The sequence below is a fragment of the Enterococcus sp. DIV1767 genome (assembly GCF_050542585.1).
In the GTDB taxonomy this organism is placed as follows: Bacteria; Bacillota; Bacilli; order Lactobacillales; family Enterococcaceae; genus Enterococcus_D; species Enterococcus_D innesii.
Genome location: NZ_CP172936.1, coordinates 2,360,595 through 2,591,280 on the forward strand (window position 1 = coordinate 2,360,595; position 230,686 = coordinate 2,591,280).

At 43.0% G+C, this 230,686-nt stretch carries 201 protein-coding genes, 4 tRNA genes and 2 other annotated features (2 of these 207 only partly in view); of the genes, 39 read left to right on the forward strand and 166 right to left on the reverse strand.

Annotation, left to right across the window (positions count from 1 at the left end; genetic code table 11):
- Positions 1–47 carry the final stretch of an NAD(P)H-hydrate dehydratase gene (locus IGI78_RS11195; RefSeq protein ID WP_081116578.1) on the forward strand. Its footprint begins 790 nt before the window's first position, so 47 of the gene's 837 nt are visible here — the last part of the coding sequence; its start codon lies beyond the left edge, outside the window; its stop codon occupies positions 45–47.
- A 74-nt stretch (positions 48–121) separates the two neighbouring features.
- On the opposite strand, the gene IGI78_RS11200 is transcribed toward IGI78_RS11195, so the two are convergent.
- The 9 genes from IGI78_RS11200 to IGI78_RS11240 form a co-directional block, all read right to left on the reverse strand.
- Entirely contained in the window at positions 122–2,176 is a 2,055-nt protein-coding gene (locus tag IGI78_RS11200; RefSeq protein WP_142424238.1) for a beta-galactosidase, read from the reverse strand.
- Positions 2,173–4,410 carry an alpha-galactosidase gene (locus IGI78_RS11205; RefSeq protein WP_288362679.1) on the reverse strand — a complete coding sequence of 746 codons (2,238 nt, stop codon included), beginning with the start codon at positions 4,408–4,410 and terminating at the stop codon, positions 2,173–2,175. Before IGI78_RS11205 ends, IGI78_RS11200 begins: the two co-directional genes overlap by 4 nt.
- A gap of 2 nt (positions 4,411–4,412) precedes the next feature.
- Positions 4,413–4,886 (reverse strand): hypothetical protein, encoded by a 474-nt coding sequence (locus IGI78_RS11210; RefSeq protein WP_195264738.1) that lies wholly within the window; start codon positions 4,884–4,886, stop codon positions 4,413–4,415.
- Positions 4,887–4,939: 53 nt separating this feature from the next.
- Positions 4,940–6,274, reverse strand: coding sequence for a PTS sugar transporter subunit IIC (locus IGI78_RS11215; protein ID WP_195264736.1), 1,335 nt, complete (start codon positions 6,272–6,274; stop codon positions 4,940–4,942).
- Between the two features lie 100 nt (positions 6,275–6,374).
- Positions 6,375–7,409, reverse strand: coding sequence for a LacI family DNA-binding transcriptional regulator (locus IGI78_RS11220; RefSeq protein ID WP_288362677.1), 1,035 nt, complete (start codon positions 7,407–7,409; stop codon positions 6,375–6,377).
- 141 nt (positions 7,410–7,550) lie between these two features.
- On the reverse strand, positions 7,551–8,153 hold the full coding sequence (locus IGI78_RS11225; RefSeq protein ID WP_142424235.1) for a hypothetical protein: 603 nt from the start codon (positions 8,151–8,153) through the stop codon (positions 7,551–7,553).
- Positions 8,150–9,010 carry a carbohydrate ABC transporter permease gene (locus tag IGI78_RS11230; protein WP_005225484.1) on the reverse strand — a complete coding sequence of 287 codons (861 nt, stop codon included), beginning with the start codon at positions 9,008–9,010 and terminating at the stop codon, positions 8,150–8,152. The genes IGI78_RS11225 and IGI78_RS11230 overlap by 4 nt, the downstream gene beginning before the upstream one ends.
- Complete coding sequence (locus IGI78_RS11235; protein WP_005234717.1) at positions 9,010–9,921, reverse strand: carbohydrate ABC transporter permease; 912 nt, start codon at positions 9,919–9,921, stop codon at positions 9,010–9,012. Before IGI78_RS11235 ends, IGI78_RS11230 begins: the two co-directional genes overlap by 1 nt.
- A 132-nt stretch (positions 9,922–10,053) precedes the next feature.
- On the reverse strand, positions 10,054–11,370 hold the full coding sequence (locus tag IGI78_RS11240) for an ABC transporter substrate-binding protein (protein WP_008379010.1): 1,317 nt from the start codon (positions 11,368–11,370) through the stop codon (positions 10,054–10,056).
- Between the two features lie 241 nt (positions 11,371–11,611).
- On the opposite strand from IGI78_RS11240, the gene IGI78_RS11245 reads away from it, so the two are divergent.
- Complete coding sequence (locus IGI78_RS11245; RefSeq protein ID WP_077452781.1) at positions 11,612–12,130, forward strand: isochorismatase family protein; 519 nt, start codon at positions 11,612–11,614, stop codon at positions 12,128–12,130.
- A gap of 55 nt (positions 12,131–12,185) precedes the next feature.
- Here the strand turns inward: IGI78_RS11245 and IGI78_RS11250 are convergent, their stop codons facing one another.
- A complete protein-coding gene (locus IGI78_RS11250) occupies positions 12,186–12,470 on the reverse strand; it encodes a hypothetical protein (protein ID WP_026008050.1) in 285 nt (94 codons plus the stop codon).
- A 287-nt stretch (positions 12,471–12,757) separates the two neighbouring features.
- Between IGI78_RS11250 and IGI78_RS11255 the strand changes: the two genes are divergently transcribed.
- The 4 genes from IGI78_RS11255 (at position 12,758) to IGI78_RS11270 (ending at position 15,526) form a co-directional block, all read left to right on the forward strand.
- Positions 12,758–13,891, forward strand: coding sequence for an alcohol dehydrogenase catalytic domain-containing protein (locus IGI78_RS11255; RefSeq protein WP_195264728.1), 1,134 nt, complete (start codon positions 12,758–12,760; stop codon positions 13,889–13,891).
- Positions 13,892–13,910: 19 nt separating this feature from the next.
- A complete protein-coding gene (locus IGI78_RS11260; RefSeq protein ID WP_195264726.1) occupies positions 13,911–14,255 on the forward strand; it encodes a YrhK family protein in 345 nt (114 codons plus the stop codon).
- Between the two features lie 28 nt (positions 14,256–14,283).
- Positions 14,284–14,499, forward strand: coding sequence for a DUF378 domain-containing protein (locus tag IGI78_RS11265; RefSeq protein WP_008379021.1), 216 nt, complete (start codon positions 14,284–14,286; stop codon positions 14,497–14,499).
- A 184-nt stretch (positions 14,500–14,683) separates the two neighbouring features.
- Positions 14,684–15,526, forward strand: coding sequence for a hypothetical protein (locus IGI78_RS11270; RefSeq protein ID WP_195264725.1), 843 nt, complete (start codon positions 14,684–14,686; stop codon positions 15,524–15,526).
- A 54-nt stretch (positions 15,527–15,580) separates the two neighbouring features.
- On the opposite strand, the gene IGI78_RS11275 is transcribed toward IGI78_RS11270, so the two are convergent.
- The 8 genes from IGI78_RS11275 to IGI78_RS11310 form a co-directional block, all read right to left on the reverse strand.
- Positions 15,581–16,444, reverse strand: a complete 864-nt coding sequence (locus IGI78_RS11275; RefSeq protein ID WP_195264723.1) for a formylglycine-generating enzyme family protein — start codon at positions 16,442–16,444, stop codon at positions 15,581–15,583.
- Between the two features lie 15 nt (positions 16,445–16,459).
- Positions 16,460–17,236, reverse strand: coding sequence for a sulfite exporter TauE/SafE family protein (locus IGI78_RS11280; RefSeq protein WP_195264720.1), 777 nt, complete (start codon positions 17,234–17,236; stop codon positions 16,460–16,462).
- Positions 17,233–18,345: a radical SAM/SPASM domain-containing protein gene (locus IGI78_RS11285; RefSeq protein ID WP_195264717.1), complete on the reverse strand. Its 1,113-nt coding sequence runs from the start codon at positions 18,343–18,345 to the stop codon at positions 17,233–17,235. The genes IGI78_RS11280 and IGI78_RS11285 overlap by 4 nt, the downstream gene beginning before the upstream one ends.
- An 18-nt stretch (positions 18,346–18,363) precedes the next feature.
- A complete protein-coding gene (locus tag IGI78_RS11290) occupies positions 18,364–19,869 on the reverse strand; it encodes a sulfatase-like hydrolase/transferase (protein WP_081118229.1) in 1,506 nt (501 codons plus the stop codon).
- Positions 19,870–19,911: 42 nt separating this feature from the next.
- Positions 19,912–21,813 carry a beta-glucoside-specific PTS transporter subunit IIABC gene (locus IGI78_RS11295; RefSeq protein WP_195264716.1) on the reverse strand — a complete coding sequence of 634 codons (1,902 nt, stop codon included), beginning with the start codon at positions 21,811–21,813 and terminating at the stop codon, positions 19,912–19,914.
- A 97-nt stretch (positions 21,814–21,910) separates the two neighbouring features.
- Positions 21,911–22,735 carry a PRD domain-containing protein gene (locus IGI78_RS11300; RefSeq protein ID WP_223273017.1) on the reverse strand — a complete coding sequence of 275 codons (825 nt, stop codon included), beginning with the start codon at positions 22,733–22,735 and terminating at the stop codon, positions 21,911–21,913.
- Between the two features lie 230 nt (positions 22,736–22,965).
- Entirely contained in the window at positions 22,966–23,700 is a 735-nt protein-coding gene (locus IGI78_RS11305) for an ABC transporter permease (protein WP_195264715.1), read from the reverse strand.
- Positions 23,697–24,416, reverse strand: coding sequence for an ABC transporter ATP-binding protein (locus IGI78_RS11310; RefSeq protein WP_229045486.1), 720 nt, complete (start codon positions 24,414–24,416; stop codon positions 23,697–23,699). Before IGI78_RS11310 ends, IGI78_RS11305 begins: the two co-directional genes overlap by 4 nt.
- Before the next feature lie 96 nt (positions 24,417–24,512).
- Between IGI78_RS11310 and IGI78_RS11315 the strand changes: the two genes are divergently transcribed.
- The 3 genes from IGI78_RS11315 to IGI78_RS11325 all read left to right on the forward strand — a co-directional run bounded on the left by IGI78_RS11315 (position 24,513) and on the right by IGI78_RS11325 (position 26,696).
- Positions 24,513–25,265: a polysaccharide deacetylase family protein gene (locus IGI78_RS11315; RefSeq protein WP_195264713.1), complete on the forward strand. Its 753-nt coding sequence runs from the start codon at positions 24,513–24,515 to the stop codon at positions 25,263–25,265.
- Complete coding sequence (locus tag IGI78_RS11320) at positions 25,262–26,239, forward strand: ABC transporter substrate-binding protein (RefSeq protein ID WP_195264712.1); 978 nt, start codon at positions 25,262–25,264, stop codon at positions 26,237–26,239. The genes IGI78_RS11315 and IGI78_RS11320 overlap by 4 nt, the downstream gene beginning before the upstream one ends.
- Before the next feature lie 112 nt (positions 26,240–26,351).
- The gene (locus IGI78_RS11325; protein ID WP_142424223.1) at positions 26,352–26,696 is read left to right on the forward strand and encodes an arsenic metallochaperone ArsD family protein; all 345 of its coding nucleotides are present in this window, start codon (positions 26,352–26,354) and stop codon (positions 26,694–26,696) included.
- Positions 26,697–26,717: 21 nt separating this feature from the next.
- On the opposite strand, the gene IGI78_RS11330 is transcribed toward IGI78_RS11325, so the two are convergent.
- Positions 26,718–27,377, reverse strand: a complete 660-nt coding sequence (locus tag IGI78_RS11330; protein WP_034878443.1) for a YczE/YyaS/YitT family protein — start codon at positions 27,375–27,377, stop codon at positions 26,718–26,720.
- Between the two features lie 92 nt (positions 27,378–27,469).
- Between IGI78_RS11330 and IGI78_RS11335 the strand changes: the two genes are divergently transcribed.
- The gene (locus IGI78_RS11335; RefSeq protein WP_086292000.1) at positions 27,470–28,138 is read left to right on the forward strand and encodes a cyclic nucleotide-binding domain-containing protein; all 669 of its coding nucleotides are present in this window, start codon (positions 27,470–27,472) and stop codon (positions 28,136–28,138) included.
- Positions 28,139–28,263: 125 nt separating this feature from the next.
- Here the strand turns inward: IGI78_RS11335 and IGI78_RS11340 are convergent, their stop codons facing one another.
- From IGI78_RS11340 to IGI78_RS11445, 22 genes are all read right to left on the reverse strand, one after another.
- Positions 28,264–29,706, reverse strand: coding sequence for a glycoside hydrolase family 32 protein (locus IGI78_RS11340; RefSeq protein WP_195264711.1), 1,443 nt, complete (start codon positions 29,704–29,706; stop codon positions 28,264–28,266).
- 43 nt (positions 29,707–29,749) lie between these two features.
- Positions 29,750–31,126 carry a PTS transporter subunit EIIC gene (locus IGI78_RS11345; RefSeq protein WP_195264710.1) on the reverse strand — a complete coding sequence of 459 codons (1,377 nt, stop codon included), beginning with the start codon at positions 31,124–31,126 and terminating at the stop codon, positions 29,750–29,752.
- 146 nt (positions 31,127–31,272) lie between these two features.
- Positions 31,273–32,268: a LacI family DNA-binding transcriptional regulator gene (locus tag IGI78_RS11350; protein WP_195264709.1), complete on the reverse strand. Its 996-nt coding sequence runs from the start codon at positions 32,266–32,268 to the stop codon at positions 31,273–31,275.
- Positions 32,269–32,641: 373 nt separating this feature from the next.
- Positions 32,642–33,952 carry an NCS2 family permease gene (locus IGI78_RS11355; protein ID WP_195264708.1) on the reverse strand — a complete coding sequence of 437 codons (1,311 nt, stop codon included), beginning with the start codon at positions 33,950–33,952 and terminating at the stop codon, positions 32,642–32,644.
- A 160-nt stretch (positions 33,953–34,112) separates the two neighbouring features.
- Entirely contained in the window at positions 34,113–34,712 is a 600-nt protein-coding gene (locus IGI78_RS11360) for an NUDIX hydrolase N-terminal domain-containing protein (RefSeq protein ID WP_195264705.1), read from the reverse strand.
- A gap of 205 nt (positions 34,713–34,917) precedes the next feature.
- Positions 34,918–35,538 (reverse strand): zeta toxin family protein, encoded by a 621-nt coding sequence (locus tag IGI78_RS11365; protein WP_195264703.1) that lies wholly within the window; start codon positions 35,536–35,538, stop codon positions 34,918–34,920.
- Positions 35,539–36,405 carry a class II fructose-bisphosphate aldolase gene (locus tag IGI78_RS11370; protein WP_005234664.1) on the reverse strand — a complete coding sequence of 289 codons (867 nt, stop codon included), beginning with the start codon at positions 36,403–36,405 and terminating at the stop codon, positions 35,539–35,541.
- Between the two features lie 22 nt (positions 36,406–36,427).
- Positions 36,428–36,820, reverse strand: a complete 393-nt coding sequence (locus IGI78_RS11375; protein WP_195264701.1) for a tetratricopeptide repeat protein — start codon at positions 36,818–36,820, stop codon at positions 36,428–36,430.
- 18 nt (positions 36,821–36,838) lie between these two features.
- Positions 36,839–38,128 (reverse strand): PTS sugar transporter subunit IIC, encoded by a 1,290-nt coding sequence (locus tag IGI78_RS11380; RefSeq protein ID WP_008379073.1) that lies wholly within the window; start codon positions 38,126–38,128, stop codon positions 36,839–36,841.
- A gap of 31 nt (positions 38,129–38,159) precedes the next feature.
- Positions 38,160–38,462, reverse strand: a complete 303-nt coding sequence (locus IGI78_RS11385) for a PTS sugar transporter subunit IIB (RefSeq protein ID WP_005225455.1) — start codon at positions 38,460–38,462, stop codon at positions 38,160–38,162.
- Between the two features lie 24 nt (positions 38,463–38,486).
- On the reverse strand, positions 38,487–40,556 hold the full coding sequence (locus IGI78_RS11390) for a BglG family transcription antiterminator (RefSeq protein WP_288362658.1): 2,070 nt from the start codon (positions 40,554–40,556) through the stop codon (positions 38,487–38,489).
- A gap of 235 nt (positions 40,557–40,791) precedes the next feature.
- Entirely contained in the window at positions 40,792–41,841 is a 1,050-nt protein-coding gene (locus IGI78_RS11395) for an FUSC family protein (protein ID WP_077452806.1), read from the reverse strand.
- A 646-nt stretch (positions 41,842–42,487) separates the two neighbouring features.
- Positions 42,488–43,192, reverse strand: coding sequence for a deoxynucleoside kinase (locus tag IGI78_RS11400; RefSeq protein WP_077452807.1), 705 nt, complete (start codon positions 43,190–43,192; stop codon positions 42,488–42,490).
- Between the two features lie 16 nt (positions 43,193–43,208).
- Complete coding sequence (locus tag IGI78_RS11405; RefSeq protein ID WP_430618584.1) at positions 43,209–43,622, reverse strand: nucleoside 2-deoxyribosyltransferase; 414 nt, start codon at positions 43,620–43,622, stop codon at positions 43,209–43,211.
- Between the two features lie 22 nt (positions 43,623–43,644).
- Positions 43,645–44,211, reverse strand: coding sequence for an LOG family protein (locus IGI78_RS11410; RefSeq protein ID WP_195264698.1), 567 nt, complete (start codon positions 44,209–44,211; stop codon positions 43,645–43,647).
- Between the two features lie 321 nt (positions 44,212–44,532).
- Positions 44,533–44,940, reverse strand: a complete 408-nt coding sequence (locus IGI78_RS11415; protein WP_086291986.1) for a helix-turn-helix domain-containing protein — start codon at positions 44,938–44,940, stop codon at positions 44,533–44,535.
- A gap of 246 nt (positions 44,941–45,186) precedes the next feature.
- Positions 45,187–46,410, reverse strand: a complete 1,224-nt coding sequence (locus tag IGI78_RS11420) for an amidohydrolase family protein (protein ID WP_195264697.1) — start codon at positions 46,408–46,410, stop codon at positions 45,187–45,189.
- A 16-nt stretch (positions 46,411–46,426) separates the two neighbouring features.
- Positions 46,427–47,788, reverse strand: coding sequence for a hypothetical protein (locus IGI78_RS11425; RefSeq protein ID WP_005225442.1), 1,362 nt, complete (start codon positions 47,786–47,788; stop codon positions 46,427–46,429).
- Between the two features lie 348 nt (positions 47,789–48,136).
- Positions 48,137–49,060, reverse strand: a complete 924-nt coding sequence (gene msrA / locus IGI78_RS11430; RefSeq protein ID WP_195264696.1) for a peptide-methionine (S)-S-oxide reductase MsrA — start codon at positions 49,058–49,060, stop codon at positions 48,137–48,139.
- Between the two features lie 310 nt (positions 49,061–49,370).
- On the reverse strand, positions 49,371–49,721 hold the full coding sequence (locus IGI78_RS11435) for a type II toxin-antitoxin system PemK/MazF family toxin (RefSeq protein WP_074932270.1): 351 nt from the start codon (positions 49,719–49,721) through the stop codon (positions 49,371–49,373).
- Positions 49,715–50,005 carry an AbrB/MazE/SpoVT family DNA-binding domain-containing protein gene (locus IGI78_RS11440; RefSeq protein WP_086293387.1) on the reverse strand — a complete coding sequence of 97 codons (291 nt, stop codon included), beginning with the start codon at positions 50,003–50,005 and terminating at the stop codon, positions 49,715–49,717. The genes IGI78_RS11435 and IGI78_RS11440 overlap by 7 nt, the downstream gene beginning before the upstream one ends.
- Positions 50,006–50,213: 208 nt before the next feature.
- A complete protein-coding gene (locus tag IGI78_RS11445) occupies positions 50,214–51,083 on the reverse strand; it encodes an AraC family transcriptional regulator (protein ID WP_430618035.1) in 870 nt (289 codons plus the stop codon).
- A gap of 104 nt (positions 51,084–51,187) precedes the next feature.
- On the opposite strand from IGI78_RS11445, the gene IGI78_RS11450 reads away from it, so the two are divergent.
- Positions 51,188–51,673: a GNAT family N-acetyltransferase gene (locus IGI78_RS11450; RefSeq protein ID WP_195264695.1), complete on the forward strand. Its 486-nt coding sequence runs from the start codon at positions 51,188–51,190 to the stop codon at positions 51,671–51,673.
- Complete coding sequence (locus tag IGI78_RS11455; RefSeq protein WP_086291981.1) at positions 51,670–52,551, forward strand: DMT family transporter; 882 nt, start codon at positions 51,670–51,672, stop codon at positions 52,549–52,551. Before IGI78_RS11450 ends, IGI78_RS11455 begins: the two co-directional genes overlap by 4 nt.
- 336 nt (positions 52,552–52,887) lie before the next feature.
- Here IGI78_RS11455 and map read toward each other — a convergent pair whose 3' ends face one another.
- From map to rlmH, 3 genes are all read right to left on the reverse strand, one after another.
- Positions 52,888–53,673 carry a type I methionyl aminopeptidase gene (gene map / locus IGI78_RS11460; protein WP_195264694.1) on the reverse strand — a complete coding sequence of 262 codons (786 nt, stop codon included), beginning with the start codon at positions 53,671–53,673 and terminating at the stop codon, positions 52,888–52,890.
- 42 nt (positions 53,674–53,715) lie between these two features.
- Positions 53,716–54,453, reverse strand: coding sequence for a tRNA pseudouridine(38-40) synthase TruA (gene truA / locus IGI78_RS11465; RefSeq protein WP_195264693.1), 738 nt, complete (start codon positions 54,451–54,453; stop codon positions 53,716–53,718).
- Positions 54,454–54,518: 65 nt separating this feature from the next.
- Positions 54,519–54,998, reverse strand: a complete 480-nt coding sequence (gene rlmH / locus IGI78_RS11470; protein ID WP_008379108.1) for a 23S rRNA (pseudouridine(1915)-N(3))-methyltransferase RlmH — start codon at positions 54,996–54,998, stop codon at positions 54,519–54,521.
- A 373-nt stretch (positions 54,999–55,371) separates the two neighbouring features.
- Here rlmH and IGI78_RS11475 point away from each other — a divergent pair, with 373 nt between their 5' ends.
- Positions 55,372–56,676, forward strand: a complete 1,305-nt coding sequence (locus IGI78_RS11475; protein WP_096741488.1) for a S1C family serine protease — start codon at positions 55,372–55,374, stop codon at positions 56,674–56,676.
- A gap of 68 nt (positions 56,677–56,744) precedes the next feature.
- On the opposite strand, the gene ytpR is transcribed toward IGI78_RS11475, so the two are convergent.
- The 4 genes from ytpR to pepA form a co-directional block, all read right to left on the reverse strand.
- Positions 56,745–57,359 (reverse strand): YtpR family tRNA-binding protein, encoded by a 615-nt coding sequence (gene ytpR, locus IGI78_RS11480; RefSeq protein ID WP_005225431.1) that lies wholly within the window; start codon positions 57,357–57,359, stop codon positions 56,745–56,747.
- Positions 57,360–57,633: 274 nt separating this feature from the next.
- A complete protein-coding gene (locus IGI78_RS11485; protein WP_005225429.1) occupies positions 57,634–58,095 on the reverse strand; it encodes a universal stress protein in 462 nt (153 codons plus the stop codon).
- Between the two features lie 12 nt (positions 58,096–58,107).
- On the reverse strand, positions 58,108–58,428 hold the full coding sequence (locus IGI78_RS11490; RefSeq protein WP_026008043.1) for a thioredoxin family protein: 321 nt from the start codon (positions 58,426–58,428) through the stop codon (positions 58,108–58,110).
- A 130-nt stretch (positions 58,429–58,558) separates the two neighbouring features.
- Positions 58,559–59,635, reverse strand: a complete 1,077-nt coding sequence (gene pepA, locus IGI78_RS11495) for a glutamyl aminopeptidase (protein WP_430618036.1) — start codon at positions 59,633–59,635, stop codon at positions 58,559–58,561.
- 292 nt (positions 59,636–59,927) lie between these two features.
- On the opposite strand from pepA, the gene IGI78_RS11500 reads away from it, so the two are divergent.
- Complete coding sequence (locus IGI78_RS11500; protein WP_005234590.1) at positions 59,928–60,272, forward strand: peptidase; 345 nt, start codon at positions 59,928–59,930, stop codon at positions 60,270–60,272.
- 60 nt (positions 60,273–60,332) lie between these two features.
- Here IGI78_RS11500 and IGI78_RS11505 read toward each other — a convergent pair whose 3' ends face one another.
- The 3 genes from IGI78_RS11505 to IGI78_RS11515 form a co-directional block, all read right to left on the reverse strand.
- Positions 60,333–61,367, reverse strand: a complete 1,035-nt coding sequence (locus IGI78_RS11505; RefSeq protein WP_195264691.1) for a hypothetical protein — start codon at positions 61,365–61,367, stop codon at positions 60,333–60,335.
- 77 nt (positions 61,368–61,444) lie between these two features.
- Positions 61,445–61,846, reverse strand: coding sequence for an Ohr family peroxiredoxin (locus tag IGI78_RS11510; protein ID WP_005225423.1), 402 nt, complete (start codon positions 61,844–61,846; stop codon positions 61,445–61,447).
- 184 nt (positions 61,847–62,030) lie between these two features.
- Positions 62,031–62,279, reverse strand: a complete 249-nt coding sequence (locus tag IGI78_RS11515; protein ID WP_077452821.1) for a GlsB/YeaQ/YmgE family stress response membrane protein — start codon at positions 62,277–62,279, stop codon at positions 62,031–62,033.
- A gap of 379 nt (positions 62,280–62,658) precedes the next feature.
- Between IGI78_RS11515 and IGI78_RS11520 the strand changes: the two genes are divergently transcribed.
- Complete coding sequence (locus tag IGI78_RS11520; RefSeq protein ID WP_430618037.1) at positions 62,659–62,925, forward strand: hypothetical protein; 267 nt, start codon at positions 62,659–62,661, stop codon at positions 62,923–62,925.
- A complete protein-coding gene (locus IGI78_RS11525) occupies positions 62,858–63,127 on the forward strand; it encodes a hypothetical protein (protein WP_430618038.1) in 270 nt (89 codons plus the stop codon). The genes IGI78_RS11520 and IGI78_RS11525 overlap by 68 nt, the downstream gene beginning before the upstream one ends.
- A 72-nt stretch (positions 63,128–63,199) precedes the next feature.
- On the opposite strand, the gene IGI78_RS11530 is transcribed toward IGI78_RS11525, so the two are convergent.
- On the reverse strand, positions 63,200–64,141 hold the full coding sequence (locus tag IGI78_RS11530) for a magnesium transporter CorA family protein (protein WP_195264689.1): 942 nt from the start codon (positions 64,139–64,141) through the stop codon (positions 63,200–63,202).
- 185 nt (positions 64,142–64,326) lie between these two features.
- Between IGI78_RS11530 and IGI78_RS11535 the strand changes: the two genes are divergently transcribed.
- Together IGI78_RS11535 and IGI78_RS11540 are read left to right on the forward strand one after the other, a co-directional pair.
- A complete protein-coding gene (locus IGI78_RS11535; protein ID WP_034857733.1) occupies positions 64,327–65,154 on the forward strand; it encodes a manganese catalase family protein in 828 nt (275 codons plus the stop codon).
- A 128-nt stretch (positions 65,155–65,282) separates the two neighbouring features.
- The gene (locus IGI78_RS11540) at positions 65,283–66,122 is read left to right on the forward strand and encodes an aldo/keto reductase (protein WP_430618039.1); all 840 of its coding nucleotides are present in this window, start codon (positions 65,283–65,285) and stop codon (positions 66,120–66,122) included.
- 50 nt (positions 66,123–66,172) lie between these two features.
- Here IGI78_RS11540 and IGI78_RS11545 read toward each other — a convergent pair whose 3' ends face one another.
- The 4 genes from IGI78_RS11545 to IGI78_RS11560 form a co-directional block, all read right to left on the reverse strand.
- Positions 66,173–69,262 carry an alpha-mannosidase gene (locus IGI78_RS11545; RefSeq protein ID WP_325906982.1) on the reverse strand — a complete coding sequence of 1,030 codons (3,090 nt, stop codon included), beginning with the start codon at positions 69,260–69,262 and terminating at the stop codon, positions 66,173–66,175.
- Positions 69,259–70,089 (reverse strand): carbohydrate ABC transporter permease, encoded by an 831-nt coding sequence (locus IGI78_RS11550; protein ID WP_034878427.1) that lies wholly within the window; start codon positions 70,087–70,089, stop codon positions 69,259–69,261. Before IGI78_RS11550 ends, IGI78_RS11545 begins: the two co-directional genes overlap by 4 nt.
- A 9-nt stretch (positions 70,090–70,098) precedes the next feature.
- Entirely contained in the window at positions 70,099–70,992 is an 894-nt protein-coding gene (locus IGI78_RS11555) for a carbohydrate ABC transporter permease (RefSeq protein ID WP_325906981.1), read from the reverse strand.
- Positions 70,993–71,077: 85 nt separating this feature from the next.
- The gene (locus IGI78_RS11560; RefSeq protein WP_194194801.1) at positions 71,078–72,448 is read right to left on the reverse strand and encodes an extracellular solute-binding protein; all 1,371 of its coding nucleotides are present in this window, start codon (positions 72,446–72,448) and stop codon (positions 71,078–71,080) included.
- Between the two features lie 222 nt (positions 72,449–72,670).
- Between IGI78_RS11560 and IGI78_RS11565 the strand changes: the two genes are divergently transcribed.
- Positions 72,671–74,812 carry a helix-turn-helix transcriptional regulator gene (locus IGI78_RS11565; RefSeq protein WP_077452829.1) on the forward strand — a complete coding sequence of 714 codons (2,142 nt, stop codon included), beginning with the start codon at positions 72,671–72,673 and terminating at the stop codon, positions 74,810–74,812.
- A 149-nt stretch (positions 74,813–74,961) separates the two neighbouring features.
- Here the strand turns inward: IGI78_RS11565 and IGI78_RS11570 are convergent, their stop codons facing one another.
- From IGI78_RS11570 to IGI78_RS11590, 5 genes are read right to left on the reverse strand one after another with little or no spacing between them, the layout of a single operon-like run.
- Positions 74,962–75,699, reverse strand: coding sequence for an SIS domain-containing protein (locus IGI78_RS11570; RefSeq protein ID WP_096741494.1), 738 nt, complete (start codon positions 75,697–75,699; stop codon positions 74,962–74,964).
- Positions 75,700–76,950, reverse strand: coding sequence for a PTS ascorbate transporter subunit IIC (locus IGI78_RS11575; RefSeq protein ID WP_015509221.1), 1,251 nt, complete (start codon positions 76,948–76,950; stop codon positions 75,700–75,702).
- Between the two features lie 2 nt (positions 76,951–76,952).
- Positions 76,953–77,234, reverse strand: coding sequence for a PTS sugar transporter subunit IIB (locus IGI78_RS11580; RefSeq protein ID WP_005225413.1), 282 nt, complete (start codon positions 77,232–77,234; stop codon positions 76,953–76,955).
- A 12-nt stretch (positions 77,235–77,246) separates the two neighbouring features.
- On the reverse strand, positions 77,247–77,675 hold the full coding sequence (locus IGI78_RS11585) for a PTS sugar transporter subunit IIA (protein WP_081117417.1): 429 nt from the start codon (positions 77,673–77,675) through the stop codon (positions 77,247–77,249).
- Positions 77,672–79,312 (reverse strand): BglG family transcription antiterminator, encoded by a 1,641-nt coding sequence (locus IGI78_RS11590; protein WP_194194802.1) that lies wholly within the window; start codon positions 79,310–79,312, stop codon positions 77,672–77,674. Before IGI78_RS11590 ends, IGI78_RS11585 begins: the two co-directional genes overlap by 4 nt.
- 201 nt (positions 79,313–79,513) lie before the next feature.
- Here IGI78_RS11590 and ypfJ point away from each other — a divergent pair, with 201 nt between their 5' ends.
- On the forward strand, positions 79,514–80,404 hold the full coding sequence (gene ypfJ, locus IGI78_RS11595) for a KPN_02809 family neutral zinc metallopeptidase (protein ID WP_077452834.1): 891 nt from the start codon (positions 79,514–79,516) through the stop codon (positions 80,402–80,404).
- A gap of 284 nt (positions 80,405–80,688) precedes the next feature.
- Here the strand turns inward: ypfJ and IGI78_RS11600 are convergent, their stop codons facing one another.
- The 6 genes from IGI78_RS11600 to IGI78_RS11625 all read right to left on the reverse strand — a co-directional run bounded on the left by IGI78_RS11600 (position 80,689) and on the right by IGI78_RS11625 (position 86,785).
- Positions 80,689–81,504 (reverse strand): ABC transporter permease subunit, encoded by an 816-nt coding sequence (locus tag IGI78_RS11600; RefSeq protein ID WP_195264687.1) that lies wholly within the window; start codon positions 81,502–81,504, stop codon positions 80,689–80,691.
- A complete protein-coding gene (locus IGI78_RS11605; RefSeq protein ID WP_195264685.1) occupies positions 81,501–82,385 on the reverse strand; it encodes an ABC transporter ATP-binding protein in 885 nt (294 codons plus the stop codon). Before IGI78_RS11605 ends, IGI78_RS11600 begins: the two co-directional genes overlap by 4 nt.
- Before the next feature lie 444 nt (positions 82,386–82,829).
- On the reverse strand, positions 82,830–83,660 hold the full coding sequence (locus IGI78_RS11610; protein WP_081117422.1) for an energy-coupling factor transporter transmembrane component T family protein: 831 nt from the start codon (positions 83,658–83,660) through the stop codon (positions 82,830–82,832).
- Positions 83,650–85,359, reverse strand: a complete 1,710-nt coding sequence (locus tag IGI78_RS11615) for an ABC transporter ATP-binding protein (protein WP_195264683.1) — start codon at positions 85,357–85,359, stop codon at positions 83,650–83,652. Before IGI78_RS11615 ends, IGI78_RS11610 begins: the two co-directional genes overlap by 11 nt.
- 26 nt (positions 85,360–85,385) lie before the next feature.
- Positions 85,386–85,940 carry an ECF-type riboflavin transporter substrate-binding protein gene (locus tag IGI78_RS11620; RefSeq protein WP_081117424.1) on the reverse strand — a complete coding sequence of 185 codons (555 nt, stop codon included), beginning with the start codon at positions 85,938–85,940 and terminating at the stop codon, positions 85,386–85,388.
- The gene (locus IGI78_RS11625; protein ID WP_077452839.1) at positions 85,937–86,785 is read right to left on the reverse strand and encodes an SAM hydrolase/SAM-dependent halogenase family protein; all 849 of its coding nucleotides are present in this window, start codon (positions 86,783–86,785) and stop codon (positions 85,937–85,939) included. Before IGI78_RS11625 ends, IGI78_RS11620 begins: the two co-directional genes overlap by 4 nt.
- Before the next feature lie 92 nt (positions 86,786–86,877).
- Positions 86,878–87,116, reverse strand: a binding site (T-box leader).
- Positions 87,117–87,390: 274 nt separating this feature from the next.
- Here IGI78_RS11625 and IGI78_RS11630 point away from each other — a divergent pair.
- Positions 87,391–87,472: transfer RNA gene (locus IGI78_RS11630), tRNA-Leu, on the forward strand.
- A gap of 93 nt (positions 87,473–87,565) precedes the next feature.
- Here the strand turns inward: IGI78_RS11630 and IGI78_RS11635 are convergent.
- Positions 87,566–89,218: a peptide ABC transporter substrate-binding protein gene (locus IGI78_RS11635; protein ID WP_081117425.1), complete on the reverse strand. Its 1,653-nt coding sequence runs from the start codon at positions 89,216–89,218 to the stop codon at positions 87,566–87,568.
- Positions 89,219–89,781: 563 nt separating this feature from the next.
- On the opposite strand from IGI78_RS11635, the gene IGI78_RS11640 reads away from it, so the two are divergent.
- On the forward strand, positions 89,782–90,234 hold the full coding sequence (locus IGI78_RS11640; protein ID WP_077452841.1) for a DIP1984 family protein: 453 nt from the start codon (positions 89,782–89,784) through the stop codon (positions 90,232–90,234).
- Between the two features lie 235 nt (positions 90,235–90,469).
- Here IGI78_RS11640 and IGI78_RS11645 read toward each other — a convergent pair whose 3' ends face one another.
- From IGI78_RS11645 to IGI78_RS11660, 4 genes are all read right to left on the reverse strand, one after another.
- Positions 90,470–91,186: an NADPH-dependent F420 reductase gene (locus tag IGI78_RS11645; protein ID WP_081117426.1), complete on the reverse strand. Its 717-nt coding sequence runs from the start codon at positions 91,184–91,186 to the stop codon at positions 90,470–90,472.
- Positions 91,179–92,240: an LLM class flavin-dependent oxidoreductase gene (locus IGI78_RS11650; protein ID WP_081117427.1), complete on the reverse strand. Its 1,062-nt coding sequence runs from the start codon at positions 92,238–92,240 to the stop codon at positions 91,179–91,181. Before IGI78_RS11650 ends, IGI78_RS11645 begins: the two co-directional genes overlap by 8 nt.
- Before the next feature lie 152 nt (positions 92,241–92,392).
- Positions 92,393–92,755: a TIGR02328 family protein gene (locus IGI78_RS11655; protein WP_016610641.1), complete on the reverse strand. Its 363-nt coding sequence runs from the start codon at positions 92,753–92,755 to the stop codon at positions 92,393–92,395.
- A 14-nt stretch (positions 92,756–92,769) separates the two neighbouring features.
- Positions 92,770–93,738, reverse strand: coding sequence for an NADP-dependent oxidoreductase (locus IGI78_RS11660; RefSeq protein ID WP_081117428.1), 969 nt, complete (start codon positions 93,736–93,738; stop codon positions 92,770–92,772).
- Between the two features lie 267 nt (positions 93,739–94,005).
- Here IGI78_RS11660 and IGI78_RS11665 point away from each other — a divergent pair, with 267 nt between their 5' ends.
- The gene (locus tag IGI78_RS11665; RefSeq protein WP_081117429.1) at positions 94,006–95,085 is read left to right on the forward strand and encodes an ABC transporter substrate-binding protein; all 1,080 of its coding nucleotides are present in this window, start codon (positions 94,006–94,008) and stop codon (positions 95,083–95,085) included.
- The gene (locus IGI78_RS11670) at positions 95,086–96,690 is read left to right on the forward strand and encodes an amidohydrolase (protein WP_081117430.1); all 1,605 of its coding nucleotides are present in this window, start codon (positions 95,086–95,088) and stop codon (positions 96,688–96,690) included.
- 117 nt (positions 96,691–96,807) lie between these two features.
- Here IGI78_RS11670 and IGI78_RS11675 read toward each other — a convergent pair whose 3' ends face one another.
- Genes IGI78_RS11675 through IGI78_RS11685 form a run of 3 tightly spaced genes read right to left on the reverse strand, consistent with a single transcriptional unit; the run spans position 96,808 to position 100,985 of the window.
- Complete coding sequence (locus tag IGI78_RS11675) at positions 96,808–98,238, reverse strand: glycoside hydrolase family 1 protein (RefSeq protein WP_081117431.1); 1,431 nt, start codon at positions 98,236–98,238, stop codon at positions 96,808–96,810.
- A 28-nt stretch (positions 98,239–98,266) separates the two neighbouring features.
- Complete coding sequence (locus IGI78_RS11680) at positions 98,267–100,138, reverse strand: beta-glucoside-specific PTS transporter subunit IIABC (protein ID WP_195264681.1); 1,872 nt, start codon at positions 100,136–100,138, stop codon at positions 98,267–98,269.
- Positions 100,128–100,985 carry a PRD domain-containing protein gene (locus tag IGI78_RS11685; protein WP_074534926.1) on the reverse strand — a complete coding sequence of 286 codons (858 nt, stop codon included), beginning with the start codon at positions 100,983–100,985 and terminating at the stop codon, positions 100,128–100,130. Before IGI78_RS11685 ends, IGI78_RS11680 begins: the two co-directional genes overlap by 11 nt.
- 719 nt (positions 100,986–101,704) lie before the next feature.
- Between IGI78_RS11685 and IGI78_RS11690 the strand changes: the two genes are divergently transcribed.
- Entirely contained in the window at positions 101,705–101,851 is a 147-nt protein-coding gene (locus tag IGI78_RS11690; protein ID WP_005234527.1) for a hypothetical protein, read from the forward strand.
- Positions 101,852–102,069: 218 nt separating this feature from the next.
- Positions 102,070–102,654, forward strand: coding sequence for an SOS response-associated peptidase (locus IGI78_RS11695; protein ID WP_195264679.1), 585 nt, complete (start codon positions 102,070–102,072; stop codon positions 102,652–102,654).
- A gap of 80 nt (positions 102,655–102,734) precedes the next feature.
- On the opposite strand, the gene IGI78_RS11700 is transcribed toward IGI78_RS11695, so the two are convergent.
- Positions 102,735–103,340: a short chain dehydrogenase gene (locus tag IGI78_RS11700; RefSeq protein ID WP_077452848.1), complete on the reverse strand. Its 606-nt coding sequence runs from the start codon at positions 103,338–103,340 to the stop codon at positions 102,735–102,737.
- A gap of 192 nt (positions 103,341–103,532) precedes the next feature.
- Positions 103,533–103,764, forward strand: a binding site (T-box leader).
- Positions 103,765–103,813: 49 nt separating this feature from the next.
- Between IGI78_RS11700 and IGI78_RS11705 the strand changes: the two genes are divergently transcribed.
- A complete protein-coding gene (locus IGI78_RS11705) occupies positions 103,814–104,653 on the forward strand; it encodes a MetQ/NlpA family ABC transporter substrate-binding protein (RefSeq protein WP_081117435.1) in 840 nt (279 codons plus the stop codon).
- A 138-nt stretch (positions 104,654–104,791) separates the two neighbouring features.
- Positions 104,792–105,703 (forward strand): LysR family transcriptional regulator, encoded by a 912-nt coding sequence (locus tag IGI78_RS11710; protein WP_195264677.1) that lies wholly within the window; start codon positions 104,792–104,794, stop codon positions 105,701–105,703.
- A 137-nt stretch (positions 105,704–105,840) separates the two neighbouring features.
- Here IGI78_RS11710 and IGI78_RS11715 read toward each other — a convergent pair whose 3' ends face one another.
- The 11 genes from IGI78_RS11715 to fdrA (IGI78_RS11765) form a co-directional block, all read right to left on the reverse strand.
- A complete protein-coding gene (locus IGI78_RS11715) occupies positions 105,841–107,589 on the reverse strand; it encodes an ABC transporter ATP-binding protein (protein ID WP_081117437.1) in 1,749 nt (582 codons plus the stop codon).
- Positions 107,573–109,327 (reverse strand): ABC transporter ATP-binding protein, encoded by a 1,755-nt coding sequence (locus IGI78_RS11720; RefSeq protein WP_077452853.1) that lies wholly within the window; start codon positions 109,325–109,327, stop codon positions 107,573–107,575. Before IGI78_RS11720 ends, IGI78_RS11715 begins: the two co-directional genes overlap by 17 nt.
- 463 nt (positions 109,328–109,790) lie before the next feature.
- A complete protein-coding gene (locus IGI78_RS11725; protein WP_195264674.1) occupies positions 109,791–111,434 on the reverse strand; it encodes a peptide ABC transporter substrate-binding protein in 1,644 nt (547 codons plus the stop codon).
- Between the two features lie 28 nt (positions 111,435–111,462).
- Positions 111,463–112,173: a gamma-glutamyl-gamma-aminobutyrate hydrolase family protein gene (locus IGI78_RS11730; RefSeq protein ID WP_195264672.1), complete on the reverse strand. Its 711-nt coding sequence runs from the start codon at positions 112,171–112,173 to the stop codon at positions 111,463–111,465.
- Positions 112,174–112,466: 293 nt separating this feature from the next.
- Positions 112,467–112,949, reverse strand: a complete 483-nt coding sequence (locus IGI78_RS11735; protein WP_195264670.1) for a single-stranded DNA-binding protein — start codon at positions 112,947–112,949, stop codon at positions 112,467–112,469.
- Between the two features lie 228 nt (positions 112,950–113,177).
- The gene (gene allD / locus IGI78_RS11740) at positions 113,178–114,239 is read right to left on the reverse strand and encodes an ureidoglycolate dehydrogenase (RefSeq protein WP_194194816.1); all 1,062 of its coding nucleotides are present in this window, start codon (positions 114,237–114,239) and stop codon (positions 113,178–113,180) included.
- A gap of 49 nt (positions 114,240–114,288) precedes the next feature.
- Entirely contained in the window at positions 114,289–115,506 is a 1,218-nt protein-coding gene (locus IGI78_RS11745) for a dicarboxylate/amino acid:cation symporter (RefSeq protein WP_195264668.1), read from the reverse strand.
- A gap of 13 nt (positions 115,507–115,519) precedes the next feature.
- Positions 115,520–116,452, reverse strand: coding sequence for a carbamate kinase (arcC, locus tag IGI78_RS11750; RefSeq protein WP_077452859.1), 933 nt, complete (start codon positions 116,450–116,452; stop codon positions 115,520–115,522).
- Positions 116,449–117,699 carry an MFS transporter gene (locus tag IGI78_RS11755; RefSeq protein WP_005225376.1) on the reverse strand — a complete coding sequence of 417 codons (1,251 nt, stop codon included), beginning with the start codon at positions 117,697–117,699 and terminating at the stop codon, positions 116,449–116,451. The genes arcC (IGI78_RS11750) and IGI78_RS11755 overlap by 4 nt, the downstream gene beginning before the upstream one ends.
- Positions 117,700–117,714: 15 nt before the next feature.
- The gene (locus IGI78_RS11760) at positions 117,715–118,536 is read right to left on the reverse strand and encodes a DUF2877 domain-containing protein (protein WP_077452860.1); all 822 of its coding nucleotides are present in this window, start codon (positions 118,534–118,536) and stop codon (positions 117,715–117,717) included.
- Positions 118,526–121,534: a DUF1116 domain-containing protein gene (gene fdrA, locus IGI78_RS11765; RefSeq protein WP_081117445.1), complete on the reverse strand. Its 3,009-nt coding sequence runs from the start codon at positions 121,532–121,534 to the stop codon at positions 118,526–118,528. The genes IGI78_RS11760 and fdrA (IGI78_RS11765) overlap by 11 nt, the downstream gene beginning before the upstream one ends.
- 116 nt (positions 121,535–121,650) lie before the next feature.
- Between fdrA (IGI78_RS11765) and IGI78_RS11770 the strand changes: the two genes are divergently transcribed.
- From IGI78_RS11770 to IGI78_RS11780, 3 genes are all read left to right on the forward strand, one after another.
- Positions 121,651–123,228, forward strand: a complete 1,578-nt coding sequence (locus IGI78_RS11770) for a PucR family transcriptional regulator (protein WP_077452862.1) — start codon at positions 121,651–121,653, stop codon at positions 123,226–123,228.
- Entirely contained in the window at positions 123,225–124,022 is a 798-nt protein-coding gene (locus IGI78_RS11775) for an alpha/beta hydrolase (RefSeq protein WP_195264666.1), read from the forward strand. The genes IGI78_RS11770 and IGI78_RS11775 overlap by 4 nt, the downstream gene beginning before the upstream one ends.
- Positions 124,023–124,226: 204 nt before the next feature.
- Complete coding sequence (locus IGI78_RS11780) at positions 124,227–125,372, forward strand: cation:proton antiporter (protein ID WP_081117446.1); 1,146 nt, start codon at positions 124,227–124,229, stop codon at positions 125,370–125,372.
- Positions 125,373–125,528: 156 nt separating this feature from the next.
- On the opposite strand, the gene abc-f is transcribed toward IGI78_RS11780, so the two are convergent.
- The 4 genes from abc-f to IGI78_RS11800 form a co-directional block, all read right to left on the reverse strand.
- Positions 125,529–126,998, reverse strand: coding sequence for a ribosomal protection-like ABC-F family protein (gene abc-f, locus IGI78_RS11785; RefSeq protein WP_081117447.1), 1,470 nt, complete (start codon positions 126,996–126,998; stop codon positions 125,529–125,531).
- 359 nt (positions 126,999–127,357) lie between these two features.
- The gene (locus IGI78_RS11790) at positions 127,358–128,626 is read right to left on the reverse strand and encodes a dicarboxylate/amino acid:cation symporter (protein ID WP_430618040.1); all 1,269 of its coding nucleotides are present in this window, start codon (positions 128,624–128,626) and stop codon (positions 127,358–127,360) included.
- An 18-nt stretch (positions 128,627–128,644) separates the two neighbouring features.
- Positions 128,645–129,895 carry an MFS transporter gene (locus IGI78_RS11795; RefSeq protein ID WP_081117449.1) on the reverse strand — a complete coding sequence of 417 codons (1,251 nt, stop codon included), beginning with the start codon at positions 129,893–129,895 and terminating at the stop codon, positions 128,645–128,647.
- Between the two features lie 151 nt (positions 129,896–130,046).
- On the reverse strand, positions 130,047–131,261 hold the full coding sequence (locus tag IGI78_RS11800; protein ID WP_081117450.1) for a pyridoxal-phosphate-dependent aminotransferase family protein: 1,215 nt from the start codon (positions 131,259–131,261) through the stop codon (positions 130,047–130,049).
- A 130-nt stretch (positions 131,262–131,391) separates the two neighbouring features.
- Here IGI78_RS11800 and IGI78_RS11805 point away from each other — a divergent pair, with 130 nt between their 5' ends.
- The gene (locus tag IGI78_RS11805; RefSeq protein ID WP_081117451.1) at positions 131,392–133,023 is read left to right on the forward strand and encodes a PucR family transcriptional regulator; all 1,632 of its coding nucleotides are present in this window, start codon (positions 131,392–131,394) and stop codon (positions 133,021–133,023) included.
- A 30-nt stretch (positions 133,024–133,053) separates the two neighbouring features.
- Here IGI78_RS11805 and arcC (IGI78_RS11810) read toward each other — a convergent pair whose 3' ends face one another.
- From arcC (IGI78_RS11810) to allC, 7 genes are read right to left on the reverse strand one after another with little or no spacing between them, the layout of a single operon-like run.
- Complete coding sequence (gene arcC / locus IGI78_RS11810) at positions 133,054–133,989, reverse strand: carbamate kinase (protein ID WP_081117452.1); 936 nt, start codon at positions 133,987–133,989, stop codon at positions 133,054–133,056.
- Positions 133,962–134,825: a DUF2877 domain-containing protein gene (locus tag IGI78_RS11815; protein WP_081117453.1), complete on the reverse strand. Its 864-nt coding sequence runs from the start codon at positions 134,823–134,825 to the stop codon at positions 133,962–133,964. The genes arcC (IGI78_RS11810) and IGI78_RS11815 overlap by 28 nt, the downstream gene beginning before the upstream one ends.
- 38 nt (positions 134,826–134,863) lie before the next feature.
- Positions 134,864–136,126: a DUF1116 domain-containing protein gene (locus tag IGI78_RS11820; RefSeq protein ID WP_081117454.1), complete on the reverse strand. Its 1,263-nt coding sequence runs from the start codon at positions 136,124–136,126 to the stop codon at positions 134,864–134,866.
- Positions 136,127–136,138: 12 nt separating this feature from the next.
- Positions 136,139–137,893, reverse strand: coding sequence for an acyl-CoA synthetase FdrA (gene fdrA, locus IGI78_RS11825; RefSeq protein ID WP_081117455.1), 1,755 nt, complete (start codon positions 137,891–137,893; stop codon positions 136,139–136,141).
- Between the two features lie 8 nt (positions 137,894–137,901).
- On the reverse strand, positions 137,902–138,978 hold the full coding sequence (allD, locus tag IGI78_RS11830; RefSeq protein ID WP_081117456.1) for an ureidoglycolate dehydrogenase: 1,077 nt from the start codon (positions 138,976–138,978) through the stop codon (positions 137,902–137,904).
- Positions 138,979–138,991: 13 nt separating this feature from the next.
- Positions 138,992–139,777: a (S)-ureidoglycine aminohydrolase gene (gene allE / locus IGI78_RS11835; RefSeq protein WP_081117457.1), complete on the reverse strand. Its 786-nt coding sequence runs from the start codon at positions 139,775–139,777 to the stop codon at positions 138,992–138,994.
- Between the two features lie 15 nt (positions 139,778–139,792).
- Complete coding sequence (gene allC, locus IGI78_RS11840; RefSeq protein ID WP_430618041.1) at positions 139,793–141,022, reverse strand: allantoate deiminase; 1,230 nt, start codon at positions 141,020–141,022, stop codon at positions 139,793–139,795.
- Positions 141,023–141,191: 169 nt separating this feature from the next.
- On the opposite strand from allC, the gene IGI78_RS11845 reads away from it, so the two are divergent.
- Positions 141,192–142,055, forward strand: coding sequence for an alpha/beta hydrolase (locus IGI78_RS11845; protein ID WP_081117459.1), 864 nt, complete (start codon positions 141,192–141,194; stop codon positions 142,053–142,055).
- Positions 142,056–142,379: 324 nt separating this feature from the next.
- Here the strand turns inward: IGI78_RS11845 and fucO are convergent, their stop codons facing one another.
- From fucO to rhaB, 4 genes are all read right to left on the reverse strand, one after another.
- Positions 142,380–143,531 carry a lactaldehyde reductase gene (gene fucO, locus IGI78_RS11850; RefSeq protein WP_081117461.1) on the reverse strand — a complete coding sequence of 384 codons (1,152 nt, stop codon included), beginning with the start codon at positions 143,529–143,531 and terminating at the stop codon, positions 142,380–142,382.
- Positions 143,532–143,615: 84 nt separating this feature from the next.
- Positions 143,616–144,440: a rhamnulose-1-phosphate aldolase gene (gene rhaD / locus IGI78_RS11855; protein ID WP_195264660.1), complete on the reverse strand. Its 825-nt coding sequence runs from the start codon at positions 144,438–144,440 to the stop codon at positions 143,616–143,618.
- 7 nt (positions 144,441–144,447) lie between these two features.
- Positions 144,448–145,701: an L-rhamnose isomerase gene (gene rhaA / locus IGI78_RS11860; protein ID WP_195264658.1), complete on the reverse strand. Its 1,254-nt coding sequence runs from the start codon at positions 145,699–145,701 to the stop codon at positions 144,448–144,450.
- Complete coding sequence (rhaB, locus tag IGI78_RS11865) at positions 145,698–147,113, reverse strand: rhamnulokinase (RefSeq protein WP_229045510.1); 1,416 nt, start codon at positions 147,111–147,113, stop codon at positions 145,698–145,700. The genes rhaA and rhaB overlap by 4 nt, the downstream gene beginning before the upstream one ends.
- A 199-nt stretch (positions 147,114–147,312) precedes the next feature.
- On the opposite strand from rhaB, the gene IGI78_RS11870 reads away from it, so the two are divergent.
- The gene (locus IGI78_RS11870; RefSeq protein ID WP_081117464.1) at positions 147,313–148,194 is read left to right on the forward strand and encodes an AraC family transcriptional regulator; all 882 of its coding nucleotides are present in this window, start codon (positions 147,313–147,315) and stop codon (positions 148,192–148,194) included.
- A gap of 105 nt (positions 148,195–148,299) precedes the next feature.
- Here the strand turns inward: IGI78_RS11870 and IGI78_RS11875 are convergent, their stop codons facing one another.
- The 54 genes from IGI78_RS11875 to IGI78_RS12140 form a co-directional block, all read right to left on the reverse strand.
- Positions 148,300–149,154 (reverse strand): GRP family sugar transporter, encoded by an 855-nt coding sequence (locus IGI78_RS11875; RefSeq protein WP_195264654.1) that lies wholly within the window; start codon positions 149,152–149,154, stop codon positions 148,300–148,302.
- A gap of 102 nt (positions 149,155–149,256) precedes the next feature.
- Positions 149,257–151,842, reverse strand: coding sequence for a glycoside hydrolase family 38 C-terminal domain-containing protein (locus tag IGI78_RS11880; RefSeq protein ID WP_195264652.1), 2,586 nt, complete (start codon positions 151,840–151,842; stop codon positions 149,257–149,259).
- A gap of 2 nt (positions 151,843–151,844) precedes the next feature.
- Positions 151,845–152,981 carry a PTS fructose transporter subunit IIC gene (locus IGI78_RS11885; protein ID WP_071859233.1) on the reverse strand — a complete coding sequence of 379 codons (1,137 nt, stop codon included), beginning with the start codon at positions 152,979–152,981 and terminating at the stop codon, positions 151,845–151,847.
- Complete coding sequence (locus IGI78_RS11890; RefSeq protein ID WP_008380922.1) at positions 152,971–153,288, reverse strand: PTS fructose transporter subunit IIB; 318 nt, start codon at positions 153,286–153,288, stop codon at positions 152,971–152,973. Before IGI78_RS11890 ends, IGI78_RS11885 begins: the two co-directional genes overlap by 11 nt.
- A 23-nt stretch (positions 153,289–153,311) precedes the next feature.
- The gene (locus tag IGI78_RS11895; RefSeq protein ID WP_081117467.1) at positions 153,312–153,761 is read right to left on the reverse strand and encodes a PTS sugar transporter subunit IIA; all 450 of its coding nucleotides are present in this window, start codon (positions 153,759–153,761) and stop codon (positions 153,312–153,314) included.
- Position 153,762: 1 nt separating this feature from the next.
- On the reverse strand, positions 153,763–155,667 hold the full coding sequence (locus IGI78_RS11900; RefSeq protein ID WP_081117468.1) for a BglG family transcription antiterminator: 1,905 nt from the start codon (positions 155,665–155,667) through the stop codon (positions 153,763–153,765).
- A gap of 304 nt (positions 155,668–155,971) precedes the next feature.
- Positions 155,972–157,801, reverse strand: coding sequence for a lantibiotic ABC transporter permease (locus IGI78_RS11905; protein WP_081117469.1), 1,830 nt, complete (start codon positions 157,799–157,801; stop codon positions 155,972–155,974).
- Entirely contained in the window at positions 157,776–160,040 is a 2,265-nt protein-coding gene (locus IGI78_RS11910) for a glycosyltransferase family 2 protein (RefSeq protein WP_081117470.1), read from the reverse strand. The genes IGI78_RS11905 and IGI78_RS11910 overlap by 26 nt, the downstream gene beginning before the upstream one ends.
- Positions 160,037–161,077, reverse strand: coding sequence for a bifunctional glycosyltransferase family 2/GtrA family protein (locus tag IGI78_RS11915; protein WP_081117471.1), 1,041 nt, complete (start codon positions 161,075–161,077; stop codon positions 160,037–160,039). The genes IGI78_RS11910 and IGI78_RS11915 overlap by 4 nt, the downstream gene beginning before the upstream one ends.
- A 60-nt stretch (positions 161,078–161,137) precedes the next feature.
- Positions 161,138–162,190: a GGDEF domain-containing protein gene (locus IGI78_RS11920; RefSeq protein ID WP_081117472.1), complete on the reverse strand. Its 1,053-nt coding sequence runs from the start codon at positions 162,188–162,190 to the stop codon at positions 161,138–161,140.
- A gap of 330 nt (positions 162,191–162,520) precedes the next feature.
- Positions 162,521–163,630, reverse strand: coding sequence for a GGDEF domain-containing protein (locus IGI78_RS11925; RefSeq protein WP_081117473.1), 1,110 nt, complete (start codon positions 163,628–163,630; stop codon positions 162,521–162,523).
- A 4-nt stretch (positions 163,631–163,634) separates the two neighbouring features.
- The gene (locus IGI78_RS11930) at positions 163,635–164,375 is read right to left on the reverse strand and encodes an EAL domain-containing protein (RefSeq protein WP_269923946.1); all 741 of its coding nucleotides are present in this window, start codon (positions 164,373–164,375) and stop codon (positions 163,635–163,637) included.
- A 347-nt stretch (positions 164,376–164,722) separates the two neighbouring features.
- Positions 164,723–164,794: transfer RNA gene (locus tag IGI78_RS11935), tRNA-Gln, on the reverse strand.
- A 4-nt stretch (positions 164,795–164,798) separates the two neighbouring features.
- Positions 164,799–164,882: transfer RNA gene (locus tag IGI78_RS11940), tRNA-Tyr, on the reverse strand.
- 85 nt (positions 164,883–164,967) lie between these two features.
- A complete protein-coding gene (locus tag IGI78_RS11945) occupies positions 164,968–165,201 on the reverse strand; it encodes a DUF2969 domain-containing protein (protein WP_005228752.1) in 234 nt (77 codons plus the stop codon).
- 122 nt (positions 165,202–165,323) lie between these two features.
- Positions 165,324–165,971 (reverse strand): CBS and ACT domain-containing protein, encoded by a 648-nt coding sequence (locus tag IGI78_RS11950; RefSeq protein WP_077452887.1) that lies wholly within the window; start codon positions 165,969–165,971, stop codon positions 165,324–165,326.
- Between the two features lie 3 nt (positions 165,972–165,974).
- The gene (locus IGI78_RS11955) at positions 165,975–166,676 is read right to left on the reverse strand and encodes an ABC transporter ATP-binding protein (RefSeq protein ID WP_005234392.1); all 702 of its coding nucleotides are present in this window, start codon (positions 166,674–166,676) and stop codon (positions 165,975–165,977) included.
- Positions 166,676–167,452 carry an ABC transporter ATP-binding protein gene (locus tag IGI78_RS11960; protein ID WP_008380898.1) on the reverse strand — a complete coding sequence of 259 codons (777 nt, stop codon included), beginning with the start codon at positions 167,450–167,452 and terminating at the stop codon, positions 166,676–166,678. The genes IGI78_RS11955 and IGI78_RS11960 overlap by 1 nt, the downstream gene beginning before the upstream one ends.
- Positions 167,433–168,410 carry a branched-chain amino acid ABC transporter permease gene (locus IGI78_RS11965; protein WP_195264650.1) on the reverse strand — a complete coding sequence of 326 codons (978 nt, stop codon included), beginning with the start codon at positions 168,408–168,410 and terminating at the stop codon, positions 167,433–167,435. The genes IGI78_RS11960 and IGI78_RS11965 overlap by 20 nt, the downstream gene beginning before the upstream one ends.
- 9 nt (positions 168,411–168,419) lie before the next feature.
- Positions 168,420–169,298 (reverse strand): branched-chain amino acid ABC transporter permease, encoded by an 879-nt coding sequence (locus tag IGI78_RS11970; protein ID WP_005228742.1) that lies wholly within the window; start codon positions 169,296–169,298, stop codon positions 168,420–168,422.
- A gap of 108 nt (positions 169,299–169,406) precedes the next feature.
- Positions 169,407–170,594 (reverse strand): ABC transporter substrate-binding protein, encoded by a 1,188-nt coding sequence (locus IGI78_RS11975; RefSeq protein WP_081117474.1) that lies wholly within the window; start codon positions 170,592–170,594, stop codon positions 169,407–169,409.
- 284 nt (positions 170,595–170,878) lie between these two features.
- Positions 170,879–171,760, reverse strand: coding sequence for an ROK family protein (locus IGI78_RS11980; RefSeq protein ID WP_086291915.1), 882 nt, complete (start codon positions 171,758–171,760; stop codon positions 170,879–170,881).
- A gap of 126 nt (positions 171,761–171,886) precedes the next feature.
- Complete coding sequence (locus IGI78_RS11985) at positions 171,887–172,345, reverse strand: GNAT family N-acetyltransferase (RefSeq protein ID WP_195264648.1); 459 nt, start codon at positions 172,343–172,345, stop codon at positions 171,887–171,889.
- Between the two features lie 34 nt (positions 172,346–172,379).
- The gene (gene yidD / locus IGI78_RS11990) at positions 172,380–172,655 is read right to left on the reverse strand and encodes a membrane protein insertion efficiency factor YidD (protein WP_206600723.1); all 276 of its coding nucleotides are present in this window, start codon (positions 172,653–172,655) and stop codon (positions 172,380–172,382) included.
- 92 nt (positions 172,656–172,747) lie between these two features.
- Positions 172,748–172,924, reverse strand: coding sequence for a DNA-directed RNA polymerase subunit beta (locus IGI78_RS11995; RefSeq protein ID WP_005228723.1), 177 nt, complete (start codon positions 172,922–172,924; stop codon positions 172,748–172,750).
- 20 nt (positions 172,925–172,944) lie between these two features.
- Positions 172,945–174,237 carry a UDP-N-acetylglucosamine 1-carboxyvinyltransferase gene (gene murA / locus IGI78_RS12000; RefSeq protein ID WP_077452891.1) on the reverse strand — a complete coding sequence of 431 codons (1,293 nt, stop codon included), beginning with the start codon at positions 174,235–174,237 and terminating at the stop codon, positions 172,945–172,947.
- 90 nt (positions 174,238–174,327) lie between these two features.
- On the reverse strand, positions 174,328–174,561 hold the full coding sequence (locus IGI78_RS12005; RefSeq protein WP_008380880.1) for a DUF1146 family protein: 234 nt from the start codon (positions 174,559–174,561) through the stop codon (positions 174,328–174,330).
- A gap of 160 nt (positions 174,562–174,721) precedes the next feature.
- Positions 174,722–175,144 (reverse strand): F0F1 ATP synthase subunit epsilon, encoded by a 423-nt coding sequence (locus IGI78_RS12010; RefSeq protein WP_005228716.1) that lies wholly within the window; start codon positions 175,142–175,144, stop codon positions 174,722–174,724.
- A gap of 31 nt (positions 175,145–175,175) precedes the next feature.
- Positions 175,176–176,582, reverse strand: coding sequence for a F0F1 ATP synthase subunit beta (gene atpD / locus IGI78_RS12015; RefSeq protein ID WP_077452892.1), 1,407 nt, complete (start codon positions 176,580–176,582; stop codon positions 175,176–175,178).
- A 26-nt stretch (positions 176,583–176,608) separates the two neighbouring features.
- The gene (locus IGI78_RS12020; protein ID WP_005228710.1) at positions 176,609–177,511 is read right to left on the reverse strand and encodes a F0F1 ATP synthase subunit gamma; all 903 of its coding nucleotides are present in this window, start codon (positions 177,509–177,511) and stop codon (positions 176,609–176,611) included.
- Between the two features lie 15 nt (positions 177,512–177,526).
- Positions 177,527–179,083, reverse strand: a complete 1,557-nt coding sequence (gene atpA / locus IGI78_RS12025) for a F0F1 ATP synthase subunit alpha (protein ID WP_005228708.1) — start codon at positions 179,081–179,083, stop codon at positions 177,527–177,529.
- Positions 179,084–179,106: 23 nt separating this feature from the next.
- The gene (locus IGI78_RS12030; RefSeq protein WP_016619750.1) at positions 179,107–179,649 is read right to left on the reverse strand and encodes a F0F1 ATP synthase subunit delta; all 543 of its coding nucleotides are present in this window, start codon (positions 179,647–179,649) and stop codon (positions 179,107–179,109) included.
- Positions 179,636–180,160: a F0F1 ATP synthase subunit B gene (gene atpF, locus IGI78_RS12035; protein ID WP_016612589.1), complete on the reverse strand. Its 525-nt coding sequence runs from the start codon at positions 180,158–180,160 to the stop codon at positions 179,636–179,638. Before atpF ends, IGI78_RS12030 begins: the two co-directional genes overlap by 14 nt.
- A gap of 88 nt (positions 180,161–180,248) precedes the next feature.
- Entirely contained in the window at positions 180,249–180,461 is a 213-nt protein-coding gene (gene atpE / locus IGI78_RS12040; RefSeq protein WP_005228705.1) for an ATP synthase F0 subunit C, read from the reverse strand.
- Between the two features lie 32 nt (positions 180,462–180,493).
- Positions 180,494–181,213 carry a F0F1 ATP synthase subunit A gene (atpB, locus tag IGI78_RS12045; protein ID WP_077452900.1) on the reverse strand — a complete coding sequence of 240 codons (720 nt, stop codon included), beginning with the start codon at positions 181,211–181,213 and terminating at the stop codon, positions 180,494–180,496.
- Between the two features lie 293 nt (positions 181,214–181,506).
- Positions 181,507–181,965 (reverse strand): SsrA-binding protein SmpB, encoded by a 459-nt coding sequence (gene smpB / locus IGI78_RS12050; protein WP_008380870.1) that lies wholly within the window; start codon positions 181,963–181,965, stop codon positions 181,507–181,509.
- A gap of 15 nt (positions 181,966–181,980) precedes the next feature.
- Positions 181,981–184,341, reverse strand: a complete 2,361-nt coding sequence (rnr, locus tag IGI78_RS12055; protein WP_195264644.1) for a ribonuclease R — start codon at positions 184,339–184,341, stop codon at positions 181,981–181,983.
- A gap of 3 nt (positions 184,342–184,344) precedes the next feature.
- On the reverse strand, positions 184,345–185,097 hold the full coding sequence (locus IGI78_RS12060) for an alpha/beta hydrolase (RefSeq protein ID WP_194194842.1): 753 nt from the start codon (positions 185,095–185,097) through the stop codon (positions 184,345–184,347).
- Between the two features lie 123 nt (positions 185,098–185,220).
- Complete coding sequence (gene secG / locus IGI78_RS12065; protein ID WP_005228700.1) at positions 185,221–185,457, reverse strand: preprotein translocase subunit SecG; 237 nt, start codon at positions 185,455–185,457, stop codon at positions 185,221–185,223.
- A gap of 154 nt (positions 185,458–185,611) precedes the next feature.
- Positions 185,612–185,884, reverse strand: a complete 273-nt coding sequence (locus IGI78_RS12070; protein WP_015510184.1) for a GNAT family N-acetyltransferase — start codon at positions 185,882–185,884, stop codon at positions 185,612–185,614.
- A 17-nt stretch (positions 185,885–185,901) separates the two neighbouring features.
- Positions 185,902–186,858, reverse strand: a complete 957-nt coding sequence (locus tag IGI78_RS12075) for an alpha/beta hydrolase (RefSeq protein WP_195264642.1) — start codon at positions 186,856–186,858, stop codon at positions 185,902–185,904.
- Between the two features lie 144 nt (positions 186,859–187,002).
- Complete coding sequence (locus IGI78_RS12080; protein WP_430618042.1) at positions 187,003–190,890, reverse strand: Cna B-type domain-containing protein; 3,888 nt, start codon at positions 190,888–190,890, stop codon at positions 187,003–187,005.
- Between the two features lie 660 nt (positions 190,891–191,550).
- Positions 191,551–192,888 (reverse strand): hypothetical protein, encoded by a 1,338-nt coding sequence (locus IGI78_RS12085; protein ID WP_349702217.1) that lies wholly within the window; start codon positions 192,886–192,888, stop codon positions 191,551–191,553.
- A 71-nt stretch (positions 192,889–192,959) separates the two neighbouring features.
- Positions 192,960–193,343 carry a hypothetical protein gene (locus IGI78_RS12090; RefSeq protein WP_140966013.1) on the reverse strand — a complete coding sequence of 128 codons (384 nt, stop codon included), beginning with the start codon at positions 193,341–193,343 and terminating at the stop codon, positions 192,960–192,962.
- Positions 193,340–194,356: a sugar transferase gene (locus IGI78_RS12095; RefSeq protein WP_195264636.1), complete on the reverse strand. Its 1,017-nt coding sequence runs from the start codon at positions 194,354–194,356 to the stop codon at positions 193,340–193,342. Before IGI78_RS12095 ends, IGI78_RS12090 begins: the two co-directional genes overlap by 4 nt.
- Positions 194,353–195,339 (reverse strand): helix-turn-helix domain-containing protein, encoded by a 987-nt coding sequence (locus IGI78_RS12100; RefSeq protein ID WP_140966011.1) that lies wholly within the window; start codon positions 195,337–195,339, stop codon positions 194,353–194,355. The genes IGI78_RS12095 and IGI78_RS12100 overlap by 4 nt, the downstream gene beginning before the upstream one ends.
- A 45-nt stretch (positions 195,340–195,384) precedes the next feature.
- Positions 195,385–195,576, reverse strand: coding sequence for a hypothetical protein (locus IGI78_RS12105; protein ID WP_077452924.1), 192 nt, complete (start codon positions 195,574–195,576; stop codon positions 195,385–195,387).
- A gap of 48 nt (positions 195,577–195,624) precedes the next feature.
- Entirely contained in the window at positions 195,625–196,182 is a 558-nt protein-coding gene (locus IGI78_RS12110) for a hypothetical protein (protein WP_195264634.1), read from the reverse strand.
- Between the two features lie 7 nt (positions 196,183–196,189).
- Positions 196,190–197,038, reverse strand: coding sequence for a hypothetical protein (locus IGI78_RS12115; protein WP_140966009.1), 849 nt, complete (start codon positions 197,036–197,038; stop codon positions 196,190–196,192).
- Positions 197,028–198,467, reverse strand: a complete 1,440-nt coding sequence (locus IGI78_RS12120) for a glycosyltransferase (RefSeq protein ID WP_194195761.1) — start codon at positions 198,465–198,467, stop codon at positions 197,028–197,030. The genes IGI78_RS12115 and IGI78_RS12120 overlap by 11 nt, the downstream gene beginning before the upstream one ends.
- Before the next feature lie 16 nt (positions 198,468–198,483).
- Positions 198,484–199,389, reverse strand: coding sequence for an accessory Sec system protein Asp3 (asp3, locus tag IGI78_RS12125; RefSeq protein ID WP_430618043.1), 906 nt, complete (start codon positions 199,387–199,389; stop codon positions 198,484–198,486).
- Between the two features lie 15 nt (positions 199,390–199,404).
- Positions 199,405–200,991 (reverse strand): accessory Sec system protein Asp2, encoded by a 1,587-nt coding sequence (gene asp2, locus IGI78_RS12130; protein WP_194195762.1) that lies wholly within the window; start codon positions 200,989–200,991, stop codon positions 199,405–199,407.
- Complete coding sequence (gene asp1, locus IGI78_RS12135; protein ID WP_228079119.1) at positions 200,978–202,579, reverse strand: accessory Sec system protein Asp1; 1,602 nt, start codon at positions 202,577–202,579, stop codon at positions 200,978–200,980. Before asp1 ends, asp2 begins: the two co-directional genes overlap by 14 nt.
- A 21-nt stretch (positions 202,580–202,600) precedes the next feature.
- Positions 202,601–203,818 carry an accessory Sec system protein translocase subunit SecY2 gene (locus IGI78_RS12140; RefSeq protein WP_194195764.1) on the reverse strand — a complete coding sequence of 406 codons (1,218 nt, stop codon included), beginning with the start codon at positions 203,816–203,818 and terminating at the stop codon, positions 202,601–202,603.
- A gap of 129 nt (positions 203,819–203,947) precedes the next feature.
- Here IGI78_RS12140 and IGI78_RS12145 point away from each other — a divergent pair, with 129 nt between their 5' ends.
- Entirely contained in the window at positions 203,948–204,532 is a 585-nt protein-coding gene (locus tag IGI78_RS12145) for a hypothetical protein (protein ID WP_229045482.1), read from the forward strand.
- 41 nt (positions 204,533–204,573) lie between these two features.
- Positions 204,574–206,943 carry an accessory Sec system translocase SecA2 gene (secA2, locus tag IGI78_RS12150; RefSeq protein WP_194195766.1) on the forward strand — a complete coding sequence of 790 codons (2,370 nt, stop codon included), beginning with the start codon at positions 204,574–204,576 and terminating at the stop codon, positions 206,941–206,943.
- Positions 206,944–207,078: 135 nt separating this feature from the next.
- Here secA2 and IGI78_RS12155 read toward each other — a convergent pair whose 3' ends face one another.
- From IGI78_RS12155 to rpoN, 8 genes are all read right to left on the reverse strand, one after another.
- Positions 207,079–219,090, reverse strand: a complete 12,012-nt coding sequence (locus tag IGI78_RS12155) for a KxYKxGKxW signal peptide domain-containing protein (protein ID WP_430618044.1) — start codon at positions 219,088–219,090, stop codon at positions 207,079–207,081.
- Between the two features lie 160 nt (positions 219,091–219,250).
- Positions 219,251–220,363: a UDP-galactopyranose mutase gene (gene glf, locus IGI78_RS12160; protein ID WP_194195071.1), complete on the reverse strand. Its 1,113-nt coding sequence runs from the start codon at positions 220,361–220,363 to the stop codon at positions 219,251–219,253.
- A gap of 228 nt (positions 220,364–220,591) precedes the next feature.
- Positions 220,592–221,893, reverse strand: a complete 1,302-nt coding sequence (gene eno / locus IGI78_RS12165) for a surface-displayed alpha-enolase (RefSeq protein ID WP_005234360.1) — start codon at positions 221,891–221,893, stop codon at positions 220,592–220,594.
- 112 nt (positions 221,894–222,005) lie between these two features.
- Entirely contained in the window at positions 222,006–222,761 is a 756-nt protein-coding gene (gene tpiA, locus IGI78_RS12170) for a triose-phosphate isomerase (RefSeq protein WP_430618045.1), read from the reverse strand.
- 63 nt (positions 222,762–222,824) lie between these two features.
- Positions 222,825–224,015 (reverse strand): phosphoglycerate kinase, encoded by a 1,191-nt coding sequence (locus IGI78_RS12175; protein ID WP_140966000.1) that lies wholly within the window; start codon positions 224,013–224,015, stop codon positions 222,825–222,827.
- Between the two features lie 99 nt (positions 224,016–224,114).
- Positions 224,115–225,116 carry a type I glyceraldehyde-3-phosphate dehydrogenase gene (gap, locus tag IGI78_RS12180; RefSeq protein WP_008380858.1) on the reverse strand — a complete coding sequence of 334 codons (1,002 nt, stop codon included), beginning with the start codon at positions 225,114–225,116 and terminating at the stop codon, positions 224,115–224,117.
- Between the two features lie 40 nt (positions 225,117–225,156).
- On the reverse strand, positions 225,157–226,194 hold the full coding sequence (locus IGI78_RS12185) for a sugar-binding transcriptional regulator (RefSeq protein WP_005228675.1): 1,038 nt from the start codon (positions 226,192–226,194) through the stop codon (positions 225,157–225,159).
- A 247-nt stretch (positions 226,195–226,441) separates the two neighbouring features.
- Positions 226,442–227,761 (reverse strand): RNA polymerase factor sigma-54, encoded by a 1,320-nt coding sequence (gene rpoN, locus IGI78_RS12190; RefSeq protein WP_195266608.1) that lies wholly within the window; start codon positions 227,759–227,761, stop codon positions 226,442–226,444.
- A 51-nt stretch (positions 227,762–227,812) separates the two neighbouring features.
- On the opposite strand from rpoN, the gene IGI78_RS12195 reads away from it, so the two are divergent.
- A tRNA-Arg gene (locus tag IGI78_RS12195) sits at positions 227,813–227,884 on the forward strand.
- 165 nt (positions 227,885–228,049) lie between these two features.
- Here the strand turns inward: IGI78_RS12195 and rpoE are convergent.
- Together rpoE and IGI78_RS12205 are read right to left on the reverse strand one after the other, a co-directional pair.
- Positions 228,050–228,658 (reverse strand): DNA-directed RNA polymerase subunit delta, encoded by a 609-nt coding sequence (rpoE, locus tag IGI78_RS12200; RefSeq protein WP_005234347.1) that lies wholly within the window; start codon positions 228,656–228,658, stop codon positions 228,050–228,052.
- Positions 228,659–228,742: 84 nt separating this feature from the next.
- Positions 228,743–229,180 carry a DUF1934 domain-containing protein gene (locus IGI78_RS12205; protein ID WP_077451789.1) on the reverse strand — a complete coding sequence of 146 codons (438 nt, stop codon included), beginning with the start codon at positions 229,178–229,180 and terminating at the stop codon, positions 228,743–228,745.
- A gap of 222 nt (positions 229,181–229,402) precedes the next feature.
- On the opposite strand from IGI78_RS12205, the gene IGI78_RS12210 reads away from it, so the two are divergent.
- Positions 229,403–230,224 (forward strand): lipoate--protein ligase family protein, encoded by an 822-nt coding sequence (locus tag IGI78_RS12210; protein ID WP_369907701.1) that lies wholly within the window; start codon positions 229,403–229,405, stop codon positions 230,222–230,224.
- Positions 230,208–230,686 carry the start of an HD domain-containing protein gene (locus IGI78_RS12215; RefSeq protein ID WP_077451793.1) on the forward strand. It continues 892 nt past the right edge of the window, so the window shows 479 of its 1,371 coding nt (coding positions 1–479); the start codon lies at positions 230,208–230,210; the stop codon falls past the right edge of the window. Before IGI78_RS12210 ends, IGI78_RS12215 begins: the two co-directional genes overlap by 17 nt.

The window sequence follows — 230,686 nt, forward strand, 5'->3', positions numbered from 1 at the left end:
CATTGCCTCAATGGATGAAAAAGCACCAAGCATCTGATCCAGAATGATTTCTGATAAACCATTCATCAAAAAAACGTCCCTTTCTATGTTTGTCGAAAGGGACGGTTTTTCCAATAGTCAGCTAATTGTTAAAATAAACCACTCGCACTTCATACGGCGCCAAGGTTACTGTTGGAGGGACTGCTTGATTGGTCTCTAAATCAACGACTTCTTTGATCAAGTCCAATGTCTGCTCTTTCTCAGAAAAATTCATGATGAAAAAGTACGTTCGTTCTGGACTGATCCTGCCTTGGATCGAGACTTCAGGGTTGGCATGCGCGATCCTTTCCTCTGCCAAAGACAACTCACGGGCCAAAGAGGCATAAAACTGTTCGAAAAAGTCATAGTTGGTGCGAGCCGCCAGATAATAAGCGGTGCCGGCACCAAAGGCATTTTTGGTGATCGCAGGGGTTCCTTGGTAAAAATCTGCTTGATACTCCCCTAGTACCTCCGCTGTTTCGGCTTCGATGATTGCAGAGTAGTCCCGTGTTTCAAAGGGCTGTCCTTGAAAAACCACTTGATTATGTTCAGTGTCAAAAAGAGTTTCCAGCTCCAGCACGTTGATGCCTAATAACCCTCGCAACGGCTGTGGCAAGCCCCCCAGATACAATAGGTCGGTTTCATTGACCATGCCGCTAAAATAACTGGAAATCAAGGTACCACCAGCTTCCGTGTACTGGCAAAGTTTTGCCATCGTCTCTGCTGTCATCAAGTAAAGCATCGGAGCGATCACCAACTGATAGTCAGAAAAATCTTGCTCTGGGGTCAAAATATCGACCGCGATGTCTTGTTCCCAGAAATAACGATAATGCTCCTGCAACGTTTGGGGATACCGTCGTGTTGGTCGCCCAAACCCGCCACCTCGCTTCAATGCCCAGTTGCTTTCCCAATCAAAAAGAATCGCCACTGCTTTTTTTCTGGTGGTTCCTTGAATTTCTTTGATTTTTTCCAAGCGCTTGCCGTAAGCCGCAACTTCTTTGAAGACCCGATTCTCCGTGGAATCATCATGTCCCACGACTGCCCCATGGAATTTTTCTGAATTGCCACGGGATTGGCGCCATTGAAAATACAAGGTACTATCTGAGCCATGGGCGATCTGTTGCATGGCACTCAACTGATGGACACCAGGCTTTTTCGCTTTATTGAAGGAATGCCAGTTAACAAAACTCGGCGTGCATTCCATCACTAAAAAGGGCTGTTTCTTCAATGACCAGTACTGGTCATGCACATAGGCGGATTTCATCGCTGTCGCTGCCAAGGATTCAAAGTTGTTGTTCCAATCAGGGTAACTATCCCAGCTAACGATGTCCACATGACGAGCAAACTTGCTGTAGTCAATGCCTTCTAAAGGAATAAAATCTTGGGTAGCATGTCCTTCCGCCATAAAATTCGTCGTCACAGGAATGTCCGGGGTCAGTTGACGGATCGGCGCACATTCATGCAAATAAAAATCGATCGTCCTATCTGTGACAAATCGTTTCCAATCAAGATCCATGCCATGCACTTTGTGTTCTCCTAAAGGCGAAGGCGGTAAAACCTGCGACCAATCAGAGTACGTACCGCCCCAAAAAGAAGTCCACCAGGCATGATTCAACGTGGCTAAATCACCATATTTTTTTTGCAGCCAGCGGCGCCAGTTTTCCTGACAATAGGAGCAAAAGCATTCGCCAGAGTACTCATTGGAGATATGCCACATGGCTAATGCTGGATGCTTGCCGTAACGTTTTGCCAACTGCTGATTGATTTGCGTTACCTTTTCCCGATAGATCGGTGAAGAGTAACAGTGATTGTGGCGAAACCCATGGGTATGTTTTTGCCCTTGGGCGTTGGTCCGATTGACTTCGGGATACTTTTGGCTCAACCATTGCGGACGTCCACCGCTAGGAGTGGCCAAAATGACTTTGCCGCCGATGCCATGGATCTGATCAAACACACGATCCAACCAGTCAAACTGATAAACGCCTTCTTGCGGCTCTAAGGCACTCCAAGCAAACACCCCTAATGTGACGGTGTTGACATGGGCTTGCTGCATATAGGCAAGATCCTTTTGCAAGATTTCTGGATAAGCCAGCCATTGATCGGGGTTGTAATCCCCGCCATGCATAAACTGCTGATCAAACAATTGATTGCTCATCATTCTACTCCTTTTTTGGCTTGTAACTGGTAGACAAATGATTGAAAATCGCCAGTGACTTGCGCCGTTCCATGGTTGACGGCATTAAACTGATAGGGTTTACGCAACCCTAATTGCCTTAACAACTGACCAGAGACAGGTTCGCCATTGACCTGATACACCTGTTGGCCATCGAGAAAGGCTACGGGCAAAAAGTCTTCCGCCGTCGGATTGGCTTGTGCCAACACGCGAAAGAAAGCAATCAATGCTTCTTCGTTTTGCGGATCATACACCGCCCAAGTTTTTTCATTGCCATGGTCCAACTGCTGCAGCTGGTAAAAAGTGCCAAAGGTCAGCAATTGCCGCTGTTTTTTATAAAAAACGATTTGGGATTTGATTGCCTGCTTTTCAGCTTCAGACAAATGAAAGAGATCGAGTTCATACCCCAAAGGCCCAAACATTGCGACGGTTTGCCGAAAGTCTAAAGAAGTTGCCCGACCGACTTGGTGGTTTGGTGCCGCCGACACGTGATTGCTGAAGGAGGACAACGGATACCCTAGCAACGTTCCGCTTTGGATCGCTAAACGTTCCACTGCATCACTATCATCACTAGGCCAAATCTGCGGACTGTAAAACAAGATCCCCAAATCGTATCTCCCCCCGCCGCCAGCACAGCCTTCAATCAAAAGGGTCGGAAACGCCGCTAAGATTTTTTCATATAAGCGATAAAGACCTAAAATATAACGATGATAAAACTCCGTCTGAGAAATTCCCTGTTCCGCTAAGTAAGGAGAGTAAGCTTCCGTGATATTACGGTTCATATCCCATTTGATGTAATCCAGCTTGGTTTCAAGGATCACTTTTTGCATCGCTTCGAAAATCGCCTCAACCACTGCTGGATTGGCAAAATCCAACACGTATTGTCCGCGCCCCACAGAGATCCGCTCATAAGGATGCTTGACTACCCACTCAGGATGCTCTTGGTACAACTGACTATCTGGCGAAACCATTTCCGGTTCAAACCAAATCCCCAGTTGCAGCTGCATGGCATGAATTTTCTCAGCAAAAGAGCCGATTCCTTTTGGAAATTTGGCAGGGTCCGCCACCCAATCGCCTAATGAACTGCGGTCGTTATTGCGTTTTCCAAACCAACCATCGTCAAGCACAAAGCACTCCATCCCTAACGCCTTGCTTTCTTGGGCTAAGGTCAACAGCTTTTCTTCATTAAAATCAAAATAAGTCGCTTCCCAATTATTAAAGACGATCGGCCGCTGCCGCTTTTGCCAATAAGGGGCAATCACATGCTTTTCGATAAATTGGGCGGATTCTTGACTCAAGCCATTCAGACCAGCAGCGGTGAAGGTGAAGAGGCATTCTGGGGCTTCAAAAGTTTCTCCTTGTGAAAGCTGCCAGCTGAAATGCTCAGGATGTATCCCCAACATCAATCGAACGTTGTCCCATTCATCCATTTCCGCTTGCGCCAAAAAGTTGCCCGAATAAATCAGGTTGGCACCATAGACGTGACCAGTGTCATTGGTGGCTTGCTGTTCTTTTAAGGCGACAAAAGGATTGTGCTGATGACCAGACGCTCCTTTTAACGAGCCAACACTGATCGTCCCTTGGGTCAAAGGGACCATCTTGATATGCCGTTCTTTCAGCCAGGCGCCTGAAAGATGCAGCAGTTCAAAATCGCGATTTTTCAGCTCCAAGACACCACTTAAAAAGCGCTGAATGGTTCTCGGCTTGCTCCCCGTATTGGTCAATGTTTGCTGCCGCGTGATGGTTCCTGATCCTTTGAAGATCGTATAGGTGATCGCCAGTTCCAGCTGCCGCTCTTGATCTACTAATTCAAAGACGATGCTCTGGCTTTCATCGGCAGCCGCGAAGCTGGCGGGTTGCGCCAGCTTTCGTTCTTTGCCCTCAAAACAGTGAAAAGCCACAAGTTTAAAATCCACATAAAGAGGGGTTTCTTCCTCAAAAACCGACACTGCCCCTTCTCGAAAATCAGAAGTCCCATAGGTTGGCAATTCTTGAAAACGGTCCGCCAAGGTAAAAAGATTGTCTGCTTCAAAAAATTTGACAGTTCCTGCCGATTTATTCTCTTTTTTCTCAAGGTACGCTTGATCAAATGGCGCCAGTGTGCCTAGCGATGGCCCAAAATAGACATGACCCAGTTGCTGATTTGGTAACACATTGATGATATAACTGATTTTTTCATTGTATAAGTGAAAGAGTTGTTCGTTTCTAATTTCTATCATTGCTATCCTCGATTTTCCCCATTTTTTTCATTTGTCCCTGCTCGTTGACAAGCTGCTTCAAGATAACGCAAGCGTTTTTTGACGCCACGATTGAAAAAGAATTTGTAAAACAGCGCCGCCAGCATAAAACTGTAGGTTGTTTTCTGCTGCTCAAAACGGCTTTGTTCCGAATACGTGACTTGCAGCTTCCCTTTTCGTCCTGGAGCAAAACTGTACCGTTGATCGATCACTCCTTCTTCATGGGTCGTACGAAGCCACAGCTCATCCGCGGCAATTTTTTTGACCGTCATGACGGCTGGTACCATCCGCGGAGCGGTTTTGGTTTGAATCATCGTTTCAATACGGCAACCTTCCCCGAACGGTTCTTGGGCTTGTTTGGCTCGAAAGAATTTCTCTTGTTCCGCCAATAACACACGGGAAAAGTCCGTAGATGTGGTATTCATTTGATAACTGCAAGACAATGTATCGGTTCTCATCACAAATTCCTTTCTAAAGGGTGCGCGTATTGCATTCCTTTCCGTTTCTGGGCTTATCTTTCTTCTATCCTTTGATTGATCGTCTCAGATGTCGCTTGTTCATTTAATGACGCTTCCGCTTTTCCTTCTTTCAAGTACCCGCGATCCATTACGATCAAGAATGGCACCCAGATCAAGGTCATTACGGCAACCGTCACTAACTGTAAGATTGCACCGGCAACAGAACCCGTGCCTAACCAACCAGATAAGAAGACCGGGGTCGTCCAAACCACCGTTGCTCCAATTGGTCGCGGCACCAAGCCTGCGGCAATCGCAAAGTAAGAGATCGTCGTACTGGCTAATGGCGCTAAGATCCATGGGACAAAAGCGATCGGATTCAAGACGATCGGCAAACCAAAGGTCATCGGTTCAGATACGTTGAAAACAGATGGAGCGATCACGGTCTTCATTAATTTTTTCATCCGAATCGAACGAGCGATAAAGAAGGCCATCGTAATCGAGATCCCCAGCTGCATTCCTTGATTGACGAACACGCCCATAAACGTAGTGTTAATGATATGGGGCAGTTGTTCAGCCCCTGCTTTGTAGGCTTCATAGTTTTCGATCGCTAACGCATTCATGATTGGATCGATCACCGCATTGACCACTAGTGTTCCGTGAATCCCAAACCACCAGAAGAATTGGGTGAACAAAACGGCGATCAGTACTGCTGGCAACGTACCGCCCAAGCCCATCAATGGTTTTTGCAGAATTTCATAAACGAAATCAACGGCATTGCCCCATGAAGTAAAGGTGAACAAGTAGCGGATCAAATTGAAAAGGAACAACGGTGCCGCCCCAGGAATGATGGCGACAAAGGATTCTGCGATCATTGGCGGAACCGAATCTGGCATTTTGATCGTCAGCCCAGCCGCACTGATTTTGCAATAGATCTGCGTAGCGATAATGGCCGTGATGATTCCGACAAACATTCCCTCAGCCCCTAATTTCGACAAGGGGATCACTGTACCTAACTCTTCGGATGAGCCAAAAGGCAGTAGCATCAAAAACGAAGACAGTGAGATGGCACCCGCAAATAATTTGGCTTGTCCATATTTGCCAGCCAACTGATAGCCGATCCCAAAAACAACGAAAATAGCAGTGATACTCATGGTCGCATTTCCGATAGGACCAAAAAAGTCGTTTAGAAACGTGATGAATCCCTCTGGAAGTTTTTCCGAGAGTCCGAAAGTAGCAGGCAGATTTTGAATAATAATCATAATTGACGCAAACATTGTCGCAGGAAAAGCGACCATAAACCCATCACGAAGACTTAACAAGTATTTGTTGTTGGCAATGATCTGAGCAAAAGGCACCATCTTTTCGGCTAATTTATCAATAAACTTCATTTCGTTTTCTCCTTTATTTTTAACTGTAAACGTTTACTACAATCAGTATAGTTGTTTAGTTAATGTTTACACAACCCCTAAAATAAAAAAAGATCAGACGTCACTGATCTTTTTCGGCAATCGATTCTCTAATAATCAATTCACTGCCACAAACGACACGAACCGGCATCGTCCGCACCCCAAGGATTTTATTTTTCGCTAATTCGACACTCATCTGCCCCATCTCTTCGGCTTTCATCTTAACGGAGGACAATGCGGGCGTCATAAATTGCGCCATTTCGATATCATCAAAACTAACGACCGACACATCTTTAGGAATCGATAGCCCCGCTTCAGCGAGTGCCTTGTAAACCCCGACAGCCATAGGATCGCTGGCAACGACGATCGCTGTGGGGCGAGGATTCATTTGCGCGATCTGCTGACCAAAATGCAAACCAGTCTCTGGTGACCATTTCCCCTGCAGCACGGTTGTGAACTTTTCCAATTTATTAAGCAGCATCCATTGGCGATAATTTTCTGCTCGAATCTCTTGTTCATCGTAAACGACTTCGCCAGAAATCGTCACTCGGCTGGCAACACCACCCACAAAGGCAATATTCTCATGGCCCTTCTCTTTTAACATCGTGAGGATCTGGTGGGTCTTTTGGGCAAAATCGGTTTGGATGCAATCGTAGCTGGGGGCTTCACTATAATTATCCACCAGGATAATATTGGCATTTTGCTGACTGATCTCTGCCAAAGCTTCGCTGGTCATCTCTCCAATAATAATGACTGCGCCATACTTCGCCAATTGTACCAAATCTTTTTGAGGCTCCCGCATGGAAAAGGCCCGAATCGTTTTTAAGCGCCACTTCGCCGCTTCTTTTTCGATCCCATTGCGAATCATCATAAAGTACGGATCGTTTCTTTCCGACTCTCGATCGTGGCGGGTAATGATGGCAATCGTGTTTTGGTCGCCGACTTCACGGGAATGGGGTTGATTTTTTTCTTTTGAATAATTCATTTGGTTGGCGATCTCAATGACTCGCTGACGCGTATGTTCATTGATACTGAAGGTTTCATCATTGTTAAGGATTCTAGAAACACTTGCTACCGACACCCCGGCTAATTTCGCGATATCTCTCATACTTGCCATAGCTGCACCTCATCTGTTTACTGTTTACTAAATTTACATTCAGCATAGGCATAATTTTTGACCCTGTCAACCTTCTTTTCACAAAAAAACCGAAACTCCTTAGCTTTTCACTAAGGAAGTTTCGGGATACCCGTTTGTTTTCTATTTGAGCGCTTGGTCACAGAGCAAGACATTGACTAAATACAAGGTGCTGATCCCTAAGACCAATAAGTAGACTGGACCAAACAGCAAAAAGGTCAAGACAAGCGTCACTGTTGCTAAAAGATGCGCCAGTACTCGTTTGGGTGAACGAGCAAACTGGTAAAAACTATAAAACAATGAGCTGGGCTGCTGCGGATAGGTGTGAAGCAGCCTCGTTTGATAAAGCAAGACCAAGCAAAACAAGCCAAAGGTGAACGCTAACGCGTAACTAGCGATCTGAAACAGCGGGTGCTGCAAACGGCTAAAGATAAAGCTGTCCGCCAAAAGCAGCAGGAAGAATAGACTGAGCAAACGGTCTTGCCCTTTTCTTGTTGCCCACTGCTGATGAAATGCTTGCTGAAAATGAGCTTTGCTGCTTGCCACCAAGCCATCGTTACGCAGTTCCGTCAACGTCTCGATCAATGCTCGACTAGCGGTGGTACTGGTGATCAAAGGCAAGGAATACAACAGCCACATGCCTTGTAAAACCAGTAAATGCGGAAGCCAGTTGATGCCAGTCAACAGCGCTTGGTTTAAGCGTTGCGGGGTAACTTTTGTTCTCATCCTTTGGAACCTCCCGTCAGATCCATTCCCTCAATAAAGTAGCGTTGAGCGAGGAAGAACAGCAAGATCGTCGGCAATAGCACAAGCGTTGCTCCTGCCATCAAGTAGTTCCACTGGGTCGTTGATTGGTTTTGGAAGACTTGCAGGCCAATCTGCAGCGTGTACTTTTCTTGGTTTTGAATATACAGTAATGGTCCTAAGAAATCATTCCACGCCCCATTGAAGGAGTTGATGGCAATCGTGATCAGCGCGGGTTTCGTCAATGGGATCATTAGATGGCTCCAAATATAAAGATGATTGGCGCCATCGATCTTAGCGGCTTCGATCAATTCATTGTTAACGGACAAGTAAAACTGCCGCATCAAGAAAATGTTAAAGGCGTTCCCGAAAAACGCTGGAACGATCAGCGGCAGATAGGTGCCGACCCAGCCGATTTTGGAAAACAAGACATATTGCGGGATCATCGTCACAAAGCCAGGAATCATCATCGTAGACAAGACGAGGGCAAAGATCAGATTTTTTCCTGGAAAGGCCAATTTTGCAAACCCATAAGCAATGAAGGAATTTGATAAGACATTCCCGAAGACCACTAAGACGGTAATGAATAACGTATTTTTTGCATACTGCCAAAATGGAAAGGCGTTGATAGTCTCCAAATAATTGCCAAGATTGATTTCTTCTGGGAAAAAGGTCGGCGGGTAACGCACGATCTCCTCCATCGGTTTCAATGATGTAAAGACCATCCACAGCAACGGAATCAGCAGCACGATCCCGATGATCGACATCACCACATAGCTGATGATTTTTTTGACTCGCTGTTGGCTTGATTTGCTTCGTGTTTTTGTCGTCATTTCCATTAGCTGCCACCTCCGGTATAGTGAACCCAGCGCGGTGCCAGCTTGAGATTGATAAAGGTCAAGACTAAGACGATCAAGAACAAGATCATCGACATGGCCATCGCATAGCCCATATCAAAGGCGACGAAGGCTTTGTTCCACATATGCAAATTATAGAAGAGCAGCGAATTCGCCGGACCACCGGTACCATTTTTGGTCATCACGTATGCTTCTTGGAAAATTTGAAAAGAACCGATCGTAGAAGTAATCACATCATAGAAGATGATCGGCGTGATCAACGGGATCGTAATATTTTTGAATTTCGCCCAGACTCCCGCCCCATCGATCTCAGCCGATTCATACAGCGTCGGTGAAATATTTTGCAAGGTAGCTAGATACAAGAGCATCGCGCCCCCTGAACTCCAAATCTTCATCAAAATCAACGCTGGTTTCGTCCATTCGGGATCAAACAGCCATGCCGGACCTTTGATATTGAACCAGCTCAAGAAGGTATTGATCAATCCTGCGGAAGGAGATAATAATTGCATCCATAAGACGTAGACGGCAACCCCTGAAAGAATCGCTGGCAAGTAAAAGGTCGTTCGGAAAAAACTGATTCCGCGGATTTTTTGATTCAATAAAGTGGCTAGAAAGACACTGAACAACGTGGTTAAGGGAACATTGAAAAGTACAAAATACGCCGTGTTATAGAGAGATTTCCAAAACAGGGTATCTTGCGTGAACATGCGGGTAAAGTTCTTAAAGCCGATAAAATTCATTTTCGAAGTCAGATTGTAATCGGTAAAGCTTCCTACGAAGGAAAACAGCATGGGCCCCAACATAAACACCACGAACCCAAGCAAAAATGGCGCTACGAAGAAGTAGCCCCAAAGAGCTTCTTGCCGTTTACTTTTTGAACGCTTCTTTGGCATTCCTTCCACTCCATTCTATTTTTACTCATTGTTTGTTCAAGAAAACATGTCCGCTTCGCAAAGCAGAAAGCAAAGCCCAGTCCGCTAACCGACTGGACTTTCCTTCTTTTTTAAAAACGCTCGTTTTGAAATTTATTTGTTTTGCTCAACAAGATCTTCCACCGCTTTTTGCGCATCTGCCAACCCTTCAGCCGGTGTTTTACTGCCTAGCATGATTTGGTCGATTTGTTCATTGACAAGACTGCTGAAGTCAGGCGCTGTCAATGGCACAGGCGTGATCACCGTGTTGGCAAAGTTTTCATCCGCCATTTGGTAGATCATTTGACCATTTTCATCTAGATTGTCGTTGTTGACCAAGTTTTCGTTGGCTGTCCGATTCGCCATGATATCAAAGCTCTTCTCACCAAATTTCTCTTGAACTTCTGGTGTCGACAAGTATTTGATAAACTCATAGGACGCTTCAGGATCTTTGGCACCGTATGGCACTTCTAAGACGAACCCGCCACCCCATGACCAGTGGCCAGAGCCACTTTCTTTTTCAGGAATTTGAATGACCCCAAATTCAAAGTCATCTGGTGCATTTTCCGCCAAACTTGAGTAGTAGTTGATGTTTTGCGCACGCATCGCCACTAATCCAGAAATGAATGGATCGGCAACCCCTGAACCAAATTCAGCTTCTAAGCGATTGATGGTATCTTGACCATAATACTCTTGCCAGTCTAAGATCCATTCCAACGCTTCGACTTTGTTGTCTGTATCGATTTTGACGTTCTCATCCTTGTCAAACCAGCTGACGCCATCGTCGGCATTCAACGCCCACACGTCAGCGCCTAAATTCCACAATGGGTAAAAACCGATCCGCTCAAAATCATCACCGTTTTTGACATCTAATTTACGAGCAACTGTTTCTAACTCCTCCCACGTTTGGGGCAGTTGCTCTTCACTGATACCAGCCTCTTTAAAGAGTGTCTTATTGTAGAAAATCACTTGCGTATCTGTATTGAAAGGAACGGCATAGGCATCCCCTTCGTACTCCACTGTATCCCATAATTGCGGATAAAATTCATCAGAAAAGCCCTCTTCGATATACTCGCTTAAATTCGTTGCTTGCTGCGCTTCTGCCCGCTGAGCAACAGAATTGATATCTTGTACAATAACATCAGGCGGATTACCAGCAGTGATTGACGACAGTGATTTTGTCCAAATATCGCCCCAAGGCTGGTAGCTGTATTTGACCTCGATTTTATCTTGTGACGCATTAAAATCATCAATAATTTCTTCAATTACTTCTTGTCTTGCACCAGACCCCCAGAAGGACCAAAAATCCAATGTCGTTTTGCCATCTGCTGACTCATTCCCCGAGGAATCAGCGGTTTCACTGTTGCCGCATCCTGCCGCCAGTACACCAACTGAAAAAAGCAAAGTCCCCATATAAAATAACTTTCTCATTTAACCTAACCTACTTTCATTTATTTTTAATGTACTATTTAAAAGCTATCACTACTTCTTCTTTTCAGCAAACAAAAAGCATCGTTATTCGAATAAAAAAATAACATTTTTGCCGTTTCACGACAAGAAGAGCGTTTTCTTTGAAAATATAAAAAAAGTGGGGCATCATAGAAATAGCACCTATTTTTCAACCTCACGTCAGACCATTAAAAAACGATGTTTATAGAAAGGGAGTAACCACATGCTAGTCATTGTCGATATGCAAAACCAAATTCTCGATGAAGAGAACGAAGCGTATGTGCCAGATGGCGCTGCTCTCGTCAAACGAATCGCCAAGCGCCTAGAACAAGCGCGGGCGGATGGGGAGTACATCTTACACACCCGCGACATCCCAATCGAAGTCAAAGGAACGCCTGATGAAGAAGCCGCTGCCCTGCAGCTGATCCCAGAACTTAAGCCTCTCAAAAATGAAAAAGTCGTCAAGAAATACTATTACAGTATTCCACCTGAAGTCTTGATCGACATCAAGAAAAATCTATTTGAACCTGAAGAAGAAAAGAAAATCGAAATCACTGGTGTTGAAACCAACATCTGTGTCCTTTCCAATACGATCGAGATCCAAAGCGCCTTTCCTGACGCTGATTTCACCATCAATAAAACATTAGTCGCTGGTAAAAACCACGAGTCGCAAGGACTCGACATCTTACGAGATTTCAATGTCCAAATCATTGATGGCACAAAACAAACCAATGACCAATAGGTAACGAAAGCTCCCTGTTCAAGGAACAGAGAGCTTTTTCAATTTGATTATTGATTTAATTCATTGAGCCATCTAATAGCTCGGTCGGAATTTCAATCCGAACCTCATTTTCAGTCTGACAGTTTGGACATACGAAGGTTCCTTCGATGGCTTCCTTCACTTCCCCATAAGCGTAATGAATAGCGATTTCATCTTCTGCCAATTCATTCGTTTCCAACGGTGGTACCATGGTTAATTGCCCCTCGCTGTCTTCTTGTAAATGAACGACCAGCTTCCCATCAAAGTTTTCATTGCAATTCGTGCAGGAAGCTTTTCCTCGAATCGTTAGATCCATGATCATCCCTCCTCATTTCTTGTCACTGGTTGATGCAGGTTCCGTTAGATACTCGTAACGCATGCATACTTCACTTTAATAGTGTCACGCTTTCACTTTTTTAGCAAATCATCTGTTTTTCTTTTTTTAAACCATTGATGAAGAAAAAACAAATCAACCATTTTGAGCGTTTTCGTTGTCAAATCGTTAAAATCCTTGCAGAATTAAACTATCTGTTACTGAAAAGTAAAAACATGTTGTTGAAAAAATTAGGGATTGTCCGAACTTATCTGAACAAACAAGGAGGAAAAATGATGCAAGCAGTAACCTGGCAAGGAAATCAAAAAATGGACGTTCGCCGTGTAGAAGATCCAACGATTTTGGAACCGACGGATGCGATCATCCGAATCACCGCAACTGCAATCTGCGGCTCTGATCTCCACCTTTACCACCATGGCGGCTCTGTTTTGGAAGAAGGCTATGTTGTTGGTCACGAACCAATGGGTATCGTCGAAGAAGTCGGCAGTCAAGTACAGAAACTAAAAAAAGGCGATCGCGTCGTCATCCCTTTCAATATCGGTTGCGGTCACTGCCACTTTTGTCAAAATGAAATGGAAAGTCAATGCGACAATTCTTCAGAAGATACATTATATGGCGGCTTATTCGGTTTTGGAAAAATGAACGGCAACCACTGGGGCGGTCAAGCCGAATTCTTGCGCGTCCCTTTCGCAGATTTCACCTCGTTTATCGTACCTGAATCAACGATCCCTGACGAAAAAGTATTGTTTTTATCTGACATCTTACCTACAGCGTATTGGAGTGTCCAAAATGCTGGCGTCAAAAAGGATGATACCGTGATCGTCTTAGGCTCAGGCCCAGTTGGCTTGTTTGCCCAAAAATTTGCCGTGATGGCAGGCGCTAAGCGGGTGATTGCCGTGGACCCTGTTGCTCATCGCTTAGAAAAAGCCAGCAGCTACAATCAAGTCGAAACATTCCAATTGGATGATTTGGCTACTAGTGCTGATGAACTGTATGAGCTGACCAAAGGTGGCGCTGATGTAATCATCGACTGTGTTGGGATGGATGGTTTAGAACCCGTCAAAGAAAAAGCCAAAAACCTAGTCAGCTTGCAAAGTGGCACGATCTCACCGATCCAGATGGCCGCCAAAGCAGTCAAAAAATTTGGTACCGTCCAAATCACTGGCGTTTACATGACACCTGCTTCTTCTTATCCATTGCAAGAATTCTTTATGCGCAACATTGATGTCAAACACGGGCAAGCACCTGTGATCCATTTGATGCCAAAAATTTATGACATGATTGCGGTCGGACTCTTTGATCCGTCACAGATCATCACCCACACGATGCCTCTAGCAGATGCTGCCAAAGCGTATGAGATTTTTGACAAAAAAGAAGACAAGAATATCAAAGTTGTCTTGAAACCTTAGCACAAATAAAGGAGCAGTGATGGCACCTATGCCAAAAATCAAACGGAGTGAACATCAATTCGATCCGGGAAAAGAAGAAGATGTGATCATCAAGGCAAGCCGCTTTCGCATCTACTTTCAAAATCGTTACATGTTGATCTCACTTACGAATGATATTTTGACGGGCTTGTTTTATATTTTCGGGAGTATCGTTTCATTAACTAGCTTGCCTGCGATTTACGGAACGATTGCTTATTTGATCGGCGGAGTCTTTTTGACCATTCGCCCGCTGATTAAAATCGTTCGCCATGTCTATATCTATAATGAGCGCAATCAACAAGGCGAGAAAGAAAAAGATGTCACCATCACCGACGATGAAAGTTGATGGGATGACAACTAGAGAGGAGTTTCCTATGTTAAAAACATTTGATGGGATCGCACTGACGCTATTAATCATCGGTGGAATCAATTGGCTGCTGGTCGGCGCCTTCGAGTTTGACCTTGTCGCAGCGATCACCGGCGGCAGCACGTCGATCATTGCCCGCGTCATTTATATTCTAGTTGGGATCAGCGCATTGTATAGCCTGAAATTCTTTCCAGCTATCGCCCGCCAACAAACCCTCGACTAATTGAAAATAAAACCTGCATCTGCGGTATACTGACCCTAAAAAAGTTAGATTTTTGGTCTAACTTTTTGAGGTCGCATCTGCGGATGCAGTTTTTTTGTCTACAATCATTGAAAAAAAAAACACCAGTTGTACTACTCTTGTATTTAACCTGCTATTTTCGAAAAAAATAAAAAGGACGTGACTCATGACCCCACTTACTAGACCCTCGCTGATACGTCGGATACTCGGCCGGATGCTTTTGCTATTGATTTTCTTATTTATTCTAAGTATTATTGGCGGAATCATTGTTTTAAATAACCTCACCATCGCGGAAAATTGGTTTGGTCTGAATGAATACCAAGTCGTTGAAACCAGGCATCAGATCATTCGTTTGTTCCCCTACTTTTGGGTAGCAGGGATCCTGCTGGTCTTTTTGATCGGTCTGATCATCGGCCTCAAAAAACGCAAAAAATCGCCATTTTACTGGTTATTCTCATTGCTCTTGCTGCCAGCGATTCTCTTTTGTATTGGAGCGGTCTCTACGTTGTTGCCAGTGGATCGCCAACTTTTCCGAGAAGAAACCAGTGCCAAAGAAATTATGGCGGCGCTGCCGAATCAATCCTCATTCAAGGACAAAGAGCTGCAACTGGTCAGCTATAGTTTTCACATCCGCAATGTCCCGCTAAAAAGCGGCATTTATGCAGTTGCGCGAGTGATCAATCCAAACACAGGCCTGCAAGACGAGTATTGGTATTACCCAGAAAATCTGTTGACCAAATGGAAAAAAGACGACGATACGATCGAGCTTTCGATGGAAGATACCATTGCCTTTGATGCCATCAACTGGGGCGTCATTCCCAAGATCATCAAGGATTCTGAGGCGCGAGCAGCTCAGCTGGATCACTATGTCCCTGGCGTCAGCATCGTCATTTTAAACGGCTTCCAAGGTGAATGGACTTGGACCGTTGGGTTAAATGGGATTCGTAATCGCACCGAGATCAATTATGTCTATGATCTCAAAGGAAATTATCAATCCGAATGGCAATAAAATCAAAAGCGGCACCTATCCCCGTGAATAGGTGCCGCTTTTGCTTTTATCGGTTTACTGATCCAAGTCTTTGACACAACGAAACCCTAGATTATTAGCTGCCGACATCCCAGAATTACCATTTCTAGCGGCAATTCGGTATCGTTTGCAATAGGATTCATGGCACAAAAACGAACCGCCGCGAGTCGCATACATTTGATCATCTTGGATTTGATTCCTTGCCCAAAAGGTTTGTCCCGTCTGTTGTTGAAACTGCGTCAGCGGGATGCGGGCAGGATTGACGCACCATTCCCAGACATTGCCGATTACTTGATAGAGACCAAAGCCGTTGGGCTCATACCATTTCGCAGGCGCTGTATTGGCAAAGCCATCTGCTTGCGTGTTGCTTGTTGGAAACTCTCCTTGCCAAATATTGCAATGATAGGTATTTTCTGCCAAAAATTCCCTTCCCCAAGGATATTTTTCAAAACTTGTCCCGCCTTTTGCAGCGATCTCCCACTCTGCTTCTGTCGGGAGGCGTTTTTTTGTCCATTGGCAATAGGCGATCGTATCGTTGCGAGACACCTGAACCACTGGGTGATCCATCCGCTGGGCAATCGTTGAATCAGGCCCTTCAGGATGACGCCAATCTGCGCCGCCAACCGCGTACCACCAAGCCATATTCGGTACCTTTTGACTGCGGTGTTTCGTTTGCTCACTTAAAAAAAAGTGAAAAACGAACGACCAGCCAAAGTGCTCGGCTTCTGTGACATATCCTGTTGCTTCCACAAAAACTTGGAAAGCTTGGTTCGTCACCGTCGTGGCATCAATGGCAAATGCTGGGCTGTCGAGGCTGATTTGCGGTCCCTCAAGATCCTCGGCAAAGCCGTCCATCGTATTCGTGCCGATTCGATAAGTTCCTGCTGGAATCGTGGGCATCTGCTTGCCTCCTTTTTATAATAATTGATAGCCATTGTACAGATTGATCAGTAACACCAGTACGATCACGGTTTGGAATACCAGTGTCACTCGCTGTGGTGACAGGACGTTGCTGGCCTTGGCGCCTAAGAGTCCTCCCACGATCGCGGCTGGAATAACAAACCACAAAATTTGCAGATCATACGCACCAAAACCTGTCGAAAAAGCGATCGTCAAAATTTTTGCCAGCTGTGAGAAAAAAATCGTACAAATTGAATAAATCGTCGCCTCTTTGATCGGCATGGCAAACAGCAGCATCAATAAAGAAACATTGATGGGTCCGCCGCCAATCCCCAGCAAACTGGCTAGAAAGCCGAGAATCAAGCCGCAAGCTGCATACCAGCCGACTTTTTTCAACGCAAACCCGCGCCAGTTATATTTTGTATACAAAAAAGCAAATAATAGTGTCAGCACGGTCACAAGGATTTGGATCAGCTGAACTAGCTTGTCGTCTCGAAAGACCAGCAATAGCCGTTCAAAGACAACATTGCCTAAAACACCGCCTAACACAGCGCCGCCAGAAACCCACAAGGCAATCGACCAATTGATTTTCCGTCCACTGGCTAATTGTCTAGTTGTCGAAACAATGGACATCGTAAAGACCGCTGTCGCCGAGTAAAAAGAAATCGCAGCAACAGAATGGGCGCCGATAAAATCGAAAATCGGTTTGATCAGCACGCCACCCCCCATGCCAGAAACTGCCCCTACGGCATTTGCTAAGACGATCACGAGAAAATAAATCAGTCCGATCATCGTCTCACCCCTTGCAAAAGCCCCAGTATCTCATTGATTCTAGGTGTGAAGTCTTTTAACAGCTCCTGATAGCCGCAAAAACCCTCACTATCCACGTACATTGTATCTTTCATTCGTTTACAGCCTCCTCGGCACATTTTTTGGAAAGGACATTGCGTACACTTCGAAGGCATGTCTTTTTTCTGGCACAAAAACTGCTGCGAACAGTCTTGAGAAAACAATTCCCGCAACGTTTGCTCTTGGATATAGCCCATGCGAAACTCATCTAATACATAGAAGTCACAAGGATAGACACTGCCGTCGGCTTCGATCACATACTGGACTTGGCAATTGCCTAGAATCCCGCAGGCAGTTACTTGCTGCCGCACCAATAGATTCAGTAAATCATCGAACAGCTTGATACTTAGATAACGTCCTTGCGTCAACTCCTGCAGCCAAAACACCAACAGTTGCTGATAGAAGTGAGCAAAGTTTCTTGGTGTCAAGGCATAGTCGTTGGTTGATGTGGCATCCAAATCAGCCAAACAAGGAATGAACTGTACAAAGGCAATCTGCTCTTCCATGAGAAAATCAAACACACGCTGGGCTTCCTTTGCTAAGGGATTAGTCAACACGCACAAGACATTGTACTCAATCTGATAGGCGTCCAATAATCGCTTGGTCTGCAAAACCCGTGCAAAGGTCCCCCGTCCTTTGGCGTCTAATCGATGCCGATCGTGCGCAAGCGGATGCCCATCGATCGACAGCCCGACTAAAAAGCGATGCTCTTTCAAAAAACGACACCACTTGTCATTGATCACCATGCCGTTGGTCTGGATCGCATAGTGTACTGTCACTTGCTTTTTTTGCGCCGCTACAAAAGCCGTTAGTTTTCTAAAATAACTCAGCCCCGCCATCGTCGGCTCTCCGCCTTGAAATGCCAACGTCAAATGATCGCCAGCTTCTAAGTCTGCATAGATGTTTGCAACCATCTTTTCCATTACATCCTCTTTCATTTTGCCAAAGGAACGCACTTCGCGCAAGGAACTGACGTTGGCATAAAAGCAATAGGTGCAGCGCAGATTGCAAAGAGAGGATGCTGGCTTGATCAATACGGAGATGTGTTTCATTTGTTGTTCCTCACTTCTTTATTTCTTTCGTTCGATTGTCTGCCTCTGTGTATTTCTTAAACCTAAACGCTGATACTCGCTTTCAGGGGCTTCAATCTGATCCATTACTTTAATCAATTTCTGAATCATTTCTTGTTCAATCAGTGGGTCATGAAGCGGTGTTAATTGCTTTGGATCATTTTTTAAATCAAACAGCAAGTGGCCCACTGAATAAGAATCGATATAGGTGGAAACTTCGACTTCTGTGTATGGAAAATGATTTGTAAATCGATTGCCCTCTTTCAAGACCATACTGTCTAAGACTTCTTTATTAAAAAAACCTCGCAATGAAGCATAACTAAGCGTCTGCATGGTGATTGGTCCATTCGAAGGGTGAACCGATGCACGCATATACACATAACGACCATCGTAGATATTGACATGACCGCCGTTTGTGCCAAAAATAATTTCTTGATGAAGTGGTTGTGAATGCTGTTTTTTCAACACAGGCAGCAAAGATTTGCCATCCATATCTAAGGTGTTCTCAATTTCAAAATAATCCAATAAAGTTGCTGGAATGTCGATGGTTTGACTCAATACTTGAGTATGGGTTCCCGATTCAGCTTCCGGGTAACTGATGAAAAAGGGCAGATGAATGATTTCTTCATACATCGGTGCTACGTTTTTTCCTAACCAGTCATGTTCCCCTAACAAAAAGCCATGGTCGGTATTCACAATGATCAAGGTATCCTCCCACATATTATTTTTTTCTATAAAGTCCAGCACTCGTCCTAAGTGATGGTCACACATACTGATCAACGCTGCGTATTCTTTTTGCAGCTCAATCAAATCCTGCTCGCCAACGTCTTCTGTTACACGACCATATTTTGGCCAAAAGTAAGGTGATTCATTTGGTGTCTCCTGGTACAATTTGCGATAGGTTTCTGGCACATAAAATGGTTCATGGGGGTCAAAACATTCGACTTGCAAAAACCATTGATCTTCATTTTTGTACTGTTCCAAAAAATCCAAGCCGGCTTGGATCGTTTGAACCGTGGACAGGTCTTCTTCTACTGCTTGCCGTGTTCGATTCGCAAAATGCTGTTCCACAGAAATACCACTCTTATTTAACGGATTCAGCGGTGGATGATTCTCTGCCTGTTTTCTTGGAACCCATCGGTCACCTTCTTGTCCTCTAAATCCTTCCCATGTGGAATAACGGTTATGATAAGTGGCACCGCCATCTTCAAAGTAATGGGAATGGTCGGTTACCAAATGACAATAGACCCCATTTTGCTGCAGCGTATCAAAAATTGACGAATCAAAGGGTTCTAATTGTCCCCACGAACGATGCATAAAATTGTAACGACCTGTATGAAGTTCTCTTCTCGCTGGCATACAAGGCATGCTGCCACCATAAAAGTTGTCAAACGTAATCGTTTTTTCTCTTAGCCGTTCAAAATTTGGCGTGTTGATCCAATCGTTTCCGTAGTTTGATAAAAAATCTCTAGCCAGAGTATCAAACATCAGCATAATTGCTCGCATAGCATTCTTTCCTTCTTTCTTTCCTTTTCTTGGTCATTGCGACTACTTGATGATCGTTATCGCCCCTCGATTATCATCAGCGATCACATCTAAGTATGCGGAAGTATTCGTAACGACGATCGGCGTCACTAACGAGTATCCTGCCTCTTCAATTTCTTCTTTATCAAATGTGAGCAGTACCTCTCCTTGCTTGACCTGATCCCCTTGCTTGACTTTTGTTTCGAAAAAACGACCATCTAAGTTCACTGTATCCATGCCGATGTGAATTAACACTTCCACGCCATCGTCCGACTTCAAGCCAATCGCATGCTTCGTTGGAAACAGTGTTTCAACAACTCCGTCAAAAGGTGCTCGAACCAGTCCTTCATCTGGTGAAACTGCTAAGCCTTTTCCTAATAATCCATTTGCAAATGCTTGATCTTCTACTGCCGACAAAGGCAAAACGATGCCTGTTAACGGTAACGAAAAAGTGATTTCTTTCGCTGCTCTTTCTGATGGAATCAAAGGTGAGGCTTCATTATCACTGGCTTTTGCTTCTTGTCGATCTTCTTGCGGATCATACAAGAAAGTAATCGTTAAAATAAATGATAAGACGAATGCTACAGTGATTGCTAATACATACCCATAAAAGCCGCTTCCGATGCCTTTTGCTGGATCAATGTAGTTGGGTAAACTGAAGATACCCATCCCACCTATAATAAAGGATTTTGTTCCCATTGCACCCATGATTAACCCGCCGATCGATGCTGAAATCAAGGTTGCAATAAATGGTTTTTTTCTAGGCAACGTGATACCGTACAAGGATGGCTCCGATACCCCAAACAGACTGGAAATAAATGCGGGAATCCCGATTGCCCGAATAGAATTATTTCTAGACTTAATAATAACTGCCAGCACCGCTCCTGCGGTCGCAAAAGGAGTCGCTTGTCCTAAGACCATCACTGGGTCGTAACCAAGAACACCGATATTGTTGATTGCGATCGGAATGATTCCCCAGTGAAGACCAAACATGACCAACACTTGCCAAACAGCACCAACTGCAATCCCTGCAATAATTGGGCTGAAGTTATAGATCGCCAACACAGCCGCACCCAACAAATTGCCGATCCACGTCGCGATCGGACCAATGACAATGAAAGTCAGGGGAACCATGATCAAGACGGTTAGAAACGGAACTAAGAAACTTCGCACAATACTAGGAATGATTTTTGTAATACCTTTTTCTAATTTGGCACCAAAATAGGTAGCAATGACGATAGGAATAACGCTGGAACTATAACTCATTAAAATGACTGGTATCCCTAAAAAAGTGACATAAACAGGCGATTCAAAAACGGTTCCTGCAAACAAGGTATACAACGGTTCGGCATTTGCCGTCAAGCCAGACAAAGCTGGATAAACAAGGGCAGCACCGATCGCCATACCGACAAATTGCTTTAAACCAAATTTTTTCGCTGCGGTATATCCTAAAAAGATTGGAAAGAAGTAGAAGAAACAATCACCTGCTGCTTGCAAAATCGCATAGGTTCCTGAAGTATTCTCAATCCATCCCAAAGAAACAAATAGCGCATTTAATCCTTTGATCATCCCTGTGGCAGCTAGAAGACCCAATACAGGTGTAAAGATACTGGAGATCACATCGATAAAAGCATCCAGCGGTCCTTTCTTTTCTCCCGAAGGTGCCGCGTCATTTCCTGCCAATCCTGCATGTTGAACAAATTCTTGGTACACCTCCGGCACATGATTGCCGATCACGACTTGGTATTGACCGCCGCTTTGAACAACTGTCACGATCCCTTTCGTCTTTTTCAGCGTTTCTGTGTCTGCTTGCCCCTCATGTTTCAAATCAAAACGTAGCCTTGTGATGCAGTGGGTCACCCCATTGATATTTTCTTTTCCGCCGACTCCTTTTAAAATTTCATCGACCAATTCTCGATATGCCATCGTCCTCATCCTTTCAATGTAAAAATAAAAAGCAAGACAAATAACTATTCCTTGATGGAATAATTATCAGTCTTGCCTGCATTATCAGTAACAACCTTTATTCGTTCTCTATTAACTTTTGAATGTGTAACGTTAAGTACAGCTTTTCATCATCGTTCAAGGGAACACCTAAATACTTTTCAATCAAAAGCATCGTCTTATAAGCGTCTGCATACTGTCCGCTTACGTGTCCCAATAGTGGATTTGCTTTTACCACATCTGGTCGAGCCTTCAATCGCTGGAAAAAAAAGCGCAAATGGGTGATAAATCGATCGAATGCCAAAGAGTTTTCATCAATTTGTATCTTGTTAGAAAATCGAATAAGTGAAATAATATCGCGAATCTTTTTTGCAATCGATTGGACATCTTTTGGCTGATCAACTTCATCTGTTACTTGTGCATTGATCAAATGCATTGCTATATTTCCTGCTTCTTCTTCCTCAAAGACAACCCCTGTTTCTTGTTCGATCCGTTCTAGTGCTTTTTTACCAACTTCAAATTCCTGCGGATAAAATTTTTTTATTTCCCATGATAATCGGTTCGTAACTGTGATTCCTTGTTCATGCAGTTTAAACAGGTTATACAAATGATCGGTAAGTGATACATAGAGCGTCTCGCTTAACTCCTGGTTAATTTCCGCTTTCGCAAGTGAGATAATATCATCCGCTAAAGACACATATTTTGTCGGAATGGATGACAATAAACTTAAAAACCGCTCGGAAACTTTGTTTTTATGAAGCACAAACACTTTTTCAATTTTTGATTCATCAGCAGTTTGCCCGGGTTTCATTTTGAAGCCAAGACCGGTGCCGATCCAGATAAAATCTTTGCCATCTTGTCCGACCAAAACTGCATTATTGTTTAAGATTTTTTTGATCTTCAAGACGCTTCTCACCTCCTTAAAATGAAAAAAGGCGATACCTTAATACATGTGTAGGATCCATACACACGTAAAAAGGTATAGCCTGCATTATCAGTAACTACCCATTTGATTGCCTTTACTATACTATTTTTATAGAAACGTTGCAAGCGTTTTATTGATTTTTCTTTTTTTCCCCTCTGTTATGAAACTACACGAACTGCCGCAACCATTCATCAATCGATCATGTTTTTCTAAGATTGTCGGTAACGGCACACCACTTTTTCCAACCAATCGATACTGGCAAAAAACAGATAGCCCATCAAAGCAATCAGAAGGATCCCGGAAAGCATTTGCGGGTAGTCCATTTTTGACCACGCACTTAAGATCAGATAGCCGACACCATACGTCGTGTTATAGTTTTCGACAAAAAAGAGGGAAGCCAACGCAATCCCGATACTGACCCGTACACTGGCAAAAAGTGCGGGCATGAGCGCGGGCAAAATAACGAAGCGCAAGACATGGCGCCATTGGTTCGTATAATTTTTCATGACTTGAAAATACGCTGGTGGGATCTTTGTGACTGCATCACGAATCGAGACGATCACTTGAATGACGATCACCGCAAAAATCAAGAGAACTTTTGAGAAATTGCCTAAGCCAAAGAAAATCATAAAGACGGGTAAAAACGCAACTTTAGGAATCGGATATAAAAAGTAAAGCAGTGGACCAAGCAGCCGATCGGCTCTTTGGGATCGCCCAATCAAGATCCCTAACGGCACCCCAACCAGTAAAGCCCCACTGAGCGCCGCAAATACCCGCAGCAAACTGGCACCTGCGTGGATCAGCAAGACTTCTCGCAATGCCCAAAAACGCTCAGCCGTTTCTAAAGGATTAGGCAGTGAACGATTGTTGGTCACCCAGCTTACACCCCACCAAACCACGACAAACGAACAGAAGCCCCAAGCAAAAGATTTAATGGTTTTCATTGCCTTGCCTCCCTCATTTGTTCTTTCAACTGCAAGACGACTTCATAAAAAGCCAATGAGTCTCGTTCCTGCTGGCTGCCGTAAAAAGGATTACTGATCGGCGTAACGCCTTGATCTTTTAGCAGCAAAATCGTCTGCCCCAAAAACACTGCCTCTTCTGGATCGTGGGTCACCACAATCAAGCTGTTTTGTCTACGCTGCTGTTGGGCAGCGATCATGGCTTGGGCGTTTGCTCTGGTTTCTTGATCTAGCGAAGCGGTCGGCTCATCCAATAATAAAACATCGGGCTGTGTGATCAGACCCCGCCCCATGGCGGTCCGTTGTTTTTGACCGCCACTAAGCTGATGCGGATAGCGGTCTTGCACCTGCGTCAATCCCAACTCAGCAATACAGCTGGTGACCCGTTTTTTACGGCGCTCACTAGGGATTTGGTTGATAAGCAGCGGCATTTCCAGGGCTTGGTAGACTGTTTGCCAAGGAAACAAATGCAGTTCTTGGAAAACGACCTCGATGTTGTCAGGGGAACAGCCTTGGTAAGTGATCGTGCCGGATTGCGGTCGCTGCAACCCTTTGATCAAGGATAAAAGCGTGCTTTTGCCAATCCCCGATTCTCCCAGCAGCACATAGGTCGCGCCTTGTTCAAAACAAAACGAAAGGTTTTTAAAAATAGCGATATCTCCATAGGTAAAAGAAACGGAATCGAATAGAATACTCATAAGAGAATAAACTTCTTTCTTCAAATTATTTGTGTTGGTTTTCACATTTTATGCTATACTATTTTTTGCGTGATTGACAAGAAAGGATGGTTTATGATGTTTCAGACCCTCGTATTTCATGAAATACGTCCCGAAGCAGAACTTTATGATCAGGTCCGCCCGATCAAAGTCGCAGACGGTTATCAAGATGCCTTGCCTCTGCCCTTATTCAATAGCACTTCTCATTTTAAACAACAAATCGACTTTTTTAAAGCAGAAAATTACCATACGTTGACCCTTGCAGAAGTCAAAGATTTTTATTTCCGGCAGCAGCCGCTACCAGAAAAATCCGTATTGCTGACCTTTGACGACTGCTATCAATCGATGAAAGAATATGCCTACCCACTGTTGAAAGAAGCTGGTTTCAAGGCAACTGCCTTTGTCGTGACCGGCTGGCTTTTTGATGCCCCTCAGCCTTACGAGCCAGAAGTTTCACGGACATTGAGCAACGCCGAATTAGCCGAAATGAGCGATGTCTTCGAATATGCCAATCATACCGATCATTTTCACGAACGCAAGGACCAGCATGGGCGTTCGATGTGGGAAACACCGGCCGCCTTTGCGCAAGACTTACGAAGCTGCAATCAGCATGTGGCCATCCAGGATGTTTTTGCCTATCCTTTTGGCTTCTATGATCAGCAGACGATCGCCACCTTGGAAAAGGAAGGCTTTGTTCTAGCATTTACAACCAAACCAGGGATCAACACGGCACAAACCAAGCCAATGGAACTCCATCGGGCAGTCATCCCGTTCTCATTACCAATGGCTGCTTTTGAACAACGATTTAGAAACGAGGAAATGAACCAATGAAAAAAACGATTTTAGCAAGTATCCTAGCACTATTCGCTGTCGGCGCTGCCGCCTGCGGCAACACTGGCGAAACAGCAAGTACCAGCAATTCCAGCACTAGCAGTACAGAAGTTGCGGTCACGGATCAAACATTGACGATTGGGGTGTTACCAGCAGAATCAGCGATTCCGATCATTCTAGCAAAAGAAGAAGGCTTTTTCGAAAAGCAAGGATTGACTGTGGAGCTGAAATCCTTCACTTCCCCGAATGACCGCAATGTGGCGGTGCAGGCAGGCGAGTTGGATGGTACCATCAGCGATGTCATGACAGAAGCGACCTTCAAGCAAAACGGCATCGATATGACGATTACTTCTGATATTTTGGAAAACTTCAAGATTCTCGCTTCACCGAATTCAGGGATCACTGAGATGAAAGGGTTAGCGGATAAAAAAATCACCCTTGTACCGAATTTCATTTTAGAATACATCATGGACCAATTTGCACAGGAAAATGATTTTACTTATGACATCGTGGATATCGCTTCTTTTTCTGCCCGTTCCGAAGCATTGCTCAATGACCAAGTCGATGGCGCTGTTTATACGGAACCGCAAGCCAGCATGTTGGCTGCCCAAGGGGCGATTGTTTTAGGCAGCTCTAAAGATGCTGGCATCAAAGGCGGCACACTGCAATTTATGGACGAAGTCATCCAAAATCGCCCGCAAGACCTAAAAGCATTCTACACTGCTTACAACGAAGCCATCGATTACATGAATACTCATTCAGCAAAAGACTATGCTGACATCTTGGCAGACTATCAATTTCCAGATGCTATGAGTACTTACTTAGACAGCCAGGAAGACTATCCGTATGCTCAAGCAGTGCCGCAAGAGCAATTCGACGCGATCATTGCTTGGACAAAAGACAAAGGACAAATCGACCAAGCATATTCCTACAACGAGTTGACCAATTTCGATTTTTTACCCGCTGACGAATAAGAAACAACAAAAAAGACGCATTTGCGTCTTTTTTTGTTGTTTCACTTCTTTTTGCCACTCTTTTTTTGCTCGTGGCAAGAAATTCAGGTATACTTTTGACAAATCAGCTGTCATGAAAGGATTTGATGCAATGCCAACGATCTCTGTTTATGCCGACCAGAAAGAAGATACTTGGGAAGCACACTTGACTCACCAGTTAAAAATAAATGAAGAAAGGACCCAGGCTCATCAAACATTTCATAACGAACCTTTAACGATCGACGAATATTTTTTTACAAAAGATCCTGCCCCTTTCTATACGAATCAAGACGTTAGCCAGCAATTAGCAAGCAATGGGCGCAGCTGTCTTCCGCTCGTTTATGTCGACGATCAGCTATTTTGTCAAGGTCGTTTGCCAACGATCCGTGAATGGGAACAATTGACGAAATCCGGGATCACTGTGCAATTTGATGCGTAAGATCAAAAGGCGTTGAAGGATTTACCCTTGACGCTTTTGCCGTGTCGGTATTCCCAAAGTCAAGTCACGTTCCTTCGACCAAGCGATGGCACCCGACAGCAAAAAGAAACTAATGACCGTCCCTTCCCTCACCGCTAGCGGTAAGCCCAAACTGATCGCTAGCAAGAGCGCCCCCGAAATACAGACCGCATCAACGCCATAACGGTACTGCTTGAACGTCCAGCGACTGCGTTGCGCCAGCAAATGACACCAGTGCTCGATTGGAAATTTCAAGACCTGCAACCGTAAGACTTGCCCCGTCGCCGTTCCAGAAATCAAGATCCCACCGATCAAAGCAGCTAGTTGGCTCCAATAATTCGTCAAGTGCAGCGATGCCAAGAAATAGTAAACAAAGCCATTGATCAAATAGCCGAATGCCAGCAAAGCAAAAAACATAATCAAGTACTCACTGCCTTTTTGTTTGAGGGACGTCTGCCGCCGATCCAATAGCCAACAGGCAGCTAAAAAGCCCAAATTGATGGCTGTTGTGATGGTGCCGACTTTGATTCCGGACATCGTTGCCAGTGTGACATTTAAGGCATTAAAACTACTGACCCCGACGCTGGCTTTAATGGTCAAGCTGATCCCGAAAGCACTCAGCCCATAAAATATCCCAGATCCTATCCATTGCTTTTTATTCATTTTTTCTCCCACACTTTCATTTTTGCTTTTCTAAGTATGTGCTATACTGACTAAAAACAAATAGGAGATTTCTCCTAGTTTGGAGGAAAAAAGTGAAAAAAACCGCTTATGCCTTGGCAATAAAGCAGGTACCAATCAAAGAAAGCTGCCCCTTGCCGATTCCTGAGGAGATTTTACAACAAAGTGCCCTCTGGACCTTTGATCATCGAGAAGCGATCCAAAAAGAAACGGTGCCGATGTCGGTCTTTTTCGTCCTATTGACTGGCAAAGCCAAGATCATTCAAACGCAAGAAAACGGCAAACGTGCCTTGCTACAGTTTCTCCATCCTGGTGACTGCATTGGTGATCTCACGTTGATTGGCGCCGAAACAGTGCCGAAGACCGTGGTTGCGATCGGTGAAACAACTTGTCTGGGCATTCCTATGAAAGCAGCAGCTCACGGGCTCATGCAAGACCTGGCTTTCGTACAAACGCTAGGCAAAACTATCGGTGAAAAATTGCTGCTGCGTATGGATCATTTTTCCGTCAATCAAACCTATCCCTTGGCTTGGCGCCTTGCCCAGCTACTGTTGGAAGCTTCGATCGATGATCTTTTTCAAGAAAAATTAACGGAGACCGCAGAATACTTAGGCGTGAGCTATCGCCATTTGACGTATACCTTAAAAGATTTCAAAACGCAAAAACTAGTCTCAAAAACTGCAGACGGCTATCGGATCGATGCGCCTGCGCTGCAGACCTTTATCCAAAACCAACAAAAGTAGTAGTAAGCAAAAAACGACAGCGAAATAGTTGGTATGATGCTCCCCTAAAAGCCAGAGAAAAAGCTGACTTTTAGGAGGCGCAACAAGAAAAACCAACTGTTTGCTGTCGTTTTCGGGTCGTTGCTTTATTTTTTCGCCAATGCCCATGCATTGACAGTAACCGTGCCAGTTCCGCTGAGAGCGATCGCCTCGGTCCGTTTTGGATACACGCGAGAGGTCAAACAATATTGCCCGCCATTTAAGAAAATCTCAATCGACGACGTATCGACGAAAATCTGCAGCTGCGTCAGCTCATCGACCTTGACACTGCGCTGTTTACGACCGTAGCCAGAAACGCCATGATGGATCGTGAAGACACCAGCTTCATAAGCCAAAGTCGTATCTTGCAAAAGCCCAAGCTGGAACTGCTGCAATGGGGCTTCCGCCATAAATTGCAACTCATACGCCGATTCATCGAATGACAAGTGCTGCGGTTTTTCTGATAGCACAATTTTTTGGCTGACTTGCTTGTCCCGCAAATTTTGGAATTCTGGCAAAGGTTCTTGATACAACTGGTCATTTTTGACCGAAAGCTGTCTTGGCAGCGTTGCGGCATGCTGCCAGCCGCGAGGGATCGTTGGATTGCTGTATTCAGGACTGGTATCCCCTAACCCCATCCAGCCCCACAAGATCCGCCGTTTCTGCTCATCTTCAAAGGTTTGCGGGGCATAGAAGTCAAAGCCATAATCAAGTTCGCGAAACGCAGAAGTTTCTTTGAACGTCAGGGTCTCCCAATCCACCTCTCCAATCAGATACCCTGATTGATGGATATTTTGGCAAGCATGTTCTTTGGCTGCCAAGCCTTGCGGTGAGAAGACCAACACATCTTTGCCATCTAAGTGGAAGTAGTCTGGGCATTCCCACATGTAGCCTAGCGCATAGTCCTCACCGAAAAAGATTCCTCGATAGTTCCATTCATTTAAATCCGTCGATTCATAAATCAAAATTTTGCCTTCGTTTTCCAACGTACGCGCGCCTAGCAGCATATAGTAGGTGTCTTCGTGGGCAAAAACCTTTGGGTCACGAATATGATCGGTAAATCCTTCAGGATAGTCCTCATGCGGAATCACGACTTCTTGCTTTTCGACGGTATAGCCGTCTTTGCTGATTACATGGACCGTGTTTTGTTCTCGTCCACTAAAGGTATAGTCATGATCACCAGGATGTTTGACATTCCCAGTATAGAAAAAATGGATCGTGTCATTCTCGATAAAGGCAGAACCCGAGTAGACCCCGTCTTTGTCATAGTTGTGTTCGGGAGAAAGAAACAGCGCTTCTTCTTGAAACGTGACAAAATCCGTCGACGTTTTGTGTCCCCAGTGGGGGGGTTCTCCGCCGTGGGGCGTTTGCGGTACATATTGATGGTAAAAATGAACGACACCTTTGAATTGGCAAAGACCGTTCGGGTCGTTCATCCATCCTGTTTCTGGCATCAAATGATAGTTCAAGCGCCACGCATCAGCACTGATTTTTTCCGCTAATTCGCTTTGAGTTTGGGCAAGCTGTGCCCAGTATTCTTTCGTTAACATTGTGGTACCTCTTTTCTCTTGCCGATGAACAGCAAGGGATTATTTATTGGTTCAACTCTTTGGCTAGCGGTTTGCGCTGCAATTGGACACCAGCAAAACCGACTGCAAAGGCAATCAAAATCACGACGACGTATTTCAGCATGGCACCGAAATCTCCAGTATACAACAATAGTCCTGGAATAAAAGTGATGCCCATCCCAGTGGCAGCTAATTGGAAGACATACGTCGCAAACCCGCCGACTGCGCCCCCCAGCATGCCTGCGCCAAAAATCCGCATCGAGCGTAAGTTGACCCCAAATAGTAAAGGTTCCGTGATCCCAAATAAGGTTGGAACCGCCGCACTGATGGCATTTGAGCGTTTGACTTTGTTTTTATAAATAAATGCCGCAGCGATCGCAGCCCCAAATTGTCCCGCCATACTTGCTGTACCTAAGACTTGTAGGACGTTTTCGCCTGTCGTATTCAATAACCCTAACTCAATAATACTTAACGAATGGTGCAATCCAGTGATCACGATCACTTGCTGAACCCCTCCGTAAATGATATAACCGATGCCCAATGGTGCTTGCACCAAGTAGACGATACTGTTGATGACTGCTCTTTCAGCTACTTGCAAGATTGGTCCTAACGCAAACAAAATCAAACCTAAAGTAATGACGATCGTTAAGAATGGTGTCACGATCAAATCCATCATTTGTGGAACAAATTTACGGAACCATTTTTCTAACTTAGAAACTAAGATCCCGACAATAATTGCTGGAAAAATCGACCCTTGATACCCAGAGATCGATAAACCGAATAAGTGCAGTGGCTCTGCATCCCCGCTGGCAACTGCCCAAGCGTTCGGCAATTGCGGAGCCACCATCATCAATCCTACCACGATCCCGATGATCGGATTACCGCCGAATTTTTTCGTCGCACTATAGGCGATCAAAACAGGTAAAAAGGCAAACGCTGTATCCGTTAACATTTCAAACATAGCTAACCAGTCAGCACTATAGGTGACCCCCAACTCGGTCAATAATCCCCGAATCCCCATCAAGAGCCCCGTCGTCACCAAAGCTGGAATCAGTGGCACCAAGACATCTGACAACGTACGGACAACTTTTTGGACGGGTGACAGATTCGAATAAACATCATCTTTGAAGCCAGCTTTTTCAGCGGAGGCGTCATTGCCCATCTCTGTAGCGAAGGCTTGATACACTTCATTGACTTTTCCTGTTCCAAAAATGAACTGATGCTGTCCCGTGTTGAAAAAATAGCCCTTGCTGCCCTCAACTGCTTCCGCTTTGTCTTTATCTACTAACTGATCGTCTTTCAAAATCAAGCGCAAACGTGTGGCACAGTGTTCAAAGTTTTTGACATTTTCTTTGCCGCCAACAGCTTCTAACACTTGGTCGATCGTTTTTTGTTCCTTCATTTTTCCCACTCCTTTGATCGTCGGTCCATTTGTGGAACCGGTTCTACATTTGTAGATTAACAGAAACCGTTTGCAATTGCAAGCAAAGAAAATAAAAAAACAGAACGCCGCAACTGGACGTTCTGTTTTCTCGAAAAATATTTGCTTTATCGCTCCTGATTGTCAAGCTTGGCAGTCGACTGTTTGACCACTAATCGATTCGGTAATTCGATCACTTCAGGAACCTCTTCCCCTTGTGTCAGTTTTTGGATCGTTAAGACGGCATCGATGCCTAATTGGACATAGGGATATTGGGTCGTTGTGATGGTCGGATAGACATAATCCGTCGAATCATAGCCGCCAAATCCGTTCAAGGAAAAGTCTTGCGGCACTTGGTACCCTAGTTCATGGGCGGCTTTCAATACAGCAACAGCGATATTGTCCGTAGCACAGGCGATGTACGTTGCCGGTTGATCTTTCAAGAACACAAGAGCTTTTTGGTACGTTTCTCTTCTAGAAAAAGACGTTTCGATAAAGTCCACCTTGACGTTGGGGGTTTGTGCCAAGACATCAAGAAATCCTTTTTTTCGCAAGACACCTACCGCATAATCATTCTCGCTGACCCCAACGAATAAATAACGTCGGTGGCCAGCGCTGACTGCATATTCTGCCATGGTTTTGCCCGCTTGATAATCTTCATGGACGATGGAATGAATGCCAGCTAACTGTTGGCCTAACAATAAAACCGGCATAGGAACCTCTGCCAGCACCGCTTGCAGCTGCGGCGTGATTTTACGCGCAAAAAGGATCATCCCTGCTACTTTTTGTTTGACCAGCATTTCGATATTTTCTAGTTCCCGTTCATCGCTTTGATCAGAGTTGGTGATCAGCATTTGATAGCCATTTTCCCGTGCCGTCGTATCGATCCCTTTCAACACATCATTTGTCGATGGTGAATTCAGCCGAGGAATGATCACGCCTAGCAATTTCGTGTCTTGGGCTTTCAGCGATCGAGCAAATGTATTAGGACGATAGCCAGTTTCAGCAATGATCTGATCAATTTTTTTGCGCTTTTCTTCACTGATATAGCCATTGTTCAGATAGCGGGAAACCGTACTTTTCGCTACTCCCGCCTTTTCAGCAATGTCCTTGATCGTTGTCATGATTTCCCACCTTTGCATTTTCTTTTATTATAACAATAACTGAAAGAAAAGCGCAGGTTTTGCGTGAAAATTGTTGGGATAGGAGAATTTGGAATGAAGCTTCACTTCAAAGTCATCTTACAATCAATGAATGGTAGAGAAACTAAAACCTCCCTTTACAAGCTATGGCGAAGATCGATCAGATCATTGAGTATATTTTTTAAGCAACACAACGCCCTGATTCGTCAGCAGATAAACCACGAATAGTAAACCCTTATTCGATTCTGAACATTTTTATAGCAAGCGACATATAATAAAAAAACCAGCTAAGCCACGCTTAACTGGTTTTTCATTAGTAGAAATCCTACTTTAACTTTACATTGAAACCCCTCTATCACACATTCAAAATCCACATAAACCCAAGAAAGACAAAGAACAAGCCGTACATGATCGGTGAGACTTCTTTGCCGCGTTTGGCTGCTAACATGGTGATTGGGTAAAAGATAAAGCCCAACGCGATCCCATCGGAGATGCTGTAGGTCAAGGGCATGCCTAATAGAATCAAGAAGGCTGGGATTGCGATTTCCATTTCGTGCCATTTGATTTCTCGCAGCGATTGTGCCATCAGCACGCCTACAACGATCAGAGCTGGTGCCGTCACTTGGGAAGTGACAACGGACAATAATGGTGAAAAGAACAAGCCGAACAAGAAGAAAATTCCCGTCGTCACAGCAGTCAAGCCAGAACGACCGCCCACGGCGATCCCAGCGGAAGATTCCACATACGCCCCTACTGGTGAGGTCCCTAATAAAGAACCGGCGAGCATGGCAGTGGAGTCAGAAGCAAGAGCTTTGCCGACCCGTGGCATTTTGTTGTCTTTCATGAAGCCCGCTTGGTTGGCCAGCCCTACCAAGGTGCCTGCGGTATCAAAGAAAGTGACGAGTAAGAAAGTCAGTACTACGACCCACATTTGCAGAGAATTGATGTCTCCTACATGGTTGAGCGCCACTAAGAATGTGGAAGAAATACTTGGTGCAGCAGAAACGATACTGGATGGTGCTTGGATCAAGCCAGTCAAAAGACCTAAAACAGTTGTTGCGGCCATCCCGATAAAAATTCCGCCAGGAACTCGGCGAACCATCAAGACTGCAGTGATCACTAAACCAAAAATCGTCAGCCACGTCGTACCAACACTCAATGAACCTAGCGCCACAAGGGTCGAATCGTCAGAAACGATGAGCCCGCCTTCGCTCAATCCCAAAAAGGCGATGAACAGACCGATCCCGCCAGAGATGGCATATTTTAAATCAGCAGGGATCGCATCAATGATCAGCTCCCGTAATTTGAAGATCGTGATCACGATAAAAATCAGTGATGCCACAAACACACCGGCTAATGCTGTTTGCCATGGAACCCCCATTCCAATACAGACTGAATAAGAAAAGAAAGCGTTGATCCCTAATGCGGGTGCTGTAGCGATCGGGTATTTTGCTAAAACCCCCATCAAGATACAGCCCAATGCACTGGCTAACGCCGTTGCTGTAAAGACGGCACCTTCGTCCATCCCAGATGCCCCAAGGACCGTTGGATTGACGAATAAAATATAGGCCATTGAGATAAAGGTGGTAAATCCAGCTAAGATTTCTCGTTTGACCGTTGTTTGTAGGGCATCCAGCCCAAAAAAGGAATTGATTTGATTCTTCATTTTTACTCCTCCAGCAATCAAGCAAAGGTATCACGATTGCTTGATTTTTTATAATGAAAACGACGAAATCAATCATAAACCAACTTTATCTGCAAGTAAATATTATCCGGTTAAAAAAACCAATAAAACGCTTTTTCCAACATCTTACCCTTAGTTGTTTCTAATCCACGTGTAACGACTTCTCATTCACCAATTGCTTCAGCTGTTCCTTGGTGGTGCGCTTGATGGAAAGCTTTGGCAACTCGTTCAACGCAAAGTAATCGCTGTTGGAGGTTTCACTATTTTTGATGAAGTCCCCTGCCAGAACCTCACAGGCAAAGACCAGCTTATAGTATTGAAACACTTGTGGAATGTCTGGTCTTAGATTCGTATCAAAAATTGCTCGCAGCTCCTTGACCTCAACGAGCAAGCCAGTTTCTTCCAGCACTTCTTTTTTGATGTTTTCCCGTGGCGTCAAGCCAATTTCTGCATAGCCTCCTGGCAGTGACCATTCTTTCGTCAGGCTGTCTTCCACCAGCAAGATTTTTTCGTCTTTTTGGATCAATGCTCGTACATCGACTTTGGGCGTAGGATAGCCCTCATTATTTTCTGTTAAAAGGGTCAACGCAGCTGCGTCTTGATCCACGACGGTACTCATCAAATGCAATGCCAACTCTTTGATCTCTTGGTAACGTTCCTTATCGTACACATCTTTGCCATAGTACAAACCTGCTTCAGCGATCGATAACAGGCGTTTGTATTGCGCAAAATAATCTTTCATCCATTCCCCGCCTTTTCCATTTCTCTGTTATGCTTCTTATTCTAGAGGAAATCGGCGGTTTTGCAAAAGAAAGTCTTCTGAGACATAAGCAACAATCCGTCTTGCTTTGACAGCTAAACTTCCCAAAAGCTGAGTCATGAGAACTAGCTCATCAAAAAAAGCAGTTGGCATGTACCTAGAACAGGTATAACGCCAACTGCTTTGCTTATTTACTTAGCTCAATTGCAATTTTCTCGATCAATGGGCGATAATCCACTTGCTCGTACTCTTCCACATTGACTTCGATAAGCTCCCCTAACTGAAAGTCATCGTAACGGCGATCGGTGATGATTTGCCGAAACGCTTCTTTGGTTATATGGTTGGTTGCAGCTTGTCTATCTTCCAGCACATCCCCGTAATGGTACCGTTCCATGATAAAACTCAAATGGCGGTCATCCGCACGATCACGTAAGAAGCGTCTTTCCCATAAGGTTTCAAAAGAAGCTGTCAAACGTATGGTCAAGCAGTCATAGCCATAGCTTTGGGCGAGAAAATTCAGCAAGGGCTTCTGCTTTTCACTAAAGGGGTATTCCGAGACCACCAAACGTTTTCCTAAAGACATGTATAAGCCCAATGCTTGATAGTAAAAAGGCCAAACATACTGCTTTTCGATCCGGGCTTTTTCTGCCAATGAATCAAAGCCGAGGGATTCGGCATAGCACTCTTTGATTTCATCCGGCGTAAGAGCGAAAAGATCAGGAAAACGTGTCTTCAACAGATTCAGTAAATAACTTTTTCCAGTTCCAGGGCTGCCTGCCAATAAAACAAGCATCTTTTTGCGTACCATCTATTTGCCGATCGCAGTCGGCGCTTTCGTATTCATGAAAAGGCCGATCTTGTGCTTGACGATTTCTTTGATGGCTTCATTGGATGGGATCACGTTGTGGCGCAATGATTTGTTGACTTCCGTTGCCCCAAAATTTTCTTTTGCGATCTTCGTCCAATTCACCAACAATTCAGTACCTACATTAAACTTGCGAATGCCGTTATTGATCAATTCAGGATAATCTTCTTCTTTGACGCCAGTTCCTCCATGAATGACTAGCGGCACGTCTACGACCGCATGGATTTCCTTCAATAACGCAACATTCACTTCGGTTTTGGAGCGGAATTGACCGTGATTGGTTCCGATAGCGATGGCTAGCGCATCGACGCCAGTAGCAGCGACAAATTCTACCGCATCTTCTGGGCGGGTGAAGACTTTATCGTCTTCTTCCACATGAATGCCCTCTTCTGTGCCGCCGATCGTTCCTAGTTCTCCTTCGACGGACACCCCATGGGCATGGGCGTATTCGACGACTGCGCGCGTTTTCAAAATGTTTTCTTTGAAGGGCAAATGCGAGCCATCATACATCACCGAGCTATAGCCGCTATCAATCGCTGCTTTGATCTCATCGAAATCTCTGGCATGGTCCAAATGCAAGACAGCGTCCACTAGCTCGTGATCGGCAATCGTTTTGACGACATTGACCAAGACATCATAGCCGATGTATTTCGCCGTATCGATACTTGTTTGAATGATGATGGGTGCCCCCATCTCTTTGGCTGCCCGCAGCATACTTGGTAGCATTTCTAAATTATGGGTATTAAAAGCCCCCACTGTAAAATTCAATGCTTCTGCTGTTTTCGTTACTTCTTTTAATGTTGTATACATCCTTGATTCCACCTCGTCTAGTTTAATTGCCGCTAATCGTAAGTTGTTTGGCGATTTGCCGCATTTCTTCCATTTTGTCCATGTAATAGTCGATCTTTGCATCTTCGCCGTTTCGTGCGGCGGCGGCACGCTGAGCATTGTAAAGGGACATCAGTTTTTTGTAGCCGTCCCCGATCGATTTTTTCGCCTGCAAGCTTTTTTCCAATGCGTCGATCGCTTCTTCTGTGCGAGAAAGTTTAGCCTGCGCTAAGCCTAACGCTTCATACAATTTTGCTTGTTCGTCGCTGTCAGTTTCTGCTTGCAACTGACTTTCTAAGGTTGCAATAAGCGCTTCTGCCTCTTGGCTTTCTTCAGCGGTCAAAGGAACCGCTGGTGTTTCTGTGGGCTTTTTTTCTTTTTTGAAAAAAGAGAACATGCGTCTTCCTCCTAGCGATTAAAAGTTTTTCAATAAGGGACTGATGATCCAAGCATATAGCAGGGCTGCCGTGACGGTATCCACATCGGTTGCCGTAGCGTTAACAAAGCCCATTTGATTGAAGATCGTCACAAGTAGGGCTGGCAGTAATGTAATGAAAAAGCCGTGGAAGATCCCTCCGATGATCGCCCCTCGACGTCCACCGACCGCATTGCCGAAGATCCCAGCGGTGCCGCCGGCAAAGAAGTTCGTCAGCATACCTGGCAAGATCATCGCCAAGCCAAAGACTGGTAAAACGAACATGGCGATGACTGTCCCAATCGTTGTAGTAATGAAGCCTAAAATAACTGCATTTGGGCTATATGGGAAGAATACTGGGCAATCGAGTGCTGGTTTTGCATCAGGCACCAATTTCATAGCGATCCCACGAAACGCAGGGACGATCTCGCCTAAGAGCAACCGAACGCCTGCTAACAAAACATAGACCCCAACCACGAATTGGATGGCTTGCAAGAAGGCATACATGATATAGTTTTGATCACCAGAGAGCGTAGAAGCAAAGGTTTCTCCAGCAAACAAGACCGTCACGATATACAGTGGAACCATCACGACCATGACAGAAAGATAGGTGTCTTGTAAAAATTCAAAAGAACGTGGCAGTTTGATGTCTTCGATCGATTTTTTCTTCTCGCCTCTTTCTCCAAACAGATAGGCAACGCCTGCTTCAAAGAGGTAGCCGATCGTACAGAAATGTCCGAGAGCAATGTCATCTGACCCAGTGACTTTACGGATGATAGGCTGAGCCATCGCTGGCATCGCTACGGCAAAGATTGCCCCAATCAACCCACCAACGAGAATCAGGACAACGCCCCGCAAACCAGCGAAATAGCCAAAAACCGTCGTCATGGTCGCCATCCATAAAATGGCCTGACCCGTTAAGAAAATATATTTCCATTTCGTAAAGCGTGCCAATAAAATATTAAAAACAAAGATGGCTAAAAATGTCAGCGCTATGTCCCGCCCCAAGCCCAACTCATTCATCGCTTGCCCGTTGATGGCTTCGATGGAAGGGATTATGCCTTGCATGTCGAATCCTTCTGTGAAAATCTCGCCGAAATAGGTCAAACTACCGACGATGATGCTAGAACCAGCGCTTAAAACCTGAAAGCCCAATAGCGTCTTCAAACTTCCTGAAATGACTTGACCTGCAGACTTTTTCTGAAGCAGCAGTCCTAACATCGCGATCAAGGCGATCGTGATCGATGCCTGCGTTAAAATATTATCAATAATAAAATTGATGATGCCCATTTTTTCAAACTCCCTTCGTCATGACCCTTCCTTACAGTGCGCCTTTTTCCGTTAATACTGGGGTGATTTTTTCTTCGATTTCTGGTTTTGAAACGATGTTGCGTAAATAAATGATTGCGGTTGTCGGGTCCAAAGCAAACTTTTCAAATTGCGTCCGAAAATTCTCTGCTGTAATGATGATGTCTGGTTTCATTGATACTGCTGATGAGATATCGACATGATCCAATTTCGCCTCCACTCCTAGTTTCGTTAAGACATCTTCTGTTGACATCTGAGCCGCAAAGCTGCTGCCAAGACCTGCACCGCATACGAATAAGATCGATAATTTGTTCATGATTTTTTCCCCTTTTCTTGTTTTTTATGAAAATAGCAATGATTGAAAAGCTTCAATCGTGGAACAAGCCAGCAACTGCGTGACTTTTTCTTCATCATTGATCAGTTCGATCAATTCCTTCATGATGGCAAGATGAGAGTAAGAGTCCACCGCAGCCAAGCAAAAAATGATTTTGACAGGGTCCATTTCTGGGTTCCCAAATGCGACTGGCGGCGCCAAGGTGAGGACACTCACACCCAACTGCTGGGCGCCATCTTCTGGTCGGGCATGCGCCAGCGCCAAATGTTTGCCAATGACGATATAAGGACCGTATTCCTCCACCGCCGCAACCATTGCCTCGATATAGCGTTGTTCGATGATCTGTTCTTTTACTAGCGGCTGCGCCGAGCGTTCAATGGCTTCTTCCCAATTTTGAACAGGAACGTTTAATTGAATATGACTAGCGGATAAAACATCTTTTAACATTGGCTGAATCTCCCTTGCATTAATGGCTAATTGATTTTGTTCAAACAGGTGTGTCAATTTGCGATAGGCGGCAGCATCGACTGTCCCGCCGCTTTCTTCAATGACTGTAAGCAACTGATTGAAGAACAGCGTGGCATTTTTTTGGTCAAAGGCGATCCGCTTGAACTGTTCATTGTTTTTTAAGAAGCGGCGGATCACTTGGTGATTTTCTTCATTGATGATCGGTGGGATCAGTAATACTGGCTTTTCTCGATAATCGATCTCATAGGTTGAAAAAACTAGATCCACATCGAATTTCGTAATCAAATTGACTTCTTGTGAATTCAAGACTGCCGCAACTTCTACTTCTGGAAACTTCTCCTTGAGGCTGGCTGCCAGCAGATTGCCGGTTGCCATTCCATGGTTACAGACAACGACCGCCTTATAGCTCGTAATAATCTCGTGGTTCAATGAACTTAGGGCTGTAGAAAAATGGATCACGAGAAATGTCAGTTCATCTTCTGATAGTGGTTGCCCTACGATCTCTTCGATCGTAGGAGCGAACCCCTTGACGGCTTGGTAGATTTGTCCATAATTTTTGCGAACGGTCTCTTTGATCGGATTGGGTACTTGAATGCCGCTCTTGGCTCGAACGATCAGCGCGGCCATATGTTTATACAATCCCTCTAACAACTCTTCTTCCTTTTTACTAAAAGGGATCTTGGTTTGGCATTCCACAAATTGGATCAGCTGCAGCGATAAGAGTTGCGCATGCGCCCATTCGATGGAATTGGACAAATCTTTAAAATTCAGTGATTCGATGATGAAAGAAAGATAGTTGACTTCGATTTCTGGTGGCTCGATCGAAAAGGTTTCAGCGATCGCCTGGATATAGGCTGACCCTTGGAGCGGATTGCTGGAAGTAGACCAATTCATGCGAGTGATAAATTCCTTCATTCTGATGCGCATCAGCCAAATGGCGGTAAACAATAAGATTTGGCTGCTATACAACTCATTTTGATTTGGCGGCAACACTGCTTGCATCACTTGTTGGATCTGTTTGATTTCTTTTTGCGGCAAATAGCGATAAAGCAATTTCGTAAAGACTAAATCTGGGGTCTGTTTATCAAGTGGCAGCCTACCGATCCGCTGATTGATGATGTCAAAAATCATCGTCCGAATCGCTCGTTCCGATCCATTCAACCGCAGTCCTTTTTTTCCTAGACTAATGATCTCAATGCCATATTTATTGATGTCCGCCCGCAAACGGCGCATGTCTTCATCCATGCTGCTTTTCGATATCTGGTACGCTTCTTCTTTTTTATTCAACACCAGGATCTCTTTTGAAAATGTCAGATGCAGTAGCAGATCAAAACTACGCTCTTCACGGGTCATATATTCCGACTGTTGTGCCTGTAATGCCTGCCAAACGATGGCTTGCTGCTTTGAGGGCATTTTCAAAAGGATGCCCTTTCCTCGAAGGGTTTGGATCGGTCCGATGTGTAAGCCAGCAAGAAACGTGTTGATCTCATTCAAATCATTGCGGATCGTCCGCCCACTCGCTGCGGTCTCTTCTGCCAGTTGCTCGATGGATAGTGGATAATCAGTCACCAACAGGCGATGCAAAACATCTACGATTCGTTTTTTCACAACTTTCTCTCCTTCTCTGATTTGAGTATATGATTTCGCTTACAACAAAAAAAGTAGATGTTTCTGCCACTTTAGTTTGCAAAAATGTAAACGCTTCTATTTCGAAATAGGAATCTTTGCTCGATTATTTCATATTTTCCTTATTTTTCCTATCCGATGGAGAAAACGTTTAGATAGAGGATCAGATGCAAAAAAAGCAAGAGCAGCTGCTCTTGCTTATCGATGATGGTGCATGCTATTGTGTTTGATCCGTCGTGTCTTCTGGCTTATTTCCCAGCGCTTGCTCCATTTGCTTTACTGCCCAATCCATTAGAAAGATCAACAGCATTGCCAGCACGCTGCCAATCAATGCCCCTGAAAAACGCAATGGGATCAATTTCAGTGGCGTAAAACTAGTACCGATCGTCATTAACAGCAGGACTTGTGGGTTGGTAAAGAAATTAGCAACGGTATAATTGACTGGCATAAAAAACTCCGTCAATATGTTTAGAATGATCAATACCACTGCGATCGCTTCAAGGGGCATATGCAAGGACATCAATAAGAAACCCAGCAGCAGCCCTACAATTCCTCCCAGTACCCTGCCGATCGTGCGATTTTTGATTTTTTCCATATGTTCTCCTGCCAAGACGGCAGCAGCAGAAATCAAGATCCAATACCCGTTGCTGTCCCGCAACAGATAGGCAATGTAGGTGGCAATAAACAAGATCAAAGAAAAGTGCAACGCCTTGATGACCATTTCTGGTTGCTGAGATAATGCCAGCGAATATTTCTCGTGCAAGCTCAGTTGTTGAAAGGCCGTTTTTTCTTCTTTCAACGGTAGCTGTTCAGCTAACGAAATCACCAGTCCAGCAAGCAGCGAGCCTGCGATGCCGTAAAGCAAATAGGAACTGTGGTGCAAGATTTCTCCAAGATGAGCGGCGTGAAAGTTAAAGCCGGTGGCATAAAGCATCAACACGAAGAAATAATCCGGCTTGGGGATCCGCATCACTTTTGACAACAAAAACGCGGAAAACGATAAAGCGCCGATAATAAAAGGCGCGCTCCAAGGAATCAGTGCTGTCCCAGCACCTAAAATAAAGGCCAGCAACAACGCCGCGCCGTGTGTCAAAATGGCGCGCAGATTATAAAAAAGGGACCGATGTTGAAAAGCCAAGTATGAAAAAGCCCCCATCGCCCCCACAGAACTTATCAAAGGGTCCTGAACGAGGATCCCTATAAACAAAGGAACCGCCATCGCAAACCCTGATCCTAACGGACGCAAGACTTTTCGTTTTTCTTTCATGCAATTCCTCCTATCAAAAAATATGTACGATGATACAGCGTTTTATAAACAACGTCCTAAACTAGTATACGGAGCAAAAGATGAATATGCAAATTTTTTTCAGAAACTTTTCGATATAATCGTAGCGATGTTTTCTTGATCAAATCATACGCTGGCACAAAACAGCCCTTAGCAATAAAAAAAGAGAAGCATTCGCTTGGCAATAGACTACAAGCGAATCTCTCTACTTTTAGGCAAAATATTCTTCAATGAAGTGCTGGTGATTGTATCTACTATTAGTATCGCGCAGCATTCACCCGTTTGAATAACACTTGATGCACTCAATCAGCTAGTAACTCACCCTAGTGACCACATGGACAGACTCTTGATACACCAACACGAGTCATTGCCTTTGCTGCTGGTGTCTGGCGCGAATATGTCTCTCAATAGATAATTGAAACACTAAAGCACCGAAAACGGCGTCTTCGGTGCTGACCAATTTCCTTTTGTTTACTCCAAACGCCATTGAATAATTGCTTTGACAGCAATGATTGCTCTTTAATCCTGCAAAATCAGCGTTTTCAAGCACTTCGATTAATCATAAAAAAGCTGACAGGGATGACTGCTTTTCAACCAGCTGGCAAGAATCATCGGTTGCTTCTCTGCTTTAATTTTTCTTGGAAAAATCACCTTTTGCGATGGCTTTGTCCGTACAATAGTGGCCTTTGCCATGGGTCTGACGGACCTCTGCCAATTTTTCTTGGATCATCTCGAGGATCACCATGAGGTTGTCTTCATTGGCAACAAAGTCCAATTGATCCCCATCGATTTGCATTTTCGGACAAACGTCAAAGTTTTCATACCATTCATCATATCGCTGATTCAATTCTTTGTAATAGTCGTACAATGTCGGATCATTGGCAATTTGTTCATAGGAACGGCCACGTTTATTGATCCGTTCGATCATCGTATCCAAGGAAACTTTGATATGAACCATTAAATCTGGATGTTTCAACGGCGCCGATTCTTCCAATTCCCGCAGCATCGTATTCAACAGATTATCGTATTGTTCGACTTCCATCGGTGCGATGCGACCTAGATCGGCATTTAGATGAAACATCAAACTGTCCTCATAGATGGAGCGGTCAATGACATTGTCATCATTCGACAACGCTTCCCGCATCCCTAAAAAACTTTTGTTTAAGAAAAAAATCTGCAATAAAAAAGCGTATCGTTCTGGATTGGAATAAAACAATGGCAGGACATCGTTGTCCTCCACGTTTTCATAAAAAGGCTTCGACGCCATTTCCTTCGATAAAAAATCAGTCAAACTGCTTTTTCCTGCCCCGATCGTACCTGCGATTAATAACACATTCATCCATCCTTTATTAAATATAGTCACCGACAAATGCTCGGTGCGCCATCTCTTCAAAATCATACGCTGTTCGTGCCGCCAAATCAGTCAAATACGCTTGTACCGACTCCGTCAACGTCAGATTGACCGCCGCGCTTTTTTCCTGAAAAGCGATCACTGGTTTATTTCGTACGTGTGCTGCGCCGATTTTAAAGGCTGTTCCTGGATCAGGGATTCCACCATGGTAATCCACAACGACAACGACGACGTCGGCTCGTGTCAATTCCGGCATGTCTTTTTCAAAAATTTCTCTCGCCCATTCCGGTGTATTGGGTTCAGATGAACCTTCTTGATACAGGCGCGGCGAATAGATCGCCAAGTGTTGCGAGTTTTCAGCTAAACTGCGTTCTACCTGTTTGAGTCGTGCGACTTGTTCGTTTGAAAAAATGGTCCAGCTAAATAGACCTGCTTCATCCTGCTAAGCACTCCTTTCCTGACCCCTTCGCCGCCAATCGTTGGATCAACGACTCAACGTCAGATAGGAAAAAGAGCGTTTCCGGCAGTTCAGCCCAAACTTCAAACATTGTTAGCAGCGGCTTCAGTCCATCCTTCAAGCCTTCGTTCATTAACACACCGATCGGCTTGACTGGCAATTTCCCAAGAGTCATAAAAGAGCATACTGATGACAACTCCTCTAGTGTACCAAATCCACCAGGTAATACAAGGTAGGCATCGCTCATTTCCAACAATTGTTGCGTTTGTTCCTCCCTCGTATCCGTATAGAACTCGGTGTATGTGCTTGATCCAGTGATGATTGGCGGCAAATCTTCTGCAAAGGAACCTGATGGATAGATCCCCGTCACTGCGCCTTCTTTTTCAAAGACCCCTTTCACCATCTCCCTCATCAAGCCAGCCAAAGGGCCACAATAAACCAACTCGATGTGATTTTTTGCTAAGGCATTGCCGATGGCACGAGCGGTCTTTGCCAACTTTTCCTCACTTTCTAAACGGGTATCGCAAAATACAGTTACTCTCAAAAACAACAGCTCCTTCTTCACTACACCTGCTATTTTACACAATCTCTTAAAAAAGTAAATACTACATATTGTGCTTCATTTAGATAAAAATCGTTCTATTCACTATATATTGTATATAGTCATTTACATCTTTTCGCTTTCCCTTAAACCTTACAAACCTTGAAAATAGCAGCCAAGAACAAACAGAACCAGCTTTCATCGATTGCCTCAGCCCTCTTTCATCCCACATAAAAAAACACGATGCAGCTAGGCTCGTGTTTTTTTATCCATCACTTTTTTCTCTTGTCCAAACAAAATTCAGCAAAAAACTGTATAAAAAAATTATTTTTCGTCGGTGGCTGCTTTCAGCTTTTGCAGATCCTCTTGCTCGACAAAAAAAGTCACTTCTCCTGTTTCTAAATCGACAGATGCTTTGACTTCAACCCCTCGTGGGAAAAACTTGCTGGCATCGGTCTCGATTTTCAAACGCATCGTTCCGTCTTTCAATCCAGCACCATAGGTCATCGTACGAAAGTTCTTTTTCATTCCTGCTCGCTCCTTTTTTAATAGCTCATCGACGCTGCACCCATAAAGGGTACTCAGTTTCAATAAATTCAAACTGTCTGGTACCGTCTTGCCGGTTTCCCAATTTGAGATCGATGTGCGGGTCACTAAAATTTTTGTTGCTACTTCTTCTTGGCTCATTTGCTGTGTGACTCGATGGTTCTTTAATGCTTCCCCAATCGTCATCTTGGCCTCCTTCTTCTACCTTAACGCAGACCTGCTGTGGTTTCTGCTCAAATCCATTGATATTACGGCATTGTCAAACAGTTTTGACAGGATTTTCTTAAACGAACTCTCCGTGATAGTGGTTTTCTTTCTATCATAGATGAAAAAAGAATAAATGACTAGAAAATGATTTTTTTATTTCGACTATATTACGATAAAAAAAGTAGCACGAATAAATCGTACTACTTGAGAAAACATGACCTGTTACTAACGGTGGATCGTCACTTCTTTTTTGACTTCTACGGTGATGCGGCCATTTTTGATGACCATCAAACGTTCAGGAATATCGATCAGCACATCGGCTTTTCTTTGGGTATCTAAAAGAATCAAATCTGCGCGGTTGCCAACAGCGATTCCATAGTCTTTGATATTTAATGCTTTAGCGGTATTGGTCGTGATCATTGGCAAGACCGTCGGCAGGTCATCGGCGCCGCCTAAATGCGCCACTGGCACAGCCAACATAGCAATTTGAATCAAATCACCGTTGCCATATGGTGTAAAGGCGTTACGGATATTGTTGCTGCCTAAACAGATATTCACACCAGCATCACGTAATTTGCGAATCGGCGTCACGGCACGGCGAACGTTGTAGGCATCGTTTCTGGCACCTAAGTGCAAGTCGGTCGCAGGCAACGGCATCACATTGATTTGGGCTCTGACCATCAAATCGATGACTTCTGCCAGCTGATCAGGTTCCATGGCATGCAGTGCAGTCAAATGTCCTACTGATACCCGACCTTGATAGCCTTCTGCGATGGTTTTTTCACACAGATAGACGATCGATGTATCGTCTGCTTCGTCGGCAAAATCTTGATGCAAGTCAATGTCTTTGTCAAATCGCTTGGCGATCTCAAAGATCAAGTCGATGTGCTCATTGGCTGGCGCATCATTGTAAGGAATGCCGCCAACGACATCGGCGCCTTTCTCCATCGCTTCGATCATCATTTTATCCGTCCCGGGTGCTTTAAAAATCCCTTCCTGCGGAAAGGCAACGACCTGTATATCGATCAAGTCGCGGTATTCTTCTTTTAAGCGCATGATGGTGTCAAACCCTGTGAAGCCTTGTGCTGGATCAAATTCGGCATGGGTGCGCACAGCAGTCGTGCCATGTACGATCAGCATTTCTAATGCGCGTTTCGCCCGATCATAAATGTCTTCTTCGGTAAAGGTCGGTTTCAGCTTTGCCGTAACTTGGATCGCTTCTTGCAACGTACCTGAATTATTGGGTTCACGATCGGCGATCAAGGCTTTGTCTAAGTGGATATGGCTTTCGATCAATCCAGGGATCACCACTTTGCCTTTCGCCTCAATCGTTTTTGCTGCTGATTCTTCAATGTTGGGTGCAACTGCGATGATTTTTCCTTCTGAAATTGCAATGTCTACTAATTCTGCATCGTCTTCAAGACGTGCTTGCTTGATCAATAAATCCATGTTTTCCTCCTATCCATCAGCCAAACACTAAGCCGATGACTAATAATAATACAGCTGCTAAACTCAACCACTTCACGTTTCCTTTGACTACATCCAGAATCGGAATTTGGAAACCAGAAGATAAAGCTTGCATCGTAATGTTGACGAAACTCATTTGGCTGCCGAGGCCAACCCCCATCGTTACAAAGCCAAGAGCTAAGACTGGGAAGCCTAATGAAACGGCAACTGGTAACACTAATGTTAATACGGAGCCAACATAGGCACCCGCGGGAATCCCAATCAAGACACCCGTCAAGATCGCCACGGGAACGACGATCGCTGCGGGGGCATTTTGTGCCGCACCGGCAATAACAGCAAACGTCCCGGTTTCAGCGATCACGTTGATGAAGGCTAAAAAGATCCCCACTTGGAACAAGCGGGTCAAAATATACGTCGATCCGTCCACCATCGCTTCCACCGATTGATTCATCGAAAAGTCGGTACAAACAAAAATCAACGCCAACGTGACCACCATATAAACTAGCGGTGTAAAGAGGACAAAGCCGATCAGGTCATTGATCAACGGACCAAAGATGACCGCAAAAAGCAAGAAAATCGCAGGCAGTGTCGTTTTGAACAATTCACCATTGCTTTTGTTCTCATACTCTTGATTGGCTGATTCTTTGAAGCCCAGATGACGACGCTTGGTCCCAAAGAATGCCAATAAAATCGCCAAACCAACGAATAACAACCAAAATGGGCGCATTTGATCTACGTAAGAAGCGACACTAAAGCCGCCTAGTTCAGACACGATACTAGATTCCAAAGAGGCAGGAGAAGTCGTAAAGGAGACAGCTGCCGCTAACGACATCGCTGCGATCAATTCGGGTACCACCCCAACTGCCGCAAATGCTAACGGTGCGATCACCATCGCACTCCCGCCGCCGATCCCGGACATATAAGTCGCTGCTGCCAATAAAATGACAATAAACCCTGCCACATATTCCACTTTTCCTTTGGTCCCTCTTTTGGCTAAGGTTAAGGCTGCCGTATAACTACCGGCTTTGAAGACCGCCATCGCTACAGCGGAATTGATGATTGGCACCGTAATACTTAACATCGTCGGAATAGCTTCCAACAGTTGCGAATTGGCTTCAGCTAAACTGATCCCGCCAATAATCATCGCCAATATCCCAGCAATCAAGCCAGCAATGATCATATCTACTTTTTTAAAGAGTAAAACCAGTACTAACACTAACGGAATCAGTACTAAAAATGCTTTGACTCCAGTTGGTGCAACGATCTCATTGATCGCTTCTGCCGCAAACACTGTTCTTTCTGAAAAGATAAAAAGAATGAGAGCCATAAACAGTGAGACGAACGTTCCCTTTTTTTTCATCACATTTCTCCTAACTTATATGAATCTTCATATAATAAATGTTGTGTTGCTATGGGGTGTTGCTGATTGATTTTTCCGCTGATTTTTCTCTGGTGTTTCCCACCTTCTTTCCTCGAAGAAAGGAACCAAGCAAAAGACACCTGCTTTTTCGACCTTTTTCGCCACTTTTTCTTTCTCTATTATAATTCTTGTTGTTAACGCTTTCTTTGGACGTTATTCTAAAATAAATCTTCGTTTTTTATCCAATTGGCTAAACGCGCAGAAAAAAAGCGCGGCCTGTGGAGAAAAGAGCCTTCATTTGATCCTCTGGCCTTTTCTCGGAGCCCCACTTTTTTAGTGATCTTCTGTTTATGATCGTTTATTTCCTCGGTTTGTCCAGCGTTTCAGTTTATAAAAAAGCATCAGTTGCTTGCGCGCTCGCTTGATCCGCTGGTAGCGCTTTGGCTGCTTCTTGTAGAATGCTTGATGGTAGTTTTCCGCTGGCCAAAACTGCGTGGCCTTGCGGATCTCAGTCACGATGGGTTGCTGATAATAACCAGATTGTGCTAGTTCCTTTTTGGCTCGTTGCGCAAGCACTTCCTGCTCAGCAGTCGTATAGAAAATGATTGGGCGATAAAAATTGCCGCGATCTTGAAATTGTCCGAAAGCATCTGTCGGGTCTGTCACTTGCCAATATAACTGCAACAAGTCCTGATAGGTGATGATTTTGGGATCAAAAATGATCTCTACTGCTTCGACATGCCCTGTTGTTCCACTTAGTACTTGATCATACGTCGGATTCGGGACGGTTCCCCCAGTATACCCCGACAAGACGGAAAGAATGCCCGGCTGGTCTTCAAAAGGCTCGACCATACACCAAAAGCAGCCGCCAGCAAAAATAGCCACTTCTTGTGCTTTTCCACCTGTTTCGGTCGGCTCCACAGAAACTTCTGCTGGTTGGGCTTTGCTTGTTTCTTCATTCATTGTCTTTTTCGGTGCTGGCTGACTGATTGTTTGATAAAACTCTGCGACATTCGGGGTCAGATTGTTTCTCAGTGCCAAAGGACGCAACGACGCTTCTAGTTTTTCCAAAACCCGTCTGGTCTGTTGGTCTTCAAGGCTATTTGACGATTCTTTTTCGTGTTTGCCTGCTTTTTGTTTGATCGCCAGCTGAGTTTCCAGTGTATTTTTTGCTTGCACCAGTTGTTCTCGTTCCCACTGTCTCGTGCCAGGATGCAAGATCAAATTATAGATTTCTGACAGCCACGCCATCGTTGTTTGCTTCATCACCATTGCCCCTTTGCCTCATGAAGGAGCGACTCTCGCTCCTTGTTTGGTTGCACTGTACCATAGTTTCGCCGATTCGCCCAATTTGATGCCCAGCAGCGTACCGACTTCAAACGTCGCCAAGCACAAAGTATTAAAATTGCTAATGCAGACACAAAAGCTCCCCCAGTTGCCTTGTTTATAAAAGTATCGTCCAGGCTCTTGAGAATGGAGCTGATGTCTTAAAGATTGCACGGGCGTATAATCTTACGGATATACTGTTTATAGAATAAAAGAAAACAGCATGGTCGACATCGATAAGATGATCATGCTGTTTTTATTTACTTACTTTTTGAAATACTGTTCTGACTTTCATCAATAACTCATCAACCAAGTGCTCATGCGCTTTTTCCAAAAAAACACATGCTCTGGCTTCATAATCTATTGTCGTTAATTGATCTAACAATACTTTTCCTGTTGTCTTCATGCCATAATCTGGATTAATACTTACATATAACGGATAGTTTCTACTTGTACTGGAAATCGGAGCAACGGTGGCAACGTTACTATAATCTGCAATCATGTCATGACTTAAAACAATATAGGGTCTTTTTCCTGTTTGTTCATGTCCAGAACGAGGAGCTGTATCCAATAACAAAATATCACCTTGTCTAGGTTTTCTTACCATTTTTCATTCCCTACTGCTTCACCTAAATGTTGAATTTCCACGTGATTTCTCTCAGCAGTGTAATTTTCAAATAACTCTTCAATCGTTAACTCGTTTTCTGAATTTGCCGCTTCGATGATTAGCCGTCTATGCCCGTTTACTTCTTCTTGTATTATCTTCACTTTGTCATCTGTATGAATGCCAAGATACTCCATAATGTGCTTGGGCAATCTAAGACCGTTACTATTGCCCCATTTTTTTATAGGTAACATTTCCATGCGCGACACCTCTTTCTGTATATACATAGTATAACATATATCACGACTAAGTATATACATAATTATCCTTTTGGTCGATTCACCTAAATTCCATTAAAAAGAATTGTTCTTACAAGTTTACACTGCTGTGCTAAGTTAGTATCTTTCTGACCTAACTAATGGAGCTACTAAAGGAATTGTGAAATGAAGAATTAAAAAATTTTATGTTTCTGACCCTATTTTAAGTTATCGCCCATTAATCTATGGATCCGGGCGTTCGTCCATATTTTTTCTTAAAACTTTGGATAAAATGACTCGTATCAGAAAATCCAATTTGTTGAGAAATTTCAGTAACTGTTAGATTCTTATTTTCCAATAAACTCTGACTTCGTTGTAATCGATAATCAATCAAGAATTTATAAGGGGTCATGGATGTGTACTTTTTAAACAATCTGTTCGCCTCTGAATTACTAATGTGACTACTTGAGGAAATATCAGCTAAAGCTATATTTTCGGCATAGTTTCCGTATATAAATTGGATCATTGTCATTATCTGATTTATTTTAGTATTTTTAATGGTAGTCGGTTGCTTTATCTGATCTAACTTCGAGTTGATTAGAATAAGACAAGCTTTACAAAGATCTATCGATATCAAGTACTCTCGACCAAATCTTGGTTCCATGTAATACAAATCGATAATTTCTTTTAGGATAGATAAGATTTCTCTTGAAGAAATATCCAGGTTGTCCATCGCAATACAAGGATATTTTATACTATTTACATAGGGCTCCACATAGCTAAGGTCCATTCGGCTTCCAGGGAAGAAAGTGAGATTCTCCTTGATAAAATTTATGCTTATATAAGAGCTATTGGGTGTTAGTTGAGTCATTTGATGTAGAACATTAGAGTTGATAAAGATAAAATCACCTTTATTTAATATATAGTCGACTCCATTAATTTTTGCATTAACTACTCCCTTCTCAACAATGGTAAATTGTAATTCATCATGCCAATGGGCATCATCGAATCCTCTACCTGAAGGATTCACTCCATTTTGATTTATATGATAAATTTCAAAAGGAAAACTAGTATCTTGATAGTGATTCTGTTCAAATAATTTTTTCATCAACTTGTCCTTTGGTTATATTTTCATATGTAAGAACCTTTTTTTCATATTATTATATATCATTTGATGATATTATCATATAAAAATATTGGAGTTGAATAATTATGACAATCGAATTTATCCCCTATAATAAGCATTTTTTAAGCGAAATGACACAAACCTGGAATGATATTTTGATAGATGGCGAAGCATTTCCAGGAGAAGATTTATTTAATACAGAAGATTTTGAATTAATGTTATTAGAACAATCTGCTGCATCCTGTCTTCTTTATAATGGAGTCTATGCAGGATTCTTCATAATTCATCCTAATAATATCGGACGTTGTGCACATACTGCAAATGCGAGCTATTGTATCGATAAAAGGATGAGAGGAAAGGGCTTATTCAAACACGTAGTAAAAAGATCCTTATGGGAAGCAAAACAACTAGGTTTTCAAGGAATGCAATTTAACGCCGTCGTCTCTAATAACAAGGTAGCGATCCATACCTACGAGAAAAATGGGTTTTCCATTATCGGTTCTATCCCTAAAGGATTCCGACTGAAGAATGGAATTTTTACTGACATGTATATTATGCATCGATCGCTATGATAAAAAAATACCAAGGCATTCTCTTCACTATCTTTACAATTCTAATAGTCAGTTCTACAGAGATTACACTAAAGTTACTAGGGGGAACGAGTAGCCACGGGGGGCAATTAAATTTTTGGCGTTTTTTGATTGGCGGTATTTTTCTATTTATTTTAGCTAAGAAAAAAAGTATAAAGGTAGCTTCTTTGCCACTCCTTGTTTTAAATGCGATTTTATTTATCGTATTCAGCATGAATTTCTATCAAATGGCTATCTTTCAATCAAGCGCATTCTTTGTAGCAGTTGTTTTTAGCACAAATCCATTGTTTACACAATTGATAAATACGTTATTAACTCGTCAGTTAAAAGTACCTTCACTTTCGATCATACTTTCAGTACTAGGAATCATAATCATCATTGTTTCAAATTACACAAAAAATGATCTAGGGGTTCTATTTGCTTTGATCTCTTCTATTTTATTTGGATTATATAGTACACTAAACGAAAGAATTATCAAAAAATATACTTTAAGTACAGTGACTTCTACATCATATACCTTTATTTTTGGCGCATTGGAATTGGCGCTATTAAATTTGATTTTTTCGAAATTTAATGATGATTCTCCATTAAAATCGATTTTCACATTTCATTACTTTACCGATTTTAGCCTACAAACATTACCAGGTCTATTCTATTTGAGCATTGTGGTAACCGCCTGCGGCTTTCTGTTTTACCTTATCTGTCAAATAAAATTCAAAAAATTATCACACACTGTTTTTTTCTCTAAGCCTGCGGTTTCTGCAATATTTGGTTTGCTAATCTTAAATGATCCTATTCCTTTTTCTAGTATTGTAGGTATCTCGTTGATATTTTTAGGTAGTATATTAACTTTTCAATAATTTACTAATGTACAATCCTCATGATATTATTTTTTTGTATTTTCGTTGGCTTAAATGTCACTCGATTCCCTCTTCTACTGATCGTTAAATGATTTATAAAGCAAAATAAATAATCGGAACCAAATAAGAAAAAGCCAAAAACGTTTTAAGTTTCTGAAACCTTAAAATAAAGTGACTCCATCAAATAATACCGATATGAATAGACAAGCACTTGTTGATTACTGAGTTCTTTTACGATCTTTTTGAAAAAAGCACAGATCGAAAGGGCGTACCATCAGTTAGGTACGCCCTTTTAAGAGATGTGGAAAATCTACATGATACAGAAGTTCCGCACAGTTATTTTTCAAAGACATTAAGTGATGATGACGTTTCTTCCTTTTGCAACGTCATGATGACTGGACCTTCTTTGGTGATGGCGATCGAATGTTCATATTGGGCACAATAGCTGCCGTCAATCGTGCGTGCTGTCCAGCCGTTCGGGTCCATCTTCATGCGCCAAGTACCGGTCGTGATCATCGGTTCGATGGTGATCGTCATGCCCTCTTTCAACCTAATTCCTTTGCCAGGTAACCCGAAATGAGGAAAGAATGGTTCTTCATGAATGGTTGGGCCAATGCCGTGAGCAATAAAGTCCCGCACGACACCATACCCTTTTTCTTCAGCGAAGCTTTGGATCGCATAACCAATATCGCCGACCCGGTTGCCAACTTGTGCTTGCTCGATGCCTTTCATTAAGGCTTCTTTCGTTACTTCCATCAGCGCTTGATGTTCTGGTGAAATCTCTCCTACAGCATACGTCCAACAGCTGTCAGAGATTGCTCCTTTGTAATCGACACAAAAATCAACTTTGACGACATCGCCTGATTTTAAAACATATTCTGAAGGGAAACCATGACAAATCTCTTCATTGACACTGATACACGTCGCAAATTCATAGCCTTCAAACCCGATTTGCGCGGCTGTTGCCCCTGCAGCTTCTATCTGTTGATGGACAAAGACGTTGATTTGGTTCGTGGTGATACCAGGAACGATTTTTTCCCGTAGTTGCTCGTGAATACTTGCCAAAATACGACCGGAAGTTTTCATTTGTTCGATTTCTCGTGGGGATTTTAATGTGATCAATAGATGATCTCCTTTCCTTAAATAGCCATTACCATGTTTCTTTTAATAATACACCTCATCTAGAAATAAGCCATGAGAAGGCACTGTTTCACCAGCTGCTTGTCGTACTTTCTCGGCTAACACTTGATCGATCACTTCTGGCGGCAGTGTGCCATCGCCAATGGCAATCAGTGTGCCTGTCAAGATTCGGACCATTTTATGCAAAAAGCCGTTACCTTTGAAGGTAAACCGCAATAGGTCGCCTTCTGGTGTGATGGTGATTTCATCGATCGTCCGCACCGTTGATTTTTTTGATTTTTTCAACGCAGAAAAGCCAATAAAATCATGGGTGCCGATCAACTTCTCAGCCGCTTGCTGCATTTTTTCCAAATCAAGGGGCTGCGGGCAATGAAAACTGGTATTGCGAGCAAAGACTGATGGGATCGCGTTGTTCCAAACATAATAGCTGTATTGCTTGCCTTTGGCATGATAGCGTGCATGGAAGCGTTCAGGGACTTCTTCAATCTTGTTGACGACGATGTCTTGTGGCAAATAGCGGTTAAAGAACTGCTGCATCTCTGGCAAACTCATTTGATGGGTCGTCTTGAAATTCGCCACTTGTCCTTGAGCATGCGTGCCCGCGTCGGTTCTGCCAGAACCGACGATTTCAATTTCTTCTCCCGTCAATAATTTGATGACCCCTTCAACTTTTTCTTGGATCGTTTTTTCTGAATCTCCTAGTCGTTGCCACCCTAAGTAGCGCTTGCCGTCATATTCAATCGTTAATTTGATATTTCGCATGGTTGTTGCTCCTTTTTACCGGTAGTACCGGTGGATAATTTTTTCTATTCTATTGCTTGAGATATTTACTTATGATAAGGTGCCCCCGTATTGATTCGATACGCGCGATAAATCTGCTCCAATAAGATCAGTTTCATGAGTTGGTGCGGGTAGGTCATTTTGCCAAAGGAGATTTTGGCATCACTGCGAGTCATGACTTCTTGGCTTAAGCCTAGGGAACCGCCGATGACGAAGGTCAGTTGGCTTTTTCCTTGGATGCCGAGTTGATCGATTTGTTTGGCGAAGGCTTCGCTGGTGGGATTGGTGCCTTCGATTGCTAAGGCAAAGACATATTCGGTGTCTTTGATTTTGGCTAAAATGCGCTGGCCTTCTTTTTCTTTGATTTGCAGCATTTGGGCTTCACTCAAGGTTTCTGGCGCTTTTTCATCTGGTACTTCGACAAACTCAAGCTTTGCGTATGCCCCCAATCGCTTGGCGTACTCGTTGATTCCTTGAACGAGGTACTTTTCTTTTAGTTTTCCTACTGTGACGATTTTGATTTTCATAGGTTCCTCCTCGTTATCCCCTTATTTTATGAAAATGTGGACAATGCTATCCACAGCCTTTTACACACTTTGACTTTCTTTGAAATTCTTCTATCTTATCTATAAAACTGTGACACTTCAACGGTTTCTTCATCCACCCAATCAAAGCTCTCAAGATTGTCCACACACTGTGGATAAAAAAACCTTTGATTCTCCCCAGATTTCCCTGCTATTTTTATTCAAAAATGAGCGGGTTTTGCGAAGAAAATTTCATCGTTTGAAACAGATTCTTACGCAACTTCTTCATATTTTTTTCAAAATCTCTTAGTAGACTAATCTCAGATAGAAGGAATATACTGATTATAACGAATTATTCATTAAGGGGGAAATAGTAATGGCAAGAAAATATGTCACACCAGGTAAGAAAACTTCTCCTGGTTTATTAAAACGATTAGGTATTGGGATTTTAGGCGGTATGGTCGGCGGTTTATTGACCTTCGGCGGTCTGTATTTGGCAATGGGTTCATCTTTGACTTCAACACCAGAAACTACGACCAACAGCGGGGTCCAAGATTCTAACGGACAAACACAGGTATCCAATGTAAAACTAGACGTGACTAGCGATGTCACGAAAGCAGTTGAAAAAGTACAAGATTCTGTCGTTTCCATCATTAATCTACAACAAAGTCAAAGCAACGATTGGAACAGCCTCTTTGGTCAGCAAGGTGGACAAAGTGAAGGCGATAGCCAAAGCGACGACGACAGCGCCTTAGAAGCTTCTTCTGAAGGTAGTGGGGTCATCTACAAAATCGATGGCGATGATGCCTATGTCGTAACCAACAACCACGTCGTTGAAGGCCAAGATGGTTTGGAAGTTGTCTTAGCAGATGGTACAAAAGTCAAAGCTGAATTGGTGGGTACCGATTCTTACACAGATTTAGCCGTCTTAAAAATCTCTTCTGAAAAAGTTACAACTGCCGCAACATTTGGCGATTCAAGTGCCTTGAAAGTCGGCGAACCAGCAATCGCGATTGGTTCTCCTCTAGGCTCTGACTATGCAAACTCTGTGACACAAGGGATCGTGTCTTCCTTGAATCGTCAAGTAACAAGCCAAAACGAATCTGGTGGTACGATCAGTATCAACGCGATCCAAACGGATGCTGCGATCAACCCAGGGAACTCAGGTGGTCCACTGATCAACGTTGATGGTCAAGTGATTGGGATCAACTCAAGTAAAATCGCCAGCACCTCGGGCTCTGCTTCAGGCGTTAGTGTCGAAGGAATGGGCTTTGCGATCCCAAGTAACGATGTCGTTGAAATCATCAATCAACTAGAAGCAGACGGCAAAGTGGTCCGCCCTGCACTAGGTATCCAAACGATCGATTTAGGTTCCATCACATCACAACAACAAGAACAAATCTTGAAAGTTCCTTCATCTGTAACTTCAGGCGTTGTTATCTACTCAGTCAACAATGCAACACCAGCAGAACAAGCAGGATTGCAACAATATGACGTTATCACGAAAATCGATGATACAGAAGTCAGCACAACAACTGATCTGCAATCTGCGTTGTACAAACACAAAGTCGGTGACACAATCACTGTAACCTTCTATCGTGGCGATGAAGAAAAAACAGCAGAAGTAAAACTTTCCGTTGATACATCGATCAACGAACAATCAACAGACAGCAGCAACTAATCACCAAAACCAATCAAAACAATCAAAAAATGAACTGCCGCAAAAACAGGAAGCGGCAGTTCATTTTTTTAGGCTTTACCGACCGGAAAAGCTTCACCTACAACGGCATCTTGAGGCAGCTCAAGGATGCCTTTTTTCATTGGTGCACCTTCTAAATGTAGTTCTTTAGCAGAGCAGATCATTCCGAAGCTTTCTACGCCACGAAGCGTCCCCGGCCAAATCATCAAGCCATCTGGCATCATTGCGCCAGGTTTTGCGACAACGACTTTCAAGCCTTTACGGATATTGGCAGCGCCACAGACGATTTGCAAGACTTCCCCATCTCCAACTTCTGTTTCCGTGATAGACAGATGGTCGCTGTCTGGATGTTCCACACAAGATTTCACATAGCCAACAACGATTTTTGGTTCCGTATCTGCTGGCAGTTCTTCGCTGAATCCTGCTTCTTTGATCATGGTGTTCAATTGTTGGATTTGTTCTTTCGTCAACGTTACTTGACCACGGCCTTCGATCGTCATTACTTCTGAAATCGCAAAAAAATTCCAGCCGACGATCGTGCCTTCTTCATTTTTGATTTGGGCAACATTGCCTTTGCGTTCGACGGTTTGTTCTAATCCTTTATCATCTGCTGTGATGGCAAGCAGTGTATCACTGACATATTCTTTGTTATAAGCAAAAATCACGTTTTTTCCTCCTTAGGTACTTACACATTCCGCCCATAATCTTAACAAATTTTTCGGCATCCGTCATGGAATTTCTTTGTTTTCCTTGAAATTCTAGTTATTTTCAAAGACAAAAAAGCCTGAAAACCAGCTACTGCTCATTTGCTAAAGACAATGCTTCACTAGCGAGCAAAACCGCTGATTCTCAGGAACTTCCTTTTGTCACTTGTTACTACCATGCGAACTAAGGAAAAGAACACGGCAACGACAAGCTTATTTTTTCAAAAAAATGACCTTACGCTTTGGTTTCTTCAGGGGATACGATCAGCACGTCGCACCGGGCTTCACGGATAACGAAGCTGGCGACACTCCCCATCATGAAGCGTTCCACGGCGTTTAGCCCGGATTGCCCCACCATGATCAAATCGATGTCGTATTGATCTGGTAATTGAGTGGCAAGAGCGTCTTTGATGGAGCCGTAAGCGACGATGCCTTCTACTAGATCAAAATCCACTGATTTTGCGTAGGCTTTACAGTCGTCGATCAGATTTTTCGCCGTATCTTTTTCTTGTTCCAAGATGGAACTATCCAAAGGTGCATAGCCCATCATGGTCGGTACTTGCTGATCGATGATCGTTGCGGCATAGACCTTCCCTTGATTTCGACGAGCGACTTCCACTGCTTTTTTGAAGGCAGACATCGCTTGATCTGACCCATCGATCCCTACTAAAATGTTTTGATATCTTTGTGCTTCCATCTTTTTCCCCTCCTATGCTGATTGTACGCTGGTTAAAAAGGCTTCGATCTCTTCTTTGGTTTTACGATCCTTGTTGACTAACCGTCCCAGCTCCTTGCCGTCTTCGATGACGACGAGGCTAGGAATACCAAAAATGTTCCATTCAACCGCTACATCCATGTATTCATCACGGTCGACTTCGATAAATTGAAGATCTGGAAAGTCCGCTTCGATCTCAGGCAATTGCGGTTTGATGTAGCGGCAATCCCCACACCAATCGGCGGTGAAAAAGAAGACATTTTTGCCTTTCTCCACATATGTTGCTAACTCTGCTAAATCTTTTGGAATAATCAAATTCTCACCACTTTCTTTTCTTTAAGTATACACCTTTCTTTCAGGGACTACCAACTGACATGCTGATCTTGCAAAGCTCTGCAGAAAAAAAAGAGACAACGGGTTGCTGTCTCTTTGCTTTCGTTCTCGCTTATTGTCCTGCCAAGATCGTATCAACGGTTGAACGATCCAACCCTTTCAAGACTTGAATCACCATTTCCCGTGCCGCTTCATAATCAGCGATACTGAATAGGGTTTGGTGGGTATGGATGTATCGTCCAGGAACACCGATAACTGAACTTGGGATTCCTTCATTTGCCATGTGTGCCGCACCAGCGTCGGTACCACCTTTTGAAACAAAGTATTGGTAAGGAATGTTGTTGCTTTCTGCTGTATCCAACAAGAATTCTTTCATCCGTGGCAACATGATCATGCCTGGATCATAGATTCGCATCAAAGTCCCGGCTCCTAGATGACCAAAGGTGCCATTTTTCGTGACTGTGTCATCTGCTGGCGAGCAATCGACCGCAAAGAATAAGTCTGGCTTGAATTTCGTCACAGACGGACGAGACCCCCGTAAGCCGACTTCTTCTTGAACGTTGGCACCAGCAATCAGCGTATGGCCTAACGTTTGCTCTTTCAAGGCTTCAAGTGCTTCTAATACGACTGCACAGCCGTAACGGTTGTCCCAAGCTTTCGAGATGATGTTTTTCCCATTGGCTGTTTTGATGGTTTCCACTTGTGGGACGATCGTATCGCCAGGACGTACACCAAAGCTTTCTGCTTCTTCTTTTGATTCAAACCCAGCATCAAACAAAATATCTGTCACTTCGACATTTTTCTGACCGCTGCTTCCTCGCAACAAATGTGGCGGTACTGAAGAAGAAACGCATGGGTAATCGCCCTTCGCTGTTTTCAATGTAAACCGTTGAGCAGAAACCACATAGGGATTCCATCCGCCTAAAGGAGTGACTTTGAATAAGCCGCGATCGGTGATCGTCGTCAATAAGAAGCCAACTTCGTCCATGTGAGCAGCTAACATCACTCGTGGTGCATCTGCTTCTTGGTGGTGACGCAAACCGAAGATGCCGCCTAAGCCATCTTGTTGGATTTCATCTACCAAGGGGGTCATCGCTTCACGCATATACGTTCGCACGTCGTGTTCAAACCCGCTGGTTCCTTGTAACTCCGTTAGTTCTTTGATGCGTTGAAATGTTTTTTCTTCCATGATCATTCGAGAAACACGTATCGGTTGTTTGCTACCCCAAAGAAACAAAGCTGCTTTTTTTGAAAAAGCAACGCTTGCTGTGGCTGTGTTTTCCTGCAATTTTTGGGTGTAACAACGGATGTGCTCTCTTCCTCCTTATTCCTACTGATATTCTTTATTATAGCGCAAATTTCTATTGTTGGTTATTTTTCTTATAGAATATTTCTAAACTATGGTAAACTATTGTTAAGAGAACCTGTGCTTTCACCGAGATCACAACATTCGGGAAAACTTACTTTAGGAGGGACATTAGATGGAGAATGAGCATCCATTGCATTATTTTAAAAATGGACTGACCATCGGTTTAGGTCTTGGCTTTGCAGGAGGGATTTTTTCAACGATCTGGTTGAAGAAAAGGCAAGCCATGAATGCCGATGATGTCTTAGACAATATAAAAGCGGCGTTTATCAAAGAAGGACCGATCGAAGGTTCTTGGATCAATTTCGAAAAACAACCTTTGCGCAAATTTGCGATCACTTCCCAAGGATATACTGGCGGCATCACCCGCACCGAAGACGGGCAGCTTGTCACCTATGAATTTTTGGCAGATGCTCATACCGGCACCGTCTTAGATATCCAACGAGCAATCGTGGAATAATCACTGCACTTATGACCAGCTTCTTAAGAGGCTGGTCTTTTTTCTTTTTAAGCAGTGCTTTTACTGAAGCAAGGTCGCAAGGTCCAATACCACGACTTCATCGATGCTGCCACCTTTTTGGCGATACGCCCATGCCCCACTTTCAAACAAGCAGTACAGCTGCCCTTTTTCTACCACAATCTGTTCAAGGTAATGGGGAAACTTGATGCGCCGCAACGCATGTTTGCGGGTCAGCACCGTTGCATCCTTTGGAAAGACCCATAACTCCGCCGACCCTGGTCCAAAAGAACGCGCCAGCAACAAGTATTCAGTTGTAAAGGCGATACTTTGGACTTTCGTGGTGGTGACCCTTCTCTTACGCGGCTTGATGCGAGGAGGCGCTTTGCGACCGCTGTCCGAAAGAACAGGCAACGGATAATTCGCCACCACGCCTCCTTGTTTCAAGACAAAGGTTCCTGAGACAAGTTCACCGCCATCGGCTGCCAAATAGGAGCTGTGAGTGATGCCTGCCAATTCGATGACTTGCTGATAAACAATAGGCTGATTGGTTGCCAAGGAATCATCTTCCAGCAGTGCTTGTAAAGAAACACACGCCACGCGCCCCATCCCTTTTCCAGTGATGGTTAGCCACAGCATTTGCGTTGCTCGATCAAAGACTAGTCCACCGACATGAGGTCGTTTTGGCAGAACCACCGTTTTCAGATGCCGCCCGCTCGTTCTTTCTATTATATAAAGTTGTGAGTGATGTTCCTGCTGCGAACAATACGCTGAGAGGAACAAATAGTCCTCCGAAACGGCCAACCCTTGTGGGGTCATTGCCTGACACTGATCCACATGCTTGTGCGGCCTCGTTTCTGCTTTCGCCGTTGCCGTCGTTGCCACTGCGGCAGTGGCTTCTTTTAAACCGGGAACCAAAAGGACTGCTTCTCTTTTTGCCCCGGCTGCCAGCCACGCTTGCCGCACCCTGGGATAACGCTTCAGCTGGGCTACCAGCGCTTGATTGTGGCGCGTATGTCGGTGCTTTTTTAGACAGTACACCACAAAAAGGCCAACCACAAACACGCCCAAAAGCAGCAAGCTCTCTGTTTGTCTCATTGATTGGCCTCCTTGATGAATTCCCTCTTGTCGGCTGATTTATCAGCCGCTTATTGTTTGTCTATTCGCAATAATGCTTAGACTACTTGAACTTCGACATCAATGTTGCCGCGAGTTGCCCGAGAATACGGACAAAAATCGTGAGCTTCTTCTGCGATTTTCTCCGCCTCGGCTTTTTCAACGCCTGGTAAGGATACTTCTAAAATCACGCCGATTTGGTAACTACCGTCCTCATGCTGATACAAAGACACTCTTGCTTTAACTTCGGATTCGGATTCGATGTTATGCTCTTTCAGCATATGCTGTACGGCACCGTTGAAGCATGAAGCATAGCCTGCGGCAAATAATTGTTCTGGGTTAGTCCCTTCACTATGAAGACCCGGTTTGTCAATTTTCAGGTGAAAACTGCCATTTGGTGCTTCGACCTCTCCGACACGACCGCCTCGATTGATCATCGCTGTTTCATATTGCTTTTTCATTGAACCTCTTCCTTTCTTTTTTTGACCTACTTCAAGTGTAACGACAATTTCCCGATATGACAAAAGGATTGCTTGTACTTGTTTCTTGAAAACAAAAAAGGCAAACCCAGAAACTCTGGATTTGCCTGTCTATTCGAGGTAATTGCTACCCGAAATAAATAAATGGAAACAATTGCTGAATGGACTAGCCGTTTGAACGTCCTAAGAAGAATGAAACAACAGCAACGACAATAACCGCACCAATAATTGATGGGATGATTGCCATTCCAGCAAGTGATGGACCCCAAGAACCTAAGATCGCTTGTCCAATAGCTGAACCTACTAAACCTGCAACGATGTTGGCGATCCAACCCATTGATCCACCTTTATTTGTGATAGCTCCGGCGATCAAACCGATAATAGCTCCTACGATTAATACCCATAACCAATGCATATTTTTCTCCTTCTTTCTTTTAAGTAGTTATTACACATATTATGTTACGCTTAATCCCCGTTTTAGACAAAAGATTTGCACTCAATTTGCAAAAAAAATTTTCAAACCTTGTTATATTAACGTTTATCAGCACTTCTTAATTATCGTTGTAAGAGCTTTAATTCGTTTTTTTTAGTATTGGTGCATTTTTTGAAATCGTTTTATTTTGTATTTTGCATCTTCTCCGCTAAACTGAGGGAGAACTACTCTTATTTTGTCAGATAATTGGCACTTTTCACTCCTCAGTTCTTTTTGGGCGGCTATCTTTTCAGTACTTCAGCTATTTTTCATTAAGGCACGTTTCGATCGTTGTAGATTGGTAATGTCTTCGCAGATTCCCATGTTTGCTTCCAGAGCTCCCAGTGAAGGCGGTACTTATTTTAAAATGGAGGGAAAATACATAAATGAAACCAGTGTGACTGTAGAAGTTCCTGATTTGCCTTACGTGGATTTATTGACGATCCTAGTCAGTGCCACTTGCAGCTATGCGTTTACAAAATACGATGCCATTTTTTTCTTCATCTATTATCGCCACCACCATGCTGCCGATTGCCCGACCAATCATTATGACACTGGGGATCTTTTCCTTCCAGTGGCGGTGGAATGATTATATCTGGCCCTTGCTCGTCTTGAATGATCCGAAAAAATATACCTTCCAAGTGGCGATCCGCAGCTTGGTGGGTGCGGAAAATATCAATTGGACGATTTTGATCGCTGCCTCAGTAATTTCCATTTTGCCTTTGCTGCTGGTCTTCCTCGCCTTTCAGCGCTGGATTCTCGACAGCAATTTAGATAGCGGACTAAAATAAAAAAAGTGCCGACTGCTTCGTCGCACCTTTCTCCTTTTATGGATGAACGGTGCTACAGAGCAGCGGCGCTTTTTATTTTGAAAAGTCTTTTCGTGACAAGTAGACGGCGGTTAAAATACCGACTAAAATAGCCAAGCCGAAGACGACGATCGTACCGATCGCATTGTCTTTTCCTGGCAGTCCCCCGGTGTTGATCCCCCATAGCCCGGCAATCAAGGATGGCACAGCCACCACTAATGCCGCAGAATCTAAGTATTTCATCAGATGGTTTAGATTGTTGTCCATCATATCGGAGAACAAGCCACCGATAGTTTCTAACAAGTCGCGATAGATGGTGACCATTTTCATGGCAAACTTCTGTCGTAGCTTAATGTCATAAACGAGCGCTTCATTATCCAAACGATCCAAAAATTCTTTGCGATCCATCAAACGATCTACAGTATGGTTTTGGTCCCGCAAGGTGTGATCAAGATAGACCATGTCTCGCTCGGTATCGGCTAAATTGAACAATTCCTTGTTTTCCGTCGTTTTACGAGCTGCTTCATCTAGTGCATCGATCTGTTTCTTCATTTCCTGCAGACCTTTGATGTAATGGGTGTAGATCATCAGCGTCGAATAAGCAACGATATCTTCATACCGTTGAATGTCTTGTTCATGCTTTTCAATCAGGCGTTTGATCAGTGTAGATTGATGAGAGACATATGTGATCAAAAGATCTTTGGTATAAATAAACGTCACCGGTTCTAAACGATTTTCGATGCGGTCTTGTGTCACTTCTGACAAATCGATCAAGGTATAAAGAATCGGATGATTTAACTTAGTGTTACGTAAGTATTCCAAACGTGAGACTTCTTCCGGTTCATTAGCGCCAATAAAAATATCTTCAGGTAGCTGATAGCGCTCCAACAAGTGGCGTTGTTCCTCTGGATCTGTCCCAGAAACCACCAGCCAATTGTAATCCTCCTCCGAAGATTCCCTGATTTTTCGGTCTTCCATTTTGTAATACTGAAACATGGTGACTCGCTCCTTTTCTAATTCTCTCTTAATTTAACTATCTAACGCTTCACGCTTTTTGTCAAAGTAAATGGCTTTTCTTTTCAGTGCTTTTCCATTTTAGACAAAGTGCGTTTTATTAGACGAACCTTTCGATTCATGAGAAACTTTTTATGGGCCCAATAAAAAATTTTAGGAGGAATAGTATGTTTCGTCATCAAAAAGAACTACAGTTTGAAGCTAAACCAGAAAAACCAAATCCGTTAGTTGCGAAATACCTTCAAGAATTAATCGGTGGACAATATGGAGAAATGAGTGTTGCCATGCAATACTTATTCCAAGGATGGAGCTGCCGTGGGGAAGAAAAATACAAAGACATGTTAATGGATATCGCTACTGAAGAGCTTGGACACGTTGAAATGTTAGCAACGATGGTTGCACGTCTGCTGGAAGGTGCACCTGTGGAAGATCAGGAAGCTGCCATGAAAAAAGACCCAACGATTGGTGCGATCATTTCCGGAATGAATCCGCAACATGCCATCGTTGCCGGCTTAGGACCACGTCCTGCTGATAGCGTCGGCAATCCATGGTCAGGTGCGTATATCATTGCTAGTGGCAACTTACTTGCTGATTTTCGTGCCAACTTAAATGCGGAATCACAAGGTCGTCTGCAAGTAGCACGCATCTATGAAATGATTGATGACCGTGGGGTCAAAGACTTACTTTCGGTCTTATTAGCGCGTGATAGCTACCACCAAAATCTTTGGGCAGCTGCCGTGAAAGAATTGGAAGAAAACGAAGGTTCGATTTTAGTGCCGTCTACCTTTGACCGCAAAAACGAACGCTTAGATATCGCTTATGATTTCTATAACTTCTCTGAAGGCGACCAAAGCAAAGAAGGCTCTTGGGCGAAAGGCAAAGCCCTTGACGGTGAAGGCGAATACCAATGGCTAGACGAACCAAAAGTCGAAGGAAAAGCGCCAAAACTCGATCAAGTCACACCAAAAATGTATGGCACACCGCCTGAAAAATAATTTAATCAAAAAGAGCAATTGTTTCTGAAACAGAAACCGTTGCTCTTTTTTCTTTGTTTGAGCAAGTTGTTTACGTTCCTGGCAAAAAAGCGTTAGAGTAGAATGTAAAGAAAAGGAGGAATCATTTTATGAAAGCACCTTTACTGACATTAAACGACGGCAATTTACGCCCCGCAGTGGGCATCGGTACCTATCAGATCCGCGGTGGCGAAGGGTTGAGCCAGCTGCAAGCAGCGATCGCTGACGGGTATCGATTGATCGATTCTTCAACCAATTATGACAATGAAGGCATTGTCGGCAAAGCGATCCGTCGCTCTGGCATCCCACGTTCAGAATTTTATATCACCTCAAAATTACCGGGAAAATACCATGGCTACAATGATGCCCTAACCAGCATTCAAGAATCCCTTGCTCGCATGGGACTCGACTACTTCGATGCCTTTTTGATCCACTGGCCATTACCAAAACGCGGCAAATATGTCGAAGCTTGGCAAGCCTTAGTGACCGCCCAAAAATTAGGCTTGATCCGTTCCATCGGCGTTTCCAATTTTGAACCAGAACATTTGGATGCCATCATTGAAGCAACTGGTGTGACCCCTGCGCTAAATCAAATTGAGATCCATCCTTACTGGGTCCAAAAACGAATGGTTGCAGAGAACAAAAAACGCGGCATCGTAACAGAAGCTTGGAGCCCACTAGGTCGTGGCAGCGATGCCCTGAAAGAACCACTGATCACTGAACTAGCTGAGAAATACCAAAAATCAGCTGGTCAAATCATCTTGCGCTGGCATGTGGAACGTGGCATTTTGCCCCTTCCAAAATCAAGAAACCTCGCCCATCAACGAGAAAATCTTGCAATCTTCGACTTTGAACTGACTGAAGATGAAATCAATCAAATCAATCAGTTAAACAAGGAAGACGGCCGTATTGATGGTCAAGACCCAAATGAGTATGAAGAGTTTGAATAAACAAAACCAGCAGCTTCTCCGCTATAAATGGAGAAGCTGCTGGTTTTAGTTTATCTCAACTCAAAATGAAATGTCTTTATTTCAAAGGGGGCCAAGGTAAATGAGACTTTATCTTTCCACTGCTCATTATTTAAAGGTATCTCCATCAAATCTGTTTCTTGCCAAAAACTGTGTGGCAACTGCAATGTAACCTCCCTAGTTCCTCCCGTGTGATCATGTAAACGTAAAATCCACCCTTTGCCGGTTTCTGCTTGCTTGATGGTGTCGATGGTAACTGAGGTTTCACAGTCTATTTGCAACGGAAGCAACCAAGAATGTTCTCCGTTAATAACCGTTAATGGCGAGTTGAGGGACCATGCTTCTTCCATAGTTCCCCCATCGATGGCATCGTGCTCGTGGGCATAAAAACTGTAAGTAAATTCGTGATCACCATCGTCAGCCAGTGGATCAGGATAAATAGCGCCTTTAAGCAAGGTCAAGCTTAATTGATTTTCCTTAACAGCATAACCATATTTACAGTCATTCAATAAACTTATCCCACAATATTTTTCTGAAAGATCTGCCCACTGGTGGCCTACTGTTTCAAACTGAGCCAATTGCCAACTGGTATTAGAATGGGTAGCTCGTTTTACATTTCCGTACTGAATATCAAATACTGCTTCAGTTGATCGAATTGCTGCATCAAAGTTTACCTTCAACAGTTGTTGGCGTTCATGCCATGAAACGTTTGTTAAAAAATCGATTCGTTGTGTATGAGCATAGACCCGCATTTCCTGATGTATCTGCGAATCACCAAACGTATACTCAAATACAACGGAAGCGTAAAGCGCATTATTTGAATGCAATCGAATTTGATCGGCTTGAAGCACTGTTGCTTTTTCTTGATAAAAACTATCGATGTCCCATGCATCATAATTTAAAGGTTTGTCTTCAAATAGCTGAAAAACATTCCCTTTTCCTTCCAACATTTCTCTACCCAGTTTCTTATCAAAAATGCTAATTAAATTTCCCGATGTTTCCCATAAAATTCGCAAACGATTGGTCTCAATCGCCCCCTCTGTGAACTCAGCGAGCGGTTTGATGTCTTTATTTCCTGCTATCGGTTGAAACTCTATGACCACCTGACTCATCCGCGGAACATTTGCCACAAGAACAGACTGTTTTTCTCCGTCAAAATAAGCCGGAAGTTCTTTTCCTTGTGAATCAATAAAGCGACCTTCTTGTAAAAGCGGAAGTTCCACAAATTCATTCCGTGACCAGCCAGCTGTATTGATGACTGTATACTTTTGACTAGCAGGTCCATCTAATTGTTCAAATAACTGTTGAATGGTCTGAGTCACGACGGCAAACTCTGCTCTATGGTCTTGATAAACTTCTTTGATCGAAGAACCAGGAATAATATCGTGGAATTGATTACGAAGAACCGTCTCCCATGTTTCAAAAAGCGGCTCCTTAGGATACTCGTCTTCTTTGCTGGCTGCTAAACATGTATAGAGAATCTCAAGTTCCCGTAAAGCAATTTCAGCTTTTCGATTCATTTTTTTGGCAAACGCTTGCGAGGTATAGGTTCCTCGATGATATTCCAAGTACAATTCACCATCCCAACGAGAGACCAGCGACTTATTTCGTTCTACTGTCTGATGCAGTCGTTCAAAAAAGGCTTTCGCTATTCCTGTTTTGACTTGCGGCAATCCTGGAATCTGGTCAAGGCGTCGTCGATTTTCCAGCATCTCTCTAGTGACACCGCCTCCGCCGTCCCCATGACCGTATGACAGCAGAAATTCTTGATTCAAACGCTTGTCTTGATATCCGTCGTAAATTCCTTGAACGGTCTCCGGAGAGAGCGTTCCATTGTAGGTATAAAACCATTCTTCTGCCCATTCATCCGTTTTACCATCAACTGGCGTGGTGATAAAATGCGTCAAAATATCTGTCCCATCGATTCCCCGCCAATAAAAGGTATCATGAGGCATCCGGTTGTATTGGTTCCAGCTGATTTTGGTCGTCATAAACGTCTCAATGCCAGATTTTTTTAAAATTTGGGGTAAAGCCCAAGAATAACCGAATACATCTGGAAGCCACAAGAAATGCATCTCTTTGTCAAATTCTTCCTTCACAAATTTTTTCCCATGGAGTATCTGACGGACCAATGATTCGCCTGACGGTATATTGCAATCGGCTTCCAGCCACATGGCTCCGTCCACTTCCCAACGGCCTTCTTTGATTCTCTTTTTGATTTTCTCATAAAGAGCTGGATAGCTTTCTTTGACATATTTGTATAGCTGAGGTTGGGTTTGCAAGAAAATATATTCTGGGTATTGTTCCATCAAACGTAAAACCGTTGAAAAACTGCGGACAGCTTTTTCCCCTGTATGCTTCAGCCGCCACAGCCAAGCAACATCGATATGTGTATGGCCGATAGCTGTCACAGTAATCTCCGAAAGTTTAGGTATTTTTTGCAGTTCTTGGTTTAAATAATGATCAGCTTCCTCAACGCTGTAGTAAAAAGAGATAGATCCGGGTACCTGCCACTGAATCAAACGAAAGGCATCATCTAAAAGATTCAACAGCTTGTATCGTATCGGTTCATTTTCCGGTAACCCATCGATAGTTTTCGCCATCATATCAGCGAGAAAGAAACAGTCGTCAGCAGCCAAGTGTCGTTTTGCCAAACAAGCTTGCCGAAACTCATGCCGTTGAATGACTTCAGCCCCACCGCCTTCCAAGCCCGACCATAGTTTCAAATCAAGTCGGATGGTTTCCCCCCGGTAATGATCCGCCAGAAAAATCTCTGTATGATTCGAATCGACACCCTGATAAGGCTCACCATTAATCAACATCAAGGACTCAAAACCTGAATTATAGCCACCACCTGTACGACCAAAATCAATCAGTAACCATAAGTCTTTCTCGTCTGGAACCGTCAATTCATAATGAGCCCAAATGTAACGGTCTCTCCCTTGCCAGAAATCGCCAACTGAAAGTGTAAAGTCCCACTCTTCTGGTGGGTGTTTTTCCGTTTTTGACTTATCTTCTTTTGCTGACCACATTGTCAGGTCTTGTACTTTTTGAAACCGATACGCTTTTAGTTCAGCGATTCGTTTCGTTAATTTTTTTTTCGTATGAAATGGATCTTTCATCCTTTCGTCGCTCCTCCCATGCTAAATCCTTTAGACATATACGTTTGTGACAAAGCATATAAAATGACGACTGGTAAGGTATATAGCACCGAAAAAGCGGCTAAACGGCCATAATTGACCATACCAAAGTTGCCGAAAAACTGAAAGATCGAGACTGATGCCGGCATTTTTTCGGGTGACTGAATCAAAATATAAGGAACAAAGAAGTTGCCCCAGCTTCCAGTAAAAGTAAAAATACCAACCGTACAAATACCTGGAACCATCAGCGGCGCTACGACTTTTCGTACCCCTTGCCATGTTGAAGCCCCATCGACCCAAGCGGACTCTTCTAAGTCGATTGGTACCGAATCCATAAAGTTCTTCATCATCCAAATCCCATAAGGCAGTGAGGATGCAGTCAAGAAGAATGTCACCGCCAGTAATGAATCTTGAAACTTCAAAAAGATAAACAGTTGGTAGACCGGCACGATGACAGCAGTCATCGGTAATGAGGTCATGAACAGCACCGCCATCAAAAAACTTTTTTTATATCTTAACTGATACCTCGACAAGGGGTATGCTGCCAAAACACATAAGACAACAACTAAAATCGATTGACAGCCGGACAAAAGCAAGCCGATTCCAAATGACCGAATGATGGTTTGATCAGAAAGGATCGAAGCAAAATTTTCAAATGATACTGCTTCAGGTAATTTCAAAGTTTGAATAGCGCCCGGATCAATAGAGGCAATCAGCATCCACAACAGTGGGAGCAAAAACAACAAGGCTAATACTGCTAATAGCAGATAATGAATCAGGGTCTCCAATTTTTCACTGCGTTTTACCATTTTTTTCACCTACACTTTCACTTTCAGCATTTTCATATAAATCAAGCTTGCAGTAGCACCAATCAGCAGCAAGACTAGCGAAATCGCTGTTCCGTATCCTAGCTGATAGCTGACAAAAGCTTGTTTGTACATGAAGACTGGCAGGGTTGCAGTCTGATTGCCGGGACCACCACCAGTCATGGTATAAATCAACGTGAAGACACCCAATGTCTGCAAAGTGACAAGCATCAAATTCGTTGCAATGGTACCTTTGACCATCGGAATCGTAATTTTTCGAATCACTTGCCAGCGGCTGGCGCCATCCATAACCGCAGCTTCCTCTACTTCCTTAGGGATCTCATCTAAAGCGGATTGAAACACCATCATTGAAAAAGCGGTTCCTCGCCAAATATTGGCAATCACAACGCTGATCATAGGAAACGCAAACAGCCAAGCAACTGGCTCAAATCCCATCAGTCCCATCAACCAGTTGGCTGTTCCACTGTCCCCTAAAAAAGCAACCCAGCAAAAGGAAACAACGACTTCCGGCGTAACCCATGCGGCAATGATGATCAGACCGACGACTCGCCGAAAGGCACGATTCTTCTCCCGCATCATAAATGCAATCAAAAAACCTAAGAAACATTGACCAATCACTGCAGAAAAAAAGACGAAAATCAAGGTTCGTACCACACTAGTTTGAAAAGCCGGATCATTGAACATGCGTACAAAGTTTTCAAAGCCGACGAACCGCAATTGACTTGCTTCAGCACCGGTCAGAGCCAAGTTCGTGAAGGAAAAGATAAAAGTTAAGATAACTGGACCAACAAAAAATATCAGCAGCAAGAGCCAACTGGGAAATAAAAAAATCAACGCTTTTTTACTATTGGACATTTGCTGCTCTCGTTTTAGCGAATGTTCCATTCTTTTCTCCTTTCTTAGTAAAAAGAGAAGGAACGTTAGACCCTAGTCGGATCGTTTTCAACGAGTCCTTCTCCTATTTATTTACTTAATCAATGGCATCCTCACCGACAATCCTCGTCACATTGGCTGCGTAATCACTAGCTGCTTCTTCCGGTGTCTTGCTGCCAGTGGCAACCGCCTCTACCATTGTTTGAATCTCAACGGAAACATTTGGATATTTGTCATCGGCAGGACGGAAATGGGCATACTGCAAGAAAGAGGTTGCTTGTTCAATAAAAGGCTGCTTCTTGTATTCGTCAATTTCAGCTGAATCATCTCGGACGGTTAGATTCCCTTCAGCAATTGCACGAGCAGCTTGCTGTTCTTTTCCACCGAGAGCCTGAACTACTCGCCATGAAGCTTCTTTATTTTGTGCTTTTTCAGGAATGGCCCATGTCCAGCCTCCTGACATGGTCGTAAATGGCGGTTCACCACCATTTTGTGTAGGCATGGCTGCGAACCCAAAACGTTCTGTCATATTCTCAACAGGAGTTGCCCCATTTTCTGTCCAGTTACCGGCACTCCAAAATCCATCCAGTAGCATACCAACTTCATCATTAGGAAATTTGTCTTGGAACATCACTGATCCGTAATTACTGTTAATAGCAACAGATAAAGAAGGGCCTAATTGTTTCTGGTTATACACTTCATCAATAAAAGTTAAAGAGTCAATGATCCCTTGTGTATTCACTTGCCACTTTCGCGTTTCATTATCAAATAGTGTGTCTTGAGTACCGTATAAAAGCATCTGGAAAGTCTGCATGGAAACCGACTCACCATTGGCTTTAGCCACACCTAATCCTAAGGGGATCACATTCTCATCGGAAGCTTTGATTGCTTCAGCTGCCTCAATAATCTCCCCCCAAGTTGTTGGCTGCCAGTCTTCAGGCAGACCGGCTTTCTTAAAGACATTTTTGTTGTACCAAATCCCGCGAGAATCAGAAGTTCCTGGAATGGCATACGTACTACCATCTTCAGCAATGACACCAGCTTTTAAGTTTTCTGTATATTTATCCCATTGATCCCAGTCAGCAACATATTCATCAAGATTGGTTAAGTAACCAGCGTTTGCATCAGAATTCAACATAAAGGAATCTTCTGCCACTACATCGGGTGCTGTGCTTTCTGACTGCATGGAAAGAGCAACTTTTGAAAAATAATCCCCTTCGCTTGCCGTAATCGGAGAAAGTACGATTTTAATGTCCTCATTTTCTTTCTCAAATTCTGGAATAAATGTTTCTTCCAAGTATTGGGTCATTTTATCGTTTTCCCCAGTATTGCGCCAAGTGATCTTGATCTCGGTTTTCCCTTCTGAACCTTCCCCGCTTGAAGAGCCATCGCTGTTCCCACAAGCAGCAAGAACCATAGGCAGCGTCAGGATGGTCAGGAGTGATGCAGCTTTTCTTTTCATTGACATAATTGTTCCTCCTAAATCATTTTTCATTTTCTCTCGCTTAAAGTAAGCGCTTTAAATATAGCGTATTTAGACATTGTTGAATATCAACATTATTCGTTGGAATATACACTTTTTAACCTTAATATCAAGTTTTGTAGACAACTGCAAATAATGATGATTTGACTCAAGCTGATTTATCTCTATAATCAATGTAAACGTTACCAAAAAAAGAAAGGAGCACTTATGAAATCAAAAACCTATCGAAAAATATTCTTAACCTTTTTAACGGTAATCATTGTGTATACTATTTTTATTATGGTGATTGTTATCAATAATGAAGTCAATCAGCGAAAAACTGAGCAAACTACCCAAAGTATTATGACGTTAGAGAACAGTGCGTTTCGCATTGATCAACAACTTCGATTTGCCCTCAATTCAATGAAATCTTTAGCAACAAAAGAAAGTATTATAGTGTTTTCCCAAAGTACTGAATCTGATTACGCGTTGTTTTCAGCGATGTATGATGAAATTCGTGAAAACTATTTGTTAATGAATCAGTTTGAATACTCTATTGGAATCTTGAATCCAGAGAATCATATCATCGTCAGTTCTGACGGCTATTTTGTTTACAATGATTTCTTTTCCTTTTTGAATATAGAAACAAAAGCCGGTCTTCTTTCCGAAATGCTCGCAGATGCCAGCTTCAGTTCTTCCATCTTCGAAACCCTGGATCAGCGGCTGATTTTGCTTCATAAAGAGCAAGTGGAGAATCAGACCCTTTATTTCTTTGCCTATTGGAAAAAAAATGAACTACTGTCTCCAATGAATCAAGGCCTACAAGTTATCGACCAACAATATTTTTCTAGTGAGACCAATTCACCGATACTTACTGATTTTACACAAAATACCATTCAACAAGAGACGAAATCAGATACTATCGTTTTCATAAAAAATTCAGAGGTACTCCCTTTTGCCAATTATCAATTGACACCCGCGATTCAAAGCAGTTTTCCTTTCTCTACGATTTCTTCCTTTCTCCTTCCGTTAATGGTTTTGATCGTACTAGGTGCTTTGATCGTCGTTTTCTTGAGTAAGCGGATGTACAAACCTTATTTAGAAATCTTGGATGAAATCAAAAAGAGTAATGGGGATATTTTAACAGTTGATGATATCAACTTAGCGTTGCATCAAATGATCGAGTCGTCTAGTTCGATCAACCAGCTCCAGTCCCCCGTCTCAGATGAAGTTAAGGAACTTTTCTTAAAAAATCTGCTATACGGAAAATACACCTACAGTATGAGCAAGAGTTTACTACCTACTTTTCATCTTGAAGGCATAGAAAAAGGCGGGAGTTTTGCTTTTCTGACCTTCTCAGGTGAGATGGTGGAAGAAGCCGGTTTTAATGAAACAGAAATCATTCATGTACGCAAACAGTTGATCAAGAAAAACATTCATATCGAGGGTTATGATATCATCAGTTTTTCTGAGAAACACCTTGTCATTCTTTTTTACGATCAGGAATATTCACACATCATGAAAGAGATCGATCAATTGAAGCTAACGATAGAAGACAGTTTGAACTTGAGAATGACTTATCTGCTTTCCAAACCATTTCATTCTCTCGATCATTTTATTGAAGTTTTTCACGAAACCTGTCAGTGGTCAGATGAATGCAATGGCGAAGATCAGTTCCATCAAATACCAGTTCCAACATCAAACGCTTTTCATAAAATCAATTATACCGTTGATGAAGAACAGTTACTGATCCAATATTTCAAAGTAGGTGATTTTGTCCATGCTAGAGAATTATTGCAACAAATCGTGGAGATCAATATTTCCAGCAACCGTTCTCTAGGCTTCCTTCAGGAATTTTCAGCCGCTCTGACCTTAACAATAAAACGTATCGCTGTGATCAAAGAGATTTCCTACCCTGAATTCTACGAACAAAATAAGAAACAATTTCTTTACTTAAAAAAAGGTTTTTCAGATCCCGATGTGAAAAAAACAATTTTTACCCTTTTTGACACACTGATCACTCAGATCGAAACCACGGAAAATAATAATGGATCCAAAACAGATGAAATCATTCAATTTATTAATAGCAATTATTGCAGCGACCTCAGTTTAACAGATATTGCCCAGCAGTTTCATCTAAGTGAAGCCTATTTAAGCCGGTTGATTAAAGAACGACTGTCCATGTCCTTCAAACCATACGTCAATCAACTACGTGTCGAAAAAGCCAAACGTCTGATGAGCGAACAAGAAAGTTCAATCAATGAAATTGCTAGTAAAGTCGGCTTTAAAAATACCAATTCCTTTATTCGGGTATTCAAACAATTTGAAGGGTCGACACCTGGTACTTATCGTACCAATAAAATTCATTAAGCTTTAAAATTCTAATACAAAAAAAACGATCTGAACGAGATTTGATCCCTACATTTACGAATTGTTTCCCTCAAGAAAATTCGTTCTATTAGTAGTTTTCAAATTTTTCGTTCTGATCGTTCTAATATAAAGATAAGTTACTTATACAGTCACAGCTGATAATGGATCGCCTCTTGGTACTTTTCAAACAGGGACTGGTTCAATTCATCCCCGCCGTCTAGGTTCGCTGAGTAAAAAATCGGCGGATAGTCGACACCGGCTTCTTTTAGTTTTTGGCAAACTTCAACGATGATCGCATTTAAGATCGTTGCGCCGACTACGGTGGATGTAGGTCCGACTTTTTGTTCCACGTCAGGGATCGTACACGCAGCATCGCCAATCTCCCCATGATTGTCGATGACGATATCCGCCGTTTCAAACAAACGCAAGCCTGATGTATGACGGCTGCTGACTGTTTTCGAATAGGTAAGGTTCGTTAATGCGATGATCTTGACCCCTTTTTCTTTAGCATGAAGCGCCATATCGATGATAACTGGGTTTCGCCCAGACACCGAATGCAAGATCAGCACATCGCCTGCTGTAAAGGGCTGGGTCGCCGCCAAGGCCCTACCGTAGCCTTCTAAGCGCTCCATTTTACTAGTGAAGGTGATTGGGCTGCGATCAAGCATCAGTTCTCTTCCAAAGATCGCGTTGATGGTCATCATGCCCCCTGCTCGATAATACATCTCTTCGGCTAAGATCCCAGCGTGACTTGCGCCAAAAATGTAGATGGCTTTTTTGGTCAAGTTGGCTTGCGTCAGTAATTCAATGGATTGCTCAATCGCTGGTGCTTCTTTTTCTTCTACAATAGACAATAGTTCTTTTGCTTTTTCAAAGTATTGAAACATTTAAAACCCTCCAAACAGCTTGCCGATCAATTCACCAAGGATGCCCCATAGAGATAAATCGTTCCCACCGAAAATCAAGATCCAGTTTTGAATCGTCGTTGAGAATAACGCTGCAGAGATCCCAACGAGTGCTACCATAACGACAGAAGCTGTGATCGTGCCAATAATGGCACCTCGCAAGCCCCCTTGTCCTTCACCAATCACCGCAGCACCCCCACATTCAAAGAAGCTGGTGATGACTAAAGGAACGATCAAAATGCCAAAGACGTTGGTCGTATTGGCAATGACCACTAAAATCGTTGAGGTGATCATCGCCACGATAAAGCCGATGATTACAGCATTTGGACGGTAGTTGAACAAGATTGGCACATCAAAAGCTGGTTTTGCTCCTGGAACGACTTTTTCTGCGATCCCTTGAAAGGCTGGAATGATTTGGTTGATCAATAGACGTACCCCATACAACATGATCAATAGTCCTGCACCGAAGTTCAAGCCAGCATCAACCGCAAACATCACCAAGTTGCCCCCTTCAGGAACTAATACGGGCGCAATCAAACCAATAACGATATTCATCAAAAACATCACTAATGCGCCAGTAATCGATATTTCACGGAAAAACGAGAGATTTTCAGGCACTTTCAAATCTTCCGTCGATTTTTCTTTGTTTCCGACCCGTTTTGCAACAAAGCCTGAAACCAATGACAAGATCCCCGTTGGATGACCGATCAAGAATGAATCATCGCCTGTGGCATCCCATACATATTTCCGCATGATCCATGGCATGAATGACCAGTAACAAGCAGATAGAACCGCCCCTAAGATCAACAGCGGGATTCCAGTAAGTCCGCCTTCAACGCCCCCAGCGACGATGACGAATGGGAACCACCACAACATGTGACCGGTGAGGAAAATCGTCTTCACAGGTGTAAAGCGAGCAATCAATAAATGAATGACAAGTCCGAAAAACATCGCTAAACCTACTGTTCCGCCGTATTCTGCCGTAAAGGTGATGTCAGAGAGCCCATCTGACACAGCAACGCCTAATTGGGTTTGAACCGCTGCATTGATCGGTGCGATCGTTCCCACCAACATATTTACCCCAGCCGTCAATGCCACCATCCCGAAGGAAGCTGTTAAGGTTCCTTTGACGACTTCTGCAAAAGGTTTTCTTTGTACCAATAACCCAATCATGGCAATGATCCCCAGTAGGACTGGCGGATTTTTTAAAATATAATCCGTAACAAAATTCATGCTTATCCCTCTCTTTCAGCTAAAAATTTTTCCATTTGCTGTTTGACTTCTTCTTTATCCATATACTTTTTGATTGGATAAACGGGTGCTTTAACGGATGCTTTTAACTCATTCAATAATTCATTGCTCGTAAAATAAACATCTGCGGGTGTCGCTTTTGCTGTTGATAAATCAGTATTCTCGGCAGTTGCCGTCAACCCTAACTCTTTGATCACCTTATCGATCGTCATCTTCAATACCATTGAGCTTCCTACACCAAATCCACATACTGCTAAAATTTTCATATCCTTTTCCTCCTATTGGAATAATTGACAAATTTGTTCCCGATCGCCGTTTAATATAACGTTGTATTTTTCTTCATCCATAAAGATCGCCATGATCTCTTTCAAGCTTTCTAGATGGCTTTCACTATCTGCGGCGGCTAAGACAAGAAATATCCGCACCGGTTTCCCCTCAAGATCGATGGGCTGTTTCGTTACTAAAAGGCTCATACTTTGCTCCAAAACCCCTTCTCCAGGACGGGCATGCATCAGCGCAAAGTAATCCGCCAACACCATGTAAGGACCATTTTCTTCCACGCTTTGAATCATCGCTTCGATGTATTCTGACGTGATCAGCGCTTCATCCAGCAAGGGCTGGCTAGCTAATTTTACGGCTGAGCGCCAATCTGCCACTGTCTCATCCGTTTGTATATGCTTTTCAGGCAAATAATCCTTCACTTTCATTCTGATTTAACCTCCAACATTTTTGATAGGAACCATTCTTTGTTTTCGATTCCTTGCATGATCAATTTCATCATTGGTTCCACCTTTTGCGTCTCATCCTCTCGGATCATCAATAAAATAATGATGTCGGCTTTTTGGTTGCCCCATTCTACTGGCTGATCCAAAAGTAGGATTGAGATCGCTGTTTTTTCGACATAATTCGGATTGCCATGAGGGATGGCAAAGCCATTATCTAAATAGGTTGATTGTAGCTGCTCTCTTTCAATGACGGATTGCTGAAACTGCGCTTTTCGTTTTTCATCACTAAAAGGGGTTTGTTCGATCAGAAAATTGATGGCTTCTGTTTTGCTGGCAAATCGCTCGAAAAAGACGGTTGGCTGGATCATCGATTGGGCTTGAAGAAGTAAACCATTTTGATCGACCACCGCCTCATTATCGATGACTAAATCGATGTAGTGATTCATGATCCGCTTCATGTCGCGATTGGTCACCATAGGCGAGATCCGTACCACAGGTTTTTGAATCCCTACGAGATCGATGGTTGAAATAATAAAATCGATTGCCGAAATGTCCATCTGCTTTAATTTTTCTACTGAAACGGTTTCGATACTGTCGATCTCTGGCAGAATGCGACGAATTTTCGCAGAGACAAATGAGCTAGTGCCGACACCATTGGGACAGACAAAAATAATTTTGTTCATGCGGCGCATTCGCTCGATTGCTGCTTGAAAATGGATTGTGACAAATCCGATCTCATCATCAGAGATCCCCACTTGATACGCTTTCAAGAAATCATGAAGCGAGAACCAGACCACGCCATACAAGGCAGGATAGTTTTGTTTGATTTCTTCTAACAAAGGGTTGATGACTGTGGTTTGCGCTTCGATCCGCAGCAGTAGTTGATACAGATGGATCGTCACATCTTCTTCCAATCGATTGTCTTGGGTCAAGTCGGTGCCTAAGCCTTCGCTGATTTTTTGAATCAAGTTGCGCACTTTTCCCCGAAAGACGAAAGGAACTTTTTCACTTTTCATAAAAAATTTCAAGCCGCTACCGACGATCAGGTAGGTTAGATATTGCACTTCTTTTGGTGAAAATTGATAAATGTGCTGTTCTTCGATTTCTTTCAGTAGCTCATAGACTAACGGATATTTGTCGAACTCCAAAAACAGCTTCCCCACTTGGCGATTTTCTTCAATCACTAAGTTTTCAGAATGACTCGCCCGTTCGATCAGCAGCACGATGGAAAGGACAATACTTTGGATATAGCTGTCGGGCATTTCCACTTGTTTTTCCATTAACGCTCGACGAAAGGCCTGATTTACTTCCTGGTATTTCGCAGGTTCCACCAACAAGGAAAACGCCGCTGGTTGATCCAGCATCATTAAGCAAAAGCGTTTGAGCACCCGATGGATCTGGGATTCACTTGCTTCAAAAAATGTACCTGAATTATCAAATCTCAGACGTAAGCTTTCTTTTTGAAACAGCTCTTTTAAATAAGAAATATCTTTGGCAATACTGCTGCGGGAAACGAAATAATCCTCTGCTAACTGCTGATAGCTGAGATGCTCGCCAGCAATCAACCGCTTAAAAATCAAAATCCTTCGTTCCGATGTCCCCGAATAATTCATTTTCATACGCTCACCCTCTACATCTATTTTATTGCTACTGTAACAAATTAGAAGGCTAATTGTTAGATTAAAGAATGATTAAAAGGAGTGTACACTTTGATTTTCAAGGCTCCTGAAGGCATTTTAAAACAATTTCAAGGCGCTTTTTTTCACAATCTGCCGCCTTTCTCTTATAATTAAGCTAGGATTTATATAGGAGGAGATAACATGAAATGGCGTGGGGGTAGACAAAGCAGCAATGTCGATGATCGAACGGGGCGATCATCTGGCTCAGGCGGGATGTTGGCTGCTGGTGGCGGGATCGGTACGGTGATCATCGCTGTTTTATTTTTCCTGTTTAGCGGTGGTGATTTAAGTTCGCTGCCGGATGTCTTGGGTGGCAGCGGTCAAGCAGCCAATTACCAGACAGAAAATGTGGGCACCAGTGAGTACACGGAGGAAAAAGAATTTTCCGCAGTCGTGTTCGGCTATTTAGAAGATTATTGGCAAGACGTTTTTCAAGAGCGACAAGAAACCTATCAAGACCCGACACTCGTATTATTTACGGGAAGTGTGCAGTCGGCATGCGGCTATGCCACGTCACAGGTTGGTCCGTTTTATTGCCCAGCAGATGAGAATGTGTACCTTGATCTGAGCTTTGCCAATGAGCTTTCCGATAAATATGGAGCAAGCGGCGACTTCGCAATGGCCTATGTCATCGCCCATGAAGTCGGTCATCATGTGCAAAATGAGCTGGGGATCACCCAACAATTGGACAAAATCCGCCAGCAAGTTTCAGAAAAGGAATACAATCAGTACAGCGTTCGTTTGGAACTGCAAGCTGACTACTTAGCTGGTACTTTTGCGAAATACTTGCAAGGCGAAACCTATCAAGGACAACCGATCTTAGAAGCTGGCGACATTCAAGAAGCGATCACGGCTGCCAATGCTATCGGGGATGATACACTGCAAAAAGAATACCAAGGCTATGTTGTTCCAGATAGTTTTACGCACGGCACATCGCAGCAACGCGTGGACTGGTTTAACCGTGGTTATCGTTATGGTGACTTAGCACATGGCGACACCTTCAATGTCGATAGCCTTGATTTGAGCAAGTAGCTTCAACTAAAAAAACACTCCGAAGCAGCAGGCGTTTCATGCTGCTTCGGAGTGTTTTTAGGTTCTATGTGTCCCTTCAAGGCTTTTGGTGAAGGGACACTTTAGGCTTTCTTAACTTTCGCAACGATTTTTTCGCAAAAACGTGCCTGCTTCGTCATACTTTTTTCACATTTCGAGACTATTATATAAGCATACCAACAAACAACCCTAACACTTTTTCATTTTTACTCCTTTGCCTGTCAGTCCCCGCTGACAGGCTCTTTTTTGTCTTTTGATTGTTGTGCTCAGATCTGCAAGTCTTTGCGCTCGTAACGGTAAAAGGTGCCAAAGAAACACAATACACCGATCAGCAGTACCCATAGGACTGATGTGGCGCCGTTATCCATGAGTTGGACGGGTAATGCCATCCGCACAGGCGAAAGTCCTGCCAGCCATTCCAATTTATCGTAGAGTTCCCCCACGATGCCGAGCAAATACAGACCGAACACGCAGCCTAAGCCGACGCTGGCGGTTTGTTTGCTGGAACGCAAGATCGTGGATAAAAAGAAACCTAGACAGAGGAAGAAAACTAAGACACCGTATTCGGCAACGAAGATTTTTCTGATTTCTTCTATAAAAGCGGACAGGTCGTCTTCAGGCAGTTTGAATAGAGCAAACGAGGCCAGACTACTGCCATAGGCAATCAGCCAAAAGCCAGTCAGCAGCAACAATCGGGCGAGGAACTTCCACCCAACGATTTCTCTGCGGCTAATAGGCTGAGCATATAAATACTCGATCGTTCCTTCTGATTCTTCAGTGATCAGGCTGTTCAAGCCTAAAAGCATCCCATAAATACACGCGGCGATAAATAAGTATTGAAAGTAGTACCCGAAAAAGCCTGTCGGTGAAACCAAGCTTGAAGGACCTGTCAGTTGGATGTTAAAGATGCCTAGTAATTCTGGGCTGAAAGAGCCCAACATCTGGTCTAATGACGTTTTCATTTCTGGCGTGATCATTTGAGGATAGATAGCCGTAAATCCAAAAATGATTCCTGCAAAAAGGATCGTCCAGACTAGCCAGCCTTTGAAGGTATTTTTAAGGTCGATTTTCATTAAAGTCATTTTTGAGAACCTCCTTCATAGAGCAGCATAAATTGCTGTTCAAGGGTTGGGTGTTCGATCGTGAACTCTTTAATGGCAGGATTGGTTAGAAAATGTGCCAGCTGATTCATGTCTCCTTGATAGAAAAAACGCAAGCTGTGTGATTCCTGAGCAAGAACTTGTACGTTTTCCAAGCCGACTAATGAGATACTGTCCTCATTCGTGAGCGTTACAACTTTGCCGAAATTTTCTTCCTCACTCAGTTCTTTCACGGTGATGATCTGTCCTTCACGAATAAAGGCGGTCCGGTGGGCATAGCTCTGAATTTCATGCAGATCATGACTGGATAGAAAAATCGTCATCCCCTGTTTGTTTCTTCTGAGAAGCTCTTCAAACAGCCGTTTTTGGATCAAGGGATCTAAGCCATTGGTCGGCTCATCTAAAATCAACATTCTCGGTTGTGCAATCAAGGCGCTCGCAAGCCCGACTTTTTTCTTGTTCCCTAAAGAAAGTTCTGCGATCGATTTGTTTGGATCAATTTGAAAAAGCTCCATCAACTCCTGAATCTCTTTTTTTGGCTGTTTGACTTGATGAAAATCCGCCGTAAATGCCAGTAATTCTGCTGTCGTCATTTTCGAATAAAACCGTACATCACTGGAAACATACCCAGTAAACGTTTTGATTTCTTTGGCTGCTTTTTGGCAATCTCGTCCAAAAATCGCTGCCTGCCCTGCATCTGGTTTGATAAAATTCAACAATACTTTGATGGTCGTTGATTTTCCCGCACCATTTGGTCCGATAAAGCCAAAAATCTCTCCTTCTGCCACTTGCAATGATACATTCTCGATGGCGTACTTCTTGTTGTATTGTTTGCTTAGTCCGTTGATCGTAATGGCATCCATCCTGTCCCCTCCTTGTACTGCTTTGATGCCATCAGTGTAGCCTTATTTCGTGTTTCCGTCAATCAAAGATCTAAAAGGATTCCGCTGGAATTTTTTACGAAAATCATCAACAGATTGACACACTTCTATTGCTTTCTCTTCCTATTTTTTTCACATTTTCCCGCTATTATTAATACATACCAACAAACAACCCTAACACTTTTTCATTTTTACTCCTATCCCGCCAGTCCCCGCTGGTGGGCTCCTTTTTTTTATCGGCAAAAAAACGCAGACCTAGTAGCAACTGGCACTAGCAAATATAGCATTCGCTGGCGATAATTGACTGATTATCCTGCGTTTTTTGACTCGATCATTTATGGGACGGATGAATCAGAGTTGATTCATCCGTCCCACTTTCATTATTGACAATGAGTCCGTTTTTTTAAGTTTTCATGTGTTGATTTGTTAACGAAACGGATTGTAGAAGCGTCCGCCATTAAGGACCATCAAGGACAATCCGAGCGCCACGATCAAGCAAACAACAGCAATCGCCAAGAGATCTTTGCCTTGGATCGGCTTAGCTTTCAGCCAGGTACGCTGCTTGTGCTTACCAAACCTTCTTAGCTCCATGGCAGCAGAAATATGGTCGATCCGTTCTAAGCTGGAAAAAATCAAGGGAATCGCGATCGCGACATTGCCTGCCACGCGTTTGCGCAAAGGTGCTTTTTTAGAAAGCTCCACGCCCCGTGCTTGCTGGGCTTTGGCAATGGTCCGAAAATCCTCTTGAATATCAGGGATGTAACGCAAAGCCAGTGCTACTGCATAGGCGATTTTGTAGGAGATCCCGATGCGGTTGATACTGGACGCCAACTCGCTTGGATTGGTGGTAAACAGGAAAATCAACCCTGGCGGAATCGTGACAAAATATTTGATCAACAGATTCAACTCATAAAACACTTGCTCTTGGGTCAATGTATACCGACCGATCCCTTCAAAAATCACGTGGCGCGTACCGTAGATCTCCACCCCATATTCTGGTGCGAAAAGATAGACCGCCACCAAATTCAAAAGCGAAAAGAAGATGATAAATTTCAATACAAAAGCGATATCTCGGTAGCGAATTCCAGCACTGGCAAATAGAAAGACCGAAAACAATGCCAGTCCAATGAGAAAACGCGTATCATAAGAGATCATCCCGATGACGGATAGCAGCAAAAAACAAATCAGTTTTGCGGCACCGCTTAGTTGGTGGATCCACGTTTTGCGGTCAAGATAGCCGATTAGATTACTCTCCATCGTGTCCCTCCTTCTCGCTGGCAATAAAGGCGGCAGTAAAAGCGGCGGGATCTGTCAGCTGGTTAAGGGTCGCCAGTGTGTACAAGCTGGTTTCTTTGAGGTTCGCGGCACTCACCACTTGTTTGTCTGCTAAAACAACTTCTGGCGGTGCGTCCAGCAAAATCGTTCCTTGCGTCAAAACGATCGTCCGCTGTGTATACTCCAACATCAGGTGCATATCGTGGGTGATCATAACGATCGTTAATCCCCGCTGGTTCAACTCCTGTAAGAATTGCATCATTTCGGTGTAATGGCGATAGTCTTGTCCTGCTGTTGGCTCATCCAATAAAATGAGTTCAGGATCTAAGACGAGGATCGCTGCAATGGCGGCTCGGCGTTTTTGCCCATGACTTAGTGCCGACAATGGCCATGAGCGAAACGGATACAGACCACAGATTTTCAAGGTCTGATGAACCTTTTCTGTGATTTCAGCCTCTGGAACGTTTCGGTTGCGCAAGCCTAAGGCAACTTCGTCAAACAGGAAGTTTTTTGACAGCATTTGATTGCTGTTTTGCAAAACATAGCCAATTTTTTGCGCTCGTTCTTTGATGGAATCATTGCCCATGTCCGTTCCTTGCCAAAGTAATTTGCCAGATGTCGGAGTCAAAAAGCCAGTAATCAAATGGGACAAGGTCGATTTTCCTGCGCCATTATGCCCGACCAAACTAATCATTTCTCCTTGATGGATGGTAAAATCCAGTGCCTGCAAAATTGGTTTGCCCACTTGGTAAGAAAACGATAGATTTTTCGCTTCCAACAACGGCGGCTGGTGGCTAGGAAGTGCCGTTTTCGGAAATTTTTCTTGAAACTGAGTCAGTTTTTCGGCAATCTCAGGTGATGCAAATGCTTCTACCGCGACCAAATCAGCAGCATCGGTCACGGGAACCCCCGCTTTTTTTAAGGCGGCTAAATACAGTGGTTCACGAATGCCAACTTGCTGCAGCATGTCCGTTTTTAATAGTTCATTCGGTGTACTGTCGGCAAGGATGCGGCCTTCTTCCATCACGATGATGCGATCGACAGCGGCGGCTAACACTTCTTCTAAGCGGTGTTCGATGATGATGGTGGTAAAACGCTTCTCTTGATACAGCTGGTCGATCATTTTGATGGCTTCCACACCTGTTTGCGGATCCAAGTTGGCTAGCGGCTCATCAAACAGTAGAATCGGTGTTTCATCGATCAAAACACCTGCCATTGAAACACGCTGCTTTTGGCCACCCGATAATTCCTGCGGTTTTTTCGCCAAATGATCCATTAAGTCGGTCTTTTCAGCCCAAAAACGCAGCGCCTCTTGCATCACTGCTTGACTACGCTGATCGTTTTCCAATGAAAACACGATATCTTCTGCTACGGTCAAACCTACAAATTGGCTATCGGTGTCTTGCAGCACCGTGCCGACGGTCAAAGACAGCTCATAGATGGAAGCTTGTCCAAAATCATTAGTACCGATCGTCAATTCTCCGGTACTACTGCCTTTGTCATTTTGCGGAATCAAACCGTTCAAACATTTTCCTAATGTACTTTTGCCAGAACCGCTGGCACCGACGATCAGGACTTTTTCTCCTTCATAGATCGTTAGATCGATGTTTTTCAAGGTGGGTTCCGCTTGTGCATCATATTGGAAAGAAAAATTCGTAAATTGAATGATTTTTTGTTTCATTTTTTAGCCTTCACACATTTCTTTGGTTAGGATTCCTTGCTCAAGCTGCCTTTTTTGGTTTTGGTTTGGGCATAGGCTTTTAGCAGGATCACTCCGATTATCCCAGTTACGACTGCATTGGTCAATCCCGCAATGGCTCCTTGCGTAAAGACTTTGTTCGCTGGTTCGCCATAGATCAAAATATCACCGATCGGGGCAATGATCACCCAGACGACCAAATTTGCGATCGTTTCACCGATCAAGAAGGTCCGAATTTCTTTAGCCCCAAAGGTTCCTTGCTGGATTGGAATCCAACGAGTCAAAAGTCCAAAGAACACCCCTAAGATCCCAGAGGCGGCGATCCAAGACCACCATGGACCATAAGTCGTCAAATCTCCTAGAGCATGCCCGATAAAGCCCGCTAAACCAGCAACGATTGGACCGTAGACAACGCCTAATAGCGCCAAGAAAGGATAGGCTGTGGCGATATCCGTATTTGGAAAACCAGTCGGGATCGTGACGAAACGTTTTAAGACGAAAAAGACGGCAGCACCGATACCGATTGCAACAATGTGTTTTACTGTAAATTTTGATTGATTCATTTTTCATTTCTCCTTTTTTTGAGGGTAATTTTCCAATTCGTGCCAGTCCCGATTTTATAGGTTTCAGCAAATGAAGCCAAGTTGAGCCCTAAACCAATATTCAATAGGGAATTGACATATAAGACAGGTTCATTTTCCGACACTTGCGCAAAGGAGCGTCCGAAACGCACTTCTTCTTGATAACGCAGTGTATCTTGGTAGTAGATACTGACGAGCAGCGGCTCATTGTATTGGACCTGCCATTGCTTAAAGAACGTATGGGGAATATTCGTCCACAACGAACCAAAGCGGATATCGAGAATATCGATCGTACCAGTAATCGTTTCTGCTGTTTGGCTTGGCTTTTCAATGGCAAAGACTTGGATCGCTTCTTTAGGTTCGGGTGTTCCTAGCTCATCAAAGCTGATGGCGCCGCTGGCGAGCCGCGCGGCGTTATACATATAAACATCCCGACCATGAAACGTATGGCTTTCGGCTGATCCGGCCAACCGCTCAGTTGCCTCATTGATCACCCGTAGTTCAGCGATTCCGATATAAGTCGCTAAATAGGTTAGGGTGCCATTATCTGGCGTCAAAACCAACTGTCCGGTCGCCAACTTGGCAACCACGCTTCGTCGATCAGACCCTACGCCAGGATCGACCACTGAAACAAAGACCGTTCCCGCTGGCCAATAGGTGACGCTTTGCAGCAGACGATAGCTGGCATCATGAATGTTGTATGGCTCGATCTCATGAGTCAAATCAGCAATGACCAGCTCCGGTGCCACTTGATAAGCTACCCCGTACATCGCATTGACCGCTCCATCTTGCAAACCAAAATCGGTTTGAACCACTAATTTGTGCATTTTTCTCTCCTCCCAACAACCTTTCTCCTTTTCAACAAAACCTGCGCTTGAAACAGCTGACCGTGCAGACACAAAAAAAGCCCTTAGCCAAAGCTAAGGGCATCACCTGCGGTACCACCTTAATCTGCAAAACCTTCACAGGCTTCACCTCATTCAGTACCCGAAAACACTCGGAGACTGTCGCTTGTTAACGGGGCAACCGTATTTTCCTAATTAGTCAGAAAATCCGCTCCAAAGTCATTTCAAATCATTCGTTGTCGTTCCTTCTCACCTACCGGAACTCTCTGCTAGACAATTTCCTTGATTCTACTTTCTTTTTCATCGCGTTTGCATTTTGTTTCATTTAAATTATCAAAGCTTGTGCCTTTTGTCAATTCTCTTTTAAGAAAAAATTCAAACAGAAGGCATAATTTGTCAAAAGATTCACGCAATTCCTGAATTTCGCTCGAAAATTCTTCATATTTTCTCGGTATGATACTTGTATACCAACAAACAACCCTAACACTTTTTCATTTTTACTCCTATCCCGCCAGTCCCCGCTGGCGGGCTCCTTTTTGTGAGATTGGACTTGCATTTCTTCCTAGAAAGGATTATCTTTATCTTATGCGGAAGTGGCGGAATGGCAGACGCGCACGCTTCAGGCGCGTGTGAGTTTATCTCGTGTGGGTTCAACTCCCATCTTCCGCATTTAGCAGTTCAGCTTTCTGAACTGCTTTTTTTGTTGCAAAACGCGCATGTTCATCGAATAAACATGCGCGTTTCATTCAACTATTTTTCCTCTTATTCACTCACATAGGCGGTGCGGAAAAAGAAATGCGCGCCATAAGCTGGGAATTGGATGTCTTTTACCTTTGATTTGATTAGATAATTTGAAGCACTTTGGTATAGAGGGACTTGCGCAGCATCTTGTTCCAACAAAATTTCTTCTGCCGCTTTGTAATCTTCAAAATATTGATCGGGGTCATTGGCATGAACGGTGCGCGCATCTTCCGTCAACGCCGTATATTCTTCATTGACATAGCCACCGTAGTTAAAGGAAGCGCCGGTTTTGTATAAGATAAAGAACATATCCATGTCACTGCTTCCAGCGATCCAACCAGAAACGGAAAGCTCATAATCACTATTTGCTCTTGATTGATTCAAGCTGGCACGTGGCTGTTTGTTGATGGAGATCGACAAGCCTGGCAAGTTTTCTTGCAGTTGGCTTTGCAAGTACTCCCCGATTTTTTGACCATTGTCATCATCTGTCACTAATAAACGCAGCGTCGTACTTTCGCCAATTTCGGCTTGGGCTTTTTCCCACTCTTCCTTGGCAGCCTCTAAATCATACAGGTTATAATCACCGCTATATGCTCGAAAATCTTCGCCAGTATTTGGATTCGCAGCTAAGCCGGTAGGGATCAATCCATTTAAAACTTTCGCGCCATCGTTCAACACATTATCCACGAGACTTTCTTTGTCGATCGCCAATGCGATCGCTTTACGCACATGAACATTTGCTAAGGCATCGTTGGCGGTTTTGTTAAAGTCTAAGAAAAAGTTCGCCACATCATTTTGCGTAACTAGCTCTTCATTGTCTCCATATTGTTGAACATAGATCCCACTGATTTTTTGCAAATCAAGATCGCCGCTTTCAAACAATTGGATCCCCGTATTTTCTTCTTTGATGGTGGAGCCTTTGATTTCCTCCAATTGAACGACATCAGCATCGTAGTATTGGTCGTTTTTCACTAGCGTCCACTCATCTCCCGTCTGTTGCCAATCGGTTAAAGTAAAGGGACCAGAATACAACAAATCTTCACTTGTACGGGCATAGGTATCGCCTTTTTCTTCAACAAAGGCTTGATTTTGCGGTGCCAACCAGCCGATGGAAATCAAGGATAAAAACGAAGGCTGCGGCTGCTCCAACTGCACGATAAAGGTCGCATCATCTGGGGTTTCCAGACCAATCGTTTCTACGTCTGCATTGCCTTCACGAATGTCTTTACTATTGACTACATTATCCAACAAATAGGCGTTTGGTCCCATCGTTGCTGGATCGACTAACTTTTTCCACGCATAAGCAAAGTCAGCTGAAGTGATCGCTTCGCCATTGCTCCACTTCGCATCCTCTCGCAAGGTAAAGGTATAGGTTTTGCCATCTTCACTGATTTCGACTCCTTCTGCCAAGCCTGGAACTGGTTCGCTGTTTTCATCGAAACGGTAAAGCCCTTCGAATAAATGTTGGACGATGGTAAACGTTGCTTTATCCGTCGTTTGGGTCGTATCGAGAGTCGTCAGCTCAGCTGGTAGACTCACCGCGATCGCTTGATTCGGCGCTCCGTTAGTTTCAGCCTCTGATCCCTCAGTATTTCCTGTTGTCGTGCAGCCAGAAAGGGTCAACCCAATCACTCCTGCTGCAACCAATAAACGCTTCTTCCAGATCATTTTCATTCTTCCTCCTATGTGATTGCGCAACCAACGCAAGTGTTTTTCATGACAGCCAAAAACGCATTCAACGATAAAAAGAAAAAACCTCATCCCTTTGCTTATCAACTTTGACAAACAAAGGGACGAGATTTTCGTGTTACCACCCTTTTTCGCACCACTCTCACAAATGGCACCTCAACAGTACGCTAAGATACTTGGCACGGTAACGGCTGCTTTCCGTCTGATTTGCGTGAACAAATCAGATCACTCAGAGCTCATCTTCACTTTTTTTCTGCTGCCCTTTCTCACCATCCGGGTTCTCTTCTAACAGATTCCAAAGCTACTCTTCTCTTCATCGTCTTTCTTTTTATCTAAAAAAATGGTAAATGACGTTTTTTTGTCTATTTCATGATTGTTATAAAGTATACTATTGGTGTTTTTGGAAGTCAACAAGAATTGCGAATATTCAGTTTTTTATGATTTTTCTATCAGAGCTTGTTTTGCGTCTTGCTTGCCTTTCGTCACGTTCTTCTCTAGGATAAGAACTAGATAAGCTGTTCTCATTTGTAAAAAGGAGTGTGCCGAAAATGAAATTAGCAGAAGCGTTACTTTTAAGACGAGATTTGAACAATCGTCTGTTTCAATTGCGCAACGAGATCTCTAGTAGTGTGTTAGTCCAAGAAGGCGATACCTTGGATCGCAGTATCACAGAATTGTTCAAGGAATACGATGAGATCAATCAACAGTATTCAGAATTGGTCGTAGCCATCAATCGGAAAAATGCGACTGCCTCTGTAGCAGATAGTGCGTTATTGCTGATGGAAGCACTAGAACGGCGAGAACAGCTGCGCCGCAAGCATGCACTGCTAACGCAAGCACTGGATGAAACCAAAGCAGCTCCCCGAATGGGTCGCAACGAAATTCGACTGGTACGTACGATCGATACAAAAACGCTAACGGAGCAATTGAATGCGACCGCCAAGCAGTTGCGAGAATTAGATGGAAAGATCCAACAAACCAATTGGCTGGTCGATCTTTAACAAACATGGGTGGGTGTCAAAGGCGAGCACAAAGCAGGTACAGGCTGATATGTACACTATGGAACGTCTGGCAGAGACGTAAACGTAACAACCACTGCTTACGAATCACAATCGTAACAATCACATTGTATTTTTTAGCGACCGTGTGCTGATTTGACTGGATGGGAAAAACCCTCTTCTTTTTTGAGAAGAGGGTTGTTTTTATCGTATCCAATCGTACATTGAGGCGGCTCTTTTACTGAGGAACCTGCTGCTCATTATTCACAGTGGCAGAACGCGTCAGGAACGTTTGCCCTTTCTCACTGCTCCAAAACGCCTTCATCAATGCCGTCAATCCCTCTTTGGTTTGATTGGCACCAAAGAAAGGGCTGCCGGGTTCTAACATGATGCCATTAGCTAAAGCACCGATAGGAAAGGGATCAAAGCCGAAAGCGGCAACGATTTCGGCTGTCTGATCAAGGGCGGTTTGGTCATCACCAGCAATGGCGATGGCTTTTTTGGCAGTTCCTTGAGCAGCCGTTCTCGTCAGCAAGGATTCCTCTTGGATATCGTGGTACCCCATATGATTGAATCCTTTGACTACTTTACTTTGGGAAAAATAGCGTTGCACACGTTCCGAAGAAGTCTGCTCGATGGTTGAGTATTCTGTCTCTTTGCCATCGACTTCCCACCAATAATTCATGGCGTCGATCACTAGCTTGCCAGCCAATGCTTCTGCTGGCAGCTGTTGGTACTTACTCAATGGGATTGCCAAAATGATCGTTTGGGCTTCTGTCATCACTTCAGCGGCATTTTTTGCAATCGCTCCCGGAGCCAACACAGAAACGGATAGGGCGATTTTTTCTGGTGGCTTCGTACTGGCGATCAAGACCCGATAGCCCGCCTGGGCACCAAGATTTGCGAGCGCTAAGCCTAACTTGCCTGCGCCTAAAATTCCGATGGTTTTAGGCATTGCCATCACCTGCTGCCAACAATTCTTTCACCCGTGGAATCACTTTGGTTCCATACAATTCAATCGTTTTGAAACGGTCTTTTTGCAGCTGTCCGCCAGTACCGTAAACCAGATCAAAGCGTTCTACACCGACTTGCGGCATCATACGGGCAATTTTTTGCGCTACGGTTTCTGGACTGCCTACATAGTAAGACCCATGTTCGACTTCAAAGTCAAAGCGCTCTTTGCTCATGGCTGGCCAGCCGCGATCAAGACCGATTTTGTCCATGCTCTTTTTGATGTAATCCCAGCCGATTTCATAGGCTTCTTCGTCGGTGTCGGCGATCACACCATGGGAGTGCATGCCGATTGGCAGAATCGGTTGCCCCAGTTGCTGTGCTGCCTTTTTATACAGATCAACATAGGGCGCAAAACGAGCGGGTTCGCCACCGATGATCGCTAACATAACAGGAAACCCATAACGGACGGCACGAATGATCGATTCAGGAGTTCCACCGACACCCACATAGGTATTTAATTGATGCCCCTCGATTTTTGGGAAAACGTCGGCATTTTTTAAGGATTGCGTAAACTTGCCTTCCCAAGTTAATGGTTTGCCTTTTCTCAATTCACTGAACATTGCTGTTTTTTCTTCAAATAGTTCTTCATAATCTTGCAAGTCATAGCCAAATAGAGGGAATGATTCAGTAAAAGATCCTCGTCCCAGCATGATTTGTGCGCGACCGTTCGACAACGCATCAACGGTCGCGAACCGTTCGTAGACCCGCACGGGATCATCCGAACTCAAGACAGTTACACCGGTACCTAATTTGATGGTTTTGGTAACCATTGCTAAAGCCGCTAGTACCGTATCAGGACTTGAGATCGAATATTCTTCCCGATGGTGCTCCCCTAAGGCAATGACATCGATGCCGACTTCATCGGCTAATTTTCCTTCTGCCACGATATTGCGCAACGATTCGCTATAACTGATCCGTTCTTTCGTTGTATCATCAAAGGCTAGATCGCCAAACGTATCTAACCCAAATTCAAGATTTCTGTGATTGATGGTCATTTTCTTTTCCTCATTTCTCATTACTGATTCTCTGTTCTCACTATAACAAGGAACAAAAAAAGTTGCGAACAATATGCTTACTTTTTGTAAGTTGCCGATTTTAAAGCAAAAAAACACTTTCCCGAACAAAAATTCAGGAAAGTGTTTGGTCTTTAAAGATAGATCCCTTTACTATGGAGATTCACTAAGCATTCTTCCAAGTATGCTTCATCATGTTCTGGATAGATCGGCGTAGTCAAAGGAACGGCTTGAACGGAGGGTTCCAGCGGCAGATTTTTGCCACGATACGCTGGATCGTACCATTCAGGTGCTGGCCGATAGCCTCGACGGGTCATTTCATCCAGCACTAACTGATGGTATTGAAACAATTTATAGGGTGGATGAGTAAAAACGTAATCGACCGTTGCGTGCTTCTTGCCCCAGCCTAACCCTCGTAAGGCTGCTGCTTCACGATGCTGGCCTAACAGCTGCTGCCGGGGCAAAGCAGGGATCAGTGCTTCATGCCATAAGCGCATCGGTTCAGCCTCCTTTATTCTGCGTCTTGGCTGATGAAATTGTCTTGATTTTCAATAACGATCTTACCGACTGCATGGTGTGTCTCACTCAATGCGTGGGCATCGTAAATTCCTTGTGCTGTCAATGGGAAGGTTGCACCGATGACACTATTGACTTTTTCTGCTTCGATCAGCTCTGTCAATTCTGCCAATTGTTTGCCGTTGGTTCGTAACCAAATTGCTTTGGCGAAGATGTCTTTTTCTTTTGCCAAGTCTTCGTCTTCAATACTCAAAATCGAGATCAGACGGCCCTTAGGTTTTAAGACAGTGAAACTTTTCTTCTGGGTGTCGCCCCCCATCGTATCAAAGACCAAATCGATGTCTTGCAAGACTTCTTCAAAATCTGTCGTATGGTAATCGATGATCTCATCGGCACCAAGTTTTTGCAATAACTCATGGTTACGAGGACTAGCCGTTGTGATGACGTAAGCGCCAGCTGCTTTTGCTAGTTGGATCGCATAGGTACCAACTCCGCCTGCTCCGGCATGGATCAAGACTTTTTCCCCTGCTTTTAAACGACCGTGTTCAAACAACGCTTGGTAAGCAGTCAAACCAGCTAATGGCACTGCAGCTGCTTCTGCGTAGTTTTGGTTTTCTGGTTTGATCGCTGCTAACTCAGCATCCACGATGGCGTAATCAGCATACGTCCCAAAACGAGTCGTTTCAGGGCGGGCATAGATCGCATCACCAACTTTGAATTCTGTCACGTCAGCACCTATTTCTACGATATCCCCTGCGACATCCCAACCTAAAATAATTGGGAAGTCCCATGGAAACATTTGTTTCAAATAGCCTTCTCTTAATTTCCAATCGATTGGGTTGATGGACGTTGCGGCAACTTTGACTAATAATTGATTTGCTTTTAATTCTGGTAATTGGACCGTTGCTTCTTTTAATTGGTCTTTTCCACCATAGGCTTCAATAACGACAGCACGTGTTTCCATTGATGCTTCACTCCTTACATTCATTCTTCATCAAAGAGAGGTTCCTGTTTTTCCATCCCTTGATTTCTCACTTCCCTAGCTTAGGCAAAAGGAGGGAATTTGACAAATGATATGTTTGGAAACTGCCCCAGCCACCTGGCCGTTCCTCCTGCTAAACCTTGAAAGAAACGGGTTTATTTTTTCTTCATTTTTTTATTGCCTTTTCTTTAAAAATCAATTACGCTACTCAAGAAATACGAAATTGTAGAGAAAGAAGGAATTGATGAATTGAAAAGGTTGTGGGTATTTTTTGGCGGTGTGATCGGCATCACCGCATTGCTGTTTTTCGGTGCTTCGGTGTTAACGAAAGAATCGGGGGCAGCAACGTCGTCCGACAAAAATACAGTGATTATTTACAATTGGGGCGAATATATTGACCCCGAATTGATCAAAACATTCGAGACTGAGACTGGTTACTCAGTGATTTATAATACATTTGACTCCAACGAAGCGATGGAAACAAAAATCAAACAAGGCGGCTCACGCTATGATTTGGTTTTCCCTAGCGAATCGATCATTCCGAAAATGATCGAAGAAGGACTGTTAGTGCCTTTAGATCATCAGAAATTGACGGGAACGGAAGATCTGTCGCCTTTTTTGATGGATCAAGCCTTTGATCCGGACAATACCTATTCGATCCCCTATTTTTGGGGCACGATCGGAATCATGGCAAATACTGAAGAAGTCGATGTTTCTTCGATCCATGGCTGGAGTGATTTATGGAACCCTGCATTTAAAAATGATGTATTGATGGTGGATGGTGCTCGCGAAACCTTAGGAATCGCGTTACAGACGCTCGGTCTTTCCCAAAACGAAAAAGACCCGACCAAGGTCGCCAAAGCCTTGAAGAAGCTGGAAAGTATCCGTCCCAATGTCAAAGCAGTTTTGACCGACGAGATCAAAACCTTGATGATCAACAACGATGCCCCTTTAGGAATCGGGTATTCGGGCGATGCCGCTTATGTGATGGCGGAAAATCCTGCCGTCACCTATATCGTTCCCAATGACGGCGGTGCGATTTGGACAGACAATTTTGCGATCCCGAAAACCGTTGGTAATCTTGAGGGAGCTTACGCATTCATCAACTTTATGCTCCGCCCAGAAAATGCCGCACAAAATGCCGAATACGTGGGCTATGCCACGCCGAGTGAAACGGCAAAAGCCATGCTGCCAGCAGAACTGACTGCTGACATAGCTTTCTACCCTGAGCCAAGTGCAATGGAACAAATGGAACATTATGAATACTTAGGAAAAGAAGCGGTTGAGCTTTACAACGACCTTTTCCTTGAATGGAAGTTGGGATTATAATTGTCACTATTACTAAAATCTGAACACATCTTTGATACCAAAACGAAAACGACTTTTGCGGGCTTTCTCCTGATAGAAGACCAGAAAATCACGGCTGTAGGTCCTCTTTCAGCGCTGCCAACACTTGCTAAAGACACCCAGGTCATTGATCTCAAAGAACAAATGATCATCCCAGGCTTTATTGATGCTCATGTTCATTTTTATCTTTCCGCATTACTCCATCAAGGGGCACTGACCCATCTTACGGGAGTGACAGAAGAAGCCGTTGCCCAGCAAGTGCCCGCGCTGCCCATCACCCATGGATGGAAAATTGGCATCGGCTGGTTCAGCAGTGATTTTGGTCAGCAAGTCTACCCGACGAAAGATTCGATCGACAACTATTGTGCCAACACGCCTGTCATGCTGATTTCCGGTGATGCCCACAGTATTTGGTTGAATAGCCAAGGGATCGCTGCTTTAGGGATCACACCTGAGAACTTACCAGCAGGGATCAGCGGGGAGGCACTACTTGACGAAAACAGCGGACAATTAAGCGGCTGCTTTTTAGAAGCGATCGCCATTCATTATTTAGCAAAGGTCTTACAGTCGTTCCAAGCACAAAGCCCTGCTGCTTTTCTGACCTATATGAAACAGCTCAATCAATACGGCATCACGACGATCGGCGATGTTGCCTTGACAGGAGAAAGCTGGGACGATCTAGTCTATCCCACTCTTTATCGACAGACGGAAGCAGAAGCGACCTTGCGCGCTGTCTTTTATCCAGCCATGCGAGAAGACATCACGCAACTAAAAGAAACTTACCGTACTTATCGCTCCGAAAAAGTACAGATGGGCGGCGTCAAACAATTTTTTGACGGCGTGACGAGTACGCACACCGCTTTTTTAAAAGCGGAATATGAAACACCGTATTTTGCTGGTGATGTCGGGATGCCGTTGATCGATGTTCAACGAATGCGCCGCTTTATTTTACAAGCCAACCAGCAAGACTGGCCGATGCGCATCCATACCATTGGTGATGAAGCGATTCGACAAGCACTCCTCTTTTATCAAGAAAGTGCTGCTGCTCACCCGCTTTCTAAAGGCAAAGCCAATACCTTGGAACACTTGGAAGTGATGGATGCCGCTGATCTGCCACTAGTTCGCCAAGAACAACTGGTACTCTCCGTACAGCCTAGCCATTTATTAGTCGGTTATGAGACCCTCGATGAAGAAGTAGGACCTCAGCGTGCCAGTCAAATGTTTCCTTTTCAGTCCTTTCTAGAGCAAGGTGCCACCTTGGCATTTGGGACTGATACGCCAGTCGTGATCGACGTGACCCCTTTAGACTCGCTGTATTATGCGGTTGCTCGGCAAGAAAAAAACGGCCAGCCAGTTGGCGGATTGATGCCACAAGAAAAAATCTCCATCGCCGATGCCCTCTATGCCCACACCACTGGCGCCGCTAAAGCCTTGAGTCGGCAAGATATCGGGCGATTAGAAGTTGGCTGTTTAGCCGATCTTTGTATTTTGTCCCAAAACATCTTGCCTTTGACTGCCGAAGAATTACTTCAAACGACCGTTGAAGCGACCGTATTTGATGGGCGATTTGTTTATCGGCGTAATTGACATGAACCACCGATAGGAACCACGCGTAATCTACGCGTGGTTTTTGTTTTGTACGCGCTGAAATTGATGCGCAAAAAAACTCCAGCACTTGTACACTGCAAGTACTGGAGTATTTGATCATAAGCCGTTTCGTTCAATCACTTTTTGATACCAATAGAAACTGTCTTTTTTCTTTCTATCTAAAGTCCCTGTCCCATCGTCATATTTATCCACAAAAATGATGCCATACCTTTTTTTCATTTCTCCTGTAGAAGCACTGACAATATCAACAGCACTCCAAATCGTGTAACCAATCAACTCGACGCCATCATCGATGGCTTTCTCCATTTCAGCAATATGCTTTTCTAAATAATCGATACGGTAATCATCATGAATCTGTCCATCTTTAGCAACAGTTTCTGAAACCCCGATCCCATTTTCCACGATCATCAATGGCAGCTGGTAGCGATCATAAATATCATTCAACGCAATTCTCAATCCTACTGGATCAATCATCGCATTCCATTCTGTCTGCTCTAGATAAGGATTGTTTACGCCAGAGCCACCAATCATACTGTGTCCATTTTTGGTAACTTTCTCATCAGCAGAGACACAAAGTGTTAAATAGTAACTAAACGTGTAGTAATCCACGGTTCCCTTAGCTAGGATCGCTTGATCTTCTGGTGCAAACTCGATTGCAAAGCCATGATCAGCAAAATATTTCTTTGCATAATAAGGATATTTCCCTGTGACCTGCACATCGCCACAAAATTTCGAGTGCATATTTTCTTCTTGTTTAGCTAGTAGTACATCATTTGGATGGCTAGTATAAGGATAGCGTGGCATATAAGAAATCATACAGCCGATTTTCAAATCTGGATAGTGTTCATGTCCGTAAGCGACAACCTTTGCACTGGCAACAAATTGATGATGCAGGGCTTGGTAGCGTTGCTGTAGATTATCCGGCTGATTGATAAATTCAGATTCACCAACTTGCAGTCCCAGTGATAAAAAGTTTCCGATACTTAAGGTGGCCGTGTTGATTTCATTAAAAGTGATCCAATAGTTTACTTTTTCGTGATAGCGCTCAAACAACACCGCCGCATATCTCGCATAAAAGTCGATCACTTCACGACTCACCCAACCATTGTATTCTTGGCTCAAATATGCGGGAACATCAAAATGAGCAATGGTTACAATTGGTTCAATCCCGTACTGCCGACACTCGTCAAACACACGATCATAAAAGGCCAGGCCTTCTTCATTCGGTTCAGCGTCGTTGCCCTTGGGAAAAATCCGGGTCCAGTTGATAGACATGCGGAAAGCTTTAAATCCAGCTTCTGCAAACAATGCAATATCTTCTTGATAATGATGATAAAAATCAGTTGCTTCGTGGCTTGGATACAACAACTCTTCTTCAATTTTTGCTGTGATTTTCCGAGAAGTCGTATGGCTGCCACCGCTGATCAAGTCAGCACAAGCGAGCCCTTTTCCGCCCTCATTATAGCCGCCTTCATATTGGTTTGCCGCCGAAGCGCCGCCCCATAAAAAATGTTTTGGGAAACTCATTGCTGTCATCCTTTCTTCTTTCTAATGATTAAAAAATGGCTAATAACTGATCGCCAGCTTTTATTTCTTGCTGTTGGGCAAGTGCCACAACATCTAAGAAGTCTGCCGTATTGGTAACAGTGATCATAACGGTATCTTCATACCCTGCCTGAGCGATTTTTTCTGAGTCAAAGTGCAATAACGTTTCTCCCACTGTGATTTGATCACCTTCATTGACTAGTCGTTCAAAAGCACTTCCTTGCATATTCACCGTATCAATACCGATGTGGATCAGTAGTTCAATCCCCTCGGTACTGGTAAGTCCAATCGCATGATTTCCTGGAAAAACGGCAGAAACCTGTCCCGTAAATGGGGCAATCACCTGTTGATCTTGTGGCTTAACAGCAATTCCTTTACCTAATGCCAATGAAGCAAACGCCTGATCATTGGTTTCTGTCAATGGAACGGCAGTTCCTTTTAAAGGTGATACTACAATTTTTTCAATCGCTGATTGTTCTTTCTTCGTTTCAGAAGAAACATCAGTTGCTTTGGGTGTCACATCTTGCGCTCCAGATTTGACTGCTTGCGGCTGATTATTATTAGGAAAATCTGCATCTTTGACCATGACCCAGGTGTAAGCAAAGGCAATCGCAAAAGTAATCAACGAGCCGATCAGCGCATGAAACACACTGCTGTATGATGGAAGCGCCACAAATGAAGCAATGACTACTGGCGTATTGATTTTCATCAAACCAAAATAAAGTCCCCCAGCAGCACCCCCAAGGATCATTCCGACAATCGGTTTTTTCAGACGTAAGGTTACTCCGTACAAAGCAGGTTCGGACACACCCATCAAGGCAGTAATTGCTGATGAAAAACTCACTTGTTTAAATTCCGTATCCTTAGCTTTGATTCCAGCTGCTAAACAAATCGCTGCTTCGGCAGCCAATCCAAGCAGCATACCAGGGACGATCAAATCATCATACCCGTACGTTGCCAAAGAAGTTAATAAAATAGGGGTCAGCGTCGTGTGCATGCCCGTCATTACTAGCAATTGAGCAAAGGCACCCATAAACAAGACCGCTAACGGACCAAAATTGTTTGTTAAGTAGTTCAAAAACTGTGACACATAGTTGCCGATCGTCACACCTAATGGTCCGATTAGCAATAGAGCCAGCGGTGTGATCACGATGATGGCGATCAACGGACGGAGAATAAATTTGACACTGTTCGGTAAAATCCGATCGGCGAACCGATAGACATAAGACATAACCCAGACACTTAATAAGACTGGCAAAACGGAGGCATTGTAGCTCACATTCGGTACGAGAAATCCAAATAATGTGATTCCTCCTTCTTGGCTGAGAAGGGCCGTCAATCCTGGCATCACAAAAATCGCTCCGACGTAGCTTCCTAAGAAAGGATCTATTTTCAATCGTTTGGCCACAGAATTTCCTAAATAAACGGGAATGAAAAAGAAGGCTGCTTGCGATACTTGATACAATACGAGATACGTATCGTCAGTTGCAGCTAAAATTCCTGATAACTCCAATAGTGAAAGGACCACTTGCAGCATTCCTCCAGCTGCTATGATTGCAATCATCGGTGTAAAACAGCCTGCGATAAAGTCAAGGAGTCGTGAGATGATCGATTGATCGCTGCTGCTTTGATCAGCCGTCGTTTCTGTCGTCGGTAGTTGCGCGTATACACTCGATACATCCGGCCCAATAATCACTTGGTATTGACCATTTCCCTGAACGAGTCCAGTCACTCCTTTTAACTGTTTGATTGCTTCACTGTCAGCTTTTTTGTCGTCGGCCAGCGTGAAACGCAGTCTTGTTGCACAGTGGGTCACGTGCTGGATATTTTTACCACCGCCGACATTTTCATAAATTTCATTGGCTAGTTGTTTATAGTCCATTGTTTTTCTCCCTTTCTCCTTGTTCCGTCAATTTCTGGATATGGAGTGATAGATAAATTTCTTCATTTTCTGAGATGTTGATATCATACGTATTTTTGATATAAACCTTGATTTTTTCCACACAGTGAAATGCTTGCGGATACATCTTTTCAATTTGTGCATAGAGCGTCGACGCTTCATAGCTGGGAAGTGTATGGTTGATCACATTTTGTGCGAAATAGTGCAGATGCGTGACAAAGCGAGAGTAATGGAAACTATTCTCATCAAAATTTTGTTTGTACTCATACTTTACGATCGTCAGTACATCTTCTATAAATTTCGCGATTTGATTGGTAACCGCCATATCCTTCTTTTGTGATTGGACATTTACAAAATGCAATGCGATGGAGATCGCTTCTTCTGTTGGTACATCGATCGCTAGTTCTTGCTCCATAAGCTGGACAGCATACACCCCTATGGCATATTCATCGGGATAAAATCGCCGAATATCCCATTGCAAAGGACTATGAAAAGTCATTTGCTGCTTGATCCGATGAACAGTGAAATCAATATGATCCAGCAAAGTCAAATAAATATAGTCGCTGACTGCTAATCGATAATTCTGTTTAGCATAAGCCACGATTTTAGCAACGATCGCTACGTATTTCGGATCGCATTTTCCTAATTGATAGCTAAAATGTTCCAGCATTGCATGAGTATCCAATACAAAAATCTTTTCAAAATCTTGTTCTTCTACATCATCTCCTACCTTCTTATTGAAGCTGATGCCTGTAGAAAATCCGATAATTTCATTGCTGCCTTTCTTTAGTAAGACAACATTATTATTTAAAAACTTCTTTATTTTCATGATTTCCTCCACCTTAAAAACACTAAAAAACCTCATACTCCACCCTTGGTGGAATATGAGGTTTGCCTTCTTACAGTAACACGCCTCTTGGTCACAGCACTTCTGTAACCGTTATCTAATTACATCGGTATCATAGCACTTCAAAAAAAACTTGTCAATCGCTTCCTTAAATTTTTTCACACGATCGTTAAGCCCTGTTGAGCTTCTCACAAAAGCTGCCTTTGTCAGACGGACATTTTAAGAATAACTTTTGCTTTTTAATCCCCCAAAACCAGCAACTTGCCAACACAATAAACAACAAGCTTCGTGCTTATATAATGCTTGAATCATCGTTTCTTTCTACAAATCATTTTTTGAGGGGAAAATGTATCAATAACACGCAAAAAACGAAAATAGCTTCTATTCTCTACTTTTGACGTATATCTCAGCTATTTCTCGATTGGTCTATTTGTTGAAATGTCAAAACCAAATAGCATTCATTCTTTGTCCTTCTATGCTGGAAAGCAAGTAGCAGAAATTTTATACGTTTCCGTTCCTTCGTCTTTCCTTCAAATGCGCATTGGCCTATTCCACTCTCCTCCCTTACTCCTTCAATCGTTTCTAACCCCTTTGAATAAATTCTTAATAAAATAACTAATAAAAAATAAACTTTTACTATATCTCTTGAATGTAAGCGGTAAATTTGTTATTATTACCAAGGATAAGGAGGTGTTTATCTATTGTATGCGATTAAAATCTTTCATGGTTATCTAACCGCCGAAGGAAAAAGAACACGGGACAAAACAATTGCATTGACCTATACTTGCAGAGAAGATGCTGAACGTTTCGCAAATAAAATCGGCGGGAGAGTTAAAAAAATTGGCTAACCAACTAGAATAAAAAAGGCTGTCAACCTCAGTAGGTGACTGCCTTTTTTTGTTATCTGGTTTCCGGCAAATCAAGCGATACTCCTGACTTTTTACATATGTTTAAGATCCTTTTCTTGTTGAATCGAGAAGTGAAGCAAGTTAGTTGGTTTTGACGCCTTGAATCTTTATACTGAAACAAAGGCAGCAGCCAATCCAAAAAAAGGAGTGACTCGTCCATGTGCGGCCGATACTTATTTGACCCAACAACTGGAGAATTGTCAGAATATTATCAAGAAGCCGCGGCGAAAGCCCGCAAGCGTCAACAGACTGTCGCTGTCAATGATGTTTTCCCTTCCAATCACGTCGTAACCATCGGTGCAAATCAACAACAACAAGTTGTAGCTGGTGTGACAAGATGGGGCTTTACCGGCTTTAAAAAAGAGCATTTGATGATCAATGCGCGTTCTGAGACCGTTGAAGAGAAACCGACTTTTCGCAAACCTTTCCAAGAGCATCGCTGTGTCTTTCCGATGTCTGGTTTCTATGAATGGAATCATGAAAAGGAAAAGTTCCTCTTTTCGCAAGATCACGTGATTTATGCCGCTGGTTTTTATCGCATCCTTCAAAAAGAGGATCAGATCGAAACTGAATCAATCATTCTAACGACTGCCGCGAACGATTCTGTTGAACCAGTCCATGATCGAATGCCTCTGTTCTTAGAAAAAGAAGCGATTGCTTCTTGGATCAATGACTTGGCTTTTGCTCGCCAACAACTCAAAGCAGAAATGCCCAAGCTGAAAATCCAAATGCTCTCTTCTTAACTGTTTGCTACCTCTTTTTCAGCAGAACAAAAACCGCCAAATCAGCTGTGATTTGGCGGTTTTTGCTACTTCTGCTTTTCTTAATAAACGGTGAAGGTTTTGCCAGTCATGATCCCAAAAACTGCTTTTTGATACGCTGCAAAAACGGGTGCGTCACCAACGGGAATAAAGCCTTTGAAAGAATCGGCGAAGGTTTCCCAAGAACCCACAAGCGCATTGGGACTGACTGCATTGATTCGTAGCCCATGACCGATCTCAAAAGCTGCCGATGCCACGAAGGCTTCTAAACCGCCATTGACCAGTGCTGAAGGCGTGCCCATTGGGATAAATTCGTCTTTGATAATTCCAGAAGTCAGTGTGATACTACCGCCTTCATTGAGAAAATGCTGGCCAATCAACGCAAGGTTGACTTGTCCTTGTAGCTTCGAAGCCACCGACTGTTGAATATCAGCTGGCGTCAATTCCTCAAAGGGTTTAAACACTGTGCTTCCCGCAGCGGAAACAATAGCATCCACTTTCCCAGTAGCTGCAAATAGCTGGCTGACACTGTCTGCATCCGCAATTTCGACCTGATGATCGCCATTGCTACGGCTAGCCGTGATCAGCTCCACCTCTGGTACCTGCTGAAAGCCTTCAGCTAAAAGCTGCCCAAGTGTGCCGGTATGTCCAATCAAAAGTAATTTCATTTGCTCGCCTCTTTTTTTGTTTTGTGTTTCGATTCTAACCCAACCAAGCGATTTCGACCATTCATCTGCTTTTTAGGTCTATTCTTGCCCTTGTCCATTTGTTCCCCTTCTACCTGCGTAGTGATTGGAATCACCTATCACGAAAGCAATTGACAACTTTCTCATCTTGTTCTAAGATACTACTAATTTCATACACATGCAGTGAGAAGAAGAGTACGATCCCCCCTTTCTTTCAAGAGAACTCGGAACTGGTGGAAACGAGTAAGGAAGAAGATCCGAAGATGACCTTTGAGCATTCGTGGACGAACAATCCCCGACGGAGAAAGCCCGATAGCGCAATGCAGTTTATTTGATGAACTGACTGAGGTTTTTTGTTTCAGCAAAAAACAAACGAAGGTGGTACCGCGAAATGATCGTCCTTCCCAAAGACTATTCTTTGGGAAGGCTTTTTTTATAAAAAAGGAGGAAAAGTTATGAAACGAAAGATTCGATTGGGTGTGGGGATTGGTTTATTGTCCTTAGTTTTATTTGCCGGTTGTGGCAATCAAGAAGAAGTAACGGGAAATGCCGAGGAACAGCAAACAGAAATCAGATTGGGGACGACACCAGGGCCTTACAGTGAACTATTTCTCAAAGGAATCAAACCGATTTTAGAAGAAGCTGGCTATACTGTGACGGATATTGGCTTTACTGGGGTCTTGGAAGCGGACATTGCATTGAACGATGGCGAGATCGACTTAAACGTCGATCAGCACACCGCCTATTTAGAAAACTTCAATGAAAACACGGATGCCGATTTAGTGGGTATCACACCGATTCCTACCGTTCCAGCCGGCTTGTATCCTGGCAGAAAGGACAGTTTAACAGCGATTGAAGCAAACGATACCATCGGGATCCCCAATGATCCGTCAAATAGTACCCGTGCCCTGTTGCTGCTACAAAAAGCCGGCTGGATCGAGCTTGACTCCGAAGTGGCGCCCATTGCCGCGACTTTGAGAAACATTACTAACAATCCTTATGACCTGGACATCGTCGAGATGGATTCTGCCCAAATCCCCCGCAGCTTAGCAGATTTAGACTATGCGGTGATTCCCGGCAGCATCGTTTATAGTGCTGGAATCGCTGCAGAGGAAAGCCTATTAAGTGAAGACATTTTGCAAGAATATGAACTGGTGGCAACGGTAAAAGAAGCCAATAAAGATAGTGATTGGGCACAGGCAGTGGTGGCAGCTTATCATTCTGAAGCCTTTAAAGAACTGCTGGCAGAAGAGAATCAAACGGGTTATTGGTTTATTCCTGAGGAATTGCAATGACCGCTTGAAAAGTAGCAATAAGCAGCAACTGTCGTCTTATTTTTTAAAGAAGCTTCTATTATTATAGAAGTAAAAGAACTGACTACTATTGATTGGTAGACCCTTTTCCATCTGAATCTTTGTAAAGGAGGCCAAAAATTGAATATTCAACAAATGCGGATCGTGCAAGCGATTGCTGACCATGGAAGTTTTCGTGAAGCAGCCAAACGGCTGTATCTTTCGCAGCCAAGTCTTTCCCAAGCCGTGAAAGAGTTGGAAACAGAATTGGAGGTCCAGCTTTTTGAGCGTACGAATCAAGGCGCCCGCTTGACTGCTGAAGGCTCGGAATTTCTAGACCATGCCCAGCCGATCTTGAGTCAAGTGGCGCAGCTGCAAACGCGTTTTTCCAGCAAGCAAGCAGCGAGTCAAACCTTCGCCATCGCAAGCCAGCACTATGATTTCACGGCTGGAATTTTCAGTGAGCTGCTGCAGGAATTTCCCGACTGTCGCCAGTTTCGCCTATTAGAAACCACGACCTTAAAGGTAATCACGGACGTGCAGCAATATCGAAGTGAATTTGGGGTTCTTTATTTGAATGAGCAAAACCAAGCAGGATTGGAACGACTGTTACAAGGCGCCCAATTGTCCTTCGAGGCATTGGGACGGTTTCGCCCCCATGTCTTTTTACGAGCGACTCATCCCTTGACAGAAAAAAAGCAGCTTTCCTTAAAGGATCTCGCCCCTTATCCGCAAGTACGCTTTTTGCAAGAAGATGAACGCTATTCGTTCTTTTCCGAGGATTTGATCGACTTTGCTCAAAGCCCTCAAGTGGTGCATGTCAGCGATCGAGGCACAATGGTCCGGCTATTACAGCAGACGGATCTTTATGGAACCGGCTCGGGGATCGTTGCCCAACCAGAACTCCAAGGCTTGGCTTTTCTTCCTTTGATCGACGCGTCCGAGGGTGAGATCATCCTCATTAAAAAGAACGCTCGCCCGTTATCAGTGATCGGCGAGCATTTCTTAGCAAAATTGCGACAACACCTTGCCGCTTTTCCTACTGATATATAAGCGAAGGCCTCCTCTTCCAACTCCCCATAGATGATTGGCTGCACCTTCGCATTATATTAAAAATCCTTGAGCCACTTCCCATGCAGGAGGCTCAAGGATTTTCTTTTACGGTTACTGTTGTCGGCAATCACTGCTGATTACAGCTGCTCTGCCTGCATTTGATACATTTGCTGATAGATTCCTTGCCCTTGGACAAGACTTGCATGGGTTCCCCGTTCCACGATCTTCCCTTGGTCTAGGACCAAGATTTGATCGGCTTGTTTGATCGTTGATAAACGGTGAGCGATCATGAAGGTCGTCCGTCCTTTTTGCAAGACGGTCATCGCCTTTTGAATGATGGACTCTGTTTCAGTGTCCACATGGCTCGTCGCTTCATCCAGAATCAAGATTTTTGGATCAAAGACCAGCGCACGGGCGAAACTGATCAGCTGACGTTCTCCACTAGAAAACTCATTGCCTTTTTCAACGACTGGATGATGGATGCCTTTTTCATAACGGCTCAAAAGGTAGTCAGCGCCGACTTGTTTCAAGGCATCGATAATCATCGCTTCGGTGATCGTTGGATCGTTCATTCCGATATTGCTGGCGATCGTTCCAGTAAATAGATAGGGATCTTGCATGACGATCGCCATTGAATCTCTTAAACTATGACGATCATAATCAGCGATCACTTGTCCATCCACAACGATTTTTCCCTGCTGCGGATCATAAAAACGGAACAACAGGTTCAAAATACTCGATTTTCCAGAACCAGTATGACCGACTAAAGCAATGGTCTCTCCTGCGGCAACGTCAAAGTTGATATCGTGCAAGATCGCTTGCTCAGGGTCGTAGCCAAAGGTCACCTGTTGGAAAGAAACATCGCCATTCGTAACAGTCAGCTGCTCACTTTGTTGTTTTTCAACCGGCTGATCAGCAAACTCAAAGACCCGCTGTCCAGCAGCTAATGATTGCTGCACGTTGGTGATGGTTTGGACAAGCCCCTCGATGGGATCATACAGGCGGTTGATGTAATCAATAAAGGCATACAGCAAACCTGCTGAGATCGCCAAGCGGCCATCAAGGAAAAAGGCGGCCAAGGTCGTGATCAAAATCAAGATCGTTGAATTTCGCAACAAGTTGCCTAATCCCCAAGCGATACTTGAATCGAGCAAGAGGTATTTACGTCCAGTTTTGAACCATTTCTCTACTGTTTCATTAAATTCTTTCTGCAACTGATTTTCTCGTTGGAAGGCTTGGATGATCGCCATTCCTTGGACAAATTCATTCAACTGCCCACTGATTTGTGAGATGTATTCCCGCATTGCTAAATTGTAACGAGAGGCATATTTGGTATAAAAATGCTGCCAGATTCCTAAAATCGGGATCAAAATCAGCATCGCTGCTCCTAAGGTGCGGTTCAAAAGAAACAATGCAATAAACGCACCAATGATTTGGATGATGTTGCTTAACAAATTACTGATCACGATCACGTAGAAATTCGACCGCAAGACTTCGGTGTCATTCGTGATCCGTGCGACGACCTTGCCGGCTGGAATCTGGTCAAAGTAAGAAACCGGTAATTTGTGCATATGGTCAAAAAGCTGATCCCGCATTTTTTTGACAATACTGTTGGACATTTTTCGCAATTGTAGCAAGCTGATATAACGAAAAAGGGAACCAATCAAATTGACCAGCAAATACCCAGCGAGTAATTGGATCAAAAGCATCGTATTTAGGTTTCTGCTGTCAACCGCCGGTGTCATCACTCGGTCGATCAGCTGTTTGGCAATCAGTGGTGAAGTCAGTTCGAGCGCTGCTGCCAGCAACAGCAAGATCGCGCCCACGGTAAATTGTTTTTTATAATAGCTCAAATACGTGAGCAAGCGCTTAATCGTTGAGAACACTTGTATCGTCCTCCTTTAACTGTTGATGGTAATACTGTTCTTGGTACCAGCCTGGGGTTTCGATCAACTCCTGATGGGTACCACGCTGTGTGATCCGTCCGTCTTCTAAGACGATGATTTGATCCGCTTCGGTGATGGCGGACAATCGATGGGTCACGATAATGGAGGTCGGTGCCTGCTTCATCGTTTTCAAATTCGTGATGATGGCTTGTTCCGTTTTGGCATCAACTGCCGAAAGGGCATCATCCAGTAAGAGGACTTCACTGTTTCGTAAAAACGCCCGTGCTAAGGACAAGCGTTGTTTTTGTCCACCAGAAAGGGAAACGCCTTTCTCACCGACAATCGTTTCGAGCCCTTCTGGCATCCGCTTGATGTCTTCGCTAAAGCAAGCAGCTTCCAGGGCTTCCCACAATACTTCTTCGGAAGCGTCTGGCTGTCCGAATAACAAGTTCTCGCGAATCGTTCGTGAAAACAAGGTATGTTCTTGCGGTACTTCTGCAAAGTGGTTGCGCACTGCTGTTGTTTGATAGGCCGTCAAGGGCTGCTCATTGATCAAGGGTACTTGATCAGAGTATGGATAGCGGTGACCGAATTGTCTTAGCAGCGTCGTTTTTCCGCTGCCGGTCTTCCCAACGATCCCTAAGACTTCTCCACGAGTGATCGTCAAATCCAGTCCTTCTAACACATAGCGAGCTGCTTGTGGGTATTGGAAATGGTATGCTTCAAAACGGATCGTATTGATGGCTTGCAGGTCGGCTTCGCCTGGCGTTTCTAATTCATCCCCTGTCTGTAGCACTTCATTGATCCGACGCCAGGATGCAGCACCTTGCTGCATCACATTCACAAGATCTCCTGCTGAGATCATCGGCCAAACGACCATTGTCAAGTACACTTGGAAAGAAACCATCGCACCAATGGTGATCGTTTGGTTAGCAACAAGAAACGCCCCGACACCAAAGCTCATCACAAAACTGATCGCTAAGATGATGGTAATCAGCGGCCCAAAACGGGAATCGATCTCAGAAACGATATTGTTTTTTGCTCGTGTTTCCAGTGTTTTCTTTTGAAACTGTTCCGTGGTGGCTCCTTCTAGTCCATAAGCTCGGACGACCCGAATGCCATCAATGATCTCCAACACTTCACTGTTCATCTCAGAAACAGAATTCTGCGCTTCCGTAAACGCCTTATCGACTTGCGAGCCCCATTTGAAAATGTAATAGGCTAAAAGCGGCATTGGAATCAAGGCAATCAAGGTCAATAACCAAGAAACCGTCCCAGCCATCATCGCTACGATAAAGCTTAGATACAAACTAGTATTTAAGAAAACCATCAGACCATACCCAACGGTCATCCCCATCACTTGGACATCGTCACTGGAACGAGTCATTAAATCACCTGTTCGGAAACGATGGTAAAACGGCGCCCCCATTTTGAGAAAGTGGCTCATCAATTGTTCCCGTAATTGTTTTTGCAAATCGTAGGAACCAATAAATAAATTAAACGTCCAAACAAATTCCGCCAAATATCCTAACAAGATAGCTCCCGCGAAGAGACTCACATATTGGATCAGTACGGAGTAATCAAAATTATCTTGAATCAACGCATCGATGAACAAGCGCAGAATATAGATCGGTGCAACATACATCGCACTAGCGATCACCATAAAGACGAATACAAAGGTATAGCGCACCTTATGTTCTTTAAAATACGTTGTTAATTGTTTTAATACATACTTCATGTTTTATCCCTCACATTCTAAAAAAGTACACAAAAAAGCTCTGTCCCTTCGGAAAAAGGACAGAGCATAAACGTCGTTATTATAGACATTATCTGTACACTAATGGTTACCGAATGAGGGATTCACTTTATTCAATTTGGTTGTTTTTTTATCAAATACTTTTTGCATCGTAATCCCTCCTTCTCTTTTTATTTTGCTGACTACACCTAACACTTTACAGATAAGTTTCTGAGAATGCAACAACTTTTATTAATTTTCTTTAAAAAAGATTGACTTTTCTAAAAATGCGAATGTCAGAACAGTCCTTTTTAACAACCTTTTTTTGAAAACGAATTCCTGTTTTATCCCAAGAGTTGCAAGGATTTTGGCAAAAATAAAAAAACAGATGCCCCTCTTTTCAACAAGCGCTGTTTGATCAGCACAATTGGTTGAAAAAAAGTTCCTCTGTTTTCTTACTACCTGTTTATTCTGTGACAGATGCTAGGCGATAGGATACTGTTCGTCCAAAAGGAAACACTTGCACCCCTTGCAAGCGATCCGTTTTCAAATACGCCACCGCTCCTTGATATAACGGCAAAACGGCTGTATCTTCAACGATCAATTGCTTTTCGAGTTCTTTCAATAAGTCCCAACGGGCAGCTGGGTCGTTTGCTAAAGTCGTCCGTGCTTCTGCTAACCCTTGGTCGTAACTTTCACTAGCATACCCAGAGGTATTCAAGCCACCTGTCGAATCATAAAATTCTAAGAAGTTGATTGGATCCGCGTAATCTGGTGTCCAAGTCCCAAAGACGAGATCAAATTCACCTTGGGATTGCAAGTCCAAGCGGTTTTGTAAAGGAATCGACTTGGCATCGATGGTTAATCCAGGCAAATTAGTTTCTAACTGTCCTTGGACAAATTCGATGGTTTTCTTGGCTGCTGCTGTATCTGCTGACAACAGTTCCAAAGTGATTTCGTCTTGTCCCAACTCTTCTTTGGCTTGTGCCCAAAGGTCTTGTGCGGCTGTTAGATCATACGGCAGTAAATCGCCGTTTTCTTCACGAAAATCTTGGTCTGTTTCAGGATCTTTGGCAAAGTTGCTTGGCACAAAGCCGTTCAATGCAGTGGACCCATCGCCTAAGATATTTTCGGCAAATGCCTCTTTGTCGATGGCTTGTAAAATCGCCTGACGTACCTTGACATTGCCTGTGACTTCTCGTTTTTGGTTGGCACTTAAATACCCCACCAGCGCCTTTGGCACATAGTTGGCTTGAGCTGAGTTTTGGTATTGCTGCGCGTAAGTATCTGTCAAGGTGGTGTAGTCCAGTTCCCCTGTTTCAAAAAGGCTCACACCAGTTGCCGTTTCCTTCACTACTTGCACGTCGATCTTGGTCAATTGGACATTCTCAGCATCCCAATAATCAGGATTTTTCGTTAACGTCCATGATTCGTTGGTTCCGTTCCACCCTTCGATCAAGAATGGGCCATTGCCGACAAAATTTTCCGCTGATAACCCATAATCGGCGCCTTTTTCTTCAGCAAACGCTTGGTTTTTTGGCATAAAAGGTGTCCCGACCAGAATTTGATCCAGATATGAGATTGGACTTGTCAATGTTAGCTCTAACGTCTGCTGGTCCAATGCTTTGGCACCTAACTCACTCACCTCAGCGTCCCCTTGACGCACTTGACTGCCATTTTTCAACACATCCATTTGATTGCTACTGCTAGAACCGTTCTCTGGATTGGCAACATATTGAAAGGCGTAGACAAAATCATCCGCTGTAACAGGATCGCCATTGCTCCATTTTGCATCACGAATGGTGAAGGTATAAACCAGTCCATCTTCTGATACCGTAGGCTCTTCAGCGGCCATCGCAAGCTCAGGATCCCCCTCTTGATCCAGACGGTATAACCCTTCTGCCACTTGTCCGATCATATCGGAACTGTTGACATCCGTGTATTGCCCGCTATCAAGGGTCGATAAGGCGCCAGCGGTTGATACTTGAATCTCTTGCGCCACGGCGCCTTGCTCCTCTTGCTGTCCAGAATCCGTCGTGGAACTCGTGGTACTGCAGGCACTTAAAACCAATAGTGTGAAAGCAGCGATACCAATCATTTTCTTTTTCATTTTTCTCCTCCTTGCGTGACCCTCTTTCTTACAACACGTCAACGACATACTTGAAAACCGCTTGTTCTTGTATAAGTGCATCATAGGCAAAGTCAGGATGCCATTGAACCGCCAACAAACGCTGACCCACGTGTTCAATGCCTTCAATGATGCCATCAGGACTCCAAGCTGTCTTTTGCAATGGACGAGCCAATCGATCCACCGCTTGATGATGAAAGGAATTGACCTTTGTTTTTTGGCCATAGACACGAGCCAACATACTTTTTTCAGCCGTCGCGATGGCATGAGTCGGCACTTCTTTCGGAATCGGTGCCTGCATATGAATGATCTCACTGAAGGTACTGATGTCTTGCTGCAGCGTGCCCCCGAATGCCACGTTGACCAGCTGCATTCCCCGACAAACCGCAAAGATCGGTTTCTTTTGCAGCAGCGCTTCATCGATCAGCGCTAGTTCAAACTCATCCCGTGCCAAAAAGCCACTTCCAGTTGCCTGATGGGCTTCCTGCCCATAAAACTTGGGTGAAACATCTTGTCCACCAGCTAATACCAGTTTATCGATCTGTGAAACATAGTCCTTGGCTGCAGCTGGCTCACTGATTGGCACGAGCAATGGCAGTCCGCCCACTTGCTGGATCGCTCGCACATACCCTAATGGTGTGTAGGCGATCGGCAAATGATGCAGCACATCGCCAGCATCTTGCACTTCATTCGCAGCGATCCCTATAATTGGTTTGCCCATCGACATCCCTCCCTGATTAACGATTTTTTCAGAAAAAAGCGGCATCTAGCAGTTGAACAAGGCAAGCGCCGCTCTTTTTCTCAAGATATGTTTCAACTATTCTAAACCAATCCGCACTTTTTGTGAAACACTATTTTCACTTTCGCGATCATTTATTACAATCACCATTCTATTTAACCCCCTCTTTGATACGCAATAAAGAACACCGCTAGTCAGATATAGTTGAATTTTACCAATGCTTTCTCTACGTAAAAAAACATGCGAGAAGCCGTTGCTTTCCGCATGTTTCGTCATTAAAATAATCGATTGTCTTTTAAAAACTCCAGCATCTGTGTTTTTAGGGGATCTTTTTCATTACGGATCAACTTTGTTTGCGTCGTTTCATCAAGTGTCGATGGCCGCTTTTTAGGAAAAGGCGCCGATGGTTCTTCTGCCAACTCTAAGATTTGGAAGCTATCCACCACCACTTCTGCCGCACAAAGTCTCTGACCTTCTGGTGTTTCATAAGGACAGCCTTGCAAGTGTCCATTGATTTTGATACTTGCCCCTTTTTGAGTATACCGTAAAAAGGTCTCTGCCTGCTTTCCATGAATGACGCAAGCAAACCATTCATGGTGCACTTCTTCACTGTTTTGCCATTGAGACACAATGACAAGATCAAAACGTACGCCCTGATCGTCCGCCGCATCAAACGCTTCTTTACTAGGCATCTCTGCGATTTTCCCAGTAAGAACCACTTTATTCATTGCCACGTTGCATCCTCGCTTTTCTCTCATTTCTTGAGTGATCTTAACTTATGCGACCTATTCTACCACATTCCAAAAAACAAGCAATCAAAGGTCGAATGGCTTAAGAAATGCTTTGAACAAAATGAACCAACTCAAAGAATTCGTCTGATCCTGCCAATAATGTGCGATTTTCTGACTGAAATCTTCTCTTTGCTCCACACAGCAAAAAAACAGTTGGTTCAATCCCCCTCTGAACCAACCGTCTTCTGCAGATCTTTATTTAGCAAAGGAATCTTGACTACCATAGCGATCAAAATGGAGGGTTTCGCTTTCGAGATAATCGATGATCGCTTTGGGGATCATGACCCCTTCTTGCTGGGCTTTTTCAAAGTGTATTTGGCTGATCTCTCCAGGATAGTAGACTTGTGATTGCCCTTCTACTGGCGGGATTGCATGCAGCTCAGTCACCATCTGATCGATGCTTTGCTTGAAGGTTTCGGTGTTGGTAAAACGAGATGGATCGATCACAAGCAGGAATTGTCCTAAGCGGCGTTTTTCCGTCAAGTCCGCATACATGGAGGTGACCTGTTTACCAAAAGCCAAGCCTAGCATTGAGCCAGCTAAAATATCCACCATCATCATCAAGCCATATCCTTTAGCACCGGCGATGGGCAATAATCCTTGGACTGCATAGGGATCGGTGGTAGGCAAGCCTTGCTCGTCTACGGCCCAAGTATCGGGGATCTGCTGTTTCTTCGAACGAGCGTCCAAAATTTTGCCCCACGCTTGAACCGTTGTCGCCATATCAAAAACCACCGGCGGATGATTGGCTCGTGGTGCAGCAAACGCGATTGGATTGGTGCCAAAATAGTTTTCGGTCCCACCAAAAGGCACCGCCATCGGATCCGATTGACACATGGCGATCGCCACTAAGTCGGCTTCAGCAGCCTGTTTGACGTAATACGCCATCGTCCCGCTATGGCTGGTCTGCTCGATTCCTACTGCAGCGATCCCGGCTTCTTTTGCCAGATGAATGGCGATCGCCATCGCTTCATTGCACACATAATGCCCCATACCGTTATCTCCGTGGAAAATTCCGGTAGCGGCGCTTGTTTTTTCAAAAGACATGTTTGGTTCCAGCGTGATGCCGCCTTTTACTAAACGCTCGGCATAGTAGTCCATCCGCACGGCACCATGAGAATGGATCCCGCACGCATCCGCAAAGGTCAAATGTGCCGCTGTTTCACTGGCAGCGGCTTCTGGCAAACCAGCAGCCAAGAGTTTCTTTTTCATTAATGCTTCTAATTCCAGCAGAGAACGTCTGCTCATTTCTTCCATCTTTTCTCCTCCTTATGAAAAAGAGAAGCACGCTTGGCAACGGCTTCTCCTATTGATTAAACACGCGATAATCGAGTTCATCGGCTGACTTAGCGATCAGCAGCGCTGAATAGACGTCTGAGTTCACGTTCAAAATCGTCCGCAGCATGCCAACAAACCATTCGACACCAGCAAATAGCGCAATGCTTTCGATTGGTAACCCGAGCTGGGGAACGATGATTGCCAAGGAAACTAACCCCGCTCCGGGAACAACAGAATTGGCTAAAGAAACGAAAGTCGCAGTGACAGCTACCGTCACCATTTGGATCCCGTCAAAGTTGATTTGATACATTTGGGCGATCGTCATGACGGTAATCGCCATATGCATTGCTGACCCATTGCTGTTCAAAGACATGCCCAATGGCAATACCAAATTGGTGATGCGGCTACTGAGTCCTAATTTGTTCTGGGATTCTTCCATAGCGATCGGCAGTGTGATGGCAGAAGAGGTTGTCGCCAATGCCATGACCGACATATTTTTCATATTTTTGATCAATCGTAACGGATTGATCCGACAATACACGGTCAACAAGACTAGCCACAGCCCAAGGAACGTAACGGTGGCTAGACCGTAGATGAGCAAATAGCTGCCTAATGGCAAAATGATCTGCAAGCCCAGGGAGCTGATCGTTGAAGCGATCAATGCAAAAATACCGATTGGTGCCACGATCATCACGTAACGAATGATGGCAATGACGACCTCATTCAGATCCACGATCAGCCCATAAAGAGCTGACTCAGGTTTCTTTTGCATAAAGCGATTGAGGGCAACACCAAAAAATAACCCAAAAACGATGATTTGAATAATTGACCCTTTACTCAACGCATCGAAAATATTCATGGGAATAAAGTTGATCACTGTCTCTGATATAGAAATTTCTTGTGCTTGCAGAGGTTCACCGGCAGCTTGTGAAAAGTCGATCCCTTTGCCCGGAGCAAAGAAGACCGCCATCAGCACACCCCATGCAGCAGCGAATAAGGAGGAAATCCCAAAGACAGCGATCGTTTTTCCACCCAAACGTGTGAGTTCTTTCGGGGCAATGCCCCCAACTGCTTGAATGATTTGTCCAACGATCAATAACGGGATCGCCATTTGCATCAGACGCAAGAAAAGATCGCCCAAGATTTTTAGGAATGAAGCGGCTTGCCCAAAGAACAAACCGCAAAGAATCCCTAGAAGAACGGCAATAACGATCTGCGTCACCATCGGTAGTTTTTTTGCTTTCACTTTGATCCCCTCTTTATTTTCGAAGTATGGTTCCTGTATGCTGATCTAATTCAGCTAACTTTTCGATTGAGGTAATAATCGCGGTTCTGGCTGCATCTTCTTCAACAAAATCAATCGCAGCTTCTATTTTTGGCAACATACTGCCGGCTGCAAAATGGCCTTCCTCGATGTAGCCCTTGGCTTGTGCCACACTGATTTCCCCTAAGGCTTGCTGATTCGGCTGATTGTAATTGATGTAGATATTGTCGACACCGGTCAAAATAATCAGGCGATCGGCCTGCACATCTTTTGCTAAGACACTGGCGGTAAAGTCTTTGTCGTTGACGGCTTCCACGCCAGTAAACCCATTATCGTTGCGAACGACAGGTACGCCACCACCACCGGCGCAAATCGTGATCACACCAGCATCGACCAATGTTTTAATGGCTTCTTTTTCAACGATTTCTTGCGGTTTCGGGGATGGAACCACTTTGCGGAAACCACGCCCAGCATCTTCTTGATATACCCCGCCATTGGCTGCCATCGCAGCATTGGCTTCCTCTTCACTATAAAAAGGTCCGACTGGTTTGGAAGGTTTCTCAAAGGATGGATCTGCTGGATCGACACGAACTTGAGTGACTAATGAGATCACCGAAGGATGTGCTTGACGTGTGGCAAACTCATTGATCAAGGCATTTTGCAGCCAATAACCGATACTTCCTTGGGTCATCGCTACGCAGCTGTCTAATTTCAATTGGGGATTTTTTTCACTTTCCCCGGCTTTTTGCTGCAACAGCAAGTTGCCGACTTGTGGTCCATTGCCGTGACAAACAATGACTTTTTCCCCTTTTTCGACAAAATCGGCAATATAACGTGCTGCTTGCGCAACAACTGCTTTTTGTCCTTCATCACTGGGGTCTTTATCTAAAATAGCATTGCCGCCTAACGCGATCACATTCAAACTCATTTTATGCTCTCCTTCTGATTTTCCTTTGCTAATACGGCAAAAACACCTAATCCGATCAGCAGTAATAGACAAGACAGGTAAAACCCGACCTGCATCGATCCTAAAGAATCGGCTAAAAAGCCAGTAACATAAGGCGCTAAGATCGACCCCGACATCCCGATAAAGTTATAGGCACTCAAGGTCGTTCCTAAGGCGCCTTTTGGTGCGTTTTTCGTCACAAAGGTCACGACGATTGGATCAAGCGCCAGCTTGCCAGTCAATCCATACAAAATCAAAACAGTGATCAATAAGGTACGATCGGTTACAAAGGCAATGGCAAATACGGAAAGGGTCGCCAATGGGACCAATAAATAGACTAATTTTTTCGTTGCGCCTGTTTTATCATTCAATCGAGCAAAAATCAACGCACCTGGAATTGATGCCCATGGGACTAAGGAAGCAATAAAGCCGACACTCGCCCCTTCAAAGCCACGCTCGGCAATCAAGAATTGCGGCAGCCAAGTAATGATCACAAAGTTTGCATAAATGCTGGTAAAGCATAGAACAAAGGCTGCCACGAGATTGCGGTTTGAAAAAATCTGCTTCAAGGAAATCTTTTCTTTTGGCCCCTCTTCTTTTATTTCTTGTCCTTCATCTTCTGGACGAATCACTTTTTCTTTCAAAACAAAATAGAACAAGACACCTACAATCAAGGTCGGAATCGCCATTAGGAAGAAGGGTTGACTCCAATGGCCCCCATTATCCAAGACCAATTTACTAGAAAGCAAGTATCCGCCAGACGTTCCAAACGCCATCCCACTGTTGATAATGGCATTTCCGACGGTCCGTTTGTTGTCGGGAATCGCTTCGGTAGACAATGCGTATTGCGGACCGTAATAGGCACCTTGACCAATCCCTGCAATGGCACGAATCACTAAGAACAAAACGAAGCTTGTGGCTAGCCCACTGAAGTACGTAGTCACCGCCAATAAAACAAAACCTAGGGCGATCACCAATTTGCGACCGATTTTGTCGCCGATGATGCCAAAAGGAATTTGCGCAACGGCATATGTCAAAAAGAAAATACTATTGGCAAGTCCTAGTTGTGTGTTGCTTAAATTAAATTCTTCTCCGATCACACCCATGATTGGATTGAAGATCGTCCGTGTGGCGTACATTAAAATCCAGCCGACAAAGAAAATAGCAACGACTTTTTTCCAGTAAGAATTGCTTACTTTGACCGCATCTTTCTGGTTACTGATTTCCATGATTTCTCCCCATTTCTATTCTTTTTCCTCAAGTGACAATGACTCCAACGCTAACAACAACCCAAAACTAAGATCTTTGCCTGACGAATGACCAACGGACATCAACTGCTGCACATCTTTTTCAATCACCTGTGGGTTTTGCTTTTTTAAGTCTTTGAATAATTGCAGCATCAGAGAATTGACATACCCTTGACTGGCACTTTGAATATAAGCAAGGCTGACATCCGTCGTAGACAACGGTTTTGCCAATGCTTGCGCTAACGCGTCAGCTTCCGGCTGCTGCAAGGCATAGAGCATCGCTTGATAGGCAACTAAAAGATCATCGCCGCTAGGTGTCAATCCTTTGCCGCGGCCAATCAGGTGAGCAATGATTGGTTCCCAATCTGAGACAGGCTGCCGCAATGCCGCAAACACTGCTTGGGTTTTCTCATCTTCGGGCAACCCAATCTTGGTTTCTAGTTTTTGTTGAAGCAGGATTTCTTTCAAAAGCTGCAATTCCGCAGAGGTGAAGGATAGCTCCTTCACCTGCAGCGAAACCAATTCTTTTTCCTCTAATGACAGAGAAAATGTTCCTTTTGTGCTGTAAAAGGTCAGACCATGCTCTCGGACTTGCACGCGATTGCCAACCTCGATCAAAGGCAGGACTTGTTCAAACAATGCATCTGGTAAAAAGATACCGAAGCCAGTCAAATAGTTGTGATAATTGTTGATGTTAACCAGCTGCTGCCCGATCATCACATTGAATGAACGATCAAACACGCTATGCACCCGACCGTTACGACCGAATCGTCGCAATGGGTCTAGATAATCACTGATTTTGATTTTCTCAGTCAACATCGATCCCCAGATCCTTCGCATAAGCCGTCAAGGCATTTTCAAAACAGCCTAACGGTGCGCGCACAGTCCCTGCACCGACTTGGCCGACACCTGCTTCTTTATGGGCGATCCCGGTATTGATGATTGGGGTGATGCCTGTTTCAACGACTTTACGGATGTCGATCCCCAAACAAGTCCCTTGGAAGTCCCATGTTGGGATCGAGAAGGTCGGATTATGACCGAAACAGATTTTTGCCATTTCATTGGAAGTTTCTAGCGCATCTTCAAAGCCACCAGCGCCGACAAAGCGTGTTACCCCTGGTGCAGCTACCATCGCCATTGCTCCGACGCCGACGGTTTCAGTAATGGCACTATCCCCAATATCAGGATTGCCATCTGCTTCGGTAAACCCAGTAAAGTACAAACCTTTCGGCGTATTGACTGGTGCAGTATGCCATTGGTCTTCCGTTTGGGCGACACGAACTCCAAAATTGACGCCGTTTCTCGTCATGGTAGTCACGATCGTTCCTTTGGCATCGACACGAGCACCATCAACGATGGCTTTGCCAGTTGCCATCATGATATTCAAGAAGAACTGATCGGTATCTGCTAAGAACTTGATCACTTCATATTTTTGCTTTTCATCGATCTCTGTTTGGATGATCAACGGCGCGATTTCTTTCAAAAAGTTCAATGATGCTGCAATATTTCGTTGATGGAATTCATCCCCCATTGTGATCGACCGGGCAATCAATACATTCAAGTTGATGCCTTCTTCTGTTAATTGTAATGCCTTGGCAATGGTTGGTCCTAAGACGTCTTTGATCCAATCCAAACGATCGATGACTTCTTGTGAATAGGCACCAAATCGTAAGACTTTACCGATCCCTTCGTTCAAAATACAGTAGGCTTTGTTGCCGACAAGGCGGTTTTCAACCACAAAGACAGGCATATTCCCAGAAGTGATCCCGCCCATTGGTCCAACTGCCTGGACATGGTGACATGGCATAAAGCGGACTTCCCCACTTTCGAGTAAGCGGCGGGCTTCGTCTTCATCCTTCGCCCAGCGTTCAAACAAGGCAGCGCCGATACAAGACCCTTGCATCGGTCCCGTCATTTCCGACCATTGGATCGGTGGTCCTGCATGCAGCAAGGTTTTCTGGCTTTCGTTTAATTCAGCGATCACTGATTTAGCTGGAACGACATCGATCAAGAATGGTTGAGCATTTTTGATTTTATCCGTCACTGCTTGGTTTTCAGCTGTGATTTTTTCGTCAAATTCTTCTAACGCGTCTAAAATACGGATCATTTTCTTGTTGCCGTTGGCACGAGGACGCCAGTTGAATTGTTCTGTTTTCCCGCCATATTGCAGGATCGATTCATTGAAGCTTTGCAAGCCAACATTGATGATCCGTGGTTTGGTGGTCAACAGCTCCATTACTTTCTCGCTGACTGTCGGCACCTCAACCTTGCTACCAGTATAGTCATTGACTGTTTTGTCTGCTTCAGAAAGAGTCGCCCCTTTTAAAGCGAGGGCTAATTGCACTGCTTGAGCATTGCTTGGTGCCACATAGACGCCAGCTGCTTTCAAACGGTTGACTGCTTCTTGATAGTTTTGCGGATCTTTTTCAGTTCCGCAGACGGTAGCAACAAAGTACAGCGTGCGATCAGCTGCTTGGGCTGTTTGCTGTGCAGCTTCGATGGCTGGTAACAGTGCACCTACCATATCTGCATGTGCGCCGTAACCTAACACCACATCAAATAAAATGACCCCTGTTTGCTCATCTTGCGCATAGTCTTCGATTTTTTTGATGCGCACTTCAGGATCGATCATTGGGTGCGGTTTGCCTTGGGTATAGATATCATCACCAAGGTCGATCACATCATAGCCGTGGGAATGCAAGATATAGCCTTCTTGTTTTACAAGGCCTTCTAGATTCAAGGCTTCGGAGATCAGCATTCCTGCTTCGGCAGCTAATGTACCGCCAGAATAAAGACCTTTGACCACTTTATCTTCAGCGAGTTTGGGCACATCTGGGGTTTCCACGCGTTCAAAATAGTTCGCTTTGACGGGTTCTTCATTGGCAAGATCAACAGCGATGCGTGCTGTTTCTTCCAGCGTATGTGCCAAATAGACTTTTCCTTCATGGGCTTCTGGTTTTTCTCCTAAGAAAATCGCTACCACAGGTTTGCTGATACTTTGCAGCAATTGAACGACTTCATCCCGCACTTCTTTTGCAGGTGGTTTCGAGATCACGCAAATCACATCTGTCGGTTCATGATTTTCTAAAGCAACGATGGCATCTTTGACAGTGATCGCCCCAACTTTGTCGCTTAAGTCACGTCCGCCGGTCCCGATGGCATGAACGACACCACCGCCTAATCGGTCAATGATAGTCGTCACTTCTTGAATCCCCGTACCAGAGGCACCAACGACGCCGATGTTTCCTGGTGCCACGACATTCGTGAAGGCAATCGGAATGCTAGAAATAATACCAGTCCCACAGTCAGGCCCCATCATCAATAAGCCTTTTTCATGAGCCAGCTTTTTCAAACGCACTTCATCTTCGATAGCGACATTGTCCGTAAACGAGAAAACATGCAAGTCATTTTTTAGCGCTTTTTCCATCTCGGCTGCGCCATATTCCCCAGGAATACTAAATAATGCAACATTGGCATCTGGCATTTCGCTCAAGGCTTCTTGCCATGAAGCCGCCGCTGGCGTTTCTTTGCCTTGATCTTTTGCTGAAAGATCAGCTAAAAATGAATCGATCGCTGGCATTACTTGATCCATGATCTGTTCGTTTTGGCTATCGACCACGATCATCATATCGTTGGGTGAAGCACCTTCTGCCTCTTTAGAAAGCAAGCCAGTGTTATTTAATATATCTTTGTTTGCATCCGTCCCCATCATGATTTGACTCATTTCGACATCGCCTAGATCATTGATCGTATTCGTCAGCAACATTAAGTTAATGGAATCTTGGTAGTTATTCTTTAAGATTACTGTGTGCAGCATTTGTTCTCCTCCTTTTCTTATACTCTCATTCTAACGAGTCTTGTTTGCGTTTTCATTGGATAAAGTTCTAAAAAAATGCTATACTTTTTATCCAAAAGAGAAAAAAGGAGCATTTTATGAAATTAAAAGAATTGGTTGAACTGCCGCTTTTTGAAAAAAGTAAAGTCCTGACTGGCTCCATTGGTTTAACAAATTCCGTCGGTTCCGTTATGGTGCTGGAAGCGATGGATATCGAGAAATGGAGCAAAGCCCATCAATTGATTTTGACTTCTTTTTATGCCTTCAAAGACCAATCACCTGAGGAACTGCGTGTTTTTTTTGAAAAAATGCAGCAAATCGGCGTCAGCGGTTTAGTGATCAAAGTGGATCGCTTGATCCCTATGATTCCAGATTGGGTGATCGAGCTTAGCTTTGCTTATCAGATCCCTTTGATCAAAGTGCAGCAAGAAGTCAGCTATGAAGCCATCATGCTAGCGGTTTACGAACCATTGCTGAATCACCAAACCCAGCTGCTGCGTACCTATTACGAAGTTCGACAGCGCTTCATGAAAGTCGAGCGCAACCACTCTTCTTTCGATCAGATCATGCAGGAGTTCTATCAATTGATCGAAAAGCCTTGTTCTTTGCGCATCCCCCATTTAGATGTGCATGTGTCCGTCGGTCAATCCTTTAAGAATTTCGTGGTGACCAAACAAGAACCCATGAAAACCGTTGAGTTTACCAAGAACCACTACGAATATTTGGAATTATTTTCTCATGAGAACAATCAATATGTGACTGCCATCAAAGTAGAGATCATCAATCCTTACAATGATTTATGTACCTTGATCGTTTATCAGAAAGATTCGCAGATCCCTGAGGCAAAAGTCATGATTATTGAAAATGTGATCGACGTCATCTATGAACGCCTCCAAATGGAGTATTTGTTGAAGAAAGAACGCTACAATCGCATGAACAATCTTGCCGATGCGATCTTGCAAAACACTCCTAGCAATTTGGCTGAGCTGGATCTTTTGTTAGAAGAAGCGCAACTGGATCGCTATGATTTCTACCAAGGCATCGCCTTTGCTTCCAACAGCTTTAAAGATAAGGAGCGTAAGTCCGTCGTTTTGCACAAGCTACGGGCGTTGAAAACACCCCACGTCTTTTTCGAACACCATAATTATTTGGTGATCCTTTATAATTTCCAATCGATCGCCCATCAGGTGACGAAACAGATGCTGCAGACACATTTTGATGATGCCCTGCTAGCCGATGAACATGGCTGCTTGGTGGTCAGCGAAGTCTTACGCAAGGAACAGATCAAAGAGATCCTGCCAGAGTGTTTGGATGCGATCCGCTTCAATCGGCAGTTTTATTTGGCGCCGATCATTGCCTATAGCGACTTAGGTATCTTTAGTTCCTTTATCAAAGAGAACCAACTAGAAAAGCTGCAGCAAAGCATTCCCCCGAAGCTGTATCAACTTTCGGAAGAAAATGAAGAGCTGTTCAAAACGCTGTATACCTTTTTTATCACGAATCGCAATTACAAAAATACGGCTGAAACCTTGTTTCTTCATGCCAAAACGATTCGCTACCGGCTAAGCAAAATTGAACAGCTCCTAGAGATCGATCTAACAAGTCCGATCCAATTAGTCAATTACGAGATCGGCACCTATTTATTAGAGCTTCAGAAAAGGAGTCAAGCAAAATGAAAAAAGAATGGCAATTGACCACCGGCGCTTCGGTGACCCTTTATCCTGCTTCTGAGAAATACCTGGTTTATTTTCACGGTGGCGGTTTTGTTTATGGAACCCGCCAAGACATTCCCGCATCACTGATCGCACTATTTCAAGAGCAGCAATACAGCGTCCTCACAGTCGATTATTTGCTGGCACCTAATTCCTCGTTAGCGGAGATTTTAGCAATGAACTGGCAGAACTTTCAAGAATTGCAAGCAACTGTGCTTAAAGATCGTCCATTTTGTTTCTGCGGTCGCTCAGCCGGTGGGTATTTGATGCTGGCGCTGACCCAGCAATTACTGAAGGAACAACAGAGATTGCCTGAAAAACTGGTCAATTTTTATGGGTATACCGATCTTTCTTTTATTGAAAACAAACGAGTCTTGCAGCAGCCGCTCTTAAGCAAAGAGCAAGTCCCTTCTTTGGATCAAACCGAGATCGTTTGGGATGATCCGCAGTTTCAGCGCTATTTGCCTTATGTTTATTGGATTCAACAGCAAGAACTCACCACCATCTATGGGCTAACAGCTGAAGCTCTTTCTGACTATGCCATTGATCCTGAGCTGCTTGCTCAATTTCCTCCAATTTTCAGCAGTGCCAGCAGTACCGATGAGGAAGTTCCTTTTCGTTACAGCAAAGGCTTGAAGAAAGTGCCTAAAAGTAAATTTGTCCCTGTCTATGATTTGCCCCACGACTTTTTGAAAAACGTCGAGGAGCCGCAAGTCCAAATGGTCTTTCAGCAGCTCGCCCGTTGGCTCAAACAATAATTTGATACAAGTAAAGTGAAAATAATGTTTTTTTATTTCGACGAGTGCACAGAAAAACTCTGATTGCCTTCGCTTCCTCCTTATCTCAAAAAACGTGTGGTTTAATGAAACTCTTTTAATAAAAAAAGGCTTGATACAGGCTCAATTCAAGAGAGAATGCTATACTAAAGGGGAGTATGTTATAGGAAAGAAGGATGAGGTTTTATGCATTTTGTCGGGATTTTGTGTTTGATCCTAATCACGACGACCCTCTTCTCGCATCTGGCGAGACGGATGGGCGTTCCTGCTGTCATCGGGCAGTTGCTAGCGGGGGTTTTATTAGGAGGCGCAGGACTCAATTGGGTCCATCCAGATATTCTAGTTCATGATTTTTCAGAGATTGGTGTTATTTTGCTGATGTTTTTAGCGGGACTGGAAAGTGATATTTCTTTATTGAAACGCTATTTTCGTCCAGGAATGCTCGTTGCCCTTTTAGGGATCGTGTTCCCGATGCTCTTCGGGTATGCCACAGGAGTCGGTTTTCAAAGCAGTCCCACAGAAGCGTTCTTTTTCGGGATCGTATTAGCTGCCACCTCAGTCAGTATTTCTGTCGAAGTATTGAAAGAGTTGAATGTGGTGAACACGAAAGAAGGTTCGACGATTCTTGGTGCTTCCGTTGTGGATGATATTTTGGTCGTGTTGGTTTTGAGTCTTAGCCTTTCCTTTTTAGGCGGCGAAAGCAGCCAAGCAACACCACTGCCGGTCACCTTATTGGTAGAACTGATTTATTTTGTGTTGATTTTTCTATTGGTGAAATGGATCGCTCCGTTCTTATTGGCACTTGCAGAAAAGCTATTTGCAAATTCCGCGGTGATCATCATGTCACTGATCATCTGCTTAGGAATGGCGTATCTTGCTGACCTTGTTGGGTTAAGCTCTGTCATTGGTGCCTTCTTCGCAGGGATCGCTGTCAGTCAAACGAAGGTTCGTGAGGAAGTGGAACACAGTGTCGAAGCATTAGGTTATGCCGTCTTCATTCCGGTGTTCTTTGTCAGCGTTGGCTTAGAAGTTGATTTTTCCCGCTTAAATGAGCAATTATTCTTTATTCTTGCCTTTACCGTGGTCGCGATCTTGACCAAACTGGTCGGCGGCTATGTCGGGGCGAAAATCGCGAAATTCTCGAACAACAGTGCTTGGATGGTGGGAGCTGGAATGATTTCCCGAGGTGAAATGGCATTGATCATTTTGCAGATTGGTCAACAAAACCAATTGATTTCGTCCACATTGTATTCCCCTTTGGTGATCGTTGTCTTGTTGAGCACCTTGATCTCTCCACTGATCTTAAAATACTTTACGAAAAAGATTTATTAAGCGATGTAGCAACAGCTAGGCGATACCGATTAGTGCAAAAAAACAGTGCGGGTTTTGTAGTGACCGCTCAACGGCCGATTTTTTGATCGAACGTTGGGCGGTCATTTCCTTTCCCGCGCTGTTTTTCTCTATACAGGTATAAAAGCGACAATGCTGCTAGTTACTGGAAACCAATGTTAATTTCCCATGATCGATTTGATACACGTCATCCGCGACAGCATCAATAAACGCTTGATCGTGAGAAGTGAACAAAACCATGCCACGATAGCTGCGAATCAATTGTTCCAAGACGGTGATTGTCGGCAGATCAATAAAGTTCGTCGGTTCATCAAGAATCAAGACATTGGCAGCTTGAGTAAAGATGCGTGCAAGCTCGACCCGTGTCGCTTCTCCGCCGCTTAGCACATTGACTGGCTTCATCACTTCATTCTGGCTAAATCCTAGATTGTGTAAAATACTGCGGACCAGTGGTTCCTGATAGTCTGTTTGAGCCATCAATTCCGTCAAAAGTGGTGTGGTGCTGTTTTTTCGATAGCCCATTTGCTCGTATATCGCAAAGACGATTTTCGGTGATAAATAGATCCCCTCTCCACCTGCGATGATTTCTTTTAGTAAAGTCGACTTCCCCGAACCGTTCGGACCCACGATAGCGATTTTCTTCCCGGCAGCAAACTGGAAACTGCTACTGTCTAGCAAACATTTCGTCCCTCTTTGAATGGTTACTTGCTCCCCACGAATCGGTCGTTTATTATGCAGTTCCACTGCAGGGACTACTGGAAAACGAATCACCTGCTGCTGGGCGACACCCTTCACTTCTTCCAACTGATCCAAGCGGCTTTCCATGGCTTTGACTGTTTTTTGCAATGACTTTTGCACCGTGTCCTTTTGTTTTGATGACGACAAACGGTCTGGTCGGATGTTCTGCTGCCGCTTTTTTTCAGAAATGCGACTGCTCTTGATCACTTGTTCTTTTTTCTTTTGGATTGCTTGAGTCAACTGCTGCTTTTGTTGCTGATACTGCACCGCCTCCCAGGCAACACGCTGTGTCGCTTGCTCTTTTTGCTGTCGGTAACTGTCATAATTGCCAGAATACTCGATGACTTTGCCTTGATCGACTTCCCAGATTTTCGTTGCCAGCTGATTCAATAGGTACCGATCATGACTGACCACGATCAGGGTGCCATAATAATACTGCAATTCCTCAATCAAGACTTGAATTCCTTGCTGGTCTAAATGGGTCGTTGGCTCATCGAGCAAAAGTCCTAATTGATAGGAAGATAACATTTGTGCCAACCGGTATTTGGTCTCCTCCCCGCCACTTAGTGTCGCCAATTCATTCGTTGGGATCGAAAAACGACCAAACAGCGCCCAGTCAAGAGCCTCCGTCTTTTCAGTCACCTCAGCGATTTGCGGGAAATAGTGAAACGAATTTTCTCTTTGGATCGTTCCTGAATCAGGATCGATCACTCCCGCAATCAATTTCAGCAAGGTGGACTTGCCTTGCCCGTTTGCGCCCACGATCCCGATACGATCTGTTTGATAGGCGCTCAGTTCTTCAATGTTCAGTACTTCTTTGGACCCATAGTTTTTGATTAGCTTGTTTATTTTTACACTTAATTGTTCCATCAGTCTGTCCTTCCTGTCTAGGAAAACGCAAGAACAAAAAAAGGGCATAGCCTACCGCTATACCCTGATTTTAATAAGAAATTGGAAAAAAGAGGACACTCATCCCTTGAAATCACGATTGCCTAGACTTTTGAAATAGATTTAAATTAGCTATTCAAAAGGTCAATCCACAATTTCATCGATGCTGTCATGTTTTTTCCTCCTCTTTTTGTCGTATTTGTCTGTTGAATGACGAGCTGAAAATCAGTCGCTATTGTTTACCGTTTACGGTATTTCAGGAAGCTTCTTTCGTCTATCAACGAATCAATCGTAGCACGTTTTCAAAAAAGAGTAAAGTTTCATCACAAGAATGATTGGTCTTATACGCCATCGGTGATTTTTTCTGCTAATTTGACCGGGGCTTTTTCACCATTGAAGACTGCACGATCCAGTTCTCCTTCATCATGAGCAACGATCAACGCCACCGTGACGTCAGGATCCACATTCAAAAGGGTCCGAAACATCCCAGAAAACCAATCGATCCCTGCCAGTAAGGCGATGCTTTCATTAGGCAGTCCTAACATAGGTAAAACCGTAGCCAGTGTGACTAATCCGCCGCCTGGAACGACGATCGTTCCCAAGCATGCCAACGAGGACAACAAGACCACTTGCAAAAGATCCCCCCAGCTCAATTGGATCTGGTACGCCTGAGCAACGGTTACGATTGCCAGGGCTAAAAATAAGGAGAGCCCATTGCTATTTAAGGTCATGCCCAGAGGCATCACGAGCTTATTGATTCGATCACTGATCCCAAATCGTTCTTTGCCATCTTCGATTTGAAACGGCAATGAAACAGCAGAAGAGGTGGTCGTAAAGGAAATCACCGAGAGGCGCCACATGTTCTTTATTAAACGAAACAAGGAAACTTTGCAATAGAGCGACGTCAAGAGAAACCAAAGAAACAAAAAGAGCAAAGATGCTGCTGCTAACATCAATAAAAAACTGGCTAACATTCCCAAAACACGAATACCGGTATCTTCTACTAAGGAAGCAACAAGGCCGAAAATCCCGATCGGCGCCAACTTCATGATCATGCTGACCATTTTTATCAAAATATGATTAAAACTGCTGATCATATCTAGAAACAGCTGATTCTTTTTTTCATGCTTGATCAAGCTCAAGGCAAGGCCAAAGAAGAGCGAAAAAATAATCACTTGGATCATATTCTGCTCCACCATGGCTTGAATAATGTTCAGTGGAACAAAGTTTAAGATGACTTCTTCCATGCTGCTGGTACTTACTGCAGTTTCTGTACTTTGCAGCAGCGACTGATCAAGGCCTGCGCCGGGCTTGAGGATCAAGGCGAACAAGAGACCGAAAATAGCGGCGACAAGGGTCGAACCGGTAAACCAGAGGAAGACTTTCCCGCCGATCCCACCTAATTCTTTTGGATCAAGTCCCCCCACCGCTTCAATCACCGAGCCCATGACCAACACGACCACAGACATTTGAATCAGTCGCAAGAAGAAGTCCCCGACTAGCTGCATTTGATCACCTAAACCGGGAAAGGAAACGCCCCAAAAAATCCCCAATACCGTTGCAATCATGATTTGGTTGGTCAAACTGATTTTTAAGGATCGTTTTTTCATCTGTTGTTCCTCACTTTTCTACTTGGCTGTTTTCTTAGAGTTTACAGTCAAGAATAAGAATGTACCACCGATCAACAAAATAATTGCGATATAAAAGCCCATTACTTTTGACCCTGTTGCATCCGAGATCGATCCGGTCAATGTTGGTGCGATAACGGAAGACATCATGCCGAAAAAGTTGAAGACCCCTAATGTCGTACCGACCCCAACTTTGGGTGCATTTTCCCCTAGCCAAGAAATGATGATTGGTTCAACCGCTAGTTTTCCAAGGAACCCGTACAAGATCAACGCGATCATTAAGAAGGTCGAATTTGTTGCTTGCACCGTTACTAATAACATCAACGCCGCCAACACTTCTAAAATAACGATAAAAGTTACTTTTTTATGCATGTATTTGTCTGCCAAGCGGCTAAAGAACAAGGCCCCAGGAATCGAAGCAAATGCCACCAATGAAGAAGAGAAGCCGATTGCGACTCCTTGGAAGCCTCGTTCTGTTCCTAAGAAGTTTGGTAGCCAAGTAACCGTCATATAGTAGGCATAACACGTCGCAAAATATAACACATACGTAAAGAGCATCCGCAGGGAGAACAAGGTCGAAAGGGAAACTTTTTCTTTCGGCTGATCCGTTGTTTCTTCTTCAGCTGCTGCTTGACTCTCCAAGAAAGCTACGTCTTCTTTGTTGCTGCGGATCACCAATGCGAAAGCGATCGTCATACAAACGATCAAGAAAGCGGATAAATACATCATTGTTTGCCAAGGCATGTTCATCTGAATAACGATAAAGCTTGATAAGATCATCCCAAACCCTGAACCAACGGCAGAACCACTATTGACGATCGCTGTTGAGAAGCTCTTCTTTTCTTTCGGAATGTTCTGTGAGGTCAAAGAATACGCGGAGCCGTAAAAAGACCCACAGCCGATCCCTGCTAAAAAGCTACCGGTATAGATCATGGTGATTGAAGAGGCTTGTGAAATCAGTAAAGCTGCCAGTGCAAATACCACAAATCCCGGAAGCAGAACTGTTTTCTTCCCAATCTTATCCACTAAAAAGCCGGCAGGGATCTGCATGATCACATAGCCGAAAAAGTAAAAGCTGGCGATCGATCCTAATGCTGTATCAGAAATATTGCCGCCAAGTGACTCATTGATTTGCGGATAGACCGGCGATAACGCAGCACGATAAATCCAGATAGTGACCCAGCCTGAACACATTAAGATAATAATTTGTTTCCAGTAGGCAAGCCCACCACGTTCTTTATTGATTTCCATTTTTTTCCCTCCATCAGTTACACAAGTAAAGTTTGTGAAGCACGCCAACGAAAGCGCTTTAAGATAGTCTTAGTGTACGTTTTTTTGCCGACGATTGCATTTGTCATTTTTCACAAAGCGCTTTCAGTCGTTGTGCATTTGTGCTAAAATTTTAAGTCGTTTTTTCGTAGTAATTTAACGCAGCGATGAGCGCTTTGCCGGCAGAAATTGGTGCTTGCTGGTACAATAGTGCCCCTTCTAACGCGGCTAGGACATGTAAAATATTTTCTTTGCGGCTGCTGTAACCCATATTTCCAATCCGCCAGATTTTTCCTTTTAGATCACCAAATGAACTAGCGATCTCTACACCAAAGGAGTGAAGCATCTCTTCTCGGACAGCTTCGCCATCAACACCTTCTGGAATAAAGATGGGGGTAACTGTCGGCATTTTGGTTGCTTTTTCGCCATAAATTGAAAGCCCCATTGCCTCCAGTCCAGCGACCAACGCCCCTTCATTCGTCAAATGACGTTGATAGGTTGCATCGAGGCCTTCGTTTAGCAACATCCGTAATCCTTCATGAAGCGCATAGATCATACTCGTCGCTTCTGTGTGATGGTTGATTCGCTCTTTATTCCAGTAGCGTTGCAGTTGACTCAAATCCAAGTAATTGCTCATAATGTGCCGCTTGTTTCGATCCGTTTTGCTCAAGCCTAATTCTTTTTGGTAACGGGAATTAAGGACAGCTTCGACTCGCTCGTTGTAGGTCACTAATGAAAGACCCGACGGCACGCTTAAACACTTCTGAGTACCAGCAATTGCCAAATCGACACACCAATCATCGACTGACAGGGCTACGCCACCATAAGTCGCCACCATGTCAACGACAAAGAAAATATCTTTTGCGCGACAATACTGCCCGATTTCTGCTAACGGCTGCATTTGCCCGTTGGCGGTTTCCCCGTGGACCATCGCCACGATTTTGGGTTGAAATGCGACGATTTCTTTGATGACCTCTGCGGGTGCAAAAGGAGCTGTCCACTCTTTTTCCACATATTTGACTTGCGCTTGAGCACGTTCACAGATTTCTCCCAGTAAGAAAGCAAAGCGCCCATAGGCTGGGATCAAGACTTTGTCCCCTGGTTCGATCAAAGCGATCAGCGCCGCTTCTAAACCAGCTCGGGAAGTCCCGTCAATGGCAAATGCCTCTTTGTTTTTGGTTCCAAACGGTTGTTTGATCATTTCTTTGACCTCATCCATGATCGCCAAAAAATTCGGATCAAACTGCCCCAAAATACGATTGGTCATTGCTTGTAGAACAGCTGGATGGGCTTCTACAGGCCCAGGTGTCATGATCGTACGTTGTGCGATCGTTAACTCTTTATACATCTTTTTCCCTCATTTCTCTTTTTGATTTCACTGTCCAACGCCTTGTCAACGTTTCCAAGTTTGTTGTACAATAAAGCTAAAAAAGGACATGTTTTTGTTTATTTTGTTCAATTCCAAAAGGAGTTTCTCTATGAAGTTAGTTGCTGAATTGCTTGCTATACCACGCTTTTCCAATTTGCGTTTATTGACAGATCCCCTGACTGCGGAAATTCCCGTCGACAGTATCGAAATCACCGAGACCCCCGATATCGCCCACTATATTCCTGAGCATACCTTTATCTTAAGCACGGCGATGGTTTATAAAGATAATCAAGGAGCACTGCTTGAACTGATCGATTCCCTCGTAGCCAAAAATGCCGCTGGATTAGGCATCAAGATCGGTCGTTTTTTAGATGTCATCGATCCTGAAGTCATCGCCTATGCCGATAGCTTGGGTTTCCCCATCGTAGAAGTACCTGCCACGATGCCGCTGGGCCGTTTGATGCACCAGCTTTTGAATTTACTATGGAACACCAAAACCGAGCAGTTGAGTTATGCCTTAGATATCCAAAAACGGTTCTCTGCTTCCTTGATGAAGGATGTCAGCATCGCTCGCTTTATCGCTGATTTTGGCCAAATGGTCAATACACCGATCATTTTGTTGAATCCTTTTAAACAAGTGATTGCCCACTCCAAGCATTTCACCCGCATGTCAAAACCCGCGGAGTACTACATCCATCAATTAGGACAAACGAAAGGGGTTTTTACTGGTGAAAAAAGCGGGGCGATCCCTATCAAAGATCTTCATGAAAAAACGTCACAAATTTCTTATTATGCCATTGAAACCTCCACTTATTTCCCCCATTATTTAGTCATTTTGAATCCTGAGGCAATTCCTTATCCTGTCTCGGATTTTGCGCTGGAACAAGCAGCATTGGTCTTGTCGTTTATGCTCTACAAGAACCAAAAAGTGCAAGAATCTTTTGAAGATTTAAAAAGTGACTTTTTAACACGGATGATCGAATACCAGCAATCGACCAAGCAAGAACAAAAAGATTGGTTAGATCTCGGAAAGACTTACGGGTTAGTCAAAGCCCGCCATTATCGTGTCATCTATGGTGCCTGTGAACCAACCAAAGAAACCAAAGGCAAAGACAAATACCTAAAAGAAAAAAGTGACTTGGTTTATCAGTGGTTTAGTGAACAACTGCCTTATCGCATCAAAGATGTTTGTCTCTTTCGCTTAAAGGGCAGCAATCACTTTGCGATTTTCGTGCAGCACAAGTGTGATGCCTTAGAAGACCATTTGATCGAGACCGCCAATGCTTTGACCAATCGGTTGCCATTTCGAATGGCCTTTGGTGTAGGAAGTGTCTGTGAAAGTATCAATGATTTAGCCAGCTCCTACATCGAAGCAAAAACTGCGTATGAAGAACGAAGAGGCCAACATGATTCTTCCATCGTCTCTTTCTACCATCAAAGGGGAATGCGGAGTCTATTTGAAAAAATGAGTCCTGAAGATATCCATTATTTCTGCCGTACGATTCTTAAAGAATTGGCGTTTCCGCAAGAAGATGCCACCATCGAATTGCGCAAAACCTTACGGGCTTACTTGGATTATCAATGTGAGATCACCCGCACCGCCAAAGCCTTGTTCGTTCATCGCAACACGATCAAATACCGCATCGAACAGTGTCAAAAGCTACTAGGAAAAAACGTGCATGATCCTAGCATCAGCCTGGATCTGCGTTTAGCCCTTGAGCTGTCGGAAGAAGGCGACTAATAGGCGAATCAAGCAGTTGGATCGCTGGTTTTACCCAGCGATCCTTGTGCCTGCTTCACCTAACAATGCTAAGTCCGCTTCTTCCAATGAGCAGATGATTGCTGTCTTTCCTTGTTTGGCAAACGCAATCGCCGCTTCCATTTTCGGCCCCATACTACCTTCTGCAAAATGCCCCGCATCAAAATATGCTTGCGCTTCACTTACGGATAAGCCCGTTAATTTTTCTTGCTCCGGTGTTCCATAATTGATATAAACGTTGTTGACGTCGGTCAGCATCATAAATACATCGGCATCCACTTGTTCTGCCAATTTTTTCCCGGTTCGGTCTTTATCGATGACTGCTTCGATCCCTTTCAAGCCTTCCGCTTGTTTTACGACTGGAATCCCACCGCCGCCACCAGCGATCACGATGGTATTTTGATTCAATAAATGAACCATTGATTCCACGCCGTGGATCGTCACAGGTTGTGGAGATGGCACGACGCGACGGTACCCACGTCCAGCATCTTCTTCCATCACCCAATGTTTTTCCTCAGCCATTGTTTTTGCTTCTTCTTCTGAGTAGAACAAGCCGATCGGCTTCGTTGGCTTTTCAAACGCGGGATCATCCGCTGCCACTTCCACTTGGGTCAATAAGGTCACGACATTGCTGGTCAATTCTTCTTGCTCAATTTTATTTTTGATGCTTTGCTCCATTAAATAACCGATAAAGCCTTGTGACTCTGCATTGCAGACATCCAGTGGAAAAGGCGGCACGACTTCTTTGGCTTCTTCATTTTGTCGTAAAATATTGCCGACTTGCGGTCCATTGCCGTGCGTCACGACGATTTGATGGTCGAGCTTCTCGATTTTAGCGATCTGTTCTGCACTTAGCTGGATATTTGCAAGCTGTGTCTCAACGGTCGCTGATTGATTCGGTTTTAAAATTGCATTGCCCCCTAGAGCGATGACCACTCGTTTTGCCATATGAATTCCTCATTTCTATTGTTTTGAAATTGATCGATACTGCGAGCAAACCCTGCCAAAAAGTCAGCCCCCGAGGTATGACCGATCGCTAGTATCTCTTTGATTACTTGGTAAAAAGCCGCTGAATCGGTACACCTGGTCAAGGATAACGCCGATTGATTGAATGCGCCTGTCAGTGCATGCAGAAGATAATGTTTACTGACGTCAGTCGTCAAATCATTGACTGTCAACAGCCTTCTTTGTAGATAAGACACCAAGCGGGTATCTTCTTGCCCCATCACTCGGCGAGAAAGCAAATGACCAACTAGCATATCATCGCCTGTGGGGGTCAATCCGACACCCCGTCCGACTAAATAAGCGACTGCTTGCCGTTGTTCTTTAAATGAAGGCGTGCATAGCTGATCGATTGCGTCGTAAAACGGATGATTGCTGCGGATGGTTTCTGAAACAGCTTCTCGAATTCCCGTCTTTTCCGTGACGCTTTGGAGGGCTGACCAAAACAGTTCTCGATCAAATGGGACTGTGCCAGCTGGAAAGGTGGTTGTAAATTTGGCTGCCTTTTGAAAAGACAGACGATGATGCGGAAAATGGATCACCCGTTGCTGAACCAAAAGAGCGGTACCAGCAACTAAGCCTGTCGCCAACGCTGCATAATCGTCGGCAGCTAAAATCATCCCTTTGGGCACGCGAGCCGCTTGTTTGGAGACACAGATCAGCTGATCCTGACGAGGATCTTGCAGATTGAAACTATGCTGAAACACACTGTGAACGATCCAGTTGCCATTGATAAATGTGGGTTCAAATAAAGCTTGGTCGATCCATTTTGCCTGTATCATCGCTAGGTTGCTCCTTTTTCACGTTTTCATTCCCTGATTTATTCTTCAAATCCTAATTTTTTCGCATAAGCCAAGACAGCTTTTTCAAAGCAATCCATTGGTGGTGTCACTGTCCCGGCACCAATTTGTCCCCGTCCAGCTTGTTTGTTGGCGATCCCTGTATTGATCACCGGTAAGATCCCTGTTTCCACGACTTTACGAGCATCGATCCCTAAACAGATCCCTTTGAAGTCCCATGTAGGAACGGGAAAATTCGGATTGGTATCAATGGAGATCTCTAACATCTCATTGCTGGTTTTCAACGCATCGTGAAATCCGCCGGAACCAACGAAGCGTGTCACAGCTGGGGCAGCAATCATTGCCATTCCCCCGACACCAAAGGTTTCCGTAATGGCACTGTCGCCCATATCTGGAGAGGCATCTTCTTCACTGAATCCTGAGAAATAGAGCCCTTTTGGTGTATTGACAGGACCAGTAAACCACTCGTCCCCCATGCCAGAAATACGGATACCGAATTCATGCCCGTTGCGACACATTGCTGTCACAACCGTTCCTTCTTCAATCGTTCGGGCGCCATCAAGCACCGCTTTTGAAGAAGCCATCATGATATTCAAGAAAAACTGATCCGTGTCTGCTAGAAACTGAATGACTTCTGGTTTTTCTTTTTCAAATCCTTTCAGGGTAACGATCGCTGGTGCTACTTCTTTTAAGAACGCCAACGAAGCAGCGATATTCCGTTGATGGAACTCATCCCCCATGGCGATTGCTTTTGCGACTAAGACATTGATGTTCAAGCCATCGGGTTTTGTTTGTAGTGCAGCACTTAAAACTGGTGCTAACGTATTTTTCATCCAATGCAAGCGATCAATGACTTCTTGAGAATAGGCGCCAAATCGTAAAACTGCCCCGATCCCTTCGTTCATCGTACAATACGCTCGGTTGCCATCGGTTTTGTTTTCCACCACGAGTACTGGCATATTGGCAGAGGTGATGCCCCCCATTGGGCCAACCGCTTGCACGTGGTGACAAGGAATCAGATGAACTTCCCCAGATGCTAATAAATGACGTACCTCTTCTTCCGTTTCGCCCCAGCCTTCAAAAAGCCCCGCACCAACACACGCACCTTGAATCGGATCGATCATCTGATCGTAGCGGATCGGTGGTCCTGCATGCAATAGGACTTTTCCTTCACCTAATTCTGGAATGACACTGACTGCTGGAACGACATCCAACAAAAAAGGCGAACCCGCAACGATTTTGGCAATAACGGCTTGGTTTGCTTCTTCAATAGTTTCGTACACGATAACTTCCTCCTACTCTGATAGTGACACTTGTGCTAAGAAACGTAAGGCTTTTTGTAACGTTACGTTCCCACCAGCAATTGGCTGCCAGTCATATTGAACGACTTGACCGTGATGTGCCTGGATCGCTTCCGCAAAGCTACGCAACCCTACATTGATGAACGCGTCATTCGCCAACAATTCGCGGCTCTTTTCAGATGGCTCTGACAACGCATCGGCAGTTGTCACTACTTTTGGCAACAGCTTACGACTAATTGGTGAAAAGGGATGGCCAAGTAATGCTAAAGCTTTTTTGACTGCTTGGGCATTGCTTTGACACAAAATCACGCCAGCTGCTATTAAAATCTCTGCTTGCTCGTTGCTGTCTTGGGGGTCTAAATCAGTTCCGACGATCGTAGCGATCACCGCTAACTCCCGGCCAGCTGCTTGTGCAGCTTCCTTCAACGATTTGATGGTCGGTGCCAATTCACTCGCCATATCTTGATGAGAGCCGTACCCTAAAACGATATCTAACAAAATCACTGCCGTTTCAGGATCTTCTCCCGCTTGTTTCAACAGTTCGATCCGCTTTGTTGGGTCGATCATCGGATGGGGCTTGCCTTGCGTATAGATGTCATCACCTAAATCGATGATCTCATGGCCAGCTGCTTTTAAGATGTACCCTTCCTGAGGGGCATCTTCTTGTTCTAGATTTAATCCTGCTTTGACCAGCATCGCTGCTTCGTACGCCAATGTTCCACCAGAATAGTAAGCTTTGATTTTTTGCTGTTCAGGGCCAAAAGCGACAGCTGCCGTTTCCTCTTTTACTGGCTCTAATCCAATCTGTTCTTGACGTAGCAGCTGCACGGCTAATTGTGCCGCTTCTTCCAGCGTGTAGGCTCTGTAAAGATTTTCTTCGTGATCCGTTGGTTCTTCCCCAAGAAAAATCGTGACTGCAGGTTTTGTTCCTCTTCTTAATAATGCCAACACTTCATCGCGGACACGTGGTGCAGGTGGTTTGGAGATCACCACGATCACCTCTGTATCAGGATCGTGTTCCAAGGCAAGAATGCTGTCTTTCATGGTGATCCCACCGACGGCTTCTTTGAGATCTCGTCCACCGGTTCCGATGGCTTGTGTCACACCGGCACCCAATTTATGAATGATGGTGGTGACTTCTTGGATGCCCGTACCCGAAGCGCCGACAACACCGATTTTCCCTTTACGAATGGCATTCGTGAAGGCTACTGGTATCCCATTGAGAATCCCTGTGCCACAATCTGGCCCCATTAAAAGAAGTCCTTGTTCATGAGCCATTTTCTTTAGCCGAACTTCCTCTTCCAATGAAACATTATCACTGAAACAAAAAACATGTTTGCCCGCTGCTAATGCGGTTTCAATTTCTGGTGCTGCCATAGTACCAGGAATCGATAAGACAGCGACCTTCGCATCTTTTCCAAGATCTAAGGCTTTTTCCCAAGTTTTGACGCTTTGGGTTTCTTCCCCTGCGCTATTGCTTTGGTCCGATAAGAAGGCATCGATTTCTGACAGGACTGTTTCGATGATTTCTTCCCCTTCAATGTCTAAAACGAGTACCATATCGTTGGATGTCGCATTGCTCATCTCCTCGGTATAAAGACCACCCGTCTTGAAGATATCCTTATTGGCAGGTGTACCCATCATGACCGAAGCGTTGTTGATCCCTTCGATCGTCAGTAAACGATTGGTCAAAAGCATTAAAACAATGGAATCTTGGTAATTGTTTTTTTGAATAATAGTGTGTAACATGGGTCTCCTCACTCTCCTGTTCCTGTCTGTGCAAAGGCATCTGACCCAGAATACTGGTCAAAATGAACCGTGTCGCTAATGAGATAGCGATAAATGTTCTTTTCGATAGGAATACCTTCTGCCATATATTTTTCATAAGTTAGTTGATTGATCTCGCCTGGATAATAGACTTGCTGGAACTGTTCAGCAACTGGTATATCGTGCAGCTCTTCGATCATCGTTTCCACCGACTCTTTAAATGTGTCTAAATCTGTAAAACGTTGCGGATCGATCAGCAAAATAAATTGCCCTAAGTCGCGGCCTTTCGTCAGATCGTTGTACATAGAGGAAACATGCTTGCCAAAAGGCAGCCCAAGAAGCATTCCAGACAAGATATCCACCATCATCATCAACCCAAAGCCTTTTGGTCCTGAGATTGGCAATAACCCATGAACATGATGCGGATTCGTTGTTGGCTTGCCATGGGCATCAACGGCCCATGTTGCAGGAATCTCTTTATTTTTGGAGCGAGCGTCTAATATTTTGCCCCACGCTTGGACCGTCGTTGCCATATCAAAGACCACCGGTGCCCCCTGTTTTCGTGGTGCGGCAAATGCGATTGGATTGGTACCAAAATAATTTTCTTTGCCGCCAAAAGGAACCACCATTGAATCTGATTGGCACATAGATAATGCAATCAAGTCAGCTTCTGCAGCTTTTTTGACATAATAGGATAGCGCCCCACTATGACTCGTTTTCCGTACACCAACTGCCGCGATCCCAGAACGTTTGGCCATCTCAATGGCATGCTTTGTCGCTTCTAATACAACGACCTGCCCTGCGCCATTTTGACCGTGAACGATCCCGCTGCTCGGCCCAGTCTCTTCAAACGTGATCTGTGGAGTGCGATTCATTCCACCTTTAGCGATCCGCTCTGCGTAATAGTCTACCCGTACAGCCCCATGAGAGTGGATCCCGCTGGCATCGGCAAAGACCAAATGCTCTGCAACGATGGCTGCGTGCGCTTCAGACAAACCAGCAGCCGCTAATTTTTTTTGGATCAATTGCTGTAACTCTTGTGACTGTACAATAACCGTCTCTTCCATCTTCTAAACTCCTTTAAATTTCCGGATCGCGGTTGCAATCTTTGGAATAAATATAGGTCAATGGTTCGTCACGACCAACACCATAGGCCGCTTGCTGTACATAGGCACTCATGAAAATGTAGTCGCCTTTTTCCACCGGGAACCACTCATTGTCTAAGTTATACATCCCTTTACCTGACAGTAAGTACGCCCCGTGTTCTTGATAGTGGGTCTCAATGTAGCCATGACTTGCCCCTGGTTCAAAGGAAAGGATATGAATATTCATGTCAAAGCCCAACTCTTTCGGTAAGAAATCCCAAAGCAAGACGTCAGCCATCCCTTCGTATTGGATCGGTGTCAACTCTGAAAGATTCCCCACTACTTTGTAGGATTGGTGATTTTCTAACGGTTGGTAACGCTTCTTATACAAGAACACTTCTGTCGCTTCTTCTTGGAGATTTTTCATATACAGTTTTTCTCCAGCAGGCAGATAGATATAGCCTCCGTCCGTCAATGTATGGGTTTCTTTGCCATCACTTACTTCCAGTTTGCCCGAGATGACATACAAGAAACTCTCGATCTCTGGACCGCCGAAGCCCAATTGGTTGGCGCCATCTTTTTTGAATGAAATGATGTAATCGACAAAAGACGCCCCTAATTTTGGTGTGCCGAGTATCGAACATTCACAGTTTTCGAATCCTGGAATGACATTATTCACTAGCCCATCATGCGGCAAGATCGCAAAATTATTTTTTCTAATGACTGCTCGTGATTGCAGCAATCCATCTAAATAGCCCGTGTTATTATTTTTGTATCCCATGTGTGTCCCTGCTTTCTATTCTTTGTATGCTAGCTCGTAAAGGGAAGCTGCTAAAACTTCTACCCCAGCTGTTAAATCTTCGATAGTCGTTGCTTCGGCTGGGTTGTGGCTAATCCCATCAATACTTGGTACAAACAGCATCGCCGTTGGAAAATGTGGTGCAATGATTTGGGAATCATGCCCCGCCCCACTATGCATGACTTTGTAACGTTTGCCGGTTTGCTTCACCGCTTGTTCCACCGTGGCAACGATCGTCTCGTCCATCGGCACAGGGCGTTCATCCATCCATAGATCCATCTCCACTGTCAGGTCGTGCTCTTTGGCGATCGCTTGAATGATCTGTTCTGCTTCAGCAGTAAAGGCATCCAATAGTTGCCCATCAGTATGGCGACAATCCATCGTAAACAACACTTCACCAGGAACCACGTTGACCGTATTCGGTTTTGGCTCAACTTTACCGAATGTCACTACTAATGGATCCCCAAGCTCTAAGCCACGGTCGATCACTGCGGCACACATTTTGGCAAAACCATACACAGCATCTTGGCGATAGCCCATCGGTGTGGTTCCTGCATGATTGGCTTGTCCTTTTAAGACAAAGGTGTAACGCTTTTGACCAGCGATACTATTGACGACACCGATCTGCAAATTTTCTTTTTCTAAAACACTGCCTTGTTCGATATGGATTTCCACGAAGGCTTTGATGTCTGATCGAACCGGTTCTTGTGGGTCGCGAAAATCAAAGCCTTGGCGTTGCATCTCTGCCACGAAGCGATTGCCTTCAAAATCTGTGATCGCTTCAACATCGGCTTTTTTGGCCTCTCCGACAAAGTTTTTACTTCCCCAAAAAACGGTTGGAAAACGACTGCCTTCTTCTTCTGCCATTGAGATGACTTCCAAGGAGCGTAAAGGTTGCCCATAGGTCTCTTTTAAATACTTGATCGCTAAAGCAGCAGCAACGACTCCGTATTGACCGTCTAATGTGCCACCGTTGACGACGGTATCGATATGTGACCCTGAAAGAATCGTTTCTTCTGGAAACTGGCTGCCTTCCATTCTGCTGAAGAGATTGCCGACTGCATCATAGGACGTCGTTAAGCCAGTTTCTTTTAATTGTTTTTCTACAAATGATTGCGCTTCTTTCCATGAATCGGTATAAAGCAGTCTAGTCATTCCTCCAGTTGGATCACCCCCAATCTGAGATAGTGCATCGATCATTGCCGCTACTTCTTTTTTCAACTCCATTGTTCTGCCTCCTTTAATTTATACGGTTATTGTAAGCGTGTTACTGACGGACATCATTGTTCACTTTCGACAAAACCGTTTCTATTTTTAGTCATAACGCTGTTTTCTAAACCGCTTCCTTCTCCTATACTCTTCCTTATACTATCGAAGAAGAGAAAGGAAGAAAACAATGGTTTATCCTAAAAATGCCTTTGCGCAAACAGAAAAAATCCAATTTGACACCTACGGCACTTTGCCGTTAGAAGTGACGATCCTAAAAGCAGCGCAGCCTCGGATCAGCCTTTTGTATTTTCATGGTGGTGGCTTCCTCTATGGTCAGCGAGAAGACCTTCCGCAGGATTATGCCCACCAATTGCTGGCTGCCGGTGTTAGCCTTTACCTGTTCGATTATCCACTGGCTCCCGAAGTAGCGCTGAACGACATTTACCTTCATACAAAAAAGGCAGTGGAATGGTTTTTGACAGAGGGCTGGCACTTCAGCGGCGTTGGTGCAAATGAGTACATTCTATTCGGTCGCTCCGCCGGCGGTTTTTTAGCGACCTTACTGACCGCACGCACAAAGCACTCGGAGCAAAAGGGCTTGATCCGATTTTACGGTTACCAAGAGTTGTTTTGTAAAGAATTTTTGCAGCCGGCGCGCTTTTACACACAATTTCCGAAAGTCCCACCACTCGCCGCTGAAGCCATGATCGAAAGCCAACCTATCACCCACGGCACGCTAGAAAAACGATTCCCTTTGTACCTTTCCGCCCGTCAATATGGCAACTGGCAGCGTTATTTAGGGAATCGGGAACAGCTAGCAGCCTTGGCGATCCCTGCTGCCGCTTACCAAGACTTTCCTCCTTGCTTTGTCGTTCATTGCAAAAAAGATCCAGATGTTCCCTTCAGCGCATCCGAAGCTTTCGCTGCACAAGTCCCCCATGCCAAAACACTTTGGCTCGACTTAGATCAGCATGACTTTGATCGGACACCAAATGCGATCGCTGATGAGTGCTATCGAGAGATGATTGGGTGGCTGACTAACCTATTCTGAAACGCTCAGCTCTTAATAGGTGATGGTTTTGAAGCGATCGGTACGCTGTGATCTTGCGTACAGCAAAAAAATGACCATTAGAGAACCAACTCTAATGATCACTTTTTTTGATTTGATTACTAGTATCTGGGCACAACGATTTCTTCAAAAATCTAACGCTTTGCATCGCAATTTTATTGAATTCTTCAGAATAAAACAGCGCGATGATCTTCTCAAAAGAAAGGATCATCGCGCTGTTAAATTAGCAACTGATTAGCAGATCATTGTTAAGGGAAACTTGCAGAAGTATCTTTCATTTCTTCGGATTTCGTACCTTTAACAAGATTACATCAACGAACGATAAAGCTCAATAATTTCTTCTAAAGTCGTATCCCGCGGGTTGCCTGGTGTGCAGACATCATTCAAGGCATCTTTGGCGATGGCTGGGATATCTTCTTCTTTGACGCCTAATTCAGAAATGGTCGCTGGAATGCCCACATCTTTGCTTAACTGATCGATGGCTTGGCAAGCAGCATCTCGGACGTCTTCAAGTGACATCGTTTCTGCCCCTTCAATGCCTAAAACGATCGCGATCTCACGATATTTTTCTCCCGTAAAGTCTTTGTTGTATTTCATGATGGTTGGCAACAAGGACGCGCACGCTACTCCGTGAGGAATGTTGTACCAAGCGGACAATGGATGTGCCATACCGTGAACTAAGCCCAAGCCGACGTTTGAAAAGCCCATACCGGCAATGTATTGCCCTAACGCCATCGCTTCTCGTCCTGCTTGATCGCCATTCACGGAATCTCTCAATGAGCGGCCGATGATTTCGATGGCTTTGATGTGCAGCATATCAGTCATTTCCCAAGCGCCTTTGGTGATGAAGCCTTCGATGGCGTGGGTCATGGCATCCATTCCCGTTGCAGCTGCCAAGCTCTTTGGCATCCCCATCATCATATCACTGTCCACAAAGGCTACTAGAGGAATATCGTGAGGATCTACACAAACAAATTTCCGATGATTTTCTTCATCTGTAATCACATAGTTGATCGTTACCTCGGCTGCAGTCCCAGAAGTTGTCGGTACCGCCAAAATCGGCAAGCATGGATTTTTCGTGTCTGCCACGCCTTCCAAACTAATCACATCTGAGAATTCAGGATTCGTAGCAATGATCGCGATCGCTTTTGCCGTGTCGATCGGTGAACCACCGCCAATCGCAATGATGCAATCGGCTTGGGCTTCTTTGACAAACGCTAAGCCGTCTTTGACATTTTGGATCGTTGGGTTCGGCACGATCCCATCATATAACGCATAATCGACACCTGCTTCATCCAATAATTTCGTCACTTTGGTCGCAACTTCAAATTTCACCAAATCTTTGTCGGTGATCACAGCCGCTTTTTTAAACCCTCGTGCTTTGAATTCTGTCGGTACGTTCTCGATCGCTCCTTTTCCAAAATACGATGTTTCATTCAAAATCATTCTATTCGCCATTCTTCCTACCTCCATTTGTTTGTTTATTCACAATATAGTTTAAATAGAAAAGACTGAAAGCCTTTTCTATTCTTCTACCATTGATTATACCTCAAGATAGCCTGCTCGGGGAGTGACTTTGAAAGCGTCAGCCAATTTTTTCAGATTTTCATCTGTAATGGTTTGTAAGATTGAGCCTTGTGCTTTGACATAGGTGTACACTTCCGCGGCTTTCTCTGCCGTTTCAATCAAGCCAAAGACTTCGTCCATATCTTTGCCAGCGCCGTAGATGCCATGTTGTGGCCAAAGAACCAAACGGGTTTCTTTCATTTTAGCAGCCGTTGCTTCGCCGATCTCGTTCGTTCCTGGAACCATCCAAGGAATGATGGAAACACCTTCTGGGAAGACCACCAAGCACTCCGTACACATTTGCCACAAGGTCCGCGTGAAACTGCGTTCATCCAACTCATGGGTAAAACTCATGGCTAAAAGATGCGATGCGTGGTTATGCATGATGATTCGGTTTTCTGGATCGACCGACAAGCGAGCGATATGACTCATAAAATGACTTGGCAGTTCACTCGTTGGCACCGCACCATTTTCCAAGCCCCAAAGCAATTCCAATGTTTGCCCATCTTCTTTGACTCGGATCACACCAAGGTTTTCCGCTGGATGTGCCGTTACATTTTTAAAGTATTTTCCTGAACCTGTCACGATAAAGTACTTGCCAGCTAGGGCCGTAGCATCAAAAATCATGGGAATTTCCCGCAAGACGCTTTGCGGATCGATGAAAGGCAAGATCTCTTCTTCTGTTAATAAGTAAGAAATATTGCCGCCGTTGCGCTCATCCCACCCTAAACGGTAAAGATTTGCTGTCGTTTCCATCATTTCTTGTACAAAATTCGCTTGTAAAATATCAATCTTTTTCATTGTTCTCCTACTTTCTGGCTTTTAAGACGGTTTCTTCATAGGTTTTCACTTCTGATAGCCAATCCAGACCTGCTGGTACCCCTTGGCTTTCACAGAAGTAATTCCAAACATCTGCATACGGATAGTCTTTTAATTCTTCCGTCATGGCTAAACGAGTGGTGAAATCACCTGACAATTCGATTGCTTTTAGTTCTTCGATCGGTTCTAGCATCGCTTTTAGCAACGCTTTTTGAGTATTGCGCGTCCCGATCACCCACGCAGCGACCCGATTGATCGTCGCATCAAAGAAATCTAACCCAATGTTGGTTTTTGGTAATAAGTCATTGCGAACCAATTCGCGGCCAATCTCTTGCAATTCATCATCCATGATCACGACATGATCACTATCCCAGCGTACAGGACGGCTGACATGCAGCAAAATGCCTTTGCTAAATAGTGCCAATGAAGACAATTTATTGGAGATCACTTCGGTTGGATGAAAATGTCCAGCATCCAAACAAATCAATTTATCGCGCGTCAAGCCATAGCCCATATAAAATTCATGAGAACCGACGGTATAGGCTTCGGCACCAAGACCAAACAACTTGCTTTCCACGGCATCTACCGTGTATTCCGCTGGCAATTCTTCAGCAAAAATCTCATCTAATGCTGTCATCAAGCGTTCCCGTGGTGTAAAACGATCGATCGGGTTGTCTTTGTAGCCATCTGGCACCCAGAAATTATTGACACAGACTTGCCCAGTTTCTTTCCCCATATAAGCAGCGATTTGACGAGAACGTTTGCCGTGTTCGATCCAGAACTGACGAACTTCTTCATCTGGTGAAGCAAGGGTAAAGCCATCCTTGAACATGGGATGTGAGAAAAAGGTTGGATTGAAGTCTAAACCTAAGCCTTGTTCCTTCGCCCAAGCAACCCATTTTTCAAAATGCTTCGGCTCCAATTCATTTAGATCCACTGTTTCCTCGGTGTCTAAATAGATGGCGTGAAGGTTCAATTTGTGTTTTCCAGGAATCAAAGAGTAGGCTTTTTCTAAATCTTGGCGCAACTCCTCTGGGGTATGGGCAGCACCAGGATAATTCCCCGTTACAGAGATCCCACCAGATAATGCTTCATCACTCAAAAATCCTTGGACATCGTCCCCTTGCCAAACATGCATCGAGATTTTCACATCGGCTAATTTTTTCAAAACCGCATCCGTGTCGACGCCTAATTTGGCATATGCTGTCTTAGCTTCTTCATAACGCTGTTGAATCGTTGTCATTTTTTTCCTACTCCTTTTATAAAACGTTGATAGTTGCTTAAAATCTTGTGATCAAAAGGCTGTGGTTCATGAACACTGCAAGGAAATGAGTGTTTGACCGCGCGGCGTGCTTCAGCCAGCGACGTGAAGATGCCAGCACTCATCATCTGCATTAAAAGATTACCGATCGCCGTTGCTTCACTTGGGCCAGCTTCGATCGTCAGCTGCGCAGTATCAGCCGTCAGTTGATTTAAAAAGCGATTGTTGGAACCGCCCCCCACGATATGCAGTTTTTGCAGCTTGCTCGTCGTACCTGTCAGCTGTTCCAGCTTTTGCAATTCACTGGCATAGCAAAGCGCTAAGTTATCATACACACAGCGAGCCAGTTCCCCTGCGGTTTCTGGAACTTTCTGCTGGGTTTCTCGACAATACGCTTGCAGTTCAGTAATCATGTTTTCTGGATTCAAAAAACGAGGATCATTGACATCGACAAACTGTTGAAAAGCAGGCGTTGCTTGCGCCAATTCCGCCAATTCTGCATAGGAATACTGATAGTCTTGCTGCCGAGCCACTTCTTGGATCAGCCACATGCCCATAATATTTTTTAAAAAGCGAATCGTGTTGTGGGCACCCCATTCGTTCGTATAATTTTCATCAAAGGCGGCAAGGGAAACATTGGGTACTTTGGTTTCGATCCCCAGCAATGACCAAGTCCCGCTGCTGATGTAGCCCCAATCTGAACCCTCTCCAGGTGTACCGATGATCGCCGACGCCGTATCATGACTAGCGACAGTGACAAAGGTCGCTTGTGGCAAATCATAGGCTGGAAACTTCTGTGTTTGCAGTGCGCCTAAAACCGTCCCGGCATCAACCAAAGGTGGGAATAGGCCTTCTGTTACGCCGATCTCAGCTAACAATTCTGCATCCCATGTTTGGGTGTTGGCATTTAAAAGCTGCATCGTCGAAGCATTGGTTTTTTCCGTGACCATCTTACCAGTAAAAACGTAGCCCAAGTAGTCTGGAATCAACAGCAGCTTGTCGGCTTTTTGCAACAGTTGCGCTTCTTCTGCGGCTAACTGAAAAATCGTGTTGAAGGGCTGCAGCTGAATGCCTGTTTTCTCATACAGTTTTTGCAAAGAATAGCGCTGACCAAAAGTTGCGATCGCATCATTGGTGCGACTATCTCGATAAGCGACTGGGTCGCCTAAACGCTCGCCTGCTTGATCGATCAAACAGTAATCCACTGCCCAGGTGTCGATTCCGACGAAGCAGTCATTGATACCTGCTTGTTTCACTTTTTGCAGTCCTACTAAAATCTCTTGGATCAAATAATCGATCGCCCAACGGTCAAAGCCGTCATGGGGACGAAAGCCGTTTTTAAAGCGATGGATCTCTTCTAAAGTGATCTGCTCATTTTCCCAACGGCTCAGCATCAGACGACCGCTTGATGCGCCGATATCGATTGCGATAAATGTGTTCACTGGTCTCCACCTTTCATTATCTTGTTTAAAAATAAATCGATTACAATCCACTGATTCATTCTTGTTGACTCAATTTTAGCTTGACAATCAACGAGTTTCATCACACAATTTTGATAAAGACTTGCACAATCTTGGTAAAAAGGAGGATCCGATGGACTACTGGGAAAAAGCCAACCACTCATGGTCAACCGATTCACTGCGTTACATCAATACTTCAACCCAAAAGCAGCGTGAACTTTTCTATTACATTCAAGAAATCGGCTATTTCAAAGCCAGCAAACCTTACTTTACAGAACGAGAGAACCTGCCTTCTTATTTGATCAAATATACATTGTCCGGCTGCGGTGAATTGCGCTACAAAGGTAAAAGCTATCAATTAAAAGCAGGTGATGTGTTTTTTATCGACTGCCTAGACTATCAGTACTACCGCACCGTTAGTCAAGAGCCCTGGGAAATGGACTGGATCCATCTATATGGCGCCAACGTCGCAGCGTTTTATGATGAATTTCTAAAGAATGGCAGTCCAGTTTTTCACACCAATCCTGCCAGCAGTCGTCAAAATCCGATCCACTTGGTCTTACAAGATTTATTGATGCTACAGCCAGAACCAAATGCGAAAACTGCCTTCCAAAGCTCTGTTTTGATCCATCAGCTGCTCAATGAACTGCTCCTGCAAAAATATCATCTCGACTTTTCGGATAGTGAGATCCCGCTTTATATTTTGCAGATTCGTGACCAGCTAGAAGAAGATTTCCGTCAAGGGATCACCTTGGAATCTTTGGAGGAAAAGTATCATATCAATAAGTATCAAATCGTCAAGGAGTTTTCCAAATACATGGGCTTGCCCCCCATCGAGTACCAGATCAGCAAACGCATCTCTTACTCGAAAGACCTTTTGCGCTATTCTCGGCTATCCATCAAAGAGATCTCATTGGCGATCGGCATTGAAAACACCGCCTATTTCAGCCGTTTATTCAAGAAAAAAGTCGGCATTTCACCTAGTGATTATCGACAGACGGAGAATGGGCGGTAAAAAAAACATGAAATCATTCACTGATTTCATGTTTTTTTGCATCTATTGATTAAACTGTTATCTGCTATTTTATTGATCACTAACTAAAATTGCTCAGGTGCAAAGTTATTTCAACCAACTCATCCCTAATACACCAACAATATAGAGCAAGCTACCAAGAGCAACAAATTGCTTTTCTCTGCCAACTTTTCGTTCCTTTAAGAAAATAATACTTCCATAGGTGGCAACAAGTAAGCTCATTTGAGAAAATGAATAGGTTACGCCTACACCTAAAGAAGACGATACAGCGAATAACGAAGTATTCGCGATAACCCATGTGCTACCAGTACCTAAATTGTGGATTATTTTGCGGAAACGCAACTGTTGCTTACTTTTCAAGGAAATTACGCTTCCCCCGAGAAACATCCCTACTGCCTGAGGCAAGAAAATCTGTGCGCCACTTATCTGAAACAGACCAGTGACTGTCACATATAGCATCAAAAAAACTGAAGAACAACATAGATAAAGAAGTACTTGCTGTGTTAAGCCTGTTTGCTGATGAGTTGTCTTAGTTACAAGGAAAACACCTGTTAGAATGACTCCTAATGCCATGATTGAGAAAATTACAGTCGTTAAATCTGTCCATTCTTTGAGAAAGAAGCCAGATGCTAATGTAACAAATAATAATTGGGTCCCGACGGAGACGGGCATTACTTTAGAAACCTCGGCTTTCTCCAAAGCGAGAAATTGGAAGTATTGTCCGCAAGCCCAAAAAATCCCAGATAATAAACTGATGAAAAATGGCACCATGGCATAACTCACTTGATTCAAGAAACCAAATACACTACCGAAAATCAAGGCTGCGATTGTTGTTCCTAGCAGTTGTTCCTCTGATTTTCCTCCCATCAATTTAGCGACGATTGGCATTAAGCCCCATCCTAGTGCAGGCAGTGAGGCAAGCAATAAAAGTTGTACGGACATAAAAACTCCTTCTAAACATTGTAAAAAGCGAGAACACAAAATCTTGTAGAGGAAAACGTTACAAAAGCAATTCCTTCTCGACAAATTTTGTGTTCTTTATTCCTAGTTTTTAGTTAATAAATAGGTTGCTACCCCATAAGCATGGATGATATGATCCGCTTCAAGCGGTTCTTCTAAGGCATTGATTCGTTGATATACGTACCCATTAAATAATTTTTTTGGCTCAAGAGATCGTTCTTTGTTCGTTGAATTGACGAAACGGATAACGATTCCCTCAGAGTAATACGCATTATGAAGCGCACTGACTCCCACACCTGGTTCTAAGCTACAGGACAACAAAGAAAGAGACATGTCGGTCAGAGATAATGGATCAATGCGCTTTTGAATTTTATTATCTATGCGATAAATAAAGTAATTCAAATCTTGCAATTGATAAGAAATCGATGGCTGTTCTTTAACAGTTTTCCAAGTAGCCAACAAATCTTCAGAAATAGCTGTTGATGCGACCCTTAGGGAAAAATCGAAGACCATCTCATAGTTTTCCATTTGAGCAAGAGGTGTTTCCATCATAATATGTCCCTTTTTGGTTGTATCGCCAGAAGCACGACCTGGTCGATACAACAAATCTGGTTTTCCTAGAGAGTCGGTTGTAGCTAGTACCGTTACATATAAGGAGTCATCGATATATTCATACTCTTTGCTCTGCTCGCTATAAAAAACGAGGGCGTTCTCTTGATCATAAACAACCACTTGTTTTTCAAATGGTTCAATATTGACAGGTTTTTCTGCATATTTTTCTTGCCAATTTTCCAGTGTTTGATTTCTTTTTTCAAGATAGCCAAATTGAATGGCCGCAACCGCTCTTTCTATCGGCTTGTTTAATCGAGCTTTCACTCGAATCCGATGATTTAAAAGCGTATTTTTAAAACGTAGCTTTGCGTTTACCTCACCATTTTTTGTCAGTTGGAGGGTCAATGTATAATCGAATGTTTTGGTGGCGATTCCTTTCATCCGTTCTTCGATCGTATACGGTAGCTGTAAACTTCCTTCCAAAGCCAATGTTTCTTGCTTCCCTTTGCAGCTGGCAAAACGAAGCGTGATCGGTTGATCATTCAAAATAGGCGAATAGTCATACGTATCACCGGCATTACTATCATCGATGATCGACAAGAAATCCACGTTCTGTTGTTTTCCATTTGAATAAATCAGGTGGCCGTCTTCAAAGGAAAGCATGTATTTTCCATTTCTAATCCATGTGTTTTGATCTAAAGACGATTCGGGAGTTGTCTCTTGCTCTTCAAATGTAAGGACTTGATAACCAAGGCCTGAAAAGGCACAGGTCACTTGAACGGTTAACAGATAATACCCCTCTTCTTCAATAAAACGGTTGCCAGCCGGAGTTTCTTCCATAATATTTTTCCTGCTTGGGATATACACTGCTTCAAGTACAGATGAATCAGCTCCAATAACCTTGATATTGTTGGTTCTGGATACGATCTTAACTAATTTCTCTCCTTGAAATGGCACTGGTGTTGGATGAAGAATCAGAAATTGGTTGGCTTGTAAAGCGAGTCCTTCACTGATTCTTTTTAAAATCAAATTTTCAATGCTCTCACAAATCTCACTGATTTCTTTTAACCGATGACTGATATCTTGTGCAACACTATCTGATACACAGCCTGCCAAACTATCATGGGCTTGACATTCAAATAACTTTTTCCAAGCTTTCATTAGCAAGCGATTGCTTAATTCGATCCCTAAATCTTTCGCAATAACTAACATTGGTTCAATTTCTAAAACTAATTTGTTTTCTAATCGAAAAATCTCACGTTTCAGATCCATTCTTACAGAACCAATCGTTTTGTGAACCCGTGCAAAAACCGGTGCACGAAACTCTCCTTGATAAACTTCCAGTTCTTTTTGACGGACGATCTCCATAAATGCTGGATAGGTGCTCAATTGATACTTGTATTTTCCAAGCTGATTGATTTTCGTTAGTTTTTCTTCTATGGCAGAAACAATGCCTAACTGATCATTTCCAGTTGGAATCAAGATTTCAGGTTCATTCGCGTAGCTCTTAATAAAATCAACACCTCTATCGAGTCTGCCATCTACATAACTGCTTGTTGGCTCCAATTGCTGCTGTGCACCATATCCTTGAGGAAAATTCACCGCATACAGTGAATCTTGCCCACTTAAACTCGTCCATTTAAAGTAAGGGGATTTGACCTGTTCCCCTAAATCGATGCCTCGCCAAAAGATAATGTTATCAAGTCCAACTTCGTTCAATATGGTTGGCATTTGAGCATTAAAACCAAATGTATCTGGCAAATAGCCGATCGGCATATAGCTGCCATATTTTTTGCTATCAAATATACCAATCATGGCATTTCGAATGATGGACTCACCAGAAGCAAAAAAGGCATCTGTTTGGGTGTACCAAGGACCGATGAACAATTGACCATTGGCGATCAACTCTCTGACCTCAGTCAAGCGCTCAGGATAGAGTTCTAAATAATCGTCTAGAATAGACATTTGTCCATCTAGCACGAAAGAAGCAGTCGGTTGCCTCTTTAGTTCTTTTAGTACATCACTAAATAATTGATCACTCAAAACGACACAGTCCATTGAAGTAAAATACCATTCACGATCCCAATGGGTGTGGTTTACTATGTGTACATTTGTCATAGCTATGCTTCCCACTGCTCTTCCCAAGCCGCTTCGTCAAATTCTTCCATCGTGGTATCTGTTTCTTTCCCCGCATCTTTTGAACGTAGCAAGCTTGTACAAATCGCAATGAATAATGAGCCAGTAGCAATCGATAAAACATACAGTGGCCATTTTTCTACAGTGAACCAGCCATAAAAACCAGAGATTGGGGCTGTATTGACAGCTCCTAGACCTACAGCCATTGCAGAACCAATCGCTGAACCAATCATATTCACTGGGATCACTTTTAGTGGATTTTCCACCGCAAATGGGATCGCTCCTTCTGAAATGCCTACTAGACCCATAATGATCGACGATTTTCCTGCTTCTTTTAATTCGTTATTGTATTTACTCTTGGCAAAAACAGTCGCTAAGCCTAAACCAATTGGTGGAATAATGATTGCCACTTGCGCTGCAGTGTTTGGTGCATAAACGTTACTTGTCAATAAAGCCATCGCGGTTGTCACAGCTGCCTTATTTACTGGTCCCCCAAGGTCAAATCCAACCATTGCCCCTACAACTGCCGCCATCACGATCGCATTTCCGCCACTCAATCCGTTCAACCATGACTCTAAGCCCACATTGATAGCTGCAAATGGTGTACCGATCACATAATTCACAAGTAGGACAGTGACTAAAGTACCTAAAACAGGAACTAAGAACACTGGAACTACCGATGCCATCGATTTTGGCAGCTTTATATGGTTTTTGATCCACAAGCAAATGTACCCAGCGATCAGCCCTGAAACAATTGCGCCTAAGAAGCCTGCATTAATGTCTTTTACTAACATACCTCCAACAAGACCAGGGGCAATCCCTAGCTTATCGGAAATCGAATAAGCAATAAATGCCGATATTACGGGAAACATCAATCCTAAAGCGATGCCACCGAATCCATCTAAACTATGGAGTAATCGGATGATCGTATTCGCACTTTCTCCATGAGAGGCGTCCCAAATATCGACGATCCCAAATATTGATCCGCCTACTCGAGAAATCGCCATGATAACTGCTCCGGCAATCACCAGAGGAATCATATAAGATATTCCTGTTAAAACATGATTTTTCATTTCACTTGCCAACTTTTTCATCTGATTTTCCTCCTCTTTATTGATCAATCAGCTTTAATGCATCTTCAATTACTTTTTCTGCATTTTTTATAGGGGCTGCTACCGGGACTTTAAGGATCTCCTTGCCATTGAAACGCTCTTCATTTCTCACTTTCGTATCAACGGCAAAAATCACGACTTCCCCAATTTGACAATCCCGCTCGTTCAATTCATTTTCGATACCTGTTGCTCCTTGTGTCTCAACCTTGATTAAATCGCCACGTTTCGCTGCTGCTTTTTTTAACGCCTGTGCCGCCATAAAGGTATGGGCAACTCCTGTGGCACACGCCGTTACTGCAATAATTTTTCTCTTCATTCTTCTTTCTCCTTTTCTCCGTTTTATTCGCTTAATAGTTTCGCGATAATCTCTTTATCTGTTTCGCTTTTCAGCGCTTCAGTGATGTCTTCATCCATCAATTTCATGGCAATTTCTGATAAGATCCGTAAATGGGTGTCTCCTTGATGTTCTTCAGGAATAGCAAGCATAATCACAACCGTTACCGGTTCATCATCTAAGGATTGCCATTCTAATGGTCCCTTTAACCGAGCAAAAACGATTGCGGGTTCAGAAACTGCACGACTTTTTCCATGAGGGATAGCTATATTATTGCCTATTCCTGTGGTCGAGTGATCTTCTCTTTCCATAACTGATTGAACATACTCATTTTCGGATTGAACGATTCCTTCCATTACTAATATTTTTGCTAATTGACGGACCACTTCTTCTTTAGTGGTTGCCTCTAGACCAAGAACAATATGTTCAAAAGGTAGTAGTGTTTCTATATTCATTTTATGTTCCCCCTTGTAAATACTTTTTTAATTCCTCTTTCGTCCCTTTAAGGAGGAAGGTTCGTTCATCTGATTCCATCACATTAAGCATCGTGTCATAGATTTCCTCAAGGTCTTGTACAGTTTCATCCTTTATACAGATGAAAAAGACATATTTCACCTTTGTTTCTCCCCAGTGGATCTCATTATTAAGACGTAAAAATACAATCGCTGATTTTTTCACGTATTCTGGCGTCCCATGAGGCGTTGCGAATCGTCCAAAAGAAGTAAAGGAAAGCTGTTCCCTTTTTAGCGAAGAGTCAATCATTTCCTCGTTTACATACCCACGAGTAATCAACTGCTCCCCAATAAATGTAATCACCTCTTGATAATCTTCAAAATGATGATCTAAAAAAATCAAGTCCTCATGAATCAATTTCGCAAACTGATTGAAAGAACCATTTTGTTTTTCTTCGACTTTTCTTAAAAAGGTTTCTATTTTTCGCTGCTCATCTTTATTCAGTACAGGTGAAACATGGATTGTTGGAATCGAATCGATTTTTAAATCCACTGTCGATAAAATCAAGTCCTCATAAATATTGGTCTGAATCAACTCTTGAATTGAAAGAATCCTGGAAATATCGATTTGCTCATAATTTCTCCGAATACGAGCAGCTAATAGCTGTGAAGTGCCTTTCCCACTGCTACAAACTAATAAGACACTCACTTTCTTCGGTTGTTTTTCTTCTCGTTGTTCTTTCATCACTTGGATGTGTACTGCCAGAAAGGCAACCTCATCTTCGGGGATCGAAATCGAAAAATGCCAATTTAAGGCATGAGCTAATCGAAGCGCTTCCTCAAAAGACAAAGGAAAATTCTTCTTCACATCATTTAGAAAAGGGTTATGAATGACTAATCCTTTTTGAATGCGATAAATAGCTTCTTTGATATGTGATACCAATCCTAACAAAAGACTTTCATTGCGTAGGGAGATCGTTTCATGAATCAATTTGCGTATCGTTTCATCAAGCAAATCATCGGAGTCATTCTTCTTCATCAACGAATCCCCATAGATATGAAGCGAAATATAATGAACTTCCGAAACTGGCAACGACAGAGAAAACGTTTCTTCTATTGAAGCAATAAAACGATAAAAAGCTCTATTCTCCATCAAAGGATGTCTTCTTTCTTCGAAAGTCAGATAATTCTTCTCTTTGACCCGATCAATCATGATGATTAGATGAAGCAATAGTGAGTGATAGGCAGCATCATTAAGCGTAATTTGTTCTTTTTTCAAATACTCTTGTAAGAGCGTATCAACTAAAGAAATCTTTGTCAGGTCAATAAAATCATTAACAAACTGAGGAATTCCTTGAATCGAATGCAAATAGCGTTGCTGCTCTTGTGTTATTTTCCATTTTCCACCCCAGAAATAGTAGATCAAATCAAATGCTAAACGACGTTTTTCTTGTTCTGACAAATTCAAAAAGGAACCCTTCCCCGGTAAAACTTCAATCGTAACGTTAAAATGACGAAAGATCTCGCTTACCTGCCCCATGTCATTTTCTAAAGTTGATTTACTGATGTAGAGTGCATCTTGCAGTTGTTGACGCGTAAAATACGTTTTTTGTTTCAGTATTTCAAAGCAAAGAAACTGAATACGATCTTTTTTGCTCGTCGGTAAGTTTGATTCCTCGTGCCCATCAAGATACTTTAGAATTTCAGCTGAATCACCATCAAGAAATACACCTACTCTAGGTTTGCGAACAAGCCTTATTGCTGTTTCCTGCAAAAATTCATCAATTCTCTTTAGCGATTGCGAAACTGTCTTTTGCGAAAGCGACATATGCAACCCAATTTTAGCAACCGTTGTTGGTCCATTCTCTAAGAGATATCGAATAATTGCTTTTTCCCGTTCACTGATCATGAAACTATCACCTCGTCTACGTTTCTAATGGTAGCTTTTTCTTAAAAAAATGAAAACACTTACTTTTACTGCATTCATTACAGTAAATCATAGGCACTGAATATATTGCGCCGTTTTTTTTCATGTGTACTTTTTCGTTTAATCCAGATTATTTACATGTCCCTTGGTATTTTCATAGTATAGAGGATATTACTCAGTGGGAACAGAAAAAAAATACCAATGAACAAACGAACTGTCGTCTGTTTCATTGGTATTTTAACTTTTGATTCTCTAATAACGAGACACGCTTGAGCAATTCCTTCCCTTAACGCCCCAACACCTCCGCCACCGAATAAACGCCTGGGGCAAAGGTTTTGCCTGTTAGCTTCATCGTCATGGCATTAAAGGTATAGTGCTCTTCTAAGACGACGACTTCATCGTATTGCTTTAATAGTGTGCGAAAATCTGCATCTGATAAGAGGAAATTCTCTCGGCCATCGACATTAGGTGAAAACAAGTAATATTTTCCGACATAGCCAACTAAGTAGCTATCTACTGCTTCTTTGTTAGTACTGACCACCAAATATTTTTTCTCGTTTAGGTCAAAGTGATCGCCAGTAACGGCTGAAACTTGTGCTGGAATCGAAGCAGCATATTCACGATTGGTATAACGCATGCCATTATTTTCTGAAAGGATCAGCAATGTCGCAAAAAATAACAGAATTAAGGTACTGTATTGATAGATTTTTTTCGTGGTCAAGCTGGCAAAACTACGGTAGTTTCGCCGATCGATCGCTTGTTCATGATACAAATGATCAATGCCTCTGACCATGAAAAAGGTCATTAAGCCAAGTGCTAAAATCACGATACTTGAGGCATAGCGATCGAACCCTGCCAAAGACAATGCTTCATCAGTGGGCATCGAGAACAAGAACATGGCATAAATTCCTAAATAATACCCCCCAATGATACCATCGATCAACAGCAGTTCTTTGAAAAATGGATTGCGTTTTTTCATGATAAATCGGACAAATAGCCAACTGCCCAACAGAATGACCTGGATCAAGAGAATCCCTTGCGTGGAGATCGTCGCAACATCCGTAATGGTTTTGACAAACACATCCGTAATCTGTTGCAGTATCTGTGAATCCTTTTCGCCAAAAATCTGTTTATAAGCGGTCACGCTGACTTCATGCTTCGATTTAGGAAAATTCGCTTTGACATGCAGGTTCCAAAGAATCGCTGGCAGGACAGATAGCCCAATGGCAGCTAATCCTACAATCATCATGCCCAGCCGTTGCCGCCAACGAACCGATGCCTGCCACAAGCAGACTAGTAAATAGCCGCCTAAAATCAACAGAAAAAAGACGGCACTATTTTTGACCAAATCAAGAGAGGCGCCAATCAAAAGAAAGAAACCGATCGACGGTAGTACGTTGCCTTTTAAAGCGAATAAGCCAGCGATGCCAGCTAAAGTCAACACTGGCAGGATAAAGTCTACTAACAAATTATTCATTCGAATCGCAATATTAAAATAATTGAAAACCGCCATACTGGTGAAGATCAGGGCAAAAGCCAGCTTTCTTTTCGGATCACGAATAATCGCAAAAAAACTATACAGACTACAGAAAATCAAAATCAATTGACCAATCAGCAAGACATTCTCATGATAGCCAACGATGATTGCTGTATAAGTAACAAATAGCGAGCTGCCTAAAGGATAGGAAGTAAAACTGATGATGGCATCGGCTGCCGTTGGCAATTGTCCCTGCGTATAAAGGAATTTAACGATCGTCGCCCAATGGGAGAAGTTGTCATAGTGGGTCAAATGACTGTGAAGCAAGGTTAAAACGAACAAAGCAAAATAGCCGTAAAACCACAGCAGGATGGGCTCTTGTAAGCCCCACCGCACCTGATGGCACTCCTGCCAAAAACGCCAAACGCATAATAGTAAGCCAAGACCAAATAAAACCCATGCCCCCCAGATCAACCATCCTTTGGGACCATATGCGACAAAAGAAAGAACGAGGATCGGCAAACAGCAAGCAGCGATCCAGCTGATGTGTTTGGGAAAATGGCAAACTCGTACAAAAAGATAGGCATAGCCAGCTAATGATAAACCAAAGAGACTAAATCGCAGCAGGATCTCGATCATCATCTTCCTCCTTTCTCAGCAAGCTGTCTACCCATTCTTGAAAGGCTGCTGTAAAACGCAGCTCGGAAAGATTGCTTACTTGATAAATCACTTGATTTTCTGTTGGTTGAAGCATCGCTTTTTCAGCGTGAAGCACAAGATTACTGATCGGTAAGTTTAGATGGGTCGGCATCTCGACCTCTTCTGTTTTTGCCAACGTGAGCTGGTCAAAACCAAATGTTGTGACCGCATAGGTTCCTTCATCAAAGTGCCATTTTTGATCAATGGTCAGTATGGGCACTCGTTGAGGCGGCAATGGCTTTTGTTTGGCTTGCAGCAGATGCTTACCGAGATTCTCAAAAAGACTATCAAAGAAGGTCATCCATGGGTCCCGCAGAACCGGCAGGCTTTGATTGAAGCCATCATAAATGATCTGCAAATAAGCCAAGTAGTCTTTTTCTGATAATTGGTGTAAAGCAACCCCATAGACCCAGCGGTCCTTGCCTGAAAAAACGCGGACGACGTTTCCCGTCATCTCTGCTTGGTAGCCATTACGGGTGATTTTAAAAGTCAGCTGCGCATCTGGCGGAAAATAAAGAGGAACGTCAGAAACGAAGGACAAGCCGTTTTCTGAGATATTTTCTGTCATCAAAGAATAGCTGGCGTCTTGGTCGGAAACTTCAACAGGATAATGGGCTCTGAACCGTTCCGTCGTTCGGTAAATCGGGCGACCAAGATAAAATAAGACCGCAAAGGTTAAGTTAAAGAAATGGGTCAGCAACCAGAAAGTCAACACGCTGCCATAGAAAATCTCTGAGCCGAATTTGCCGTAATTAAACTTCACTAAGCCGATAATCGTCAAAATCAACAGCAACAAATGCGGCACCACAAACAACAAGTCTTTTTTAGACTGAGTTGCTGCTTTATTGGTCACTTTGAAACGGGTCTCTTTGATGCCGATGGCTTGTAAAAAGACAGGAATCACTAGGTAAGGTGCAAAAATCGTTTCCTGGATCTCGCCCCAGCGCTGCGTTCGAATATCGCTACTCAAATCCTGCATCGCCAAATGCAAGAACGTATAGCTTGGCAGCCAAAACAGCAGCAAGACCCAAAAGTTGGTCTCTACGACCCTTACATTAAAGACGGTGTACAAAATCGGCGCGAAAATAAACAGCAACCGCCGTAAAAACGACCACCAATACAAATAGCTGTTTAAGAAAACCATTTTTTGCGCCAAAGACAACGTCTTGTTTTTGAAAAGATGGAGATTGTGGACACTTTGGACCACTCCTCTTCCCCAGCGAATCCGCTGCTTTAAGGCACTTGGGATATCAATGGGAGACAGACCGCTGGCCATTGGCTGCAGTGTTGATAAACTGCGATAACCTTTGCAATTGATCAAGGCGCCTAATTCAAAATCTTCCGTGATCGTGTCCGTCGGAAATCCGCCAGCGGCTTCGATCGCTTCTCGTGCGATCACCGTATTGGAACCTGTATAAATAGCTGTATCATGGGCGTTGTTCAAAACATTGACTTCTCTGGAAAAGAAGTCCTGCTCGTTAGGGATTGCCGCTTCTGAAAAAAGATTGTACTGAAAAAGATCCGCATTATAAAAGCTTTGCGGTGTTTGGACAAAGCCCAACGGTTTGATGGTCTGGTCTTTACGGCGTTCCTGCTGATTTGCCACAAAATATGGCACTGTTTCCAGCAAAAAATCTGAGTAAGGGATCATATCTGCATCAAAGGTCGCCACTAGCGGCGAATTGGTTTCTGATAATGCATGATTGAGATTGCCTGACTTGGCATGCTGATTGCCTGTCAACCCGATATAGCCGATGCCAAATTTATCTGCCAGTGCTTTGACCTCTGGACGGTTGGTGTCATCTGACAAGTAGATGTGAACTTTTTTGGGATCGGGGTATTTCATATGAACTGCCGCATTGACCGTTTTTAATAAAAGCGGCACTTCTTCATTATGGGTCACAATCAACACATCGATCGCTGGATAGTCGGCTTCTGGCACGATCGGTTTTTCAAAAGGCTTTGCTTTGTTTTTGTTCCAAATCAACAGCAAGCCCGTAAAGTTCGATACGATCTCACTGCCCCAAAGCAGCAAACCAAACAGCAGGGCAAACCAAGACTCGTGCCATGGCAATGTATACAGCCCCCGCCATGATAAATAGATCAGCGAAAAGACAAACGCCAGAAAGTAAACGACTTTTTTCGCCCAAGGCAAACGTTTTTGTTCCACCTCAATCACTCCTTAAAGATGACATTTTTTTGCACATGGTAACTAAAGAAAAAGAGCAGGCAATCGACGCCTATTTTTAACAACACAGAATCCCCGATTGGCAGGATCAAATAGATCAAGTAGACGAGGAAAGAGGACAGCAAAATCTGTACGATCACCAATAAAAAATATTGCAACATACTGTTCTTTGTCCGTTGACCAAAAACAAGCTCACGATTGATGTAATAATTGACGATCGCCGAAATCAATCGGGCCCCCAGCGAAGCGATCACGATGGAGGACAGATCGATGACAGACAAGAAATGGATCAATAACGCATAGGCGATCACATCGACAAAAAAGGAGACCACAGATGAAAACAAATACTTCAAAAAGACGCTATAGATAGCGACAGAATCTGCCAAGACCCGAAAATGGGAAGACGCATTTTCTTCAATATAGATGGTGGCGATCGGTTGCGAGAGAATCGGCCACCCCCGCTTCTGGGCTTCGATCAGCATCCGCGTTTCATATTCAAAGCGCTCACCTGAGATCGCCAACAAATCTGTCATGAATTTCCGAGGGAAAACCCTTAAGCCCGTCTGCGAATCCTCGATGGCAAGACCAGTCGCTAAACGTAAGATATTTCGGGTCAAAATATTGCCGAACTTACTCCGCAAGGGGACTTCTTTGCCAAAGGATCGGGTCCCTAAAATAATGCTGTCCGGATGGGCTTGTGCCTTGGTTAAGCAAGCCATCATATCGGTATACTCATGTTGCCCATCCGAATCAATGGTCACCATAAATTCAACTGCCGGTTGATTTGTCAGCACTTCGGTGAGGGCGGTTTTGATAGCTGCGCCTTTTCCAAGATTCTTTGGATGGGTCAAAACCTGACAGCCAAACTGATGTTCCAACGCCGAAAAGACAGACTGATAAGCTGATCCACTGCCATCATCCACGACCAAAATCGGCAGGTGTTGGTTATGCAAACGAATTTTCTCCACCAGAGCCAGCAGTTTGTGGTCAGGTTCTAGCGAAGGAATCATGATTAAACTATTTTCCATATGCGTTCCTCATTTAAGGTAGTATTTTTGAAAACAAAAAAAGAAAAGAAGCCAACCCCATCAGTAAAGACAGAGTTGGTCGCGACCGCTGCGCTTGGCGCGATACAATGCTTGATCGGCACGTTCTTGTGTTTGCATCAGCAGCTCGCCCCTTTGCCGTTGTGCGATCCCAATCGACAACGTGATGCTGACCGAATCGCCGGCATCCAAGATGATTTCTTGGTAACGGATGCGCTTTTGGATTTTTTCGAGGAGATAAGCAGCAGCCTGTGCGTCTCCTTGGATCAAGATCGCAAACTCTTCCCCACCGATGCGATAGACCGGATTGCTAGCCGTACAGTAGGTCGAAAAAATACGAGCGATTTCTTGCAAAATCACATCCCCGGCACGGTGTCCGTAACGGTCATTGTAATTTTTGAAATGATCGATATCGATCAAAGCGATCGATAAGTCCACCTCGGTCGTATCTAGGCGTTGGCGGTCCTCTTGAAACTTACGAAAGTTGTTCAACTGCGTCAAATCATCGATTTTGACTAAAGCCAAAATGCGCTGCATATCATTTAATATTGAGTAAAGGAAAAACGCCAACGTATAAGCAAGAATGCCATAAACTATATAAATTAAGGTCGTTTTTTGAATATCGCCAGTCAAATAGCAGCCAAATAGAAAGGAGATAACAATCAAGTAGGTGATCGATAAAATCAACTCTTGTTTGTCACTAAGCCGCCGCTTGGCCCAAGCATGGAGAAACGTCAGGGTCACCATCAAAAAGAAACTGAGATATAAGTTCAACCAAGAAGATTTTGATACTTCAAACAAAAAACGGCCTAACGCTAGATTGAACATCGTTGGTACGGTCACCTTCCAGCCCAGATACTTCATAGAAAAAGCGTAAAGCAAAAAGCGCAGGTCAAATCTTGTTTCATATACGACATAAGAGAAGTTCATTAGCAACATCCCTACCACGGTTTCAAAAACAATCGCTGCTGCGATCTGCTTTGCTTTGAAAGTCCCTTGCCCTACGAAGCCATCACTGACTTTGAACAACAAGTAAATATTGATGATGATTGCACCTAAATTTGCGAGTGTATTGACAACCAGCGTATTTGCCATTTCCTGCGCTTCCTTTCTAAAAAAAAGAACCCTTACTTGCTGATTCGACAGAACATTTCCAAAGATGTTTCATGGAAAAGCGGACGGAGCATCAAGTAAGGATCACTATTTATCATTGACAGTTTCTATCACTCTTGATTTAAAATAATTTACCAGAAATTATACATATTTTCAATCTTTTTGTTGATATAAGAAGATTCTCAAAATAAATAAAATGATCAAAATGTATATTTTCTAAATAAATAACATTATTTCTTTATTATTACTAACTTTTTGTGCATAAACATTTAATTCTTTGTGAATTTGTGTAAATTATTTTTCCATTATTTTTTACGTCTCAGGCAAGGTGCACACCCGGTTTCGACCACTTTGTTTTGCGAGATAGAGGGCTTGATCGGCTCTTTCAACAGCTGCCAAGATATCGCCATGACAAACTGTACTCGCTTCAACGCCGCAAGACAAAGACATCGTCCCTTTTTCAAAATTGGCCACAGGAAACATACTGCTGGAAATGGTTTGACACAGTGTCGTCATCGCAGCTACGGTCTTTTCTTTGACATCCCCTTCGATCACGAGACAGAACTCTTCTCCGCCATAACGATAAAAGGAAAAGGTCTCGGCAAAATGCGCCTCTAAAAAAGTAGTCGTCCGTGAGGCAAAGGTTCTTAACAACTCATTTCCGGCGATATGACCATAACGGTCGTTGACCTTTTTGAAGTGATCGAGATCAATCATGACGATCGTCACAGTCTTTTTCTGTGAAACGGCTTGAAGCAGATCGTGGTTATAGGTCCCATAGTTGAAGCAGCCGGTCAACGCATCGATCTTACTATTCGCCAACTCTGCCAGTACTTGGTACTCTTCGCCTTCAATCAACCGATGAAGCCACATAAAGCCGCCCAACAGCACAAAAGAACCAACAAATACTGCCAGCATCGCTTCCCAGTCATAGGTCGTCGTATGATGGACCAGCATCGAAAAACGCGGTGAGAGCAGACAGGTCAAAAAATACATCAAATAAAATTGCTGTTGCGGACGGATCCGCTTGAGTTTTGATAAAAGAAAATCAAGGACAAAGAGCCCAACTCCGAATAATGGAAGATAAAAAGCTTTACCCACATCAGAAAAACCGACAAACCACAAATAAAAGACGACCATACACGGCGTTATCAAAATCAAGATCTTACCACGATCGCCATAGAAAAAATGACTCGCTATAAAAGCAGTTGTGTATTGATAACAGATAAACCCAACTGAATTCATTGAAAAAGAAAGAATAAAATACAAATGCGTAAACGTCAGAATACCAATAATAAAATACTTAAATGGACGAGAAACCGATATTTTTTGCACACTTAGTACAAAAACATCTGCGGTCACCAGTAAACTGGCAATCATCAGCGGCAAACCAAACGCCAAAAGCACGCCTCGTTCTAACATTCCATCACAATCGCTCTCCTTTAGACCATAAATACCCTTGTTGCAAATGCACCCCCATCTCAAGCAACTGTACCATTTTTTCGCGGTTCTCGATGCCTTCAACGATCAGCTCAAGCTGATATTTTTGGGCAACCTTCAACCAACAAGCCAAAAAGCTGAAGCCAATCTCCTCATCAAGCTGAATAAACGGTAACAACGAAAATTTCAAACAATCAACGCTGGCAAGATTGGCAAAGACCAACGAGAGGGTATTTTGCCCGCAACCGATATCATCGACCGCAATCACATAGCCATAGGCTTTGATTTTTGCGAGGGCGCTAGACAAATCAAATGACTCCTGCTGTATGCGTACGGGATGCTCCGTCAATTCAATCTGCAACTGCTCCTTATGAACAGCCATCGTTTCAAAAAAGGACCACGTTGACTGCCACAGCAGCTGTTGTGGATGAATATTGACACTAAAGCGAGTTTCCGGCTTTTTTTGACACAAACGCCGCAATTCCTTAGCATACCATTCCATCAATTGCTGATTGCCGCTTTCAGTTTGAATCATTGTACTGAATTCTTGCTGTGGGAAGCGGTTGTTCTTCTCGCTACGCAGTAAGACTTCATAGCCATTCAGCTCTTGCTGACTTAGCGATTCTACCTGCATGATTGGTTGACACAACAGATAAAGGCGATCTATGTTTTCCCAAGTTGTTTCATTCCCCATCTTCGTTAAGCCCCCATCTAGTAAAGTTATCATATCCGAGAATCGGTAATATTCCTGTCATCGTTCGTTTCTCATGCAAAAAAATGGTTCTCGTAAAGGAACTGATTTGCCTAAGTATACCAAACAGAACCAAAAATGCCCAAATATTTTAAATTCTCTGAAAGAGACTTCCGTGAAAGAATGGACGGTACCCCCATGCCTGTTTAATAGAAATGCCCCAAAGTAACCACTTTTTTCTTTTTCGTAGAAACTTGCACGTTGAAAGTTGCTTCTTTCTCATCAGCTTCCTATTTCCCTAAGTACTTATAAAAAAAACGATTCTTTTTAAATAACAAAAAAACAGCAAGTCTGCTTGCTGTTTTTTCTACGTATTTCTTTGACTGGGGTAGCTGGATTCGAACCAACGCATGACGGAGTCAAAGTCCGTTGCCTTACCGCTTGGCTATACCCCAATAATGGTGGAGGAGAGTGGATTCGAACCACTGAACCCTAAGGAACGGATTTACAGTCCGTCGCGTTTAGCCACTTCGCTACTCCTCCAAAAGGTTTTTCTCAAACCTGACAATAGTTATAATACCGAAAAAGATAACAAATTGCAAGAGCAAAAAGTAATTTTTTCTAGAAATTATTCATGTAAATTCCATTGGCGAATAATCATCTCGATGGCAGCTTCTAAGCTTCTGCTCGAACCTAGATCTTCATCCCCTAAAAAGCTTTGAAATTCTTTTGGTCCAGTTGTTAAAATCTCACCGATGCGTTTTTTACCGATAAACAATTCATTGACGGTATAGTCTTTGCCATGAATGGCTTTTGTTGTTTCTTCAATACGGACTTCGATATCTTTATTTTTCTTAGACATGGTTGCACCTCTTTCTTTACAGCACCTTCCTATTTTAACAGAAAAGCAGCAAAAGAAAAAGAAAATCTCTTCTTGAAATAAAAAAAGTAGCCAATCTTTATGATCAGCTACATTTCCTTAGATCACTTCTGGTTCGTCAAGACAGCACTCGTCACGGTATAACCTGCATCGCTTAAAATTTTCTCGATTGCTGCGACTTGCCGTGATTCTACTTGGATCTCAACAACTGTTTTTAGTGCCATCCGATTTACCACAATCGTCAAAATACTCATTTGATGATCGGCAAGGAGTTTCGTCACGTCTGCTAAAACCCCCACATGGTCATCCGTGATCTCGATCGATACTCGGGTCCCGCCATCGTGGTAGCCAGTGATTTTCAAAAAGGCATCAAAAATATCATTGTTGGTAATGATTCCCACTAGGGCATCATCATCCATGACTGGTAAAACCCCCACGTTCTCACTACGCATGACGGAAATGGCGTCCTCTAATAGTGCATCTGGTTCAATCGTAGTCACTTTTTTCAACATGATATCAGCGACCGTCGTTTTATTTAAGAGATAGTTCATTTCATAAACGCTTAAGCTTGTCGCTTTTGAGGGAGTTGCTTCAGCGATCGTTCCTTCTGTGATCAACCCTACTAATTTACCATCGTCAACGACGGGCAGACGATGGATATCATGCTGCTTCATTAAATCTACTGCATCAAAGATCGGTGTCTGCGAATCGACGGTGACGACCGTCTTCGTCATAAAATCACTTACGCTCATTGTTTAGCCTCCTAGATACGCTTTTCTTACTTCATCACTTGCTAGTAATTCTTCTCCAGTACCTTCTAAAACGATTTTCCCCGTTTCTAATACATAGCCGCGATCGGCAATCGATAAAGCCATTTTCGCATTTTGTTCGATCAGCAGCACAGTCGTTCCTTGCTGCTTGATTTCTTGAATGATGGAAAAAATTTCTTTGATAAAAATTGGTGCCAAGCCCATCGATGGCTCATCCAGCAAAAGCAAGCGCGGTTTTGACATCAATGCCCGCCCCATTGCCAACATCTGCTGCTCACCGCCAGATAATGTCGACGCATCTTGCGAGAGGCGTTCTTTCAATACAGGAAACTTGCGGTAAACTTGTTCATAGTCTTCTTTGACACCACTGTCTTTACGCAAGAAGGCGCCCATCTCTAAGTTTTCTTGAACCGTCAAACCGGAAAAGACGTGCCGCCCTTCTGGCACCTGCGACAAGCCGTTTGCGACGATTTTTTGCGGTGCTTCTTTCTCAATTTGCTTTCCTTCAAAAGTGACGGAGCCTTTTGAAGGACGGATCAATCCAGAAATCGTCCGTAAAATCGTGGTTTTCCCGGCACCATTGGCACCAATCAGCGAAACAATCTCTCCTTGATTGACGTGGAAGGAAACATCATGAACTGCTTGGATCATGCCGTAGTGAACACTTAAATTTTGAATTTCCAGCATCAGATTTCCCCTCCTAGATAGGCTTCGATTACCCGTGGATTGTTTTTGATCTCTTCTGGTTCACCGTGAGCGATGACTTGCCCGTATTCCAGTACATAGATCCGTTCGCACACTTCCATGACCAAACTCATATCATGCTCGATCAAGAGGATCGTCAATTGAAAATCTTTTTGGATCTTATAGATCAGCTTTGTCAGTTCTGTTGTTTCCTGAGGATTCATCCCCGCTGCCGGCTCGTCAAGAAACAAAATTTTTGGCTCTGTAGCTAGTGCGCGTACGATCTCTAAACGGCGTTGCTCGCCATAAGGCAAATTTTTCGCTAACGTTTGACTTTTGCCATCCATATCAAAGATCCGTAACAGCTCTAAGGCTTTTTTCTTCATGGATTCTTCGTTTTTGTAATACTTTGGCAAACGCAAGATGCTCGTCAGTAGTCCTTCTTTATGCTTACTGTTCATAGCGATCAAAACGTTGTCCATCACGGTCAAGTTTTTAAACAAGCGAATGTTTTGGAAGGTTCTTGAAAGGCCTAAATCCGCGATTTTATAAGGCTTCACGCCATTTAAACGTTTTGGCTTACCTTGGGTCTCAAAAAGCACTTCGCCTTCACTAGGCTCATACACACCTGTCAGGAGGTTAAAGAGCGTTGTCTTGCCGGCACCGTTTGGTCCAATCAACCCGACCAGCTCATTGGTATCTAGATGGAGGTCTACATGAGAAACAGCAGCTAACCCGCCGAAGTTTTTCGTTAAGCTTTTAACTTCTAATAGAGGCATCGTTGTCATCCCCCTTTTTTCTAAATTTGTCCAACAGTCCTTTTACGGAGAATTCCCAGGTTCCTAAAAGTCCGCTTGGTTTAAAGATCATGATGATGATCAAAGCCAATGCATAAATGATCATACGCAAATCAGAGAAGCCTTGCAAGTACATGTTTAAGATTCCTAGCACTACTGCCGAAACAACTGCTCCTGTGGTACTCCCAAGCCCTCCAAAAACGACGATGATCAAGACATCGATCGATTTCATAAAACCGTAATCTCGTGGGAAAACCGACTGCTGATAGCTGGCATAAAGGGTACCAGCAATGCTTGCCATCACTGCTCCCATTACAAACGCAATTACCTTGTATTTCGTTGTGTTGACCCCCATCGATTCTGCAGCGATCTCATCTTCCCGAATCCCTAAAGTCGCTCGACCAGGTCCGCTATGGATAAAGTTTGACACGACAAGAATCGATAGAACGGCAAAGAGAAAGACGATCTGCCAATTACTGAATTGAGGCAATCCGAAAATTCCTGCAGGACCATTGGTCAAGCCTCGTAAGTTCACCAACAAGATCCGAATGATCTCTGCCACACCTAGGGTAGCGATCGCTAGATAGTCACCTTTTAAACGGAGGGTCGGAATCCCAACTACTAATGCGACTGCACCTGAAACCAGCATTCCCACCAATAAACCAGTTAAAAAGCCGCCAAAGGTTGGATTGCTTGCCGACAGGATCGCACCAGCATAAGCACCGATAGCCATGAACCCGGCATGTCCTAAGGAGAATTGCCCTGAAAAACCAATGATCAGATTCAAACTGACTGCCAAAATGATGTTGATCCCGATATTGACAATGATGGCGTCAGAAAACAGATTGATCATCCCGCCGTTGTAAGCTGCAAATAATCCGAAATAAAGAATAGCTGCCAGAGCGAGCCAGATTAAGTTGTAACGTAAATTCTTTTTCATTTCTGCCACCTACACTTTCTCTTTGATATTTTTGCCGAGGATCCCAGCTGGACGAACCAACAATATAATTATTAAAATGACGTACACTAAAGCATCCTTGTAATCAGAAAAACCAAGCGCTGTCGCTGCTGTCTCCACCAAACCGATCACAAAGCCGCCTAAAGCTGCACCAGGAATGATCCCGATCCCACCGAGAACCGCCGCAACAAAAGATTTCAGACCAGGAACGACGCCCATTGATGGATCAATGGAATTATAATACAAACCGATCAGCATCCCGCCAGCTGCAGCCAAAGCCGAGCCTAAGGCAAAGGTAAAGGAAATCGTTCGGTTGACATTGATCCCCATTAAACGCGCTGCATCCGCATCAACACTTACTGCACGCATCGCTTTTCCCATACGGGTCTTTTTCACGATCAATTGCAACAGGATCATCAGTGTAACCGAAACAGCCAAGATCAATAACTGGACATTACTTACTTGAACAAACCCGATGGAATAGGTTTGTCGTTCGATCGCTTGCGGAAAGGGGCGCACATTGGCTGAAAAGAAAAAGATCATGACATTTTGTAAAAAATAAGAAACCCCGATTGCCGTGATCAATGCCGAAATTCGCGTGGAATTGCGTAAGGGACGATACGCTAAAAATTCAATCGTTACCCCAAGTGCTGCACTGGCGATCATTGAAATGAACAACGCGGGGAAAAACCCTAATTGCCATTGATTGATCAAAAAGTAACCGATAAAACTACCGATCATGTAAACTTCTCCGTGGGCGAAGTTGATCAACTTGATGATGCCATACACCATCGTATAACCCAACGCTAACAAGGCGTAGATACTGCCTAGAAACAAGCCGTTGATCAATTGTTGGATCATCATTTCCATATACTCACTTCCAATATCATTTATTATGGTTCTTCTCGTCAGAGAAAAGAAACTGAGACAAACACATCAGGTCTGTCCCAGTTTTCACTGCCAAACAACTGCAGGTTTTTAAGGTTCCACAGTGTCTGCTGAGGTTTCCTTCCCGTCAGTCAATCCTAAAACAACTGCTGATTTCTCAGGGTTATGATTTTCATCCATTGTGATTTCACCTGTCACGCCGACAAAGTCTTTCAGTTCAGACAAACCAGCTGCAATTGCCAATGAATCTGCTGAGTTTTGATCTTCGATTGCTTGTTTGATCATGTAAACTGCATCATAGGCTAACGCATTAAAAGCAGAAGGTTCTTTGCCATACTTTTCATTGAAAGCTGCCACAAACGGCTCAACTTTGTCGTTTGCTGGTGCTTTGGTAGAGAAGTGGCCGGTATAGTAAACATTGCTGACATTTTCTGCACCAGCTGTTTGAACCATTTTTTCATCACCGAATCCATCCGCACCAATGATTGCTTGATCAATTCCTAATTCTCGCGCTTGCTTGATGATCAAACCAGCTTCTGTGTAGTAGCCTGGAATGAACAAGACATCGAAGTCGACATCTTTGATTCTTGTAAGAACTGCTTGGAAATCTTTGTCGCCTTCAGTAAAGTTATCTTCTAAGACAATTTCGCCTGGGTAGCTTTCTTTAAATGCTTCCGTCAATCCAATCGCGTAATCACTTGAGTTGTCTCCCAAGATCACAGCTTTTGATGCATCCAAATTTTCAGCCGCATATTTCGCTAAGATCGTTCCTTGGAAGCTATCTTGGAAACAAGAACGGAAGGCAAATTCTTGCACTTTCCCACTAGTGTAAGTAATCGCATCGTCAGTACCTGAAGGAGTAACCATTGGTACTTGCGCTCTAGTCACGTTAGGCAAAGCTGCTTTCGTAGCACCAGAGGTTGCTGGACCAATGATGGCTACCACTTTATCATTCGTTGCTAAATTGGCTGCTACTGTAGCAGCTTCATTGTTATCTGATTTGTTATCTTTCGAAATAATTTCAATTTGTTTTCCAAGAACACCACCGGCAGCATTGATTTCTTCTACTGCTAAGTCGATTCCTTCTTTTTCAGCCGTCCCATAAGCAGCTACGGCTCCTGACAACTCTAAATTGGTTCCGATCTTGATAGTATCTCCCTCTTGTTTGTTGCCACCTTCAGCAGCCCCGCTGCCGTCCGTTGATCCACCTGTTGGTCCAGCGCTACACGCTGTCAACAAAAACAAACTCGCAAACAAAAACGCAAATTTCTTTTTCATATTTTTCCTCTCCTTCACTTCCCCTGAATATGTTATCCAATATACTGAAAAATCCGGAAAATGTCAACGAATTATCAGAATATTTCACCTATTCAGAATTTATTTTTTTCGCTATAAAAAAATGGGGTTTTTAAAACACTGATCCACCAACAATGGAATCGCTTTTCAGTTTTTTGAGCAAAAAGAAAAGTAAGCAAAGTTTTTTTCCTTTGCTTACTTTTTGAACGTTTCGAATTGCTTCATTTTTTTGTCAAAAGGACGTTTGAAAACATCACATCTAGATGTTAGCGGCTATTTCTTGGATACAATGCTTGAAAATTGGCTGCTGCCCCAACTAGATTGGCGTCATTGCGATAGTCACAAAGCTTGATCAGTGGGACAAAATCATTTAAAGCTTGATCTGCCAGCATTTTTTTCAACCGTTGATCAACTTCTTGTAATAAGCCTTTTTTGGCACTGACACCGCCACCGATAATGATCACTTCAGGATCAAAAGCAAATTGAATACTGAACAGTCCTTGCGCTAAATAGCGGTAAAATTTATTGACTTCCTCGATCGCAATGGCATCCCCATCTTCTGCTCGTTGAAAGACCTCTTCGCCGGTAATTGTAGCTCGATCTACACCGATTCGATCACAATACCGCCAAGCCATCTGAACCGCTGTCCCTAATTGCGAAAATGTTTTGCCTTGATCCAAGATCATCAACCCAAATTCGCCACCGTATAAATGTGCCCCACGGACTAGCTCACCATTTTGAAACAGGGTGCCGCCAACGCCTGTTCCGATCACAACGAAGGCAGCTTGCTGAAACTCTTTGCCCGCTCCTTGATAAAATTCAGCCATCCCAGCGCAATTGGCATCATTTTCGATGGTTACTGGTACCCCAAATGCTGCTTCGAGTTCTGAGTAAATATCAAACCCATGGATATAAGGGATCGCACTGATGCCGTCGATCCGCCGCTCTTGGGCATTGACCGCACCCGGCGCACTGATCCCGACCCCTTCGATCTCTTCGTTTACGCTTGTTCTCACTTGCTGCAGCTGGGCTTTCATTTCCTCCCAAGTATTTGGAGTAATAAATTTGCCTTTACTCACCAAAGAATCTTGTGACCAGACGCCGTATTTTACTGCTGAACCACCCATATCAAAGACTAAAATCGCCATTTTTTCCCCTCAATCCTTTATTATTCTGATACTATCTATTTTACCGTAAGTCCCCACTTGAAGAAAGCGATTTCCGATAACAATAAAAAAAACAGCCTAAAATCGACATAGACTGTCTCTATGGGATTAGAGCTGCTTTTCCAAAATAACTTGATCGATCAACTGCTGCCCATTTTCGAAAATCGGTTCAGCATAGTGGGTGGTGAAATAATTTTTCACCCGGTCTTTTTCAACATATCCTTGCTTTTGATACAAAGTCAGGGCTGCAGAGGGCAGATTACCGGTTTTGATCACGACAAGAGGGTGTTTTGCACCTTGCTGCTGGCTAAGAATCGCTTTTTCAGCAGCTTGCAACAATTGACCCCCAATGCCCCTTCCTTGCTTTGCTGGGGAGACAGCCACATTCATTATCTCCCACTTTGTGCCTTGGTCTTGATACACTAAGACACCGATCACTTCTCCAGCTTCTTCATAAACAAGCGTCTGGCTGTCATATAGATAGCCTTCTACAACTGTTTTTTCAGGATCCGCATCCAGCAACAGTGACCAAGGATACGCTTCATTAGGGTGGATTGGACGAATCATGTTTTTCTTCCTTTTCTTTTTCTCTTATGTTCGTTTAACTTTTCCGATAACGGTATGTTGGTTTGACTTTATCATCAGTGTTACGTTTTAACGTAAAGGTCTGAGGCACGTAGTCGATTCCCCCCTTTACAAAAGGATGGCACCGTAAGATACGTGCGATTCCCATCAAGCCTCCCTTAGCAGCCCCATGGACTTGGATCGCTTGGATCATGTATCCTGAGCAAGTCGGATAATAACGACAGCTGGGAGGAAACAACGGAGAGATAAAGCGTTGATAGAACCGAACAAAGCCAATCAAAAGTTTACTCATTTCTTGCCAGCCTTTCTTTTTATGATCACGATGCAGTGTAGACAGATAGAAAAAACTAGGACTCAGCACGAGGCGTAAGTCCTAGTTTTGGTTTACTTCATAAACTCAAAGATATGATTCCAAAGACTTGGAGAGAAGACTTTAAAAGGACTACCGTCGCCAATCACTCCATAGCCAATCATTGTTCCAGCTAAGAACAATAAAATAGCTAACAAAATGACGATTAGAATTTTTATCAAGCTAGTTAGAATGTAACGGTTCAACTTCACTTTATTCTCTCCTACTCCTACTAAGCGTTTACTGGTACGGTTTCTTCAACTGCTTCAGAAACTCGTTCCACAGAAGCACCTAATTGCTGCAATTTTTCATGGAATTTGTAATAGCCACGATCCAAATATTTTAGATTGCGGACACGTGTCCGACCAGTTGAACGCAGACCTAATAAAATCAACGCTGCGGCAGCACGTAAATCCGTCGCATAGACCAGCGCACCTTGCAATTCATGACCGCCTTCGATCACTGCTATGTTGCCGTCGATTTTGACATGAGCATTCATCCGACGCATTTCTTCTAAATGTTGGAAACGATTCTCAAATACCGTTTCATTCACAACACTTGTTCCAGCTGCTAAAAGTTGAATAGCAGACATTTGCGCTTGCATGTCCGTAGGAAAACCTGGATGAGGCATTGTTTTCACATCTGTTGCCTTCAATTTTTCAGGTCCAACGACACGAATCCCTTCAGCTACTTCAGTCACTTCTGCGCCCATTTCGATCAATTTTGAAATCAATGGACGATTGTGTTCTGAGATTGCATCTTTAATAATAACGTCTCCTTGAGTCATCGCAGCTGCAACCATAAAGGTTCCTGCTTCGATACGGTCTTGGACGATCGAATGATCTACTGCATGCAGGTGTTCGACCCCTTCGATACGCATCGTTTCGGTTCCTGCACCAAAGACCTTGGCACCCATTTTGTTTAAAATGTTTGCTAAATCGACGATTTCAGGTTCACGAGCGACGTTTTCAATGATGGTGATGCCTTTAGCTTTTACGGCAGCCATCATGATATTTTGCGTTGCGCCGACACTTGGGAAATCCAAGTAAATGCTATTGCCTTTTAACTCATCAGCGATCGCTTCTATGTATCCATCTTTTTGGATGATTTGAGCGCCTAGTGCTTGAAATCCCTTCAAATGTAGATCAATTGGTCGTTTGCCGATTGCACAGCCGCCAGGCATTGCCACTTTGGCATGACCATTACGGGCTAACAAAGGTCCCATGACTACGATTGAAGCGCGCATTTGGCTTACATACTCATACGGTGCTTCGATCGCTAACTCTTGTGATGCATCGATCGTCATCGTATTGTTTTCTTCTTCAAAATCGATTGCGACATTTAAATGCCGAATCACTTCTTTCATTGTTAATACATCGGAAAGGATCGGTACATTTGTTAATGTCGTTGTTCCTTCTTCCGCTAATAAGCTTGCCGCTAAGATAGGTAGAACAGCATTTTTTGCCCCTTCGATCTTCACTGTTCCAGTTAATCGATTACCACCTTGAACGATCATCTCTTCCATTTATGTTCCCTCCAAATAATGCAGTGACTCACACAAATCTTGCCAATTATAGCATAATATTCGGTGTTTTTGCATATATTAATGAAATTCTTAAAAACCTGTTAAAAATAAATTACGACATAACGCAATCAACTCAAGGAAAAAAGTACTGGCGGTGTAGCCTAATGCAATCGCAAGAAACACCATGACCATTCGTATCTGAGTCGTTCGTAAGGCTTTAAAAAAAGCATCGATCCGCACAGATTGCAATGCCCAAAATGCTAAATAGATGAACGCTAAATGACTCACGATTCGAATGATTGCATCAATTCCATACACTTGCATACTTCCTGCTCCTTTTTTCATAATTGAACATTCCTATCATACCACAAAGATGTCAAGATAAAAAATAATCTTTCTTGAAACCTTCATGAAAAGACTTTAAAAAGTTTTTAAAACGTTTTCTTGAAGAAACAAAAAAACAAAGGCAAGATGCCCTTGTTTTTTAGGAATGTTTTGACACGTTGATTCGATTGATGGCGCGGTGCAAAGCAACCGTTGCGCGACGAAGCTGGTCGATATCTTCGACTTGTTTGGCCTCTTCGATTTGACGTTCTGCACGTTGTTTTGCTCTTTCTGCCCGTGAAACGTCGATGTCGCGATCACGTTCCGCACTATCGGCTACGATAGAGACAACATTGTCCCGCACTTCAAGGATACCGCCATTGACGGCGACCCAGTCGACGTGAGTATCCGAATCGATCCGTTTGACCCGGACTTCATCAATCGTCAACGGAACGATGATTGGGGCATGATGCGGCAAAATACCGATCTCGCCATCTGTCGTACGTGCAACCACGATTTTCGCGTGGTGATCGTAAACCAAACCAGCAGGTGTCACCACATTGACTGTTAAAAATTGATCCATGAGGTTCCCCTCTTTCTTCGAGGCTGGTTAATTAATAGCCAATTTTTTTCGCTTTTTCAATGACGTCTTCAATTCGTCCTACACTACGGAAGGCTTCTTCTGGAAGATCATCATATTTTCCTTCAAGAATCTCAGCAAAGCCTTTGATCGTTTCCTCAACTGGTACATAAGAACCAGGTTGTCCAGTAAACTGTTCCGCTACGTGGAAGTTTTGCGACAAGAAGAATTGAATCCGACGCGCACGAGCCACTAACGTTTTTTCTTCATCAGACAACTCATCCATCCCTAAGATAGCGATGATGTCTTGTAGTTCGCGGTAACGTTGCAACGCATGCTGTACTTCAGTCGCTACTTCATAGTGTTTTTCACCAACGATTTCAGGTGCTAACGCACTAGAAGAAGAAGCCAGTGGATCAACGGCTGGATAGATCCCTTGTTCAGTCAATTTCCGTTCCAAGTTGGTTGTTGCATCCAAATGGGCAAAAGCAGTCGCTGGTGCCGGGTCCGTGTAGTCATCGGCAGGAACATAGATCGCTTGAATAGAAGTAACCGATCCTTTTTTCGTTGAAGTGATCCGTTCTTGTAATTGTCCCATTTCGGTTGCTAGTGTCGGTTGATACCCAACAGCAGAAGGCATCCGACCTAGTAAGGCAGATACTTCAGAACCAGCTTGCGTAAATCGGAAGATGTTATCGATAAACAAGAGTACGTCTTGTCCTTCTACATCGCGGAAGTACTCCGCTAAGGTCAAACCAGTCAAGGCAACCCGCATCCGAGCACCTGGTGGTTCGTTCATTTGTCCAAACACCATGGCTGTTTTTTCGATAACGCCAGATTCTTTCATTTCATTATAAAGGTCGTTTCCTTCACGTGTCCGTTCACCAACACCTGTGAAGACAGAGATCCCCCCATGCTCTTGGGCGATGTTGTGGATCAGTTCTTGAATCAAGACGGTTTTACCAACACCGGCACCACCGAAAAGACCAACTTTCCCCCCTTTTAAATAAGGGGCTAATAAGTCGATAACTTTGATCCCAGTCTCAAGAATCTCGGTACTTGTTGACAATTCATCAAAGTCAGGAGCTTTTTTGTGAATCCCACTGCGGGGTGCTTCATCAGGGAACGGCGCTTCTAAATCGATGGTGTCCCCTAAGACATTAAACACCCGTCCTAAGGTGTCTGTCCCAACTGGAACAGAAATGGAGGCGCCTGTATCGATTACTTCCATTCCTCGTTGTAAGCCATCTGTTGATTCCATGGCAATCGTACGGATAACGCCGTCGCCAAGTTCTAAGGCAGCTTCTAACACAACTTTTGTTTTCTGCTCATCTTTTTTGTAAACAATCAACGCATTGTTGATATCTGGTAATGATTGGTCTAGAGAGAATTCCACGTCAACAACGGGACCAATGACTTGAACAATCTTGCCTGAACTCATTCGTATTCCTCCATTCGTTCTTGAAACTATTCTAACGCGGATGCCCCCGCCACAATTTCAGTAATTTCTTGGGTGATTGCGCCTTGGCGCGCTCGGTTGTAAGAGATCGTCAAGTCCCCAATAATATTTTTGGCATTATCTGTTGCTGTTTTCATCGCTGTCATTCCGGCAGCATGCTCGGCTGTTTTTGCGTCAACAATCGCACCATAAATCAAGCTTTCAGCGTATTGAGGCAGTAATTGATTCAAAATCGCTTCTCTAGAAGGTTCAAACAAGTATTCTTGTTCATAACTTTCGGCTTCTTCAGGATCTAGATCGGAAATCGGCAACATTTTCTCCACACGAAATTGGCTAGTCAATGAGTTGATATGATGGTTATAACACACATATAATTCATCGAAGACTTCGTTTTGGTACATCGTTGTCGCCAATGTTACGATTTTACGCACCTCGTCAAAGCTTGGTTGATCCGAAAGGTTTCTTAACTCGTACGCCAAATTGATGCCCCGTGCTTTGAAAAAGTCGGCGCCAGTTGCACCAATGGCAATCATGACATACTCTTCTTCTTTTGCATGGTCTTCGTCCAGCATGGTCATCATTTGCTTCAAGATGGAACTATTGTAGCCGCCCACTAGACCGCCATCAGAAGTGATGACAATATAGCCTGTGCGTTTGACCGGACGACTAACCAACATACTGTTATAGTTCACACCATCTTTAGGACCGGAACCTGCAAGATCGGAAAGCTGCTGCGCAGTTAAATGCGTAACGATTTCACGTACTTTGTTGGCATACACTTGAAACTGTTTCGAATGAGCTTCAGATTTTGTTAATTTTGCAGCTGAAACCATTTGCATGGCCTTTGTGATTTGGCTGGTTTTTTTTGTTGAGGCAATTCGTTGCTTGATTTCATTTAATGAAGCAGCCATTTTCTCTCACCTCTTTTATGCGTTTTGCATTGTCGATATTTTATCTTGCGGCGTTACCCGAGAACTGTTGGATGCCATGAAAATATCTTTGAATGCTTTAATGGTGTCATCTAACAAGCTTTCTTCTGGCAAATCTTTCGTTGTCCGAATGGTTTCAAAAATCGTTGCTGCGTTTGCTTCGATATATTCAAATAATTCTGCTTCAAAGTCCAATAGTTTATTGACTGGCACACTATCAATGAATCCATGCGTCAAGGCATAAAGAATCACGACTTGTTTTTCTACTGCCAATGGTTCATGCAGTTTTTGCTTCAAGATTTCAACGGTTCGACGACCGCGGTTTAATTTGGCTTGTGTCGCAGCATCTAGATCAGACCCAAACTGTGTAAAGGCCTCTAGTTCGCGATAGCTAGCCAAGTCCAAACGCAAGGTACCGGCAACTTTTTTCATCGCTTTGATCTGCGCAGAACCACCAACCCGTGAAACGGACAATCCAGCCGCTACGGCAGGACGCACACCAGAATAGAATAGGTCGTTTTCTAAGAAAATTTGTCCATCTGTGATAGAAATCACGTTAGTTGGGATATAGGCTGAGATATCCCCTGCTTGTGTTTCAACAAACGGCAATGCCGTCATTGATCCACCGCCTAGTTCATCACTTAATTTCGCTGCACGTTCCAATAAACGAGAGTGCAAGTAGAAGACATCCCCTGGGTATGCTTCACGACCTGGCGGACGGCGTAGAAGGAGAGAAAGTTCACGGTAAGCGACTGCTTGTTTTGATAAGTCATCAAAGACGATCAAAACATGTTTGCCGTTATACATGAATTCTTCTCCCATCGCAGCCCCGGCATAAGGTGCGATATAAAGTAGTGGTGCTGGTTGTGAAGCACCTGCTGAAACAACGATTGTGTAATCAAGTGCACCATAACGGCGTAATGTTTCCACTTGTGCACGAACCGTTGAGTCTTTTTGGCCAATTGCGACATAGATACAGATCATGTCTTGCCCTTTTTGGTTGATGATCGCATCAATAGCGATCGTTGTTTTCCCGGTTTTCCGGTCACCGATGACTAATTCCCGTTGGCCACGACCGATTGGTACTAAAGCATCAATAGCTTTTAAACCAGTTTGCATTGGTTCCGAAACGGATTTCCGTTGCATAACACCTGGTGCAGCTGCTTCGACTGGGCGTGATTTATCTGTTTCAATCGGACCTAAACCATCGATTGGTTGCCCTAATGGATTTACTACCCGGCCAATTAATGCATCGCCGACAGGAACTTCCATGATTTTACCGGTTCGTTTTACTTTGTCCCCTTCACGAATGGTTTCAAAATCACCTAGGATGATGATCCCGACATCGTTTGACTCTAAGTTTTGTGCCATCCCATAAGAACCGTTTGAAAACTCAAGCAGTTCTCCACTCATGGCATTTTCTAAACCGTGGGCGCGGGCGATCCCGTCCCCAACGTATGTGACAGTACCGATTTCTTCTACAGAAAGTTCGTTCTGATAATTTTTAATTTGCTCTTTGATCAAGGCACTAATTTCTTCTGCTTTGATGGCCATCCGATTCACCTCTTATCTCTTGTTTATCTGCCGATTTTTTGTCGCAGATAATCCAGTTGGCTCTTAATACTACCGTCGATCACTTGATGATTTGCTTCAACGATGACACCGCCTAAAATCGTTGGATCGATCGTTTCTTTCAATTGTGCCTGCTTGTACCCAAGCTTATCGGCGATTTGCTTTTCAATTTTGCTTTTTTGTTCTGCTGACAAAGCAACAGCCGTTGTGATCGTTCCGAGAACAAGACCTTGATATTCATCGTAACGACGTTCGTATTCATCAATGATCAGCAATAGATCATCCATGCGATCATATTCATAAACGATCTCTAAGAAATTTCTGACCAAGCCTTCAAAGCCCTTCAGCAATTGATCGACTAATTGTCTTTTCTCATGAAGATCCAAACGGTTATCGGTCACGATTTGGCCGAATGTTGGAATCTCCTGATAAATCTGACGCAAGGTCATTAATTCTTGGTAAACTTCTGTCAAGCGTTGTTCTTCCATCGCCAATTCGAACAAGGCTTTTCCATAGCGTTTTCCCACTGTGAATTTATCGAGTTTCATTAACTGAACCCAAGCCTTCGATATATTGATTGATTAGGGATTCATGATTTTCGGGAGTCAATTCGCGGCCTAAGATTTTTTCTGCGATTTGAAGCGAAAGTTCTGCCACATCATCTTTCACTTCTTTTAACGCAGTTTCTTTTTCAAGGGTGATATCTGAGTTGGCTTTTTCTTTCAAACGAGCCACTTCTTCTTTGGTCTCGCTCAAAATATTTTGCCGACTCAATTCCCCGCTATCTTTGGCGCTCTTGATGATCTCCGCAGCTTCAGAATGAGAACGTGCCAATTTTTCTTGGCGTTCTTTTTCTAATTTTGCTGCATTCAAGCGTGATTGTTCCGCTGAATCCAAATCATTGGCGATTTTATCTTCCCGTTTTTGCATCATGCTACTGATGGCATCCCATGCAAAATGTTTCAATAAGAATAGCAAAAGAAGAATTGATCCGCTGACAACGATAATATTGCCAAGCATTGGATTTTGAACTTCCGCCATAACCAACTGATTTAGCATAACGATTCTTCCTTTCTGAAAGTCATTGTTTCATTAGAAAAAAGCAAAAACGAGTGCAATTGTTCGTTTCTGCCTTTTCGTGCTTGTCTTATCGGAAGACTAATAACAGCGCGATAACTACCCCTAGAATCGGTACAGCTTCGACTAGCGCTACCCCGATAAACATTGTTGAACGTAGTTGACCTGACATTTCAGGTTGGCGTGCCATTGATTCGATCGTTTTTGCGATTACTTGTCCGTTACCATACCCTGCACCAATTGCTGCTCCGATAATTGCTAATCCTGCTCCAATAAAGTTCATTCTTTTTTCCTCCTAATTGTATGTCGATTCGATTAATGTTCTGCCACGGTTTTGTGGCTCATAAATACCATGGTCAATGTAACAAATACATAAGCTTGGATCGCTCCAATAAAGAGCGAGAAGCCAATCCAGATCATTTCTAGCGGCATCACGATCGGCAATGACCACCAACCAAGACTAATAAACATGTTGGCAATCAATCCTAATAACACTTCACCAGCGAATATATTTCCATATAAACGCAAGCCTAACGTGATGACATTCGTAAACTCTTCGATGATTTTTAGCGGCAATAAAAAGCCCACCGGTTTCAGATACGAATTGATCAAGTAATTTTTGAAGCCCAACGACTTGATCCCAAAGAAATGTGTCAAGGAAATAACCATAAGTGCGAGTGTCAATGTAACAAACGGGTCTGCTGTCGGACTTTTCCATAAGGTAATGTCATCTGTCGTCACGATTTTTGTGACTAAGCCGATCTCATTTGCCACAAACACAAAAAGAAACATTGTTACACCGAGCAAATGAAAGTTGTTCACTTGAGATCCTGGTAGATTGTCCGCCACGATGCCACGAACAAAGTCAATGACCCATTCAATGAAGTTCTGCTTCCCTTTCGGTTTCATTTGCAAATTACGTGTACAAATAAAGACCACCAAAAAAACAATGATACAAGAAATGATTGTCATCATAGCTACAGTTCCATCAAACCATATAGGACCGATATGAAACATAAGCGATTTATCTTCCAATCTTTCTCACCTCTTTTCCTGTCATCTCCAGAAAAAAATCTGGTGTTACAATGCGTTTCCTCTCATAACAATCGGTATCATACCACCACGAATGGAAAATTTCAAAGCATTTTCAAGAAAATTAGACAAAAAACTCACAATGCTAAAAATCCTAAATTAAGTGAAAAATCCTCGTGTCGCTATGTGGAAGAAAAAGCCTGTTAAATCAACAGCTTTCCCTTAAATGCTACCAAATTTAGCGTGATTTTCAAAGCGATAACCTCTGTCGGATTCTAAAAGAAGTTCTTAGAAAATTAGAAATTTCTAAGAACTCGGTCAATTTGTCTTTCCTGATCTTTGCGTTTTAAGGATTCTCGCTTATCATACTCGCGTTTTCCTTTCGCTAAACCAATCAAAACTTTGGCATAACCATCCTTGATATATACCTTTAATGGCACAATCGTCATACCAGTATTTTTTGTTTCGCCAATCAAACGAGCAATCTGCTTTTTGTGTAGCAACAGTTTTCTCGTCCGCAATGGATCATGATTAAAAATGTTGCCTTGCTCGTAAGGGCTGATATGCACATTGACTAAGAATGCCTCACCATTGCGAATGCGTACAAAGCCGTCTTTCAAATTGATCCGACTGTTACGGATCGCCTTGATCTCTGTTCCCTGTAAGACGATCCCCGCTTCGATCGTATCGAGGATCGTGTAATCATGGCGGGCCTTTTTGTTTTGGGCGATTAATTTCCCTTCTCCTTTAGGCACGGGCCATCCCTCCAATTATTTTTTCTTGATTCCTTTATAAAAAGGTTTTTTCTTTTTCACTTTGCCAGCTTTTTTCGGCTTGCCTTTGCCTGATTGTTCAAACCGTTTCCCTTGGTTTTTCTCAGGGTTTCGTTGTTTTTTTCCACGGCGGTTCGCTTCATTTTTTTGATGGTTGCTTCGTTTGTTAGCTTTTGGTGCTTGCAGTTTTTCAACTTCTTCTGCTGCTACCAGTTCGAAATCGATCTCTCTTGTTTCTGGATCAGCCTTTACGACTTTGATGCGAACTTTCTGACCAATTTTAAAGGTCAAGCCTGTCCGTTCCCCCACAAGTGCTAGATGGTTTTCCAAATAATGGAAGTAATCTTGCTTCAAGTTATTGATATGGATCAGCCCTTCAATCGTGTTAGGCAATTCAATAAACAAGCCAAACTTGACCACTGAACTGATGATACCGTCAAACTCTTCTCCTACTTTATCGGCCATATACTCAGCTTTTTTAAGCGCATCGACTTCTCTTTCTGCATCGACTGCTCGTCGTTCCATTTGGGAGCTATGCATTGCGATATCAGGCAAGATTTCCGCCCATTTGTTTTGGTTGGCTTCAGAGACATCTTCGCTGTAAGAACGAATCAAGCGATGCACGATCAAGTCGGGGTACCGACGGATCGGTGACGTGAAGTGGGTATAATCTTCCGCTGCCAAACCATAGTGACCGACGTTTTCTTCAGAATACTTCGCTTGTTGCATACTTCTTAGTAGCATCGTATTGACAACCATTGCCTCTGGCTTATCTGCCACATCTTCAACCACTTTTTGTAGTTGTTTTGGTGAGATCGAGCCATTGGTCTGTTTGACTACGATCCCTAAAGCAGACGCAAAATCGAAGAAGCGGCGCATTTTCTCTTCTTTTGGTTCCTCGTGGATCCGATAAATAAATGGCAGATGTTTCCGATTGAAATGGCGCGCCACGGTTTCATTGGCTGCCAACATGAAGGATTCGATCAATCGCTCGCCGACGCCACGTTCTCGCAGAACGATTTCTTGCGGGTGTCCTTCTCCATCGACTAAGACTTTCGCTTCTCGGTCTTCAAAAGAAACTGCCCCACGTTTGATGCGCATCGCTTCTAACACGTGATGCAAGGCGGCCATATCATGGAACATCGGTACTAGTTCCGCATATTCTTTGGTGGTTTCTGGATCATTGTCTTCAATGATTTGATTGACTGCTTGATACGTCATCCGGGCACTTGTTTGAATAATACTTTGGAAAATATTGTAATCCGTGACGATCCCCTCTTGGTTGATCCACATTTCACAGCTCATGGTCAACCTTGGCACGTTTGGATTCAACGAACAGATGCCGTTTGATAAACGCTGTGGGATCATTGGAATCACTCGATCCGTAAGGTAGACACTCGTTCCCCGATCAAACGCTTCTTTATCCAATGCGCTGTTTTCGGTCACATAATAAGAGACATCGGCGATATGCACGCCCAAATAGAAGCTGCCGTCAGGCAATGCTTTTACCGTCACCGCATCATCCAAATCTTTGGCATCCGCTCCATCGATCGTTACGATCTGTTGATCTCGCAAATCCCGCCGTTCTGGAAAGTCAGCAGGATCGATCGTATCTGGGACTGCATCTGCCGCCGTTAAGGTTTCTTCCTCGAATTTTGTGGGAATCCCGTTCGCCACGACGATCGACAATATATCCATTCCAGGATCGTTTTTATGTCCTACAACTTTCGTGATCAACCCCTCTAAGCTTTTCGAATAACCTTTTTCTGGGTAATGGCTGATTTCAACGATCACAATGCTACCATCTACAGGTCGAATCCCTTGAGCGCCAATAAACACCTTTAATTCACTTAGTTTTTTATCTTTAGGCTGAACTACGCCATATAGATCCGACTCTTCGATCTCTTTTTCGTCAAATAATGTAAACTCGCCGACCAACTGACTGATGGCGCGTTGTTTGATTTCTACGACTTTCCCCTCTGCACCACGATCTGAGAAAGGATCGGCAACATGCACGATGTCTACAGCAACGGTATCGCCGTCCATGGCATAGCCTGTTGCTTCTTTAGGGATATAAATATCGTCTTCTTCTTCATCCAACGTGACAAAACCGAAGCCCCGCTCGTTGGCTCGGAAAGTCCCTTCCACAAATACACGTTTCATGGGTAATTTCACTTTGCCTTTTTTGTTAAAAATCACACTGCCTTCTCGTTCCATCGCTGCTACTGTCTGGACAAGATTCTTAAAGTCTGTGCTTTTTTGAAGTCCTAGACCTTCAGCAATTTCTTCCATTGAAAAGCTTTTTTTGCGGCTTTCTTCGAGAAACTGAATGATTTTTGTTTTAATCGTTTCTGTCATAACTCACTCTTTCCAAGCAAGTGTTTCTAAGAAAGCAAACACATCCTGCTCTAATTTTTTCCGTTCTGGTCCAACGGTCACCACATGACCGCTTTCGGGATACCATTGAAGCGTATAGGGAACATGGGACAGTGCCCCTGCTGTTTTGAAAACTGTCTGTGGATCGATCATTTGATCCTTTCCTGCTTGCGCCAGGAAGATTGGGCGCTTGATTTTTCCTAAATGCCCAGCTGTGGTTTGTCCGACTGTTTCGATTCCTTGCAGCTGTTCTCTGACCTTACGAGGGACTTCTGCCAATATTTCTTTTTGGGTCGCCTCGTCTAAATCAGCATAGGGTATGACCATTTCAGCATACTTTTCAAAATTGACTGGCACTTCATTCTTGGTTTCAAATAATGGCGAACAAAACAGTCCGCCCCCCATCAATGTTGGATCTTGGGTCAAACGATCCATCGCTAAAATCCCACCCATGGAAAGTCCCAGCACAGCAACTTCCTCATAGCCTTTTTCTTTCACATAAGCAACTGCATCCGCAGCATCCTGCTGCCAAACAGTCATTCCTTGATTTAAGATATCATCTGGATTCGGTGTACCATGTCCAGTAAACATCGGTGTATAAACCGTGTAGTCTTTTTGTTCTAACGAACGACAAAGCATGCGCACATCGTTAGGACTGCCTGAATAGGCATGGAACAAAATGACCGCTCGTTTGCCGTGTTCAGCAAAAACCGGTTTTGGTTGATTAAATGTTTTCATGTTTCCTTTCACCTCACGTCCAATTCTACCATAGTTAGCAAGAATACTTCGACAAATGCGATCAAAATCTTCCCGTTAAAAAGAAAAAAACCTCTCTTTACGAGAGGTTCGCTAACAAAGTGATTAGTTTGATGAAAGAAAAGCCAAAATAAAGAGCAAGACCATCCAAACAAAACCTAAAATGGCCGTTGAACGCTGCATCACCGCTTCAAATCCACGGGCTTTTTGCTTACCAAACAATTGATCTGCACCGCCAGTAAAGGCACTAGCTGCACTATTTTGCTTGCTAGGCTGCATCATGATCGTAATGACCATTAAAATCGAAATAACGATCACAGCAGTTAATAAGATGTTATACACGTTAGCTCCTCCTTGTTTGCTAAAGTCGTCCTTTCCATTTTAGCATTTTCCGCTGGAAATTACTACTCTCTTTTTGTCATTGCCCGTTGCATGAGGGTTTAAAAAAGACTGTCCTTTCTGACAGCCTTTTTCTCATAGATCACTTTCGTTCAAATCAGCGAACCAGTACGTCATCGTATTCTGGTTTTTCTTTGAACTCTTTGACCGCAAAGGAGCAGACAGGCATAATTTTTTTCTCTTCCCGTCTTGCTTTTTCAACAACCGCTTTGAGTAATTTTTGCGCCAATTGCTGGCCGCGATAATCAGGGTTGACGAAGGTGTGGTCTACTTCTAGCACATCATCTGGCGTTTCTTGCCATGTGATTTCTCCCACCTCTTTTTCTCCATCATACAAAGCAAAACGTTTATTTTCTTCTTTGATTTCCATTGCTTTCTTCCTTTCTATCAGACGATGTCTGTATTTTGTTTGATATTCTCAATGAATTGCAAAACGGTTGGCCAATATTCTGGAGCATCTTTCACTGCCTGTAAATGTCCCATATTCGCAAAGAGGACTTTTTGTTTCGGTCCAGCCGTTGCTTCCATTAAGGTATTGATCTCTTTTTCCGAAAGAAACGAATCTTTTTCTCCTTGTAAAAACAGCACAGGTAAATGGTTGCTGCCGACTTGTCGGGTCACCGAGATCTGCAAGAAGGGATAACCGACTAATTGTTTGCTATAGCGATTCGCTAAGCGCAAAAAGCGTTTGATCGGTAACCGAGAAAATTGCGGCAAGCTTGATCGGATCGCACTGTAAACGGACGTATAGCTGCTGTCTGAGATCAACCCAGCCACTTGCACCGGCATGACTTCTCCACTAGCCAGCAGCAAGGTCGCAGCCCCCATTCCTAAACCATAGAGGAAGATTTGTGTTTGTGGGTCTTTTTCCAAAATCTTATCGATCCACAAAAGCAGATCCATCCGATCTAGCCACCCTAAGCCGATCTCTTTGCCTTCACTGTGGCCATGTGCACGTAAATCAGGAACTAAAACATTGTAACCAGCAGACCAGAATTTCTCGGCTGCCTCTTGACAATCTGCTTGCCCATCACTGCGATACCCATGCAAGCAGATCACCCACGTTTTTGCACACTGATCAAAGACTTCCGCTGTTAGGATCAGATCATCGGCGGTCGTTACCGTACATTCCGAACCTTGTGCCCAAAAAGCCGAACTGCTTTTTGCGATCCGCTCTTTGTATGGAATCCCCAGTTTCTTTCTGCCTTCTTTTTCATACCATTCATTGTTACGCATAATAATTGCCGAAACAAAATAGCGTACGCCCTTTTTCATCACAGACGTGCGATATACATAGTACACCAAAAAAATAAAAATAAGCAGTAGTAGCAATAGCCAAACCATAGGATCCCCCCTTCATTTTAGTTTACCATTTACACCGGTTTTCAGCCAAAGTTTTGTCGCAAGTCTTAAATAAGTCCTATACTTTTTTAAGAAAAAATCTTTGTACTGACTTCTAGCGAAGGAGCAGTACAAAGATTTGTTTGGTTAACTATGTTTCTGTTTATAGAATAGGAAAGCAATCATGGTGAGTAAGATACCTCCAAAAACACTTAGTTCATAAGAGGATTCCTCGTTTGTCTTTGGCAAGCGTTTTTCATTATCTGTCTGTGATGACTCTGTCTGGTTCTTTTTGTCATCCAGCTTTTGCTCGGCGTTTCTGGCTATTTTTTTCGGTTTATCAGACTTGTCAGAAGGGGTTGGTACTTTGGGACCGCTAGGATCATTCGGTGTCTCAGGCGTTCTCGGCGTTTTTGGTTCGACATAAGTATTGATCAAATCATAGCCATGGACATCTGACCTGTATCCTTTGACAGCCACTTCTTGAATGCTATAGGTGTAAGCTTGACCTTTCGCATCATATTTTGGCAGATTGTCAAAACGATAGCTCCAGTCCCCTTGGTTATCTGCTTTTACAACTTGCTTGGCGATTTCTTTACCGTTTCGTACCAGCTTGACAGTAATGCTTTCTGGTCTTGTTTCGAATTTATTATCGTAGTCATTCCATGTCTTCGTTCCGGCTACTTCTGTCGTTTCAGTATTGTGGTACGTGTCGACTAGGTCATAGCCATTTACTTTAGTGGTGTATCCTGACACTTTTTCTTCTTGGATCGTGTACTTGTATGCTTGACCTTTTTCATCATACTTAGGCAGATTGTCAAAGCGATAGGTCCAGTTGCCTTGGTGATCTGCTTTTACGGTTTTTTTGTCAATCTCTTTACCGTTTTGCATTAAGTCGACAGTGATGCTTTCAGGGCGGGTATTGAACTTGTTGCTATAATCATCCCATGTCTTTGTTCCAGCTACGTCTGTCGTTTCGGTATTACGGTAGGTGTTGACTAGGTCATAGCCGTTGACTTTAGTGATGTATCCTGACACTTTTTCTTCCTGGATCGCGTAGGTGTAAGCTTTTCCTTCGGCATCATACTTAGGCAGATTGTCAAAGCGATAAGTCCAGTTGCCTTGGTGATCTGCTTTTACGATTTGATCGTCGATTTCCTTATCATTTCGCATCAGCTTGACAGTGATGCTTTCAGGGCGGGTATTGAACTTGTTGTCGTAGTCATCCCATGTCTTTGTTCCAGCTACGTCTGTCGTTTCGGTATTACGGTAGGTGTTAACTAAGTCATAGCCATTTACTTTGGTGGTGTATCCTGGAACATTTTCTTCTTGGATCGTGTAAGTATATGCTTTCCCCTCGGCATCATACTTAGGCAGATTGTCAAAGCGATAGGTCCAGTTGCCTTGGTGATCTGCTTTTACGATTTGATCGTCGATTTCCTTATCATTTCGCATCAGCTTGACAGTGATGCTTTCAGGGCGGGTGTTGAACTTGTTGTCATAGTCATCCCATGTCTTTGTTCCAGCTACGTCTGTCGTTTCGGTATTACGGTAGGTGTTGACTAGGTCATAGCCGTTGACTTTAGTGGTGTAACCTGACACTTTTTCTTCTTGGATCGCGTAAGTGTACTCTTTTCCTTCGGCATCATATTTAGGCAGATTGTCAAAGCGATAAGTCCAGTTGCCTTGGTGATCTGCTTTTACGATTTGATCGTCGATTTCCTTATCATTTCGCATCAGCTTGACAGTGATGCTTTCAGGGCGGGTATTGAACTTATTGTCATAGTCATTCCATGTCTTTGTTCCGGATACTTCTGTCGTTTCGGTGTTACGATAGGTGTTGACTAGATCATAGCCGTTTACTTTAGTAGTATACCCTTCAACAGGTGTTTCTTGGATTGTGTAATCATAAGTCTGACCAGATTCGTCAGTTGTCGGTAGGTCCGTAAATTCATAATGCCATTCCCCCTCTTTATTTGGGGTAACCGTTTTTGTTTGGAACACTTCACCGTTTTGCAATAATTGAACCGTAATACTTGCCGGACGGGTATTAAATTTGTTGTCATAATCGTCCCACGTTTTGGTCCCGCTGATTGTCGTTGTATCAAAAGAAAGCAATTGATTCATGGCAGCTAGTTTAATAGTCGGCACGATTGTTTCATTTGCTTGCAGATCCCAGCGATGGGTTTCTGCATTGACCAATACTGTATCCGCAATGATACTGCCGTCAACATTTTGATGGACATCGACTGTATCACCAACAGCCAAGATGGTTCCTTGGAAGGGACTATTAATCGAAATCGTTTGGCCCTCTGATTGGCCAACAAAATTCCATAAGATAACAGCATCATCAAACTCTTCTGTTTCATGGCTATTACGAGACGTACCATCCGTATATTCTAGTTTGATTTGCGACTTGATATTAACGGTACTTGCTCCTTCGGTATCCACATTGATGAGCACAGGAGACGTGCCTTTTGTCAGCCCTTTGATAGTAATCGGCGTATCTTTTTCTAATTCTGTTTTTGAAAGAGAAACAACTACCTTTTGGTCTTCTTTCGCAATTGGATCTTCTGAAAAGGAGATGGGTTTCGTATCAATCAGGTAGCCGTCTGGCGCCTCCGTTTCCACAAAGGAATACTCTCCCTCTGGAAGATCCGTTTCGATTACTTGTCCATCATCATTTGTGATCTCTTCATCAACCTCTTTATGTGTCTTTTTATTTTGAAGTTCGTAGACACCGTCATCAAGCGGCTTTCCTTTTTCATCCGTTAAGGTCAAAACAACCTCTTGAGTATCATTTTCAGCACTGGTAGTATCAATGACCCGCTGATTATTATCAGTGAACTCCTTGGTTACACCGGGTGTCTGCGGATAAGCTCCCAGTCTTTCTGACGTCGCCTGTAACGTTGAAAATACCTTTCCAAAATCTATATACGGTTCACTTACGGATGGATCTTGAAAAACTTCGGAAGTCTTCAAGTGATCCATTCTCTGACCATTTACAAAAACGGCAGGTTGCTGATTTTGATCTGCTAAATCTACTGTGACTGATGGGCCAAAAACAACTTTGTTTTTTCTACTATCCGTTCCTGACACAAAAGAAGAATTTGCAATCGTATTGACCTTTTGAATGTAATTGATTTCTGTTGCCAACGAACCATCCTGAATACTGGTTCCAAAATTGACATTTCCATTTAGTTCTCCCACTGCTAAGTTTCCATTCGTATGGGTATTTAGTGTCGCATGGTTAGCAAAAATATGAAAATATTGGGCTTCTCCCAGAAGGGCGTCATCAACTTCAGGAACATCATTTTTAAAAATGCCGCCATTTGAAAGTTGTGAAGCTGCTGGTGCACTTGCTTGGGTATCAGGTGTTGATTCTATTGCTGTTGATGCAGTATTTGACGCCGTTTGCTGTTGTGACTCGCTACTTGTTGTTACAATCTGTTTTTCAAAAGCCTCTGTTTGATCCTGATTATCAGAAAGTACGGCTTCGGTACTCGTTGCTTCTGTGGATTGATTTTCAGGTAGAACAACTGCTACATCGGTTGCGTTGATGAGGTCTTCTTTCACTTGACCCTTTTCTTCATCTGTTTGAAGAAACGCTGATTTGATTGTCAATGTTTGAAGACTTTTAGTTTGAAACGTTAGCGTCATTTGACTAAAGGAACTGCTAGCAGTTTCTTCTATCAACTGCTGTCTTTGCGAATCATATGTAAAGTTCGTGCCGCTGCTTTGGATTGATTCCGGCAAAATCGTTTGTTCCCCTTCACTCAAGCTGAATGCCAGTTGATTAGCTGCTGCTTGTTGGTTTTTTTCAACTTGGATGCTCCAAGTGATCTCCCCTGTGGTAGGATCTGGTAATGAGGTCACTTGCGCTGTGCCTTTTTCGTTCTGAAATAGGACTGTTTTGGTGCTTCCCTCGGTGTTTGCATGAGCTGTAACGACTGGTAACAATGGCGTCCCATACGACATGACAAGCAAGGATAACATGAAAATTGGGTAAGCTATTTTTTTCACATAAGTAAGCATTTTTCTTCCTCCAAACAACAAATTTTACTCAGGTGATTATCCTAATCGGAAAAAAGACAAAATGCAAAATACCTCAAAGTTTGTTTATGTGAAAAAAATGAAAGCAAGAATCATAAAATGATTCTTGCTCTCAGGAGAACTTGTGAAAATGAAATAGAATTTCTTTAGTTTTAAAAAAGAGCAGAACAATTTCTTCATGACAAATACTCAAAATCAAGAAAGAATCTTTTGTTTGTGATAAAAGTTCTTTCATTTAAAACTCTTGAGCAACAGCAGTGATTAGCAACTCGTTAAAATTTCACTAGTCAAAAAATAATAATTGTAAATAAAAAATGAAAATTTTCATAAACAATCATATTATTTTCATTTTCGATTACAAAAATTTTAGCAGATTCTTTAAAATCTTACTGTTATTTTCTCTCTATTTATAAGTTCTCTTAATTTTTACTGTACAAAGAAACGTCTTTATCATTTTTGGGACTGATTACTCAGAATTGATTCTTCAGTCCCAAATTTGATTTTGCCTAACACATCAATCTCAATGAGAGAAAGATTTTATTGCGCAGTCTGATATTCTGATATTGTAAAAAAGCTGTCCATTTGGAAAAAGGAATGGATATCGTTGTTTGCAGAAGATTCACTTTTTCTTTACCAAATTGACTACTCTTTATCGTTGTTGATCAAGAAGTCGAGCAATTCAGACTGTTCCGCAAAAATTGCTTCTACTGATAAGCTTCTATTATGACTCTTTTGCTTGGTAGCTTCTGGCAACTCAGCATCAATTTGGTTAGTTGCTGATTCGATGGCCTTCTCGACTGGTAAAGGTTCTGCATTCACTTTCGTCTCTAAACCGTCTGGCTTCATTGGAAATGGACTGTTATCTTCAAAGTGATCCGTCGAAGCATTCAGTTGACTTTTCCAGAACAACTCCCCAAAGAGATACACACCAAGAGCATTTTTATTGTTAAATACTTTACAAGATAGCCCCATCTTGATGAGTGTCTGATTTACTGTGTTTTCGTTGATCGCTGCTGAAGGAATATCTCTGACTAGAATTGTATCAGCATATTGAATATCTTGATCACTATTTACATACTCAATCAATTGATCTGTCAAAGCAGTCGTCTCTTTACTAACGATTTCAGTTAAATCTATTGTCTGACGTCCATTGATCGTCACAATAAATGGATTGTTTTTCTTAGCTGTGACAAGCATATCGTAGACGACGCCATGATCCAGCTCAAAGATTGGTGCCGGATGATTCCCCTCATTTTCTTGATAAGCTTGTACCACGTTGCCTGCCAATTCATACAAGCCGTCTGCGACTTTTGAACTTTTGATTAGTTCTCCATTTTCGTAGCTGTCACAAGTGAGAGAATGATCATTGATTTCAATGACATAGGTCAACCCAGCAAGGATTTCTTCCACGCCTAACATCAAATGAATATCATTTCGTTTGCTTTCAAAAACTGTGGCTAGAGATTTTGGAATTAGCTTTACTCGCTCGATACGAATCCGATAGTGAGTGCCATCAACAACGGTCTCGAATTCATCCGCCAGTTGTCTCTCAATGTCAGCAAGCCGGTCAAAACTTTCTGTTGCTACTCCAATGCATAATGAACAGCTAAAGCAATCCTCTGCAATTTCGGTAAAAAGTGAGGGGCTTTTCTCTACTAAATAAGAGAGTATCGTTTTGATATATGTCTTAAATTTTTGATCTCCGAGAGTTATCAACGGATTCCCAAATGTTTGGTAGGCTTCCGATCGTCGACTATACAACCTGTCGAGTCCCCAAGTAATTTCTTTCTCGCTGCCCTCGAGAAGAATTCGTTTCCCTATTTTGTTTTTTAGGTAGATCGGTTCATTATTTTTTCCTAAAAGATATTGTAGATTATTTTTTTTGACTTCTGAGTAAACAGAACTTCTGACATCTTGATAACCGTAGCCAACAACGCCTACTCGAAATTCATCAATGTCTAACGCAATGATTTTGTTCACACTAATCCCCCTAACTTCCCTATTGATCATGACTTACAGCTTTCCATACCATCCTATTGACGCTTCATTCTCTATTCTCCTGTCACTTCTTGGATAAAGAATGCATTGGACAGTTCCTGAATTCTCTCCCTTTGCTCATTGACTTCTGCTTCTAAAAACAACAAATCGCTGAAAATAGCTTTTGTATTACGGATATGCCGTAGAAGTTCATTAGTTTTGACCAGCTGTATGTCAATTTTTTGACATAGCTCTCTCAACTCATCTTGGCTATTCTTTAAGACAAAAAGATCGCGATACCCAATGACTGACTGTTTTTTTTCTAAAATCATCTGTTGTAACTGTGCAATTTTCCTATCTCGTTGTTCGATCGCTTGTTTCAAATCGGCCAGCATCTGGTCTAGCTCGCTGATTTGAACGATTGCGGATAACTTCTTTGTACTCATCGATTGTTTCATGCTTGACTTGCTCCTTTGCTTAGGAGTATTTTCACTTCTGAATCCATCAGTGCCGTTCTAGTAAATATTCCTGATTGCAGTAAACAACTAAATGAAAGAACATTATTTTTTATCCGCAGCAGCTCTTCATCTGTTAACTCACTTAATTGATGATCAATGTCTTCAATCGCGTTGATAGTAATGCCAAGTTCCAGTTTCTGTACCATCTCTGCTATAGCTGCTTCTTTCCATACAATGACAGGGATTCCCAACGAGAGATACAACGAGATTTTGTGCGGGGCATTATACTTCGTATATTGTTGGTAGTCACCACCATCAGGCAACTTATCATCCCACGCAAGTCCGAAACTACTTTTCTCCATCCTACGAACCAGTTCTTCTTGCTCAAAAACACCACAATAATGAACATTTGGACCAAATTGACTGTCGTTTTTATCGCCGTATACAAGTATTTCCGTGTGATTGGGCCACTTCTGTAGAAAACGGGTTTTTGCCAAATTTCCTGCAAAGACAACACGTTTTTCTGGTCTTTCATGACTGACACTAACTCCCTGGTGCTGATAGTCGAAAAATGGTTTTTGGACCATTTTCCGTGTCACGCCTCTTTCGACTAGTGCTACCTGCATAGCTTGGCTATGAACGATTAATAATGTAGCTTCATTGAAAAGAGCAGATTCATCAAAATCGACTTTTCCACGCAACATCTCGGCATCATGGATAAATAAGATCGTGTAAATCCCTCTTTGTTTCATTCTTTGTAAAAACATCCGGTCAAAATGGGCTCCGTTATAACTTGGATATTGATAGACCACGATATCTTCATAAGCGACACCAGCTGTAATGCCATCAATCCTTGACATAAGTGCATAATCATCTTCATTCTCATCGATATAACGATAAATATATAAAGGCTGATAATCCATCCCATTGGCAATGTGATAAACATCTACTTTCGCTTTTTTGACTGAATCTGCTGCATTCGATTCAATGATCGTCGTCACCCACCGATTCACGCTTGCCCCATCTCCTTTTCCATCATTGCCCGCACAAACATCACTTCATCTTTTGGTAAGCACCATTCTGCCCCCTTCAAATTTTTAGAAAACAGTTGTACAGCTGGATCTTCTTGGGCAGTATTCCTTGTAAGCAGCAGATATTTGACTAGTTTTAGAACTGTCTGATTATAGACATCAATATGCCAATGCTCTTCCATTAAACGACTTGCATGTTGAAGTAATTGAACCGCATCATCACATCGTTGGATGTCTACCAAGCATTCTGATAAATCTAGTACGGCGCCTACCAAGACTGGCCGCAGCTCCGTAAAATCAGTCGAATTTATTTTCTTTAAAATGCAGCTCTCTAACAAAAAAATTTGTTTTTCTAAAGATGAAGCGTGCAAGCCATAGCGCTGTTTGATGCGTAATGTAGCTAAATATAAAAGGCTGTCAAATAATGTATAAAAATCAGTTCCCAGAAAAAATGTTTCAAGCATTTCTAAACTTGCATCCGGGACTTTCTGGTTCATACAACCAAATACGAGGTCAGAATAGGCTAACATAAGTTTAAACATCGTATTATCCTCAGTAGAGGAGCGAAATTTTTCTAACTCTTTTCTGACTTTCATAAAGGTAACAAACATGTCCTCTTTCGTTGATAAAGAGCTATAAATCAATACACTTAATAGATGAAGTTGTTCATCTGTTGACATTGCAAACATGTCTAACAATTCGGTATCAGATATGCTCAACATTTTCTTGATGCCAACAACCAATTCGAAGGGCAAGTCGATCTCATATTGTACCCATCTATAGTACCGTGAGCGAGATAACCCAATCTTTCTTTCAAAAGATTTCACAGATAGTCCTTTACATTTGCGTATCTCTTCTAATTTCTCGCGATCAATATTGACAGCAACGACTGATGTATCAGGTATCTTTAAGTCTGGGTTGATCGTGCTAATTAATCGACAAACGCTTAGTAATCTAGTTTCCATATTTTTCAAATCCTTTTTTCTAAAATGCAGGACCTATTTTTATTCTTACTTCTGTAATGCTTCCAATAAAGAATAAACCAACGATCCAAGGATCACGATCGACATAACTAAGGAAAGCACGATGGTGATCGCTTTGCCCTTTTTCTTTTCTTCTGAGTGATTTCTTACGTTTTCTCGTTCTTCTTGAAATCCCGCTTGAATCGTTTTTTCTAGCTGATTATTCGCCAACGATATCACCTCTTCCAGTTTATTTTCGGCAAACACCTATGAAGAAAACTGGTTTATCTATTGGTTCTGATCGACTGCCAGTTGTAGTGACTCACTCACTTCTGAAACATTTTCTACTGGTTCATTTTCGTTTGTAGCCATCTCATTCACTACCTCTGCTACTTCCACTGCTCGAAGCTCATCAATCAGCTCTTGACTCAATTGATTCACATCGTTATCTTGTCTTTCGACGGTTGAGGTTAACCGATCAATGATCTGCTCGGTTTCATTCAAAAAATAGGTTCGAAGCATTTGCTTTTCAACCTCATAAGCAGAAAAGAGCTTCTCATAAATCATTTGTAATTTATTTTGCTCCTCCTGCTGCTGCTCAAAAGATGCATTGAATTGTTTTTTTAACGTTTGGATCACATTTAGATCGATGTCGTTTTCTGGCTGATTCATCATTGCTTTCATTTCTTGATTGATTTGAATCAACTGATCAATCAATTCGTTTCGATGAGCAAAAAGTTTCTTTGCTTCCTCTTGTTCCTTCTCAAAAGTGAGCATGGACCCACTGTTCTCTTTTATTAACAACTTAATTTGCTCATACAATTCAGTGGCTTTCATTTTTTTCATTTTGTCTTCATCCTTTCAACACAACTTTGTCCATGCATACATTTTTGTTTGCCAACAACTGATAATTCTTTTGATCGACTTCTACCTTATGAATATAAGGAATGCGGTCATCTAAAATACTCATTAAGTTCCCTTTGATATTCCCTTTGCCATCAAGCGGCGATTCTTCCAGATAAAGTGTATTTATTGAGTTGGTTTTTGCTAGAGAAAATAATTCTAATCCCATGTACGAAATGCCAACTGTATCATTTTCTGTTAACTGGAAAGCTAACTGATCCCGAATGAAATCAAGTGTTGTGTTAAATTTTTGAGTTACCTTGAATGTTTCTGTATCACGAGTCGTGACCAAATTGATGGTTCCTTGATAAAAGTAGTAATTCAAGATGCTCTGTTGCTGATCATTGAAAAAAGCAATCTCTTGGACCTGGTCATTGCAGTAATAAATAATTGAGAACAATTTCCCATCTGCGGCATATTCTTCAATGAAATCTGTCGTGCCATCAGGATAAAAGTATCGAACTTCTTTCACATGTCTTCTAGTCATTGGATACAAGCTCACTTTACCTACTTCATCTCCATCAGTGATCAACGAAATGGTCCGATCCTCGTTCATATAAACTTCTGTACAATATGCTGTTGGTACTTGGTTAAAAAACAGAAAGGCTTCTGGATCGTGACTGCGCTGTGTCACTTGATCTAAAATATTGATTCCCTGCAATGCTTCTTTTTGGAGCATTGCTTGGAAATTTGGACTCGGTGAGATGGACAACACCTGACTTCCTTCTTTGATTCGTGATTTTTGTGCCATCCAAATTCGGTCATTTGGTCGGATCACGGTGACTAATTCATAATGCATCGATCAACTCACTCCATTTCTCTGCAATTATCGCGTCTTGAAACATTCGGACAGACTTGCGGGTATTGGCTTTAAGTTGGTTTAAATCAGAAGCAGTCAACTGACGAATGCCATCTGTTAGTTGCTGAATAGTATAGGCTTCATCAGTTCTAGAAAAATCTTTCAAATAACCATTGACTCCTTCTTTGATCAACTCCATGGCCCCAAAACGAGCCTTGAAGGTTACAATTGGCAATCCTGCATTTAAAGCTTCAATATAAGTCAATCCGAAACCTTCTGAAAAAGAACCAGAGATAAATGCATCATAATCAGGATATACTTCATTGATTGCATGAGAATGCCCTTTTAACCGAATGTACTCTTCTGCATTCAACTCCTTGATCACTGCTTTTAACTTGCCTTCTTCTCCCCCTTGACCATAGATGTCTAAAGAGATCGTTGGATATTCTTTTTTTGCTGCAGCAATTGCCCGCATCACAAGATCAATGTGCTTTTCAGATGCCAGACGAGAGACCGTCACAAACTTCTCTGCCTGTTGTTTGCCTATTTCAAATGAGTCTTCTGTCATATCACGAATCCCTCCCACCGGGATCGTGACAACTTTTTGAGACTCGTTTGGAAAGTCGATCAACAAATCTTGCCTTTGCAATTCTGTCGCAACAACGATATGAGTGACTTGTTCCAAATGTGTCAAAGCAAATTCATAGTAATTGTTCCAAAGAGGTGCGCTAGCTACGTCACGATCAGATAAATGATCGGCATGAACAATCTCAATCAATTTGATTTCCGGAGGACAATGATCATACAAAGCAGCCTCGCTTTCCTCTCCCCGATCAATGATGATACTTTTGGTTTCTGGGAATTCTTCTATCAGTTGTTTAAAGAAAAATCGCTGCAATAAGACCTCATTTCTAAAGAAACGATGTTTGCCTTTGAAAGCAAACAAATGAATATTCGTCATTACTCTTCCTCGATGCGGATCATTTTGGTAACTGTACATGATTTTTCTTTGATTCGTTCGATAGTCAAAGATCTCTACCCGATAATCCGAAACTAGCAGTAAGCCTTCTTTTTTTCGACTAGGAGATTTTTCCATATGCTCTACGATTTTTAATCCTGAGGATGTGATAGTTTCTTTGACTCTATGTGTGTTCGTAGCATCTACTAAGAGATCTTGTTGTGCAGTAAAAACTGCTTTAGCCCCTTTCCTTAAATAATCACCTTCTAGTGCAAAATACTCCCACATGGAGATGACTTTATCATCTGGTATTTTCCAAGCTGCCATGGCTTCATGGAGATTCTTCACTAATTCCATAAAAATATACTTATAGGGAATTTTTTTTCTATCAAAACAAGCAGCACGATAGAACTGTGCATGTTCCACACCAGAATTGCCAATCCCAATTGCTTTATTTACAAAAAAATTCATGATGTCCCCCTCTTTATTAGGTTGATTTCTTCCTGTTTTCTTTTACATTCTCTAAAACTTTTAGTGCCCTTTGATTAAGTGCGATCTTTTTTTGCAAACGATCCATAAGCTCGGGTGCTTCAGTTTCTTCATTTGGCTTTGCAAATAATAAAGCTAATACAGAAAAATCTTCGTGGCAACAAGATTCCAGCAGAGAAAAATTTTGTCCCATTTTAAGGTTGATTTTTTCAGGACTGTCGCTTCGCTGGTAGATTTCTTCAAGCAATGCCTCCAAGTACGATGATGCAGCCTTAATATCCGGTTCAACAAACAATCCTGCTTCAAAATCTGAAAGTGCATATTCTTTGACATAGCTGTTCTGTTTTTCAAATACGACCGATAATGCAGCATGTTTCTCAACCAGCGGTGTAACCGCAACAACGCTGGTAGCTATGTTTGAGCCTTCGTTTGCTCCAGTGTCTGCATTTATAGGAACCACTTCAAATGCTTGATTCTCCTTAGTGGATAAAACCAATTCCTTAAAAAGAATCTCTTGATGCTTTTTGTTTACCATATGAATCTGGTAATCAGTGGCACCTTTGGGAAAGAGAAAACATTCCTGGTTTGTTTCGAAGACTAGTTTTTCAAGAAAAAACCCATCTTTATCAAAAAATTCCATCAATAGCTGTACTGCTTCCTCACGATCGAATTCAGCATGAAGTGTTAACTCGTACTTGTGTCCCGGCAGTAACATAGGCAGCATTGGTGATTTCCGACTAATATGAAATTCTGTTTTCGAATACCAAGATTTAATACTGACGCCGGGAGGCATCAAAGGAGAAGAATAAGAGACCTCCCCAGAGGGCAAATAAGCTATTTTTGCGCCATAATTATAATTGTCATTAAAGTCGATCCCCCACTTGATACGATATAAACTATTCATCGACTCCCTCATTCCCTATAATATTTTCTTGATATCACGGTGAAATGTATGCACAAGAATATTTTTGTATTGTTTCAAAAACCAACTATTGATGGCGGGACTATTATCGTTATGTCGGCCGATCATGCCTTTATACAGAACACGAGTCATGGGGAAATTATTTTTTAAAAAATCAAACAACATTGGAAATGCCTCCATGTCGTAATCGTCTTGTTTCATATAGGCGATAGCAAATGTCGTCTCACGATAATCGCCACTTTTAAATTTGCTCCAGAACCGTTCATTCAATTGACTGCTCGCTTCTTTTGAAACAACCCCAATATTGTAAAGCAGCATATCCAATGAGGTTGGAAATCCAGTTGGTCGATTGATGCGTTCATTTAGAGCAATGGAACCAAGATTCGTCAACGGTTTTCCCACGATGACACTGTTTGGGCTTAAATCGCTAGCAAAATATAGCGCGCCAAACGTTCCCATCGACAATCCGGATAAAATGAGATCTGACTTTTCAAAACCTAGCAGTGCTAGTTTTCCTAAGATGATCGCTACGATTTCTTGTTCGAATTTCTGGCTGCCTAGATAGAAATTTCCACCTTCTAAACGAGGATCACCAATCAGCAGAAAAGGACAGCCCATACTTCCCATCATCCCACGGCCTTCAAAACCTTCAGCTGAACGATAGCCAGAAAAATAAACCGCTAATGGAGGTTTTAAATCTCCCGGGTTAAAGTAATAGATCACTTCTCCCCCCAGATTCTCTTCATCTCGAATCCGACCACCTCCTGGAATCATGACACTTTCATCCGCCATTGCTCTACGCAGGTGCATCTGCCCGATCGTAAATTGCCCTCGATTTCCTTTGGCATACAATGAAACATTGATGTATGAATTTTGATCTAATTTGAAGTAAATCGGTTCCCCATTTATGATTTGATCGTGAAGAATCTCAATCACTTGGATGACTTGATTCGTGTTTTCTCTAATAAAAAAGAGTTTGATCTTCACAATCGCTTCTCCTTCGATATTTGCGATTTCCGGATAAAAGCAGGTGCGTTCATTTTTAGGAATCAGGTTAGTCATTTTCCAAGTAGTTATTTGCTGATAGTCTGATGTCAATTGCGCCTTTACCTGACAGGCTGCATGTCCTTCTTTAGCGATCTGCAACGAAACATCTTTATTAAATTTCATGTGATCCATAGACAGCTTATATCCTTGTTGCTTTGCTGAAAATTGCTCATTGATCATACGAAAAACATTTTCTAGCTGCTTTTTATCAAAGCGATTCGCTGCTTTTAATGTGAAAAGCGCTTGAATTTCTGGAGATAGTCGATCATTTTCTTCGTAAAATATTTGGTAGGCAGGCAATTGTTTTAAAAATTCAAAATTTTCAAGAATTGCGGCATTTTCCTCTAGAAGAAAAATTGCCCGATGATATTTGCTATTATATTTGTCTTTCTTAAACAGCTGCAGCTCCTGCTCATCTTTGCTGAAATCATAGGCTAATGGAAGCCACTGATAGGCAAACAAAGGAGAGAGCCGTTTTTGCCACTCGGAAGAAACAGCTGCAATATGAAATACCTGAATCTGTTTAGACGACACCATTTAGCAACTCCCTCCATTGTTTCATAATATTTTCCTCACTAAAATGCTCAATATAACTAATATTTTCCACTAATGCTTGGTTCCAATTATTTAAATCGTCCATGTAAAAAGCGATTGCTGCATCTAATTCTCTAATTTGACCAATGATTTGCCCATTCTTTTGGTCATCCACATAATCGGTTTTCTTCCTAACAAGCTGAGGAATCCCTGCACTAACAGCTAGTGCTTGTTTCTGGACATCAACTTCAGCAGACAAATCAATATACAACCGTGTCTCATTGAAATCCTGACGAATCGCGGTGAGATGAGAATCCAAACGAAAGTGAATCCTAAAATTGACATCAACTGCCTCTACTAGATTTCGCCAATTTTTGCTTTCTCGAATCTCTTCAATCGCCTCTTCATCCGTTTTAAATAACTTTTTTGCCTTTTTTGCTTCAAAATACTTTAATACCTTTTGATACTCCTCTGATTCACTATCGACACCGAAATGAGTATCAACCAGTTCTTTTTGTGCTTCTCGTAAAACGACTTCGCTTTGGAATGTCGTTGTTTCGATGATTAAGTCATAACGATCATTCTGAATAACTTTTTGCAGTAATAGATGATGGATTCTTCGAACGTCTTCGTTAAGCTCACCGGCGTTCCAATAAAGAACCAGCTGGGGAATGGAGTTGCTATTGCCTAGCTGAAAAGAAGTTGTGTAAATAGGTATGCGCTGTATCCGAGATAGGTCATTAATACCGGACTGTCTCATTAAAGAGAGAAGCGCTGTTTGATTACTAGTCGAATCAGTAATAATTTTATTTTCGCCTGCCCATAATTCTGCTTTTTCATCTGATGCACAAGTTGAAAGTCTGTGGGCATCAGAAACGATCTGGATCACTCTTTTTCGTTCCTCGTTCGTTTTGACCAATCTTAGACTCCGCTCATTTGTCAAACAAATTATTTGATCTTCTGACTCAAGGTTCAGTTGAGATTGATTCATCATCTCTAAAAGAAGTTCATCCATGCTTCGATACTGACTTTTCTTTAGCCCAATTCTTTGAGGACTTATCAGCTCAACGTGTGGATTTTCTCCAAAGTATTCCACACATTTTTCTATTCCTGATTCGTTATAATAAATCTTCTTTACTTGTTCCCCTTTGTCATTCTGAAACGATTTTGCAGAAATAAAACCCCGATCATCGAAAAAGAGAATATGTCGATAAGGTTCCGTCATTAAATACATCTGTTCTGCAAAACCAAATGTATTGAACCGAATTTCACCAAATGGTTGATTTTCCTTAATCAGTGTGATCCCAAAAGGTGTATAGACCTTCTCCACATTCTCAGCAAGAGGCAAGTCATCGACATCTAAGGGAAATCCATTGGTTTTTTGAATGTCTTGCAAGCAATCATAAAGTGAAGTCATTTGCGCTGCTTCTAATTCATATGCATGCATCTGATAACGTAAAAACGGCATATGCTCCAATAACAATAAGTGATACGGTTCTCGATTGTTCTTGAAAAGCTGAATGATATTCATCATGTAATCACTTTCTAAATTGCCGCTACTACTCGTCCAATCAGGAATAAAATAGTTCAAAGAATTGCCTCCTAACATCCTCTAAAAAATCCGGTAAGTATGTCTGGAAAAGAGGAACCGTATTTCATTTGTGATAGTTTCTAAAATAATGATCAACATAAAAATGCTTCCGAAATAAAAAGCTAAGTTGGAAATAATTTGATTTTGCAATCCAATCAATAAAGGAATCATTGAAATGATCACAAGGTAACTGTTGCCAAGCAATGCAACGGTCGACAAGCGTTTCCATATATATTGCTCTGTCTGTTTACCAGGAGCAACATTTAAGATATAATCTCCTGTCTCTTTTAGATTTTTCGCTATATCGTATGGTCGAACATTTATAAAACTAAATCCGTAACCTAAAACATAGAGAATCAGACCATAAGTGAAAACACCCCGCACATTATTAAATGAAAAGTAAGTCGTAATAAAATTCGAAAAGCCTGTGTCCCCCCACTTTTCGTTCAATAGTAAAAGCTGCGGCATTGAAAAGACGGTTACTGCAAACATAAAAGGCATTGCCCCGGCAGGTAAAAGTCGAATAGGAATATACGAATTGTTAAAGCGACTGTCGATACCTGTCCGCTCAATATCGATACGGTACTCTGCACTGTAAAGAAACAGTGTGAGATAAATAAAAACCAAGGTCAACATAACTAACCCGATAAGAAAGTTTTGACTCAAATGAACAGATTCTGTTTGTCCCGAAATTAACATAGCTGGGATATTCATCAGTAAACCTGGAACAATAAACAGACTTTGACCTCCGATTCCTTTATCAATGTTGATATCAGCTAGCCATGCAACGAACAATCCCCCGGCAGACAATACAAGAACTGCTCCTAAAAACAACAGGACAATAGAACCTCCAATAGCTTTTTGATCAATCATCGAGGAACGAAATTTTAAGACTAGTGCGCAACTTTGAAGGATAGCAAATAAAAGAGTCAAACAGCGTTGAATATAACCAATTCGTTTGGTGGAAAGATTTCCGATACTTTCTGTATCAATCATGCTGATTGTCGTCCAGATGATCAGAGCGGTCATGTACGGGCCCATTCCTAAAGAAAAAAGCGTCGGAACAGTGAAATTCCCACCGGTTGATGTCGCTAAAAACTTCAAAATCAAACTTGTTGATTCTTCTGGTATCTGTTCTGAAACAAAAAATGGAACCTGGATATGCTTTCCTATCTCAACGACGAACAAAAGAAAAAAGCTCGCTACTATTCTTTGAATGAGTTCTTTTTGATTCTTCATTTTTATCTCCAATTTTCTTACTTTTTTTTAATCTACAATGTTTAATAAAATATTATCAGTTTTAAATTTGCCTTTTGTACTTGTTTTTTGTTGAAATGAAAAAAAAAAAGGAAAAGGTGATGTTGGTCATTGTGGTATTATCGATTTAAATTCAAATTAGAAAGTAGCTATTCATTTTTTGATGATCATCTGAAAAACACGTGGATTGAAAAAACGGAAGAATTTCTTAAAAACATCTCCCATAAAGAAGGATTTTATATGAAGAAGCTAATTGAAGTCATAATACCTCTTGTTTTGCTGGTAGGAGGTATCTTTTTTTTGAAAGAAAACTTAACAAGCAACGAAACACCGACTACAGAATCTAGAGCCCCTGACGCTGAAACAACTCCTAAGTTAGAATTGAAAGCTGTCGTTTTGCGAACTGAAGACTCTCTGGAAGCAGGTGATCAAGATTCTATCTATCAAGGTGAATTTCCCTACTATAATATGGATACCACCAAAACCTATACGTTTTCGCTTCACTTCGTAACAAGTTCTGGTGAAGCGCTGCTTGATCAAAATAAGGAACCACTTATTGCATCAAGAGAAATGAAACTAGTTACTCAGAAGGGAAAAATCGTCTTTTTTTTAGAAGCCAATGATTTGATGAGGGAATATCTTTTGGAACTAGACGACGTCATGATTCGTGCTAAATTAGAAAGCATTGCTGATTAAGGCATAAGCAATATAAGTTTTTGAAAGGAGGATCAATAAAAATGAAAGATAAAAAGTTTCGCAAGTATATTCGGTTAGCGAGAAAAGTTCAAAGTCTCGCGGAAAACTATCGACATTTGTCAGATCAAGAATTGCAAATGCAAACCATTCATTTTCGACAACAACTCGAACAGGGCAAAAAACTAGAGAGTTTACTCCCGCAAGCCTATGCTGTAGTTGTCGAAGCAGACCGTCGTGTCCTAGGAATGGAGCCTTATTTTGTTCAAATTCTTGGTGCAATTGCTCTTTTTTACGGTAATGTTGCTGAAATGAAAACTGGAGAAGGAAAAACATTGACCGCAACCATGCCGATGTATTTACATGGCCTGGGAGGCAAAGGCAATTTTTTGATTACTTCTAATACGTATTTAGCTTTGCGAGATATTGAAGAAACAGGAAAAGTCTATCGTTTTCTAGGACTATCCGTAGCTGTAGGTGTTCCTGAACATGAAGATGAAGGAGAAGAAATCGATAAAGAGGTGGTCTATGCAGCAGACATTGTCTATACTACGCATAGCGCACTGGGCTTTGACTATTTGTTTGACAACTTGGCTGTTTCTCCAGACGAACAATACGTCACCCACTTCAATTATGTACTGATAGATGAAATCGATGCAATATTACTTGATATGGCGCAAACACCATTGATCATTTCAGGAGCACCCAAAGTTCAGTCGAACTTTTTTACGTTATCTGATTGGTTTGTGAAAAGCTTGATTGAAGGTAAAGACTTTATGAGAAGTGAAAACAAACGTCATGCTTGGTTTACAGAAGCAGGCATTCAAAAAGCTGAAGACTATTTAGGTGTTGAAACTATTCTTTCAGAAAAATGGAAAAATCTTTATCGTCATTTAGTCATTGCCTTACGGGCCAATTATCTCTTACACTTAAACAAAGACTATGTTGTGGAAGACAATGAGATTCTTTTACTTGATGAAGCAAATGGACGGAAATTGATTGGAACAAAACTACAAGCTGGCCTCCATCAAGCAATCGAAGCGAAAGAAGGTGTAGAAATCACCACAGAGAGCCGATCCATGGGCTCCATCACCTACCAAAATCTATTCCGAAAATTTAAAATTTTATCTGGAATGACTGGTACTGCCAAAACAGACGCCGACGAATTTCGAGAAACGTATGATATTGACGTAATCGAAATTCCGACAAATAAACCCATTCGCCGAAAAGATCATCAGGATCTGGTCTATGTGACCAATCAGTCGAAAATCATGGCTTCTTTAGAAGCAGTAAGAAATGCTTTGACGCAAGAACGCCCCGTATTGATTGAGACAGGATCAGTCTCAATGTCGACGTTATACTCCCTGATTCTCTTAAAGCATCGAATCCCTCATAATCTTTTAAACGCTACAACAGCGACCAAGGAATCCTGGATCATCTCAGAAGCTGGTAAAAAAGGTGCCGTAACTGTGGCTACTTCAATGGCTGGGCGTGGTACAGATATTAAACTTGAACAAGATGCGAGGGAAAATGGTGGCCTATTAGTAGTAGGAACTGAGCGGATGACCAGTGACCGAATTGACAATCAGCTTCGTGGACGCTCTGGACGTCAAGGAGATCCGGGTGACAGCATTTTTTATGTATCTATGGAAGACAAAATCGTGGTTGAAAGTGCACCCAAATGGGCCGCCGACGAACGAAAATTATTAACTGAACAAGAAGAATTATCCAATGATCTCACTCCTTTAAAAAAGAAAAAATACAATAAACTAATCAATCATTCTCAAAGCAATCGCAAAAATCAAGAAATTGCCGGACGTCAAACAACGCTTGAATTTGACTCAATCATTACCATTCAAAGAGACAAAATGTACAGCATGAGAAACAGAATTATGACAGGCACTCCGGTTGAATTAGAAAATATCATTAATCAATGCATAGAAGAAGCAATCAATCAGCTCATCACTAAAAAAGAGAACCTAAATAAACAAACGATCCTTGATTTTATCTTTAATAATTTGGACTATAATTTTGATGTTTTTGAAATCGAGAAACTAGATAAATTTAATAAGCGAACGGTCAAAAAATTTTTATTGGATCTGATTTCAGAGCGTTTGACTCACATTCATCAATTTATGCCAGATAGTTTCCAACAGCTGTTTTTCAAGCGAATCATTCTTTTAAAAGCCTTAGATACTCTTTGGATCGAACAATCAGACAACCTGCAACAATTGAAAACAGTCATCAATGGGCGAAACTGGGGACAACATCGTCCCATCTATGAATTTCAAGTAGAAGCACATCGTTCTTTTACTGAAATGCGTGAAGCCATTTATCTAGAAGCAGTCAGAAATTTATTATTATCCGAGTTGGTAAAAACAGAAGATGGTTCATTCGATGTTGAATTTCCATAACCAACCATAGCCAATAAAAAAGCATCACAGTTAGTTTGCCTAACTGTGATGCTTTTTTATTTAATAGAAGTACTTTTATCATTTTAGAAGAGCTAGGAAATTTATCCTAGCTCTTCACAAACCAAAACTAACGGGTTACTCTGTTTCACGCTTTGCTTCATCTTTTTTCTTTTTCATTAAAGCAATAGCAGCTAACAGCGTGGCAATTCCAGCAAGAGACATTTGAATACCACTTGCATCAGATTCGCCAGTCTTAGGAAGAGTAGAACCAGATGCACTGGTCGTACGACCCCCTACTCCAGTGTTGCCAATTGGCGTTACTGTATTTCCATTCACTCCGTTGTTCTGATTAGAACTTGATGGTGTTGAAGTAGAGCCGCTGATAGACTCACTTGCCGAAAGTGAATGATATTGGCTAGTTGATTGTGATTGCAGCTCTGATAGACTCTCAGACAAGCTATTGCTGTGATATTCACTGACGATATCAGAGTTGATATCACTTGTACTTGTACTTAGCGAAGCAGATTCACTCACGCTGGTACTATCGCTGATTGATTCACTAGCGCTCATGGAAACTGAATCTCGATCAGAGGCACTAAAGCTTTCACTCTGACTAGCCGAGTTGCTAGCACTCAGACTATCGCTTGCTGACCCAGAATCACTTGATTCGGCGCTAAGTGATACTGAATCACGTTCACTATCACTGATGCTGGTGCTTTCGCTAGCTGATTCACTCACACTTAGGCTTTCGCTTGTTGAAGTCGAATCACTTACACTTGCACTATTTGACATTGAATCACGTTCACTATCGCTGATGCTGGTGCTTTCGCTAGCTGATTCACTCACACTTAGGCTTTCGCTCGTTGAAGTCGAATCACTTACACTTGCACTATCAGACATTGAACCACGTTCACTGTCACTAATGCTGGTACTTTCGCTAACAGATTCACTCACACTTAGGCTTTCGCTCGTTGAAGTCGAATCACTTACACTTGCACTATCAGACATTGAACCACGTTCACTGTCACTAATGCTGGTACTTTCGCTAACAGATTCACTCACACTTGTACTGTCACTTGTTGAAGTCGAATCACTTACACTTGCACTATCAGACATTGAACCACGTTCACTGTCACTAATACTGGTACTTTCACTAGCTGATTCGCTCATACTTGTACTGTCACTTTGACTGATTGATGTGCTTTCACTTGCAAAAATCGACTCACTTGTACTGAAGCTGCGGCTTTCTTCCGTAGAAATACTTGCACTTTCAGACTCAGAATCGCGAATGCTAGAACTGTTGCTTGTGCTTTCAGAAGCGGAGGCTTGATCGCTCGTACTCATAGATTGACTCAAACTTGTACTGTCACTTGAACTAACCGATTCGGAATCTCGGACACTTTCACTTGTACTAATGCTTTCGCTAATGGAGGTTGATTCGCTAGGTGTAACTTCCGTACTATTCCGCTCGCTTTCGCTAGTACTGATGCTGACGCTAACTGATTCACTGGTGCTAGAGCTTTGTGAATCACTTGTCGAAGCACTCACACTTTGAGATTCAATCACTTCTTGTTTTTCGCTAAGCGATGTGCTGATTGATGCCGATTCGCTTAGACTTGTACTAGTAGATTGTGAAATGCTGGTGCTCTCACTAGCACTTGCTGAGACAGAATCATTTGTACTTGTACTGTCACTGGTTGAAAGGCTAGAACTGTTCGATCTTGAATATAGATCGCTTAAGCTATCACTTGCACTATCGCTATTGCTGAGTGATGTGCTTGCACTATCACTCATACTGAAACTACGTGATTCGCTGGCACTTTCAGATCTAGATAGTAAATCACTTAGACTCGCGCTTAAACTTAAGCTGTTACTTACGCTCGTGCTGCCGCTATAGCTTAGGCTATCACTTCTAGATTCACTTGCACTCTCTGATCTAGAAAGTAAATCACTTACACTCGTACTAGAACTTAAGCTGTCACTGGTTGATGTGCTCATGCTATTGCTTACACTATCACTCCGTGATTCGCTCGCACTGCTAGATTGAGAGTTCATTTCGCTTAAACTTAAGCTAGAGCTGTTGCTGACACTCAACGAAGTACTTGTGCTTTGGCTCAAGCTATTGCTCCGTGATTCACTGGCACTGGTTGAACGAGATAGTAATTCGCTCAAGCTAGTACTGCTACTTTCACTCGTACTAATTGATGTGCTGCTGCTATAGCTTAGGCTATCACTCCGTGACTCGCTGGCACTGACTGATTGAGATAATTGTTCACTTAGACTTGTACTTGAACTCAAACTCGTGCTAGCTGAAGTACTTTGACTGAAACTATTACTTAGGCTATTACTTAAACTAATACCTTCGGAAAGTGAGTCACTTGTCAATTGGCTCAAGCTATTACTCAAACTGTAGCTGTTGCTCGCGCTAGTTGACGATGAATCACTTAATGAACTGCTAGTACTCGTGCTCAGACTTAGACTCGCAGAAGTACTACTACTGTAGCTTTGACTTTCACTTGCTAGTGATCTGCTTTCTGAAAGACTATCGCTATTGCTCAAGCTAGCACTGATTGACGATGAGTCGCTCATTGATGTACTGATACTCAAGCTTTCACTCATACTTTCAGAAGCACTATTACTAATACTTGTACTATCGCTAGTACTTGTACTTATGCTTGCTGAGGTGCTGCTACTGTAGCTAGTACTGTCACTAGTACTTAGACTAATACTTGCTGAGGTACTGCTGCTAAAACTTTCACTCATACTTGATCGTGAATCACTAATTGACGTACTCAAACTATTCGATTCACTGTTACTGATGCTTGTACTAATTGAAGCAGAGTCACTAACCGAAGTACTGACACTAGTACTCATGCTCAAGCTGGCTGAAGTACTGCTGCTATAGCTTTGACTTTCACTAGTCCGTGAATCGCTCACAGACGTACTAATGCTTGTTGATTCACTATTACTTGTACTTGTGCTACCGCTGTAGCTTGCAGAGTCGCTTGCACTTTGTGACATTAAACCACTAGTACTCAATGATGATGAATCACTTAGTGAAGTACTAATACTTGCTGACTCACTGTTGCTAATACTTGTACTTACTGATAATGAGTCACTCAATGACGTACTCGTACTTGTTGACTCACTGTTGCTTACACTTGTGCTGCCACTAAAGCTTGTAGAATCGCTCGCACTTAATGACAACGAAGTACTTGTGCTTAGAGATAACGAGTCACTGATCGACGTACTCAAGCTTGTTGATTCACTGTTGCTGATGCTTGTACTTACAGACATTGAATCGCTAATTGAGGCACTTGTACTTGTCGAATCACTATCACTCACACTGGTACTTAACGATGATGAATCACTGATCGATGCGCTCAGGCTTGCTGATTCGCTGTTACTGATACTTGTACTTACAGACATTGAATCACTGATCGACGTGCTTGTACTTGTCGAGTCACTGTTGCTTACACTTGTACTTAACGATGATGAATCACTGATCGACGTACTTGCACTTGTGGAGTCGCTATTGCTTACACTTGTGCTACCACTAAAGCTTGCTGAATCACTCGCACTTAAGGATGCCGAAATACTTGTACTCAATGATGATGAATCACTGATTGATGTGCTTGTACTTGCTGATTCACTGTTACTGATACTTGTACTTAGCGATGATGAATCACTTAATGACGTACTTACGCTTGTGGACTCGCTACTGCTAACACTTGTGCTTCCGCTAAAGCTTGCTGAATCACTCGCACTTAGAGATGTCGAAACACTTGTACTCAATGATAATGAATCACTGATTGATGTGCTCAAGCTTGTCGACTCACTAACGCTTGTAGATGTTGATTCGCTCACTGACGTACTTGCGCTTGTGGACTCACTGTTGCTTACACTTGTGCTACCACTAAAGCTTGCAGAATCACTCGCACTTAGAGATGTCGAAATGCTTGTGCTCAATGATGATGAATCACTGACTGATGTGCTCAGGCTTGCTGATTCACTGTTACTAATACTTGTACTTACTGATAATGAATCGCTGATCGACGTGCTCGTACTTGTGGAATCACTGTTGCTTACACTTGTGCTACCACTAAAGCTTGCAGAATCACTCGTACTTAGAGATGTCGAAATGCTTGTGCTCAATGATGATGAATCACTGACTGATGTGCTTGTACTTGCTGATTCACTGTTACTGATGCTTGTACTTACTGATAATGAATCGCTAATCGACGTGCTCGTACTTGTGGAATCACTGTTGCTTACACTTGTGCTACCGCTAAAGCTTGCTGATTCACTCGTACTTAGAGATGTCGAAATGCTTGTGCTCAATGATGATGAATCACTGACTGATGTGCTTGTACTTGCTGATTCACTGTTACTGATGCTTGTACTTACTGATAATGAATCGCTAATCGACGTGCTCGTACTTGTGGAATCACTGTTGCTTACACTTGTGCTACCGCTAAAGCTTGCTGATTCACTCGCACTTAATGATGCCGAAATACTTGTACTCAATGACGATGAATCACTGATTGATGTGCTCAAGCTTGTCGACTCACTAACGCTTGTAGATGTTGATTCGCTCACTGACGTACTTGCGCTTGTGGACTCACTGTTGCTTATGCTTGTGCTACCACTAAAGCTTGCTGATTCACTCGCACTTAATGATGCCGAAATACTTGTACTCAATGATGATGAATCACTGATCGACGTGCTCGTACTTGTGGAATCACTGTTGCTTACACTTGTGCTTCCGCTAAAGCTTGCTGATTCACTCGCACTTAGAGATGTCGAAACACTTGTACTCAATGATGATGAATCACTGATTGATGTGCTTGTACTTGCTGATTCACTGTTACTGATGCTTGTACTTACAGACAATGAATCACTAATGGATGTGCTAGTACTTGTTGACTCACTGTTACTGATGCTTGTACTTACAGACAATGAATCACTAATGGATGTGCTAGTACTTGTTGACTCACTAACGCTTGTAGATGTTGATTCGCTCACTGACGTACTTGCGCTTGTGGACTCACTGTTGCTTACACTTGTGCTTCCGCTAAAGCTTGCTGAATCACTCGCACTTAGAGATGTCGAAACACTTGTACTCAATGATGATGAATCACTGATCGATGTGCTCAAGCTTGTCGACTCACTAACGCTTGTAGATGTTGATTCGCTCACTGACGTACTTGCGCTTGTGGACTCACTGTTGCTTACACTTGTGCTTCCGCTAAAGCTTGCAGAATCACTCGTACTTAGAGATGTCGAAATGCTTGTGCTCAATGATGATGAATCACTGACTGATGTGCTTGTACTTGCTGATTCACTGTTACTGATGCTTGTACTTACTGATAATGAATCGCTAATCGACGTGCTCGTACTTGTGGAATCACTGTTGCTTACACTTGTGCTACCGCTAAAGCTTGCAGAATCACTCGTACTTAGAGATGTCGAAATGCTTGTGCTCAATGATGATGAATCACTGACTGATGTGCTTGTACTTGCTGATTCACTGTTACTGATGCTTGTACTTACTGATAATGAATCGCTAATCGACGTGCTCGTACTTGTGGAATCACTGTTGCTTACACTTGTGCTACCGCTAAAGCTTGCTGATTCACTCGCACTTAATGATGCCGAAATACTTGTACTCAATGACGATGAATCACTGATTGATGTGCTCAAGCTTGTCGACTCACTAACGCTTGTAGATGTTGATTCGCTCACTGACGTACTTGCGCTTGTGGACTCACTGTTGCTTATGCTTGTGCTACCACTAAAGCTTGCTGATTCACTCGCACTTAATGATGCCGAAATACTTGTACTCAATGATGATGAATCACTGATCGACGTGCTCGTACTTGTGGAATCACTGTTGCTTACACTTGTGCTTCCGCTAAAGCTTGCTGATTCACTCGCACTTAATGATGCCGAAATACTTGTACTCAATGATGATGAATCACTGATCGACGTGCTCGTACTTGTGGAATCACTGTTGCTTACACTTGTGCTTCCGCTAAAGCTTGCTGATTCACTCGCACTTAATGATGCCGAAATACTTGTACTCAATGATGATGAATCACTGATCGATGTGCTCAAACTTGTCGACTCACTAATGCTTGTAGAGGTTGATTCACTACTTGACGTACTTGTACTTGTCGACTCACTGTTGCTTACACTTGTGCTACCACTGAAGCTTGCAGATTCACTCGCACTTAATGATGCCGAAATACTTGTACTCAATGATGATGAATCACTGATCGATGTGCTCAAACTTGTCGACTCACTAATGCTTGTAGAGGTTGATTCACTACTTGACGTACTTGTACTTGTCGACTCACTGTTGCTTACACTTGTGCTACCACTGAAGCTTGCAGAATCACTCGCACTTAGAGATGTCGAAATACTTGTACTCAATGATGATGAATCACTGACTGATGTGCTTGTACTTGTCGACTCACTGTTGCTTACACTTGTGCTTCCGCTAAAGCTTGCTGATTCACTCGCACTTAATGATGCCGAAATACTTGTACTCAATGATGATGAATCACTGATCGATGTGCTCAAACTTGTCGACTCACTAATGCTTGTAGAGGTTGATTCACTACTTGACGTACTTGTACTTGTCGACTCACTGATACTTGTAGATGTTGATTCGCTCACTGACGTACTTTCGCTTGTGGAATCGCTGTTACTTACGCTCGTACTGCCGCTGAAGCTTGCAGAATCACTCGCACTTAGAGATGTCGAAATACTTGTACTCAATGATGCAGAATCGCTGATCGACGTACTTGCACTTGTTGACTCACTAATACTTACTGAAAGTGAATTACTTGCAGATATACTTTCGCTTGTAGAATCGCTATTACTTACACTCGTACTGCCGCTATAACTTGCAGAATCACTCGCACTTAGAGATGTCGAAATGCTTGTGCTCAATGATGATGAATCACTGATCGAGGTGCTCAGGCTTGTTGATTCACTATTACTGATGCTTGTACTTACCGATAATGAATCGCTAATGGATGTGCTAGTACTTGTTGACTCACTGATACTTGTAGATGTTGATTCGCTCACTGACGTACTTTCGCTTGTGGAGTCACTGTTACTTACACTTGTACTACCACTGTAACTTGCAGAGTCACTTACACTTAGGGATGTCGAAATGCTTGTACTCAATGATGATGAATCACTGATTGACGTACTTGCACTTGTTGACTCACTAATACTTACCGAAAGTGAATTACTTGCAGATATGCTTTCGCTTGTCGAATCGCTATTACTTACGCTCGTACTGCCGCTATAACTTGCAGAGTCACTTGCACTTAATGATGTCGAAATGCTGGCACTCAATGAGGAAGAATCGCTGATTGACGTACTTGCACTTGTTGACTCACTATTACTTACTGAAAGTGAATTACTTGCAGATATGCTTTCGCTTGTCGAATCGCTATTACTTACGCTCGTACTGCTGCTATAACTTGCAGAGTCACTTGCACTTAGTGAGGTCGAAATGCTGGCACTCAATGAGGAGGAATCACTAAGTGAGGTACTCAAGCTCATTGACTCACTGTTACTTAACGATAATGAATCGCTAACTGATGTGCTGGTACTTATCGACTCACTAACACTTGTAGATGTTGATTCGCTCACTGACGTACTTGCGCTTGTGGAATCGCTGTTGCTCACACTTGTGCTGCCACTGAAGCTTGCTGATTCGCTAGTAGACTCACTATTGCTCAATGACATCGACGTACTAATTGAATTTGAGATCGAGTCTGATTCCGATAAACTTTCTGATAAACTCATGCTGGTACTCAATGAATCAGAAATAGATTCGCTGAAACTAATGCTCTCACTAAGCGAAGAAGAATCAGATTCACTAATTGCGACAGACAATGATTCTGATGCTGAAATACTTTCTGATACTGAATCACTCTCTGACAATGATAGTGAAGTGGATTCACTGAGTGATTGCGAGAGTGAAACTGATACTGACTCAGATAAAGATAAGCTTTCAGAATCACTTGTACTGTTGCTCAATGATCCAGAAACAGAGGCACTAAAGCTAGAACTATCACTTTCTGAATCTGACTCAGAAACACTAGCTGATATGGATAACGATTCTGATGCAGAAAGGCTTTCTGACATTGAATCACTATCCGACAGTGAAATAGATGTTGAAATACTTTCAGATAGGGATTCTGATAAAGATTCTGAATCACTAATCGAAATTGAAAGAGACATTGATTCACTTTCTGAGATAGAGGTCGATGACGAGCCACTCTCTGAGTCCGACACTGAAGTAGATTCACTTGTTGAAAGAGACGCTGATTCTGAGTCACTCAATGAAATCGAAACCGATTCTGAATCACTTAAAGAAGTTGAAGTAGAGATTGATGTTGATAATGATTCAGATGTCGAATCATTCATATCAGATTCACTTTCCGAAATCGACGATGACAATGAGTCACTCTCTGATTCTGACACTGAAACAGACTCACTCATTGATGTAGACATTGATTCTGAATCACTAACAGAGATCGATTCTGATAAAGAGTCACTTTCTGAAATCGATTGAGAAAGAGAAACACTTTCTGATTCTGAAGTAGAAGTAATAATGGATTCAGATAATGATTCACTTCCCGAAACAGACTCTGAGGTAGACAATGATACTGGATCTTGCTCATAATTGACCGTGAACATCTGAGGTGAAGAATCCATTTGAGATGCTCCATTGCTAGTAGTGTCAAAAGTTTGATTGGCAGCCAGAGCTTCCGCTAATGTATTGTAGACTACTCCATCTGGTCCTGTAACCGTATAAATATATCCATTTCTCTCTAAATCTGCATCTGTTACACCAAGAGTGATACTTTCGTTTGAAACGCCAGAAGTACCATATTTTCCAACAGTGACTGTTCCCGGGATTTGCTCAAATGCTTCTCCTGTAGCCGGATCTGATTCCGGTTGGTTATTCCCAACGACACCGACTTCTTGATAAGACGGATAAAGAGTGATTGTAATAAACTGTTGATCACTATCTGTCGTACTACCATTATTGCTAGTATTATCAAAAACAAATGTCCCTGTTTGATCTGCATAATAGCCGGTTTGAGTGAGGTAATCCGCAATTAAATCCGCATAACTTATTTCTTGTCCGGTAGTCCCATTGATGGCAACTGTGCCAGTTTGGTTTTGTAATGGACGACCATCTGAATTAACAAATGTTACGTTGACTGTTTGTGTATCTGCTACAACATAAATAGTGGTTAGACTCGCACCTGTTCCTACTGTTGTAGATCCAGGCTGGACGTTGCCATTTAATACTGCACCTGTTGCATAATAGTAACCAGGAGGTAAATTCGTCGAAGTATAGTAACTATTGGTCCAATCGATAACATTTCCATAGTTTGCAGGAATTCTATCTGTTCCTGAAGCTTCGGTACCAGCATTCATGTACTCAGAAGAGATCACTTGACCTGTCTTAACGTCAACATATTGGTACTGAACCGAATTATTGGCAACACCGTATACATAAATATTATAGGTATAATTGGTGTTTTCCATCGGAACGATCGCAACTGTCGCTTGTCCATAACTATCCCCATTATCAGCATCAGTCGTACTATCTCCACCACTTTGGCCATCATTTTTCGCAGAACTAGCGACTTGGGTACCAATCGCCCACATGTAATTATCAGGCATTAACTCATTTGCATACTCCAACGTTTGCAAATCAAGATACTCACCAATGTAATTAACGTCTGGATCAATTGGCATATCAACAGTTTTGATAATATTGCCATACTGATCAACATAGTTTACAGTTACAGTTCCTGGTGCAATAGCAACAGTCGCTAATTCACGGGTAGAGGTATCTACAATATTAGATGTAGTAACATTTCCAGCCGTATCTTTAATGGTGGTTGTCGTACCTGAAATAGTCATCTCTACGAATTTTAAGTTACGGTTTCCTTCTGGAGCAGCGGTTTGGCTACTGCTGCCTTGCCATGTACTAATCTGAGAATTATTCATGACAAATGTTCCCGAACCTGTAATCAATCGGCCAGCCGAAACAGCTCCTGAAGAAGTTAAACGTGCTAAGTGCAATGCTCGCGGTGAAATAAAGCGAATGGTTGCGCCAGAAGCAACGTTTACAACAGTATTGGCATTCCATTGTTGTAAATCAAGCACCGTTCCTGCATTAAATGTAACAACCGCTCTATTCGTGACATTCAGTGAGTTAGAACCTACTGTACGCGTAGCCGTCATTTGCAGATTTTGTCCAAAAGTTGCAGTTCGGTCATTTGATTGACTTCCTGAATAACGAGAAAAATCAAGGAGCATTTGGAAGCCGTCTTGTTTCCAGGTTACGTCATCTCCAACAGTGATTGAGTTAAATCCATAATAGACAAGGGGATAGTTGTTACTATTATAGGTACTAAGTTCGTTACCAATAATTGTCGCACCATCACCTACTTTAAAGGTATGGTTGAATCCTGTATCACTCGCATTGTTCCCTCGGATCGCCATATAGTAAAACATGGAATAACCAGTGGTACCAGCTGTTCGGTTCAACTCTACATGGGACCCATTAGCGATAGCTACTTCCCCAATTTGCATCAATTCTTGTTTTACATTGGCAACAATTTTGCCAGATAAAGTCACTTGACTATCCTCAGCATCCAGTAGTCGTCGTGGTTGATAAGCAGTATCTGTTCCACTAACACCATCTCGTCCTTCGAGAGTGACATTATCGATATTGAAGTACCAGTATCCATAACCACCTGTTGCCGACCTTGAATCAATCACTGCATCCGCCGAGCCCGTTCCACTGTCTCCTGAGTTGGTGCCTGACTGCCAATGAATCAAGTTAATATTTGTGATCGTAAAAATAGAACCGCGAACCGTAGAACTTGCCCCTACATTAAACGCTGCTCCTGCCATATTGACTGTAAAACCATTCCCGTCAATAATCACACTCGTTTCGCGCCAACCTAAATCACGAGTAGCCACATTAGTAGCTGCTGTAATATTGGCGGTGACCTCGATATAGGTAATCGAAGAATTTCCATACGCTGCTTTTAAGGTAGCCCAGTCATTAACTGCCGCATACGTGCCATTAGCAATAGCGGTTTGTTTGTATAAATCTTTATTCTTCACTTGATCAGGCACATCAACTGTTACTCCAGAAGGTGAATTGGTTTTATTTCCATCATTGATTGCCTGTTCAAATTCTTCTCGACCCATATCCGGATCTGCAGAAACGTTGATTTTAATGATCTGCCCTGATTGAGTGGTGATTGCAAAACTTGCAATCAAGTTATTGGCACTAGCATATTGCTGCGCTGCTCGTATCAAAGATGTACTTGGTGAATTGCCATCTTTGACTACTATTTCTAATGAATTCGTTGTAGTGTCAACCGAAGCTTGTACTTTCTTAGGCACTAATTGATCAAAGAGCTCTTGTGCTTTTTGTGATTCTACTTTATTTTTTTCGGTGACTGTTTGTTTTGGTGGGTTCTTTTGACTTACTGACGTTGAATGAGAAACACTTGTAGATCGTGACATTGATAAACTGGTCGATTCTGATGCACTTGACGACAACGAACCACTTTCTGAAATCGAAGTACTTTCTGAGATACTCAAACTTTCTGATTCGGACACACTCTCCTCCTCAGAAAGACTCATTGATTCAGAAACACTTTGGGATTCTTCAATACTGGTAACATTGTTTTCAATTTCTGAATCACTCACACTCTGTGATTCTGTTAAACTAGTTGACTCTGTCGCACTTTGTGACTGCGTATTACTTTCGGATTCAGAAAAACTTTCCGATGGCTGCGTACTTTCAGAGAGCGAAGTAGCTTCACTTTCTTGTGTCGATGAAGCCGGTATTTTGGTAGTCGTTTTATTTGCCAAGACATTCTCGGCATTTGCTTCTTTACTTGCATCTAATGGCGGTGTGATTTCTGAAGCATGCGCCACGATTGGCGTGATACTCAATCCAGCAATGCCAGTAAAAGAAGTGATCGTTGCATACACCCAATGTTTTCCGCTTTTATACATCTTGTAGCGTTCACTTTTATTGGATCGTAACAACTTTCGATAATTATTCTTTTTACTCATTACGTTTATTTTTCTCCCCTTTCGTAAAAATATTTTTACAAGCTTCCCCAAGTCCTATTTCTTTATAAGATAGGACAACTAATTATTTCATAGCTAGTAAAAAAGTTACGTTTTGTCCCAGAATCGGGACAAAAAAAAGCAACCTCTCCAATAAAAGAAGTTACTCTGCTGGAAATTCGTATTGAACAAGCTTCAAAGCAGCTGCGATCGTATCGTCCATATCATAATAGCGATAGTTGGCTAGGCGCCCACCAAATAAACATTTTTTTTGCTGTTGCGCCAATTTCTCATACTTGCGATACAATGCATTATTGCTTTGATCGTTGATTGGGTAGTAAGGAATATCTCCTTTCTTCCACTCTTTCGGGTATTCTTTAGTGATAACTGTTTTTTTTGTCACCACTGGACAAAAATGTTTATGCTCAATGATTCGCGTATAGGGCGTTTGACTGTCTGTAAAGTTCATGACTGCTGTTCCTTGGTAATTATCCGTGTCATAGACTTTAGTTTCAAAATGTAAAGACCGATAGGCCAACTCACCATAACAATAATCGAAATATTGGTCAATCATTCCAGTATAAACAATGTTCTTAGAAGAGGCTTCATGACGTGTGCGATCTGCAAAAAAATCAGTCTCTAAAGAAATATCAATTAGTGGATGTGTAAGCATTTTTTGAATCATTTGTGTATAGCCCAATTTGGGTATTCCTTGAAAAATATCCGTAAAATAATTGTTATTAAAGGTATACCGAATAGGCAGCCTTTTGATAATAAAAGAAGGAAGAAGATCACATTCTCGTCCCCACTGTTTTTCAGTGTAGCCTTTGATCAGTTTGTGATAGATGTCTGTCCCGACTAAAGAAAGAGCTTGTTCTTCTAAATTTCGTGGTCTTTTTATTCCTGTCTTTTCAATTTGGGTCGATATTTTGATTCGAGCTTCAGTAGGATTTTTGGTTCCCCACAGTTGGTAAAATGTGTTCATATTAAAAGGAAGATTATATAACTCACCTTGATAGTTTGCAATTGGTGCATGAATATAGGGATAGAATTCAGTAAACTGATTGATATAATCCCAAATTTTTTTACTCGATGTATGAAAAATGTGCGCACCATATTTATGTACGTCGATTCCTGCTTGTTTTTCTGTGTAGCAATTGCCGCCAATATGTGTCCGTTTTTCTAACATTTTCACTGTATGTCCCCGTTTCGCTGCTTCATGAGCAAAAACTGAGCCAAAAAGTCCTGTACCAACGATCAAATAATCATAAGCCATTTTTTTCTCCTAACCTTTTTTCTTTTATTTTAGAATTTTGATAAGCCAGAACTATAATCTCTTTTTTCTAAAAAAGAAAATAAAGAAGAAATGAGTACTTTCAGTTATCTTAGATGAATGGTCATTGTCTTCAATGAATGAATCGAGACAACAAAAAAGCTCTGAAATCGCAGCGGCTGACTGTTAAATCAACCGCTACTCTTTCAGAGCAAAGCAATAATCGAGAGATTATTTATTTTTTAAGTTGTAGAAAGCTTGCAAGCCTTTGTATTCAGCAACTTCACCAAGTTGGTCTTCGATACGTAGTAATTGGTTGTATTTTGCAATACGGTCAGTACGTGAAAGAGAACCAGTTTTGATTTGGCCAGCGTTTGTTGCAACTGCGATATCAGAGATTGTTGAATCTTCTGTTTCACCTGAACGGTGAGAAACTACTGCAGTGTAACCAGCTTCTTTCGCCATTTCGATTGCATTGAAAGTTTCAGTCAATGTACCGATTTGGTTAACTTTGATCAGGATTGAGTTACCGATACCGTTTTTGATCCCTTTTTCAAGGATTTCAGTATTTGTAACGAACAAGTCATCCCCTACTAATTGAACTTTGTCGCCTAAGCGTTCAGTTAATAGTTTCCAACCATCCCAGTCATTTTCATCCATACCGTCTTCGATAGTGATGATTGGGTATTTGTTAACTAATTCTTCTAAGTAGTCAACTTGTTCAGCAGCAGTACGTTTTACGCCGTTTTCGCCTTCAAATTTAGAGTAGTCGTAAACACCGTTTTCGTAGAATTCTGATGATGCACAGTCAAATCCTAGGTATACATCTTTACCTGGTTCTAAACCAGCAGCTTTGATTGCTTCTAAGATTGTTTCAACACCGTCTTCAGTTCCTTCAAAACGAGGAGCGAAACCACCTTCGTCACCTACTGAAGTTTCTAAACCACGTTTAGACAAGATTGATTTCAAAGCGTGGAATACTTCAGTACCCCAACGTAAGCCTTCTTTGAATGTAGGTGCGCCTACAGGCAAGATCATGAATTCTTGGAAAGCGATTGGTGCGTCAGAGTGAGAACCACCGTTGATGATGTTCATCATAGGAGTTGGCAATACTTTTGTATTGAATCCGCCTAAGTAGTGGTATAAAGGTACTTCTAGGTAATCAGCAGCTGCACGAGCAACAGCGATAGAAACACCAAGAATCGCGTTTGCGCCTAATTTGCCTTTGTTAGGAGTTCCGTCTAAAGCGATCATTGCTTTATCGATAGCCATTTGGTCACGGACATCGTAGCCGATGATAGCTTCTGCAATGATGTTATTTACATTGTCAACTGCTTTCGTTACACCTTTACCGCCATAACGAGCTTTGTCGCCATCACGTAATTCAACTGCTTCGTGTTCACCTGTTGAAGCTCCTGAAGGAACCATTCCGCGGCCGAAAGCACCTGATTCTGTGTAGACTTCTACTTCGATAGTTGGGTTACCACGTGAGTCTAAGACTTCGCGTGCGTAAACATCAGTAATAATTGACATGTTTTGTCTCTCCTTTGAGTTTGTTTTATCTTAAGGGGAATACCCCTTGCGAACAACTTAATTGTAGTGAAAAAATCACGATTCTGCAAATGTTATTTTCATGAAAATGAAATTATTTTACAGCATCTAATAATGCTAGGAATGAATCAGCTTGCAAGCTTGCGCCGCCAACTAATGCTCCGTCAACATTTTCTTTTGCCATGTATTCAGTAATGTTTTCAGGTTTTACAGAACCGCCGTATTGGATACGCACGCTATCTGAAACTTCTTTGCCGTATAATTTTTCAACGGTTTTGCGGACAACGCCACAAATTTCGTCTGCGATGTTTGCATCCGCTGATTTACCAGTACCGATTGCCCAGATTGGTTCGTACGCAATCACAAGATTACTTACTTGACCGTCTGTTAAACCGTCTAAGCCTGCAGTGATTTGTCCTTCGATCCACTCCGCTGTTTTGCCAGCTTCATAGGTTTCTAAAGATTCACCACAGCATAGGATTGGGATCATGCCGTTTGCAAAGATTGCTTTGGCTTTTTTGTTGATGTCTTCATCTGTCTCATGGAAGTATTCACGACGTTCTGAATGGCCGATGATGACATAGTCAACACCTAGATCTGCTAAAGCCGCTGGTGAAGTTTCACCAGTAAAGGCACCTTCATTTTCCCAGTAGCTGTTTTGAGCAGCAATTTTTAATTCTGTTCCTTCAGCAGCATTCACTAATGTTTCTAAGAATAAAGCTGGCGAACCGATCACAGAGTCAACTGTCTCGTTGCTAGGAATTTTTGTTTTGACTGCTTCAGCAAATTCTTTTGCTTCTTTCGCAGTTTTGTTCATTTTCCAGTTTCCGGCAATAATTGGTTTGCGCATGTTCTGGCACTCCTTTTCGTTATCAAGCGTGCAAAGAAAGTTCTTTGCACGGCTTGTCATTGATTATTTATCGTTGATCGCAGCTAGGCCAGGAAGTGTTTTTCCTTCTAGCAATTCAAGGCTGGCACCGCCACCTGTTGAGATGTGGGTAAATTTGTCAGCAAACCCTAATTGTTCTGCTGCAGCTGCAGAGTCACCGCCACCGATGATCGTTGTTGCATCTTCAAGGTTAGCAATTGCTTCACAAACACCGATCGTACCGTTTGCGAAGTTAGACATTTCAAACACACCCATAGGTCCGTTCCAAACGACTGTTTTTGCGCCTTTTAATGTTTCAGCAAACAAAGCGATGGTTTCAGGTCCGATATCTAAGCCCATTTGTCCTTCAGGAACATCACCAGTATGTTCTTCTGTTGGGACATCATTTGAAAATTCAGCAGCAGTGATTGAATCAACTGGTAATACTAATTTATCGCCAGCTTTTTCGATCAATTCTTTTGCTAATTCTACTTTATCTGCTTCCACAAGAGAATTACCGATTTCCATGCCTTTTGCTTTGTAGAACGTATACGTCATTCCGCCGCCGATCAAGATTTTGTCTGCTTTAGGAATCAAGTTTTCGATTACGCCGATTTTATCAGATACTTTTGCTCCACCAAGAATCGCGATCATTGGACGTTTTGGTTCTTCGACTGCTTCCCCGATGAATTTGATTTCTTTTTCCATTAAGAAACCAGCAACTGTTGGGATACCTGTTGAAGCGATCCCTACGTTTGAAGCGTGTGCGCGGTGTGCGGTACCAAAGGCATCATTTACAAAAACATCGCCTAAAGAAGCCCAGTATTTGCCTAGTTCAGGATCGTTTTTGCTTTCTTTTTTGCCATCGATGTCTTCGAAACGAGTGTTTTCAAAAACAACGACATCGCCATCTTGCATGTTGTTGATCGCTGTTTCTAATTTTTCGCCGCGGGTTTCATCAACGAAAGTTACTTCTTTGCCTAATAATTCGCCAAGACGTTTCGCAACTGGCGCTAAAGATTTTCCAGCTTTATCTGCTTCTTCTTTCACACGACCTAAGTGTGAGAAAAGAATTGCTTTTCCGCCGTTTTCGATCACGTAATTGATTGTTGGTAATGCTGCTTTGATCCGTGTATCGTCTCCGATCACTCCATCTTTCAATGGAACGTTGAAGTCCACACGTACAAGAACTTTTTTATCTTTTAAATCGATATCTTGAACTGTCATTTTAGCCATGAACAGATTCCTCCTAGCATAATTGTTAAAAAAAGCGGAGAAGCGCGATGCTTCCCCGCTTTCTCTTGCGATGGTTTAAATTAAAGTCGTTCGCAACTCTTATAGGTTAGCGAAGTATTCTAAAGTACGTACTAATTGTGCAGTGTATGACATTTCATTGTCGTACCAAGCAACAGTTTTAACTAATTGTTTGTCGCCAACAGTCATAACTTTTGTTTGAGTTGCATCAAATAATGAACCGTAAGTCATACCAACGATATCAGAAGAAACGATTTCGTCTGTGTTGTAACCGTAAGATTCGTTTGAAGCTTCTTTCATTGCTGCATTGATTTCATCAACAGTTACTTCTTTGTCAAGAACAGTAACTAATTCAGTTAATGAACCAGTTGCAACAGGAACACGTTGAGCAGCACCATCTAATTTGCCGTTCAATTCTGGGATTACTAAGCCGATCGCTTTAGCAGCACCAGTTGAGTTAGGCACGATGTTTGCAGCAGCAGCACGGGCACGGCGGAAGTCACCTTTAGGGTGTGGTCCGTCTAGAGTCATTTGGTCACCTGTGTAAGCGTGGATTGTAGTCATTAATCCTTCAATCACACCAAATTTGTCGTTCAATGTTTTCGCCATAGGAGCTAAACAGTTTGTTGTACATGAAGCGCCAGAGATAACTGTTTCTTCACCTGTTAAAGTTTCATGGTTTGTGTTGTAAACGATTGTTGGAACATCGTTTCCACCAGGAGCTGAGATAACTACACGTTTTGCACCAGCTGTTAAATGTTTTTCAGCAGCTGCTTTAGAAGTGAAGAACCCAGTACATTCTAACACGATTTCAACACCTAGTTCGCCCCAAGGCAATTCTTCAGGGTTGCGGTTAGCTAAAACTTTGATTTCGTTTCCGTTCACATTGAATGAACCTTCGTGAACTTCCACTGTACCGTTGAAACGTCCTTGTGTTGTATCATATTTTAACAAGTGAGCTAACATTTTAGCATCTGTTAAATCATTGATAGCCACAACTTCGATTCCTTCTACTTCTTGGATACGACGAAATGCTAAGCGTCCGATACGTCCAAATCCATTAATACCTACTTTAACTGTCATTTAAGATTTCCTCCTTATGAAAATCATAAAAATATTTATTTTAAAGGGTTGCCCCTTTTAAAATCTCATTTGCGCAAGCTTCATCAGTGATGAGCCAGGTTTGTTTTGGTGCATTTTTCATGTATGCATTGACCGCTTTGGCTTTTGACTGTCCACCAGCGACCGCAAAAATGATTGGGACTTTTTGCAAATCTTTTAATTGAAGGCCAATTCGAGGAACTTTGTAAACGACCTCGCCTGCTTCATTAAAGAAATACCCAAAGGATTCTGCAACTGCATTTTTTTGTTTCAACATCAGAATTTCTTGTTCTGACATTTTTCGTCGAGCCGCCATATGCAACGCCCGTCCAATACTATGAATAACACAATTTGCTTGACTTATCAAGTTTAAGACATCAACGATGGCGGGTTCTTTCAAGAGAAACTCGTAGGTGTTCATGCTTAATTGTTCTGGTACAAACAAGGAGCGATAATCGCCATTTGTCTGCATCGCCATCACTGAGCTGACTGAGTTTGCTTGGACGTTGACTGATTCTCCAATACCGCCACGGGCTGGTACAAACAAGTTATGACGTTTGGCGGTTTCTAAATTGCCTAATTCCTCAGCAACTTTCGCCATTGTCGTCCCTCCCATCACTGCGATGGTGTTTTTGCCTTCTGGCAATAAGAGATCCAACGATTCATTCAGCAACTGGCCAAATTCAGCAATAACTTTCGGTTGTCGATCACCATCGCCGCTCGCAATCAAACAACGTTCGATGCCAAAGGTCTCTGATAATCGTTTCTCGATTTGGTGCATTCCGAACAGCTGATCCATCAGTGCACCGATCTTCGTATACACTTCTTCTCCGTAGGCGGTCAATTGCATGCCGCTTTTTGAAGAGTCGATCAGTTTCAGCTTTTTAAGGATATCTGTTTCCGTCCTCAACACGCGTTCCGTCATTGATAAACTTTCCGAAAGTGTCCGGCGGCCAACGGGCTGCATCCAATAAATATTTCTTAAGATACGGTAACGTTCCTGGAGTACAGCGAGAATATCCGGGGTGATTGCCTCAATCAATTTTAATTCATCGAGCATTTTATATCCTCCCGTTGGACAATTTTCGTCCTACAATGACTTAAAATGACCCATCGATTGCAAAAAAAATTTAAATCTGTTTCCTACACCAATAATAGTAGCACTTATCGCCTTGATACGCAACTATTTCAGTCACAAAATCTTGCTTTTCATAAAATCGTCATAAATTAAAAAATTGGAAGTGATCGATAAAAAAAGGAAAGGCTTTGCTGCCTTCCCTACTCGTCGTTAGTAGTAAGCTTTTGCTTTACTCGAATCGTTTCCGCTTGGAAGAACCAGGGATATTCATGGCTTCGCGATACTTTGCCACCGTTCGTCTGGAAATATCGATGCCTTGGGCTTTGAGGGCATCTGTCAACTTTTGATCTGACAATGGTTTATTTTTATTTTCTTCATCGATCAGTGCTTTTAGCTGCTGTTTGATCGATGCAGTCGTCAGGTCATCACCGCTTTCTTGCGTCGAAACTTTCTGTCCAAAAAATAGTTTCAATTCAAACACCCCAAAGGAAGTTTCCAAATATTTCCCATTGACTGCCCGGCTGACCGTTGATTCATGAATGCCTAACTCTTCGGCAACTTCTCTTAAAACCAATGGCTTTAATGGTCGATCCGGTTGGGTGAAAAACTCCTTTTGCCGAGCAACGATCTGCACGCCGACACGATAGATGGTATCCCCTCGTTGTTGCAAGGTCTTCTTTAGCCACTCGAACTCTTGGGCTTTATTGTCTAAATAACTTAGGACCTCCGGATCACCGCTTTGCTTTAATTGGTCAAAGTACTGTTGCTGAAAGCGAACTTCTGGTAAGGCGCGCTTGTTTGATTTCACGATTGGTTGTCCTTTTTCAACCGTTACTCGCAAATCAGGTACAATGTAAAGCCCATCCGTTGACCCAAACGCCGCCCCCGGTGTCGGGGTCAACGTTTGAACATAGTCAAAGATCTTTTGGATCTCGTTTAAAGGGATCTGCAACGCTTTACTGATTTTGTCCCACTTGCGCTCTGCCATTTCCGTAAAGAATTCTTCTAAAATGAGATAGGCCATTGGCGGCGCATAGTCATCTCTTTCCGTTTGCAGCATCAAGCACTCTCTTAGATCACGAGCACCGACGCCTGCCGGATCTAGCTGCTGGATCAAGGTTAGAGCATCGAGCATTTGGATTGGGGTCCCACCAACAAGCTTTCCAGCTTCTTCCAAGTCAATCGTCAAAAAGCCGTTTAAATCAATGTACTCGACTAAAAATAAAACGATCGTCCGCAAAAAGGTGTCGCGGTAATTTAAATGAACTTGATCAATGAGGTGTTCAAACAACGATGTATGCTGGTCAGGAATCTGACTTAAATAATCCATTATTTGTTCTGACGAGCCGCTGCTCTTGCTTGGTGTGATGGGCGAATCATATTCCCCCAGATCAATCAACGGATTTTCTAATGCCTGGTTATCTATGAATGACAATAATTCGTCTGCGGAAAATTGCAGCACTTGGATCGATTGCTGCAATTTCTGCGTCATAGCAAGCTTTTGCGTCTGTTTTTGTTGTTGTGAAAATTGCTGTTGAAATTTCATCATTCTACCTCTTGTTTTTTTCACTGAAATTGGTTAAACTAATATTTGTGCTTCGCGCCTTTAGTGTAGTGGATATCACGTAAGATTCCGGTTCTTGAGACGGGGGTTCGATTCCCTCAAGGCGCGTTTTTTCTTTTCGTTACAAGTATACTCGATTCAAATCAATAATTCAAAAGCACTTAGGGACCGCTGACGCGGTTCCTTTTTTTATTTGTATCTATGTAAGAAGACGAAATCGTCCTTCACCGATTATAAGTTGTCTGCAACCAAAAGGCGAAAAAAAGAAGAGGATTACTCCTCTTCTTCCTCTTCATCCGCAAAATCATCTTCATCATCGTCATCGATAATGGTGAGATCTTCCTCAATGCTGTCAGGTAATTCTTCTTCATCATCGGTGCTGTTGTCGGCGCCGATTTCTTGCAAGTCTGAATTGTATGCCGAGATTTCTTCATCCTCGTCATCATCATCATCAAAGAGATCATCTTCTTCGTCATCTGACAAATCAGTATCCTCAGGATCATCATCGTTATAATCGATTGCGTCTTCATCATCGTTGATAAAGGCATTGACTTTTTTACGTTTTCGACGACGTGGTGTATCTTCATCCTCGTCTTCGATGCCATGGTTGACTTCTTCATCGATCGAATCAATGGCGTACCATGAACGTAAGCCCCAACGATTGTCGCCTAAAGAAATAAAACTACCGTCGATATTCAAGTCTGTATAAAACTGCGCCAATGAATCACGAATCTCGCTGTCTGATGTTTCAAGATAATTTTGGATTTGGTTGACCAAATCAGAAAAATCCATCACGTCACCGCGCTGCTCTAAAATCGCATGGGCAACTTCAATCATCGACAATTCGTTTTTATTTACACCTTCAAATACATTAATTTCCAAACAGGACACGTCCTTTCACAGTCTACTCCTAATCATACAAAATTACGGCTCAAATTGCAATTTTTTCTTTCAATTTCCCTTTGATCAAGCGGTAAATTCTAAAGATAGTTTGTATTCGCCGACTTTGTCAGCAGCCATGAACAAATCATAATCGATATCGATCTTTCCCGAGTATGGACGGTCTTTCAAACTAACGTGCAAGTGATTGGTGAAGGTGTGGAACATCATCAAGCCATACGGGGTTTGATAGCTCGTCTCTAAACGTTCCTTATAAGAAAATTTCAAGCGCATACGCATTTCCCCTGAGCGAATCAATTGAATCAGTCCGTCTGGCATGATTTTCATCGTAACGGGAATGTCGGTGCCATCTGGCTGGATCTCTTTGTAACGGATATATAAGGTATCACCGATCTTGACTGCTTGTCCTTGCAGATCAAACAGAAAGTTCTCTGTTTCCCCTGCTTGACGTACATTGGTTGTTAAATGAATCGAGATTGGGATTCCTTTTGATAATTCTTGCATGTACGTGTGCCTCCTTTGAAGATTTCAGTTTCATTCTTGCTTTTTTTTATGCGTTTGTCAATCATTTCAGTTGATTCTCCTTGGTCTATTTCTTCATTGAAAATAAAAAACGAAAACAAAAGCAAGTTTTCATTCTTTTCTCCAAGTAATTTTCCAAGAATCGTATATAATAAGGATAACAGCTATTTTTAAAGGAGTTTAACCGATTTGACTATCTATGTAATGGATCAAACCTTACCACGTATCCACAATCCTTATGAGCCGTTTGCCTTCACCGATGTTGCCACCGAAGCTGCTGGCAAACAGGAACAAGTTTATTGTCATTTTTGGCAGTTGTCCGATACGATGATTTTAGGCATGAAAGATACCCGGTTGCCGTTTTTGACAGACGGTCTGCAGGTTTTAAAAGAAGCTGGCTATGCCTCGATCATCCGCAACTCAGGCGGGCTTGGTGTAATCAATGATACCGGTATTTTGAATGTCTCCCTCATTTTCCCTAAACACTTGGCTGTCACCACGGATGCCGCCTATGAAATGATGGCAGCATTGTTGCAAACAGCCTTTCCTGAGCAGACAATTTTGGCTTATGAAATTGCTGACTCGTATTGCCCAGGCACCTATGACCTGAGTATTGATGGAAAAAAAATTGCTGGTACAGCACAACGACGGATCAAAGATGGCGTGGCTGTCATGATGTATCTGAGCATCAATGGCGACCAACCAGCCCGCGGTTCTCTCGTTCGTCGTTTTTACCAAGCAGGTTTGAAAGAGCGCTTTGGTACGAATGGCTATCCAGCCGTCAATCCTGCGAGTATGACCACTTTAGAAGCAGCCCTCGGCCGTAAGTTTACCACACAAGAGGTGATTGACCGCTTGCAAAAAGCCCTGCTTTCCTTGATCTCTGACCAATCCCTATATCCGCTTGAATCACTGGATCAATGGCTGACAGAAAATAACCTTAGCGAACAAATGCAGCAACGCTTAGCTGGCATGGAAAAGCGAAACCAACCAATAAAGGAGTTTAGCGATGAGTCTACCTTATAAATATCAAACCTTAGCGATAGAAAAAGTATTTCGTGACCCCGTTCATAACTATGTCCATGTACAGCACCAAGTAATTTTAGATTTGATCAATTCCAAAGAAGTACAGCGTTTACGACGCATCAAACAGCTGGGAACTGCTTCTTTTACCTTTCACGGAGCAGAACACAGCCGCTTTTCTCACTCCTTGGGGGTTTATGAAATCAGCCGCCGCATTTGCGATATTTTCCAACGCAATTATCCCATTGAAAAAGTCGGGCCAAACGGCTGGGATGACAAAGAGCGTTTAGTGACCTTGTGTGCAGCATTGCTTCATGATGTGGGCCACGGACCCTACTCCCACACCTTTGAGCATATTTTTCATACGGATCATGAAGCGATCACAGTGGCGATCATCACTTCTCCTGAGACGGAAGTTCATCAGATATTGAATCGTGTGGAAGCTGGATTTCCTGAGAAGGTGGC

Coding starts and splice junctions, on each gene's coding strand:
- IGI78_RS11200 (WP_142424238.1), bottom strand. CDS start 2,176: ATGATGAGCAATCAATTGTTTGATCAGCAGTTTATGCATGGCGGGGAT.
- IGI78_RS11205 (WP_288362679.1), bottom strand. CDS start 4,410: ATGATAGAAATTAGAAACGAACAACTCTTTCACTTATACAATGAAAAA.
- IGI78_RS11210 (WP_195264738.1), bottom strand. CDS start 4,886: ATGAGAACCGATACATTGTCTTGCAGTTATCAAATGAATACCACATCT.
- IGI78_RS11215 (WP_195264736.1), bottom strand. CDS start 6,274: ATGAAGTTTATTGATAAATTAGCCGAAAAGATGGTGCCTTTTGCTCAG.
- IGI78_RS11220 (WP_288362677.1), bottom strand. CDS start 7,409: ATGGCAAGTATGAGAGATATCGCGAAATTAGCCGGGGTGTCGGTAGCA.
- IGI78_RS11225 (WP_142424235.1), bottom strand. CDS start 8,153: ATGAGAACAAAAGTTACCCCGCAACGCTTAAACCAAGCGCTGTTGACT.
- IGI78_RS11230 (WP_005225484.1), bottom strand. CDS start 9,010: ATGGAAATGACGACAAAAACACGAAGCAAATCAAGCCAACAGCGAGTC.
- IGI78_RS11235 (WP_005234717.1), bottom strand. CDS start 9,921: ATGCCAAAGAAGCGTTCAAAAAGTAAACGGCAAGAAGCTCTTTGGGGC.
- IGI78_RS11240 (WP_008379010.1), bottom strand. CDS start 11,370: ATGAGAAAGTTATTTTATATGGGGACTTTGCTTTTTTCAGTTGGTGTA.
- IGI78_RS11245 (WP_077452781.1), top strand. CDS start 11,612: ATGCTAGTCATTGTCGATATGCAAAACCAAATTCTCGATGAAGAGAAC.
- IGI78_RS11250 (WP_026008050.1), bottom strand. CDS start 12,470: ATGATCATGGATCTAACGATTCGAGGAAAAGCTTCCTGCACGAATTGC.
- IGI78_RS11255 (WP_195264728.1), top strand. CDS start 12,758: ATGCAAGCAGTAACCTGGCAAGGAAATCAAAAAATGGACGTTCGCCGT.
- IGI78_RS11260 (WP_195264726.1), top strand. CDS start 13,911: ATGGCACCTATGCCAAAAATCAAACGGAGTGAACATCAATTCGATCCG.
- IGI78_RS11265 (WP_008379021.1), top strand. CDS start 14,284: ATGTTAAAAACATTTGATGGGATCGCACTGACGCTATTAATCATCGGT.
- IGI78_RS11270 (WP_195264725.1), top strand. CDS start 14,684: ATGACCCCACTTACTAGACCCTCGCTGATACGTCGGATACTCGGCCGG.
- IGI78_RS11275 (WP_195264723.1), bottom strand. CDS start 16,444: ATGCCCACGATTCCAGCAGGAACTTATCGAATCGGCACGAATACGATG.
- IGI78_RS11280 (WP_195264720.1), bottom strand. CDS start 17,236: ATGATCGGACTGATTTATTTTCTCGTGATCGTCTTAGCAAATGCCGTA.
- IGI78_RS11285 (WP_195264717.1), bottom strand. CDS start 18,345: ATGAAACACATCTCCGTATTGATCAAGCCAGCATCCTCTCTTTGCAAT.
- IGI78_RS11290 (WP_081118229.1), bottom strand. CDS start 19,869: ATGCGAGCAATTATGCTGATGTTTGATACTCTGGCTAGAGATTTTTTA.
- IGI78_RS11295 (WP_195264716.1), bottom strand. CDS start 21,813: ATGGCATATCGAGAATTGGTCGATGAAATTTTAAAAGGAGTCGGCGGA.
- IGI78_RS11305 (WP_195264715.1), bottom strand. CDS start 23,700: ATGAAAACCATTAAATCTTTTGCTTGGGGCTTCTGTTCGTTTGTCGTG.
- IGI78_RS11310 (WP_229045486.1), bottom strand. CDS start 24,416: ATGAGTATTCTATTCGATTCCGTTTCTTTTACCTATGGAGATATCGCT.
- IGI78_RS11315 (WP_195264713.1), top strand. CDS start 24,513: ATGTTTCAGACCCTCGTATTTCATGAAATACGTCCCGAAGCAGAACTT.
- IGI78_RS11320 (WP_195264712.1), top strand. CDS start 25,262: ATGAAAAAAACGATTTTAGCAAGTATCCTAGCACTATTCGCTGTCGGC.
- IGI78_RS11325 (WP_142424223.1), top strand. CDS start 26,352: ATGAAAGGATTTGATGCAATGCCAACGATCTCTGTTTATGCCGACCAG.
- IGI78_RS11330 (WP_034878443.1), bottom strand. CDS start 27,377: ATGAATAAAAAGCAATGGATAGGATCTGGGATATTTTATGGGCTGAGT.
- IGI78_RS11340 (WP_195264711.1), bottom strand. CDS start 29,706: ATGTTAACGAAAGAATACTGGGCACAGCTTGCCCAAACTCAAAGCGAA.
- IGI78_RS11345 (WP_195264710.1), bottom strand. CDS start 31,126: ATGAAGGAACAAAAAACGATCGACCAAGTGTTAGAAGCTGTTGGCGGC.
- IGI78_RS11350 (WP_195264709.1), bottom strand. CDS start 32,268: ATGACAACGATCAAGGACATTGCTGAAAAGGCGGGAGTAGCGAAAAGT.
- IGI78_RS11355 (WP_195264708.1), bottom strand. CDS start 33,952: ATGAAGAATCAAATCAATTCCTTTTTTGGGCTGGATGCCCTACAAACA.
- IGI78_RS11360 (WP_195264705.1), bottom strand. CDS start 34,712: ATGAAAGATTATTTTGCGCAATACAAACGCCTGTTATCGATCGCTGAA.
- IGI78_RS11365 (WP_195264703.1), bottom strand. CDS start 35,538: ATGGTACGCAAAAAGATGCTTGTTTTATTGGCAGGCAGCCCTGGAACT.
- IGI78_RS11370 (WP_005234664.1), bottom strand. CDS start 36,405: ATGTATACAACATTAAAAGAAGTAACGAAAACAGCAGAAGCATTGAAT.
- IGI78_RS11375 (WP_195264701.1), bottom strand. CDS start 36,820: ATGTTCTCTTTTTTCAAAAAAGAAAAAAAGCCCACAGAAACACCAGCG.
- IGI78_RS11380 (WP_008379073.1), bottom strand. CDS start 38,128: ATGGGCATCATCAATTTTATTATTGATAATATTTTAACGCAGGCATCG.
- IGI78_RS11385 (WP_005225455.1), bottom strand. CDS start 38,462: ATGAACAAATTATCGATCTTATTCGTATGCGGTGCAGGTCTTGGCAGC.
- IGI78_RS11395 (WP_077452806.1), bottom strand. CDS start 41,841: ATGAAAGAAAAACGAAAAGTCTTGCGTCCGTTAGGATCAGGGTTTGCG.
- IGI78_RS11415 (WP_086291986.1), bottom strand. CDS start 44,940: ATGACGATTGGGGAAGCATTAAAGAACCATCGAGTCACACAGCAAATG.
- IGI78_RS11420 (WP_195264697.1), bottom strand. CDS start 46,410: ATGGATTTATTGATCAAGCAAGCACGTCTTGAAGACGATGCAGAATTA.
- IGI78_RS11425 (WP_005225442.1), bottom strand. CDS start 47,788: ATGAAAAAAAAGGGAACGTTCGTCTCACTGTTTATGGCTCTCATTCTT.
- msrA (WP_195264696.1), bottom strand. CDS start 49,060: ATGGTGATGAAGCAAACAACGATGGCGTGGCTGTCAGAAATCTATAAT.
- IGI78_RS11435 (WP_074932270.1), bottom strand. CDS start 49,721: ATGGTAAGAAAACCTAGACAAGGTGATATTTTGTTATTGGATACAGCT.
- IGI78_RS11440 (WP_086293387.1), bottom strand. CDS start 50,005: ATGTATATACAGAAAGAGGTGTCGCGCATGGAAATGTTACCTATAAAA.
- IGI78_RS11445 (WP_430618035.1), bottom strand. CDS start 51,083: ATGAAAAAATTATTTGAACAGAATCACTATCAAGATACTAGTTTTCCT.
- IGI78_RS11450 (WP_195264695.1), top strand. CDS start 51,188: ATGACAATCGAATTTATCCCCTATAATAAGCATTTTTTAAGCGAAATG.
- IGI78_RS11455 (WP_086291981.1), top strand. CDS start 51,670: ATGATAAAAAAATACCAAGGCATTCTCTTCACTATCTTTACAATTCTA.
- truA (WP_195264693.1), bottom strand. CDS start 54,453: ATGCGAAATATCAAATTAACGATTGAATATGACGGCAAGCGCTACTTA.
- rlmH (WP_008379108.1), bottom strand. CDS start 54,998: ATGAAAATCAAAATCGTCACAGTAGGAAAACTAAAAGAAAAGTACCTC.
- IGI78_RS11475 (WP_096741488.1), top strand. CDS start 55,372: ATGGCAAGAAAATATGTCACACCAGGTAAGAAAACTTCTCCTGGTTTA.
- IGI78_RS11485 (WP_005225429.1), bottom strand. CDS start 58,095: ATGGAAGCACAAAGATATCAAAACATTTTAGTAGGGATCGATGGGTCA.
- pepA (WP_430618036.1), bottom strand. CDS start 59,635: ATGGAAGAAAAAACATTTCAACGCATCAAAGAACTAACGGAGTTACAA.
- IGI78_RS11500 (WP_005234590.1), top strand. CDS start 59,928: ATGGAGAATGAGCATCCATTGCATTATTTTAAAAATGGACTGACCATC.
- IGI78_RS11505 (WP_195264691.1), bottom strand. CDS start 61,367: ATGAGACAAACAGAGAGCTTGCTGCTTTTGGGCGTGTTTGTGGTTGGC.
- IGI78_RS11510 (WP_005225423.1), bottom strand. CDS start 61,846: ATGAAAAAGCAATATGAAACAGCGATGATCAATCGAGGCGGTCGTGTC.
- IGI78_RS11515 (WP_077452821.1), bottom strand. CDS start 62,279: ATGCATTGGTTATGGGTATTAATCGTAGGAGCTATTATCGGTTTGATC.
- IGI78_RS11520 (WP_430618037.1), top strand. CDS start 62,659: ATGTTTGCTTCCAGAGCTCCCAGTGAAGGCGGTACTTATTTTAAAATG.
- IGI78_RS11525 (WP_430618038.1), top strand. CDS start 62,858: ATGCTGCCGATTGCCCGACCAATCATTATGACACTGGGGATCTTTTCC.
- IGI78_RS11530 (WP_195264689.1), bottom strand. CDS start 64,141: ATGTTTCAGTATTACAAAATGGAAGACCGAAAAATCAGGGAATCTTCG.
- IGI78_RS11535 (WP_034857733.1), top strand. CDS start 64,327: ATGTTTCGTCATCAAAAAGAACTACAGTTTGAAGCTAAACCAGAAAAA.
- IGI78_RS11540 (WP_430618039.1), top strand. CDS start 65,283: ATGAAAGCACCTTTACTGACATTAAACGACGGCAATTTACGCCCCGCA.
- IGI78_RS11545 (WP_325906982.1), bottom strand. CDS start 69,262: ATGAAAGATCCATTTCATACGAAAAAAAAATTAACGAAACGAATCGCT.
- IGI78_RS11550 (WP_034878427.1), bottom strand. CDS start 70,089: ATGGTAAAACGCAGTGAAAAATTGGAGACCCTGATTCATTATCTGCTA.
- IGI78_RS11555 (WP_325906981.1), bottom strand. CDS start 70,992: ATGGAACATTCGCTAAAACGAGAGCAGCAAATGTCCAATAGTAAAAAA.
- IGI78_RS11560 (WP_194194801.1), bottom strand. CDS start 72,448: ATGTCAATGAAAAGAAAAGCTGCATCACTCCTGACCATCCTGACGCTG.
- IGI78_RS11565 (WP_077452829.1), top strand. CDS start 72,671: ATGAAATCAAAAACCTATCGAAAAATATTCTTAACCTTTTTAACGGTA.
- IGI78_RS11570 (WP_096741494.1), bottom strand. CDS start 75,699: ATGTTTCAATACTTTGAAAAAGCAAAAGAACTATTGTCTATTGTAGAA.
- IGI78_RS11575 (WP_015509221.1), bottom strand. CDS start 76,950: ATGAATTTTGTTACGGATTATATTTTAAAAAATCCGCCAGTCCTACTG.
- IGI78_RS11580 (WP_005225413.1), bottom strand. CDS start 77,234: ATGAAAATTTTAGCAGTATGTGGATTTGGTGTAGGAAGCTCAATGGTA.
- IGI78_RS11585 (WP_081117417.1), bottom strand. CDS start 77,675: ATGAAAGTGAAGGATTATTTGCCTGAAAAGCATATACAAACGGATGAG.
- IGI78_RS11590 (WP_194194802.1), bottom strand. CDS start 79,312: ATGAAAATGAATTATTCGGGGACATCGGAACGAAGGATTTTGATTTTT.
- ypfJ (WP_077452834.1), top strand. CDS start 79,514: ATGAAATGGCGTGGGGGTAGACAAAGCAGCAATGTCGATGATCGAACG.
- IGI78_RS11600 (WP_195264687.1), bottom strand. CDS start 81,504: ATGACTTTAATGAAAATCGACCTTAAAAATACCTTCAAAGGCTGGCTA.
- IGI78_RS11605 (WP_195264685.1), bottom strand. CDS start 82,385: ATGGATGCCATTACGATCAACGGACTAAGCAAACAATACAACAAGAAG.
- IGI78_RS11610 (WP_081117422.1), bottom strand. CDS start 83,660: ATGGAGAGTAATCTAATCGGCTATCTTGACCGCAAAACGTGGATCCAC.
- IGI78_RS11615 (WP_195264683.1), bottom strand. CDS start 85,359: ATGAAACAAAAAATCATTCAATTTACGAATTTTTCTTTCCAATATGAT.
- IGI78_RS11620 (WP_081117424.1), bottom strand. CDS start 85,940: ATGAATCAATCAAAATTTACAGTAAAACACATTGTTGCAATCGGTATC.
- IGI78_RS11625 (WP_077452839.1), bottom strand. CDS start 86,785: ATGCACAAATTAGTGGTTCAAACCGATTTTGGTTTGCAAGATGGAGCG.
- IGI78_RS11635 (WP_081117425.1), bottom strand. CDS start 89,218: ATGAAAATGATCTGGAAGAAGCGTTTATTGGTTGCAGCAGGAGTGATT.
- IGI78_RS11640 (WP_077452841.1), top strand. CDS start 89,782: ATGAAATTAGCAGAAGCGTTACTTTTAAGACGAGATTTGAACAATCGT.
- IGI78_RS11645 (WP_081117426.1), bottom strand. CDS start 91,186: ATGCCTAAAACCATCGGAATTTTAGGCGCAGGCAAGTTAGGCTTAGCG.
- IGI78_RS11650 (WP_081117427.1), bottom strand. CDS start 92,240: ATGACCATCAATCACAGAAATCTTGAATTTGGGTTAGATACGTTTGGC.
- IGI78_RS11655 (WP_016610641.1), bottom strand. CDS start 92,755: ATGCGCTTATGGCATGAAGCACTGATCCCTGCTTTGCCCCGGCAGCAG.
- IGI78_RS11660 (WP_081117428.1), bottom strand. CDS start 93,738: ATGGAAACACGTGCTGTCGTTATTGAAGCCTATGGTGGAAAAGACCAA.
- IGI78_RS11675 (WP_081117431.1), bottom strand. CDS start 98,238: ATGAGTTTCCCAAAACATTTTTTATGGGGCGGCGCTTCGGCGGCAAAC.
- IGI78_RS11680 (WP_195264681.1), bottom strand. CDS start 100,138: ATGGACTATAAACAACTAGCCAATGAAATTTATGAAAATGTCGGCGGT.
- IGI78_RS11685 (WP_074534926.1), bottom strand. CDS start 100,985: ATGAAAATAAAGAAGTTTTTAAATAATAATGTTGTCTTACTAAAGAAA.
- IGI78_RS11695 (WP_195264679.1), top strand. CDS start 102,070: ATGTGCGGCCGATACTTATTTGACCCAACAACTGGAGAATTGTCAGAA.
- IGI78_RS11700 (WP_077452848.1), bottom strand. CDS start 103,340: ATGAAATTACTTTTGATTGGACATACCGGCACACTTGGGCAGCTTTTA.
- IGI78_RS11705 (WP_081117435.1), top strand. CDS start 103,814: ATGAAACGAAAGATTCGATTGGGTGTGGGGATTGGTTTATTGTCCTTA.
- IGI78_RS11720 (WP_077452853.1), bottom strand. CDS start 109,327: ATGAAGTATGTATTAAAACAATTAACAACGTATTTTAAAGAACATAAG.
- IGI78_RS11725 (WP_195264674.1), bottom strand. CDS start 111,434: ATGAAAAAGAAAATGATTGGTATCGCTGCTTTCACACTATTGGTTTTA.
- IGI78_RS11730 (WP_195264672.1), bottom strand. CDS start 112,173: ATGGGCAAACCAATTATAGGGATCGCTGCGAATGAAGTGCAAGATGCT.
- IGI78_RS11735 (WP_195264670.1), bottom strand. CDS start 112,949: ATGAGAGAAAAGCGAGGATGCAACGTGGCAATGAATAAAGTGGTTCTT.
- allD (WP_194194816.1), bottom strand. CDS start 114,239: ATGGAAGAAATGAGCAGACGTTCTCTGCTGGAATTAGAAGCATTAATG.
- arcC (WP_077452859.1), bottom strand. CDS start 116,452: ATGAGTTTGAATGTGATCGCGTTAGGCGGCAATGCTATTTTAGATAAA.
- IGI78_RS11755 (WP_005225376.1), bottom strand. CDS start 117,699: ATGGAAATCAGTAACCAGAAAGATGCGGTCAAAGTAAGCAATTCTTAC.
- IGI78_RS11760 (WP_077452860.1), bottom strand. CDS start 118,536: ATGTTGACTGAGAAAATCAAAATCAGTGATTATCTAGACCCATTGCGA.
- fdrA (WP_081117445.1), bottom strand. CDS start 121,534: ATGCTGCACACAGTAATCTTAAAGAATAACTACCAAGATTCCATTAAC.
- IGI78_RS11770 (WP_077452862.1), top strand. CDS start 121,651: ATGAAATTAAAAGAATTGGTTGAACTGCCGCTTTTTGAAAAAAGTAAA.
- IGI78_RS11775 (WP_195264666.1), top strand. CDS start 123,225: ATGAAAAAAGAATGGCAATTGACCACCGGCGCTTCGGTGACCCTTTAT.
- IGI78_RS11780 (WP_081117446.1), top strand. CDS start 124,227: ATGCATTTTGTCGGGATTTTGTGTTTGATCCTAATCACGACGACCCTC.
- abc-f (WP_081117447.1), bottom strand. CDS start 126,998: ATGGAACAATTAAGTGTAAAAATAAACAAGCTAATCAAAAACTATGGG.
- IGI78_RS11790 (WP_430618040.1), bottom strand. CDS start 128,626: ATGAAAAAACGATCCTTAAAAATCAGTTTGACCAACCAAATCATGATT.
- IGI78_RS11795 (WP_081117449.1), bottom strand. CDS start 129,895: ATGGAAATCAATAAAGAACGTGGTGGGCTTGCCTACTGGAAACAAATT.
- IGI78_RS11800 (WP_081117450.1), bottom strand. CDS start 131,261: ATGTATAAAGAGTTAACGATCGCACAACGTACGATCATGACACCTGGG.
- IGI78_RS11805 (WP_081117451.1), top strand. CDS start 131,392: ATGAAGTTAGTTGCTGAATTGCTTGCTATACCACGCTTTTCCAATTTG.
- arcC (WP_081117452.1), bottom strand. CDS start 133,989: ATGGCAAAACGAGTGGTCATCGCTCTAGGGGGCAATGCAATTTTAAAA.
- IGI78_RS11815 (WP_081117453.1), bottom strand. CDS start 134,825: ATGATACAGGCAAAATGGATCGACCAAGCTTTATTTGAACCCACATTT.
- fdrA (WP_081117455.1), bottom strand. CDS start 137,893: ATGTTACACACTATTATTCAAAAAAACAATTACCAAGATTCCATTGTT.
- allD (WP_081117456.1), bottom strand. CDS start 138,978: ATGGAAGAGACGGTTATTGTACAGTCACAAGAGTTACAGCAATTGATC.
- allE (WP_081117457.1), bottom strand. CDS start 139,777: ATGGGATACAAAAATAATAACACGGGCTATTTAGATGGATTGCTGCAA.
- allC (WP_430618041.1), bottom strand. CDS start 141,022: ATGGAGTTGAAAAAAGAAGTAGCGGCAATGATCGATGCACTATCTCAG.
- IGI78_RS11845 (WP_081117459.1), top strand. CDS start 141,192: ATGGTTTATCCTAAAAATGCCTTTGCGCAAACAGAAAAAATCCAATTT.
- fucO (WP_081117461.1), bottom strand. CDS start 143,531: ATGGCGAATAGAATGATTTTGAATGAAACATCGTATTTTGGAAAAGGA.
- rhaD (WP_195264660.1), bottom strand. CDS start 144,440: ATGAAAAAGATTGATATTTTACAAGCGAATTTTGTACAAGAAATGATG.
- rhaA (WP_195264658.1), bottom strand. CDS start 145,701: ATGACAACGATTCAACAGCGTTATGAAGAAGCTAAGACAGCATATGCC.
- rhaB (WP_229045510.1), bottom strand. CDS start 147,113: ATGCTGAGCCGTTGGGAAAATGAGCAGATCACTTTAGAAGAGATCCAT.
- IGI78_RS11870 (WP_081117464.1), top strand. CDS start 147,313: ATGGACTACTGGGAAAAAGCCAACCACTCATGGTCAACCGATTCACTG.
- IGI78_RS11875 (WP_195264654.1), bottom strand. CDS start 149,154: ATGTCCGTACAACTTTTATTGCTTGCCTCACTGCCTGCACTAGGATGG.
- IGI78_RS11880 (WP_195264652.1), bottom strand. CDS start 151,842: ATGACAAATGTACACATAGTAAACCACACCCATTGGGATCGTGAATGG.
- IGI78_RS11890 (WP_008380922.1), bottom strand. CDS start 153,288: ATGAAGAGAAAAATTATTGCAGTAACGGCGTGTGCCACAGGAGTTGCC.
- IGI78_RS11895 (WP_081117467.1), bottom strand. CDS start 153,761: ATGAATATAGAAACACTACTACCTTTTGAACATATTGTTCTTGGTCTA.
- IGI78_RS11900 (WP_081117468.1), bottom strand. CDS start 155,667: ATGATCAGTGAACGGGAAAAAGCAATTATTCGATATCTCTTAGAGAAT.
- IGI78_RS11905 (WP_081117469.1), bottom strand. CDS start 157,801: ATGATCGAGATCCTGCTGCGATTTAGTCTCTTTGGTTTATCATTAGCT.
- IGI78_RS11915 (WP_081117471.1), bottom strand. CDS start 161,077: ATGGAAAATAGTTTAATCATGATTCCTTCGCTAGAACCTGACCACAAA.
- IGI78_RS11920 (WP_081117472.1), bottom strand. CDS start 162,190: ATGGCAAATACGCTGGTTGTCAATACACTCGCAAATTTAGGTGCAATC.
- IGI78_RS11925 (WP_081117473.1), bottom strand. CDS start 163,630: ATGTTAGAACGAGGCGTGCTTTTGGCGTTTGGTTTGCCGCTGATGATT.
- IGI78_RS11930 (WP_269923946.1), bottom strand. CDS start 164,375: ATGATAACTTTACTAGATGGGGGCTTAACGAAGATGGGGAATGAAACA.
- IGI78_RS11945 (WP_005228752.1), bottom strand. CDS start 165,201: ATGTCTAAGAAAAATAAAGATATCGAAGTCCGTATTGAAGAAACAACA.
- IGI78_RS11950 (WP_077452887.1), bottom strand. CDS start 165,971: ATGAGCGTAAGTGATTTTATGACGAAGACGGTCGTCACCGTCGATTCG.
- IGI78_RS11955 (WP_005234392.1), bottom strand. CDS start 166,676: ATGCTGGAAATTCAAAATTTAAGTGTTCACTACGGCATGATCCAAGCA.
- IGI78_RS11960 (WP_008380898.1), bottom strand. CDS start 167,452: ATGCCTCTATTAGAAGTTAAAAGCTTAACGAAAAACTTCGGCGGGTTA.
- IGI78_RS11965 (WP_195264650.1), bottom strand. CDS start 168,410: ATGAAAAAGAATTTACGTTACAACTTAATCTGGCTCGCTCTGGCAGCT.
- IGI78_RS11970 (WP_005228742.1), bottom strand. CDS start 169,298: ATGGAAATGATGATCCAACAATTGATCAACGGCTTGTTTCTAGGCAGT.
- IGI78_RS11975 (WP_081117474.1), bottom strand. CDS start 170,594: ATGAAAAAGAAATTTGCGTTTTTGTTTGCGAGTTTGTTTTTGTTGACA.
- IGI78_RS11980 (WP_086291915.1), bottom strand. CDS start 171,760: ATGGCGATTTTAGTCTTTGATATGGGTGGTTCAGCAGTAAAATACGGC.
- IGI78_RS11985 (WP_195264648.1), bottom strand. CDS start 172,345: ATGATTCGTCCAATCCACCCTAATGAAGCGTATCCTTGGTCACTGTTG.
- yidD (WP_206600723.1), bottom strand. CDS start 172,655: ATGAGTAAACTTTTGATTGGCTTTGTTCGGTTCTATCAACGCTTTATC.
- murA (WP_077452891.1), bottom strand. CDS start 174,237: ATGGAAGAGATGATCGTTCAAGGTGGTAATCGATTAACTGGAACAGTG.
- IGI78_RS12005 (WP_008380880.1), bottom strand. CDS start 174,561: ATGCAAGTGTATGGAATTGATGCAATCATTCGAATCGTGAGTCATTTA.
- IGI78_RS12010 (WP_005228716.1), bottom strand. CDS start 175,144: ATGGATCAATTTTTAACAGTCAATGTGGTGACACCTGCTGGTTTGGTT.
- atpD (WP_077452892.1), bottom strand. CDS start 176,582: ATGAGTTCAGGCAAGATTGTTCAAGTCATTGGTCCCGTTGTTGACGTG.
- IGI78_RS12020 (WP_005228710.1), bottom strand. CDS start 177,511: ATGGCTGCTTCATTAAATGAAATCAAGCAACGAATTGCCTCAACAAAA.
- atpA (WP_005228708.1), bottom strand. CDS start 179,083: ATGGCCATCAAAGCAGAAGAAATTAGTGCCTTGATCAAAGAGCAAATT.
- IGI78_RS12030 (WP_016619750.1), bottom strand. CDS start 179,649: ATGAAACTCGATAAATTCACAGTGGGAAAACGCTATGGAAAAGCCTTG.
- atpF (WP_016612589.1), bottom strand. CDS start 180,160: ATGCTAAATCAGTTGGTTATGGCGGAAGTTCAAAATCCAATGCTTGGC.
- atpE (WP_005228705.1), bottom strand. CDS start 180,461: ATGAACTTTATTGGAGCAGGATTAGCAATTATCGGAGCAGCAATTGGT.
- rnr (WP_195264644.1), bottom strand. CDS start 184,341: ATGACAGAAACGATTAAAACAAAAATCATTCAGTTTCTCGAAGAAAGC.
- IGI78_RS12060 (WP_194194842.1), bottom strand. CDS start 185,097: ATGAAAACATTTAATCAACCAAAACCGGTTTTTGCTGAACACGGCAAA.
- IGI78_RS12070 (WP_015510184.1), bottom strand. CDS start 185,884: ATGGAAATCAAAGAAGAAAATAAACGTTTTGCTTTGTATGATGGAGAA.
- IGI78_RS12075 (WP_195264642.1), bottom strand. CDS start 186,858: ATGGTTTGGCTATTGCTACTACTGCTTATTTTTATTTTTTTGGTGTAC.
- IGI78_RS12080 (WP_430618042.1), bottom strand. CDS start 190,890: ATGCTTACTTATGTGAAAAAAATAGCTTACCCAATTTTCATGTTATCC.
- IGI78_RS12090 (WP_140966013.1), bottom strand. CDS start 193,343: ATGAAACAATCGATGAGTACAAAGAAGTTATCCGCAATCGTTCAAATC.
- IGI78_RS12100 (WP_140966011.1), bottom strand. CDS start 195,339: ATGGAAACTAGATTACTAAGCGTTTGTCGATTAATTAGCACGATCAAC.
- IGI78_RS12110 (WP_195264634.1), bottom strand. CDS start 196,182: ATGAAAAAAATGAAAGCCACTGAATTGTATGAGCAAATTAAGTTGTTA.
- IGI78_RS12115 (WP_140966009.1), bottom strand. CDS start 197,038: ATGCATTATGAATTAGTCACCGTGATCCGACCAAATGACCGAATTTGG.
- IGI78_RS12120 (WP_194195761.1), bottom strand. CDS start 198,467: ATGAATTTTTTTGTAAATAAAGCAATTGGGATTGGCAATTCTGGTGTG.
- asp3 (WP_430618043.1), bottom strand. CDS start 199,389: ATGAATAGTTTATATCGTATCAAGTGGGGGATCGACTTTAATGACAAT.
- asp2 (WP_194195762.1), bottom strand. CDS start 200,991: ATGGTGTCGTCTAAACAGATTCAGGTATTTCATATTGCAGCTGTTTCT.
- IGI78_RS12140 (WP_194195764.1), bottom strand. CDS start 203,818: ATGAAGAATCAAAAAGAACTCATTCAAAGAATAGTAGCGAGCTTTTTT.
- secA2 (WP_194195766.1), top strand. CDS start 204,574: ATGAAAGATAAAAAGTTTCGCAAGTATATTCGGTTAGCGAGAAAAGTT.
- IGI78_RS12155 (WP_430618044.1), bottom strand. CDS start 219,090: ATGAGTAAAAAGAATAATTATCGAAAGTTGTTACGATCCAATAAAAGT.
- glf (WP_194195071.1), bottom strand. CDS start 220,363: ATGGCTTATGATTATTTGATCGTTGGTACAGGACTTTTTGGCTCAGTT.
- eno (WP_005234360.1), bottom strand. CDS start 221,893: ATGTCAATTATTACTGATGTTTACGCACGCGAAGTCTTAGACTCACGT.
- tpiA (WP_430618045.1), bottom strand. CDS start 222,761: ATGCGCAAACCAATTATTGCCGGAAACTGGAAAATGAACAAAACTGCG.
- IGI78_RS12175 (WP_140966000.1), bottom strand. CDS start 224,015: ATGGCTAAAATGACAGTTCAAGATATCGATTTAAAAGATAAAAAAGTT.
- gap (WP_008380858.1), bottom strand. CDS start 225,116: ATGACAGTTAAAGTAGGTATTAATGGATTTGGACGTATCGGACGCTTA.
- IGI78_RS12185 (WP_005228675.1), bottom strand. CDS start 226,194: ATGCTCGATGAATTAAAATTGATTGAGGCAATCACCCCGGATATTCTC.
- rpoN (WP_195266608.1), bottom strand. CDS start 227,761: ATGATGAAATTTCAACAGCAATTTTCACAACAACAAAAACAGACGCAA.
- IGI78_RS12205 (WP_077451789.1), bottom strand. CDS start 229,180: ATGCAAGAATTATCAAAAGGAATCCCAATCTCGATTCATTTAACAACC.
- IGI78_RS12210 (WP_369907701.1), top strand. CDS start 229,403: ATGGATCAAACCTTACCACGTATCCACAATCCTTATGAGCCGTTTGCC.